General features: G+C 57.8%; 209 protein-coding genes, 3 tRNA genes, 4 rRNA genes and 1 pseudogene (1 of these 217 running past the window's edge). 127 read left to right on the top strand and 90 right to left on the bottom strand.

Annotated features, from left to right (window positions below):
* Positions 1 to 45: 45 nt before the first annotated feature.
* Positions 46 to 1980, bottom strand: a complete 1935-nt coding sequence (iolD, locus tag C1N84_RS00790) for a 3D-(3,5/4)-trihydroxycyclohexane-1,2-dione acylhydrolase (decyclizing) (protein WP_021507393.1) — start codon at positions 1978 to 1980, stop codon at positions 46 to 48.
* 545 nt (positions 1981 to 2525) lie between these two features.
* Between iolD and iolC the strand changes: the two genes are divergently transcribed.
* Positions 2526 to 4439 (top strand): bifunctional 5-dehydro-2-deoxygluconokinase/5-dehydro-2-deoxyphosphogluconate aldolase, encoded by a 1914-nt coding sequence (gene iolC / locus C1N84_RS00795; RefSeq protein WP_264441890.1) that lies wholly within the window; start codon positions 2526 to 2528, stop codon positions 4437 to 4439.
* A 408-nt stretch (positions 4440 to 4847) separates the two neighbouring features.
* A complete protein-coding gene (locus C1N84_RS00800; RefSeq protein WP_088516544.1) occupies positions 4848 to 5690 on the top strand; it encodes a MurR/RpiR family transcriptional regulator in 843 nt (280 codons plus the stop codon).
* Positions 5691 to 5776: 86 nt separating this feature from the next.
* Here the strand turns inward: C1N84_RS00800 and iolB are convergent, their stop codons facing one another.
* From iolB to C1N84_RS00815, 3 genes are all read right to left on the bottom strand, one after another.
* Positions 5777 to 6592, bottom strand: coding sequence for a 5-deoxy-glucuronate isomerase (iolB, locus tag C1N84_RS00805; RefSeq protein ID WP_058759327.1), 816 nt, complete (start codon positions 6590 to 6592; stop codon positions 5777 to 5779).
* Positions 6593 to 6615: 23 nt separating this feature from the next.
* Positions 6616 to 8121, bottom strand: coding sequence for a CoA-acylating methylmalonate-semialdehyde dehydrogenase (locus tag C1N84_RS00810; RefSeq protein WP_021507389.1), 1506 nt, complete (start codon positions 8119 to 8121; stop codon positions 6616 to 6618).
* Between the two features lie 615 nt (positions 8122 to 8736).
* Complete coding sequence (locus C1N84_RS00815) at positions 8737 to 9960, bottom strand: MFS transporter (protein WP_262265141.1); 1224 nt, start codon at positions 9958 to 9960, stop codon at positions 8737 to 8739.
* 208 nt (positions 9961 to 10168) lie between these two features.
* Between C1N84_RS00815 and C1N84_RS00820 the strand changes: the two genes are divergently transcribed.
* A complete protein-coding gene (locus C1N84_RS00820) occupies positions 10169 to 11245 on the top strand; it encodes an AI-2E family transporter (RefSeq protein ID WP_150059640.1) in 1077 nt (358 codons plus the stop codon).
* A gap of 4 nt (positions 11246 to 11249) precedes the next feature.
* On the opposite strand, the gene C1N84_RS00825 is transcribed toward C1N84_RS00820, so the two are convergent.
* Entirely contained in the window at positions 11250 to 11372 is a 123-nt protein-coding gene (locus C1N84_RS00825) for a hypothetical protein (protein ID WP_394541699.1), read from the bottom strand.
* Positions 11373 to 11584: 212 nt separating this feature from the next.
* On the opposite strand from C1N84_RS00825, the gene C1N84_RS00830 reads away from it, so the two are divergent.
* Both C1N84_RS00830 and C1N84_RS00835 read left to right on the top strand, forming a co-directional pair.
* Positions 11585 to 13189: an EAL domain-containing protein gene (locus C1N84_RS00830; protein ID WP_264441889.1), complete on the top strand. Its 1605-nt coding sequence runs from the start codon at positions 11585 to 11587 to the stop codon at positions 13187 to 13189.
* Complete coding sequence (locus C1N84_RS00835; RefSeq protein WP_264441888.1) at positions 13164 to 14123, top strand: D-2-hydroxyacid dehydrogenase family protein; 960 nt, start codon at positions 13164 to 13166, stop codon at positions 14121 to 14123. The genes C1N84_RS00830 and C1N84_RS00835 overlap by 26 nt, the downstream gene beginning before the upstream one ends.
* Before the next feature lie 27 nt (positions 14124 to 14150).
* Here the strand turns inward: C1N84_RS00835 and C1N84_RS00840 are convergent, their stop codons facing one another.
* Both C1N84_RS00840 and C1N84_RS00845 read right to left on the bottom strand, forming a co-directional pair.
* Positions 14151 to 14621, bottom strand: coding sequence for a hypothetical protein (locus C1N84_RS00840; protein WP_021508122.1), 471 nt, complete (start codon positions 14619 to 14621; stop codon positions 14151 to 14153).
* Positions 14614 to 15405 carry a hypothetical protein gene (locus tag C1N84_RS00845; protein ID WP_021508121.1) on the bottom strand — a complete coding sequence of 264 codons (792 nt, stop codon included), beginning with the start codon at positions 15403 to 15405 and terminating at the stop codon, positions 14614 to 14616. Before C1N84_RS00845 ends, C1N84_RS00840 begins: the two co-directional genes overlap by 8 nt.
* A 358-nt stretch (positions 15406 to 15763) precedes the next feature.
* Between C1N84_RS00845 and proP the strand changes: the two genes are divergently transcribed.
* The 3 genes from proP (at position 15764) to C1N84_RS00860 (ending at position 19616) form a co-directional block, all read left to right on the top strand.
* Positions 15764 to 17269, top strand: a complete 1506-nt coding sequence (proP, locus tag C1N84_RS00850; RefSeq protein ID WP_264441887.1) for a glycine betaine/L-proline transporter ProP — start codon at positions 15764 to 15766, stop codon at positions 17267 to 17269.
* A 278-nt stretch (positions 17270 to 17547) separates the two neighbouring features.
* The gene (gene hemB, locus C1N84_RS00855) at positions 17548 to 18525 is read left to right on the top strand and encodes a porphobilinogen synthase (protein WP_031279816.1); all 978 of its coding nucleotides are present in this window, start codon (positions 17548 to 17550) and stop codon (positions 18523 to 18525) included.
* Between the two features lie 116 nt (positions 18526 to 18641).
* Positions 18642 to 19616: a GGDEF domain-containing protein gene (locus C1N84_RS00860; RefSeq protein ID WP_058770949.1), complete on the top strand. Its 975-nt coding sequence runs from the start codon at positions 18642 to 18644 to the stop codon at positions 19614 to 19616.
* A gap of 7 nt (positions 19617 to 19623) precedes the next feature.
* Here C1N84_RS00860 and C1N84_RS00865 read toward each other — a convergent pair whose 3' ends face one another.
* Positions 19624 to 20646, bottom strand: coding sequence for an alpha/beta fold hydrolase (locus C1N84_RS00865; RefSeq protein WP_264441886.1), 1023 nt, complete (start codon positions 20644 to 20646; stop codon positions 19624 to 19626).
* Between the two features lie 319 nt (positions 20647 to 20965).
* Between C1N84_RS00865 and C1N84_RS00870 the strand changes: the two genes are divergently transcribed.
* Positions 20966 to 21460 (top strand): helix-turn-helix domain-containing protein, encoded by a 495-nt coding sequence (locus tag C1N84_RS00870; RefSeq protein ID WP_031279815.1) that lies wholly within the window; start codon positions 20966 to 20968, stop codon positions 21458 to 21460.
* Between the two features lie 608 nt (positions 21461 to 22068).
* Here the strand turns inward: C1N84_RS00870 and C1N84_RS00875 are convergent.
* Complete coding sequence (locus C1N84_RS00875; protein ID WP_211724969.1) at positions 22069 to 22416, bottom strand: hypothetical protein; 348 nt, start codon at positions 22414 to 22416, stop codon at positions 22069 to 22071.
* 178 nt (positions 22417 to 22594) lie between these two features.
* Here C1N84_RS00875 and C1N84_RS00880 point away from each other — a divergent pair, with 178 nt between their 5' ends.
* A complete protein-coding gene (locus C1N84_RS00880) occupies positions 22595 to 26266 on the top strand; it encodes a S6 family peptidase (RefSeq protein WP_264441885.1) in 3672 nt (1223 codons plus the stop codon).
* A gap of 148 nt (positions 26267 to 26414) precedes the next feature.
* Positions 26415 to 27815, top strand: coding sequence for an autotransporter domain-containing protein (locus C1N84_RS00885; protein ID WP_264441884.1), 1401 nt, complete (start codon positions 26415 to 26417; stop codon positions 27813 to 27815).
* 422 nt (positions 27816 to 28237) lie between these two features.
* On the opposite strand, the gene C1N84_RS00890 is transcribed toward C1N84_RS00885, so the two are convergent.
* Positions 28238 to 31861 (bottom strand): response regulator, encoded by a 3624-nt coding sequence (locus tag C1N84_RS00890; protein ID WP_264441883.1) that lies wholly within the window; start codon positions 31859 to 31861, stop codon positions 28238 to 28240.
* Between the two features lie 2 nt (positions 31862 to 31863).
* Positions 31864 to 32490, bottom strand: a complete 627-nt coding sequence (locus tag C1N84_RS00895) for a response regulator (protein WP_059012542.1) — start codon at positions 32488 to 32490, stop codon at positions 31864 to 31866.
* Positions 32491 to 32719: 229 nt separating this feature from the next.
* On the opposite strand from C1N84_RS00895, the gene C1N84_RS00900 reads away from it, so the two are divergent.
* Complete coding sequence (locus tag C1N84_RS00900) at positions 32720 to 33340, top strand: hypothetical protein (RefSeq protein ID WP_104094171.1); 621 nt, start codon at positions 32720 to 32722, stop codon at positions 33338 to 33340.
* A 176-nt stretch (positions 33341 to 33516) separates the two neighbouring features.
* On the opposite strand, the gene C1N84_RS00905 is transcribed toward C1N84_RS00900, so the two are convergent.
* Both C1N84_RS00905 and C1N84_RS00910 read right to left on the bottom strand, forming a co-directional pair.
* Positions 33517 to 33864, bottom strand: a complete 348-nt coding sequence (locus C1N84_RS00905) for a hypothetical protein (RefSeq protein ID WP_136548270.1) — start codon at positions 33862 to 33864, stop codon at positions 33517 to 33519.
* A gap of 376 nt (positions 33865 to 34240) precedes the next feature.
* Entirely contained in the window at positions 34241 to 35425 is a 1185-nt protein-coding gene (locus C1N84_RS00910; protein WP_264441881.1) for a BaiN/RdsA family NAD(P)/FAD-dependent oxidoreductase, read from the bottom strand.
* Positions 35426 to 35665: 240 nt separating this feature from the next.
* Here C1N84_RS00910 and pitA point away from each other — a divergent pair, with 240 nt between their 5' ends.
* Entirely contained in the window at positions 35666 to 37165 is a 1500-nt protein-coding gene (pitA, locus tag C1N84_RS00915) for an inorganic phosphate transporter PitA (RefSeq protein WP_021508108.1), read from the top strand.
* 78 nt (positions 37166 to 37243) lie between these two features.
* Here pitA and uspB read toward each other — a convergent pair whose 3' ends face one another.
* Positions 37244 to 37579: a universal stress protein UspB gene (gene uspB / locus C1N84_RS00920; protein WP_010618665.1), complete on the bottom strand. Its 336-nt coding sequence runs from the start codon at positions 37577 to 37579 to the stop codon at positions 37244 to 37246.
* Between the two features lie 422 nt (positions 37580 to 38001).
* On the opposite strand from uspB, the gene uspA reads away from it, so the two are divergent.
* On the top strand, positions 38002 to 38439 hold the full coding sequence (gene uspA, locus C1N84_RS00925) for a universal stress protein UspA (RefSeq protein WP_021508107.1): 438 nt from the start codon (positions 38002 to 38004) through the stop codon (positions 38437 to 38439).
* Positions 38440 to 38523: 84 nt separating this feature from the next.
* On the opposite strand, the gene C1N84_RS00930 is transcribed toward uspA, so the two are convergent.
* From C1N84_RS00930 to C1N84_RS00955, 6 genes are all read right to left on the bottom strand, one after another.
* Entirely contained in the window at positions 38524 to 39414 is an 891-nt protein-coding gene (locus C1N84_RS00930; RefSeq protein WP_264441880.1) for an OmpA family protein, read from the bottom strand.
* 73 nt (positions 39415 to 39487) lie between these two features.
* Positions 39488 to 49639 carry an Ig-like domain-containing protein gene (locus tag C1N84_RS00935; RefSeq protein WP_394541700.1) on the bottom strand — a complete coding sequence of 3384 codons (10152 nt, stop codon included), beginning with the start codon at positions 49637 to 49639 and terminating at the stop codon, positions 39488 to 39490.
* A 505-nt stretch (positions 49640 to 50144) separates the two neighbouring features.
* Complete coding sequence (gene rsmJ / locus C1N84_RS00940; RefSeq protein WP_021508104.1) at positions 50145 to 50894, bottom strand: 16S rRNA (guanine(1516)-N(2))-methyltransferase RsmJ; 750 nt, start codon at positions 50892 to 50894, stop codon at positions 50145 to 50147.
* Positions 50895 to 50902: 8 nt separating this feature from the next.
* Positions 50903 to 52945, bottom strand: coding sequence for an oligopeptidase A (prlC, locus tag C1N84_RS00945; RefSeq protein ID WP_059012341.1), 2043 nt, complete (start codon positions 52943 to 52945; stop codon positions 50903 to 50905).
* A 216-nt stretch (positions 52946 to 53161) separates the two neighbouring features.
* Positions 53162 to 55264: a hypothetical protein gene (locus C1N84_RS00950; protein WP_264441878.1), complete on the bottom strand. Its 2103-nt coding sequence runs from the start codon at positions 55262 to 55264 to the stop codon at positions 53162 to 53164.
* A gap of 133 nt (positions 55265 to 55397) precedes the next feature.
* Positions 55398 to 55847 (bottom strand): flagellar basal body L-ring protein FlgH, encoded by a 450-nt coding sequence (locus C1N84_RS00955; protein ID WP_021508101.1) that lies wholly within the window; start codon positions 55845 to 55847, stop codon positions 55398 to 55400.
* Positions 55848 to 56183: 336 nt separating this feature from the next.
* Here C1N84_RS00955 and C1N84_RS00960 point away from each other — a divergent pair, with 336 nt between their 5' ends.
* Entirely contained in the window at positions 56184 to 57026 is an 843-nt protein-coding gene (locus C1N84_RS00960; RefSeq protein ID WP_021508100.1) for a 23S rRNA (adenine(2030)-N(6))-methyltransferase RlmJ, read from the top strand.
* A gap of 3 nt (positions 57027 to 57029) precedes the next feature.
* Here the strand turns inward: C1N84_RS00960 and rnz are convergent, their stop codons facing one another.
* A complete protein-coding gene (gene rnz, locus C1N84_RS00965) occupies positions 57030 to 57941 on the bottom strand; it encodes a ribonuclease Z (protein WP_059012345.1) in 912 nt (303 codons plus the stop codon).
* A 130-nt stretch (positions 57942 to 58071) separates the two neighbouring features.
* On the opposite strand from rnz, the gene gorA reads away from it, so the two are divergent.
* The 3 genes and pseudogenes from gorA to C1N84_RS00980 all read left to right on the top strand — a co-directional run bounded on the left by gorA (position 58072) and on the right by C1N84_RS00980 (position 61362).
* Positions 58072 to 59424, top strand: a complete 1353-nt coding sequence (gene gorA, locus C1N84_RS00970; protein ID WP_264441877.1) for a glutathione-disulfide reductase — start codon at positions 58072 to 58074, stop codon at positions 59422 to 59424.
* Positions 59425 to 59565: 141 nt separating this feature from the next.
* Positions 59566 to 60488 (top strand): annotated as a pseudogene (locus C1N84_RS00975) (nucleoside recognition family protein).
* 70 nt (positions 60489 to 60558) lie between these two features.
* Positions 60559 to 61362 (top strand): acyltransferase, encoded by an 804-nt coding sequence (locus tag C1N84_RS00980; RefSeq protein WP_264441876.1) that lies wholly within the window; start codon positions 60559 to 60561, stop codon positions 61360 to 61362.
* A 95-nt stretch (positions 61363 to 61457) separates the two neighbouring features.
* Here C1N84_RS00980 and C1N84_RS00985 read toward each other — a convergent pair whose 3' ends face one another.
* Positions 61458 to 62279: an SDR family oxidoreductase gene (locus C1N84_RS00985; protein ID WP_058775168.1), complete on the bottom strand. Its 822-nt coding sequence runs from the start codon at positions 62277 to 62279 to the stop codon at positions 61458 to 61460.
* 95 nt (positions 62280 to 62374) lie between these two features.
* Here C1N84_RS00985 and C1N84_RS00990 point away from each other — a divergent pair, with 95 nt between their 5' ends.
* Complete coding sequence (locus tag C1N84_RS00990) at positions 62375 to 63277, top strand: LysR substrate-binding domain-containing protein (RefSeq protein WP_262256841.1); 903 nt, start codon at positions 62375 to 62377, stop codon at positions 63275 to 63277.
* A gap of 1 nt (position 63278) precedes the next feature.
* Here the strand turns inward: C1N84_RS00990 and C1N84_RS00995 are convergent, their stop codons facing one another.
* Positions 63279 to 63920, bottom strand: a complete 642-nt coding sequence (locus tag C1N84_RS00995) for a hydrolase (RefSeq protein WP_021508093.1) — start codon at positions 63918 to 63920, stop codon at positions 63279 to 63281.
* A 253-nt stretch (positions 63921 to 64173) separates the two neighbouring features.
* Here C1N84_RS00995 and C1N84_RS01000 point away from each other — a divergent pair, with 253 nt between their 5' ends.
* On the top strand, positions 64174 to 65091 hold the full coding sequence (locus tag C1N84_RS01000) for a bestrophin family protein (RefSeq protein ID WP_150360782.1): 918 nt from the start codon (positions 64174 to 64176) through the stop codon (positions 65089 to 65091).
* Between the two features lie 570 nt (positions 65092 to 65661).
* Here C1N84_RS01000 and C1N84_RS01005 read toward each other — a convergent pair.
* From C1N84_RS01005 to C1N84_RS01020, 4 genes are all read right to left on the bottom strand, one after another.
* Positions 65662 to 66558, bottom strand: a complete 897-nt coding sequence (locus C1N84_RS01005) for an alpha/beta hydrolase (protein ID WP_058770928.1) — start codon at positions 66556 to 66558, stop codon at positions 65662 to 65664.
* A 161-nt stretch (positions 66559 to 66719) separates the two neighbouring features.
* On the bottom strand, positions 66720 to 67067 hold the full coding sequence (locus C1N84_RS01010) for a hypothetical protein (RefSeq protein ID WP_021507870.1): 348 nt from the start codon (positions 67065 to 67067) through the stop codon (positions 66720 to 66722).
* Between the two features lie 26 nt (positions 67068 to 67093).
* Positions 67094 to 68443, bottom strand: a complete 1350-nt coding sequence (locus C1N84_RS01015) for a cation:proton antiporter (protein WP_215786963.1) — start codon at positions 68441 to 68443, stop codon at positions 67094 to 67096.
* Between the two features lie 53 nt (positions 68444 to 68496).
* Positions 68497 to 69705, bottom strand: a complete 1209-nt coding sequence (locus C1N84_RS01020) for an MFS transporter (protein WP_264441875.1) — start codon at positions 69703 to 69705, stop codon at positions 68497 to 68499.
* 93 nt (positions 69706 to 69798) lie between these two features.
* Here C1N84_RS01020 and C1N84_RS01025 point away from each other — a divergent pair, with 93 nt between their 5' ends.
* Entirely contained in the window at positions 69799 to 70728 is a 930-nt protein-coding gene (locus tag C1N84_RS01025) for a LysR family transcriptional regulator (RefSeq protein ID WP_264441874.1), read from the top strand.
* Positions 70729 to 70890: 162 nt separating this feature from the next.
* Here the strand turns inward: C1N84_RS01025 and C1N84_RS01030 are convergent, their stop codons facing one another.
* The 10 genes from C1N84_RS01030 to C1N84_RS01075 form a co-directional block, all read right to left on the bottom strand.
* Positions 70891 to 71391, bottom strand: coding sequence for a TIGR00645 family protein (locus C1N84_RS01030; protein ID WP_021507874.1), 501 nt, complete (start codon positions 71389 to 71391; stop codon positions 70891 to 70893).
* 54 nt (positions 71392 to 71445) lie between these two features.
* The gene (kdpD, locus tag C1N84_RS01035; protein ID WP_394541837.1) at positions 71446 to 74121 is read right to left on the bottom strand and encodes a two-component system sensor histidine kinase KdpD; all 2676 of its coding nucleotides are present in this window, start codon (positions 74119 to 74121) and stop codon (positions 71446 to 71448) included.
* 141 nt (positions 74122 to 74262) lie between these two features.
* Complete coding sequence (kdpC, locus tag C1N84_RS01040) at positions 74263 to 74835, bottom strand: potassium-transporting ATPase subunit KdpC (protein WP_021507876.1); 573 nt, start codon at positions 74833 to 74835, stop codon at positions 74263 to 74265.
* Positions 74836 to 74846: 11 nt separating this feature from the next.
* Positions 74847 to 76895, bottom strand: coding sequence for a potassium-transporting ATPase subunit KdpB (kdpB, locus tag C1N84_RS01045; RefSeq protein ID WP_058759354.1), 2049 nt, complete (start codon positions 76893 to 76895; stop codon positions 74847 to 74849).
* Positions 76896 to 76902: 7 nt separating this feature from the next.
* Positions 76903 to 78582 (bottom strand): potassium-transporting ATPase subunit KdpA, encoded by a 1680-nt coding sequence (gene kdpA / locus C1N84_RS01050; RefSeq protein ID WP_264441873.1) that lies wholly within the window; start codon positions 78580 to 78582, stop codon positions 76903 to 76905.
* Positions 78582 to 78671 carry a K(+)-transporting ATPase subunit F gene (gene kdpF / locus C1N84_RS01055; protein ID WP_021507879.1) on the bottom strand — a complete coding sequence of 30 codons (90 nt, stop codon included), beginning with the start codon at positions 78669 to 78671 and terminating at the stop codon, positions 78582 to 78584. The genes kdpA and kdpF overlap by 1 nt, the downstream gene beginning before the upstream one ends.
* A 108-nt stretch (positions 78672 to 78779) precedes the next feature.
* The gene (locus C1N84_RS01060) at positions 78780 to 79943 is read right to left on the bottom strand and encodes an HD-GYP domain-containing protein (RefSeq protein ID WP_021507880.1); all 1164 of its coding nucleotides are present in this window, start codon (positions 79941 to 79943) and stop codon (positions 78780 to 78782) included.
* A 91-nt stretch (positions 79944 to 80034) separates the two neighbouring features.
* Complete coding sequence (locus C1N84_RS01065; RefSeq protein WP_058775157.1) at positions 80035 to 80367, bottom strand: HigA family addiction module antitoxin; 333 nt, start codon at positions 80365 to 80367, stop codon at positions 80035 to 80037.
* 48 nt (positions 80368 to 80415) lie between these two features.
* Entirely contained in the window at positions 80416 to 80715 is a 300-nt protein-coding gene (locus C1N84_RS01070; RefSeq protein ID WP_059013049.1) for a type II toxin-antitoxin system RelE/ParE family toxin, read from the bottom strand.
* A gap of 59 nt (positions 80716 to 80774) precedes the next feature.
* Positions 80775 to 82169, bottom strand: a complete 1395-nt coding sequence (locus tag C1N84_RS01075; RefSeq protein WP_058775155.1) for an MFS transporter — start codon at positions 82167 to 82169, stop codon at positions 80775 to 80777.
* A 435-nt stretch (positions 82170 to 82604) separates the two neighbouring features.
* Between C1N84_RS01075 and C1N84_RS01080 the strand changes: the two genes are divergently transcribed.
* Entirely contained in the window at positions 82605 to 83519 is a 915-nt protein-coding gene (locus tag C1N84_RS01080) for a sugar ABC transporter substrate-binding protein (RefSeq protein WP_021507882.1), read from the top strand.
* A gap of 257 nt (positions 83520 to 83776) precedes the next feature.
* Here C1N84_RS01080 and C1N84_RS01085 read toward each other — a convergent pair whose 3' ends face one another.
* Positions 83777 to 84739: an IS110 family RNA-guided transposase gene (locus tag C1N84_RS01085; protein ID WP_104189859.1), complete on the bottom strand. Its 963-nt coding sequence runs from the start codon at positions 84737 to 84739 to the stop codon at positions 83777 to 83779.
* A 314-nt stretch (positions 84740 to 85053) separates the two neighbouring features.
* Entirely contained in the window at positions 85054 to 86016 is a 963-nt protein-coding gene (locus C1N84_RS01090) for an IS110 family RNA-guided transposase (RefSeq protein ID WP_394541694.1), read from the bottom strand.
* A gap of 370 nt (positions 86017 to 86386) precedes the next feature.
* Here C1N84_RS01090 and malP point away from each other — a divergent pair, with 370 nt between their 5' ends.
* The gene (gene malP / locus C1N84_RS01095; protein ID WP_264441894.1) at positions 86387 to 88792 is read left to right on the top strand and encodes a maltodextrin phosphorylase; all 2406 of its coding nucleotides are present in this window, start codon (positions 86387 to 86389) and stop codon (positions 88790 to 88792) included.
* A gap of 56 nt (positions 88793 to 88848) precedes the next feature.
* Complete coding sequence (malQ, locus tag C1N84_RS01100) at positions 88849 to 90906, top strand: 4-alpha-glucanotransferase (RefSeq protein ID WP_264441895.1); 2058 nt, start codon at positions 88849 to 88851, stop codon at positions 90904 to 90906.
* 36 nt (positions 90907 to 90942) lie between these two features.
* On the opposite strand, the gene nfuA is transcribed toward malQ, so the two are convergent.
* On the bottom strand, positions 90943 to 91518 hold the full coding sequence (gene nfuA / locus C1N84_RS01105) for a Fe-S biogenesis protein NfuA (protein WP_021507402.1): 576 nt from the start codon (positions 91516 to 91518) through the stop codon (positions 90943 to 90945).
* A gap of 58 nt (positions 91519 to 91576) precedes the next feature.
* Positions 91577 to 92248, bottom strand: a complete 672-nt coding sequence (gntX, locus tag C1N84_RS01110; protein ID WP_264441896.1) for a DNA utilization protein GntX — start codon at positions 92246 to 92248, stop codon at positions 91577 to 91579.
* 35 nt (positions 92249 to 92283) lie between these two features.
* Here gntX and bioH point away from each other — a divergent pair, with 35 nt between their 5' ends.
* Positions 92284 to 93057: a pimeloyl-ACP methyl ester esterase BioH gene (bioH, locus tag C1N84_RS01115; protein ID WP_021507404.1), complete on the top strand. Its 774-nt coding sequence runs from the start codon at positions 92284 to 92286 to the stop codon at positions 93055 to 93057.
* Here bioH and C1N84_RS01120 read toward each other — a convergent pair.
* Positions 93038 to 94726: an alpha-amylase family glycosyl hydrolase gene (locus C1N84_RS01120; protein ID WP_059011199.1), complete on the bottom strand. Its 1689-nt coding sequence runs from the start codon at positions 94724 to 94726 to the stop codon at positions 93038 to 93040. The two genes, bioH and C1N84_RS01120, sit on opposite strands and share 20 nt — an antisense overlap.
* A gap of 96 nt (positions 94727 to 94822) precedes the next feature.
* Positions 94823 to 97153 carry a Tex family protein gene (locus C1N84_RS01125; RefSeq protein ID WP_394541838.1) on the bottom strand — a complete coding sequence of 777 codons (2331 nt, stop codon included), beginning with the start codon at positions 97151 to 97153 and terminating at the stop codon, positions 94823 to 94825.
* Positions 97154 to 97389: 236 nt separating this feature from the next.
* Between C1N84_RS01125 and C1N84_RS01130 the strand changes: the two genes are divergently transcribed.
* Positions 97390 to 98652, top strand: coding sequence for a hypothetical protein (locus C1N84_RS01130; protein ID WP_264441898.1), 1263 nt, complete (start codon positions 97390 to 97392; stop codon positions 98650 to 98652).
* 53 nt (positions 98653 to 98705) lie between these two features.
* Positions 98706 to 99212 carry a transcription elongation factor GreB gene (gene greB, locus C1N84_RS01135; RefSeq protein ID WP_264441899.1) on the top strand — a complete coding sequence of 169 codons (507 nt, stop codon included), beginning with the start codon at positions 98706 to 98708 and terminating at the stop codon, positions 99210 to 99212.
* A 102-nt stretch (positions 99213 to 99314) separates the two neighbouring features.
* On the opposite strand, the gene yjbE is transcribed toward greB, so the two are convergent.
* The gene (yjbE, locus tag C1N84_RS01140; protein ID WP_021507409.1) at positions 99315 to 99557 is read right to left on the bottom strand and encodes an exopolysaccharide production protein YjbE; all 243 of its coding nucleotides are present in this window, start codon (positions 99555 to 99557) and stop codon (positions 99315 to 99317) included.
* A 510-nt stretch (positions 99558 to 100067) separates the two neighbouring features.
* On the opposite strand from yjbE, the gene ompR reads away from it, so the two are divergent.
* Positions 100068 to 100787 carry an osmolarity response regulator transcription factor OmpR gene (gene ompR / locus C1N84_RS01145; RefSeq protein ID WP_001157751.1) on the top strand — a complete coding sequence of 240 codons (720 nt, stop codon included), beginning with the start codon at positions 100068 to 100070 and terminating at the stop codon, positions 100785 to 100787.
* Entirely contained in the window at positions 100784 to 102142 is a 1359-nt protein-coding gene (gene envZ, locus C1N84_RS01150) for a two-component system sensor histidine kinase EnvZ (protein ID WP_031279686.1), read from the top strand. The genes ompR and envZ overlap by 4 nt, the downstream gene beginning before the upstream one ends.
* A gap of 133 nt (positions 102143 to 102275) precedes the next feature.
* Here envZ and pckA read toward each other — a convergent pair whose 3' ends face one another.
* From pckA to C1N84_RS01170, 4 genes are all read right to left on the bottom strand, one after another.
* Positions 102276 to 103895 carry a phosphoenolpyruvate carboxykinase (ATP) gene (pckA, locus tag C1N84_RS01155; RefSeq protein ID WP_021507411.1) on the bottom strand — a complete coding sequence of 540 codons (1620 nt, stop codon included), beginning with the start codon at positions 103893 to 103895 and terminating at the stop codon, positions 102276 to 102278.
* A gap of 270 nt (positions 103896 to 104165) precedes the next feature.
* Positions 104166 to 105038 (bottom strand): Hsp33 family molecular chaperone HslO, encoded by an 873-nt coding sequence (gene hslO, locus C1N84_RS01160; protein ID WP_264441900.1) that lies wholly within the window; start codon positions 105036 to 105038, stop codon positions 104166 to 104168.
* A 25-nt stretch (positions 105039 to 105063) separates the two neighbouring features.
* Positions 105064 to 105465: a ribosome-associated heat shock protein Hsp15 gene (gene hslR, locus C1N84_RS01165; protein ID WP_021507413.1), complete on the bottom strand. Its 402-nt coding sequence runs from the start codon at positions 105463 to 105465 to the stop codon at positions 105064 to 105066.
* Between the two features lie 239 nt (positions 105466 to 105704).
* Entirely contained in the window at positions 105705 to 107846 is a 2142-nt protein-coding gene (locus tag C1N84_RS01170; protein WP_058770964.1) for an intracellular growth attenuator family protein, read from the bottom strand.
* Positions 107847 to 108244: 398 nt separating this feature from the next.
* Here C1N84_RS01170 and nudE point away from each other — a divergent pair, with 398 nt between their 5' ends.
* The gene (gene nudE / locus C1N84_RS01175; protein WP_127834670.1) at positions 108245 to 108811 is read left to right on the top strand and encodes an ADP compounds hydrolase NudE; all 567 of its coding nucleotides are present in this window, start codon (positions 108245 to 108247) and stop codon (positions 108809 to 108811) included.
* Between the two features lie 83 nt (positions 108812 to 108894).
* Here the strand turns inward: nudE and mrcA are convergent, their stop codons facing one another.
* Complete coding sequence (gene mrcA, locus C1N84_RS01180) at positions 108895 to 111444, bottom strand: peptidoglycan glycosyltransferase/peptidoglycan DD-transpeptidase MrcA (protein WP_264441901.1); 2550 nt, start codon at positions 111442 to 111444, stop codon at positions 108895 to 108897.
* 148 nt (positions 111445 to 111592) lie between these two features.
* Here mrcA and pilM point away from each other — a divergent pair, with 148 nt between their 5' ends.
* From pilM to trpS, 12 genes are all read left to right on the top strand, one after another.
* Positions 111593 to 112402, top strand: a complete 810-nt coding sequence (gene pilM / locus C1N84_RS01185; protein WP_104094153.1) for a type IV pilus biogenesis protein PilM — start codon at positions 111593 to 111595, stop codon at positions 112400 to 112402.
* Positions 112402 to 112944: a PilN domain-containing protein gene (locus tag C1N84_RS01190; RefSeq protein WP_127834667.1), complete on the top strand. Its 543-nt coding sequence runs from the start codon at positions 112402 to 112404 to the stop codon at positions 112942 to 112944. The genes pilM and C1N84_RS01190 overlap by 1 nt, the downstream gene beginning before the upstream one ends.
* On the top strand, positions 112937 to 113425 hold the full coding sequence (locus tag C1N84_RS01195; protein WP_176428169.1) for a HofO family protein: 489 nt from the start codon (positions 112937 to 112939) through the stop codon (positions 113423 to 113425). Before C1N84_RS01190 ends, C1N84_RS01195 begins: the two co-directional genes overlap by 8 nt.
* Complete coding sequence (locus C1N84_RS01200) at positions 113415 to 113795, top strand: DUF2531 family protein (protein WP_264441902.1); 381 nt, start codon at positions 113415 to 113417, stop codon at positions 113793 to 113795. Before C1N84_RS01195 ends, C1N84_RS01200 begins: the two co-directional genes overlap by 11 nt.
* Complete coding sequence (gene hofQ, locus C1N84_RS01205; RefSeq protein WP_264441903.1) at positions 113737 to 114996, top strand: DNA uptake porin HofQ; 1260 nt, start codon at positions 113737 to 113739, stop codon at positions 114994 to 114996. The genes C1N84_RS01200 and hofQ overlap by 59 nt, the downstream gene beginning before the upstream one ends.
* Positions 114997 to 115477: 481 nt before the next feature.
* On the top strand, positions 115478 to 115999 hold the full coding sequence (gene aroK, locus C1N84_RS01210; RefSeq protein ID WP_010617392.1) for a shikimate kinase AroK: 522 nt from the start codon (positions 115478 to 115480) through the stop codon (positions 115997 to 115999).
* A 39-nt stretch (positions 116000 to 116038) separates the two neighbouring features.
* A complete protein-coding gene (gene aroB, locus C1N84_RS01215; RefSeq protein WP_058780177.1) occupies positions 116039 to 117127 on the top strand; it encodes a 3-dehydroquinate synthase in 1089 nt (362 codons plus the stop codon).
* Positions 117128 to 117221: 94 nt separating this feature from the next.
* Positions 117222 to 118250, top strand: coding sequence for an SPOR domain-containing protein (locus tag C1N84_RS01220; RefSeq protein ID WP_264441904.1), 1029 nt, complete (start codon positions 117222 to 117224; stop codon positions 118248 to 118250).
* A 96-nt stretch (positions 118251 to 118346) separates the two neighbouring features.
* The gene (gene dam, locus C1N84_RS01225) at positions 118347 to 119159 is read left to right on the top strand and encodes an adenine-specific DNA-methyltransferase (protein WP_021507424.1); all 813 of its coding nucleotides are present in this window, start codon (positions 118347 to 118349) and stop codon (positions 119157 to 119159) included.
* Between the two features lie 65 nt (positions 119160 to 119224).
* Positions 119225 to 119908, top strand: a complete 684-nt coding sequence (gene rpe / locus C1N84_RS01230; protein WP_021507425.1) for a ribulose-phosphate 3-epimerase — start codon at positions 119225 to 119227, stop codon at positions 119906 to 119908.
* Entirely contained in the window at positions 119892 to 120569 is a 678-nt protein-coding gene (locus C1N84_RS01235) for a phosphoglycolate phosphatase (RefSeq protein WP_264441905.1), read from the top strand. Before rpe ends, C1N84_RS01235 begins: the two co-directional genes overlap by 17 nt.
* A gap of 15 nt (positions 120570 to 120584) precedes the next feature.
* Positions 120585 to 121589, top strand: a complete 1005-nt coding sequence (gene trpS, locus C1N84_RS01240; protein WP_058770971.1) for a tryptophan--tRNA ligase — start codon at positions 120585 to 120587, stop codon at positions 121587 to 121589.
* 40 nt (positions 121590 to 121629) lie between these two features.
* On the opposite strand, the gene C1N84_RS01245 is transcribed toward trpS, so the two are convergent.
* The 5 genes from C1N84_RS01245 to nirB all read right to left on the bottom strand — a co-directional run bounded on the left by C1N84_RS01245 (position 121630) and on the right by nirB (position 127257).
* Positions 121630 to 122076, bottom strand: a complete 447-nt coding sequence (locus C1N84_RS01245; protein WP_058759299.1) for a hypothetical protein — start codon at positions 122074 to 122076, stop codon at positions 121630 to 121632.
* A gap of 72 nt (positions 122077 to 122148) precedes the next feature.
* A complete protein-coding gene (gene cysG, locus C1N84_RS01250; protein WP_264441906.1) occupies positions 122149 to 123513 on the bottom strand; it encodes a siroheme synthase CysG in 1365 nt (454 codons plus the stop codon).
* A gap of 46 nt (positions 123514 to 123559) precedes the next feature.
* Positions 123560 to 124363 carry a nitrite transporter NirC gene (gene nirC / locus C1N84_RS01255; RefSeq protein WP_021507430.1) on the bottom strand — a complete coding sequence of 268 codons (804 nt, stop codon included), beginning with the start codon at positions 124361 to 124363 and terminating at the stop codon, positions 123560 to 123562.
* 30 nt (positions 124364 to 124393) lie between these two features.
* Positions 124394 to 124720, bottom strand: coding sequence for a nitrite reductase small subunit NirD (nirD, locus tag C1N84_RS01260; protein ID WP_058759297.1), 327 nt, complete (start codon positions 124718 to 124720; stop codon positions 124394 to 124396).
* Positions 124717 to 127257, bottom strand: a complete 2541-nt coding sequence (gene nirB, locus C1N84_RS01265; RefSeq protein ID WP_264441907.1) for a nitrite reductase large subunit NirB — start codon at positions 127255 to 127257, stop codon at positions 124717 to 124719. Before nirB ends, nirD begins: the two co-directional genes overlap by 4 nt.
* Before the next feature lie 235 nt (positions 127258 to 127492).
* Here nirB and C1N84_RS01270 point away from each other — a divergent pair, with 235 nt between their 5' ends.
* On the top strand, positions 127493 to 128776 hold the full coding sequence (locus C1N84_RS01270; RefSeq protein WP_264441908.1) for a cytosine deaminase: 1284 nt from the start codon (positions 127493 to 127495) through the stop codon (positions 128774 to 128776).
* A gap of 48 nt (positions 128777 to 128824) precedes the next feature.
* Here the strand turns inward: C1N84_RS01270 and tsgA are convergent, their stop codons facing one another.
* On the bottom strand, positions 128825 to 130003 hold the full coding sequence (gene tsgA, locus C1N84_RS01275) for an MFS transporter TsgA (protein ID WP_021507434.1): 1179 nt from the start codon (positions 130001 to 130003) through the stop codon (positions 128825 to 128827).
* A 261-nt stretch (positions 130004 to 130264) separates the two neighbouring features.
* Here tsgA and ppiA point away from each other — a divergent pair, with 261 nt between their 5' ends.
* The 5 genes from ppiA to C1N84_RS01300 all read left to right on the top strand — a co-directional run bounded on the left by ppiA (position 130265) and on the right by C1N84_RS01300 (position 133613).
* Positions 130265 to 130837 carry a peptidylprolyl isomerase A gene (gene ppiA, locus C1N84_RS01280; protein WP_021507435.1) on the top strand — a complete coding sequence of 191 codons (573 nt, stop codon included), beginning with the start codon at positions 130265 to 130267 and terminating at the stop codon, positions 130835 to 130837.
* Between the two features lie 100 nt (positions 130838 to 130937).
* Positions 130938 to 131108, top strand: a complete 171-nt coding sequence (locus C1N84_RS01285) for a YhfG family protein (RefSeq protein WP_021507436.1) — start codon at positions 130938 to 130940, stop codon at positions 131106 to 131108.
* Positions 131098 to 131691, top strand: coding sequence for a putative adenosine monophosphate-protein transferase Fic (locus tag C1N84_RS01290; RefSeq protein ID WP_211727100.1), 594 nt, complete (start codon positions 131098 to 131100; stop codon positions 131689 to 131691). The genes C1N84_RS01285 and C1N84_RS01290 overlap by 11 nt, the downstream gene beginning before the upstream one ends.
* A gap of 41 nt (positions 131692 to 131732) precedes the next feature.
* A complete protein-coding gene (locus C1N84_RS01295) occupies positions 131733 to 132308 on the top strand; it encodes an aminodeoxychorismate synthase component II (protein ID WP_021507437.1) in 576 nt (191 codons plus the stop codon).
* Between the two features lie 87 nt (positions 132309 to 132395).
* Complete coding sequence (locus tag C1N84_RS01300; protein ID WP_264441909.1) at positions 132396 to 133613, top strand: bifunctional acetylornithine/succinyldiaminopimelate transaminase; 1218 nt, start codon at positions 132396 to 132398, stop codon at positions 133611 to 133613.
* Here the strand turns inward: C1N84_RS01300 and C1N84_RS01305 are convergent.
* Complete coding sequence (locus C1N84_RS01305; RefSeq protein WP_021507439.1) at positions 133610 to 135685, bottom strand: YccS/YhfK family putative transporter; 2076 nt, start codon at positions 135683 to 135685, stop codon at positions 133610 to 133612. The genes C1N84_RS01300 and C1N84_RS01305 overlap by 4 nt on opposite strands.
* Before the next feature lie 58 nt (positions 135686 to 135743).
* Positions 135744 to 136376, bottom strand: coding sequence for a cAMP-activated global transcriptional regulator CRP (gene crp / locus C1N84_RS01310; RefSeq protein WP_000242755.1), 633 nt, complete (start codon positions 136374 to 136376; stop codon positions 135744 to 135746).
* A gap of 304 nt (positions 136377 to 136680) precedes the next feature.
* On the opposite strand from crp, the gene C1N84_RS01315 reads away from it, so the two are divergent.
* The gene (locus tag C1N84_RS01315) at positions 136681 to 137085 is read left to right on the top strand and encodes an OsmC family protein (RefSeq protein WP_021507440.1); all 405 of its coding nucleotides are present in this window, start codon (positions 136681 to 136683) and stop codon (positions 137083 to 137085) included.
* Positions 137086 to 137155: 70 nt separating this feature from the next.
* Here C1N84_RS01315 and C1N84_RS01320 read toward each other — a convergent pair whose 3' ends face one another.
* The 3 genes from C1N84_RS01320 to C1N84_RS01330 form a co-directional block, all read right to left on the bottom strand.
* Complete coding sequence (locus C1N84_RS01320) at positions 137156 to 138025, bottom strand: phosphoribulokinase (protein ID WP_021507441.1); 870 nt, start codon at positions 138023 to 138025, stop codon at positions 137156 to 137158.
* A 61-nt stretch (positions 138026 to 138086) separates the two neighbouring features.
* Positions 138087 to 138305, bottom strand: coding sequence for a YheU family protein (locus C1N84_RS01325; protein ID WP_021507442.1), 219 nt, complete (start codon positions 138303 to 138305; stop codon positions 138087 to 138089).
* A gap of 2 nt (positions 138306 to 138307) precedes the next feature.
* On the bottom strand, positions 138308 to 139324 hold the full coding sequence (locus tag C1N84_RS01330) for a hydrolase (RefSeq protein ID WP_058759291.1): 1017 nt from the start codon (positions 139322 to 139324) through the stop codon (positions 138308 to 138310).
* A gap of 60 nt (positions 139325 to 139384) precedes the next feature.
* Between C1N84_RS01330 and C1N84_RS01335 the strand changes: the two genes are divergently transcribed.
* Complete coding sequence (locus tag C1N84_RS01335) at positions 139385 to 139987, top strand: LysE family translocator (protein WP_088517941.1); 603 nt, start codon at positions 139385 to 139387, stop codon at positions 139985 to 139987.
* Between the two features lies 1 nt (position 139988).
* On the opposite strand, the gene C1N84_RS01340 is transcribed toward C1N84_RS01335, so the two are convergent.
* The gene (locus C1N84_RS01340; protein ID WP_021507445.1) at positions 139989 to 140969 is read right to left on the bottom strand and encodes a LacI family DNA-binding transcriptional regulator; all 981 of its coding nucleotides are present in this window, start codon (positions 140967 to 140969) and stop codon (positions 139989 to 139991) included.
* A gap of 235 nt (positions 140970 to 141204) precedes the next feature.
* On the opposite strand from C1N84_RS01340, the gene tauA reads away from it, so the two are divergent.
* Genes tauA through tauD form a run of 4 tightly spaced genes read left to right on the top strand, consistent with a single transcriptional unit; the run spans position 141205 to position 144626 of the window.
* Positions 141205 to 142185, top strand: a complete 981-nt coding sequence (tauA, locus tag C1N84_RS01345; RefSeq protein WP_104189641.1) for a taurine ABC transporter substrate-binding protein — start codon at positions 141205 to 141207, stop codon at positions 142183 to 142185.
* Positions 142186 to 142195: 10 nt separating this feature from the next.
* Positions 142196 to 142963, top strand: a complete 768-nt coding sequence (tauB, locus tag C1N84_RS01350) for a taurine ABC transporter ATP-binding subunit (RefSeq protein WP_021507447.1) — start codon at positions 142196 to 142198, stop codon at positions 142961 to 142963.
* A complete protein-coding gene (gene tauC, locus C1N84_RS01355; protein ID WP_021507448.1) occupies positions 142960 to 143790 on the top strand; it encodes a taurine ABC transporter permease TauC in 831 nt (276 codons plus the stop codon). Before tauB ends, tauC begins: the two co-directional genes overlap by 4 nt.
* The gene (tauD, locus tag C1N84_RS01360) at positions 143787 to 144626 is read left to right on the top strand and encodes a taurine dioxygenase (protein ID WP_264441910.1); all 840 of its coding nucleotides are present in this window, start codon (positions 143787 to 143789) and stop codon (positions 144624 to 144626) included. The genes tauC and tauD overlap by 4 nt, the downstream gene beginning before the upstream one ends.
* 212 nt (positions 144627 to 144838) lie before the next feature.
* Here the strand turns inward: tauD and C1N84_RS01365 are convergent, their stop codons facing one another.
* The gene (locus C1N84_RS01365) at positions 144839 to 146743 is read right to left on the bottom strand and encodes an ABC transporter ATP-binding protein (RefSeq protein ID WP_394541701.1); all 1905 of its coding nucleotides are present in this window, start codon (positions 146741 to 146743) and stop codon (positions 144839 to 144841) included.
* Positions 146744 to 146857: 114 nt separating this feature from the next.
* Here C1N84_RS01365 and kefG point away from each other — a divergent pair, with 114 nt between their 5' ends.
* The 4 genes from kefG to slyD all read left to right on the top strand — a co-directional run bounded on the left by kefG (position 146858) and on the right by slyD (position 150209).
* Positions 146858 to 147409 carry a glutathione-regulated potassium-efflux system ancillary protein KefG gene (gene kefG, locus C1N84_RS01370; RefSeq protein ID WP_021507451.1) on the top strand — a complete coding sequence of 184 codons (552 nt, stop codon included), beginning with the start codon at positions 146858 to 146860 and terminating at the stop codon, positions 147407 to 147409.
* Positions 147409 to 149211: a glutathione-regulated potassium-efflux system protein KefB gene (gene kefB / locus C1N84_RS01375; RefSeq protein WP_394541702.1), complete on the top strand. Its 1803-nt coding sequence runs from the start codon at positions 147409 to 147411 to the stop codon at positions 149209 to 149211. Before kefG ends, kefB begins: the two co-directional genes overlap by 1 nt.
* A gap of 44 nt (positions 149212 to 149255) precedes the next feature.
* A complete protein-coding gene (locus C1N84_RS01380; protein ID WP_021507453.1) occupies positions 149256 to 149450 on the top strand; it encodes a YheV family putative zinc ribbon protein in 195 nt (64 codons plus the stop codon).
* A 195-nt stretch (positions 149451 to 149645) separates the two neighbouring features.
* Entirely contained in the window at positions 149646 to 150209 is a 564-nt protein-coding gene (slyD, locus tag C1N84_RS01385) for a peptidylprolyl isomerase (RefSeq protein WP_021507454.1), read from the top strand.
* A gap of 55 nt (positions 150210 to 150264) precedes the next feature.
* Here the strand turns inward: slyD and C1N84_RS01390 are convergent, their stop codons facing one another.
* A complete protein-coding gene (locus C1N84_RS01390; RefSeq protein WP_010616434.1) occupies positions 150265 to 150483 on the bottom strand; it encodes a SlyX family protein in 219 nt (72 codons plus the stop codon).
* 280 nt (positions 150484 to 150763) lie between these two features.
* On the opposite strand from C1N84_RS01390, the gene fkpA reads away from it, so the two are divergent.
* The 42 genes from fkpA to C1N84_RS01600 all read left to right on the top strand — a co-directional run bounded on the left by fkpA (position 150764) and on the right by C1N84_RS01600 (position 174179).
* Positions 150764 to 151594, top strand: coding sequence for an FKBP-type peptidyl-prolyl cis-trans isomerase (gene fkpA / locus C1N84_RS01395; protein ID WP_021507456.1), 831 nt, complete (start codon positions 150764 to 150766; stop codon positions 151592 to 151594).
* Between the two features lie 186 nt (positions 151595 to 151780).
* Positions 151781 to 152503 carry a helix-turn-helix transcriptional regulator gene (locus tag C1N84_RS01400; protein WP_021507457.1) on the top strand — a complete coding sequence of 241 codons (723 nt, stop codon included), beginning with the start codon at positions 151781 to 151783 and terminating at the stop codon, positions 152501 to 152503.
* A complete protein-coding gene (gene tusD, locus C1N84_RS01405; RefSeq protein ID WP_021507458.1) occupies positions 152503 to 152889 on the top strand; it encodes a sulfurtransferase complex subunit TusD in 387 nt (128 codons plus the stop codon). The genes C1N84_RS01400 and tusD overlap by 1 nt, the downstream gene beginning before the upstream one ends.
* Positions 152889 to 153248 carry a sulfurtransferase complex subunit TusC gene (gene tusC, locus C1N84_RS01410; protein ID WP_021507459.1) on the top strand — a complete coding sequence of 120 codons (360 nt, stop codon included), beginning with the start codon at positions 152889 to 152891 and terminating at the stop codon, positions 153246 to 153248. Before tusD ends, tusC begins: the two co-directional genes overlap by 1 nt.
* Before the next feature lie 9 nt (positions 153249 to 153257).
* Complete coding sequence (gene tusB / locus C1N84_RS01415) at positions 153258 to 153545, top strand: sulfurtransferase complex subunit TusB (protein ID WP_211727105.1); 288 nt, start codon at positions 153258 to 153260, stop codon at positions 153543 to 153545.
* A 124-nt stretch (positions 153546 to 153669) separates the two neighbouring features.
* Complete coding sequence (gene rpsL / locus C1N84_RS01420) at positions 153670 to 154044, top strand: 30S ribosomal protein S12 (protein WP_010616440.1); 375 nt, start codon at positions 153670 to 153672, stop codon at positions 154042 to 154044.
* A gap of 96 nt (positions 154045 to 154140) precedes the next feature.
* On the top strand, positions 154141 to 154611 hold the full coding sequence (gene rpsG / locus C1N84_RS01425) for a 30S ribosomal protein S7 (RefSeq protein WP_007886246.1): 471 nt from the start codon (positions 154141 to 154143) through the stop codon (positions 154609 to 154611).
* Between the two features lie 93 nt (positions 154612 to 154704).
* Complete coding sequence (fusA, locus tag C1N84_RS01430; protein ID WP_021507461.1) at positions 154705 to 156819, top strand: elongation factor G; 2115 nt, start codon at positions 154705 to 154707, stop codon at positions 156817 to 156819.
* A gap of 69 nt (positions 156820 to 156888) precedes the next feature.
* Positions 156889 to 158073: an elongation factor Tu gene (gene tuf / locus C1N84_RS01435; protein WP_058770981.1), complete on the top strand. Its 1185-nt coding sequence runs from the start codon at positions 156889 to 156891 to the stop codon at positions 158071 to 158073.
* Positions 158074 to 158250: 177 nt separating this feature from the next.
* Complete coding sequence (bfd, locus tag C1N84_RS01440) at positions 158251 to 158445, top strand: bacterioferritin-associated ferredoxin (RefSeq protein ID WP_264441912.1); 195 nt, start codon at positions 158251 to 158253, stop codon at positions 158443 to 158445.
* Between the two features lie 103 nt (positions 158446 to 158548).
* A complete protein-coding gene (gene bfr, locus C1N84_RS01445) occupies positions 158549 to 159031 on the top strand; it encodes a bacterioferritin (protein WP_021508213.1) in 483 nt (160 codons plus the stop codon).
* A gap of 306 nt (positions 159032 to 159337) precedes the next feature.
* Positions 159338 to 159649, top strand: a complete 312-nt coding sequence (gene rpsJ / locus C1N84_RS01450; RefSeq protein ID WP_006120582.1) for a 30S ribosomal protein S10 — start codon at positions 159338 to 159340, stop codon at positions 159647 to 159649.
* A gap of 32 nt (positions 159650 to 159681) precedes the next feature.
* Complete coding sequence (gene rplC / locus C1N84_RS01455) at positions 159682 to 160308, top strand: 50S ribosomal protein L3 (protein ID WP_021508214.1); 627 nt, start codon at positions 159682 to 159684, stop codon at positions 160306 to 160308.
* A gap of 10 nt (positions 160309 to 160318) precedes the next feature.
* Positions 160319 to 160924, top strand: coding sequence for a 50S ribosomal protein L4 (gene rplD, locus C1N84_RS01460; protein ID WP_021508215.1), 606 nt, complete (start codon positions 160319 to 160321; stop codon positions 160922 to 160924).
* Positions 160921 to 161223, top strand: a complete 303-nt coding sequence (gene rplW, locus C1N84_RS01465; protein ID WP_010618574.1) for a 50S ribosomal protein L23 — start codon at positions 160921 to 160923, stop codon at positions 161221 to 161223. Before rplD ends, rplW begins: the two co-directional genes overlap by 4 nt.
* A gap of 17 nt (positions 161224 to 161240) precedes the next feature.
* The gene (rplB, locus tag C1N84_RS01470; RefSeq protein WP_010618573.1) at positions 161241 to 162062 is read left to right on the top strand and encodes a 50S ribosomal protein L2; all 822 of its coding nucleotides are present in this window, start codon (positions 161241 to 161243) and stop codon (positions 162060 to 162062) included.
* A gap of 16 nt (positions 162063 to 162078) precedes the next feature.
* A complete protein-coding gene (rpsS, locus tag C1N84_RS01475) occupies positions 162079 to 162357 on the top strand; it encodes a 30S ribosomal protein S19 (RefSeq protein ID WP_001138115.1) in 279 nt (92 codons plus the stop codon).
* Positions 162358 to 162370: 13 nt separating this feature from the next.
* Positions 162371 to 162703, top strand: a complete 333-nt coding sequence (rplV, locus tag C1N84_RS01480; protein WP_007891659.1) for a 50S ribosomal protein L22 — start codon at positions 162371 to 162373, stop codon at positions 162701 to 162703.
* Positions 162704 to 162720: 17 nt separating this feature from the next.
* A complete protein-coding gene (rpsC, locus tag C1N84_RS01485) occupies positions 162721 to 163419 on the top strand; it encodes a 30S ribosomal protein S3 (RefSeq protein WP_021508216.1) in 699 nt (232 codons plus the stop codon).
* A gap of 12 nt (positions 163420 to 163431) precedes the next feature.
* Positions 163432 to 163842 (top strand): 50S ribosomal protein L16, encoded by a 411-nt coding sequence (gene rplP / locus C1N84_RS01490; RefSeq protein WP_002438716.1) that lies wholly within the window; start codon positions 163432 to 163434, stop codon positions 163840 to 163842.
* Positions 163842 to 164030, top strand: a complete 189-nt coding sequence (gene rpmC / locus C1N84_RS01495; protein WP_021508217.1) for a 50S ribosomal protein L29 — start codon at positions 163842 to 163844, stop codon at positions 164028 to 164030. The genes rplP and rpmC overlap by 1 nt, the downstream gene beginning before the upstream one ends.
* On the top strand, positions 164030 to 164284 hold the full coding sequence (gene rpsQ / locus C1N84_RS01500) for a 30S ribosomal protein S17 (RefSeq protein WP_010618568.1): 255 nt from the start codon (positions 164030 to 164032) through the stop codon (positions 164282 to 164284). The genes rpmC and rpsQ overlap by 1 nt, the downstream gene beginning before the upstream one ends.
* Positions 164285 to 164452: 168 nt before the next feature.
* Complete coding sequence (rplN, locus tag C1N84_RS01505) at positions 164453 to 164824, top strand: 50S ribosomal protein L14 (protein WP_006120590.1); 372 nt, start codon at positions 164453 to 164455, stop codon at positions 164822 to 164824.
* A gap of 10 nt (positions 164825 to 164834) precedes the next feature.
* Positions 164835 to 165149, top strand: coding sequence for a 50S ribosomal protein L24 (gene rplX, locus C1N84_RS01510; RefSeq protein ID WP_021508218.1), 315 nt, complete (start codon positions 164835 to 164837; stop codon positions 165147 to 165149).
* Between the two features lie 14 nt (positions 165150 to 165163).
* Complete coding sequence (rplE, locus tag C1N84_RS01515; protein ID WP_013510763.1) at positions 165164 to 165703, top strand: 50S ribosomal protein L5; 540 nt, start codon at positions 165164 to 165166, stop codon at positions 165701 to 165703.
* Between the two features lie 14 nt (positions 165704 to 165717).
* Positions 165718 to 166023: a 30S ribosomal protein S14 gene (rpsN, locus tag C1N84_RS01520; RefSeq protein WP_010618564.1), complete on the top strand. Its 306-nt coding sequence runs from the start codon at positions 165718 to 165720 to the stop codon at positions 166021 to 166023.
* A 32-nt stretch (positions 166024 to 166055) separates the two neighbouring features.
* A complete protein-coding gene (gene rpsH, locus C1N84_RS01525) occupies positions 166056 to 166448 on the top strand; it encodes a 30S ribosomal protein S8 (RefSeq protein ID WP_021508220.1) in 393 nt (130 codons plus the stop codon).
* A gap of 12 nt (positions 166449 to 166460) precedes the next feature.
* Positions 166461 to 166994 (top strand): 50S ribosomal protein L6, encoded by a 534-nt coding sequence (gene rplF / locus C1N84_RS01530; protein ID WP_007891676.1) that lies wholly within the window; start codon positions 166461 to 166463, stop codon positions 166992 to 166994.
* A 9-nt stretch (positions 166995 to 167003) separates the two neighbouring features.
* Positions 167004 to 167357, top strand: coding sequence for a 50S ribosomal protein L18 (gene rplR, locus C1N84_RS01535; protein ID WP_013510760.1), 354 nt, complete (start codon positions 167004 to 167006; stop codon positions 167355 to 167357).
* Positions 167358 to 167371: 14 nt separating this feature from the next.
* On the top strand, positions 167372 to 167872 hold the full coding sequence (gene rpsE, locus C1N84_RS01540; RefSeq protein ID WP_010618560.1) for a 30S ribosomal protein S5: 501 nt from the start codon (positions 167372 to 167374) through the stop codon (positions 167870 to 167872).
* Between the two features lie 5 nt (positions 167873 to 167877).
* Positions 167878 to 168057, top strand: coding sequence for a 50S ribosomal protein L30 (rpmD, locus tag C1N84_RS01545; protein ID WP_013510758.1), 180 nt, complete (start codon positions 167878 to 167880; stop codon positions 168055 to 168057).
* Between the two features lie 3 nt (positions 168058 to 168060).
* Positions 168061 to 168495 carry a 50S ribosomal protein L15 gene (gene rplO / locus C1N84_RS01550; RefSeq protein WP_021508221.1) on the top strand — a complete coding sequence of 145 codons (435 nt, stop codon included), beginning with the start codon at positions 168061 to 168063 and terminating at the stop codon, positions 168493 to 168495.
* A 7-nt stretch (positions 168496 to 168502) separates the two neighbouring features.
* A complete protein-coding gene (gene secY, locus C1N84_RS01555) occupies positions 168503 to 169834 on the top strand; it encodes a preprotein translocase subunit SecY (protein WP_021508222.1) in 1332 nt (443 codons plus the stop codon).
* Between the two features lie 32 nt (positions 169835 to 169866).
* On the top strand, positions 169867 to 169983 hold the full coding sequence (gene rpmJ / locus C1N84_RS01560; protein ID WP_071813610.1) for a 50S ribosomal protein L36: 117 nt from the start codon (positions 169867 to 169869) through the stop codon (positions 169981 to 169983).
* A gap of 146 nt (positions 169984 to 170129) precedes the next feature.
* Positions 170130 to 170486 (top strand): 30S ribosomal protein S13, encoded by a 357-nt coding sequence (rpsM, locus tag C1N84_RS01565; protein ID WP_021508223.1) that lies wholly within the window; start codon positions 170130 to 170132, stop codon positions 170484 to 170486.
* 16 nt (positions 170487 to 170502) lie between these two features.
* The gene (gene rpsK / locus C1N84_RS01570) at positions 170503 to 170892 is read left to right on the top strand and encodes a 30S ribosomal protein S11 (RefSeq protein ID WP_004160563.1); all 390 of its coding nucleotides are present in this window, start codon (positions 170503 to 170505) and stop codon (positions 170890 to 170892) included.
* A 33-nt stretch (positions 170893 to 170925) separates the two neighbouring features.
* Positions 170926 to 171546 carry a 30S ribosomal protein S4 gene (rpsD, locus tag C1N84_RS01575; protein ID WP_010618555.1) on the top strand — a complete coding sequence of 207 codons (621 nt, stop codon included), beginning with the start codon at positions 170926 to 170928 and terminating at the stop codon, positions 171544 to 171546.
* Between the two features lie 25 nt (positions 171547 to 171571).
* Positions 171572 to 172561, top strand: coding sequence for a DNA-directed RNA polymerase subunit alpha (locus C1N84_RS01580; RefSeq protein ID WP_007891688.1), 990 nt, complete (start codon positions 171572 to 171574; stop codon positions 172559 to 172561).
* Between the two features lie 40 nt (positions 172562 to 172601).
* Positions 172602 to 172988, top strand: a complete 387-nt coding sequence (gene rplQ / locus C1N84_RS01585; RefSeq protein WP_003850180.1) for a 50S ribosomal protein L17 — start codon at positions 172602 to 172604, stop codon at positions 172986 to 172988.
* A gap of 111 nt (positions 172989 to 173099) precedes the next feature.
* Positions 173100 to 173471, top strand: coding sequence for a DnaJ family domain-containing protein (locus tag C1N84_RS01590; protein ID WP_150360732.1), 372 nt, complete (start codon positions 173100 to 173102; stop codon positions 173469 to 173471).
* A gap of 1 nt (position 173472) precedes the next feature.
* Positions 173473 to 173910: a Zn(2+)-responsive transcriptional regulator gene (zntR, locus tag C1N84_RS01595; RefSeq protein ID WP_021508225.1), complete on the top strand. Its 438-nt coding sequence runs from the start codon at positions 173473 to 173475 to the stop codon at positions 173908 to 173910.
* Between the two features lie 50 nt (positions 173911 to 173960).
* The gene (locus C1N84_RS01600; RefSeq protein WP_021508226.1) at positions 173961 to 174179 is read left to right on the top strand and encodes an alternative ribosome-rescue factor A; all 219 of its coding nucleotides are present in this window, start codon (positions 173961 to 173963) and stop codon (positions 174177 to 174179) included.
* Between the two features lie 18 nt (positions 174180 to 174197).
* Here the strand turns inward: C1N84_RS01600 and mscL are convergent, their stop codons facing one another.
* From mscL to def, 5 genes are all read right to left on the bottom strand, one after another.
* The gene (mscL, locus tag C1N84_RS01605) at positions 174198 to 174608 is read right to left on the bottom strand and encodes a large-conductance mechanosensitive channel protein MscL (protein WP_021508227.1); all 411 of its coding nucleotides are present in this window, start codon (positions 174606 to 174608) and stop codon (positions 174198 to 174200) included.
* A gap of 108 nt (positions 174609 to 174716) precedes the next feature.
* Positions 174717 to 176093 carry a Trk system potassium transporter TrkA gene (trkA, locus tag C1N84_RS01610; protein WP_021508228.1) on the bottom strand — a complete coding sequence of 459 codons (1377 nt, stop codon included), beginning with the start codon at positions 176091 to 176093 and terminating at the stop codon, positions 174717 to 174719.
* 31 nt (positions 176094 to 176124) lie between these two features.
* Positions 176125 to 177411, bottom strand: a complete 1287-nt coding sequence (gene rsmB, locus C1N84_RS01615; RefSeq protein WP_127834653.1) for a 16S rRNA (cytosine(967)-C(5))-methyltransferase RsmB — start codon at positions 177409 to 177411, stop codon at positions 176125 to 176127.
* A 45-nt stretch (positions 177412 to 177456) separates the two neighbouring features.
* Entirely contained in the window at positions 177457 to 178401 is a 945-nt protein-coding gene (fmt, locus tag C1N84_RS01620; protein ID WP_058759898.1) for a methionyl-tRNA formyltransferase, read from the bottom strand.
* 21 nt (positions 178402 to 178422) lie between these two features.
* On the bottom strand, positions 178423 to 178935 hold the full coding sequence (gene def / locus C1N84_RS01625) for a peptide deformylase (RefSeq protein ID WP_021508231.1): 513 nt from the start codon (positions 178933 to 178935) through the stop codon (positions 178423 to 178425).
* A 115-nt stretch (positions 178936 to 179050) separates the two neighbouring features.
* Between def and dprA the strand changes: the two genes are divergently transcribed.
* From dprA to C1N84_RS01655, 6 genes are read left to right on the top strand one after another with little or no spacing between them, the layout of a single operon-like run.
* Positions 179051 to 180175 carry a DNA-protecting protein DprA gene (gene dprA, locus C1N84_RS01630; RefSeq protein WP_211727109.1) on the top strand — a complete coding sequence of 375 codons (1125 nt, stop codon included), beginning with the start codon at positions 179051 to 179053 and terminating at the stop codon, positions 180173 to 180175.
* Positions 180147 to 180620 carry a DUF494 family protein Smg gene (gene smg / locus C1N84_RS01635; RefSeq protein ID WP_031279836.1) on the top strand — a complete coding sequence of 158 codons (474 nt, stop codon included), beginning with the start codon at positions 180147 to 180149 and terminating at the stop codon, positions 180618 to 180620. Before dprA ends, smg begins: the two co-directional genes overlap by 29 nt.
* Positions 180621 to 180644: 24 nt before the next feature.
* Positions 180645 to 181193 carry a DNA topoisomerase family protein gene (locus C1N84_RS01640; RefSeq protein WP_264441913.1) on the top strand — a complete coding sequence of 183 codons (549 nt, stop codon included), beginning with the start codon at positions 180645 to 180647 and terminating at the stop codon, positions 181191 to 181193.
* Positions 181194 to 181195: 2 nt separating this feature from the next.
* Positions 181196 to 181771 carry an L-threonylcarbamoyladenylate synthase type 1 TsaC gene (gene tsaC / locus C1N84_RS01645; RefSeq protein ID WP_264441914.1) on the top strand — a complete coding sequence of 192 codons (576 nt, stop codon included), beginning with the start codon at positions 181196 to 181198 and terminating at the stop codon, positions 181769 to 181771.
* Between the two features lie 2 nt (positions 181772 to 181773).
* Positions 181774 to 182592, top strand: coding sequence for a shikimate dehydrogenase (gene aroE / locus C1N84_RS01650; RefSeq protein WP_104094136.1), 819 nt, complete (start codon positions 181774 to 181776; stop codon positions 182590 to 182592).
* Complete coding sequence (locus tag C1N84_RS01655; RefSeq protein ID WP_058759902.1) at positions 182589 to 182837, top strand: DUF1488 family protein; 249 nt, start codon at positions 182589 to 182591, stop codon at positions 182835 to 182837. The genes aroE and C1N84_RS01655 overlap by 4 nt, the downstream gene beginning before the upstream one ends.
* On the opposite strand, the gene C1N84_RS01660 is transcribed toward C1N84_RS01655, so the two are convergent.
* A complete protein-coding gene (locus C1N84_RS01660) occupies positions 182813 to 183367 on the bottom strand; it encodes a gamma carbonic anhydrase family protein (RefSeq protein WP_058759903.1) in 555 nt (184 codons plus the stop codon). The genes C1N84_RS01655 and C1N84_RS01660 overlap by 25 nt on opposite strands.
* Before the next feature lie 494 nt (positions 183368 to 183861).
* Between C1N84_RS01660 and C1N84_RS01665 the strand changes: the two genes are divergently transcribed.
* The 7 genes from C1N84_RS01665 (at position 183862) to rrf (C1N84_RS01695) (ending at position 189430) form a co-directional block, all read left to right on the top strand.
* Positions 183862 to 185403: ribosomal RNA gene (locus C1N84_RS01665) — 16S ribosomal RNA — on the top strand.
* 74 nt (positions 185404 to 185477) lie between these two features.
* A tRNA-Ile gene (locus C1N84_RS01670) sits at positions 185478 to 185554 on the top strand.
* Positions 185555 to 185698: 144 nt separating this feature from the next.
* Positions 185699 to 185774: transfer RNA gene (locus tag C1N84_RS01675), tRNA-Ala, on the top strand.
* A gap of 199 nt (positions 185775 to 185973) precedes the next feature.
* Positions 185974 to 188879, top strand: a 23S ribosomal RNA gene (locus C1N84_RS01680).
* Positions 188880 to 189076: 197 nt separating this feature from the next.
* Positions 189077 to 189192 (top strand): 5S ribosomal RNA (gene rrf, locus C1N84_RS01685).
* A gap of 14 nt (positions 189193 to 189206) precedes the next feature.
* Positions 189207 to 189282, top strand: a tRNA-Thr gene (locus C1N84_RS01690).
* Positions 189283 to 189314: 32 nt separating this feature from the next.
* Positions 189315 to 189430 (top strand): 5S ribosomal RNA (gene rrf, locus C1N84_RS01695).
* Together the 16S, 23S and 5S rRNA genes with 3 tRNA genes alongside form the textbook arrangement of a ribosomal RNA operon.
* A gap of 152 nt (positions 189431 to 189582) precedes the next feature.
* Here the strand turns inward: rrf (C1N84_RS01695) and C1N84_RS01700 are convergent.
* From C1N84_RS01700 to msrP, 15 genes are all read right to left on the bottom strand, one after another.
* Entirely contained in the window at positions 189583 to 190344 is a 762-nt protein-coding gene (locus tag C1N84_RS01700) for an amino acid ABC transporter ATP-binding protein (RefSeq protein WP_058759889.1), read from the bottom strand.
* Positions 190345 to 190352: 8 nt separating this feature from the next.
* On the bottom strand, positions 190353 to 191453 hold the full coding sequence (locus tag C1N84_RS01705; RefSeq protein ID WP_058781108.1) for an amino acid ABC transporter permease: 1101 nt from the start codon (positions 191451 to 191453) through the stop codon (positions 190353 to 190355).
* Between the two features lie 15 nt (positions 191454 to 191468).
* Positions 191469 to 192647 carry an amino acid ABC transporter permease gene (locus C1N84_RS01710; protein WP_021508165.1) on the bottom strand — a complete coding sequence of 393 codons (1179 nt, stop codon included), beginning with the start codon at positions 192645 to 192647 and terminating at the stop codon, positions 191469 to 191471.
* Positions 192648 to 192713: 66 nt separating this feature from the next.
* A complete protein-coding gene (locus C1N84_RS01715) occupies positions 192714 to 193739 on the bottom strand; it encodes an amino acid ABC transporter substrate-binding protein (protein ID WP_058759887.1) in 1026 nt (341 codons plus the stop codon).
* Positions 193740 to 194276: 537 nt separating this feature from the next.
* On the bottom strand, positions 194277 to 194573 hold the full coding sequence (fis, locus tag C1N84_RS01720; RefSeq protein ID WP_003855228.1) for a DNA-binding transcriptional regulator Fis: 297 nt from the start codon (positions 194571 to 194573) through the stop codon (positions 194277 to 194279).
* 24 nt (positions 194574 to 194597) lie between these two features.
* The gene (gene dusB, locus C1N84_RS01725; RefSeq protein ID WP_040679767.1) at positions 194598 to 195563 is read right to left on the bottom strand and encodes a tRNA dihydrouridine synthase DusB; all 966 of its coding nucleotides are present in this window, start codon (positions 195561 to 195563) and stop codon (positions 194598 to 194600) included.
* Positions 195564 to 195871: 308 nt separating this feature from the next.
* A complete protein-coding gene (locus tag C1N84_RS01730; RefSeq protein ID WP_031279827.1) occupies positions 195872 to 196600 on the bottom strand; it encodes a carbonic anhydrase in 729 nt (242 codons plus the stop codon).
* A 195-nt stretch (positions 196601 to 196795) separates the two neighbouring features.
* The gene (prmA, locus tag C1N84_RS01735) at positions 196796 to 197677 is read right to left on the bottom strand and encodes a 50S ribosomal protein L11 methyltransferase (protein WP_264441915.1); all 882 of its coding nucleotides are present in this window, start codon (positions 197675 to 197677) and stop codon (positions 196796 to 196798) included.
* A gap of 12 nt (positions 197678 to 197689) precedes the next feature.
* On the bottom strand, positions 197690 to 199135 hold the full coding sequence (panF, locus tag C1N84_RS01740; RefSeq protein ID WP_264441916.1) for a sodium/pantothenate symporter: 1446 nt from the start codon (positions 199133 to 199135) through the stop codon (positions 197690 to 197692).
* Positions 199125 to 199367, bottom strand: a complete 243-nt coding sequence (locus C1N84_RS01745; RefSeq protein ID WP_104093875.1) for a YhdT family protein — start codon at positions 199365 to 199367, stop codon at positions 199125 to 199127. The genes panF and C1N84_RS01745 overlap by 11 nt, the downstream gene beginning before the upstream one ends.
* A 71-nt stretch (positions 199368 to 199438) precedes the next feature.
* Positions 199439 to 200788, bottom strand: a complete 1350-nt coding sequence (accC, locus tag C1N84_RS01750) for an acetyl-CoA carboxylase biotin carboxylase subunit (RefSeq protein ID WP_021508158.1) — start codon at positions 200786 to 200788, stop codon at positions 199439 to 199441.
* 11 nt (positions 200789 to 200799) lie between these two features.
* Positions 200800 to 201267 (bottom strand): acetyl-CoA carboxylase biotin carboxyl carrier protein, encoded by a 468-nt coding sequence (gene accB, locus C1N84_RS01755; RefSeq protein WP_058759883.1) that lies wholly within the window; start codon positions 201265 to 201267, stop codon positions 200800 to 200802.
* 21 nt (positions 201268 to 201288) lie between these two features.
* Positions 201289 to 201741, bottom strand: a complete 453-nt coding sequence (gene aroQ, locus C1N84_RS01760) for a type II 3-dehydroquinate dehydratase (protein ID WP_021508156.1) — start codon at positions 201739 to 201741, stop codon at positions 201289 to 201291.
* A 232-nt stretch (positions 201742 to 201973) separates the two neighbouring features.
* Complete coding sequence (gene msrQ / locus C1N84_RS01765) at positions 201974 to 202576, bottom strand: protein-methionine-sulfoxide reductase heme-binding subunit MsrQ (RefSeq protein WP_264441917.1); 603 nt, start codon at positions 202574 to 202576, stop codon at positions 201974 to 201976.
* The gene (gene msrP, locus C1N84_RS01770; protein ID WP_021508154.1) at positions 202577 to 203581 is read right to left on the bottom strand and encodes a protein-methionine-sulfoxide reductase catalytic subunit MsrP; all 1005 of its coding nucleotides are present in this window, start codon (positions 203579 to 203581) and stop codon (positions 202577 to 202579) included.
* A gap of 306 nt (positions 203582 to 203887) precedes the next feature.
* Between msrP and csrD the strand changes: the two genes are divergently transcribed.
* From csrD to tldD, 8 genes are all read left to right on the top strand, one after another.
* Positions 203888 to 205834 (top strand): RNase E specificity factor CsrD, encoded by a 1947-nt coding sequence (csrD, locus tag C1N84_RS01775; protein ID WP_058759881.1) that lies wholly within the window; start codon positions 203888 to 203890, stop codon positions 205832 to 205834.
* Between the two features lie 311 nt (positions 205835 to 206145).
* The gene (gene mreB, locus C1N84_RS01780) at positions 206146 to 207189 is read left to right on the top strand and encodes a rod shape-determining protein MreB (protein ID WP_003855260.1); all 1044 of its coding nucleotides are present in this window, start codon (positions 206146 to 206148) and stop codon (positions 207187 to 207189) included.
* 268 nt (positions 207190 to 207457) lie between these two features.
* The gene (gene mreC, locus C1N84_RS01785) at positions 207458 to 208492 is read left to right on the top strand and encodes a rod shape-determining protein MreC (protein ID WP_021508152.1); all 1035 of its coding nucleotides are present in this window, start codon (positions 207458 to 207460) and stop codon (positions 208490 to 208492) included.
* Entirely contained in the window at positions 208489 to 208977 is a 489-nt protein-coding gene (gene mreD / locus C1N84_RS01790; RefSeq protein ID WP_031279826.1) for a rod shape-determining protein MreD, read from the top strand. The genes mreC and mreD overlap by 4 nt, the downstream gene beginning before the upstream one ends.
* An 8-nt stretch (positions 208978 to 208985) precedes the next feature.
* Positions 208986 to 209579 (top strand): Maf family protein, encoded by a 594-nt coding sequence (locus C1N84_RS01795; protein ID WP_058775723.1) that lies wholly within the window; start codon positions 208986 to 208988, stop codon positions 209577 to 209579.
* Positions 209569 to 211038, top strand: a complete 1470-nt coding sequence (gene rng / locus C1N84_RS01800; RefSeq protein WP_021508149.1) for a ribonuclease G — start codon at positions 209569 to 209571, stop codon at positions 211036 to 211038. Before C1N84_RS01795 ends, rng begins: the two co-directional genes overlap by 11 nt.
* A 47-nt stretch (positions 211039 to 211085) precedes the next feature.
* Positions 211086 to 214904, top strand: coding sequence for an AsmA2 domain-containing protein YhdP (gene yhdP, locus C1N84_RS01805; RefSeq protein ID WP_394521312.1), 3819 nt, complete (start codon positions 211086 to 211088; stop codon positions 214902 to 214904).
* A 64-nt stretch (positions 214905 to 214968) separates the two neighbouring features.
* Positions 214969 to 216414 (top strand): metalloprotease TldD, encoded by a 1446-nt coding sequence (tldD, locus tag C1N84_RS01810; protein ID WP_394521313.1) that lies wholly within the window; start codon positions 214969 to 214971, stop codon positions 216412 to 216414.
* A 326-nt stretch (positions 216415 to 216740) separates the two neighbouring features.
* Here the strand turns inward: tldD and aaeR are convergent, their stop codons facing one another.
* Positions 216741 to 217658 (bottom strand): HTH-type transcriptional activator AaeR, encoded by a 918-nt coding sequence (gene aaeR / locus C1N84_RS01815; RefSeq protein WP_058771467.1) that lies wholly within the window; start codon positions 217656 to 217658, stop codon positions 216741 to 216743.
* 258 nt (positions 217659 to 217916) lie between these two features.
* On the opposite strand from aaeR, the gene aaeX reads away from it, so the two are divergent.
* The 5 genes from aaeX (at position 217917) to C1N84_RS01840 (ending at position 222873) form a co-directional block, all read left to right on the top strand.
* Positions 217917 to 218120 (top strand): p-hydroxybenzoic acid efflux pump operon protein AaeX, encoded by a 204-nt coding sequence (gene aaeX / locus C1N84_RS01820; RefSeq protein ID WP_021508145.1) that lies wholly within the window; start codon positions 217917 to 217919, stop codon positions 218118 to 218120.
* An 8-nt stretch (positions 218121 to 218128) separates the two neighbouring features.
* A complete protein-coding gene (aaeA, locus tag C1N84_RS01825) occupies positions 218129 to 219058 on the top strand; it encodes a p-hydroxybenzoic acid efflux pump subunit AaeA (protein WP_058759877.1) in 930 nt (309 codons plus the stop codon).
* A gap of 11 nt (positions 219059 to 219069) precedes the next feature.
* The gene (aaeB, locus tag C1N84_RS01830) at positions 219070 to 221022 is read left to right on the top strand and encodes a p-hydroxybenzoic acid efflux pump subunit AaeB (protein WP_021508143.1); all 1953 of its coding nucleotides are present in this window, start codon (positions 219070 to 219072) and stop codon (positions 221020 to 221022) included.
* A 111-nt stretch (positions 221023 to 221133) separates the two neighbouring features.
* Entirely contained in the window at positions 221134 to 222588 is a 1455-nt protein-coding gene (locus C1N84_RS01835; RefSeq protein WP_264441919.1) for an NAD-dependent succinate-semialdehyde dehydrogenase, read from the top strand.
* Positions 222589 to 222603: 15 nt separating this feature from the next.
* On the top strand, positions 222604 to 222873 hold the full coding sequence (locus tag C1N84_RS01840; RefSeq protein ID WP_021508141.1) for a barstar family protein: 270 nt from the start codon (positions 222604 to 222606) through the stop codon (positions 222871 to 222873).
* A gap of 59 nt (positions 222874 to 222932) precedes the next feature.
* On the opposite strand, the gene yhcN (C1N84_RS01845) is transcribed toward C1N84_RS01840, so the two are convergent.
* From yhcN (C1N84_RS01845) to argR, 4 genes are all read right to left on the bottom strand, one after another.
* Positions 222933 to 223199: a peroxide/acid stress response protein YhcN gene (yhcN, locus tag C1N84_RS01845; RefSeq protein ID WP_021508140.1), complete on the bottom strand. Its 267-nt coding sequence runs from the start codon at positions 223197 to 223199 to the stop codon at positions 222933 to 222935.
* A gap of 103 nt (positions 223200 to 223302) precedes the next feature.
* Positions 223303 to 223569, bottom strand: coding sequence for a YdgH/BhsA/McbA-like domain containing protein (locus C1N84_RS01850; protein WP_021508139.1), 267 nt, complete (start codon positions 223567 to 223569; stop codon positions 223303 to 223305).
* Between the two features lie 90 nt (positions 223570 to 223659).
* Positions 223660 to 223923 carry a peroxide/acid stress response protein YhcN gene (yhcN, locus tag C1N84_RS01855; protein ID WP_021508138.1) on the bottom strand — a complete coding sequence of 88 codons (264 nt, stop codon included), beginning with the start codon at positions 223921 to 223923 and terminating at the stop codon, positions 223660 to 223662.
* A 492-nt stretch (positions 223924 to 224415) separates the two neighbouring features.
* Entirely contained in the window at positions 224416 to 224886 is a 471-nt protein-coding gene (gene argR, locus C1N84_RS01860; RefSeq protein ID WP_021508137.1) for a transcriptional regulator ArgR, read from the bottom strand.
* A gap of 420 nt (positions 224887 to 225306) precedes the next feature.
* Between argR and mdh the strand changes: the two genes are divergently transcribed.
* The gene (gene mdh, locus C1N84_RS01865; RefSeq protein ID WP_241798578.1) at positions 225307 to 226242 is read left to right on the top strand and encodes a malate dehydrogenase; all 936 of its coding nucleotides are present in this window, start codon (positions 225307 to 225309) and stop codon (positions 226240 to 226242) included.
* Positions 226243 to 226288: 46 nt separating this feature from the next.
* On the opposite strand, the gene mscM is transcribed toward mdh, so the two are convergent.
* On the bottom strand, positions 226289 to 228916 hold the 3' portion of the coding sequence (gene mscM / locus C1N84_RS01870; RefSeq protein WP_127834644.1) for a miniconductance mechanosensitive channel MscM. 708 nt of this gene lie beyond the right edge of the window; only the last 2628 of its 3336 coding nucleotides appear in the window; the start codon falls outside the window, past its right edge; it ends in the stop codon at positions 226289 to 226291.

Raw genomic sequence — 228916 nt, forward strand, 5'->3', positions numbered from 1 at the left:
GATAAGTAGGGTAAAACGGGCCGGACAGCGCCGGCCTGAAAAGGGTTAGTACTTACGCGCCTGTTGAATATGCTGATTGAGCTTGTCGGCCACCTGCTGCGTCCGCTCTGAGGTGGAAGCCTGCGCCACGCCGACGTGCCACCAGCTGAAGTATTTGTGCACCATGGTTTTTGGCAGCACTTTGATGTCAATCAGGGTCGAAACCGTCTGCTGCTGCGCATCTTCCAGCGCCGCTTTCAGCTGCTCCAGCGTGGTGACACGGTAGGTTTTACAGCCGTAGCCGGCGGCTATCGCCGCGAAATCAACCGGCACGAAGCCGCCATCCAGCTTGCCGCCCTGCGGATTACGGAAGCGGAACTCGGTGTTAAAACTGTCCATGCCGTGTTCCATCTGCAGGTTGTTGATGCAGCCATTGGTCATGTTATCCAGCAGGATGACGTTGATTTTCGCCCCTTCCTGAATCGAGGTGACCAGCTCGGAGTGCAGCATCATGAACGAGCCGTCACCCACCATGGCGTAGACTTCGCGCTGCGGCTGTGCCAGCTTCACGCCCAGCGCGGCATTCACTTCGTAACCCATGCACGAGTAGCCGTACTCAACGTGATACGCGTTGTAATCTTTGGTGCGCCATACGCGCTGCAGGTCACCCGGCAGACTGCCGGCGGCGGCGACAATCACCGCATCCTTTGGCAGTTGTTCGTTTAAGGTGCCCAGCACGCTGCTCTGCGTCAGCACCGACTTTGTCAAACGCTCAAACTCGGCGAACAGCGCGGTGCGATCGATGTGGTCAGCGATTTCCGGAATAAAGTCGTCGGTGTTGAAAGTGGCGGCGTACACGCGCTGCGTCTCTTTCAGCAGCTTGCTCTGCGCCTGTTCAATCTGACCACCCCAGTGATTCTCAAAGCCGTTCAGTCCGGCTTCCAGCGCGGTTAATCCTTCGCGTGCATCCGCCAGCAGTTGCACGCCATCCAGCTTGTAGCTGTCGAAGTTGTTGACGTTAATGTTGAGGTAGCTGATTTCCGGATGCTGGAAGATCCATTTTGAAGCCGTGGTGAAATCGGTATAGCGCGTACCAATACCGATCACCAGATCGGCCTCTTTGGCCAGCAGGTTCGCCGCCAGACAGCCGGTTTCACCCACGCCGCCCACGTTCAGCGGATGGTCGGAAACGATGGTGCCTTTGCCGGCCTGCGTTTCGGCAAACGGAATATTGAAACGCTCGGCAAAGCTCAGCAGCGCCTGACCGGCATCGGAGTATTTCACGCCGCCACCCACTACAATCAGCGGCTTGTGCTTACGCGCAATCAATGCCAGCGCCGCGTCCAGCTGGGCCGCCGTCGGCAGACGCCGGTCAAGCAAATGCACGCGTTTCTGGAAGAAGTATTCCGGGAAATCCCAGGCTTCGCCCTGCACATCCTGCGGCAGCGCCAGCGTTACCGCCCCGGTTTCCGCCGGATCGGTCAGCACGCGCAGCGCATTGATACAGGCGGTCATCAACTGCTCCGGACGGCTCACGCGGTCCCAGTATTTACTCACTGCGCGGAAGGCATCGTTGGTGCTGATACTGAGATCGTGACTTTGCTCGATCTGCTGCAGCACCGGGTCCGGCTGGCGCGTGGCGAACACATCGCCCGGCAGCAGCAGCAGTGGAATCCGGTTGGCTGTTGCCGTGGCTGCCGCGGTAATCATGTTGGCGGCACCCGGTCCGACGGAAGAGGTACAGGCAATGATTTGACGGCGCAGCGACTGCCGGGCAAAACCGATGGCAGCGTGCGCCATACCCTGCTCGTTACGGCCCTGATACACCTGTAAATCGCCGCTGTCCTGCTCCAGTGCCTGGCCGAGGCCGAGCACATTGCCGTGGCCGAAAATAGCAAAGATGCCGTGCACAAATTTGGTTTCAACGCCGTCAACGTTCAGGTACTGGTTATCCAGAAATTTCACCAGCGCCTGTGCGGTAGTCAGTCTGATAGTGCCCATATGCTTCTTCCTTTACATGTGGTACCCGCTCAGGGGGTACGACGCGGTTCGGGTCGGCGGTGAAAACGCGCCCGACGCTAAGTGAAACGTGTGGCGATTATAAACAAATGTTTTTTCCATTAAACCTGATTACAGAAGAAACATTTCATTTTGCGATGAAGATCAAATTCGGCGCTGAAACGCGAGCGATGACGGGACGGGATGACAGCAAAGTGAAACAGCCTGCTGTGCCTCAGCCATCATAACGAAATTTCATTTCACGTCAGCAGCTTCCTCTCATCCGTCATCATTTCCTGCGAGCTGGCTCACAAGCCAGAGCACCCGCGAAACGGGCAAGCCGTAAAGGGCGGGAAAGGTGGCGGCACCAGAGTTTTACCTGGCTCACAAAATCGCGATGGATGTTTCATTTCATATTGTGTTTGGAATTTTTATTCCTCATACTGCCCACATAGCCAGTCAGGCACCCTGAGACCCCGGAAGCATTGCGCTTGATAGTGGGCGGCAGCGCCCGCCGTGTCTGCTTATCACAGAAGGAAACCATCAGTATGAGTACACAACAGAAGCGGCTTGATGTGATTTGTATTGGACGCATCGCCGTCGATCTTTACGGCCAGCAAATTGGCTCGCGCCTGGAAGATATGACCAGCTTTAACAAATACCTCGGCGGCTCTTCTGGCAACGTAGCCTATGGCACCGCGATTCAGGGGCTGAAGTCGGCGATGCTGGCGCGCGTCGGTGACGAACACAATGGCCGCTTCCTGCGTGAAGAACTGCAGCGCGTGGGCTGCAATACTGACGGGCTGATCACCGATAAGCAGCGCCTGACCGGGCTGGTGATTCTCGGCATCAAAGACGAAGAGACCTTTCCGCTGATTTTCTATCGCGACAACTGTGCGGATATGGGGCTGGTTCCCGAGGATATTCGCGAAGAGTTCATTACCTCGTCCCGCGCCGTGGCGGTAACCGGCACCCACCTGTCGCATCCGGACACGCGGGCGGCGGTGCTGAAAGCGCTGGATATCGCCCGGCGCAACGGCCTGCGCACCGCGCTGGATATTGATTATCGCCCGGTGCTATGGGGTCTGACCTCACTGGGTGACGGTGAAACGCGTTTCATCGAATCCGGCCAGGTGACGCAGCAGCTACAGGAAGTGGTGCACTATTTCGATCTGATCGTCGGAACGGAAGAAGAGTTCCATATCGCTGGTGGCAGTACCGATACGCTGACCGCGCTGAAAAATGTGCGTAAGGCCAGCAGCGCCACGCTGGTCTGCAAACGCGGGCCGCTGGGTTGTGTGGTGTTTGAGGGCGAGATTCCCGATAGCTGGGAACAGACGCGCCTGCACAGCGGCGTGCGCGTTGAGGTGCTCAACGTGCTGGGTGCCGGCGATGCGTTTATGTCGGGCCTGCTGCGCGGCTGGCTCAACGATGAGAGCTGGGAGCAGGCGTGCCGCTACGCCAACGCCTGTGGCGCGCTGGTGGTATCCCGTCACGGCTGTGCGCCGGCGATGCCAACCAAAGAGGAACTGGACGATTTCCTCAGCCGCGATAACGCGGTGAAACGCCCGGATCTGGACGCGCGCCTCAATCATCTGCATCGCGTTACCACGCGTAAGCAGCAGTGGCCGGAGCTGAATGTGTTCGCCTTTGACCACCGTAAACAGCTGGCCGATATGGCGCGCGAAGCGGGTGTCAGCGAGGAGCGCATTCCGCAGCTGAAACTGCTGCTGCTGCAGGCGGCACAGGAGGCGGCTAACGAAGCCGGTCTCAATGAGAAGAGTGGCATCCTGGCGGATACCACGTATGGCCAGAAAGCGCTCAACGCCATCACCGGCAAGCACTGGTGGATTGGGCGGCCCATTGAGCTGCCGAGCTCACGGCCACTGCGTCTTGAGCACGGCAATATTGGCTCTCAGCTGGTGGACTGGCCGGCCGAACACGTCGTCAAATGCCTGGTGTTTTACCATCCCCATGACAGTGCTGAACTGCGTAAAGAGCAGGACGAACTGGTTCTTGACGTGTGGCGCAGCTGTAACAAAAGCGGGCACGAGTTGCTGCTGGAAGTGATTCTGCCGGAAAGCAACCCGGACCGTAACGAGTCCTACTATTACGACATGCTGAGCCACTTCTATAGCCTGGGCGTTCAGCCGGACTGGTGGAAGCTACCACCGCTGACGGCGGAGAGCTGGCAGGCGATCGGCGAGCTGATTGAGCAGCAGGATCCGCACTGTCGCGGCATTCTGTTACTCGGCCTTGATGCGCCGGAAGAGAAGCTGAAAGCTGGCTTCGCCGCCGCCGCGCAGGCGAAGTGGGTGAAAGGTTTTGCCGTGGGTCGCACCATTTTTGGCCAGCCGTCACGCCAGTGGCTGAACGGTGAGCTGGATGATAAGGCGCTGATTGAGACCGTGAAAGGCAATTATCTGCGCCTGATTGGCTACTGGCGCGCCGCGCGCGGCTGACGGATTTGAAGAGGATGTACTGAGAAGCGGCCTGACGGGCCGCTTTTTAGTGTGTTGCGCGCGGATGCCCTCACCCCAGCCCTCTCCCACCGGGAGAGGGAGCCGTTCAGGCAGGTCGTTAAGCATTGTACCAGGCCTGTCAGACCGCTCCGGACTGTCCCCTCTCTCACTGAATGAAGAAGCAAAACCTTGCGACCCGCCTGATAAACCGCTCCGGACTGTCCCCTCTCCCGCCTGCGGGAGAGGGTTAGGGTGAGGGAAAGCCTTCAACCCCCTGAGTTTTGTGAGGCAATTCATAAACCGATGAAATAGCCTTCACGATAGCGTCAAACAAATGAAATTTTCCATCCATCTGGTACTATAGCGCTCATTATCCAGCCATATTTCCTTTTCTGACGGGCCGAAGTAATGACCAATAACCCAACGCAATTGACCTTGTTACAGGACGATATCCGTCGTCGCTACGAGACGCTGAGTAAACGCCTGAAGCAGGTGGCTCGTTATATCCTTGATAACAGCAACAGCATCGCGTTTGATACCGTCGCCTCTATCGCCCAGCAGGCGGATGTTCCGCCCTCCACGCTGATCCGCTTCGCCAACGCGTTCGGCTTTAGCGGCTTCAACGAAATGAAACAGGTCTTTCGTCAGCACCTGATGGAAGAGACCGTGAACTATACCGAACGGGCGCGCCTGTTCCGCCAGACGGCCACCGACGACAGCGCCAGCTCACCGGAGAGCCCGGTGGAGATCCTCAACGTCTTTACCATGGTCAACAGCCAGGCGCTGCAGCAGCTGGCGATGCAGGTGAATCCCGACCAGCTGAACAAAGCGGTGAAAATGCTCAATGAGGCGGAGAACATCTACATCATCGGTCTGCGCCGCTCGTTCAGCGTGGCCTCGTATCTGGTGTATGCGCTGCGCCATCTGGAGCGTCGCGCTTTTCTGATTGATGGCCTGGGCGGCATGTTCACTGAACAGCTCAGCATGGTGAATCCGAAAGACGTGGTCATCGCCATCAGCTACTCGCCGTATGCGCGTGAAGCGGTGGAACTGGTGGAGCTGGGCGCTAAACGTGGCGCGCATCAGATCGCCATCACCGACAGCCAGGTCAGCCCGCTGGCGGCGTTCAGCGATGTCTGTTTTGTGGTGCGCGAAGCGCAGGTAGATGGCTTCCGCTCGCAGGTGGCCTCGCTTTGCCTGGCGCAAACCCTGGCGGTGTCGCTGGCGCTGAATAACAGCAGCAACGAATAAACCCCGGGTACCGAATGGAACAAAGGCAGCCATCTGGCTGCCTTTTTTTATCTGTGCGCATTTCCGGCGACCGCGCGGAGACCCGATTAACGACGCGGATACTGCTCACTGTTCACCCAGGCGTGATCCTTCTCCCAGGTAAATTTCCACAGCCGTACCGGCCCGGCCATCACGTTCAGATAATAGTTATCGTAACCGGCCAGCGTCGCCACCGGATGATACCCGCGCGGCACCGTCACCACATCTCGGTTATACGGGGCCATACACTCGTCGAGCGAACGGTCGTCGGTGTAGACGCGCTGCATGGCGAAACCGGGCTCGGGATCGAAACGGTGATAATAGGTCTCTTCCAGATAGGTTTCGTCCGGGCTGTCCTTCTCATCGTGCTTGTGGCTGGGGTACGAACTGGTCGCGCCCTCGTCGGTATACACTTCCACCACCAGCAGGCTGTCGGCCGGTTGATTATCCGGCAGAATGTTATGCACCAGGCGCTGGTTGCGCCCTTTGCCACGGTGCTCCACGCCAACATCCTGCGGTGCAATCAGCCGCGCCGGCAGGTTGCCACTGCCCGGCGCACTGCATACCGCCAGCTCCAGATCGCTGTCGGCAGTGACTTCAACCTCATCATGATGCGGCACGTAAACCGAGTAAGGCGGCGTGCGCTCAAACGGCGACAGGCGCTTACCGATGCCAGGGAATTCTGCGTCGCGGGTTTTCACCGACGCCAGACCGGCCACCAGCACCAGGCACAGCTCTCTCTCGCCGCTGCTTAACCGCAGCGTCTGGCCCTTTTTCAGCAGATAAGCGTCAAAGCCCACATATTCCCAGCCGGCGCTCTCGGGCGTCACGTGCTGGATACGCCCGTGGCTGTCCGGCTGCTGCACTTTTGAAATCAGTGACATCCTGTTTCTCCTGTTGCGCGACATTAACCCAGCGTTGGCATGCTGAATTCAGAAACGGTCTGCTGACCGCTCGGCCAGCGCACGGTTGCCGTTTTCATGCGGGTGTAGAAACGCACCCCGTCCGGACCGTGCACGTTGAGCGCACCAAACACCGAACGCTTCCAGCCGCCAAAGCTGTGGAACGCCATCGGCACGGGCACCGGCACATTGACGCCCACCATGCCCGCTTCCACGTTATGCACAAACTCACGGGCGGTGTGGCCGTTGCTGGTAAAGATGGCGCTGCCGTTACCAAATTCGTGGCTATTTACCAGCTGCAGCGCGCTGTCGAAGTCGCTGGCGCGCATGATGCTCAGCACCGGTCCGAAAATCTCTTCGCGCCAAATCACCATCTCCGGCGTGACGTTATCGAACAACGTACCGCCAACGTAGTAGCCCTCTTCATGGCCCGCGACTTTCACGCCGCGTCCGTCAACCACCAGCGTCGCGCCTTCCTGCTCACCTTTGTCGATGTAGCCCAGCACTTTCTTCTGGTGCGCAGCGGATACCACCGGCCCCATTTCATTCTCTTCGGCACCCTGCTGCATGCCCGGCCCCACGCGCAGCGCTTTGATCAGCGGCGTCAGGCGCGAAATCAGTTTATCAGCCGTATCATCGCCAACCGCCACCACCACCGGCAGCGCCATGCAGCGTTCCCCGGCAGAACCGAAAGCACCGCCCATGATGGCGTTCACGGTGGCATCCAGATCGGCATCCGGCATCACGATGGCGTGGTTTTTCGCGGCGCCGAAGGCCTGCACGCGTTTGCCATGCGCGCTGGCGGTTTTGTAGATGTGCTCGGCCACGCCGGACGAGCCGACGAAGCTGACCGCCGCGATGCGCGGATCTTTATACAGCTGCTCGGCGTCTTCGTTTGAGGAGTGCACCACGTTGAACACGCCATCCGGCAGGCCCGCTTCTTTCAGCAGTTCAGCCATGCGTACCGAGGCAGAAGGATCGAGCGCCGGCGGCTTCAGCACAAAGGTATTACCGCACGCCAGCGCGATGGGGAACATCCACAGCGGCACCATCGCCGGGAAGTTGAACGGCGTAATACCCGCGACCACACCCACCGGCTGCATCAGCGAATAGCTGTCGACGCCGGAACCGACGTTCGGTGAGTTTTCCCCTTTGATCAGGTGCGGAATGCCGCAGGCAAATTCGATCACTTCGATGCCGCGCGTCAGCTCACCCAGCGCATCGGACCAGACTTTACCGTGCTCAGAAACAATCAGCGCCGCCAGTTCATCGCGATGTTTTTCCATCAGCGCTTTGAAGTTGAACATGACGCGGGCACGACGCAGCGGCGCCGTTTTCGACCATTCCGGAAACGCCGCATGGGCGACCTCAATGGCCTGCGCCACTTCTGCCGCCGTGCTTTGCGTCAGTTCGCGGATCACTTTGCCGGTCGCCGGATCGTAGACCGGAATGGTTTCGTTGCTGGCGCTGTGCGTGATTTTGCCGCCGATAAAGTTTCCTACGATAGTCATGTCGTTGCCTCTTTGATTTGTAAGGTCCCTGCAGGCCGCGGGTCAGTCTGGGTCGCGCCCGATCAGGCAATACGGAAAGCGTGCTATGAAGCTATTACAGTGAAATAAATTTTTCAAATAGTTCTTTTTGGAAAATTTACTTTTAGCGGCCTGGATCGCATTTTTCCGCCAGCGTCAGCGGACTGGCGCAAAGTGCGGGCCTGATGACAATGCCGATGCGGCCTGCACCCGTAATCAGCAGCAGTGAGATTAGCAGGACGATCAGTCAGCGAGAGGGTCAGCGCCGGAGCGTGGCTGGATGAAACGAAATATGAAATTTTTGCGAGGCAGATCCAATATCCGTTATTTCATAATTCAATTAAAACGAAATAAATGTTTTCTTTGCAGCATCTGCAGACAATGCGATGTGAAACGAACCCTTATCTGTGTCTTAGCGACACGCTTTTGTTAGTGTTGGCCTCGGTCGGAGGCCTTTTTTTCAGCTGTTTCCCCCATCCGATGCGTGATTGCCGCAGTGGATTGCCTGGTGCGCATCAATGCGCACCCTGCGGTGTTGGCCCCGTCGATTGCCCGGTGCGCATCAATGCGCGCTCTGTCATGCTGTAGGGGCGCCATTTATGGCGACCTGGACGCCGCGTCCCCGGCTGGCATCTCAGCCTGACGCTTGATCATCCGCAGGGTACAAAGCAGCGCAAATCCCACCAGCAGCGCAGTCAGCAGGTAGACCAGCTGTACGCCGGCGAAGCTCATGATAAAGCCCGCGATCGGACCGGTGATGCCGAGCGACAGATCCATAAACGCAGTGTAGGTGGCCAGCGCGCTGCCCTGGTTCTGCTGCGGCACCACTTTAACTGCGACCACGCCAATCGCCGGGAACACCAGCGAGAAACCGGCGCCGGTGAGAAAAGCGCCGAACTTCGCCATCCACGGATCGAACGCGCCCGCCACCAGCAGCAGGCCAATCGCCTCGACGGCAAAACACAGGCTGGCGACGCGCAGTCCGCCGAGCTTATTAATGGCGTTGGGAAACAGCAGGCGCATGCCGACGAACGCAGCGCTGAACAGCGTCAGCGCGAAGGCAGCACCGTCCCAGCCCTGCTCCTGATAAAACAGGGTGATAAAGGTGGCGATCACGCCAAAGCCCGCCGAGCCCATCGCCAGCAGCAGGCCAAAACCGTACACCTTACCGAGCACCGCGCGGAACGGCAGCGGTTTGGCCTTGCTGCCTTTCACCGGCGCACGGGGCAGCGCCAGCACTATCGCCAGCACGCTGATGGCGATAATCACGCTGGAGAGCAGCAGCAGGCCGCCGCTGCGAAAGATCATCACTCCAAGCGGTGCGCCAATCGCCATTGCGCCATAGGTGACAATGCCGTTCCAGGAGATCACCCGGCCAATATGCAGCGAGCCGACTTTCGCCACGCCCCACAGCGAGGTGCCGGTGCCGCAGAAACTCTGCCCGACGCCCAGCAGCACGCGCCCGAGGCATAGCAGCGCGAGGCTGAGCACCTCCTGCTCCTCTATCAGCGCCGACAGCAAAATACACAGCCCGCTCACCAGGCTGCCAAACAGCCCAAGCACCACCACTTTTTTGGGTCCCCAGCTGTCGGCATAGCGACCGGCATGCGGACGGCTCAGCAGCGTGGCAACATATTGCAGGCTGATCACCACGCCGGCCCAGAAAGCGCTGTAGCCCAGGCCGTCATGGACAAAGCCCGGCAGCACCGCCAGCGGCAGGCCAATGGTGAGATAGGTGGCGAAGTTGAACTTCACGATGGAGAGAATCTGTAAATTCAGACGAAAACGGCTGTATTCGGCCGCGGCGGGCTGGTCAGGCATGAGTGATTGCGCTCGTGTTTGACGGAATTTTTATAGCTGAAGCTTCACTATACGCCTTTTCTCGCCGTGCGCACCGTCGATTAGCGGCGGGCTGATGGCGGTATCTCCGGCGGTGCTTATCGGGTTCGCTTCGCTTACTCCTAAACAAACAATTACTTACTGGCGTTCAACTACACTTTCCACAGCGAACCACCATTCAGGAGAGGGAATGAACGAAAAGCCACAGGAGAAAATTGGCCAGAACATCCTGGTCAAGCTGGCGATGTTAGTGATTATTCTGGCGGGCATTCGTGCCGCGTCGGATATTCTGGTGCCCTTCTTACTCGCCAGCTTCCTGGCGATTGTGCTTAATCCGCTGGTGACCCTGCTGATGCGCCGGGGTCTGCGGCGCGGCGTGGCGATCTCGCTGGTGATCACGGTGATCTTCATTGTGATGCTGCTGCTGGTCGGGGTGCTGGCCAGTTCGGTAAGCGAGTTCAGCGATACCTATCCACAAATCCGCAGCCTGCTGGAACAGAAGCTGACGGTGCTGCAGCATTTCGCCGCACAGTTTCATATCAATATCTCCACCAGCGCACTGGCGGCACGGCTCGATCCCAATGTGATTATGAACATGGCCACCACGCTGCTGGCGCAGTTCTCCGGTGCCATGACCAACGTAGTGCTGTTGATTCTGACCGTGGTGTTCATGCTGTTTGAGGTGCACCATCTGCCGTACAAATTGCGCAATGCGATGATGAATCCGCAGATCCGCATCGCCGGATTGCACAAAGCGCTAAAGGGCGTCACGCACTATCTGGCACTGAAAACGCTGGTCAGTCTGATTACCGGGCTGGCGGTGTGGCTGGTGCTGATGCTGCTGGACGTCAAATTTGCGCTGTTCTGGGGCGTTGTCGCCTTTATCCTCAATTTTATCCCCAATATCGGCCCGATTATCGCCGGTGTGCCGCCGTTTATTCAGGCGCTGGTGTTGAATGATGTGTATGACGCCGTGCTGGTGGCGGCGCTGTTCAGTGCCATTCACATGGTGTTTGGCAATATGCTGGAACCGCGCCTGATGGGACGCGGGCTGGGGCTGTCAACGCTGGTGGTATTTCTGTCGCTGATTTTCTGGGGCTGGCTGCTCGGTCCGGTCGGGATGCTGCTGTCGGTGCCGCTGACCAGCGTCACCAAAATCCTGATGGAAACCACGCCGGGCGGCAGCCGGCTGGCGATAATGCTGGGTAATGGCCGCCCCAAACCGCGCCTGCGCGTCAAAAATAACCGGCCCGCGCCGCGCCCGTAACGTCTTACCACGCCACGATGCCAGACAATCGGTATTTGCCGATCGTCTGGCAGCTTCCCTGCGCAGTGACGCCGCCGCCGTATGGCGTCAGCGCGCATCGCCATGCCTGATGATTCTGGCGCAACATTCTTACTCATCTCGTGCCACAGGCTTTTTCCTGCCGGGAAATGCCAGTAACGGCAAAACATTGTCAATAAACGCAAAGCGCGAACCATAATTGACTTGTATCAGATTGGTGGAAAATCAAAACGCTAACATGCACGGCCGCGGGAAAGTGTTATGCTGCTGACGCCGTAACGCGCTCCCTGAATGCTGCTTAAACCGACCGAGGAAAGTCTGGTGCCTCTGCAAAAACGACAACGCGATTTTGGCTGGCTGTTGATTGTCTGTGCCGGGTTATTACCGCTGGTGCTGGGCATATTTTGCACAGCCATTGAGGCGCGCCATACGGTCAGCCAGCAGCAAATTGCCACCGCCAATGCCCTGCTGACGCAGGCAGAAAAGATGAGCGACAGCGCCTGGGATATGGTGACCCGCCTGCGTCAGTACCAGAATCGTCGCTGCGCCGATATTGATGAAGATTTGCAGCGCGCCGGCACCCTTAATGCCTATTTCCGCTCGATTGGTACCCTGCAGGGCAGCGAAATCACCTGCTCGTCGGCTTACGGGCTGCAGCACGACACGCTGGCCGGGATGATGATGCAGTCGCCGCCGGTGACCGGCAAAGCCTGGTGGAGCCTGTCGATTCGCGGCACCTCCGGCGTACCGGATCGTCCGGCGGTGATTTTCGTGCGTCACCTGCCGGACAGCAGCGGTTTCTGGGCGGTGATTGATGGCCAGTATCTGATGGACTTCATGCGCGCCATCGGCGAGTCGAACCGTTATCAGATGAGCCTGCGCTTCAACGGCGGCAGCCCCATCGCCAGCGGTCCGCACGACCAGCCAGAGCTGCTGTACCTCAGCAGCGCCAACTATCAGGCGGAGTCCAGCCGCTATCCAATCAGCGTCAGCGTGACGGTACCCGCCGCCGAGCTGATCAAAGCCTGGCGTCAGGCGCTGCTAATTTTCCTGCCAATGGCCGCCATCTTTTCGATTTTGCTGATGGTGCTGACCGCCAACTGGCTGCGCCGCCGCCTCTCATGGGCGGATGAAATTCGCCGGGCGATACGCAACCGTGAGTTCACGGTGCACTATCAGCCGGTGTACAGCACCGGGATTCAGCGCTGCACCGGTGCGGAAGCGCTGATGCGCTGGCAGCGGCCCAACGGCGAAATGATCCGCCCGGATATCTTCATCAGCCATGCCGAAGCGGAAGGCATGATCGTGCCGCTGACCCAGCATCTGCTGGCGATGATGGCGGAAGATATCCAGAGCTGGCAGGTTGAACCGGGCTTCCACATTGGCTTTAACCTCGCAGCTGAGCATCTGCAACACCCCGATTTTGTGCAGGACATGATGCGTTTTGCCCGCAACATCCGTGACAAACAGATGCTGATCACGCTGGAGCTTACCGAGCGCAGCCTGATCGAGGACGGCGACGCGGTGTCGCGCAAGCTGCGCTATCTGCAGTCGCACGGCATGAAGGTGGCGATTGACGACTTCGGCACCGGCCACTGTGCGCTCTCCTATCTGATGACCTTCCCGCTCGATTACCTGAAGATTGACCGCGGCTTTATCAACGCCATTGAAGGACTGGAGATCGAAACCCCGGTGCTGGATGCCATCATCAATCTGTGCCACAAGCTGCAGCTCGAGGTATTGGGTGAAGGGGTAGAAACCGCGTTGCAATTTCAGTATCTGCAGCAGCGTGGCGTGGTATTTATTCAGGGCTATTATTACGCCCGTCCGATGGACAATAACCAGCTTCGCGCCTGGCTTAATCAGCAGGGGCGCCAACCGCTTCCCGTTGAGGACCATCATGAGCCTGAACTGCATCATTCTTGATGATTATCAAAATGTTGCCCTGTCGCTGGCCGACTGGGCATCGCTGCAACCGCAGGTACAAACTAGCGCGCTGCACCGCCACTACGCCGACGAAGATGAACTGGTCGCTCACATCGCCCACGCCGACATCCTGGTGGTGATGCGCGAACGCACGCCGCTCAGCGCCCGGCTGATAGGCCGCCTGCCCAATCTGAAGCTGATTGTCACCTCCGGCATGCGCAATGCCTCAATCGATCTGCACGCCTGTGCCGAACGGCTGATTGCGGTGTGCGGCACCGCCAGTAGCAGCGCGGCGCCGCTGGAACTGAGCTGGGGGCTGCTGCTCGGTCTGGCACGCCATATCCCGGCGGAGAGCCAGGCGCTGCGCAGCAACGGTGCGTGGCAGCATACGCTGGGCATGGCGCTGCACGGCAAAACCCTCGGCCTGCTTGGGCTGGGCAAGATTGGCGGTGAGATGGCTAACGTGGCGCGCGCTTTTGGCATGCGCGTGTGCGCCTGGAGCCAGAACCTGAGCGAAGCACGCGCAGCGGCGTGCGGCGCAGAGAAGATGGCTTCGCTGCCGGCGCTGCTCGGGGCGAGCGATGTGGTATCGATTCATCTGGTGCTGAGTGAGCGCACCCGTCATCTGCTGGACGGCGCGGCGCTGGCGCACATGAAGCCGGGTGCGCTGCTGATTAACACCTCGCGCGCCGGGATTGTCGATCAGCAGGCGATGATCAGCGCACTGCAGTCTGGTCAGCTGGCGGGCGCCGGGCTGGATGTCTTTGAACAGGAGCCGCTACCGGCCGATCATCCGCTGCGTCAGTTGCCGAACGTGCTGGCGACGCCGCATCTGGGCTACGTCGCCGACACTAATTACCGCACCTACTTCAGCGAGGCGGTGGAAGATATTGCTGGCTGGCTGCACGGCGCGCCGCTGCGCTCGCTGCTTTAAGCCCCCGGCGCGTCGACAGCATCAGGGTTAGCTATGGCAGTACAGGCGCGGCAGCCCGGCATAATTAATCATCTGGTCGCCATTGGGCAGCTGGTACATCTGGTAATAATCGTTATTGCCCTCGCGCGCTGGCGAAAACACGATCTGCGCCGCCAGCGCGGGCGGTACGGTGTCGTCTGCCAGGATACGTACGTTGCGCGTGGTGCTGAGCATGAAATCGCCCTGGCGGCGCCAGGTGGTATCGGATACGCGATGCAGGCGATAGTGGCGATCGCGTACCGTGACGGTGCCGGTCAGCGTTGAGCTGCCGCTGCCGTCCGCCTTAAAGCGCGTGCGAATGGTGGCATCAATCGCGCCAGCCGGCGCGCCTTCATGATCAATACGATACGGTACCTCACACCACTCCGGCACCGGTTCTGCCGGCCGCAGCAGCAGCGCCAGCGCCCACGGCAGCACAAAGGCCAGCACCACTGCCGTTGTGATTATCGCTTTACGCATCGGGTATCTCCTGCGCTGACACCATCCATGAAATACATTCGTTGTCCTTCTGCGCGATCGGTTTGGCGCACAGGAAGGTGCTGGAAAAGAGTCGGGTGCGCACCGGGTTGATGTACACCATCGGTGGCGCTGAGCCATCCGGCAGGCGCGGCTGCCACTGCCGATAGCGCCGCAGCGCGTCCTGCACCACCCACGAATCGGCTTTCAGGTGGCTGGGGATAAACACCTGGCTGTTCTGAATGCGCAGCAGCGGCCGGAAATCCAGCGCATCGTGCTGCACCGGCGCAAACATCTGGCGTGCCAGCAGCGCCAGCGCGACATTCACCAGCAGCAGCGCAACGATTACCCAGCGCAGCACAGGCCGCTTTTTCTTTACGCTGGCCGGCGCGGGCGCAGGTTGCGGACTGACCACCGCTGCCGCTGGCGCAGCCACCGGCTCATCGCTCAGCGGCGCCACATCGACCTGATCGGCCAGCACGCAGCCAATCAGCGGCACCTGATGCACCAGCGGCCCCGGCGCGTGTGCCAGCAGCGCCTGCTGATTGATGGCGGCAATGGTGGCCGTCAGGCGTTCGGCGAACGGTGTGTCGCTGGGGACGCGCTGGAACAACGCATGCAGGGTCTGGTTGCGCACCAGTTTGCCATCCGCATCAATCACGCGCCGCAGAATAGCGGTTTGCAGCGGCGTCAGTGCCACGCGGTGCGCGGGCGACTGCACCGGGAAGAGGACCTGCTGGTCAACGTCAAAACAGAGACTTTTTGCAAATAAAACAAAGCGTGCCATGCGGCGCCCGATCTCCGGCAGAGAAACTGGCGCAAGTATAGATATTTTCGCTCGCCCGCGCATCTACGCTGCGGCCTGCGTCGCGATTCAGACAATTTTTTTGCCGCGATTGTGGACCAAAACGGCCATAGTTTTAGCCAAAAAATAGCCAGTTATTGGCGGAAACATGACAAATATCACATTTAAACGGTATACTCTGTCGCGGGATGCAATAATTACCTGAGTAATAATTGCTTTGGCAGGCCAGGGAAAAAACCACTTTCACGGCTATGCTTTAATTTTCTCAACGCCGCGGACTGAACGCTCCACCGAGTCCGCAGCGTTGAGGACTTTTTGAATTCCAATACAGGGTAACCTCATGAAATTACGTAGGAAGCGTGTAAAACCTATTGGGCTGGATGACGTCACGATTATCGATGACGCTCGTTTACGTAAGGCCATTACCGCCGCGTCACTCGGTAACGCGATGGAATGGTTCGATTTCGGTGTTTATGGCTTTGTGGCCTACGCGCTGGGTAAAGTGTTCTTCCCGGACGCCTCGCCTGGCGTGCAGATGATTGCCGCACTCGGGACCTTCTCGGTACCGTTCCTGATCCGTCCGCTGGGCGGCCTGTTCTTCGGCATGCTGGGCGATAAATACGGTCGCCAGAAAATCCTGTCGATCACCATTGTCATCATGTCGATCAGTACCTTCTGTATCGGCCTGATCCCTTCTTACGCCTCGATTGGCATCTGGGCACCGATACTGCTGCTGCTGGCGAAAATGGCGCAGGGCTTCTCGGTGGGCGGGGAATATACCGGTGCGTCAATCTTTGTCGCCGAATATTCGCCGGACCGTAAGCGCGGTTTCATGGGAAGCTGGCTGGACTTTGGTTCGATTGCCGGCTTCGTGCTGGGCGCGGGCGTGGTGGTGCTGATCTCAACGGTGATTGGCGAGCAGAAATTCCTCGACTGGGGCTGGCGTATTCCGTTCTTCCTCGCGCTGCCGCTGGGCATTATCGGCCTGTATCTGCGTCACGCACTGGAAGAGACGCCAGCGTTCCAGCAGCATGTTGAGAAGCTGGAGCAAGGCGACCGCGAAGGTCTGCGCGACGGCCCGAAAGTGTCGTTTAAAGAGATCGCCAGCAAACACTGGAAAAGCCTGCTGGCCTGTATCGGTCTGGTGCTTGCCACCAACGTGACCTATTACATGCTGCTGACCTACATGCCGAGCTATCTGTCGCATAACCTGCACTACTCGGAAGATCACGGCGTGCTGATTATCATCGCCATCATGATGGGGATGCTGTTTGTGCAGCCGGTGATGGGCATGCTGAGCGACCGCTTCGGCCGTCGTCCGTTCGTGATCGTCGGTAGTATCGCCCTGTTCTTCAGTGCGATTCCGGCCTTTATGCTGATCAACAGTAACGTACTGGGGCTGATTTTTGCCGGTCTGCTGCTGCTGGCGGTGATCCTCAACGCCTTCACCGGCGTGATGGCCTCGTCACTGCCGGCGATGTTCCCGACGCACATTCGCTACAGTGCGCTGGCCAGCGCCTTCAACATCTCGATTCTGATTGCCGGTCTGACGCCAACCGTGACCGCCTGGGCGGTGGAAGCCAGCAACAATCTGTATATGCCGGCTTACTATCTGATGGTGGTGGCGGTGGTCGGTCTGGTGACCGGTCTGTACATGAAAGAGACCGCCAACAAACCGCTGCGCGGCGCGACACCGGCGGCATCGGACCTCGAAGAAGCGCGTGAGATCCTGCAGGAGCATCACGACAACATCGAGCAGAAGATTGAAGATATTGATGAAGAGATCGCCCGCCTTGAGGCGAAGCGGAAAAACCTGGTGCAGCAGCACCCGGACATCAACGAGTAATTTGCCCTTTCACTCCCGCCACCTGGCGGGAGTTTTGTTTCTGCGGTTGCCGGGTGCGTGAGAATGTGTGTGCTGCGGTGAGGCTTCCAGGTGCGCATGAATGCGCACCCTACGGGTAACGGCGGGTTGGGATTCGGCGGTGGCCGGATGCGCTGTAGGGGCGGCATTGATGCCGACCGGCAACGACGCCCGGCCCGCACCGCACACAATCCTTCATGCTACCCGGCGAAAAGGGGTAAACTGTCGCCACTTTTTTCACCAGCATAAGTTAATCGAGCATGTCTGATTTCAATCTCATTCAGCGCCCAAGAAGACTGCGCAAAAGCGCGTCGATGCGCGAACTGTTCCAGGAATCCCACCTCAGCCTGAACGATCTGGCCCTGCCGATCTTCGTTGAAGAAGGCGTGGATGATTACGTGCCAATCAACGCCATGCCGGGCGTGATGCGCATTCCGGAAAAACGTCTGGCGTACGAAATCGAACGCATCGCCAAAGCCGGTATCCGTTCGGTCATGACCTTCGGTATCTCGCACCACACCGATGCCACCGGCAGCGATGCGTGGAACGAAAACGGCCTCGTGGCGCGCATGTCGCGCATCTGCAAAGACACGGTGCCGGAAATGATTGTCATGTCCGATACCTGCTTCTGTGAATACACCAGCCACGGCCACTGCGGCGTACTGTGCGATCACGGCGTCGACAACGACCAGACGCTGATTAACCTCGGCAAACAGGCGGTGGTTGCTGCGCAGGCCGGTGCCGACTTCATCGCGCCGTCAGCAGCAATGGATGGCCAGGTGAAAGCGATTCGCCAGGCGCTGGACGCGGCCGGTTTTACCGATACCGCTATCATGTCTTACTCCACCAAATTCGCCTCGTCGTTCTACGGCCCGTTCCGTGAAGCAGCGGGCACCGCGCTGAAAGGCGACCGCAAAACCTATCAGATGAACCCGATGAACCGCCGTGAAGCGATTCGCGAGTCGCTGATTGATGAAGCGGAAGGTGCAGATTCGCTGATGGTCAAACCGGCAGGCGCTTACCTCGATATCCTGCGTGATATCCGCGAGCGCACCACGCTGCCGCTGGCGGCTTACCAGGTGAGCGGTGAGTACGCGATGATCAAATTTGCCGCTCAGGCGGGCGCCATTGATGAACGTAATGTGGTGCTGGAGAGCTTAGGTGCCATTAAGCGTGCCGGTGCAGATCTCATTTTCAGCTATTTCGCCCTTGATCTTGCCGAGCAAAAAGTGCTCTGATCCTCTCGTTACGCTAAACAATCGCGCATTGCCGCGGTTGTTTAGTGCTCTCTGCCCCTGCGCGGGCACGACATCCGGTTTGCTGTAACACATCCATCATTAACAAGAGTTACGCGATGAAAGCACCTGCACTGCCTGCGGACGAATCACAGCGTCTGGCCCAGTTACGTGCGCTCAACATTCTGCACACACCCACAGAAGAGCGTTTTGACCGTTTAACCCGCCTTGCCCGACGTCTGTTTGATGTTCCGGTCGCGATGGTCAGTCTGCTGGAGAATGACTATCAATGGTTTAAATCCAGCGACGGTTTTGATCGGCCAACCACCGCGCGTAACATCTCTTTTTGCGGTCATACCATTCTGCAGGATGAGGTGATGGTGGTCGAGGACGCGCTGGCCGACAAGCGCTTCAGCGATAATCCGCTGGTTACCGATGCAGACAATCCGGTGCGTTTCTACGCGGGCTATCCGCTGCGCACGCCGTCTGGTGCCAAAGTCGGTACGCTGTGCATCATCGATAATCATGCGCGCCAGTTCAACGCGGAGGATCTGCACGCGCTGCGCGATCTGGCGGCCATGGCCGAAGCCGAGCTGGTAGCGTTTCAGACCGCGACGTCCGATGAGCTAACGCAAATCACCAACCGGCGCGGCTTTATGACGCTGGGTCAGATGGCGCTGAATGAGTGCCAGCTAAAACAGCTGCCCGCCAGCCTGACGTTTCTCGATCTCGACGGCTTCAAGGCCATCAACGACCGGCATGGTCACCGCGAGGGCGACCGCGCGCTGATGGACTTTGCCGATGCCATGAAGGTGAGTTTTCGCCATGCCGATATCTTTGCCCGGCTCGGCGGTGATGAGTTTGTGGTGCTGCTGAACGGCATTCGTCAGGATGAGGCGGAAGTGACGCTGGCGCGCTTCGCCCACTATCTGCATAAACAGATGCAGGATCTGGAGCGGCGCTACACGCTGCAGTTTTCATCGGGCATCGTGGAATTTGATCCGCAGCAGCCGCAATCGCTGGAGCAGCTGCTGGAAAGCAGCGACGCACGCATGTACGCCGCCAAGTACCAGAAAAGGCAGCCGCGCAGATAGCCGCTCCTTAATGCGCCAGGTCGTCAATCAACGTCTGATTAAACTTCGCTGGCGCTTCCATCTGCGGCGCGTGCCCCATGCCGGGGAACTCAATCAGCCGCGCGCCGGGAATCAGCTGTGCCACCTGTTTGCCCAGCACATTGTAATGGCCGAGCTGCGCTTTCACCGCCGGTGAAGCGATATCGCTGCCAATCGCCGTGGTATCGGCCGTGCCGATCATCAGCGTGGTCGGCACCTTCAGGTCTTTAAACTCGTAATAGACCGGCTGGGTGAAAATCATGTCGTAGATCAGCGCCGAGTTCCACGCCACTTTCTCATGCCCCGGTCCTTTATTCAGCCCGGCCAGCATCTGCACCCATTTGTCATATTCCGGCTTCCACTGGCCGCTGTAATAGGTGTGCTGCTCATATTTCTTAATACCCGCCGCGTCGAGCTTCAGCTCGCGCTGATACCACTGATCCACTGAGCGCCATGGCGCGCCCTTCGCCTTCCAGTCCTCAAGGCCAATCGGATTGACCAGCACCAGCTTCTGCGTCTGCTGCGGATACATCAGTGCGTAACGCGTCGCCAGCATACCGCCGGTTGAGTGGCCAACGATCACCGCGTTCTCAATGCCGAGCTGCGCTAACAGCTGATGGGTGTTTTGCGCCAGCTGCTGGAAGCTGTACTGATAGCGGGCGGGTTTGGTGGAGGTGCAAAAACCAATCTGATCCGGCGCAATCACGCGATAGCCCTGCTGGCTCAGCGCGTTGATGGTGTCTTCCCAGGTGGCAGCGCAGAAGTTTTTACCGTGCATCAGCACCACTGTCTGACCATTGGCCTGCTGCGCCGGCTTCACGTCCATATAGCCCATGCTGAGCGACTGCTGCTGGGAGGAGAAGGTAAAATGCTGCAACGGATAAGGATAGTGAAATCCCTCCAGCTGCTCGCCATACACGGCCTCTGCGGCCTGCGCGCTGAGCGTGCCGCACAGCATCGCTGACGTCAGCGCTACGCTGAGTAACGGTTTTAATCGAAAACGAAACGTCATGTGACCTCTTCTGTACAGGGGAAAAACCCTCAGTCTGGCACGAAAACCGCCGGTGGATATTGATGCGCCGTGCCGCCGCCCGGAACACCTTTGACTGTTAAGCCGCGCAAAGCGATAACCCATTTGCGTTAATAATAACGGCCGTAATTACGGCAACTATTCAACATCATCACAACATGTCGGTGATTAATTTCACGATAAACAAGACCAGTCTTGATGACAATTAATAAAAAAGCCATTTCCTGATAAAACTTTACGTTACGACAGTGCTTAAAAAGTTTAATTTAATTACACTGTGTCGAGTTATTGGAGGACCATAATGATGCAGCAAAAATACAACCAAGGGGTGATTGATTCGGTGACCGAATGGATTATGGCCAACCTGGATCAACGTTTGAGCATTGATGATATTGCACTGAAATCTGGCTATTCCAAATGGTATTTACAGAAACTGTTTGCCCGTTACCATAACGAAACGCTGGCGCGTTATATTCGCAAAAAGAAACTGATTTGTTGCGTGAATGAGCTGAAATTCAGCCGTACACCGATTATCAGTCTGGCGGTTAAATACCATTTCGAAAGTCAGCAATCCTTTACCCGCTCGTTTAAACAGGTGATGGGCTGCACGCCGCTATTCTGCCGCAAACGCCAGCTGAGCGATGCTGCCGAAGCCCTGTTGCGCAGCAGTGACGATCCCTGCGCGCTGTGTCGCAAAGTCGGGTTTAATCGCAGCGAGCAGGAAAAACCGGTTGTTAATCCGGTCAGCGAAAATAATGGGAAGTTTCCAGCGCGTATTAGCTGCGCGGTACGTTAATCACGTCTGATATTTCGGGAAAATATTTATAACCGCACAGGTTTAAGCGGCGCGATTTATTACGCTGATGTTAAGTGGCACCGTGCCCATTCAGGCATCGCGCAATAAATTGCGCCGCTACGGTACGTGCGAAAAGTCATTTCGGTGCCTGTCGACCGCACAGATTGTAGCGGCGCGATTTATCATGCTGATGTTCCGCCGCACCGTGCCCATCCGGGCATCGCGCAATAAATTGCGCCGCTACGGTACGTGCGAAATATCATTTCGGTGCCTGTTGACCGAACAGATTGTAGCAGCGCGATTTATCGCGCTGATGTTCAGGTGCACCGTGCCCATCCGGGCATTGCGCAATAAATTGCGCCGCTACGGTACGTGCGAAATATCATCTCGGTGCCTGTTGACCGCACAGATTGTAGCGGCGCGATTTATCGCGCTGATGTTGAGTTGCACTGTGTCCATTCAGGACATTGCGCAATAAATTGCGCCGCTACGGTACGTGCGAAACGTCATTTCGGTGCTTATCAACCGCACAGATTGTAGCGGCGCGATTCATCGCGCTGATGTTCCGCCGCACCGTGCCTGTCCGGCCGGTGAAACCCTTTTATTCCTCAGCGCACCGGCTGGCCCGGCAGCAGCTTATCTGACATCAACTGGCGACAAACAAACGCGTCCTGCCGCGCCTGCTGCTGCTGTTGCGGCGACAAATCCTGCCATACCGTTTGCAGATGCTCCGCCAGCCCGGACTGGAAATGAATCTTCTGCAGCGCGTAATCCGAATTACCGCCTTCAATAATCTGCTGCATCGCCTGCGCGCTGTTATCGCGCCCGTCATGGGTCAGCGTACAAAAGGTCGCGATGTAATAAGCTTTGTCCTCATCACTGTAATGCGGCATCAGCCACCAGATCAGTGCACTGATAACCAGCAGCAGCGGCAGCAGGAATTTGATTTTTAACATGGATTTATTGACCAGCTGAAAAAGAAAACGCCGCGATCTTAACAGATTCGCCGCGCCATGCCGCACGCCATTTTCAGGCTTTTCTCCGGCAGATTGAGACGAGGCTTAACGGGGAATGCACCGATGTGCTTATAAAGTAGCCCGCTCAATTTTCCTCGTCATTCAGGGAATGGACATCATGAAAAAAAGCCAGCTGGCGCTGCTGATTAGTACCTTGTGCCTTAGCGGTTCACCCTATGCCGGGATTATGCGCCATGACATTGACGTGCAGGAATACCGCGATTTTGCCGAAAACCGGGGCAAATATGCTATCGGTGCCACCGATATTCCCCTCTATCGCAAAGACGGCACCTTTGAAGGCTATGTACTGGACGTGCCGATGCCGGACTTTAGCATGGTCAGCGACGAGGGTTTCAGCTCATTTATCGCGCCATCTTTTGTCACAGGTGCCAAACATGTTCGATATGTTCTGTCGCTGAATTTAGGCAAAAAAGCCAAATTTTCGCCGACTTACCGTGGCATTAACTACAATAATGATCCTACGCGAGACTTTCATTTACCGCGGGTTAATAAGGTGGTCGTCGAAAGCGCGCCTTCGCCTTACATCGGCGGTGAAGAATTATTAGCGAATCGCAGTCGCTATACCGTATTTGCCCGCCTGGGTGCCGGTTATCAGCAAATCGACGATCCAGAAAGCGGTAAATTGATACCTATCGATGGCGCCTACGTCTATAACACCGGTGGAACCTTTAAACCCGGCGCCATTACGAATTTTTATAAGGACTACATTAAGTGGAGAATTTTTTCACCTGATCACCCCTCATTTTCCCTGCTAAGTATTGGTACCCGTGGAGGTGATAGCGGTAGCCCGGTGTTTGCCTGGGACAGTGTTGAAAAACGCTGGGTACAGTTCGCTGTCCATTCTGGCGGCTATGGGGGTACTACCTACAATTATTCCTTTGCCAGTGAATTAATTAATGGAAAGCATGTGCAGGAGGTACTGGATTCCGTCAGGGATGCTGATGTTGAAGACAGCGGCAGCAGTATCCTCGAATGGCGCGGTGACAGCATTACGCAGGATGGCAAAAGCTGGCAATGGCACGGGCTTGAGCAGGCGCAGGCTGAAACCGCACCCGCCAGCGCCAGCAATGAACAGCTCGATGCCACCAAAGATCTGCGCTTCAACGGCGACGGCGGCATCATCGAGCTGGCGCAGTCGGTCAATCTCGGTGCCGGCCGCCTGCATTTTTCCAATGACTACACCCTGCGTGGCGCAGGCGACAGCAACTTCAGCTGGGTCGGCGGCGGCGTTGAGGTCGACAAGGACAAAACCGTGCTGTGGCAGGTTAACGGCCTGCAGGACGATGCGCTGCACAAAATCGGCGCCGGCACGCTACACGTTAACGCCAGCGGCATCAATCCCGGCGCGCTTAACGTTGGCGACGGCACAGTCATCCTTGACCAGCAGGCCGACGCGCAGGGACGTATACAGGCCTTCTCTACCGTCACCCTGTTCAGCGGCCGCCCGACCGTGGTACTCAACAGCGCCGATCAATTAAGCACCGACAACATCCGCTTCGGCTATCGCGGCGGTACGCTGGACGTTAACGGCCTCGATTTGACCTTCGACGATATCCTGCACAACGACAGTGGCGCGCGCATCGTTAACCGCAGCCAGACGCTGGCGCATCTCGATCTCACCGGCGATAACCGCCTGTTTCTCGGCGAGCTGGGCGAAGCGGACTCACGCGATAACCTCAACGTGACCACCCATCAGCGCTGGCAGCTGGCCGGCGGCGCGCAGCTTAATCAGCTGGCGGTGGCCGATGGTGTGCTAACGCTGAGCGGCGAACAGGTTGAGCATGCCGGGAAGGTGTTCTTTGCCAATGACTGGCAGGACAAAACGTATCACATCAACCAGCTGCAGGTGGCGCATGACGCCGCGCTAACCGTCGCTGAGCACGCTCACGTTACCAGCGACATCACGCTGGCCGACAAGGCCACGCTTAACGTGCTGGGCCGATCCACGCTGGCCGGCGACATCAACCTGAGCGGCACCGCTTCCAGCCTGATTGCCGATATCGCGCAGTACGTCAGCACGCTGGGCGAGCTGGCTTCCACCATCAGCGCCAATATCAGTGGCCAGGGCCGCGTGATTAAAAGCGGTGACGGCCGGCTGACGCTGAGCGGTGACGTCAGTAACCAGCAGGGCATTGAAGTGCAGCAGGGCGAGCTGGAAGTGAGCGGCCGGCTGCACACGCCGCTGAACATGGCCACCGGCACGCTGCTCTCCGGCGGCGGCGTCATCAATCATGCCAGCCTCGCCGATAACGTCACGCTGGCACCGGGCTGGAACAATGCGCCGGACAGCTGGTCAGCCATGCGCCTTGGCGATCTGCACCACGGGCGCGACACGGCGCTGGTGCTGAACTCCGCGTTCCGCAATAACGCCAGCGATCGCCTGCTGATCGATGGCGATCTGCAACAGCCGGACGATGCGCCGCTGTGGCTGACGGTAAAACCGCAGGCCAGCTGGATCGATAGCGATCGCAACCACAACGGCGCAGCGGATAACAATGAAGGTGTGTCGCTGGTGCAGGTCGGTGGCCAGGCGCACGCCGACAGCGTCCAGCTGGCCGGCAGCTATGTGGCGCGCGGCGCCTGGGCTTACGGTCTGTACGCCTTTGCACCGGGCCGCGCCAGTGGCGATGAGCGTCTGATGGCGGGCGAAGGGGATCAGTTCTGGGATTACCGCCTGCAAAACATTCTGCTGGCGGAAGGGGATAACCGCGAACCTTACCTGCCGGAGCCGGAGCCTGAACCGCAGCCCGAGCCTGAACCGCAACCCGAGCCTGAACCGCAGCCGGAACCGGAAAATCCGCAGGTGCCGCAGCCAGAGCCAAAACCGGAGCCAGGTAAGGTGCGCGCGGCGGTGATTCCGCAGGTGCCGGCCTACATCTCGCTGCCTGCCGCCTTCCACAGCGTGACGCATAACCTGCAAGCGCTGTTCAGCAGCAGCGCACAGCAGGCGAGCGCAGAGGGCCGTCCGGATCTGTTTGTGTCCGGCTACACCGGCGACGACCGCTATCACAGCGCGGGCGGCTTTATGGATTACGGCTACGATTTTCACAGCCGCTATCAGGGCTGGATGATTGGCAGCCGCTTCCCGCTGCAGTCCGCGCTGGCGCTGAGTGTCGGCGTCAATAAAGGCAATCTGAGCATCACACCGGAAGCGCGAGACGGCAATAGTCACGCCCGCATTGATACGCTGGGCGCCAGTGCGCTACTGAGCTGGCAGCCCGATCAGGGCCTACAGCTGGCCGTGCCAGCTGGCGTGATGCAGTACCGCGGCAGCGTCAGCACTGACCTGCGCGGTAACGTGACGCAGCTGAAAGCGCGCGGCGTGAACCTCGGGCTCGACAGCGGCTGGCGCTGGCAGTCCGGCGCGCATGCGCTAACGCCGGTGGCCGGTGTGAATGCGCAGTGGCTCGATATCAATGATTTCACCGACAGCGACGGCGCACAGGTGAGCTACGATAATCCGCTGCAATGGCAGCTCTCCGGCGGCGTAAAATACGACTTCCGCCTCAACGAGAAGCTGAAGCTGGGCGCGGAAACGCGCTACGTGCAGCACATCAGCCAGCGCGATCGGGTGGCGATTGGTGACGGCCAGCAGGCGGCGCACTTCGCCACCGGACGCGGCGGCAATAGCCTGCAGTACAGCGGTTACGCCGGCTGGCAGGTGCTGGACAATCTGGAGCTTAACACCCAGCTTCAGGGCCAGCAGCGCCTGACGCAGGAAGGCATCAGCGACTGGAATCTGCAGGCCGGTGTGAAAATCAGTTTTTAATCACGGCTCTCACCACGCATCAGCCCGGGACATGTCTTACCGGGCTTTTTTATGCTTTTCTGAAAAAAAACCAGACAAAACTTAATTGCCACGTTAGTCGGTCGCTTTAGGTTTGCGATTCTCGCTATTTTCATCCATGGAAGAGAATATGAAACTTACCCCGCTGACGCTGGTGATCAGTACGTTCTGTTATAGCCTTCCTGCATTCGCTGATGAGCGCTACCCTGCATTTTCCACATCACAAAATAATAACGTTAACGCTGCGAATATTCCGCATCCACCGGAAGCCTTTCATGGTCCATCAACCCAGGAAATCCCTGAGCTGCCGCTGATGGCGCAGGTCAGCCGCCAGACTGGCGAAGGGATTAAACAGCTTGGGAAAATGATCGCCCGCGGCTCATGGTTTGATGAGATCAATCCGGCAACCTCGGGCCTGGTGCGATCCAGCGTGCTGGCCGGCAATAACAGCCATCATTTGTGGTATTACCGGTTACAGACCATGGTCCTGACCGGGGAAAAAGATGAAGGATTGCCGAATATTAATAATCCCGGTGTCGTGGCTCCGATACCCGACCCCGGTAAAGGCGAAGCTGTCATATTGCCGCCGCCACCGCCGCCTGAGCCGGAACCGCCACAATTAGCACCCGCGCCACAAATCCCGACCTATCTCGCCCTGCCCAACATGCTGTATGCCCTCAACGACACCATGCAAACCCGCTTCCACTTCGCTGCCCGGCAGATGAGCCTGGATGATCATCACAACCTGTTTGTGTATGGCTATAGCGGCGGCGAGCGCTATCGCAGTGCGCAGGGCGATAGCGATGCCACCAGCCGCTATCAGGGCTGGATGCTGGGCGCGCGCTGGACGCCGGAAGCGGAACAGAGCCCGCTGGCCTTCAGTGCGGGCGTGCATAAAGGCGTGATGACTATGCTGTCGGATACGCCGGCGGGGCGCAGCCAGCTGCGTATGCAAACCCAGGGCATTAATGCGCTGATTGGCATTCAGCCGCCTGAGGGCTGGCAGCTGGAGATACCGCTGGGGCTGACGCATTATCGCGGCACTTTACGCCATGAAACCCAGGGGGAAGTGGCGCGGATCAGCGCCGTTAGCGGCAATATCGGCGCAGAAGCGGGCTGGCGCTGGCAGCAGGATGCGCATAGCCTGATGCCGCTGGCCGCAGCCGGTGTGCAGTGGCTGCATATTGCGGATTTTACCGAGCAACAGGGTGCGCAGGTGAACTATCAGCTGGCGCCGCAGTTCAGCCTGGCTGGCGGTGTTAAGTATGATTATCAGCCGCTGTCGTCAGTGAAGCTTGGGCTGGATGCGCGTTATGTCTGGCACAGCGGCAGGCAGAATACGCTGGATGCCGGCGATATGCGCGGATTACCGATTGAGCGCGCCCGCCACAGCGCCCAGCTGGGCGGTTACGTCAGCTGGCAGCTGCATGAAAACGTGGAGGTCGGCACGCAGTTGCAGGTGCAGCAGCGGCTGGATCGCCCCGGCGTGAGCGACTGGAATGTGCTGAGCGGAGTAAAAGTGGCGTTTTAAACCAGTAAAAGGATGCAGATTGTTGTAGCGGCACGATTTATCGCGCAATTTTAATTACCGCACCGCGGCGGAATGCGCAATAAATTGCGCCGCTACCACCCGTGCAGTTATCTGCGGCATCACATGGAAGGGATATCTGCGCGAGAAATCACGCCATCATGATTCATCGCGGATGCGATTTCTGCACTGTCCAGTCGCACGAACCGTAGCGGCGCGATTCATCGCGCAATTTCAATTACCGCACCGCGGCGGAATGCGCGATAAATTGCGCCGCTACAACCCGTGCGGTTATCAGCGGCATCACATGGAAGGGATATCTGCACGATAAGTCGCGCCATCTGCGGATGCGATCTCTGCACTGTCCAGTCGCACAAACCGTAGCGGCGCGATTTATCGCGCATTTCAATTACCGCACCGCGCCATCACGACGCCTGCAAATAATGCACTACCGACTGGTTCAGCGTATCCAGCTTCTCTTCCAGCAGCAGAAGCCCTTCGCGGATGACCTCCTGATCTTCAGCGCTTTGGCAGGCGCGCTCGATCTGCCCGCACAGATCATCGATCTCGCCGGCGTAAATGATCTGCGCCGATCCGCCCAGCCGGTGCAGCGATGAGGCCAGTGCCGGCCAGTCCTGTGCATCAAAATGGCGCCAGCACTGCTGCATATCGTTGCGGCTCTCCTCGCCGACCTTCGCCAGCATCTTCGCCACCATCGCATCGTCGTGATACACCATGGCGCGCAGCGATTCGAGCGACAGCAGCGAATCCAGCGCCGGCACTTCGGCGGCCGGCTCGTTGCTGCTCAGCAGCTCGGCCAGCTTGTCAATTTTCAGCGGCTTGAACAGGCAGGCATTCATGCCCGCTTCCAGACAGCGCACGCGCACGTCCGACTGCGCATTCGCCGTCAGACCAAAAATTTTCACCGCGTTGCCGCTGCGGCGCAGGGTCTGCGTCAGTTCGATGCCGCTCATGCCCGGCATATTGCAGTCGGTAATGATCAGATCGAACGCCTGATGCGCCAGCAGCGCCAGCGCCTCTTCGCCGCTGCTGGCTTCGCTGATCTGCTGGCCCAGCTCGCTGAGCTGGCTTCGCAGCAGCAGGCGGTTGGCCGGATGGTCGTCGACCACCAGAATATTCAGCTGCGGCAGCGCACGGCTGCGCGCCACGCGGGTTTTCTCCAGCAGCTTGCGCGCCCGGCGTGCCGGCATCATCACGTTAAGCTGAATCAGCGTGCCGCGTCCCGGCTGGCTGTTGAGGTTCATGGTGCCCTGCATCTTCTCCAGCAGCTGGGCGCTAATCACCAGGCCAAGGCCGGTGCCGGTCTGCTTGCGGCCCTCTTCGGTCTGGGCAAACGGCTGAAACAGTTTGGCCTGGTCGGCAGCGTTGATGCCCACGCCGCTGTCTTCGATCTCAATCTCCAGCTCCAGCGAACCGTCTTCCCACTCATGACCAATCACCCGCACTTCAACACCGCCTTCGTGGGTAAACTTGATGGCGTTATTGATGTAATTGGCGATCACCTGGCGGAAGCGTGCCGCATCGATAAACACTTCCAGCCCCGGCGGCGTGTCGCTGTGGTAGTGCAGCGTCAGATTTTTGCCGCTGGCCATGCCGTCAAACAACCGCACCACCGGCAGCACCAGCTGCTCGGTGCTGACCCACTCCGGCATCAGCTCCAGCTGGCCGCTCTCAATCTTGGCCATGTCGAGGATATCGCCAATCAGCCCCAGCAGCGTGTTGGCCGACTCGTAGGCGATCTGAATGGCTTCGTTATCGCGCTGTTTGCGCCCTTCCAGCTCCAGCAGGCCGATGATGGCGCTGATCGGCGTGCGGATCTCATGGCTCATGGTGGCGAGGAACGAACTCTTGGCACGGTTGGCTTCATCCGCCACCTTTTTCTCCGCCTGCAGCGCCAGCATCAGCAGTTCGTAGGCGGTAACATCCTGCCAGCCGCAGATCAGCCCGGTAATATTGCCCTGCGCATCGCGCTGCTCCTGCGCCCAGTGGTGCACCATGCGCGCTTCGCTGCCGTTTTCGATCTCAATTTCCAGATCCTGGGCGGTATCGCCCCACAGACTGTTATGCGCCAGCGCCACCAGTTCCGGATCGTTGACCGCTTCCGGGCTCATCAGCGGATAGAGTTTGCTGATGAGAGGCGACAGCGGATGGCGCTGATCGTAAAGCGAAAAACTCAGGCGCTGCGCGTCGACGCCGGCAAAAAAGCGCTGAAACGCACCGTTAGCACTGACCACGTTCCAGTTGCGATCCAGCACGTAGACCGGCGTTGGCAGGCCATTCAGCAGCGCATCACGAAAGCGCAGTTCAGCCTGCAGGTCAGCTTCTGCGCGACGGCGATGCTTCACCTCTTTGCCGCGATAGTTAACCCACGCCAGACAGGCGATCAGCAGCAGCGCGGTCAGCAGAGTGATGGCGTAAAACTGCGCGCGGTACAGCGGCCAGGTGGTGCGCGTAGTCTGCGGTGTGCCCTGCCAGCGGCTGGCAATCAGCGAGATTTCGCTCGGCTGAATGTCGGCCAGCGCCTTATCAATAATGCTCAGCAACTCCGGCTGATCGCGGCTGACGGCAAAGCTCAGCTCCACCGGCGGCAGCGCCAGACGCGACACGATCTTCAGCGGCTGCTGCGCGTAGCGCGCCAGTAATGTGTTCACGCTCAGCTGGTTATCGATCAGCCCGGCGACCTTGCCCTCCTGCAATAGCTGCAGCGCCAGGCTGGCGTTATCCACTTCAGACAACTGCAGCGTGGGGAAACGATCCAGCAGCGCCTGACGCGCCGGATTGCCTTTGACGATACTGAGCTTCATGCCGGGATAGAGAGCCTGCGGCGCATCAGGCTGGTCCGGCACCAGCAGCACCAGCGGCACCTTCAGGTAAGGTCGGGTAAAGCGCACTGCCTCCTGATGGCCGCCATCCTGCGCCACCGCTGCCAGCATCGCTACCTGATGCTGCTCCAGTTGCTGTACGCCGTCACGCCACGAATACGCCGGCACCGGGGTGAAAAACAGCCCGGTGCGCAGCTGGATCAGATGCAGCAGATCGGCGCTAATGCCCTGAAATTCACCCTGCTCATCCAGCAGCGCCAGCGGTGCGGAGAACGGATTGAACCCCACTTTCACCTGCGCATGCTGCTGCAGCCACTGCTGCTCGCGCGGCGTCAGGCTGAGCGGCTCCTGCAGGCGCCAGACGTCCGGCCGCTGCGTCCACTGCCGCGAAATCAGCCGATGCTGTTCGCCGGGAATGGCGGCGATGGTGGCATTCAGCGCTTTCAACAGCGGCTGATTATCGGCTTTCACCACCAGACGGCTGCCGTACAGCGCGTCTTGCGGCAAAATCGCTGCCAGCGCCAGCTGATTGACATAGCTGCGCTCAATCAAAAACGTCGCCGCCTGCAGGCTGCCGAGCGCATAGTCCGCTTCGCCACTGGCCACTGCCGCCAGCGCCGCCTGGCTGGAGGGATAACGCACTATACTGGCCTGCGGAAAACGCTGTTTGATTTGAGCATCGGTCAAAAAGCCTTCGCGCATGGCGAGGCGCAGCGGCGCATCGTAGGGCACCGGCTGTGAGGCCTGCTTCTCCGCAGCAATCACCACCGGACGATCGATGAGAAAACTGTCTGTCGCCCTGAAGGCCGCCGCATCGTGCAGTTCGCGCCCCGGCGAGCTAAACAAGGCGTCCGCCGCGCCGCTTTTCACCGCTGCCTGCGCCGCCGTCTGACTGGGATAACGCACCATCACCGCCTGCACGCCAAGATTACGCGCCAGCAGTTGCAGATAATCGGCGTAGATCCCTTCCACGCTGTTGCCGCTGCCCGCTGCCTCCTGAAAGATCAGATAAGGCGGCAGCTCCGGTGCCCACACCGCGATGCGCAGCTCATGTTTAATGCGCAGCCAGCGCCACTCGTCACCGCTCAACTCAATATGCATCGGTGCCAGCTTTTCACGGCTGAACAACTGAAATATTTCGGGCTGCGGCTGGGCGGCCAGTAGCGGGCTCAACAGCAGCAGAAGCAGAGTGACCAGGCGCAGCATCGCTACTCCATATGATTACGATTGGCAAAGGCAAAGAGATCGCGCAGGCTCTGACAATGCAACTTATCCAGCAGACGGCTTTTATAAGTAGAAACGGTTTTATTGCTAAGATTCATGCGGTTAGCAATGCGCATGTTATCCAGCCCCTTCAACAGGTAGTTAAATACCTGAAATTCCTGCGGCGACAGCGATTCCAGTAGCCGGATATCGGGATGAGTGCTGCTCTGTTCCGGTGGTGCATTAATACCGGCTAACGGAAAGTAGCCATAACCATTTTGTGCCGCCCGAATTGCGGTGATGATTTCCGGCAAATTGTCTTTTTTACTGATAAAACCATTTGCGCCACAGCGAATACTCTGTATTGCATAGAAACTCTGATTCTTACCTGAGACGATAATAATAATACCCGGAAAACTCCTGGCGCGCAGAGTTTTTACTACTTCAATACCATTTATCGAGTGAATATCAATATCCATTACGACGATTTCCGGGTAATGCTGATCAACCAGCTCGAGTGCTTCGCGACCATCATCAGTTTCGGCAATTAAGGTATGCCCTTCTTTTTCAAGTAAAAAAGTTACAGCCATACGCGCCATGGGATGATCGTCGACGACGATAAAGTTCGCCATGATTCATTTCCTGTCAGTAGCCAAATATAAACTTCCTCTATCCAACTATTAGACTAATAAATTCAACAAATAATCAATAATAATCAAATAACAAAACGTAGGCCACGTCCTACACGGCACCGATGAACAATCCCATATCTTTGTAAGAACATTAATCGTATGATCTTCATGTCGCAATTAATCACCCTGTAAACAATTTCACAAACCGTCATAAAATAAGAGCACAAAAATGGGAATGGATATTCTGTTCAACACTGGTGACGATAATAAATCAAAAAAAATCATTATTGCGCTAAGCTGCAATTTTGCACTGACGGGTTTACACGAGCTTTGCCGTTCACTCCCGGGATGTGAAGTGCAAACGATACTGGGTGCGCCAGAAGCGATATCAGATGAGCTCATGTTTAGTTATGCCGATTTAGTGATTACCGACCTGCCTCGTGATGCGGCAGGTCTGGCAGAGTTACTTCTCATTCCTGAATGGTTCAAAGGCAGCACGTTGATTTTATTGGATGAAGAAGCTAAGGCGATGCGTCGCACACTCTTGGATGCAGACTTCAGTGATGTAGTAATGAAAAAAGAAAAATTAACGACGCTGCATCAGGTAATACATAATCTGTTGCAAGCTAAACCTGAATCGGTTGAAGAACAGTTAATCGGGAAAAACGCCCTCATACGTGAAAAACGCGTCATTTGCGCTTTATTACGCGGAGTGAAACCGTCTTTGATTGCCCGAGAGATGGGACTGCACCCACGTGAAATCAGTCGTAGCAAAATTAATTGCCTGGCAAGAAGCGGTTTTTCATCGCTTAATGCCATGCTGGCGTGCGCATCAAGGACATCACAATGATGTCACTTTTAGTTAATAAAATTTTCTTGCGTTAACAGCGCTCGATTTTTGACACGGAGGGAATAATCCGATAACAACAAAATGCTAACTTTAACAGCGCGACAAAATTTTGTTGTAGCAGCATCCTTTCAGGCTTTAATTTCCCCTGCCATGGCGTGTCCAAAACAAATCAGACGTTAAATACAACCTATCCATACATCGCCTGTCTGGTCGAAAAGGAAAAATTTCCCGGCTGCAGGGCTGATCACCAGCCTTAGCTTACACCTTTGCGGCTGCAGCTCCCCCAGCGCCAGCGTGCGCGCGTCATTGAAATCCGTCACCAGCGCCGGAAAATGCGCCATGCCGTTAATCTGCGCCCGGTACTCGCGCATCATGCCGCGTCGCAGGTGCTGCACATCGTTAGTGAGCCAGCGCGGCAGGCTGTTCGCCAGCTGATGCGCTGCCACCGGCCCTCCGGTATAAGCCAGCAAACGCACGCGCGCCTGGCGCGGCGGCTGAATAAAGTGGTGAATGAACCAATCCATGTATGCGTCTTTCATCCCTGCGCTTCCCCTGTGCTGACCGGCTGGCCTCAGGCTATTTTAAGGACTGGCAGGTTTAAGGTTAATGAGACCAGGCCTACGCGCCGGTCAGTGCAGTCTGACAAATGGGGGAGATTCTTAGTCGTTTGGGTTTGGGTTTGCCCTCACCCCGGCCCTCTCCCGCAAGCGGGAGAGGGAGCGGTCCGCTGCGGGCGGGGAATGCCGTGCGTCACATGAGTTAACCAGGAAGGCGCTGCGGGTGAAAAGTGTGAAAGGTATGCACCGCCTAGTTTCCTCTCCCAACCGGCACCGGCCAGTTCCCTCTTCCGCTTGCGGGAGAGGGTTAGGGTGAGGGAAAAACCACTCTGAATTCAAACCATTAAACCGCCTGCGCGCACGCCCACGCTGAGCTCCACGCCCACTGGAAATTGTAGCCACCGAGCCAGCCCGTCACGTCCACCACTTCGCCGATGAAATAGAGCCCCGGCACGTCGCGCGCTTCCATGGTCTTTGACGACAGCTGCGAAGTATCCACGCCGCCCAGCGTCACTTCGGCGGTACGATAGCCTTCGGTGCCGTTTGGCTGCACGCGCCACTGGTGCAGCGTGGTCACCAGCTCGCTCTGCTGCTTGCTGTTGAGCTGCTTCAGCGTCACGTCCGGAATCTGCTGCAGCTCCTGCAGCACTTCCACCAGCCGCTTCGGCAGGATCTTCGCCAGGCTGTTTTTCAGGCTGAGGTTGGGATGCGCCGCGCGCTGCACCTCGATAAAATCGTCCAGCGCGGTCTCCGGCGACAGGTTGACGGTGACAAACTCGCCCGGCTGCCAGTAGCTGGAGATCTGCAGCACCGCCGGACCGGAGAGGCCGCGGTGGGTAAACAGCATCGCCTCTTTAAACAGCGTACCGTCCTGAGCGGTAATGGTGGTCGGCAGCGCCACGCCGGAAAGCGTGTTCAGTTGCTCCAGCAGCGGCTTATGCAGCGTAAACGGTACCAGCGCGGCGCGCGTTGGATGGACGCGCAGGCCAAACTGTTCCGCCACCTTATAACCGAACGGTGTTGCCCCCAGTCCCGGCATCGACAAACCACCGCTGGCGATCACCAGCTTGTCCGCGCGAACCGCCGAGCCATTCAGCTGCAGCGTGTAACCGTCGTCGTCGCGCGCCACGCTCAGCACTTCGCTGCGCAGTCGCAGCGTCACCTGGCCGGCTTCACACTCCTTCAGCAGCAGATCAACAATCTGCTGCGCCGAATCATCGCAGAACAGCTGGCCGAGAGTTTTCTCGTGCCAGGCGATGCCGTGACGATTAACCAGATCGATGAAATCCCACTGGGTGTAACGCGCCAGCGCCGATTTACAGAAATGTGGATTGTGCGACAGGTACGCCGCCGGTTCGGTGTAGAGATTGGTGAAGTTGCAGCGGCCGCCGCCGGACATCAGGATTTTGCGCCCTGCCTTCTTGCCGTTATCCAGCAGCAATACGCGACGGCCCAATTGCCCGGCCTGTGCCGCGCAGAACATGCCGGCCGCGCCTGCACCAATAATGATAACGTCAAACTTTTCCACTGCCTTAACCCACCTGATTGAAAGGCGCTGATTGTAGAGATCTGCGGCTTTTCGCGCCAGCGACAAAAAATTGCCGTAAATGTGTCATATTGTAACTTGCTCATTTTCCGGTCTTTTTGTCCTTAATTACCTGCCGGATGACAAATTTAAGACAAAAAAGAGCTATATTTTTCTTTCCCATAGCGCACGTTGTCGCAGATAATGCGCCGCGTTCATGTCCTCCAAAATGGCGTAACGTTTATGCTACATCTGTTTGCTGGTCTTGACCTAAGCACCGGCCTGTTATTGGTTCTTGCTCTGCTGTTTGTGTTGTTTTACGAAGCAATCAACGGCTTTCACGACACTGCCAACGCGGTCGCTACAGTCATTTACACCCGTGCGATGCGGGCGCAACTGGCGGTTGTGATGGCCGGTGTGTTCAACTTCTTAGGTGTGCTGCTCGGCGGTTTGAGCGTGGCTTATGCCATCGTGCATATGCTGCCAACCGATTTGCTGTTGAATGTCGGTTCGGCGCATGGGCTCGCCATGGTGTTCTCCATGTTGCTGGCGGCGATTATCTGGAACCTCGGTACCTGGTATCTCGGCTTACCGGCGTCCAGTTCGCACACGCTGATCGGCGCCATCATCGGTATTGGTCTCACCAATGCGCTGATGACCGGCACGTCGGTAGTGGATGCGCTGAACCTGCCGAAAGTCATCAATATTTTCCTCTCCCTGATTCTGTCGCCGATTGTTGGTCTGATCATTGCGGGTGGCCTGATTTTCCTGCTGCGTCGCTACTGGAGCAGCACCAAAAAACGGGCTCGCATCCACATGACGCCTGCTGACCGCGAGAAGATCGACGGCAAGAAAAAGCCGCCGTTCTGGACGCGTATCGCGCTGATTGTCTCCGCCATTGGCGTGAGCTACTCGCACGGTGCCAACGACGGTCAGAAAGGCATCGGCCTGATCATGCTGGTGCTGATTGGCGTCGCGCCGGCGGGCTTTGTGGTGAATATGAATGCCTCCGGTTATGACATCACCCGTACGCGCGATGCGGTGAACCATCTGGAGCAGTATTACCAGCAGCACGGCCAGTCGCTGACGCACATCGTGCAGATGGCGCCACCGGCGGTGCCGACGCCGGAAGAGTCGCTCGGCGGCCCGCAGGAGTTCCATTGTGATAGCTCCCGTGCGCTCGATGCGATTAACCGTGCGCAGGGTCTGCTGGGTAATCTGCAGAGCTACAGCGATCTCACGCCTGACCAGCGCGGTCAGATGCGTCGTCTGCTGCTATGCATCTCCGACACCGCGGACAAAGCCGCTAAGCTGCCGGAGACCAGCGCCGACGATAAGCGCTTCCTCAATAAGCTGAAAGGCGATCTGCTCGGCACCATCGAGTATGCGCCGGTATGGATTATCGTGGCGGTCGCGCTGGCGCTCGGCATCGGTACCATGATTGGCTGGCGCCGCGTGGCGACCACCATCGGCGAGAAGATCGGTAAAAAAGGCATGACGTATGCGCAGGGCATGTCGGCCCAGGTAACGGCGGCGGTGTCGATTGGTATCGCCAGCTACACCGGGATGCCGGTTTCGACCACGCACATTCTGTCATCGTCGGTTGCCGGTACCATGCTGGTAGATGGCGGCGGTCTGCAAAGCCGCACCATCAAAAATATCGCGATGGCCTGGGTATTCACCCTGCCGGTGTGTATTTTGCTGTCTGGCTCGCTGTACTGGATTGCGCTGAAGCTGATTTAACGCTTCAGCGTTGCAGGGTTCTGTCGTAGTGCGTTGCGAATACAACACAGCGCGCCGCGACAGAACCCGCTCCCCCTCTCAGTGCCAAATCGCTAAGGCGATCAGGCTCACCACCACCAGAAAACACAGCCCGCTGGTCAGAACAAACTGACCGCGCACCCGCTCGCAGCGACGAATAAATTCATCGTCGTGATGATCGCGATAGCGTTTCTCCCAGATATAGCGCACCAGCCGCACCTGCTTGCTCGGCTGACCGTGGGACGTAAAGAAACCGGCACCATCAACATACTGATACAGCAACGGATCGCACCCGCGCAGCACCGCCAGCAGTGAGCGCAACGATGAGAAGTAACGCGCCATATTCACCAGACAAACCACACACAGAGCCCAAAAAAGCGCGATAGTGCTGATCATGTTCCCCTCCCGGCTGGAGCCGCAATGACGTTACCTGCAGCGGGGAAAAGCTGCAGACGCCCCACGGGAAATAAGCCAGCCACAGATGAATCGAATTGCATTGTTGTTATGCGGACCTGAGCGCGCTACCCGGACGGGAGTGGCCCTCATTTTCAGTGTAGGAGATCTGTTTAAATTTTTTCCAGCGATGATTTTCGTTCAGCGCGAGCGAAAAAAGCGATAACCCATGATCTGACTCACAGCCGGGCTTCGGTTTGCAGCATTTGCTACCTACTCTGGCTATACTCGGGATATAACAATTATTCGCCTGCGTGGCTGACATTGTGGTTGGTGGCGCTTCATCGCCGTTACGCGCAAAGGATTACGCCAGCCGAACGGCAGGAATTCGGGTTGCCCCAGAATCTTGAGAAAGGAGTTTTATCATGGCTTATAAACACATCCTGATTGCAGTAGACCTTTCCCCGGAAAGCCAGTTACTGGTTGATAAAGCGGTATCACTGGCCCGTCCTTATGATGCAAAAATCTCGCTGATTCACGTTGATGTGAACTATTCAGATCTCTACACCGGGCTGATTGACGTCAACCTCGGCGACATGCAGAAGCGAATTTCGGAAGAGACACATACCGCGCTGCGCGAGCTCTCCACCAACGCCGGTTACCCGATTAGCGAAACCCTGAGCGGCAGCGGCGATCTCGGCCAGGTGCTGGTGGACGCGATTAAAAAATACGATGTCGATTTGGTGGTGTGCGGCCATCATCAGGATTTCTGGAGCAAGCTGATGTCGTCAGCGCGCCAGCTGATCAATACCGTGCATATCGATATGCTGATTGTGCCGCTGCGCGACGAGGAAGAGGAATAACCAGTAAAAAAGCCCCTCGGACCGAGGGGCAAAAGACTGCAATAACAGAACAACTACAACATGGCTTAGGGAAATGAGTGACGCTTACGGCTGTTGGTTCAGCGCCAGCCGTACGACGACCCGGCGATTCGGCGCGTTACAGGCAATCTGTGCGGCGCGCGATCCTTCACAATACTCCACCACCGGTTCACTGCTGCCCGCGCTGCTGGCGCGGATCACCGTGGCCGGCAGGCCGCCGTCAATCAGCATCTGGCGTACCGTAGCAGCGCGCTGCTGGCCGAGCTGGCGGTTGGCGCTGGCGTTACCAATCGGGTCGGTGTGACCAATCACTTCGAGGCTTTTCAGCTCGGCGCGATCGCGCTGCAGCTCGGCAATCAGCGCACCGACCGCGCGGCGGCCGGCGGCGGAGATATCGCCAATGGACGATTTGCCAAAGTTAAACAGCACGTCACCGGCCAGCACGTAGTCTTTGTAGCTGCGCGGCGCGAGGTTGTCACACTTCACTACCGATGATGCGCGCGACAGCGCGTGGATCTGCTGCTGCGCTCCGTTGAGTTCCCGCTCCGCCTGCTGGCGGCTGACCACCTGCGGCTGGCCAGTGGTGACGTTGCCGAGGCGCACAAAGTAGGTGGTGCCGCCGGCAAAGTTGTCGCGCCACGCCTGGGCGCGCTTGCCGCTGTAGCGCGGCGCGTCTTTCATGTAGTTATCCAGCGAGTGGCTGCCCGGTTTGAGGCAGAAGACGCTGAAGCCACCCGGCAGCAGCGCGGTCTGGAATTCGCCATCAACATACACGTGCGCCGCGTCTTTGCCCGTCTGGGCAAGGGTGCGGTAGTACACTACCTGAGTCTGCGATGCCGGTACGCCGCTCACCGGCTGATACAGTTCACCGAACGGTTTTGCTGCCAGCGCGGTATGACTAAAGGTGGCGGAACCGGCCAGCAGTGCGGCCAGCAGGGTAAGGCTGAAAGTTTTCATAACTCCTCCACGGGTGCCCACAAGGGCACCCGATTAGTATTGATGGTTAACAGGTTAAAAAAGCCACGGCTGATTAATGATTATCCAGTTCGACTTTTACCCCCTGCTGCACCAGCAATTCACCTTCCACTCCACTGTGACGATAAACGTCGTACACCTGACCGCCCTGGGTAATCGTGCCCGCCACCTGTGACCAGTCGCCGAGATCGGTGCCATCTTTAAGGAGATCAGATAGCATAAGGATAGTATCAGAGGGGGCATCTACTGAAACCACTGCAGAGATATTGATATGCAACTCATTTTCTTCAAATGAAACTATATCTTCCAAATCAATTTCGTTTAACTTGCCTAATTCAAGTTCTTTTTTTCCTTGATTTGATTTGTTAGTGACATTGACTTCATCGTCCATATTCTTTTGATAATCAAAAAGAATATCTTCAACTAAAGTTTCCACACTATCAGTCATTATCGATGTGGTCGCAACTTTCGAGCTCCAACGAATATCATCAACACCCAATCCTGCAGCGTCAACGGCTTTTATCTCAACATGCCCAATAAGGGTTCCATTTCCAGCAGAATAATTAAAGTGAGCTTCATCCCCCACACTACCTTTATATAACTTTTTAGAATATATTAATCCGCCGTTAACATCATAAATTTTTATATCAAGGTGTCCATCTCGACTGTCAAAACCAACAACTTTTAAACTAAAATCTGTTACTGCTTTATTATTACCAAAACTCAATGACAGTGCTTCATCCTCATGTATACCCATAAAGTTGGAAGCATAAACCCCAACACGTATTTGGTTACTAATATAAAAACTATTCCCTCTTAGCATATCAACTACCAATCCACTATTGAATATATAACCTCCTTCATACTTCCTTTGAGAAACATTATTGAAATTCTCAGACCCATTTGTCATTGTAAGATCTGGTTCGATTGTTATATTCCATTCAGGAGATTTTGCATTATTACCAGCCTTATCCGTAGCCTGCACATTAAAATTATGCGTACCGTTGCTTAACTCTGGTGATGGTGTAAATGTCCACTTACCATCCGCCCCCGCCGTCACCGACCCCAGCTTCGTGCTGCCATCATAAATGGTCACCACGCTGCCCGCTTCCGCCTTGCCCGACAGCGTCGGCGTGGTGTCATCGGTTTTACCGCCATTAGCCACATTACCGGTTTTGCTGCCGGCGTTGTCATACACCGTGTCGATAGTCGGGGTGCTGATCACCGTATCGACGGTGATATCCCACGTCTGAGCCTCACCGCTGCTATTGCCGGCGCTATCGCTGGCTTTGGCGCTGATGTGGTGCAATCCGTCCGACAGGTCGCTGAGCGGGATGAAACTCCAGTTGCCGCTGCCGTTGGCGCGGGTGCTGCCCACCGCTATACCATCAATATAAATCGTAACCAGGCTGTTAGCCTCGGCGGTGCCATTGAGGGTCGGCCGCTTGTCGTCAGTAAAGCCATTTTTGTCGATGTTGCCCTTAATGCTGCCGATATCATCTTCAATGGTGACAATGACCGGTGCGTTCGGTGCCACGGTGTCTACGGTAATGTTCCACGCCGCGGTCTGGCCGCTGGTGTTGCCCGCGGTATCGGTGGCGGTGGCGGTAATGCGGTGCAGACCATCGGCCAGATCGCTGCCCGGGGTAAAGCTCCAGTTACCGCTGCCATCGGTGCGTACGGTACCGGCAGGCGTACCGTCGATGTATACGGTAACGGTGCTGTTGGCCTCGGCGGTGCCGCTGATGGTCGGCCGCTTATCATCGGTAATGCCGTTGTTCAGCACATCACCGGTGATGCTGCCGGCGTCATCGTAGACGCGTACAATCGCTGGCAGGTTCGGCGCTACGGTATCAACGGTTATCGCCCACGGCTGGGTTGGGTAGCTGGTGTTACCGGCCGCGTCGGTGGCAGTGACGGTGAACTCATAGCGTCCGTCAGCCAGATCGCTGCCCGGCGTAAAGCTCCAGTTGCCGCTGGCATCAGCTTTCACCGAGCCTACTGCAACTTCACCAATGTAAATGGTCACCAGGCTGTCACGCTCGGCGGTGCCATTCAGCGTTGGCCGCTTATCATCGGTCGTGCCGTCGCGCTGAATCGGGCCGGTCACGCTGCCAACGTTATCCATAATGCTGGTGAGCACTACCGGATTCGGCGCCTGGGTATCGACAATCACCGGCCAGATGTCAGACGGTGCCGAACTGTTGCCCACCGGATCGGTCATCACCACGGTGAAGTTGTGCGTACCATCGTTAAGCGGCGTAGTCGGGGTAAAGCTCCAGCGCCCGTCGTTGCCAACGGTGGCTTCACCAATCGGCGTACCGTTATCGATGATGGTGACCTTATCACCTGGCGTACCGCGACCGGACAGGGTTGGCGTGGTGTCATCGGTATAGCCGCCTTTGTCAATTGGCCCCTGAACCGTGCCGACGTCGTCGCTGACGGAGTCAATCACGCCCTTGTTCGGCGCGGTGAGGTCAATCAGCAGATCGAACTGACTGGTTGGCTCACTTTCGCCGTGTGCTTCCGTGGTCGCCGTCACGGTCAGGGCGTGCGAACCTTCGCTGAGCGCTGTGCCCGGCGTGAAGTTCCACTGGCCCTGCGCGTTAGCGCTTACCTGACCAATCAGCTTGCCGTTGTCATAAATTTTCACCAGCGCGTTCGGCGTCGCGGTGCCGTACAGCGTTGGCGTGGTGTCATCGGTGGCCTGACCGGAACTCAGATCGCCTCTGACACTGCCAGCGTTGTCTTCCACGCGGGTCAGCGCTACCACCACCGCAGAAGTGTCGACGGTAAAGTCAATCGCCCCGCCAATCGGGCCCTGGTTACCGGCGAGATCGACCGGCTGCGCGGTGAAGCTGTGCTTGCCATCTGTCAGCGGCGTGCCCGGGGTAAACGTCCAGTTACCGCTGTCATCGGCGACCGCTCTGCCCAGCTCTTTGCCATTGTCGCGCACGATTACCGTAGCGCCCGGCTCAGTTTTACCGCTAAAGGTCGGCGTGGCATCGTCGGTGGTCTCGCCGCTGCGAATCGGCCCCTGTACCTGGCCGACATCATCGGTCAGTACCGGATTGATGATGTTGCCTGGCGCCGTGGTATCCACTTCAATCGGATAGACGCCGGTTTCCGGGCTGACGTTGCCGGCAGCATTGGTGGAAGTCGCGCTGATGTTATGCACGCCGTCACGCAGATCGCTGGCTGGCGTATAGCTCCAGTTACCGTTGGCGTCTGCCGTTACCGTGCCCAGCTTAATGCCGTCTGCATAAAGCGTAACGAGGCTGTTCGGCTGTGCGGTACCGTTAATGGTTGGTCGTGCATCGTCGGTGACGCTTCCCTTCTGCACCAGGCCCTGAATGTCTCCCACGTTATCCATTACGCTGGTAATCGCCGGCGCATTTGGCACACCGCCGCTGATCAGGCCAAACTCAAACTTGTCTGACGACTCGCTGACGTTACCAGCGGCATCTACCGCTTCTGCTGTCAGCGCATGGGCACCGTTGGCCAGCGGTAACGGTGGCTCGAAGCTCCAGTTGCCTTTGCCGTCAGTGCGGGTTGAGCCTATCAGCACGCCATTGTCATAAATATTCACCAGACTGTCGGCTTCAGCGGTACCGCGTACCGTCGGTGTCGCATCATCAGTGGTGTCGCCTGCAGCGATTGGTCCACGGCGATCGCCCTGATCGTCATACACTTCAGTGATCGCTGGCTTATTCGGTGCCTGCGTATCCACATTCACTACATAAGGATCCGACGGCTTACTGCTGTTGCCCGCCGGGTCGGTGATCACGGTTTCAAATTTGTGCTCACCGTCGTTGAGCGGAGTTTCCGGCGTGAAGGTCCACTTGCCATTCTCGCCAATTACCGCGCTGCCGATGGTTTCACCGTTATCGATAATGGTTACCACGTCGCCCGGCTTACCGCCGCCAGTCAGCGTTGGCGTGGTATCGTCAGTCGCGCCGCCGTTGTCCACGGTGCCCTGCTCTGTACCCACGTCATCACGGACATCCTCAATACCCGCGTTGTTTGGCGCCGTGATATCAATAGTGATATCGAAGGCGGCTGTGGCCTCACTCTCGCCGTGTGCCGGCGTGGTGGCGGTCGCCGTCAGGCTGTGCGGCCCTTCGCTCAGCGCAACGCCAGGCGTAAAGCTCCAGCTGCCGTCTTTGGCTGCCACCGTGCTGCCAATCAGCTGGCCATTGTCGTAAATTTTCACCAGCGCGTTGCCGGTTGCGGTGCCTTTCAGGGTCGGCGTGGTGTCATCTGTCACCTGACCGGACGTGAGATTACCGGTAATGCTGCCCGCATCGTCATACACCTGAGTGATAGCAATCACCACTTTGGAGGTGTCTACGGTGAAGTCAATGGCGTCAGTTTCCGGCCCTTTGTTACCGGCCTTATCCACCGGCTGAACGGTAAAGCTGTGGTCGCCATCCGCCAGCGGCTGATCCGGCGTGAAGCTCCAGTTACCGTCTTTATCAGCTACCGCGCGACCCAGTTCATTACCGTTATCGCGCACGATTACCGTGGCGCCCGGCTCGGTTTTACCTTTAAAGGTGGGCGTCGCGTCATCGGTGATGTCGCCGCTGTTAATCGGACCCTGCACCAGGCCAACGTCGTCAATCAGCTGATTACCTTTGCTGGCTTCTGGCGCGGAGGTATCGATATCAATTGGATACGCCCCGGTTTCCGGACTGATATTACCGGCCGCGTTAGTGGCGGTAGCGGTGATGTTGCGCACACCATCCGCCAAATCGCTGTCCGGCGTAAATGACCAGTTCCCGGCGTCATCGGCCTGGGTGCTGCCCACAGCTTTGCCATCAACCAGCAGCGTAACGATGCTGCCCGGCTGGGCGGTACCGTTGATGGTCGGACGCGCGTCGTCGGTCAGACCGCCTTTCTGGATTGCACCCTGAATGTCACCTACGTTGTCCATCACGCCAGTGATAGCCGGTGCCGTTGGCTTACCGCCGGCTGCCAGCGAGAAGTCAAACTTCTCTGATGGCTCGCTAGCGTTGCCCGCCGCGTCGATCGCTTCCACGGTCAGCGAGTGTGCGCCGTTAACCAGCGGTTTGCCCGGTTCGAAGCGCCAGTTGCCCTGCCCGTCAGCGCGCACGCTACCGATCAGTTCACCGTTGTCATAAATCTTCACCAGGCTGTTGGCTTCCGCAGTGCCCTTCACGGTAGGAATGCTGTCATCGGTGGTATCACCGGATTTCAGCGCACCGGTGCGATCGCCCTGGTCATCAAACACTTCGGTAATCGCTGGCTTGTTCGGCGCCTGCGTATCAACAGTCACAATGTACGGATCGGACGGCTGGCTGCTGTTGCCGGCCGGATCGGTGATCACGGTTTCAAATTTGTGCTCGCCGTCGTTGAGCGGGGTTTCCGGCGTGAAGGTCCACTTGCCATTCTCGCCAATTACCGCGCTGCCGATGGTTTCACCATTGTCGATAATGGTCACCACATCGCCCGGCACGCCTTCACCTACCAGCGTTGGCGTGGTGTCGTCAGTAATGCCACCGTTGTCGACCGGGCCCTGCACCGTGCCCACGTCATCCAGTACGCTATCAATACCGCCCACGACTGGCGGGGTCAGATCGATGGTGAGGTCAAAAGGTGACGACTCGGCGCTGGTTCCGGCGGCGTTTGTCGCCGTCGCCGTAAAGTGATGTTCACCTTCCGCCAGCGCAACATCCGGGGTAAAGCTCCACTCGCCTTTGTAGTTGGCTTTTGCGGAACCGATGAGCGTGCCGTTGTTATAGATGTGAATCAGCGCGTCTGGCGTCGCCGAACCGTTGAGGGTTGGCGTAGTGTCATCGCTGACCGCACCGCTGGTCAGGTTGCCCGTGACAGAACCTGCATCGTCATAAACGCTATTGATGGTCACCAGCACCGCAGAGGTATCGACAATGAAGTCAACTGGCTGGCTTTCCGTACCTTTATTACCGGCTTTATCAACTGGCTGCGCAGTGAAGCTGTGATCGCCATCCGCCAGCGGCTGGTCCGGCGTAAAGCGCCAGTTACCGTCTTTGCCGGCGACCGCGCTGCCAATCGGCTGGCCGTTGTCGCGGATAATAATGGTCGCACCCGGCTCGGTCACACCGCTGAAGGTTGGTTGCGCGTCATCCGTAGTGTCGCCGCTATTAATCGGCCCCTGAATGTCGCCAACGTCATCCGTCAGCTGATTGTCGCTGCTGGCATCTGGCGCGGTGGTGTCAATCACAATCGGGTAGAGTCCGGTTGACGGGCTGATATTACCGGCCGCGTTGGTCGCGGTGGCACTCAGATTGCGCAGGCCTTCGGCCAGATCGCTATCCGGCGTGAATGACCATTTGCCTGCGGCATCGGTCAGGGCGGTCCCCAGCACTTTACCATCGGCATACACGGTGACTACGCTGTCCGGCTGCGCGGTACCGTTAATGCCAGGACGAACGTCATCGGTCACGCCGCCTTTTTCGATGGTGCCCTGCACATCTCCGACGTTGTCCACTACGCCAGTGATCGCCGGTGCGGTCGGCGCGCCGCCGGCCTCCAGCATGAAGTCAAAGCTGTCGGACGGTTCGCTAATGTTACCGGCCGCATCAACTGCTTCCACAGTGAGTGAATGCGCGCCGTTCAGCAGCGGTCGGGTTGGCGTGAATTCCCATTGGCCTTCAGCATTCGTGACAGCTGAACCCACCAGTTGGCCATTGTCATACAGGTTGACCAGGCTACCCGGCTCCGCTTCGCCGCGCACGGTCGGCTGGGCGTCATCCGTCACCTCACCCGGATTGAGTGCACCCTGCTTATCACCTTGATTATCATATACTTCTTTAATTACAGGTTTTTCTGGCGCCTGCGTATCCACGATAATGGTGTAATCGTCAGACGGTGAGGATTCATTACCTGCCGGATCGGTCACGATGATGCCGATATTGTGTTCGCCGTCTTCCAGCGGCTCTTCCGGGGTAAATTCCCACTTGCCATCGTCACCGATCACGGTGCTGCCGATTGGATTACCGTTATCGATGATAGTCACTACGTCACCCGGTGTGCCGCCACCGCCGATGGTCGGCTGCGTGTCGTCGGTTGATTCGCCGTTTTCGATCGGCCCGGTTTCGTTACCGACATCGTCAATGATATCGCCGATTTCCGGTTTCACTGGTGGGGTGGTATCCACGATGACAGTGTAAGGATCGGATGGTTCGCTGGTGTTACCCGCCGGATCGGTGATTACGGTTTCAAACTTGTGTTCACCGTCGTTGAGTGGTGTTTCTGGCGTGAATTCCCACTTGCCGTCATCACCGATGACGGTACTACCGATGGTTTCGCCGTTATCAATAATGGTCACCACGTCACCCGGCGTGCCGCCACCAACCAGCGTTGGCGTGCTGTCATCAGTCACCTCGCCGCTTTCGACGGGTCCCTGAACGCTACCTACGTCATCCTGCACCTCGTCAATGCCATCGTTGCCCGGGGCAGTGATATCAATGATCAGATCAAACGGTGCGGTCGGTGCGCTGACGCCATTGGCTTCGGTCGTCGCCGTGGCGGTAAAGCTGTGTTCGCCTTCATTCAGCGGCTCCGCTGGTGTAAATGACCACTCGCCCTTGTAATTTGCCAGCGCGGAGCCAATCAGCTCACCGTTGTCATAAATATGGATCAGCGCACCTGGCGTCGCTGAACCATTGATGGTCGGCGTAGCATCATTAGTCACGCCACCTTTTTGCACGTAGCCAGCTTCGCCTGCGTCGTCATAGACGTTGATAATCGTCACTTCAACACCAGAGGTATCGACGATGAAGTCGACTGGCGCGCTTTCTTCACCTTTGTTACCGGCGTTATCTACCGGTTGTACGGTAAAGCTGTGATCGCCTTCGGCCAGCGGTTGTTCCGGGGTGAATGTCCAGTTACCGTCTTTGTCCGCGACAACGCGGCCAATTTCTTCACCGTTATCACGGATGATCACTACAGCGCCTGGCTCAGTTTTACCGTCAAAGGTTGGCGTGGCGTCATCAGTGGTATCGCCACTGTTAATTGGGCCCTGGATCGCGCCGACATCATCAGTCAGGGTGTTGTCGCCGCTATTTTCTGGCGGGGTAGTGTCAATGATGATCGGATACACGCCGGTCTGCGGACTGATGTTGCCCGCCGCATCGGTAGCAGTAGCGGACAGCTGATGTTCACCTTCCGCCAGATCCACTTCCGGTGTAAAGCGCCAGCGGCCGTTTTCATCAGCTGTGGTGGTGCCCAGCAGCACATCACCGTCATAAACGGAAACGATATAGCCTGGCTGCGCCGTGCCATGCACGGTTGGGCGAGTGTCATCGGTGACACCATTTTTCGCGACGTTGCCCTGATTATCACCCACATCGTCCAGCACACCAATAATCGCCGGCGCGCTTGGCACACCACCGGTAATCAGCGTGAAATCAAAGCTGTCAGACGTTTCGCTGACGTTACCTGCCGCGTCCGTTGCTTCTGCCGTGAGAGAGTGTCCGCCATTGCTGAGCGGTTTGTTTGGAGTCAATTCCCAGTTGCCTGCGTCGTCTGCACGCGCGGAGCCAATCAGCACGCCATTGTCATAAAGATTAACAATGCTGCCAGCTTCAGCCTCGCCTTTTATGGTCGGGAGCGCGTCATCGGTCATATCGCCCGGCTGCAGTTCACCCTGCTGTTCACCCTGATTGTCGATAACCGCAACAATGCGCGGCTTATCCGGTGCCTGGGTATCGACAATAATGGTGTAATCATCTGAAGGTGCAGACTCGTTGCCGACCGGATCGGTGATGATGATACCGATGTTGTGCTCACCGTCTTCCAGGGGTTGTTCCGGCGTAAACTCCCACTTGCCGTCATCACCCACGACAGTGCTGCCAATCGGCTTGCCGTCATCAATAATGGTTACCACGTCGCCAGGCGTGCCGCCGCCGCCGATGGTAGGAGTCCTGTCGTCGGTGCTGCCGCCGTTGTCTACCGGTCCGACAATGCTACCCACGTTGTCAGTGACTTCACCAATGCCCGGATTTACCGGTGCCTGCGTATCAATAGTGATGATGTGAGGAGCAGAGGGCAGGCCGATATTACCAGCACGGTCGGCAGCTACCACGGTGAATGCGTGCTCACCATCAGCCAGTGCCGTTGCAGGGGTGAAGGTCCAGTTGCCGTTGGCATCAGTCAGTGCTTCACCGATTTTTTCACCGTTGTCGTAGATCGATACGGTACTGTACGGTTCCGCTTTGCCGGAGAGGGTCGGCGTATTGTCATCGGTGGCCTCGCCGTTGCCAATCAACCCGGTGAGCGAACCGTGATCGTCGAATACGCTGTCCAGCGTAGCCTGTGCTGGCGCTTTGAGATCGATAATTAGCTCAAACGGTTCGGAAGGCTGGCTGGTGTTACCCTTACCGTCGCGTTCAATCACCGTGAAGCTATGGTCGCCTTCAGCCAGCGCCGTGCCTGGCGTAAATGTCCAGTTACCATCCTGATCGACAATGGCTTCACCAATTTTTGTGCCGTTATCCCAGATCTCAACAGTATTACCAGGATTGGTGCCGGTGCCGCTCAGAGTTGGCGTCGCGTCATCGGTATAGTCGCCGCTGGCCAGCGGTCCCTGAATGGCGCCCACGTTATCCGTCACCGCATCAATGGTTGCGCCTCGCGTGAATACCGGATCAGGCAGATTCCCGCCTTCACCCTCACCTGACTTACCGTGATCTTTTTTGTGATTGTGATAAATGATGCCTGCCGCTGCACCAATCGCGCTCAGTAAACCCAGACCCAACAGCATCGGGTTAATCAGACCATTTTCGGCAATCAGCAGATTATCCAGCCCCGGGACGGATTCTGACCCGAGCACCAGCGCCGAATAATCGCCATCAGCAAGCGCTGCAGCTTCGTGATCATCACGCGCATCAGAGGCGATGTATTCATGGAAAGCGTTATCTTCTGCTTTACCAACCAGCTGACCAGGGTAGACAAAAAAATCCTCAATGATGAGATCGGGTTTATCCAGATCGCCATCCTCCAGGATAACCCAGAGACTTTTGCCTACGCGCTTGACGGTGATGTTTTCAGGTGCAACACCCTTCTCACCTTCAGCAAGGATATATTTCCCATTGGCAATGGCTTTGATTTTTACTGGTTTTCCATTTTTACCGTTGCGAAGCACCTGCGCTTCGACAACCGTTTTTTTGTCTACAACGGCGACATTAACGGGGATGGCGTTCATAATTTATTTAGTCCATGTATTTTAATAGTCACGCTAAACAACCAGGTTAGCGTTGAGAAATTTCCCGGATGAGAGAGCACAATGAAAGCTCCATCCTTAACGCGGAAATAATATCAACAAGGACCGCACTTTCTTATTGAGACATGTCGCAAAACAAATCCAGATAAAAAATACAGATAATTAATTTTATCAATGACTTAAATAAATATTAAGATTAATCTCTTAGGGGAAAAATCTTATATAGTCGGATGTTTATCAGTAATTTCACCCTTAAAAATAAAAACCATAAAAATAGCAATACTGATATCAAAAAAATAACGGAAATATACTTGATGGGTTAGCATAAGTCTGGAAGGAGTGAATTTCCGGGCGGAAGACAGTAAAGATATGAGTTTTAACCAGTTAACTTATGGCTATGCACAATCCACGTTATGCATCGTCATGATATGAAATTATATGGCTTGCAGCGACGCGATGATTCACGCCGCTAAGCCATAGTGACTGCTTACGACAACGGCGGATAAATATCGAAACGGTGGCTTTTGGTCACCACCGCCGATTGAGTGGCGACGCCGGCCAGCGGCGGTGCGTAATCCGGGCGCTTCACCACGATGCGCTTCTTCGCCAGACGGCGCGCCGGTTCGAGCAGCGCATCGGCATCTTCGTCCGGCCCCACCAGCGACTGAAACACCCGCATCTCCTTCTTCACCAGCGCGCTTTTCTGCCGGTGCGGATACATCGGATCGAGATACACCACGTCCGGTGCCGGCGTGATATCACTCAGCGCCTGCTGGCTGACCACATGCAGCAGCGTCAGGCGCTCGCGCAGCCAGCCGCCGATCTCCGCATCTTCATAGCCACGCCGCAAACCATCTTCCAGCAACGCCGCGACCACCGGATGACGCTCCAGCATACGCACGCGGCAGCCCAGCGCGGCCAGCACAAAGGCATCGCGCCCCAATCCCGCCGTCGCGTCCACCACGTCGGGCAGGTAATCCCCTTTGATGCCCACCGCTTTCGCCACCGCTTCGCCGCGTCCGCCGCCAAATTTGCGGCGGTGCGCCATCGCGCCGGAAACGAAATCGACAAAGATGCCGCCGAGCTTCGGCTCGTCCACTTTACGCAGCTCCAGATGCTGCGCTGTCAGCACCAGCGCCAGCGTGGCGCTGTCGTCCTGCTCCAGCCCCCAGCGCTGCGCCAAATGTAATAAGGCGCCGTCTCCGGCGCCTGTTTCATCCACTAAACCGATCTTCACAAGCAGGCTTATCCCTGAATTCCGTAGTGTTCCAGCATCGCATCCAACTGCGGTTCACGGCCGCGGAAGCGTTTGAACAGCTCCATCGGCTCTTCGGAACCGCCGCGTGTCAGGATGTTGTCGAGGAACGACTGACCGGTCTGACGGTTGAAGATGCCCTCTTCTTCGAAGCGCGAATACGCATCGGCAGCCAGCACGTCGGCCCACAGATAGCTGTAGTAACCCGCCGCGTAGCCACCGGCAAACACGTGGCTGAAGGCGTGCGGGAAGCGGCCCCACTCCGGGCTCGGCACCACGGCAACCTGCTTTTTCACTTCACGCAGGGTTTCGAGGATTTGCGCGCCCTGCGCCGGATCAAACTCGGTATGCAGACGGAAATCGAACAGGCCGAACTCCAGCTGACGCAGAATGAACAGCGCCGCCTGATAATTTTTCGCCGCCAGCATTTTATCCAGCAGCGCTTTCGGCAGCGGCTCACCGGTTTCGTAATGGCCGGAGATGAACGCCAGCGCTTCCGGCTCCCAGCACCAGTTTTCCATAAACTGGCTCGGCAGCTCGACCGCGTCCCACGGCACGCCGTTGATGCCGGATACGCCCGGCGCTTCGATGCGCGTCAGCATGTGGTGCAGGCCGTGGCCGAACTCGTGGAACAGCGTGGTCACTTCATCATGAGTGAACAGCGCCGGTTTGCCCTGGACCGGGCGATTGAAGTTACAGGTCAGGTACGCCACCGGCTTCTGCAGGCTGCCATCGGCTTTACGCATCTGCCCGACGCAGTCATCCATCCACGCGCCGCCGCGCTTGTGCTCGCGCGCGTAAAGGTCAAGGTAGAAGCTGCCACGCAGCTCGCCGCTCTCGTCGAACAGGTCGAAGAAACGCACGTCCGGATGATAAACATCCACGTCGGTACGCTCTTTGGCGGTGATGCCATAAATACGCTTCACCACTTCAAACAGGCCGTTCACCGCGCGTGATTCCGGGAAGTACGGACGCAGCTGTTCGTCGCTGATGGTATACAGATGCTGTTTCTGCTTCTCGCCGTAATAGGTGAGATCCCACGGATTCATGTCATCCACGCCAAACTCTTTTTTGGCGAAGGCACGCAGCTGCGCCAGCTCTTTTTCACCCTGCGGGCGCGCGCGTCTGGCGAGGTCGTTCAGGAAGTCGATCACCTGAGACGGGCTTTCCGCCATTTTGGTTGCCAGCGATTTGTCGGCGAACGAGTCAAAGCCCAGCAGCTCGGCCAGTTCGTGGCGCAGCGCCAGCTCTTCCGCCATGATTGGGCCGTTGTCCCATTTACCGGCGTTCGGGCCCTGATCGGAGGCACGAGTGGAATAAGCGCGATACATCTCTTCACGCAGCGCGGCGTTGTCGCAGTAGGTCATCACCGGCAGATAGCTCGGGATATCCAGCGTCAGCAGCCAGCCTTCCTGCTGTTTGGCTTCCGCCTGCGCTTTGGCCGCGGCCAGTGCGCTCTCCGGCATGCCCGCCAGCTCGGCTTCGTCGGTGATCAGTTTGCTCCAGCCCATGGTGGCATCCAGCACGTTGTTGCTGTAAGCCGATCCCAGTTCGGAGAGGCGCGCGGCGATCTCGCCATAGCGTTTCTGTTTCTGTTTATCGAGGCCGATACCGGACAGCTCAAAGTCGCGCAGGCTGTTATCCACCGCTTTCTTCTGCGCGGTATCCAGCTGCGCGTAGCTCTCGCCCTCACGCAGGTTGCGATACGCCTGATACAGGCCTTCGTGCTGGCCCACCCAGGTGCTGTATTCGGACAGCAGCGGCAGCGTCTGCTCGTAGGCTTCGCGCAGTTCCGGGCTGTTTTTTACCGAGTTGAGATGGCTGACCGGCGAGAAGATGCGGCCCAGGCGATCGTCCACTTCCGCCAGCGGCTGGACTAAATTTTCCCAGGTGTAAGGCGCGCCCTGCGCCACTACGCGCTCCACCGCTGCGCGACAGTCGTTCAGCGCTTCAGTTACAGCGGGAACCACGTGCTCAGGTTTGATGGCGGAAAAAGGCGGTAGCGTAAAAGGCGTGAGTAACGGATTGGTCATAAGCGCAGTCCTTTCATCATGGAGTGGGGCCGCGCGCAGGGGCGCGGCGCAATTTTACTAACATGCGGCCAGACGAGGGGAAAATCAATGCCACCCGCAAGGGCAGAGAGAAAAACGCGCGATGAATCGCGCCGCTACAATAAGTGCACGTATCAGTAGCGACGCGATTTATCGCGCATTGTTGAAAAAAAAGCCCGCCAGACGGCGGGCCAGAGGTTATTTGATGGTCAGCTGATAATGGATCACATCATACGGCGCGACCCACGGTGGCAGCGGCTCGCGCTCGTAAATATCTTTCGCCAGCGCCCAGCCTTCCACTGCGCCGCCTTTACCGGTCAGTGACATGCCCTCCTGCAACAGTGGCGGCAGGCTGTCGTTGAACGGCACCTGATCGTGCGAAAAATCATTGATTACCTTGCCGCTCAGGGTGGTAACGCGGACGCTGACCGCCGCCTGCTGGTCCGGCAGCAGTTTGCCTTTCACGCTTTTCACCGCAAACCACTGCATGCCGAGATCTTTCTTCAGCGCTTTACGCTTCGCCACTTTCTTGTCCAGCTGCGCGTAGCCTTTTTCAATCAGCGCGTTCAGTCCTTTGCCAATGGAAGCCTGCATGGTGGCGTAACGGCGCGCCATCTCTTCTCCATCGAGCAGCGAATCACCGCTTTGCAGCTGGGTGGTTAAGCCGGCAATCAGCTGATCCATACTGATGCTGAGGCCGATGTCTTTGACCATCTGCAGCTGCACCACCGCATTGCTGGCGATGAACTGACCCAGCGTATAACCATCGCGTTCGGCATCGCTTTTCGGGGCAGAAAGTTTCGGCGCGGCGGCCGGTTGCTGCTTCGCTGCCTCCAGTTCCCGCGTCAGCTGCGCCAGATTGTGCGCCTGCTGCTGTTTTTCGCTATCCAGCGCAGCGAGTTGTTTTTCACGCTCGGCCTGCTGCGTCTGCAGTGCGGTGAGCTTCTTCTCGCTTTCCGTCTGCTGAGACTGTAACGCTTTCAGCTGCTTGTCGCTTGCAGTCTGCTGCGCGGCCAGTTTTTGGGCGCTCTCAGCCTGTTGTGCGCTGAGCTGCTGTTTGCTTTCAGCCTGTAATGCCGCCAGCTTTTTATCGCTTTCCGCCTGCTGGGCGCTGAGCTGCTTTTTGCTCTCAGCCTGCAGCGCCGCCAGCACCTTCTCGTTTTCTGCCTGTAAGGCCGCCAGCTTTTTGTCGCTTGCCGCCTGCTGGGCGCTGAGCTGTTTTTTGCTCTCAGCCTGCAGTGCCGCCAGCGTTTTCTCGTTTTCGGCTTTCAGCGCTTTGAGCGCGTCAGCGCTCTGGGTGGCCGCCGCGCGCGCGTCGCTGAGCTGTTTCGTCAGCTGGGCGCTGCCGGCGCTTTGCTGCTGCTGTGCCTCTTTCAGCGCCAGCTGCAGCGTGGTGATGTTTTTCTCCTGCTGCTGCTTCTCCGCGCTGAGCGCTGCCAGTTTTTTGTCGTTCCCGGCCTGCTGGGCGCTGAGCTGCTGTTTGCTTTCAGCCTGCAGCGCCGCCAGCGCCTTGTCGTTTTCCGCTTTCAGCGCTTTAAGCGCATCGGCGCTCTGGGTGGCCGCCGCGCGCGCGTCACTGAGCTGTTTCGTCAGCTGGGCGCTGCCGGCGCTTTGCTGCTGCTGTGCCTCTTTCAGCGCCTGCTGCAGCGTGGCGATGTTTTTCTCCTGCTGCTGCTTCTCCGCGCTGAGCGCCGCCAGTTTTTTATCGTTCCCGGCCTGCTGGGCACTGAGCTGCTTTTTGCTCTCAGCCTGCAACGCCGCCAGCGCTTTGTCGTTTTCCGCTTTCAGCGCTTTCAGCGCGTCGGCGCTCTGGGTGGCCGCCGCGCGCGCGTCGCTGAGCTGTTTCGTCAGCTGGGCGCTGCCGGCGCTTTGCTGCTGCTGTGCCTCTTTCAACGCCTGCTGCAGCGTGGCGATGTTTTTCTCCTGCTGCTGCTTCTCCGCGCTGAGCGCTGCCAGTTTTTTGTCGCTGGCAGCCAGCTGCGCCTTTAACGCATCGTCCGCTTTCACCGCAGGTGCCGCAGACAGCTTTTCCAGCTCCGCCACGCGCGCGCGCAGACGCGTCAGTTCCGCACTGTGATCGGGCGCTGTTGCGGCTTTTTTCTCTGCCTTGCTGACGGTTTTCGCCGCCGGTTTAGCGGCCGGTTTTGCAGGTGGCTGTGGTTTTGCTGCCGGTGCCGGCGGCAGGGTGCGCGCTGCTTCGCTGAACGCGCGCAGCATGTCATCATCAGCCGCTGACGCGGCCTGTCCGGGTAGCAGTAAGGCCGCGCTAATCAGCACCGCCAGCAGATGACGCTGTGTCATCAAAACCTCCAGTCGCGGCTCCTTGCCGCTAAGAAAACAAAAGGCCTCATCTCAATATGTTAATTGAGATGAAGCCATCCACCGCGCGAGGTTGTCGCGCTGTTAAAAAAGGGGTCGGCTTGCGCCGTTATTGTTAACCGGCCTGGCGAATAATCAGCTGTGACAGACGGGTTTTAATGCGGAAGCACAGTTCACGGATCTGGAACTGATAGCGCGGCATGACTAAATCGTTAATATCCGCGCCAATCGAATCTTTAATCTGCAGATATTTGTTGGTCTGCGCGCCAATTTTCTGGAACTCCGCCTGGTAGCTGTCGTAAGACGCCTGGCTGTAGAGGCGCATGGCATCCAGCTCTTTACGGCACTGCTGAATGTTGCTGGCGCGATCGTCAGCGAACGAGGCAGCGGCCGGCTGGGCTGGCGCTTCGGTTACAAACGGCTGGCCGTCAGGCCGTGCAGCAGATTCAGCCATCGGCTGAGCGTCGGCGGCGGGCGGCGTTACCAGGCTATGAACAGGCTGTTGTTTCGCGCAGCCGGCCAGTGCCAGCAGGCTTGCCACCGCGATACCAGTCATTTTTTTCATTATTGTCACCAGGAGTTATTAAGGATGCTTGAAGCAAAAAATTATACGGCCATGGCCGAAAAGTTTCCTTGCCAGAGACGCATTCCTGGCATTTCGCTCGCGACCGCTTCGTTTTCGGCTACTAACTTACTTAATCTGCGGTAAAATTTCGAGAGTCGAATTATCCCTACGTGAAATTAGTTCTCTACCAGACCGGTCGCATTCCGCTAAAGCGACCCGCGCGCTGAAAACTTAAGCGGATGGTAAAACGTCAGCAATTTTTATGCGGCGCGGCTATAATCGCGCCACACACGATCTATTCGACTTCATTGATCCAACCGCGGACCCCTCTTTTTTATGCTGAGTTATCGCCACAGTTTTCATGCCGGCAACCACGCCGACGTGCTGAAACACACCGTTGAAAGCCTGATCCTCACCGCCCTGATGGAGAAGGAAAAACCTTTCCTCTATCTGGACACCCACGCCGGTGCCGGACGTTACCAGCTGAGCGGTGAGCACGCCGAACGTACCGGCGAATATCTGGAAGGCATTGCGCGTATCTGGCAGCAGCCGGACGCACCAGCGCTGCTGAAGCCCTATCTGGCGGCGATTCGCAACCTCAACCCAACCGGTACGCTGCGCTATTACCCTGGCTCGCCGCTGATCGCCCGCCATCTGCTGCGCGACGAAGATAAGCTGCAGCTCACCGAACTGCATCCGACCGATTACCCGCTGCTGCGCAGTGAGTTCAGTAAAGATGCGCGCGCCCGCGTTGAACGCGCGGATGGCTATCAGCAGCTGAAGGCCAAACTGCCGCCACCGACCCGTCGCGGCCTGATCCTTATCGACCCGCCGTACGAAATGAAAAGCGATTATCAGGATGTGGTGAAAGGCATTCAGGAAGGTCACAAACGTTTCGCCACCGGCGTCTATGCACTGTGGTATCCGGTGGTGTTGCGCCAGCAGATCAAGCACATGCTGAAGGATCTGGAAGCCACCGGCATCCGCAATATTCTGCAGATCGAGCTGGCAGTGCGTCCGGACAGCGATCAGCGCGGCATGACTGCGTCCGGGATGATTGTCATCAACCCGCCGTGGAAGCTGAAAGCGCAGATGGAAGAGCTGCTGCCGTGGCTGCACCAGAAACTGGTGCCCGCCGGCACCGGTCACTACAGCGTGACGCAAATCGTGCCGGAATAAGCGCTACACCTCAAATATCGCAAAATCGTGAGCCAGTTCGGTGGCCGGAAACACCGACTGGCACTCTGCCAGTAGCCTTTCCCGATCCTGTGACAAATAGCGCGAGCTAAAGTGCGTAGCGATCATGCGTTTTGCGCCAGCGCGCTGTGCCACGCTGGCCGCCTGCACCGTAGTGGAGTGGCCGCGCCCGTTGGCTTTTTCCGCCATCGCCGCTTCCAGCGTGGTTTCATGCACCATCACATCGGCGTTCGCCGCCAGCTGCAACGCCACCTCGGTGGGGCCGGTATCGCCGAAGATCGCCAGCACTTTGCCTTTGGTGGCCGGGCCAAGATAGTCGGCGCCGTTGATCTCGCGGCCATCTTCCAGCGTGATGCGTTTGCCCTGTTTCAGATCCTGATACCACGGGCCGCGCGGCACGCCTTCCGCCTTCAGGCGCGGTGCGTCAAGGAAGCCCGGCTTATCATGCTGTTCGATGCGGTAGCCATAGCACTCGACCACGTGGTTTAGCGCATAAGCAGTGACGCGAAACTCACCGTTATCCAGCACCGGACCGGCTTCGATCTCGACAATCTCCAGCGGATAGCCGGTATAAGAGCCACTCAGGCTGAGCGCAGTGTCGACAAACTGGCGCAATCCTTTCGGACCGTACAGCGTCATCGGCTCGGTCAGGCCCGCCATCGAACGGCTGGTGAGCAGACCCGGCAGGCCAAAGATGTGATCGCCATGCAAATGGGTAATAAAGATTTTTTCCAGCTTGCCGGGCTTAAGCGCCGATCGCATAAACTGATGCTGCGTCGCTTCACCACAGTCGAACAGCCAGGTCTCGCCGCGCTTCGACAGCGTCAGCGCAATGGCGGTGACGTTGCGCTGCAGGCTGGGCGCGCCCGCGCCGGTACCAAGAAATGTCAGGTGCATGATAAGTTCCTTTGAGCCAACCCCTTGCCGGCATTCAACCCTATTACATACATAGGTGCAAACTTTGCGCCGGTAACTGAAGCGGCGTTACACTCTATGCCAGTTTTCCTCCAACAGATGGACACAACGGATGACCAGACATTTTGATTACCTCGCCATTGGCGGCGGCAGCGGCGGTATCGCCTCCATTAACCGTGCGGCGATGTATGGCCAGAAGTGCGCGCTGATCGAAGCGAAAGAGCTGGGCGGCACCTGCGTCAACGTCGGCTGTGTACCGAAGAAAGTGATGTGGCATGCGGCACAAATCGCCGAAGCAATTCACCTGTACGGTCCGGATTACGGCTTTGATACCACCGTTAATCGCTTTGACTGGTCAACGCTGGTGAAAAATCGCAGCGCCTACATCGACCGTATCCACACCTCATACGACAACGTGCTGGGTAAAAACCAGGTGGAAGTGATCAAAGGGTTCGCGCGCTTTGTCGATGCCCACACGGTGGAAGTGAACGGCGAGACCATTACTGCCGACCATATCCTGATCGCCACCGGCGGGCGTCCCAGCCATCCAAAGGTGCCGGGCGCAGAGTACGGCATCGATTCCGACGGCTTCTTTGAGCTGGAGGCGCTGCCAAAACGCGTTGCGGTGGTAGGCGCAGGCTATATTGCGGTAGAGCTGGCCGGCGTGGTGAATGCGCTGGGCGCAGAAACTCACCTGTTTGTGCGTCAGCATGCGCCGCTGCGCAGCTTCGACCCGCTGATTGTTGAGACGCTGGTTGAAGTGATGCAGGCGGAAGGTCCGACGCTGCACACCGAATCGATCCCGAAAGCGGTGATCAGGAATGCTGACGGCAGCCTGACGCTGCAGCTGGAAAACGGCCAGCAGCAGACGGTGGATTGCCTGGTATGGGCAATTGGCCGCGAGCCCGCTACCGATAACCTCAACCTGGCGGTGACCGGTGTGGCGCTGAATGACAAAGGCTACATTCAGGTCGACAAGTTCCAGAACACTAACGTCAAAGGCATCTATGCGGTAGGTGATAACACCGGTGCGGTCGAGCTGACGCCGGTGGCCGTGGCGGCAGGCCGTCGCCTGTCCGAACGCCTGTTTAATAACAAGCCGGACGAGCATCTCGACTACAGCAACGTTCCCACCGTGGTGTTCAGCCATCCGCCGATTGGCACCGTCGGTCTGACCGAACCGCAGGCGCGTGAGCAGTATGGCGACGACCAGGTAAAAGTGTACAAATCGTCGTTCACCGCCATGTATACCGCGGTGACCCAGCACCGTCAGCCGTGCCGCATGAAGCTGGTATGCGTGGGGCCGGAAGAGAGGATTGTGGGTATTCACGGTATCGGCAACGGCATGGATGAGATGCTGCAGGGCTTTGCGGTGGCGCTGAAGATGGGCGCCACCAAAAAAGACTTCGACAACACCGTGGCGATTCACCCGACGGCGGCGGAAGAGTTCGTCACCATGCGCTAACACCGCCTCCGCGCCATCATCGCAGCCCCCGCCTGGGGGCTTTTTTGTTTGCTGACTACTCAACAGCGCGCATACCCGCTATGATTTTTGCTTTGCTGGCGCGGCGGCCAGCGTTTTGCGGTAACGGGACGACGTCAGCACGTGAATATCATCAGCATAATTATGGAGTCGGGCAAAGCTGCGGTCGACGTCGCGCTTTACACTCTGATTCCCATCATGGTGGTGATGCTATTCATCATGAAATACCTCGAAGTGAAAGGCGTGCTGGATTTTGTCGTGCGCCACGCCACGCCGTTACTGAAGCCGCTGGGGATTACCGGCCTGGCGCTGTTCGCACTCATCCAGTTGAATTTTGTCAGTTTTGCCGCACCGCTCGCCGCGCTGGCGATCATGGAGAAGCGCGGCACTTCAGACCGCCATATGGCGCGATGCTGTTTGCGATGGGCCAGGCCAACGCCTTTTATCCGCTGATTCCTGACGGGCTCAACTGGAGCGCCGCGCTGCTGTTCTCCATCAGCGGCGGCGTGCTGGCGGCCGCCTCAACCTATCATTTTTTTGCCCGCAAACTTTCCGACGTCGCGCTGCGCGATGAAGACCAGGGCGTGGAGAACAGCGACACGAAGCCGGGACTGATCGCCATCATCAACACCTCGGGTGCCGACGCCATTCGCCTCGCGCTCGGTTCGCTGCCGATGCTGATCCTTTCCTTGTCGGTAGTGGGCATCCTGAAGAGTGCCGGCGCCATTGAGCTGCTGACGCAGCTGCTGGCACCGCTGTTACACAAACTGCATATCGCCGAGGTGTATGTGCTGCCTGCGCTGACCAAATGCCTGGCCGGCGGTACCGCCTATTACGGCGTGGTTGCCGGACTGGTCGAACAGGGGCAGTACAGTGCGCACAACATCAACGCCGCGGCAGGCCTGCTGATTCAGACCTTCGACCTGCCCGGCATCGGCATTTTCCTCGGGCTCTCCAGCCGTTTTCCGCGCCTGTTCCGCTTCGCCGTGCCCGGCATTTTGCTCGGCATTGCGCTGCGCGCCACGGCGCACAGCCTGCTGTTCTGATGCCCAACGCTTAATATCGACGTGATTCAGGCCGCTTTGAAAACGGCCATCCCGACTCACGTAGCGAAAAATGACAATATTACATCCAGAGCAGCTCAGGCTTATTGAAGGTAACAAATTTCTCGGTAAAGAACCGACACTCATCAATAGCCAGATTAATTTTCATGGTAAGAACAATATTCTGATATGTGAGGAGGGCGTAGTCCTGCAGGATTCCGTAGTGGATTTTCGGGCGGATAATTCAATCATTTATTTGAGCCAAAGTGCGATACCCTACATCGTTAAAATAATTGCATTCTCAAATTCGGTCTGCTTCATCGGCAGACATAATTACTTCAATGAAAAGTTAACGCTGATTCTCTCAGAAGAAAAAAATATCATCATTGGCAATCATTGTTGTCTCTCCTTTGGTATCTGGATGCGAACCGCCGATCCTCATCTGATATATAACATTGCGGATAATCAGCGCATCAATCATTCCCGTAGCATTTATATCGGCGATCACGTGTGGATCGGACAAAACGCGATGGTTTTAAAAGGTTCATCGATCCACTCCGGCAGCGTAATTGGTGCCATGAGTCTGGTGGCGGGGAAAACGATACACTCCAATAGCTGCTGGGGCGGGAACCCAGTGAGAATGCTTAAAGAGAATATTGCCTGGTCCGGAGAAAGCGTTCATCACTGGACAGAAGCGACAACGCGTGCCTTTAACATGTGCGATACCGAACCAATGCAGTTTAACCATGACGACCATGCATTAAATATTGCGGTGCTTGAAAAGGGGTTTAAAAATGCCCGCAATGTTGTTGATAAATGCCAATATCTATTGAAGCATATCGTTAAAAACGAAAATAAAAATCGTTTTTATGGTTAAGGTAAATAAAAGAGACAACGATGTCAGCCAGTCCGTGTTAACCAGCCGCAGACCGCCATTAATAACGGTCTGCGCAACCAGGTTACACGGCAAAGTTACGCATCCGCGCCAAACGCCAGCGCTCTCTGCGCGCGCAGTTCTGCCAGCCGGGCTTCCAGCGCGGCTTCGATGTGCTGATAGGCCGTGCTGCCCAGCGCCAGCCGCAGCGGCATCGTTTCCTGATCCAGCGTCGCCAGCGTGGCCGCCACGCATTTTCCGGCATCACCCAATATAGCAAAGTCACCCGCTTCAATCGCCCGACGGAACTGACCGGATGCGTTATCACGATAGGCGTCGAGCGGCGCGGCGATATCCAGCCCGCTGGCGAAGTTAGTGACGGTCGGGCCCGGCTCCACCAGCAGCAGCTCGATGCCAAAGCTGGCGACTTCCTGGCGCACCGCTTCGACAAAACCTTCAATGCCCCATTTGCTGGCGTGATACAGGCTGAAATTGGGATACGCCACCTGGCCGCCTTCGGACGAGATCTGCGCAATGCGGCCACCGCCCTGCTGGCGCAAATGCGGGATGACGGCGCGAATCAGCTGGATCGATCCGGTGAGATTGGTGGCGATCTGGCGTGCAATCTGCGCGTCGCTGAGCTCTTCCGCCGCGCCAAACAGACCGTAAGCGGCGTTGCTTACCACCACATCAATACGCCCGACGCGGGCAAAGGCGGTGGCGATGGCCGGTGCGATACTGGCCGTTTCGGCCAGATCCAGCCGCATCACCAGCAGCCGATCGCCATATTGCTGCTGCAAATCTTCCAGCGCCTGCTCGCGGCGCACCGTTGCCACCACGCGATCGCCGCGCTCAAGTAAACGTTCACTCATCAGTCGGCCCAGTCCGCTGCTGGCACCGGTAATTAACCAGGTTTTCATTTTGCGCTCCTCATGTTGAAAACCTGATGATAGATCGCTTTACTGGTGGTCATAATCTCCCCAATCGCACATGACCTGGTGAGGAAATACCACCAATGAAACGCCCTTCATGGCACGAACTGCAGGCGATCAAAACGCTGGGCGAGCAGCGCAGCTTCCGGCGCGCTGCCGAGCTGCTTGGCCTGAAGCGATCTTCGCTCAGCCACCTGGTGAAAACGCTGGAGCACAACCTCGGCGTGCAGCTGTTTCAGCGCACCACACGCAGCGTGTCGCTGACCGACGCCGGTGAGCAGCTATTACAGCGCCTCGCGCCGCTGCTCAATCAGATGGATGAGGTGCTGCACGAGGTCAGCCTGAGCCGCCAGCAGCAGTACGGTACGCTGCGCATCAGCGCCAGCGATGTGGTGATTGGCCTGCTGCTGGATCAGGTAGTGCCCGAGTTCAGCGCGCGCTATCCCGGTATTCAGCTTGATTTCGCCGCTCAGGGCGCGCTGGTGGATATCACCGCTGCCGGGTTTGATGCCGGTATCCGGCTGATTGAAGATGTGCCGCAGGATATGGTGGCTATTGCGCTCGGCGGCCCGCTGACCTTCGTTACCGTGGCCTCGCCCGACTATCTGGCGGTGCACGCGCCGGTGCGTCAGCCGCAGGATTTACTGCAGCAGCAGTGTATTCGTCATCGCCTGCCCGGGGGCAAACGCTATCGCTGGGAGTATCAGAGTGCGGAAGAAAGTCTGGAGATTGACGTGCCGGGTACGCTGACGTTAGACAATAACGCGCTGATGGCACGCGCGGCCATCAACGGTTCAGGGATTGCGTTTGTGCCTTCGCTGTACGTTAGCGAGGCACTGCAGCAGGGGAAATTAGTGGAGCTGCTGGCCGACTGGCGCATTCAGTCGGCGGGAATCGCGCTGTGGTTCCCGCCGAACCGGCATCAGTCGATGGCGCTGCGGCTGTTTATCGACGCATTGAAAACCCGCCTGCCGCACTACCGCTGAATCAGCCCTGACGCTGCGGCGCTTTGTGCACCATGGTGTAGGCGTAGTCGACACCCATGCCGTAGGCACCGCTGTGCTCACGCACCAGATCCATCACCGCATCATAGGTCTCTTTGCGTGACCAGTCGCGCTGGTACTCCAGCAGCACCTGCTGCCAGGTCACCGGCACCGCACCCGCCTGCACCATGCGCTGCACGGAACGTTCGTGCGCATCAACACTGGTGCCGCCGGAGGTATCGGTCACCACATACACTTCGTAACCGGCTTTCAGCGCCATCAGAGCCGGGAAGGTCAGGCACACTTCGGTCCACAGCGCCGAGATGATCAGTTTTTTGCGGCCGGTTTTCTCTACCGCCTCGACAAATTTCGCGTCTTCCCAGGAGTTCATGGAGGTACGCTCAATCGGCTTCGATTCCGGGTGCACCGCCAGCAGTTCTGGCCAGATGTAGCCGCTGAAGCTTTCCGTTTCTACCGAGGTGTAAATCACCGGCACGTCGAAAATTTTCCCCGCTTTCGCCAGGGCGACGGTGTTATTTTTGAGCTGCTGGCGGTCAATATTGGCGACACCAAACGCCATCTGTGGCTGGTGGTCGATGAAGATCAGGGTTGAGTTCTGTGGGTCAAGCAGGTCGAGTTTAGACATGATAGTTTCCTCTAAAGTGGTTTTAAATTTGTGTGTTGTGCTGCTGGAATAAACTTTAGAGAAAGCGCGGACAAAGAGATAACGCAAAGAATTTTACAACTTGTTCAAAGCGTTTTTAGAAGCTTGATTTAAATAGGTTAATTCGCCCAAGCGCAGCGTTTTTGCTGGTTAAACAGCGGCTCACCGGCGTTGATTCTGCGCCTGCGACGGGCGTAATCTGTGGCGACAAAATCATAAAAAACACCATCGCAAAATGATCGTACGTCCTCATCAACACTGGTTTCTCCGGTTGTTTGACTGGCACGGCTCAGTGCTGTCTCGCATTGCGTTCCGCCTGTCGCTTAACCTGCTGATGTCAGTGATCGCCATACTGGGTTATCCCTGGTATTCCACGCTCGGCATTCACCTGACCACCGCACCGTTCAGCCTGATTGGCGTGTCGATTGCCATCTTTCTTGGCTTTCGCAATAACGCCAGCTACGCGCGCTTTATCGAGGCGCGCACGCTGTGGGGCAATATGCACATTACTCAGCGCTCGCTGCTGCGCCAGGTGAAAACGCTGCGCGGACTGCGTGCGGAACAGGTGCAGGAGTTTATCGGGCTGCAGCTGGCATTTAGCTGGAGCCTGAAACACCGGCTGCGTAAAACCGATGCCCAGCCCGATCTGCAGCGGCTGCTGCCGCCCGCGTGGCACGCCGCGGTGCTCGGCCATCCGATGCCGACCTCGCAAATCATGTTATGCATGGGCGAATGGCTGGCGCAGCGGCGTGATGAGGGATTAGTGACGGATATCGTCTGGCAGAGTATTGATGACAACCTCAATCATCTGTCGGCGTATCTGGGTGGCTGCGACCGGCTGGCCAGCACACCGATTCCCTTCGCCTACAGCCTGATTCTGCACCGCACGGTGTATCTGTTCTGCACCCTGCTGCCGTTCGCGCTGGTGGCCGATTTGCACCTGATGACGCCGCTGGTGTCGGTGTTTATTTCGTACACCTTTTTGTCGCTGGAGTCGCTGGCGGAGGAGCTGGAAGATCCGTTCGGCACCGCGCCCAATCACCTGCCGCTGGATGCGCTGTGCGTGAATATCGAACGCAATCTGAAAGCGATGAACAACGATTTCCCGCTGCCGGCAGCGAGCCAGCCGGACAGGTATTTTAATCTGACGTGACGGCACGGGCTGATTCAATCGCCATGCCCGCTGAGCGCACCGCATCGTAGCGGCGCGATTTATTGCGCTAATCCGACCGCTGCGCCGCTGTTTTTTTGCGCAATAAATTGCGCCGCTACGGTTTGTGCGGAAGGTTATTGCAGCGCCGTTGCAAGCGCTCCTGGATTGGGACCGGTATTTTAATCTGACGTGACGGCACGGGCTGATTCAATCGCCATGCTCGCTGAGCGCACCGCATCGTAGTGGCGCGATTTATCGCGCTAATCCGACCGCTGCGCCGCTGTTTTTTTGCGCAATAAATTGCGCCGCTACGATTCGTGCGGAGGGTTACTGCAGCGCCGTTGCAAGCGCTCCTCGATTGGGACCGGTATTTTAATCTGACGTGACGGCACGGGCTGATTCAATCGCCATGCTCGCTGAGCGCACCGCATTGTAGCGGCGCGATTTATCGCGCTAATCCGACCGCTGCGCCGCTGTTTTTTGCGCAATAAATTGCGCCGCTACGGTTTGTGCGGAGGGTCATTGCAGCGCCGTTACAAGCGCTCCTGGATTGATGCGCCAGTAAAGAAATTATCCCAGCTTATCCAGCCAGCGGACATACGCCTGGTCCCACAGCGCGGCGGGGGTGCCGGCTTTACCGAGGCCAAAGCCGTGGCCGCCGCTGCTCAGTTCAATCAGCTCAACCGGCACGCGCATACGGCGGCAGGCGTCGCGCATCAGCTCGGTGTTATGAGGGTTGGAGGTATGATCGTCCTCCGCCTGCGCCAGAAAGGTTGGCGGATAGGCGCGGGTGACGTAATTTTGCACTGACCAGTTGGCTTCCTGGGTCGGCGTGGCGTCATTGCCCACGATCATCTGGTGAGTACGGGTGTGCTGATACGGCGCTTCAAGGGTGATAACCGGGTAAATCAGCCCGACGCTGTCTGCGGTTGGCCGGATGTCATCCAGCGAATCCTGCGGTGAATAGGTGACGAAGTCAGGCCGCGCTGCCGCCATGCCGAGCAGATGGCCGCCGGCCGAAAAGCCCAGCAGGTGCACCTTGTTTTCCATCGCGCGCACCATGCGAATCGCGCGCTGCGCATCCTGCAGCGGCGCCATTCTGCCGGCCTGCCACTTTTCACCCGGCAGTCGGTAGCTCAGCACGTAGGCGGTATACCCGTTGGCATTAAGCCAGCGCGCGACCGGCCAGGCTTCGCGCCCCATGCCGATAAAACGGTAGCCGCCACCAGCCGCAACGATCACCGCTTCACCGTTGGGATTCTCCGGACGAAAGCGCTGAATGGCGGGAGAAACGATATTGGTCCACGAACCGTTAGCGCTGACTTTCAGCAGGCCAGACGGACCGCCGCCACCCGGTGGGTCGTCCGGCCAGAGCGGAATAATGTCATCCCGGGCAAACAGTTTGCCCGCAGTCATGGAGAGTACGGTTGCTCCGCTAGCCAACAGAAAACGACGCCGTGTAATCATCTTGCCCAGTAGCCGGTATGGAAAATGCGCCAGCCCGGAGGCGGCGTCTCATTATGTGATGCAGGTCCTGTTTCAATCTGGCGATAATGTACGCATTTCGTACAAAAAAGCCATAAAAAAACGCGCCAGAAAAGGCGCGTATTCACGAAGAGAAGGGAAAATTAATCCTGCTGCTGGAATTGAGTCATCACCGTCTGCTCACACTGCTGCTGATCGTGACGCAGCTTCGCCCGCTCTTCTTCGCCCAGCTCCAGCCAGCCGTTGACCACTTCCTGCGCGGTTTCCTCGTTAAAGGAGGGTTTGTTCATGGCCGACGGTGACTGGCTGGCCGCCAGCTGTGACTTCATTTTCTCAGTGTAACTCTGCATGTCACCGGTTTTCTGCTCCCCGCTAACAATGTGGCACAGCTGGCTGGCGTAGATATTCTCCTGCGCGTCGGCATCCGTATCATCCGCCAGCGCGCTGGCAGACAGCGACAGCCCTACCAGGGCGATAAGCAATGCTTTCATAATAAGCTCCCGTTATTTCCAGAAAATCACGTTTCGTCTTGCTGCGCGCGTGCCGCCTGCCGGGCAGCACGCCAGTTCAGTAGCGGCGTCACCGTGATGCCGTGCAGCACAATGCTGCACACCACCAGCGTCAGCGCCATGTCCATCATCTGTTCCGCCTGCGGGCCCTGCAGGCCGTGCACCCAAGCATAAGCAATATAATTGATACTGCCGATGCCGCGAATCCCCAGCCAGCCAATCAGCATCCGCCGCATAAACGGCATCTCGCAGCGCCAGGTGGTCAGCCATACCGCCAGCGGTCGCACCACCACAAACAGCAGCAGCGCCAGGCCGATGCCGGTGAGATTCCAGTGATGCGCCAGCGTAATGCCCAGCACCACCATCATCGCTGCCGCCAGCAGGCGTTCGATAGTATCACCAAACGACAGCGCATCGCCGACCACCAGGCCGACCGATTTCACCGGGCTGCCGCCCCCCTGCTTCAGTCGCTGGTTAGGATTGACCAGCACCTCTGCCGGCAGGTAGCGCTTCTCTTCCGGTAAATCTTCCAGTGGAAAGCGTTTAGTCACGCGCAGCTCGGCGCGGCGTAAGCCAACGCCTGCTGCAAAAGTGGCAAGGAAGCCAGACGCATCCACCGACTGCGCCGCCGCGTAGCTCAGGGCGATCAGCGCCAGCGCGAGGAAATCATTGGGCGCCACGTCGTGATGCGCGCTACGCAGATGGGTCGCCAGCTGGCCGATCAGCCGGCCAAGCAGATAACCAATCGCCAGCCCGCCGCCAATCGCCCACACCACATCGCGCGCTGCCCAGCCGCCCAGCAGCTCCAGACTGAAGGCGCCCGGATGCATCAGCAGCAGCGCCAGCATCAGCAGCGGCAGCGCTGAACCGTCGTTCATGCCGGCCTCGCTGGAGAGCGCCACTCGCAGCGCATCGTCATCGCGCGCATCGTTAACGGAGATCAGGCTGGCAAGCACCGGGTCGGTCGGGGCAACAATGGCACCAAACGCCAGCGACAGCGGCCAGCCAAAGCCGGTAATCCAGTGAATCAGGCAGGCCATGCCGCCGACGGTCAGCAACATCGCCGGGAATGCCAGCCGCAGCCCGACGCGCCACGCGTGCGCGCTCATCGGCAGACGCAGCTTGAGCCCGGTGATAAACAGCGAGGCGGCCATGGTGATTTCGGTAATATGGGCGGCGAGCTCGGCGTGGCCGATAATGTCGATTTGCAGCAGATTAAGCATCCACGGGCCGCACAGAATGCCCGCGAACAGGTAGAGACCAAACGACGTCACCGGCCCCCGGTGAATCCAGCCGGAAGCCAGTGACATCAAAAGTAGCAGACCGCCAGTGAGGGCGGTCCAGGCCAGGAAGTTCATAACGCTCCGTTTTTAAATAACATTCTCCTTTAAGCCTGGCACAGGATCGTGAATTAGTTTTGCAGATGGCGACTGGCGAGACGAATCAGCAGCGCAAGCACAGCGGCAGCCGTCGCAAGGCTGACCACGCCATTCCAGCCGAAATGGGCCAGCGCCAGGCTGCCGAGCGCCGCGCCGGTCGCCATACCGATAAACACCACGGTGAACATCAGCGCATTGAGGCGGCTGCGCGCTTCCGGCGCCAGGCTGTAGACCAGCGTCTGATGCGCCACCAGCGTGGCCTGCACGCCAAGGTCAAAGCCGATGGTGCTGAGGATAATCAGGCCAAGCTGCGCCGGCACCGGCAGCACCGGCAGCAGGAACATCAGGGCAAACGACACCATTACCAGCGTGGCGCCATACTGGGTGACACGCGCCGGGCCGATGCGGTCGGCAAAACTGCCCGCCAGCGGCGCGGCCAGCGCACCGGCGGCACCGGCCAGACCGAAGGCCCCAGCCACGGCGCTGTCGAGATGGAAGCGATCGCTCAGCATCAGCGCCAGGGTAGACCAGAAGGCGCTGAAACTTACCGACAGCAGGCCCTGCGACAGCGCCGCGCGGCGCAGCGTCTGGTGATGCTGCCACAGATGCGCCAGCGACAGCAGCAGACGCGGATAGCTCACCGTGGTGCCCGGCGTAAAGCGTGGCAGCGCGCGCCACAGCGCCAGACTGCTCAGCAGCACCGCCGCCGCCGCCATCATGTACATGGTGCGCCAGCCCAGATACTCCGCCACCACGCCGCTCACCACGCGCGACAGCAGAATGCCGACCAGCAGCCCGGTCATCACCGTGCCGACGGTTTTGCCACGGCTGCGCTCCGGTGCCAGCGCCGCTGACGCCGGCACAATGTCCTGCGCCACGGTAGCGGTTAATCCGGTAACAAAGCTGGCGATCAGCAACGCATTGATGCCGCCGGAAAAGCCGCACAGCAGCAGCGCGGCGACCAGCAGCAAGCCTTTAACCAGAATGATAGTGCGGCGATCGTGGCGGTCACCGAGCGGGGCCAGCAGCAGAATCCCCAGCGCGTAACCGGCCTGGGTCAGCATCGGTACCATACCAACACTGCCGATGCCGACATTGAACTGCTTACTGATGATATCCAGCATCGGCTGACTGTAGTAAATCGAGGCCACGCTGAGACCGGCACCGGCCGCCAGCGTAAACACCAGCGGCGCCGGCAGCTTTTCAGCAGGCATGGCAGAAGATTGAGACATGGCAGACATAGTGGTTTTCCCCCGTGATAATGCGCTTATTAAAGCGCGTTGCGGCCATACGCGGTAGACTGCTATGACACAGAACTGTTATGCATGGTACGTATGAGCACACTCACCAGCGTTGACCGCATCGAACTGATGCAGACGTTTATCCGCATTGTTGAAAGCGGTTCGCTGTCGGCGGCCGCGGCGCAGCTCGGCACCACCCAGCCCACCGTGAGTCGCCGTCTGCAGGCGCTGGAGCAGCGGCTCGGCCTGAAACTGATTTTACGCACCACCCATGCGCTGAAACTCACCGACGACGGGGAACGCTGCTATGCCCAGGCGCGGCAGCTGGTGGCGACCTGGCACGCGCTGGAAGATGAGTTAACCGGCGCGAATGACGACCCGATCGGCACGCTGCGCGTGCGTGCGCCGCATGCATTTGGTCAGGATCAGTTGATTGCGCCGCTGATGGATTATCTGCAGCGCTATCCGCGCCTGGCAGTGGAGTGGATGCTCAACGACCGCACGCCGGACTTTGTCAGTGAAAACGTTGACTGCGCCATTCAGGTCGGCGCGCCCACCGATCCGTCGGTGGTGGCAGTGCTGCTGGCGGAAGTGCCGCGCTTTGTCGTCGCGGCACCGGCGCTGCTGGCGGTTCATGCGCCGGTGAAAGAGGTTACCCAGCTGACGCAGCTGCCGTGGCTGGCGCTGACCAGTTTTTATCGTAACGAAATTGCGCTGCAGCGTCTCAGCGACGGCCAGCCGATCAACCTGGCGATTGCCCCGCGCCTCGCCAGCGATAGCCTGTACGCGGTGCGTAAAGCCGCGCTGGCGGGCATGGGTGCCGCGATTGTGTCGTCATGGGTGGTGCAGGAGGATTTAGCCAGCGGCGCGCTGGTGCAGCTGGTGCCCGACTGGCAGGCGCCGCCGCTGCCGGTGTGGCTGACCTACCCGTGGGCCAGTTATTATCCGGCCCGCCTGCAGCATTTTTTCGCGATGATCAGGGACGTGATGCCGCAGCTGACCGGCACGCAGCCGGTGCGGTAAGGGGCCAGGTCGCCATTCGGGTTTTTGTAGGGTGCGCATTCATGCGCACCTGGTACGACTGGTCAGGTCGCCATGAATGGCGACCCTACGGGGCACTGCAGGGTTTTTACAGGGTGCGCATTGATGCGCACCTGGTGCAATCGGTCAGCTCGTGCGTGAAGGTCACGATTTCTTTTCAACCTTCGACATATTATCCAGCCAGCCCATCACAAAGGCCGACAGCACGAAGGTCAGGTGGATAATCACGTACCACATCAGCTTTTCGTTGGCGACGTTGCGCGCATCCATAAAAATACGCAGCAGGTGAATCGATGAGATCGCCACAATCGAAGCTGCCACTTTGTTTTTCAGCGAGCCGGAATCCATCTTGCCGAGCCAGCTCAGCTTCTCTTTGCTTTCATCGATATCCAGCTTGGAGACAAAGTTCTCATAGCCGGACAGCATCACCATGACCAGCAGGCCACCAACCAGCGTCATGTCCACCAGCGACAGCAGCAGCAGAATCAGATCGTTTTCCGCGATGCTGAGAATGTTGGGCAGCAGGTGAAAAATTTCCTGAAAAAATTTAACCGTCAGCGCCAGCAGCCCCAGCGAAAGTCCAATGTAAACCGGTGCCAGCAGCCAGCGCGATGCATACATCAGGTTTTCGGTAAAACGTTCCATAAGTTCCCATTTATCAACAGACAAGCCATCGAGTATAACCGAACTTATGTGAAGTTATTTCAGTGCTTCTTCAGAAATTTCAGGCGCGACTGGCAGCGGCAGCGACAGGCGAAACACCGCCCCGCCCTGCGGCCGGTTTTCCGCCCAGATGCGACCGCGATGTGACTCAATAATGGTTTTGCTGATGGCCAGCCCCAGCCCGACGCCCGGCACGGCCGACTCCTTGTCGCCGCGGGCAAACTTGTCAAAAATGCGCGTCAGATTCTCCGGCGCAATGCCCGGTCCGTTATCCCATACGGCGATCTCCAGCCGGGTTTTATCGCGCCAGGCGCGAATGCCGTGCTGCGCGGCATTGCCGGCATACTTCAGGCTGTTTTCGATCAGGTTAGTAAACACCCGCTCCAGCATCGCGCTGTCGCCTTTGATCAGGACCAGCTCCGGCGGTAAATCCAGCGTAAAGTCGTGCCCTTTGAGCGACGGTCCCATGCTGCTTAGCGCGCCGCCAATCACCTCGTCCAGCGCCACCCACTCTTCGCGCAGATTCAGCCCGCCGGACTGAATGCGCGCCATATCCAGCATGTTACTCACCAGCCGGATGGTGCTCAGCGTCTGTTCGCGGATCTGATTGGCCTGGCCAACGTATTTCGACTGCTCGCTGGCGAGGTCCAGCATCAGCATCTCAGCCTGGCCAAACAACACCGTCAGCGGCGTGCGCAGATCGTGGGACAGCGCCGACAGCAGCGCATTACGCAGCTGCTCGCGCTCGGCGGCCAGCCGTGACGCGGCTTCGCTGTGCGACAGCGCCATGCGTTCCAGCGCGTTGGCAATCAGCACCGTAAAGGTCTCCACCAGCCGCTGCTGTTCGGGAATCATCAGCTGGCGCAGGTTGTCCGGCTCAACCACCAGCAGGCCGCGGCAGTGCGCCCCGCTTTTCAGCGGCAGAATCTGGTACGGCACCGCCGGTAACGTATCGGTGCCGGCACCGGCCGGTTGCCCTTTGCTGTAGCTCCATTTGGCGATGCCGAGGTCGGGCGGCGTCCCGATGGTGCTTTCACCCGCCGACTGCAGCTCACCTTGTTCGTCGGGCAGCAGCAGCTGGCTGCGCGCCTGCAGCGTCACCTCAATGACGCGCTGGCTGGTAGCAGCGATATCCTGCGGCGTCAGCGCGCTGCCAAGCGATTTCGCCATCTCATACAGATGGCGCGCGCGCTGTTCACGGTAGCGCGCCACCCGCGCCTGATAGCGCACGCCGGCGGTGAGATTGCCGACAATCACCCCGACCGCCAGCATCACCGCAAAGGTCACCAGATATTGCAGATCCGATACCGCCACCGTGCCGGTGGGGGCCACAAACACCAGGTCGAAGGCCAGAATATTGATTACCGTGGCGAACACCGACGGCCAGCGGCCAAAGCGCAGCGCCACCAGCACCACCGCCAGCAGATAGATCATCACCGCGTTGGCGGTATCAAACTCCACCAGCCACCAGCGGCCAATTAGCGTCACCAGCACGCACAGCGCGATCGCCATCAGACACCCGCGCAGGTGCAGCCGCCATTTCTCGCCGCTGGCACGCTGGCCGCTCAGGGCCGCTGGCACATCGCGCACCGGCTCATCGAGCGCCACTACCAACAGGTCGAGCTCCGGCCCCAGCTCGCCGAGACGCTGGGCAAAGCTGTCGCGTCGCCAGCGCCGCTGCGGCTGCCGGCCGGTAACAATTTTGCCGAGATTGTGCTCGCGCGCATAGCGCTGCACTGCGCGCGCCTCGTCCGGATCGGACAGCGTGGCGGTCTCCGCGCCCAGCTCCTGCGCCAGCTGCAGCGTGCGCAGAATGGCGCGCCTCTGCGCTTCTGGCAGTCGGTTGAGGCGCGGCGTTTCCACATACACCGCATGCCACTCGCTGCCGAGACGGGCAGCGAGACGGGCGGCGGTGCGCACCAGCTTTTCACTGCCGGTGTCGTCACCGATGCACAGCAGAATCGCGTCGCGCGTGTGCCACACTTTGTCGCGCCCCTGCTGATCGCGCCAGGCGCGCATCTGATCGTCTACCCGGTCGGCCGTGCGACGCAGCGCCAGTTCACGCAGCGCGAACAGGTTGCCTTTGCGGAAGAAATTTTCGATGGCGCGCTCGGCGCGGTCGCCGACGTACACTTTGCCCTCTTTCAGCCGCTGACGCAGATCGTCCGGCGGCAGATCCACCAGCACCACTTCGTCGGCGCTGTCGAAAAAGGGATCGGGTACGGTTTCGCGCACCTGAATGCCGGTGACGCCGCCCACCACGTCATTCAGGCTCTCCAGATGCTGCACGTTGACGGTGGTAATCACGTCGATACCGGCATCCAGCAGCTCTTCAATGTCCTGCCAGCGCTTGGGATGGCGCGAGCCCTGTACGTTGGTGTGCGCCAGTTCATCCATCAGGATCACCGCCGGATGGCGCGCCAGCGCGGCGTCGAGGTCGAATTCCGCATGGCGCGACCGACCAGTGGCGCGCCGCGCCAGCACCGCCAGTCCCTGCAGCAGCGCGGCGGTCTCTTCACGGCCGTGGGTTTCGACCACGCCAGCCAGCACGTCCAGCCCCTGCGCACGCAGGCGCTGCGCCTCCTGCAGCATGGCGTAGGTTTTCCCTACGCCCGCGCAGGCGCCGAAGTAGATTTTCAGTTTACCGCGATGGCTGTCGCTGTGATTGAGCAGCAGGGCATCGGGATCGGGGCGCGGTAATTCGTCGTGTATGTCGTTCAAATATTGAGTTCCGTACGAACAATGAAACGGTCGCCATAAATGGCGTTACGCTGTGGTGCGGGCATCGAAACGGTCGCCATGAATGGCGACCCTACGTTTGTAGGGTGCGCATTCATGCGCACCGAATTCACCTCATCCCTGCAAATCATCCAGCGCCATATTCAGCCGCAGCACGTTCACCGTTTCTTCGCCGATAAACGGCAGCAGCGGACGCTCGGTGTTGCGCGCAATCAGCGCCTCGACGTCTTTCAGCGTCATGTTGCGCGCTGCCGCGACGCGCGGTGCCTGCCACAGCGCGGCTTCAGGGGAGATGTCCGGATCCAGGCCGCTGCCTGAAGCGGTTACCAGCTCCACCGGCACCGCTGCCGGCGCCTGCGGATTGGCAGCGCGCAGCGCAGCCACCCGCTCCGCCACCGCTTTATCCAGCGCCGGATTACTGGCGGCAAGGTTGCTGCCGCCTGACGCCTGCGCGTTGTACGGCACGTCGCTGGTGGCCGATGGACGGCCCCAGAAGTGGCCTGGCTGGCTGAACGCCTGACCGATCTGCTCTGAGCCACGCACCGCGCCGTCGCGCTCAATCAGCGAACCGTTGGCCTGCGACGGAAACCACCACTGCGCCAGGCCGGTGGTCAGCAGCGGATAGACCGCGCCGGTCAGCAGGGTAAGCAGCACTAACAATACTATAGCCGGACGTAACTGACTCATTTCTCTTCTCCTTACACCAGGCCCGACAGCGTCAGCAGCAAGTCGATCGCTTTAATACCAATAAACGGCACCACTAAACCGCCTGCGCCATAAATCCACAGATTGCGCCGCAGCAGCGCTGCCGCGCTCATCGGCCGATAGCTCACGCCTTTCAGCGCCAGCGGAATCAAAAACACAATCACCAGTGCGTTGAAGATCACCGCCGACAGAATCGCCGAGGCCGGTGAATGCAGCGCCATCACGTTCAGCATATTGAGCTGCGGATAGGTCACGGCAAACGCCGCCGGGATGATGGCGAAGTATTTCGCCACATCGTTGGCGATACTGAAGGTGGTAAGCGAACCGCGCGTCATCAGCATCTGTTTGCCGATGTGCACCACTTCCAGCAGTTTGGTCGGGTTTGAGTCAAGATCGACCATGTTGCCCGCCTCTTTCGCCGCCTGGGTACCGGAGTTCATCGCCACCGCCACGTCGGCCTGCGCCAGCGCGGGCGCATCGTTGGTGCCGTCGCCGGTCATCGCCACCAGGCGCCCTTCCGCCTGATACTGGCGAATCAGTGCCAGCTTGGCTTCCGGCGTCGCTTCCGACAGGAAGTCATCGACACCGGCTTCCGCCGCAATCGCCGCGGCGGTTAACGGGTTATCACCGGTGATCATCACCGTTTTGATGCCCATCTTGCGCAGCTCGGCGAAACGCTCCTTAATGCCGCCTTTAACGATGTCCTTCAACGCCACCACGCCCAGCACCTGCGCGCCTTCAGCCACCACCAGCGGCGTACCGCCGGCGCGCGCCACCTCTTCCACCCGGGCATTAACCTCAGCCGGGAAGCTGCCGTGGCTGGCTTCGATATGACGGCGTACCGCGTCGACCGCACCTTTGCGGATCAGGCGATCCTGCACGTTGACGCCGCTCATGCGCGTCTGCGCGGAGAACGGGATAAAGCTGGCGCCCATGCTGCTGAGATCGCGTTCGCGCAGGTTAAATTTCTGCTTCGCCAACACCACGATGCTGCGCCCTTCCGGCGTTTCATCGGCCAGCGATGCCAGCTGCGCCGCGTCGGCCAGCTGCTGCTCGCTGACGCCCGGCGCGGGCAGGAACTGCGTCGCCTGGCGGTTACCGAGCGTGATGGTGCCGGTTTTGTCCAGCATCAGCACATCCACATCACCGGCGGCCTCCACGGCGCGCCCGCTGGTGGCAATCACATTGGCTCCCAGCATGCGGCTCATGCCCGCCACGCCAATCGCCGACAGCAGTCCGCCGATGGTGGTGGGAATCAGGCACACCAGCAGCGCCACCAGCACCGTCACGCTAACCGGCGTGCCGCCCCAGGCGGAAAACGGCCACAGCGTGGCGGTCGCCAGCAGGAACACAATGGTCAGCGACACCAGCAGAATGGTCAGGGCGATTTCGTTGGGCGTTTTGCGGCGTTTAGCGCCTTCCACCATGGCGATCATGCGGTCGAGGAAGGTTTCGCCCGGATTGACGCTGCACTGAATCACCAGCCAGTCCGACAGGATGCGCGTCCCGCCGGTCACCGAGGCAAAATCCCCGCCGGATTCACGAATCACCGGTGCCGATTCGCCGGTGATGGCGCTCTCATCCACTGACGCGCCGCCCTCCAGCACTTCACCGTCGCACGGGATGATGTCACCGGCTTCCACCAGCACCACATCGCCTTTGCGCAGCGTATCGGCCGCCACCGGCCGCCACTGCGCACCGTGAAACGGTTCCGCCAGTTTCTTCGCATCGCTGTGCTTGTTCACCCCTTTCAGGCTGTTGGCCTGCGCCTTGCTGCGCCCTTCCGCCAGCGCTTCGGCGAAGTTAGCGAACAGCACGGTAAACCACAGCCAGATGGCGACCGCCGCGGTAAAGCCGGCGCTGCCGTTCAGCTGCCCCGCCGCCATACCGATGGCCAGCAGCGAGGTGAGCACGCTGCCGATCCACACCAGAAACATCACCGGGTTGCGAAACTGTACGCGCGGATCGAGTTTTTTCACCGCATCCAGCATCGCGGTGCGCGTCAGCGCCGCATCAAACAGCGCCAGTTGTTGACGACTCATGATTCCGTTATCCCTGAATAAGTTGCAGATGTTCCGCCACCGGGCCAAGCGCCAGCGCGGGAACGAAGGTCAGCGCACCCACCAGCAGCACGGTGCCCACCAGCAGTGCGATAAACAGCGGGCCGTGAGTCGGCAGCGTGCCGTTGCCCACCGGCTGAATTTTCTTCGCCGCCAGCGAACCGGCAATGGCCAGCACCGGAACGATGATGCCGAAGCGGCCGACCAGCATGCAGAAGCCCAGCAGCAGGTTCCAGAACGGGGTGTTGGCGCTGAGACCGGCAAAGGCGCTGCCGTTGTTGTTGGCCGCCGACGATACCGCATACAGCACCTCACTGAAGCCGTGAATGCCAGGGTTGGCCATACCGGCGCGTCCGGCTTCGGTCATCATCGCCAGCGCAGTACCCAGCAGCACCAGCGTCGGCGTCACCAGAATCGCCAGCGCGGTCATTTTCATCTCCCACACATCGATCTTTTTGCCCATGTACTCCGGCGTACGGCCAATCATCAGACCGGCGATAAACACCCCAAGCAGCACGAACAGCAGCATGCCGTACAAGCCGGCACCGACGCCGCCGAACACCACTTCGCCCAGCTGCATCAGCCACATCGGCACCATGCCGCCCAGCGCAGTGAAGGAGTCATGCATGGCGTTTACCGCACCGCACGACGCCGCAGTGGTGATCACCGCAAACAGGCTGGAGTTGAGAATGCCGAAGCGTGTCTCCTTGCCTTCCATGTTGATCGCGCTATCGGCGCCCAGGGCCAGAAAGTGCGGATTGCCGCGCAGCTCAGCCCACATCACCGCGACCACCGCCAGCACAAACATGATGCTCATGGCCCACAGCAGCATATGGCCCTGACGGCGATCGCCCAGCTGCTGACCAAAGGCAAAACACAGCGCGGCCGGGATCAGGAAGATGCTCAGCATCTGCACAAAGTTGGTCAGCGCCGTGGGGTTTTCAAACGGATGCGCCGAGTTGGCGTTGAAGAAACCGCCGCCGTTGGTGCCGAGCATTTTGATCGCTTCCTGCGAGGCTACCGGCCCGAGCGGCAGCGTTTGCTGCGCGCCTTCCAGCGTGGTGAAGGCATGATAGGGTTCAAAGTTTTGAATGCTGCCCTGGCTGACAAAAAACAGCGCCATCAGCAGGCTAATCGGCAGCAGCACGTAGACGGTGATGCGCGTCAGGTCGCGCCACGCGTTGCCGAGCGTTTCCAGCGAACGGTTGGCAAAACCGCGCATCAGCGCAAACGCCACCGCAATACCGGTTGCCGCCGAGAGGAAGTTTTGCACCGTTAAGCCCGCCATCTGGCTGAAGTAACTCAGCGTGCTCTCGCCCGCGTACGCCTGCCAGTTAGTGTTGGTGACAAAACTGATCGCCGTATTGAGCGCCAGATCCCAGCTCAGGCCAGGCAGATGCTGAGGATTGAGCGGCAGCGCGCCCTGCCCCATCAGCATCGCCAGCAGCAGCACAAAGCCGAGCGCGTTAAACAGCAGGATGGCCAGCAGATAGTGCGGCCAGCGCATCGCCGCGCCGTCAACGCCGGCCAGACGCCACAGCACGCGTTCGCTGCGCGTTAGCAGGGGTTTATCCGCCACCATCAGCGCCAGCAAGCGGCCCAGCGGCTGCGCCAGCACCATCAGCACCAGCAGATAGCACGCAATCAGTAAAAACGCATTCGCCGCCATCAGAATGCCTCCGCATTAAGCAGGGCATAAATCAGGTAGCCCAGTAATAAAAATACCAGCACGATGCCGGCTATCACGCCCACACTCACAGCAACCTCCAGAGGATTTGGTAGTGCAGCAAGCATGCGCGGCGCGGCATAAAGAAGGGGTAAAAAGGCGCAGAGCGGGCGTAAAGAAAGTATAAAAACGCGGGCAGATCAGGCGCTTTCCAGCGCCCAGATGCGGTTCAGGTCAACGTTGTGCCACAAGCCGCTGTCCTCAGCGCCGGTGATGGTATCGGTGCAGAAGCTGTCGCCGAGGTCCAGCGCTTCCGGTTTGACCTCGCGCTGCGAATGCAGCGACCAGAACACATGCACTTTGGGCTTCAGCAGCGATTTTTCTCCGGCCTGCACCACCAGCGCCACGCGCCCGGAGGCCAGCCGTACCAGCGAGCCCACCGGATAAATACCGATGGTGCGCACAAACGCGTGCAGCAGCGCACTGTCAAAGTGGCCGCGCCAGCTCAGCATATTGTGCATCGCCTCCGCCGGCGTCCAGCCTTTGCGATACGGACGATCGGAGGTCACCGCGTCGTAGACGTCACACACCGCCGCCATGCGTGCGTACAGCGAGATCTCTTCGCCCTGCAGCCGATGCGGATAGCCGCTGCCATCGAATTTTTCATGGTGATGCAGCGCAATATCCAGCAAATCTTCATCCGCATGGGCTTCCATCAGCATTTGCGCACCGACGATTGGATGCTGGCGCATAATCGTAAACTCTTCGTCGGTGAGCTTATCCGGCTTGTTGAGGATGGTCAGCGGCACCGCGGCTTTACCGACGTCATGCAGCAATCCGCCCATGCCCACGCGACGCAACTGCTGCTCATCCAGCCCCATTTTCTTGCCCAGCGAAATCATCAGACCGCACACCGCCATGGAGTGCAGGTAAGTGTAATCGTCATGATTTTTCAGCCGCGCCACGCTGAGCAGCGCGGTTGGCTCGCGGGTAATCGATCCGGCAATTTCATCGACCAGCTCAAGGGTAAAGGCAAGATCGAGGCCCTGCCCCATGCGCGCTTCGTTGAACATCGCCAGCACCTGCGGCTTGCCCTGGTTGAAGATGCACTGCGCCTGATCCATCTCGCGGAAAAACGGCGTCTGTGGAATGTCTTTTTTCGGCTGCGGCGTGGCAGGCGCGCGCACCGACCGCTCGGGATCGATCCATACCTGCTGGATCCCCTCGTTACGGATCAGGGCGATCTGACGCTTATCGGTGATCAGCATCTGGTTGCGAATGCGTTTGTCCTTGATCCACCAGACCTCAAGCTTGTGGATAAACATGCCTGGCCGCAGCTCGTCAACGGTAATCAGCTTTATCACGATATCGCTCCTTAATATCAGTGGATGGTAAGGAGTGATATCGGCAGCTGAGCAAAAAATCTTCAGGGCGGCGTGACTGGTCGGGTCAGGTTCAGGCAACCTGCGTGCCGCGCTGGGCTAAAAAGGCACTCAGCGTCATGACACGGCTTAACTCCTCCTGCGTTCTGGCGTCATTTTCCACTTCCCACTGATCGAGATGACGCTGCAGGTTAAGCCAGAATTCAATCGAGGTGGCGAAAACCCGTGCCAGCCGGTAGGCCATCTCAGTGCTGAGTTTACGGTTGTTATTCACCAGCGCGCTGACGGTGTTGCGATGCACATTCAGCATCTCCGCCAGATCATTCACTTTGAGGTTGAGCGGTTCGAGAAATTCATACTGCAGGACGTCCCCCACGCTGGTGGGTTTGCGCATTGCTTGTTTCATAAGGTGCTCTCTTTGGTACGGGTAGCGGGCCAGAAGGGATCGTTAGCGCTATTTTTTGTAGCGGTGCGGATCCAGATACAGATCCCAGGCTTCGCCTTTTGCCCACTGGAAAATTAGCCGATACTGCGCGTTAACCCGAATCGAATAATAACCCAGCAGCGGCGGCTTTAACGCTTCAAAACGGTTACCCGGCGGCGAACGCAAATCCTGATGCGAAGTGGCGGCATGAATGATATCCAGCTTACGCGCCAGCGCTGATTCAATCGCACGCGGAATCTGCGCATGCGGTGTCCCATGGGTATAAAATTGTGCCAGCCAGGCCTGACGAAACGCCCTGATTGAACCCATCCTGCTTCCCTGCCTGTCTTACGAACCAGCAGGTAAAATAGTGCACTCATGCACAGTGCTCAAGTGCACTTTTTAACATCATAGTTTATTTCCGATCGGGATTCCAGATCGGCAACCTCAGACCGATCGCCTACGCGTTCAATCGGGCCCATCACCAGCAGGAACAGCAGTGCCGCGACGACACAGTGCGCACCGACGAACACCAGGCCGATGCTGTAACTGCCGGTCAGGCCAACGATCACGCCAAACAACAGCGGCGTGATAAAGCCCGCCATGTTGCCGATGCCGTTGAAGATCGCCCCGGCGAGGCCAACCGCCTCTTTGGGTGCCGTATCGCTGACCACGGTCCAGGTGCCCGCGCCCGCCGCCACGCCTTTGCCGAAGAAGGCAAACGACATGATGGCGATAATGCCGGCGTTGGAAGGGATCACCGCCGCCAGAATCAGCGAGGCGGCCATCAGCATGCCAACGATGTACGGCGTTTTGCGCGCCCACGACAGGCTCCAGCCGCGCGCCAGCAGCTTATCTGAGATGTAGCCACCGCTGATGCCGCCCAGAAAGCCAAACAGCGCCGGTGCAATGGTGGCGAAACCGGCATCCAGAATGTTCATGCCGCGCGCCTGCACCAGATAGATCGGGAACCAGGTAATGAAGAAGTAGCTAAGCGCGATGGTGCAATACTGGCCGAGGTAGGCGCACCACAGCATGCGGTTGGTGAGCAATGTTTTGAACATCGCTTTGCTGACCGGCGGCCGTGCGCGCAGCGTTTGCGCGGCGTCGATATCCACCAGCGCGCCGCCCTGTTCAATGTAATGCAACTCGCTGGCGGAAACGTGCGGATGCTGACGCGGGCTGCGCATATAGCCCGCCCAGACAAACACCGCCAGCACGCCGATGCCGCCGAGCACAAAGAATGGCCATTCCCAGCCATAACGCGACACCAGCCAGCCGGAGAGCGGTGAGAATATCGCCACGGCAAAGTATTGTGCTGAGGCAAACAGCGACGATGCGCGTCCGCGTTCTGCGCCCGGGAACCACATGATGACTGCGCGGGCGTTGGCGGGAAAGCTCGGCGCCTCAATCAGGCCCAGCGCGAAGCGCAGCGCAAACATCAGCGTCAGCGCCATGGTCATGCCACTGGAAAACTCACCGACAAATCCCATCAGCAGGGTCGAAACCGACCACAGCGCCAGCGTCACGCCGTAGACCTTTTTGGTGCCGAAGCGATCGAGAATCAATCCGCCGGGGATCTGACCGATAACATACGCCCAACTAAAGGCCGAAAGGATCAGGCCGAGCTGGATCGCCGACAGGCCAAACTCCTGTTTGATCGCTGAGCCGGAGATCGACAGGATCGAGCGATCGGCATAAGCGACCACTGACAGGAACAGAATCAGGCAAAGGATCCAGATACGCACGTGGCTGTTCTGGCTGCGGTTTTTGCGTTGCAACATAGGCTGAATTCCTTGATGGAGGAGCATCCTGCCCCGAAGCGATGATGTTCAGGAATACCGCGCAGATTTCCCTGTTCAGCAACTATAGGAAGCCAGTGTTGCTCTGGTCATTGTGCGAATGAAGGAATCCGCGCGGCGAAACGGCGCGGGTTTTGGTCGCTGACACAAAGCCGGGTGCGGTAGCGCACAAAATCTTTAATCCGTGCTGGCTTTCGCCGCGGAATGTGCGCCAGCGCTGAGAAAAGAGTTTGCGCGATCACTATGAGCAGGCAAAGCATCCATGCGCGTCGGGCAAATTGTGCGCTGCACAGCAAATTACTACGCAGCAGATTGCCAGCTCTGCTGCCGGCTCGTAGGCTGAAAATGATTTCATTGAGCCATTTTTAACACCAATGAAAAATTTATTCTAATAAACAGCTTACTCTGGAGTCTGCAATGAAAACCCTCAAGGCGATACTGTTACTTGGCCTGCTGACCAGTTCGGCCTCCGCGCTGGCGGAGAAGATCGGCGTGTCGATGGCCTATTTTGACCAGAACTTCCTTACCATTATTCGTCATGCCATCGATAAAGAAGCCAAAGCGCGCGGACTGGATGCCCAGTTTGAAGATGCGCGCGGCGACGTCGGCCGCCAGACCGACCAGGTGCAGAGTTTTATCAGCGCCGGCGTGGATGCCATCATCGTCGATCCGGTGGATTCTGCCAGCACACCGCAGCTGACCAGACTAGCGCAGCAGGCGAAAATTCCGCTGGTGTACGTCAACCGCACGCCAGGCGATAAAACCCTGCCGCCCGGCGTGGTGTTTGTTGGTTCGGACGAACGCGAATCCGGCACGCTGCAAATGGAGGCGCTGGCTAAGCTGGCAAATTATAAAGGTAACGTGGCGATCATGATCGGCAACCTGACCGATGCCGGCGCGCTGCAGCGCACCAAAGATGTCGAGCAGGTGGTGGCGAAATACCCGGGCATGAAAGTGGTACAGAAGCAGCCAGCAAACTATGCGCGCAACGAAGGCATGGATCTGATGCTCAACTGGATTGGCAACGGGGAAGCGATCGATATCGTTGCGGCCAATAACGATGAGATGGCGATTGGCGCGGCAATGGCGCTGGCAAAGAGCAATAAAAAGATTCTGGTGGGCGGCATCGACGCCACGCCGGACGGCCTGAAGGCTCTGGCGCAGGATAAGATGCAGGTGACGGTGTTTCAGGACGCCATCGGTCAGGGCAAAACCTCGGTAGACGTGGCGCAGAAGCTGATTAAAGGCGAGAAAGTGGCTTCACACGTGTGGATTCCGTTCGAGCTGGTGACCAAAGAGAATATGCAAAAATACGTCGAGCGCAGCCAGTAGCAGGCGGACACTGCCGGGGCGCGATTGTGGCGAGCTGGGTTGCCTGGTGCGCATCAATGCGCACCCTACAGGTAGTCTGTGAACACTGTAGGGGCGCCATTTATGGCGACCTGGGTTGCCTGGTGCGCATTAATGCGCACCCTACGGGTAGTCTGTGAAATTGCAGGGGCGCCATTTATGGCGACCTGGGTTGCCTGGTGCGCATGAATGCGCACCCTACAGATATTCTGCGAACACTGTAGATACCGTCTTGCCGGTTACCTGGCAAGACATATTTCGGCATCGAACGGACGACCCGATTTCAGCACGCCATAAGCCAGCTGCAGCAGCTTCTTCATCGCCGCGCACACCACGACTTTTCCCGTTTTCTTACCCGCATCCAGCCGTTTCTTCAGCGCACTCACCGCCGGATTCCACTTCATCGCCACTATCGCAGGCATGTACAGGGCCTTGCGCATCGCGCTGTTGCCCATCTTCGATATCCTGCTTTTGCCCTTCCACTCACCGGACTCCTGCCGCATCGGATTCAGACCCACCCACGCCACAAGCGCCTTGCTGCTGCTGAACCTCGACATGTCCCCCAGATACGCCAGCATCGTGCTGCTCAGCACGCCCGCGATGCCCGGGATGGACTCCAGCAGTTCCCTGTTCTTTTTAAGGCCCGGATCATTGTCGATATGGTCGTTTATTGCCCGCTTCGTTTCGTCTATCTGCGCATCCAGCGCCGCAATGACCACGCGGATTGAGGGCTGCACCACCGCATCCGAGACCTCCAGCCGGTTCTCTTCCATCTGCCGCATTTCCTGAAGATTCGTCAGGCGCTTCACCAGCGCCTTCAGCCTGCGTTCATTCAGCGGCGCCGGCTGCCACAGCGACGGGCCGTGCAGTTTACAGTAGCGCGCTATCATGCGCGCATCGTCTTTATCCGTCTTGTTACGGCTCAGCTCCGCCTGTCCGAAGCGCCTGATGCGCGCGGGATTTTCCACGCTGACATCATAGCCTTCGTCGTGCAGGAAGGTGGCCAGCGGCTCACTGTACGCGCCGGTAGCCTCCATGCAGATATGGCAGCAGCCGAACGGCTCCAGCCATTTTTTCAGGGCGATAAAGCCCTTAGGGGTGTTGGGAAAGACTTTGGTTTTGTAAGACGTGTCGCCTTTCCAGACGGCCACATCAAACTTTCCGGAGGCAATATCAATGCCGACAGGCATACGGGTTTGCATAGATTCTCCTTAACAGCACAGGGAAACCGCCATGACCATCCTTATGGATGCGTGCTCGGGGCACAGGATACCGTCCGGTCTTGAAGGCGGGAGTTAAGTTGCCGGGGATGAATCTACGAAGCAGGCTTTATGCCCAGGGGGCGCCCCCATCTCACCAGCAACTTCCCGATGATCAGTCGGGGATCATCATACCCGGAGGAGAATGATCGGGATATAAGGGGCGCCATTTATGGCAACCTGATTCCTGGTGCGCATGAATGCGCACCCTGTGATGCACCAGGTCATCCCGCTTATTGTAGATACCGTCTTGCCGGTTACCTGGCAAGACATATTTCGGCATCGAACGGACGACCCGATTTCAGCACGCCATAAGCCAGCTGCAGCAGCTTCTTCATCGCCGCGCACACCACGACTTTTCCCGTTTTCTTACCCGCATCCAGCCGTTTCTTCAGCGCACTCACCGCCGGATTCCACTTCATCGCCACTATCGCAGGCATGTACAGGGCCTTGCGCATCGCGCTGTTGCCCATCTTCGATATCCTGCTTTTGCCCTTCCACTCACCGGACTCCTGCCGCATCGGATTCAGACCCACCCACGCCACAAGCGCCTTGCTGCTGCTGAACCTCGACATGTCCCCCAGATACGCCAGCATCGTGCTGCTCAGCACGCCCGCGATGCCCGGGATGGACTCCAGCAGTTCCCTGTTCTTTTTAAGGCCCGGATCATTGTCGATATGGTCGTTTATTGCCCGCTTCGTTTCGTCTATCTGCGCATCCAGCGCCGCAATGACCACGCGGATTGAGGGCTGCACCACCGCATCCGAGACCTCCAGCCGGTTCTCTTCCATCTGCCGCATTTCCTGAAGATTCGTCAGGCGCTTCACCAGCGCCTTCAGCCTGCGTTCATTCAGCGGCGCCGGCTGCCACAGCGACGGGCCGTGCAGTTTACAGTAGCGCGCTATCATGCGCGCATCGTCTTTATCCGTCTTGTTACGGCTCAGCTCCGCCTGTCCGAAGCGCCTGATGCGCGCGGGATTTTCCACGCTGACATCATAGCCTTCGTCGTGCAGGAAGGTGGCCTGCGGCTCACTGTACGCGCCGGTAGCCTCCATGCAGATATGGCAGCAGCCGAACGGCTCCAGCCATTTTTTCAGGGCGATAAAGCCCTTAGGGGTGTTGGGAAAGACTTTGGTTTTGTAAGACGTGTCGCCTTTCCAGACGGCCACATCAAACTTTCCGGAGGCAATATCAATGCCGACAGGCATACGGGTTTGCATAGATTCTCCTTAACAGCACAGGGAAACCGCCATGACCATCCTTATGGATGCGTGCTCGGGGCACAGGATACCGTCCGGTCTTGAAGGCGGGAGTTAAGTTGCCGGGGATGAATCTACGAAGCAGGCTTTATGCCCAGGGGGCGCCCCCATCTCACCAGCAACTTCCCGATGATCAGTCGGGGATCATCATACCCGGAGGAGAATGATCGGGATATAAGGGGCGCCATTGATGGCGACCAGGCCGCAGCGGCACGCCTTTTTTCACTGCATCTTCATTTCCCTGTCGCTTTTTTCAGCGTCCCCGGCTTAACTTACTCTTTCAGATTTGCGCTTGCCCGTGTTTACCGTTTCGGATGCAAAGGGATGCACTATGTCGCCGCTAAAATTCAATAAAACCCGCTTTGACGCCGCGCTGACCCGCCAGTGGCAGCAGCTCGGACTGACTTCCGCCCGGCAGATTACGCCGCATCAGTGGTGGCAGGCGCTCAGCCGGGCGCTGATGGAACTGCTCGCCGCACAGCCGCCCGTGCCGCCGAAAAGCGCTCAGCGCCACGTTAATTATCTCTCAATGGAGTTTCTGCCCGGCCGGCTGACCGGCAATAACCTGCTCAATCTCGGCTGGTATAACGAGGTGGCCGCCGCGCTGGCAGAGCACCAGGTTGAGCTGAATGAACTGCTGGAGGAGGAGGTCGATCCGGCGCTGGGCAACGGCGGTCTGGGACGGCTCGCGGCCTGCTACATGGATGCGATGGCGACGGTCGGCCAGCCGGCGATGGGGCACGGCCTCAACTATCAGTACGGCCTGTTTCGTCAGTCGTTTGTGGCCGGACAGCAGCACGAAGCGCCGGATGACTGGCAGCGCGATCGCTATCCGTGGTTCCGCCACAACGCGGCGCTGGATGTGCCGGTGGGGCTGGGCGGTAAGGTTAAAAAGCGCGACGATGGCAGCGTCGAGTGGCGTCCGGCACAGCAGCTGATCGGCCAGGCCTGGGATCTGCCGGTAATCGGCTATCGCAACGGCATCACGCTGCCGCTGCGTCTGTGGCAAGCCACCAGCGCGCAGCCGTTTGACCTGACGCTGTTTAACGCCGGGAAGTTCCTGCAGGCGGAGCAGCCGGGCATTGAAGCCGACAAGCTGACCAAAGTGCTCTATCCCAATGACAACCATGCGCCAGGTAAACGTCTGCGGCTGATGCAGCAGTATTTCCAGTGCGCCTGCGCGGTGAGCGACATATTGCGTCGTCACCGGCTGGCGGGCCGTGCGCTGCATACGCTGCCGGATTTCGAAGTGATTCAGCTTAACGATACCCATCCCACCATCGCTATTCCGGAGTTGCTGCGTCTGCTGCTGGATGAGCATGGCCTGAGCTGGGACGACGCCTGGCACATTACCAGCCGCACCTTTGCGTATACCAACCATACGCTGATGCCGGAGGCGCTGGAGCGCTGGCCGGCGAGCCTGCTGCGCGAACTGCTGCCGCGCCATCTGCAAATCATCAAACAGATCAATCGCCAGCTGAAGCAGCAGGTCAAACAGCGCTGGCCGAATGATAGCGCTCTCTGGCACAAGCTGGCGGTGGTGAGCGACGGCGAAGTGCGCATGGCCAATCTGTGCGTGGTGAGCTGTTTCGCCGTCAACGGTGTGGCAGCGCTGCACTCGCAGCTGGTGGTTAACGATCTGTTCCCGGAATATCACCAGCTGTGGCCGCACAAGTTTCATAACGTCACCAACGGCATTACGCCGCGCCGCTGGCTGAAGCAGTGCAACCCCCTGCTGTCCGCGCTGATTGACGCCAGCCTGCAGGTGGAGTGGGCCAACGATCTCGACGCGCTGGAATGGCTGGCGCCGCTGGCGAAGAAGAAAAGTTTTCGCCAGCAGTTCCGCACCATCAAGCAGCAAAACAAACTGCGGCTGACGGTGTACATCAAACGCGTGACCGGCATTGATATCAATCCTGACGCGCTGTTTGATGTGCAGATCAAGCGCCTGCACGAATACAAACGCCAGCATCTCAGTCTGCTGCACATCCTGCACTGCTATCGCCAGCTGCGCGATAACCCGGACAATCCCGACTTCGTGCCGCGCGTCTTTCTGTTTGGCGCCAAGGCGGCGCCCGGCTATTTGCTGGCAAAAAACATCATCTGTGCCATCAATAAAGTCGCGGAGGTGATCAACAACGACCCGCTGGTGGGCGATCGCCTGAAGGTGGTGTTTGTGCCGGATTACCGGATTACCGCCGCCGAGCTGATGATTCCGGCAGCCGATCTCTCGGAGCAGATCTCCACGGCCGGTTACGAAGCCTCCGGTACCGGCAACATGAAGCTGGCGCTCAACGGCGCGCTGACGATTGGCACGCTGGACGGGGCTAACGTGGAGATTGCCGAGGCGGTCGGTGAGAAAAATATCTTTATCTTTGGCAACACGGTGGATGAGGTAAAAGCACTGAAGGCCGACGGTTACAGTCCGAAGAAACTGCGCAAGCACGATCGCTATCTCGACGGTTTGCTGAAGGAGCTGGAGAAGGGCAAATTCAGCGACGGCGACCGGCAGGTATTTGCGCCGCTGCTGGAGAGCCTGAGCAAACAGGGCGATCCGTGGCTGGTACTGGCCGATTTCGCCGCTTACATCGCGGCGCAGCAGCGCGTCGAAGCGCTGTGGCGCGATCCGGAAGCGTGGACCAAAGCGGCGATTCTCAACACGGCGCATACCGGCCGCTTCAGTGCCGATCGTTCGATTCGCGATTATCAACAGCGTATCTGGCAGGCGGCGCGCTGAGCCGCCGGAAAATGACGCTGCATGCGTAATGTGCGCACGGCAACGAAGGAGACAACATGGCCATGAAGAAACTGGATCAGGCTGCACGGGATGCCGGTATCGCACTGAGTTTTATCAACAATAAAGGTGAGTCACAGACCATCAGCGACGACACCAAACGCGCGCTGCTGGCGCTGATGGATGCCCCGACGGGCAACGCGCCACCGCTGCCGCCGGTGCTGGTGTTCACGCCGCCCGGGCTGCCTGAACTGACGCCGCAGGGCAGCGACGACTACCGCTGGCAACTGGTGAGCGAGCAGGGGCAGCACTATGACGGCACGCTGAGCGCGGGAGAAAGCCTGGCGCTGCCGGCAGAACTGCCCGAGGGCTACCATCAGCTCACGCTGAGCACTTCACGCCAGCAGTGGCAGACGCGCATTATCATCGCACCGGCGCGCTGTTATCTGCCGCCAGCGCTGGCGCAGGGGGAGAAGCGCTGGGGCGCGCTGGTGCAGCTCTACACGCTGCGCTCGGCGCGTAACTGGGGCATCGGCGACTTTGGCGATCTGATGCAGATGCTGGAGCAGGTCGCCGCTCACGGCGGCGATTTCATCGGTCTCAACCCGCTGCATGCGCTCTATCCGGCGCAGCCGGAGCACGTCAGCCCGTACAGCCCGAGTTCGCGCCGCTGGCTCAACGTGCTGTACATCGACATCAATCAAATCGACGAATTCACCCACAGTGAAACCGCCCAGCGCTGGTGGCACAGCGCGCCAACGCGCAAAGCGCTAAAACAGGCGCGCAGCGCAGCGTTTGTCGATTATCGCGCGGTGACGACGCTCAAGCTGACTGCGCTGCGTTTTGCCTGGCAGCACGCGCAGCCGCAGCTGACACAGCAGCCGGCGTTTCAGCAATTTCTTGCGGAAGGCGGCGATGCGCTGCGCTATCAGGCGGCATTTGACGCCATCGTGGCAGCGCGCAGTCAGCAGCATCCCGACGAGTGGGGCTGGGAAAAGTGGCCGTCAGGCTGGCAGCAGGCGCAGCAGCCAGAGGTGCAGCAGTGGTGCGCACAGCATGAGGACGACATTCTGTTCTGGAGCTGGCTGCAGTGGCTGGCGCAGCAGCAGTTCGCCGCCTGCTGGCAGCGTAGCCAGCAACTCGGGATGGCGGTCGGGTTATATCGCGATTTGGCGGTTGGCGTGGCACAGCACAGCGCGGAAACCTGGCAGGATCCGCAGCTGTATAAGCTGGGCGCGTCGGTGGGCGCACCGCCGGATCCGCTTGGCCCGCTCGGGCAGAACTGGGCGCTGCCGCCGCTCGATCCACATGTACTGCGCGCGCGGGGCTATCAGCCGTTTATCGATCTGCTGCGCGCCAATATGCGCGATTGCGGGGCGCTGCGCATCGATCACGTTATGGCGCTACTGCGTTTGTGGTGGATTCCCTATGGCGAAAGTGCCGATAAAGGCACGTATGTCGCCTATCCGGTGCACGACCTGCTGGCGATCCTTGCGCTGGAGAGTCAGCGTCAGCGCTGCATGGTGATCGGTGAAGATCTCGGCACCGTGCCGCAGGAGATCGTCAGCCTGCTGCGCGACCGCGGCATTTTTTCGTGGAAGGTGCTGATGTTCGAGTGCGGGGAGGACGGGCAGTTCCGGCCACCGGCAGCCTATCCGCGCCAGTCGATTGCCAGCGCCAGTACCCATGATTTGCCGACGCTGAGCGGATTCTGGCATGCCGCCGATCTGCAGTTGCGCGAGCAGCTGGGGCTGTTTACTAAACGCAGCATGCTGAAGGCGGCCATCGCCGAACGCGATGGGCAGAGAACCGCGTTGCTGAACGCCCTGAGCGAGGTGCAAGCCATTGATACGCGCAGCAAAAACCGCGCCGGCCAGCGTCTGACGCCTGCGCTGAATCAGGGCGTGCACCGCTTTCTGGCGTACACCGACAGCGCCCTGCTGGGGCTGCAGCCGGAGGACTGGCTGGGAATGGAGACGCCGGTCAACGTGCCGGGCACGGTAGCCGAATACCCCAACTGGCGGCGCAAACTGCGCGTACCATTGGAGAAGTTGTTTAGTTACCGGAAAGTGCAGCAGCTGCTGGCGATCGTCAATGAAGGGCGTAAGAAGCCGTAAAACACGCGGCAGCCGGGGTGGCTGCCGCATCTTCTATCAGTAGTAGGAGTGCTCGCCGCGCTGATGCTCGGTGAGATCGCGCACGCCTTTCAGCTCAGGGAAGGCGGCCAGCAGCTCTTTCTCGATGCCGTCTTTCAGCGTCACGTCAATCATCGAGCAACCGTTACAGCCGCCGCCGAACTGCAGAATGGCGTAGCCTTCGTCGGTGATCTCCATCAGCGAGACGCGACCGCCGTGGCTGGCCAGCTGCGGGTTGATCTGCGCCTGCAGCAGATACTCCACGCGCTCAACCATCGGCGCATCGTCCGACACTTTACGCATCTTAGCGTTCGGCGCTTTCAGCGTGAGCTGTGAGCCGAGGTTATCGGTCACGAAGTCGATTTCCGCATCTTCGAGGTACGGCGCGCTCAGCTCATCAACATAGGCAGACAGCTTGTCGAACTTCAGTTCGGTATCGGTGGCTTCGACCGCGTCCGGCGGGCAGTAGGAGACGCCGCACTCGGCGGTTGGCGTACCCGGGTTAATAACGAATACGCGAATCTGGGTGCCATCTTCCTGTTTTGACAGCAGTTTTGCGAAGTGCTCTTGCGCAGTATCAGTAATACGGATCATGGCGATTGCTCAATAGTTGACTAAAATACCTGGTTATAATACGCCCAACGCCGACGCTCTACAAGGTACGGCACAGGCATCCTATGTGTACGCTGGCCGCGCCCTGCGCCAGTAATAAGCGGCTGATTTCCCCCACCGTGCTGCCGGTGGTCACCACATCATCGATAAGCAGGATGTGGCGTCCGCGCACCGCCATTTCAAGGCGAAACGCGCCACGCAGATTGCTTTTCCGGGCGCGGGCGCTGAGCACATGCTGCACCGCACCGTGTCGCACCCGGCGCAGACCTTCGCGGTATTCACAACCGAGCCAGCGCGCCAGCGGTTTAGCCAGCAGCGCGGCCTGATTATACCCGCGCTGCCAGGCGCGGCGGCGATGCAGCGGCACGCTCAGCACCAGATCGATACGCGGCTGCTGGCGGCGCTTTGTTAATAATTTTAACAAAAGCAGCCGTGCCAGCATCACCCTGAGTGCGGTTGCGCGCGAGAATTTGAGCCGCTGCACCCATTCGCTCAGCGGCGGCACATAATCACTCACGCAAGTGAGAGCGTGCCACGGCGGCGGCCGGCGCAGGCAGCGTCCGCACGCTTGATCGCCGCTGGCCGGCAGTCCGCAGCAGGGACAGAGCGCCGGCAGCGCCGGTAGCTGGCGCAGACATACGCTGCACAGGCCGTGCCGGGCGATACGCAGCGGCAGACGGCATAGCCAACACAGGGCAGGGATTGCTAGCATAGCGACCTCCTTTTCACTTTTCGGGAGTGTAACCGATGAGTTCGCTTTACTGGCACACCACAGGCACAGGCGATCGCGATCTTGTGCTGCTGCACGGCTGGGGACTGAACGCCGAAGTGTGGCAACACATTGTTCCGCGACTCAGCCCGCATTTTCGTCTGCACCTGGTGGACCTGCCGGGATTTGGCCGCAGCCAGGGATTTGGGCCGCTGAGCCTGGCGCAGATGGCGCAGCAGCTACTACCGCAGTTGCCAGCGCGCGCTGTGCTGCTTGGCTGGTCGCTGGGCGGCTTAGTGGCCAGCCAGCTGGCGCTGAGCCAGCCCGATCGCGTGGCGGCATTAATTAGCGTGGCCTCGTCGCCGTGCTTTACCGCCCGGGATGAATGGCCCGGCATTCAGCCTGAGACGCTGGCGACGTTCCAGCAGCAATTGAGCAGCGATTTCCAGCGCACGGTGGAGCGTTTTCTCGCGCTGCAAACCATGGGGACGGAAAATGCGCGTCAGGATGCGCGCCAGCTGAAAGAGGTAGTGCTGTCGCAGCCGATGCCGTCAGTGGCGGTACTGGAAGGGGGATTGAACATTCTGCGCCACGATGATTTGCGCAGCGCACTGGATGGGCTGACGCTGCCGTTCCTGCGTATCTATGGCGCGCTGGATGGCCTGGTGCCGCGCCGCATTGCGCCGCAGCTGGATGCGCGCTGGCCGCATTCGCAGTCGGTTGTCATCGCGAAGGCCGCGCACGCGCCGTTTATTTCGCACCCGGAGGCGTTCTGCCAGCAGGTGCAGCAGTTCATCCACGCAGCCACATAAACTGCCAGGCGGCCAGCACCAGCGGCTGGCTGCCATCCACGCGCTGCCCGCTGATCACATCCTGAAAAGGGCGCGCCTGCGGCAGCGTAGTGCTGATCTCGCGGCTGCTGAGATTGAACACGCACAGTAACCCTTCGTCGCTGTCCGCGGCGTGACGGCGCAGCAGCAGCACCGCGTTGTCGCTCTCCAGCAGCGTCATCGGATTGTCCGGATGGAACGCCGGCTGCCGGGTGCGCAGCTGAATCAGCGCGCTAAGCCGCTCAAACACCTGCTGACGCAGCGGGTTGCCGCCGCTGATTTGCTGTTCGATATCGCGCAGGCTGTACTTCTCACGGTTGATGGCGCGGTTGTGCCCGGCAGCGCGCACGCCCTCGTTGTCATTGCGCGAGCCGAGAATACTTTGAATATAGATGGCGGGCACGCCGGGAAAGGCCAGCAGAATCGCGTGCGCCAGCAGGAAGCGACGCAGGCGCGTCTCGTCATCGTCGGTCTGGTGATTGAGCGCATCCAGATACGTTACGTTGATTTCATACGGGCTGGTGCTGCCGTCCGGGTTGTTTTTATAGGAGACCAGCGCGCCCTCCAGCGCCAGTTCACGCACCAGCGCCACAATCTCGACTTCTGACAAAATTCCGCGTGCCGGATTGAGGCCAATGCCGTCGTGCGAGGCGAGAAAATTGAAGAAGGTGGTGCCGCCATCACCGGGCTCAAGCGTGCTGGCCCACTGGCGCAGCGCGCGCGCCGAGCCGGAGTGAATGGCGTGCAGCACCAGCGGTGGCAGCGAAAACTGGTAAACCATCTGCGCTTCGTCGTGGCCGTTGCCGAAATAGCTGATGTTATCCTGATGCGGCACGTTGGTTTCGGTCACGATCACCGTACCTGGCGCGACTTCGTTGGCGATGGCGCGAAACAGCTTCACCAGCTGATGGGTTTTGGTCAGATGGATACAGCGTGTGCCCGGCGTTTTCCACATGTAGCCCACCGCGTCCAGCCGCACGTAATCCGCGCCTTTGTTGAGATAATCCAGCAGCACGCCCACCATGCGGATCAGCACCTGCGGATTGGCGAAGTTGAGATCGATTTGGTCGGCGCTGAAGGTGGTCCAGATAAAGCGCGTGTCGCCGTTAGCGAGGGTAAACGGCGTCAGCAGCGGTGAGGTGCGCGGGCGCGTCACGGCACTGAGATCGGTGGCGGGCGGCATGCTGATAAAAAAGTCGTCCCAGCCGGCATCCTGCGCCAGAAAGTGGCGAAACCACGCGCTGTGCGCCGACATGTGGTTACAGACGAAATCGAACATCAGCCGGGTTTCGCTGTGCAGCGCCGTGATGTGCTGCCAGTCACCGCAGATCGGGTTCACTTTGTGGTAATCGATAACCGAGAAGCCATCGTCGGACGAGTAGGGGAAAAATGGCAGCAGATGCACCAGACTGAAGGTGGACTGCAGATGCTGCTGATAAAAGCGCGTAAAGCTGGCGAGCGTGGGCTGCTCGGGTTCGCGGAACTGGTCGGCGTAACTGATCAGCACCACGTCTTTTTCATCCCAGTGCGCTTTACGCGGCAGCTTTACCGTGTCGCGCGCCGCGCGGATGTGCGAAAGCAGGCGCTCGCGCGCCGCGACGGGGAAGCTACCTTCATAAATCTCATCGAGCAGGAAGTTGATAATGTCCATCGGATCGCCGGGTTACGCGGAAGGTCATTTTTTCACACGGTTTTTTCAGCGTAGTCCGCCAGGACAATTTATCAACCTCCTGTACTCGCGCGCCGCTTAGCGTTTCTTCCCAAACGCGGCCGCCAGCGCATCGCCCATCGCACTGTTACCGACGCTGCTGCTGGCAGGTTTGCCGCGGCCTTTGGCACCGGCGGCCGGCCGCGCGGCCTCTTTGCCTGCGCCGCGTTTGCCGCCGCTGCGCGCGTTGCTTTCACCCGGCTGCTCATCCAGACGCATGGTCAGCGCGATACGCTTACGCTGCAGATCGACTTCCATCACCTTCACTTTGACGATATCGCCGGCTTTCACCACCTGATGCGGATCGTCTACGAATTTGTCCGACAGCGAAGAGATATGCACCAGGCCGTCCTGATGCACGCCGATATCGACGAACGCGCCGAAGTTGGTCACGTTGGTCACCGCACCTTCCAGCACCATGCCCGGCAGCAGGTCGTTGAGCGTCTCCACGCCTTCGGCAAACTGCGCGGTTTTGAACTCCGGACGCGGATCGCGGCCCGGTTTCTCCAGCTCTTTGATGATATCGGTGACGGTCGGCAGCCCGAAACGCTCATCGGTGAAGTCGCGCGCATTCAGGTCGCGCAGGCTACCCGGATTGCCCATCAGTTCATTAAGCGCCTGTTCTGTAGCGGCGAGAATGCGCTCCACCAGCGGATAGGCTTCCGGATGCACCGTTGAGGCATCCAGCGGATTATCGCCGTGGTTGATGCGCAGGAAGCCGGCGCACTGTTCAAAGGCTTTCGGCCCAAGGCGGCTCACCTTCAGCAGCTGCTGGCGGTTCTGGAAACGGCCGTTTTCGTCACGCCAGCTGACAATGTTCTGCGCCATCATGCGCGTCAGGCCGGCGACGCGCGTCAGCAGCGCCACCGAAGCGGTATTCAGATCGACGCCCACGGCGTTCACACAATCTTCCACCACCGCATCGAGTTTTTTCGCCAGCTGGCTCTGGCTGACATCGTGCTGATACTGGCCGACGCCAATCGATTTCGGGTCAATTTTGACCAGCTCTGCCAGCGGATCCTGCAGACGACGGGCGATAGACACCGCACCGCGCAGCGAAACGTCGAGATCGGGGAACTCCTGCGCCGCCAGTTCGGAAGCGGAATAGACCGATGCTCCGGCCTCACTGACAATCACTTTTTGCGCTTTGATTTGCGGGAACTGCTTCTGTACGTCGAGGAAGAAACGCTCGGTTTCACGTGAAGCGGTGCCGTTGCCGATCGCCACCAGTTCAACCTGATGTTTCGCGCACAGTGCCGCCACCGAGGTTGCGGCTTTGGCCGCCTGGCCGGTATGCGGATAGATGGTATCGGTCGCGACCAGCTTGCCGGTGGCATCGACCACCGCCACTTTGACCCCGGTGCGCAGGCCCGGATCGAGGCCCATGGTGGCGCGCATGCCGGCGGGAGCCGCCATCAGCAGATCGTGCAGATTACGGGCAAACACGTTGATCGCTTCGTCTTCCGCCCGTTCGCGGATGGTGCCCATCAGTTCGGTTTCGAGGTGCAGCAGGACCTTGATGCGCCAGGTCCAGCTGACCACGGCTTTGCGCCAGCTGTCGGCCGGTGCGTTGTTCAGGCGCAGGCCAAGGTGGTCGGCGATCAGCGTTTCACCGTAGCTTTCGCGCGGCGCTTCATCAAACTGCGGATCGGCGTTGAGCGACAGCTGTAAAATGCCTTCGTTACGGCCACGGAACATGGCCAGCGCGCGGTGCGACGGCACGCTGCTCAGCGCTTCGTGATGATCGAAGTAGTCGCGGAATTTAGCGCCTTCTTCCTCTTTACCTTCGACGACGCGCGCAACCAGATGGGCGTTCTTCCACAGGTAATCACGCACTTTCGCCAGCAGCGTGGCGTCTTCGGCGAAGCGCTCCATCAGGATATAGCGTGCGCCATCCAGCGCGGCACGCACATCGGCAACGCCTTTGTCCGCGTCGACATAACGCGCTGCCAGCTGCTCTGGGTCCTGAGACGCATCGTTCCACAGCGTCTCAGCCAGCGGTTCCAGCCCGGCTTCGATAGCGATCTGCCCGCGCGTGCGGCGCTTCTGCTTATAAGGCAGATAGAGATCTTCCAGCTCGGTTTTGTTCAGCGTGCCGTTGATGGCAGTGGCTAATTCCGGCGTCAGTTTGCCCTGGTCATCAATGGATTTCAGAATCGACTGGCGGCGTTCCTCCAGCTCACGCAGATAGCCGAGACGGCTCTCCAGCGTACGCAGCTGGGTATCATCCAGCCCGCCGGTCACTTCCTTACGATAACGTGCGATAAACGGCACGGTGTTCCCTTCGTCCAGCAAGCGAATGGCGGCGTCAACCTGGTCGGCGCGTGCCTTCAGCTCACCTGCGATAATCTGGCTCAGCGAATCTTTCATCATCAGTAACGGTCTTGCTTACACAGGGTTAGAAATAGGGGACAGTTATACGGACTGAGGCCGCAAATTGCCAGCCGCTGACCGGTGAATCCGTCTTTTTCTGAATGCAGCGCGCAACTCAGAGAAACTTAGCCACCTATGTGTTAAACCCCAGCGCAATGGCGTGCCGGTTGCTGACAGGCTCGCCCCGCCTCTGCCCTATAATCCGCGGCAAACCACGGAAGGAGGGTGAAGCAATGATCAAATTACTGCTGCTGCTGGCCGGACGCGAGCTGCTGGTGCGTTATCGTCTGCTGATTTATGGCCTGGCGCTGTGCGGCGTGCTGCTGGCCGGCATGATCGTGGCGGACGTGCTGGTCGATGGGCACATCAATCTGTCGCTACAGGTGCTGGCGCTCTTACTGTCGCTGTCGCTGCTGTTTAACCTGCTGAGCGGCGAGGTGTCGCTGCAGCGCTGGCTCAATCTGCTGTTTTCCCTGATTTTTGTCGGCACGCTGCTGGCCGGCGCGCTGTGGCACGGTGATGAAAGGCAACTGAAGAAACTGCTGCTGACGGTGATGGAAATCTGCCTGTTGTTTAACGGCCTGTTTCGCTGTCTGAGCGCGGCGCTGATTCAGCGTCAGCGCTGGGTGCGACATTTTATGCTGGGCTGCGGCGAGATGGTTCTTAGCGTGGTGCTGTTTTTCAATGACAACCTGCATACCTGCCTGTTGCTGGGCAGCTGGCTGGTGCTGTTGCTGCTGTCGTTCAGCCTGACGGTGTGGCGCGTCTGGCGCCAGTGGCAGCGCCTGCCGGCGGGTCAGTCCGTTACGCTGCTGCCGTGGTTTTGTCGCGGCCATCGTCATATTGCGCGGCTCCGGCCGTGGCAGCAGGCCCGCTTTCCGCCGGTCGCCGCGGCATTTCCTCTCTGTGTCCACGTCTGGCAGGCGCAGTCTGAAGCCAGTCAACAGCCGAAGCGCTATGTGATTGACCGTTACATCGGCGTGATTAACGGTGAAGGGCACTTTTGTACCGGCCACGCGGCACTGAGCTTTGGCGAGTGCGGCTACATCAGCCTTTATCCGCAGCAGGAGATCGATCCGCAACCGCACGAGCTGCCGCGTCTGCTGCTGGCCGGACAGATTAACGATCGCCCCGGCCGTTTTCTCCCCTCGCTGGCGGCAGAGATTGCCGACTGGCGCAGCCCGGATTTAACCTTCAGTTTTCAGCACTACAACGGGCAGGCGCTCGCCAGCTACTGGCAGGCCAACCGTGGTGACAGCCTGTATAATCTGACGGCAAAAAACTGTTCGACCACCGTGGTGGATGCGCTGGACGTGGCGTTTGAAGGCTATTACGGCCAGCGGCTGCAGCAGGTGTTTGCGCTGCTGCTGCTGCCGGCATTCTGGGGCGCCTGCGTGCTGCGCGAACGGGCAGAAATCATGACCTGGACGCCCGGCCTGGTCGCCGATTATGTGCGCCTGATGAAAAAGACGCTGGGTGCCTGTCCGGGCAGGTAAGGCTTTGTGATAGCCTCTGTGCAGTGAACAGGGCTGTAACCACGAGTGAAGCGATGAAAACCCAACTGATTACCCGCGAAGGCTATAACAAGCTGCGTGCTGAGCACGAGCATCTGTGGAATGAGAAGCGGCCGGAAATCACCCGCATTGTCTCCTGGGCCGCCAGCCTGGGCGATCGCTCTGAAAACGCCGATTACACCTATAACAAGCGCCTGCTGCGCCAGATCGATCGGCGCGTGCGCTATCTGCGTAAATGCCTCGCCGAGCTGAAAATCGTTGATTATGCGCCGCAGCAGGAGGGCAAAGTGTTCTTCGGTGCCTGGGTGGAAGTGGAGAATGAGCAGGGCGATGTGAAGCGTTTTCGCATCGTCGGACCGGACGAGATCTATGGCGATACGGTGAAAGAGTACATCTCCATCGACTCGCCGATGGCGCGCGCGCTGATCAAAAAAGAGGTGGATGACGAGGTGACGGTGAACACGCCGGAAGGACAGAAGGTGTGGTTTGTGAACCGCATTGAGTACGTCACGGAAAGTGAGGAAAAAAGAGGCGGAGAGTAATGGCCTGGTGAAACAAGCCGGGGCGCAACTTATTCTCCGCTGGCGAAAGGGCTGGCAGTATAAGAGGGGGAAGCGCCGCAGCCTTGCCGCGCCAGATAAGCGTTATTTGCCCGGCGTGGTCGCCGTGGTCGTTGAGGTGCTGCTGCCGCCGTGATCGCCGCCGCCCATGGTGGCCAGCGCGACGCCGAGCAGGGCTCCCACCGCACCGATGCCGATAGCATCGGAATTACCTTTGGCCGTGGTCGACGCCTGTGCGCCGGCGGCTTCGCCCGCTGGCGTAGCGGCCTGAACCTGTGTGAGGCTGGTGAGTACCAGAGCGCTCAGCAGAACAACGGTTTTTTTCATCTTTCTTCTCCACATGAACTCAATAAGCAGGTACCGATGCAGTGTCGGAGATCATTTGCGCAGAGGAAAGGGGAGTTTACTGACTGATTTAAATCACTTTATTTAACGCTGGCCTTATTTTACGCGCGCACTGGCACTGTTCCGAGCGCGGATGCGCAGTCAGCGGCGAAAACGCGATATTTTATGCTGCTGAGCGCGGCCGCTGGCTTATCCTGCAGGCGAAACTTAAGCCAAATGGCGCGCCCCGCCTGACGGCGGAAGCGGGACGGCCCGGCTGGACCACTCGCCGGCAGAAAACGGCGCTGATTTTCAGACAAGCGCTAAACGGCGTCAAAATCAGTCAGAAAAGCGCGAGCGGAGCCGCAGTTCGCGGTTAAAATTAAAGATAAGCTGCTGTTTAATATGCTTTGTAACAATTTCGGCTAGAATATAAACCATTAATGACTGTCACAGACAGGCATCTTTTTTACACAATATCGGCTCAGGCAATGGCGCCTTTGGGAGTTGAACATGCAAGAGAACTACAAAATTCTGGTCGTCGATGATGATATGCGTCTGCGCGCACTGCTCGAACGCTATCTCACCGAACAGGGCTTTCAGGTGCGCAGCGTCGCCAACGCCGAGCAGATGGATCGTCTGCTGACCCGCGAATCATTCCATTTAATGGTGCTCGATTTAATGCTGCCGGGCGAAGATGGTCTGTCAATTTGCCGTCGTCTGCGTAGCCAGAGTAACCCGATGCCGATCATTATGGTCACCGCGAAAGGTGAAGAGGTCGATCGTATCGTGGGGCTGGAAATCGGCGCCGATGACTACATTCCAAAACCGTTCAACCCGCGTGAGCTGCTGGCGCGAATTCGTGCTGTGCTGCGTCGTCAGGCCAATGAGCTGCCGGGCGCGCCGTCGCAGGAAGAAGCGGTCATCGCCTTCGGTAAGTTCAAACTGAACCTCGGCACGCGCGAAATGTTCCGTGAAGATGAGCCGATGCCGCTGACCAGCGGAGAGTTCGCCGTGCTGAAAGCGCTGGTGAGCCATCCGCGTGAGCCGCTGTCGCGCGATAAGCTGATGAACCTGGCGCGCGGGCGTGAGTACAGTGCGATGGAGCGTTCTATCGACGTGCAGATCTCTCGTCTGCGCCGCATGGTCGAAGAAGATCCGGCGCATCCGCGCTACATCCAGACCGTCTGGGGCCTTGGCTACGTATTCGTTCCGGACGGCAGTAAAGCATGAGGCGATTGCGCTTCTCACCCCGCAGTTCGTTTGCCCGCACCCTGTTGTTGATCGTTACCTTGCTGTTCGTCAGCCTGGTAACGACCTACCTGGTGGTGCTCAATTTCGCCATTCTTCCCAGTCTGCAGCAGTTCAACAAAGTCCTCGCCTACGAAGTGCGTATGCTGATGACCGATCGGCTGCAGCTGGAGGATGGTACGCAGCTGGAAGTGCCGCCGGCCTTCCGGCGCGAAATTTATCGTGAACTGGGCATCTCGTTGTACACCAACGCGGCGGCGGAAGAGAGCGGGCTGCGCTGGGCGCAGCATTACGAATTCCTCAGTGAACAGATGGCGCAGCAGCTGGGCGGGCCGACCGACGTGCGGGTTGAGGTTAACAAAAACTCGCCGGTGGTCTGGCTGAAAACCTGGCTGTCGCCGGATATCTGGGTGCGCGTACCGCTGACCGAAATCCATCAGGGCGACTTCTCGCCGCTGTTCCGCTATACCCTGGCGATAATGCTGCTGGCGATTGGCGGCGCCTGGCTGTTTATCCGTATACAAAACCGACCCTTAGTTGATCTCGAACACGCTGCGTTGCAGGTGGGGAAAGGCATTATTCCGCCACCGCTGCGCGAATACGGTGCTTCGGAAGTGCGTTCGGTGACGCGTGCCTTCAACCAGATGGCGGCGGGCGTGAAGCAGCTGGCCGATGACCGTACGCTGCTGATGGCCGGCGTCAGCCATGATTTACGCACGCCGCTGACGCGCATCCGTCTCGCCACCGAGATGATGGGCGAGGAAGATGGCTACCTGGCCGAGTCGATCAACAAAGATATCGAAGAGTGTAACGCCATCATCGAGCAGTTCATCGATTACCTGCGCACCGGGCAGGAGATGCAAACCGAGCGCGCCGATCTGAATAGCGTGCTGGGCGAAGTGGTGGCGGCGGAGAGCGGTTACGAACGCGAGATTGAGAATGCGGTGATGGACGCGGAGCTGATGCTGGATATTAATCCGCTGTCGATTAAACGCGCGGTGGCGAATCTGGTGGTTAACGCGGCGCGCTACGGAAACGGCTGGATCAAGGTCAGCAGCGGTCAGGAATTGAATCGCGCGTGGTTCCAGGTGGAGGATGATGGTCCGGGCATTAAGCCGGATCAGTTACAGCATCTGTTCCAGCCGTTTGTACGCGGCGATAGCGCGCGCAGCACCAGCGGCACCGGTCTGGGCCTGGCAATTGTGCAGCGTATTATCGATGCGCATGACGGATCGCTGGAGATTGGCGACAGTGAACGCGGCGGATTACGTATCCGTGCGTGGTTACCGATTCCGGAAAACAGCGCCACGACGGCAGTAAGCAGTAACGTTAGTTAAATTTCCGCACCAACCGTCGCGGCGCAATCTATTGCGCATCCATCAGCGATATTACCGCTGCAGGCATGCGCGATAAATCGCGCCGCGACGAAATGTGCCTTAGCTAAGCCGCCGTTGTGGCGGCTGGGCTACTTCACAGCTGCGGGCCGGCCTGCACCAGCGCCTTGCCGGCATCGTTATCGGTGTACTTCTCGAAATTGGTGATAAAGCGCTGCGCCAGCGCTTCGGCAGCCTGCTGCCAGGCGGCGGCGTCAGGCCAGCTGCGGCGCGGATCGAGAATGGCATCGTCCACCTGTGCCAGCGTGGTGGGCACCTGCAGATTAAACACCGGCAGCGTCACGGTCTCCGCTTCATCCAGCTCACCGGCCAGAATCGCGTTGATGATAGCGCGCGTGTCTTTCAGCGAAATGCGCTTGCCGCTGCCGTTCCAGCCGGTATTCACCAGATAGGCCTGCGCGCCGGACGCCTGCATACGTTTCACCAGCACATCCGAGTACTGCGTTGGATGCAGCGTCAGGAACGCCGCGCCAAAACAGGCGGAGAAGGTTGGGGTGGGCTGCGTCACACCGCGCTCGGTGCCAGCCAGCTTGGCGGTAAAGCCGGACAGGAAGTGGTACTGGGTTTGCTCCGGTGTCAGACGCGAAACCGGTGGCAGTACGCCAAACGCATCGGCGGTCAGGAAGATGACCTTCTTCGCGTGGCCGGCTTTCGATACCGGCTGCACGATGTTTTCGATGTGCTCGATCGGGTAAGACACGCGGGTGTTTTCCGTCTTGCTGGCGTCGGCGTAATCGACCGTGCCGTCGGCGCGCACCACCACGTTCTCCAGCAGCGCATCGCGGCGAATCGCGCGGTAAATCTCCGGCTCGGCCTGCTCTGACAGATTGATGGTTTTGGCGTAGCAGCCGCCTTCGAAGTTAAAGACGCCGTCGTCATCCCAGCCGTGCTCATCGTCGCCGATCAGCTGGCGATCCGGATCGGTAGAGAGCGTGGTTTTACCGGTACCGGACAGGCCAAAGAACACCGCCACGTCGCCCGCTTTGCCGACGTTGGCCGAGCAGTGCATCGAGGCGATACCCTTCAGCGGCAGCAGATAGTTCATGATGGCGAACAGGCCTTTTTTCATCTCGCCGCCGTACCAGGTGCCGCCGATCAGCTGCATGCGTTCGGTCAGGTTAAAGGCGACAAAATTCTCTGAATGCAGCCCCTGCGCCTGCCAGTCCGGATTGGTGCACTGCGCTGCGTTCATCACCACGAAATCCGGCGTAAACTCAGCCAGTTCGGCTTCAGTCGGACGGATAAACATGTTTTTGACGAAATGCGCCTGCCACGCCACTTCCATCACGAAACGCACGCTGAGGCGGGTGTCCGGGTTGGCGCCGCAGAAGGCGTCAATCACAAACAGACGCTTGCCGGAAAGCTGTTGCGTGCAGCGATCTTTCAGCGCCTGCCAGGTTTCCTGTGACAGCGGCTGGTTGTCGTTCTTGCCGTTGCCAACGTCGTTCCACCACAGCGTGTCACGCGTGGTGTCATCCCGCACGATGTATTTATCTTTCGGCGAACGTCCGGTGAAGATGCCGGTATCCACGGCAATGGCACCGCTCTGCGTCAGGGTGCCGCGCGCGTAACCTTCCAGCTCCGGGCGGGTTTCTTCCTGAAATAACGTGGCGTAATCAGGGTTGTACACCACCTCGGTGGTGCCGCTAATTCCGAGCGTTTCGAGGTCTTGCGATGTCAGGCCGTTAACGCGCATGTGACTGCTCCTTAAATCGGTACTTCATGGCATTTTTTATGAGGGTTTCTGCGTCCTGCTGCGCATAGCCGCACAGGGCAGATCGCGCGCAGTGTACACGTCTGAGCGAGGTGGAAAAGTGAAGAGAGTTAAAAATGCGAGCTGGAACGTGACAAGTAGAGAAATCTGCCACTTATGAAACTAAAGTTAGCGTAAATTAGTTAATTTCCGTGAAAAATCATAGCGCTACGCCGGCGGAAAATACGGGCGGCGTCACCGCCCGTTTGCTGATTAATGCAGTTGATCGCTATTGCCGGAGGGAGCGTTACGAATGGCCGCAATATCCACGGCGTCGTACACATAGTGCGTGCCGCAGTAGTCGCAGTGCATATCGATTTTGCCGTCTTCGGCCAGAATCTCATCCACTTCCTCTGGCGGCAGCGTTTTCAGCACTTCACCGCAGCGCTCGCGCGAGCAGGTGCATTTGAAGCTGACCGGCGCCGGGTCGTAAACCGTGGCTTCTTCCTGATGATAGAGACGCCACAGTACGTCAGTAGCGGGCAGCTCAATCAGCTCTTCGCTCTTCACGGTTTCGGTTAACGTGGCCAGATGGTTGAAGTCATCCAGGTTGGGCTCCTGCGCGGGCAGCACCTGCAGCAGAATACCGGCTGCGCCTTTCTCGCTGGTGCGAATGAACAGGCGGGTTGGCAGCTGCTCGGAACGCATGAAGTAATCTTCCAGACAGCCCGCCAGCGTATCGGCTTCCAGGCCAACCACGCCCTGATAGCGCTCGCCTTTCTCAGGCGAAATGGTGATCACCAGATAGCCGTTACCCACTATCTGCTTTAGGCTGCTGCCGGCGGCAATCTCCGCATCCTCTTTCAGCCGCGCCACGCCGCGCAGCTCCTGGCGGTTATTTCCGTTGATCACCGCCATGCTCAGCGGGCCATCGCCCTGCAGCTGCACGGTGATGTCGCCGTCAAATTTCAGCGTAGCGGTGAGCAGGCTGGTGGCGACCAGCAGTTCGCCCAGCAGCGTTTTGACCGGCTCGGCGTAGTCGTGGTTCTGCACGATGTCGCGCCAGGTTTGAGATGCGTTGACCAGCTCGCCGCGCACGGCGACGTTTTCAAACAGGTAACGATGCAGTTGATCTTGAACAGACATAAGGTTTCTCTCGTGGGGGCGCGAGTTATTCATCGCCCGACAATTTAAATTTCAGCAGATCGCGGCGCTCTTTTTTATCCGGGCGACGATCGGGATGCGGCATGGTCAGGGCATTCATTTTGCGCGCCAGCGCGTTCTTTTCGCGCTTTTCGATGCTGGCGGCCGTCTCCGCGTACATCTGCTGCGCTTCGCTGGCCGGACGCCGCTGGTCGCCGATGGCGGTGATGATCACCGTGCGCTCATCGTTGCCCTGACGCAGCGTCAGTTCGGCCTGCAGTTCGACCACTTTGCCCGGTTTGCTGCGCTGGCCGTTGTAATGCACTTTGCCGCCTTCAATCATGTCGCGAGCCAGCGCGCGGGTTTTATAGAAGCGCGCGGCCCACAGCCATTTATCAAGGCGGACGCCTTCACTGGTTTTCTCTTTCATTGCGGCTCCTGCTGTTACGCTGCGTCGCGCCGTGTGGCGATCGGTCGCACACGGTCGCATGACGCCGGAAAAATGGATCGGGCCGGTGCCGGATACCCAAAGGTATGGGTACAACGTGATAAATCAAGGGCGAGGTGCCGTTGCGGGCTGCCGATCCATCGCCAATCCCTTAAGCGTAATCGGCATTTTGTTTTCCGCCCTGAAAAACAGGGCGACAGGGTAGCACAGAAGGCGGAGGGTCAGAACAGCGAGCGCACGCTCTGCATAGTGCTGAGGTTGTGGTTAAAGCACTTGTCGTAATACTGCTGAATCTGCGCCATACGCAGGCGGTTGCGGTGGATGCGGCGCAGCGCCAGCAGGCCGTTGCTGACGGCGCTGACAATCAGCACCAGCATCAGCAGCGCGGTGCCCAGATAGCGCCACTGCGCCATGGCATCGGGCTCGTTGTGCAGGGCGATGTGGCGCGTGCCGTTGGCATCGGTGGTAATGCTGGTAATGATACCGCTGGCGGCAAACGGCGTGTGCAGCAGCATGCCGGACAGGCGCTGCAGTTCGTGCCATTGTGAAGGGGCGTCGAGATCGAACAGCGCCACCGACGGCTGCGGCTGGTTCACCATCTGCCGGCCTTCATCGCTAATGATCAGGAATCCGCCCGGCGGCGGGCTGTTAAGGGTTTCCGCCGCGCGACGCGTCTCCCGCGAGAAGAAGGTCGAGGTGGCGGTATTCACCAGATTCTCCAGCGCTTCGGCGCTAACCGGGCGCAGTAGCACATTCATGCCGTTGAGCTTGCCGGAATCCGCACGGTGAATCAGCGTATCCCAGTCTTTGGCGTTACCGAGGTTGACCAGCGCATTTTTCAGGCGCACGCAGTCCTGCTGCTGGCTGCACAGCTGCTGGGTTTTCAGCACCAGATCGGAGAAATCATCCAGCAGAATCATGCCTGATTTCTGAATCGCCGACGCCAGCTGCGGGTTCAGTTTCGGGTCGGTGTTGGTTTCCGGATGCAGCTGCTGCGTGGTGGTCTCCAGCAGCGCGGCGGCTTTGTCAATGATGTCGGACTGCGGCAGCGGCAGCGGCGCAGCGTTGTTCCAGTAAATCGCCGAGCAGTCGAACGGCATGTAGCCGTAGCTGCGGTTGCTCTGGTAATTGCCCGGAACCGAGCACATGCCGGTGCCGCTCACTTTCAGGCTATCGCCAATGTGCAGCGGCAGGGCAGTGAGTTTATCGACGCTGTTCACTTCCACACTTTCGGTGCCTTTCAGCCAGGCGAGGCTGAGTTTGATCGGCATGCTGAGCGGAATCCAGCTCACCAGCATCACCAGCACCAGCAGCGACCCGCACGCCAGCACCAGGTTTTTACGCCAGCGCTGTACCGGGAAGTTGCGGACTTCATCCTGTAACGACAGGAAGCGCCCCTGGCGTACCACCTGACGATTCAGGTAGATATCCACATCCGTCACCTGGCCCAGGTCGTGCGCCACATAAGGCTGCCAGTGTGCCGGATAGATTAAGTCGATGATGCCGAGCGAAATGTTGCTCTGCTCCTGATTGGATTCGCCAAACAGGCCCCAGCGCTTCGGTGCGCCGCGCAGACAGTGCACATCGCGCAGCCCTTTTTCACCGGGGAATCGGTACATAAACCACAGGCTGACAGCGACGATCGCGCCGGCGGGCAGCGCAATCCACAGCATCAGGCTGCCGGGCAGCACCAGGCTGAGGAAAAACAGCAGGAAGGCGCAGCAAATGGCGCTCGCTTCACGCGTGCCGTCGGCGCGCGACAGCTGATACTCTTCCGGCGACTCTTTGCGCACCTGCAGCAGCTCGACGTTTTCGCTCTCCTCTTTACGAATCGAGGCGTTGGTCGACATCGGCCGCACCAGCGGCGGCAGCGCCGGTTGTTCCACCGCATAGTTCACCAGCGAGTGGCCGTTGAGCGAGATCACCAGCGGCAGGGTCTGGGTGCGGATCAGCTCGACGTAGTTTTCTTCAGCGATGTACTGCTCCCACAGCGGCGGCAGATGCACCTCGACTTCATCCAGGTAGTAGCGCCATTTGTGGGGATCGTCAGTGGAGAGGCCGTAACGGGTGATGGAGCGGGTAACGGGATAAACATTATTGCTCTGTGCGGTCAGCGCCAGCGCTTCGGGTTCCCGTGACGATCGGGTCGATCGCCCGCCGCTGTGCTGACGTGCTTTACCCAGCGACGCAATATACTTCTCAACGGCAGCGCGTTCTTCATCGGTGAGTTTACGGCAGGGCGGACTGATAAACGGCAGTGGTTTCGCCAACGGCGGACGATGCCGCATAGCGTACCAGTAGCCGATTCCGGCCACTAACGAACAGGCCAGCATGACAGCCAGAATGACGATAAGAGTGCTCATGCTTTGCTCAATCCAGCCAAAAAACTGCCGTCACGTTTACGATGTGCTCCCGGTAAAACCTGCAATACGAGTCAATTTTGGCGAGCAGAAGTCATTCTGACAAGAGGCAAATGAAACAAAATACCGCGCAAAATCATTGTATTATAAATTTGTTAGATTATTCCTTAACGGGATGGTACTCACAAGCCCCTCAATTAAACATCGGTATTATCCGAATTTGCTGCTACCCCGTTGACTTATTGTGAAAATCTTACTGTGCAGATAACAAGAAGTTGTTAGCGGCAGCGGACAAATGTATGTCACCATGATTGACCCGCGCTGCGTGTCGCACAATGCCGCGGGCTTCGGTATGCTGACGTCATCGCGTTTCACAAGGCTGTGCTAAGTTTGAGGCTGATATGACCACTCCCCTGAAAAAACCTGACATCCTCAACGTGGAAGCGGTGGCCCGCTCCCGCCTGTTTACCATCGAAGCGGTTGATCTCGCCTTCAGCAACGGTGCGCGTCGCGTCTATGAGCGCATGAAGCCCTCCGATCGTGAAGCGGTGATGATTGTGCCGATCATTGGCGATGACGTGATCCTGATCCAGGAGTACGCCGTCGGACTGGAAACCTATGAGCTGGGCTTCCCGAAAGGTTTAATCGATCCTGGTGAAAGCGCTTTTGAAGCCGCCAACCGTGAGCTGAAAGAAGAAGTGGGCTTTGGCGCGCACCAGCTGGACGCGCTGGGCAAACTCACCATGGCGCCGTCCTATTTCTCCAGCAAGATGAATATCGTGGTAGCTGAAGGGTTATACGAAGAGAAGCTGGAAGGGGATGAGCCGGAGCCGCTGATTGTACGCCGCTGGCCGCTCAGCAATCTGCTGGCGCTGCTGGAAGAGCCGGATTTTCGCGAGGCGCGTAACGTCAGCGCGCTGTTCATGGTGCGTGAGTGGCTGGTGAAGCAGGGGCGGTTGAGTTATTGAGGACACCTGGCGGCGCAATAAAAGGCGCGGAAAGTCGCACGGGGTAAAAACAAAAAGCCGGGGATTTCCCCCGGCTTTTTTGATCAAAATAGTTCGTGGCTTTCACCGTTGTCCATGATGGTGGTGCCCACATCATGCACCGAATACTCGGTCGGCTGGGTGCCGTTAATGAAGTACTCCTGACGGGTGTTGCCGCCACCGTTTGCCAGCTTGCCGGTGCTGCGGTCAATGGTCACCGTCACCACGCCGTCCGGTGGTGTCAGCGGCTGCACCGGCACACCATCCAGCGCCACTTTCATGTAATCATCCCATGCCGGCTGCGCACTCTTCGCGCCGCCTTCGTAGCCGGAGATCTGATCCGGAATCGCACCCGATACCGTGGTGCGACCCAGCGCGCGCGAATCATCAAAGCCAATCCACACCGACGTCACCACGCCCGGACCATAACCGGAGAACCAGGCATCTTTGGAACTGTTGGTGGTACCGGTTTTGCCGCCGATATCGTTACGCTTCAGATCGCGACCGGCACGCCAGCCGGTTCCCATCCAGCCCGGTTCACCGAAGATGTTAGAGTTCAGCGCGCTCTTGATCAGGAACGCCAGCGGCGTGTTGATCACGTGCGGCGCATACTGCTGATCGCCGGCCGGCTGCGGCTGAGCCGGTACCTGTTCCAGCTCGGGCTGCGGCACGGTCTGATTCTGCTGCTGATTCGAGGTGGCGACGTTTTCCACGCTCTCTTCATTCAGCGCCACCGACTTTTTGGTGTCGCCATAGATCACCGGCAGATTGCACTGCGGGCAGGCGATCTTCGGCTGCGCCTGGAAAATCACGCCGCCCTGTTCGTTCTCAATCTTCGCGATGAAGTAAGGATCGACCAGAAAGCCACCGTTAGCCATCACCGCATAGCCGCGCGCCACCTGCATTGGCGTGAAGGATGCGGCGCCCAGTGCCAGCGACTCGGTATGGATAATGTTCTGCGCCGGGAAGCCAAAGCGCTGCAGATACTCAGCGGCGTAATCAACGCCCATGGCACGCATCGCGCGCACCATCACCACGTTTTTCGACTCACCCAGCCCCTGGCGTAAACGAATCGGACCCGCATAAGTCGGCGGCGAGTTCTTTGGTCGCCAGTCTGCGCCGGCACCGGCATCCCAGCGTGAAATCGGCACGTCGTTGAGGATGGAGGCCAGCGTCAGGCCGCGGTCCATGGCGGCGGTATACAGGAACGGCTTGATGTTCGAGCCGACCTGACGCAGCGCCTGGGTGGCGCGGTTGAACATACTCTGGTTGAAGTCAAAACCGCCCACCAGCGCGCGTACCGCACCGTCTTCCGGATTAAGCGACACCAGCGCCGAATTCACCAGCGGTACCTGTCCCAGCCACCACGCGTCACCGACTTTGCGTACCCAAATCTGCTGGCCAGCCTGCAGCACCTGAGTGACGCTGCGCGGCGTCGGGCCCTGCAGGGTGTCGGATTTATACGGACGCGCCCAGCGCACGCCGGCTAAGGTCAGCGAAACGCTGCTGCCATCTTTCAGCATGGCGGTGGCTTCGTCGGCGCTGGCGCTGGTGACCACGGCGGCATTCAGCGGACCGTAGACCGGCAGATTTTTCAGCGTATTGACGATGCGGGCGTGATCCCAGCTGGCTTCACCCACTTTCCACAGCACGTTGGTCGGGCCGCGGTAGCCGTGACGCATATCGTACGCCATCACGTTGTTGCGCACCGCCTGCTGTGCGGCTTCCTGCAGATGGCGGGTCACGGTGGTATATACCTTGTAGCCATCGTCATAGGCGCTGTCGCCGTAGCGTTTCACCATCTCCTGACGCACGAGCTCGGTGAGATACGGTGCAGAGAAGGCGATTTCCGGGCCGTGATAGCTGGCGGTCAGCGGCGTGTTGCGCGCGTCGTTATACTGCTGCTGCGTGATGTAGTTCTGATCCAGCATGCGAGCCAGCACCACATTACGGCGCGCCAGCGCACGGGCGTGTGAATAGAGCGGGTTAAAGGTCGACGGCGCTTTCGGCAGGCCGGCGATCATCGCCATCTCACTCAGCGACAGCTGATCGACCGGTTTACCGAAGTACACCTGCGCCGCCGCACCGACGCCATAAGCGCGATAGCCGAGATAGATTTTATTCAGATACAGCTCAAGGATTTCATCCTTACTCAGCAACTGCTCGATGCGAATCGCCAGGAAGGCTTCCTTGATTTTACGCATCAGCGTGCGTTCAGGGCTGAGGAAGAAGTTACGCGCCAGCTGCTGCGTAATGGTACTGGCGCCCTGCGAGGCGTGGCCGGAGACCAGCGCGATGCTGGCGGCGCGGAAAATCCCCACCGGATCGACGCCGTGATGCTCATAAAAGCGGCTGTCTTCGGTGGCGATAAACGCTTTGATTAGCTCAGGCGGCATCTGTTGCAGGGTGAGCGGGATACGGCGCTTTTCACCGTACTGGGCGATCAGCTCGCCATCCGCGCTGTAAACCTGCATCGGGGTTTGCAGGCGCACATCTTTCAATGTGTTCACATCAGGCAGCTGCGGCTCTATGTATTTGTACAAACCATAAACCGTGCCGGCTCCCAGCAAAATGCAACACACTGCAAGGATCAATAAATACTTTACGAACTTCACCTGAGAATTCCCATCTGTTGGCGTTTGGGCAGTTTATAAACAATCGCGCGGTAGTATAAAGGCAAGCCTGACGCTTTGATATACCCGTCATTCTTCATGCAATGCGGGTAATCATCCTTTTTCCTGTAACGATAAGGAGATCGCGCGCATGGCTTTTCAGCGCTGGCAAATTGGACTGGACATCCAGAACGGGCAACTCTGCGCCCTTGGCATTGAACGACGCCGTCACGGATGGCAGCTGCGACACTGGTGGCAGCAGCCGCTGCCGCACGATACGTTACGCAACGGCGTGTTGCAAACCTCGCCAGTGTTACAGGAGATGTTGGTGCGCTGGCAGCGTCATTTACCCAGGCGCTACTCACTGCGCGTTGGCCTGCCGCCGCAGCTGGTGCTGCAGCGCACGCTGCCGTTGCCGCAAACCTCACTGCGCGAGCCGGCGCTCAGCCGCTACGTTAACGCGTCCGCATCGCGTCTGTTCCCGGTCGAAGCCGCCTCGCTGTCGCTGGATTACCGGCTGGGCGGCAGCGCCAGCCAGCTGCACGTCACCGCCGCGCGCCGCGACGTCATCGCCCAGTGGCTGGCGCCGCTGGAGCAGGCCGGACTGCGCCCCGACGTGTTTGAGCTGAGCAGTCTGGCGCTGACGCAGATCGCTATGCGCGTTCCGCTGCGCCCGCATCAGCTGCTGATCCATCCGCTCTGCGACCACTGGCTGTGGACGCTGGCCGGCGAAAATAGCGCCTGCGGCGCGGCAACCGAACCCCTGACGCTCGCCCATCTGCGTGACACCTTTCCCCAGGCACAAACGGTGTTCTGCACCTCACCGCAGGCGTTGCCGGAGGCGGAAGTGCAGCGCTGCAAACCACTGGCGCTGCTGCACTATCTGCAACCGCCACTACCGGCAGAGGCGGGCGCGCTGGCGATTGCGCTAGGCCTGGCGCTGCGTCCGGAGGATTACTGATGCTGGCGGTCAATTTGCTCCCGTGGCGGGCACAGCAGTTGCTGCTACGCCGCCAGCACAGTGTGGCGTTGCTGGTTGTCGTGCTGCTGGTAACGCTGTTACTCACGCTGCTGCTGTGGTGGCGCGCTGAACAGCGGCTCCAGCATGCAGTCCGGCAGCACACCGATATGACCATTCAGCTCCAGCAGATACAGCAGCGGCTGGCGCAACAGCAAACGCTGATGGCGCAGCGGGATGATCTGTTACGCAGGCAGCAGGCGCAGCAACAGCGGCTGCAGCAGCATCAACGCTGGCAGCAGTTCTGGCAGCAACTGCCCGCACTGATGCCAGAGACGCTGTGGCTGAGTCGCGTGGAGCGGCGTCAGGGGCAACTGGTGCTGGACGGTCTGGCGCAAAGCCTAGCTGATGTCAGCGCGTTCCGCCATCAACTGCAGACGCAACCGCTATTTGCGGCGGTGAAGCAGGGCAGCGTACAGCGTCAGGCGCAGGGGGATTACCGCTTCGCGCTGCGCGCCCGGCTGCAGGAGGCGACCGATGAATGAACTCATCCAGCGCTGGCTGCAGCTGGCACTGACGTGGCGAATAGCCAGCCTGCAACTGCTGGCGCTGCTGCTACTCGGGCTGGCGTGGCTACTGCTGCTGCGTCCGCAACAGCAGCAATTCAGCACGCTGCAACAGCAGCTGTCACAACTGGCGCAGCAGCACCAGCAACGTCAGCAGCAGCTGGACGCGCGACCGGCCATCGGACAGCTTCAGGCGGAGATCGCAACGCTGCAGCCAGCGGCAACGGCGGCGTCCGTATCGTTAGAGCAACTGGTGGCGGCGCGCGGCAATCTGCTCGAGGCATGGCATCCGGACAGCCAGCCACAGCAGCTGGCGCTGCGCCTGAGCTGGCCGCAATTTCTGCCGCTGTTCAGCGGGCTGGCTGCGACGGCATTAGCGGTGCCACAGCGTTTTCAGCTGCAGGCGGAGCAGGGCGTGTTACACAGCGAATTCTGGCTGGAGAGTGACGATGCGGAGTAGCGCACTGGTGTTACTGCTGTGCAGCAGCTGGGCGCTGGCGCGCGATCCGTTCCAGCCGCTGGCTGCCAGCCAGTGTCAGGTCCCCGCTGCCGTACCGCAGGGCTGGCGATTACAGGGCATCATTGGTCGCGCGCCGCACTTTGTGGCCTGGCTGGTTTCACCGCAGGGCAAACGTCAGCGGCTGAGCGCACCGGCTGCTTTTCCGGTGGCACCGTGGCAGGTAACGCAGCTCAGTGCACATACGCTGGTACTGAGCGCCCCGCAGAGCTGCCCGCCGCAGCACATCACATGGGTAATAAAAGGAGGATTTTATGAAAAGGATGACGCTGCTGCTGTGGCTGGCGCTGAGCAGTCCGCTGCACGCCGCTGATCAGCCCCTGAGCCTGGTATTTGATGATGCGCCGGTCGAGCGCATTCTGCAGGCGCTGGCTGACTATCAGCAAACCAACCTGTTGATCGCGCCGGGCGTGGAGGGGCGGCTGTCGCTGCGACTCGATAACGTCGGCTGGGAGCGTGCACTGGCGCTGGTCACGCGGCTGGCGAAACTCACGGTGATCCAGGAGGAGGGCGTGCTGCTGGTCTATCCGGAGAGCTGGCAGCAGCGACAGGCACAGCAGGCACAGGCGGAGCGTGAAGAGAAGCAGCTGCAGGCGCCGCTTGAGCAGCGCACCGTCACGCTGCACTACGCCAGCGCCAGCGATGTCTACCGCAGCCTGCAGGCGGAACGCTCGCTGATGACGCCGCGCGGCAGCGTGACGGTGGATAGCCGTACCAACAGCCTGTTGCTGCGGGACAGCGCGCAGGCGCTGCGCGACACCGAGCGCTGGCTGCAGGCGCTGGATCTGCCGCTGGAGCAGGTTGAGCTGTCAGCGCACATTGTTACCATCAATGAAGAGCATCTGCGCGAGCTCGGCGTCAGCTGGAGCACCGCACCCGGCGATGTCGTCACCGGGGCGCTGCGCAATCCGCAGCTGCTGGTGCCGCTGGCGGTGAGCAATCCGGCGATACGCGCCGGCGTCACGCTCGGACCGATGAACGGCGAACTGCTTAATCTGGAGCTGAGTGCGCTGGAGCAGGAGAACCAGATCGAAATCATCGCCAGCCCGCGGCTGTTTACCTCGCACCAGCAGACCGCCACCATTAAGCAGGGCACCGAAATTCCCTACGAGGTGAAATCCGGTAACAGCGGTGCGACGGCAATTGAGTTCAAAGAGGCGGTGCTGGGCATGGAGGTGACGCCAGTAGTATTGGGCAACAGGCGTATTCAGCTCACGCTGCGGCTGAGCCAGAACATGCCGGGTCGCAGCCTGACGATGGGGGAAAGTCAGGTGCTGAGCATCGATAAGCAGGAAATCGCCACTCAGGTGACGCTGCGTGACGGTGAAACGCTGGCGCTGGGCGGTATTTTCCAGCAGCAGCGCACCCAGGGCGAAAAGCGCGTGCCGTGGCTGGGCGAGGTGCCGCTGCTCGGCAGTCTGTTTCGTCAGCAGACCGACGAGCGCAAAAAACGTGAGCTGGTGATCTTCATCACGCCGCGACTGGTCAGGGAAGCAGCGCTTACCGCCGGATAAAGCGGAAAATTCGCTCCATATGACCAACTGCGTTGACGCAGGGCAGGAATTAGCATACAAGGTTTAGCGATTTTAAAACGGTGTAACGGAACGCGGCAGGATAACCTTCCGGCGGGTGTCAGTGACAAGCGATACTGGCATCGAAAGAAATATGCCCGAATTTTGGGTGGTACAGGACGTCAGCAACGGCACCTATTCCACAGTTTACGCAGGTAAGCTGTCGGGAGCGACAGGCCCAGCCAGCGCACCTGTAGCGCGCACAAGGATGGCAAAAAAGGAAGAGCGTTACCGTCTCGCGAACCACAGACCGGTCCTGTTTGAAGGTCGCCGGGGGCAATTTATTCGGTTGCCAAACGGCCATGAGTGTTGAGATAATTTTCCGTCTGACTCTTGCTAACGCTCATGAGGTCTCAGTTCCTGTCCCGCCAGCAATGTGCTGAACGCGGGGTATCATCAACGAATTCTTAGTAATACCGACAAAATGGCAGAGAAACGCAATATCTTTCTGGTTGGGCCGATGGGTGCCGGCAAAAGCACTATTGGTCGTCAGTTAGCTCAGCAACTCAATATGGAATTTTTCGATTCCGATCAGGAAATTGAGCGACGTACCGGAGCGGATGTAGGCTGGGTATTTGATGTGGAAGGCGAAGCCGGTTTTCGCGATCGTGAAGAGAAAATCATCAACGAGCTGACCGAGAAACAGGGCATTGTCCTGGCGACCGGTGGCGGCTCCGTCAAATCCCGTGAAACCCGTAATCGTCTCTCCGCCCGCGGTGTGGTCGTCTACCTCGAAACCACCATCGAAAAGCAACTTGCCCGCACTCAGCGTGATAAAAAGCGTCCGCTGCTGCAGGTTGACGAACCGCCGCGCGAAGTACTGGAAGCGCTGGCTGGCGAACGTAATCCGCTTTATGAAGAGATCGCTGACGTCACCATTCGCACTGACGATCAAAGTGCAAAAGTTGTCGCCAATCAGATCATCAACATGCTGGAAAAAAATTAATCCAGCACCCTGAGGGCTCAGCAATAGGTATCGGTCATCATGGAGAAGATCACTGTCTCACTGGGGGATCGCAGTTACCCCATCACCATCGCTGCCGGACTGTTTAACGATCCGGCTTCTTTTTGGCCGCTGAAAGCCGGCGACAATGCCATGCTGGTGACGAATCAGACGCTGGCACCGATCTATCTGGACAAACTCGCGACGCTGCTGAGCAACGCCGGGGTGAAAGTGGATCAGGTGATTCTGCCCGACGGTGAGCAGTACAAAACGCTGGCGGTGATGGACGAGGTTTTCACCGCGCTACTGCAGAAGCCGCACGGCCGTGACACCACGCTGATTGCGCTGGGCGGTGGCGTGATTGGCGATCTGACCGGCTTTGCTGCTGCCAGCTACCAGCGCGGCGTACGCTTTATTCAGGTGCCGACCACCTTGCTGTCGCAGGTTGACTCCTCGGTTGGGGGCAAGACTGCGGTGAACCATCCCCTCGGTAAAAACATGATCGGTGCTTTCTACCAGCCGGCTTCGGTGGTGGTTGATACCGACTGCCTCACTACGCTGCCGCCGCGCGAGCTGGCCTCCGGTCTGGCGGAAGTGATCAAATACGGCATCATTCTCGACGGTGAATTTTTCCAGTGGCTGGAGCAGAATCTTGATGCGCTGCTGGCGCTGGATAACACTGCCATGGCTTACTGCATTCGCCGCTGCTGCGAGCTGAAAGCCGACGTGGTGGCGGCCGACGAGCGTGAAACCGGCCTGCGTGCGCTGCTCAATCTCGGTCATACTTTTGGTCATGCGATCGAAGCGCATATGGGTTACGGCAACTGGTTGCACGGTGAAGCGGTCGCGGCGGGCATGGTGATGGCGGCGCGCACTGCTGAGCGTCTGGGTCAGTTCAGCGCTGCCGACACTGACCGCATTATTGCGCTGCTGCAGCGTGCTGGCCTGCCGGTTAACGGCCCGGCCAGCATGACGGCAGAAGCTTATCTGCCGCACATGATGCGCGATAAAAAAGTGCTCGGCGGCGAGCTGCGTCTGGTGCTGCCTCTCGCTATTGGCCGCTCCGAAGTGCGCGGCGGCGTGGCGCATGATATGGTGCTGGCTGCGATTAACGATTGCAAAGTATCTTGATTATCCCCGGACTACGTCGGGCTGCCGTCCGGCGGGGGAACAGTGAGCAGTGATGCGGCACGTGGGAAGCGTGCCGTTTTACGGAGGAGGCTAAATGGATGAGTTCAAACCGGAAGACGAGTTAAAACCTGACGCCAGTGACCGCCGTCCCACGCGGCCTCGCAAATCGTCTTCTGCGCCGAAAGCGAAAGTACCGGTTTCCCGTCAGCATATGATGATGGGTATCGGCATTCTGGTGCTGCTGATTCTGGTGCTGGGCATTGGCTCCGCGCTGACCGGCCCGGACGAGAAAAAACCGGCCAGCAACAGCGCCAGCACCGGTAGCGCGGCACCAGCTGGCGGCGGCAGTGAAAAGAATATCGACCTGTCAGGTTCAACCGCCATGAGCGGCCAGCAGAATGCCACGCCGTCAGCTGAGGGCAGTGCGCCGCAGAATACCGCCGGTAACGCCGCACCCGCCGGCAGTGACGGTCAGTCAATCTCCATGCCGTCTGTCTCCTCCACGCCGACTCAGGCAGCACCGGTTGACACACCGGCCAACCAGCAGCGCGTAACGCTGCCGGGCGATCTCAATACCGCGCTGAACAATCAGCAGGGTTCCGTTGATGCCGCGGCGCAGGGCGCACAGGGCAACAGTTCGCTGCCTACCGCACCGGCAACGGTCAGCGGCAGCGCCGGCAAAGCGGTCACGCCGCCGGCGGTACGCGCTGAGACGCCACCGCGCAGCCCTGGTGCCAGCAGCGGCAGCAGCCACAAAACCCCGGCTGCCAGCAAACCGGCCGCAGTGAAAGAGAACAAAACGCACACCACCACCGCGCACAACAGCGCATCGGCCAGCAGTGGCGGTGCCAGCAAGTCGCTGCCATCGGGCGGCAACTACACGCTGCAGCTGAGCGGTGCGTCGAAAGAAGCGAGCCTGAACGCCTGGGCGAAGAAACAGAATCTGAGCGGTTATCACGTGTATAAAACCACGCGTAACGGCCAGCCGTGGTACGTGCTGGTGAGCGGCGCTTATGCCACACCGGCCGAAGCCAAACGTGCGGTAGCTTCACTGCCGGCAGAAGTGCGTGCGGCGAACCCGTGGGTTAAACCGCTCAGCCAGGTGAAGAAAGAGAGCCAGTAAGTGATGTGGGGCCGCGTTGCTGCGGCCCCGTTCTAAGCGCAGATCTGCTGTCGGTTTCGCCACAGCCAATAATTAAGATGTAATAGCCACGACAGCATGAAGAAAAATCGCGCTTTCCTGAAATGGGCCGGAGGGAAATACCCGCTGCTTGACGATATCCGTCGTCATCTGCCACAAGGTGATTGTTTAATCGAACCTTTTGTCGGCGCCGGTTCCGTATTCCTCAACACCGATTATGACCGTTATCACCTGGCGGACATCAACGGTGATCTGATCAATCTCTATAATATCGTCAAAACTCGTACCGCCTCGTTTATTGAAGACGCGCGCCAGCTGTTCAGCGCCAGCGGCAATACGGCGGAAACCTATTACGCCCAGCGTACGGCGTTCAACGCCAGCACGGATACCTATCAGCGCGCCGTGCTGTTTCTTTATCTTAACCGCCACGGTTACAACGGCCTGTGCCGTTACAATCTGCGCGGTGAATTTAATGTGCCCTTTGGTCGCTATCGTAAGCCGTACTTCCCGGAAGCCGAACTGTTATGGTTCGCCGAGCGGGCGCAAAAAGCCACCTTTGTCTGTGAATCGTACGATGTTACTCTGGGCAACGCCCCTGCAGGCTCAGTGGTTTATTGCGATCCGCCGTACGCGCCGCTGTCGGCGACGGCTAATTTTACCGCTTACCACACCAACAGCTTTAGCCTGCGCGAGCAGCAGCATCTGGCGGAACTGGCCAGTAAGCTGGCGCAGGAGAGCCGCATCCCGGTACTGATTTCAAACCACGATACCCTGCTGACGCGCGAGTGGTATCAGCATGCGGATTTACACGTAGTTAAAGCCCGGCGTTCCATCAGCCGAAGCATAAGTGGTCGCACTCAGGTTGACGAACTGCTGGCGCTTTTCCGCTAGCCTGTTTCGTCCGCGACCAACGCATCACGCCAGCTCCGGCTGGCGCACAAAATTGGGAGATTCGGATGAAACAATTTTTACTGGCCCCATCAATCCTTGCCGCTGATTTTGCCCGCCTGGGCGAAGATACCGCTAAAGCGCTGGAAGCCGGTGGCGACGTGGTGCATTTCGATGTGATGGATAACCACTATGTTCCCAATCTGACCATGGGGCCAATGGTGCTGAAAGCGCTGCGCGATTACGGCATCACCGCGCCCATCGATGTGCATCTGATGGTCAAACCGGTCGATGCGCTGATCCCGGAATTCGCCAAAGCGGGTGCCAGCTTCATTACTTTCCATCCCGAAGCCAGCGAGCACGTTGACCGTACGCTGCAGCTGATCAAAGAGCACGGCTGTAAAGCCGGTCTGGTGTTCAATCCGGCAACGCCGCTCAGCTATCTCGATTACGTGATGGATAAGCTCGACATCATTCTGCTGATGTCGGTCAACCCCGGCTTCGGTGGCCAGTCCTTTATTCCGGGCACGCTGGATAAACTGCGCGAAGCGCGTCGTCGCATTGACCAGAGCGGTTACCAAATCCGTCTGGAAGTGGATGGCGGCGTGAAAATCGATAACATCGGTCAGATCGCGGCGGCCGGGGCTGATATGTTTGTTGCCGGCTCGGCGATCTTCGGTCATCCGGATTACAAGAAGGTGATCGATGAGATGCGCAGCGAACTGGAGAAAGTTAATGGCTCATTTCACTGATATCCGCGCGCTGGCGTTCGATCTCGATGGCACGCTGGTGCACAGCGCGCCAGGCCTGGCACAGGCGATCGATCTGGCGCTGGCCGATTTGCAGCTGCCGCCCGCAGGCGTTGAGCGCGTCTCAACCTGGATTGGCAACGGTGCGGACATCATGATGGCGCGGGCGCTTACCTGGGCGCTGGGCCGTGAGCCGCAGGCCGACGAGCAGCGCGACGCGCGTGCGCTGTTCGACAAACATTACGCCGCAACGGTGGAAGCCGGCAGTACGCTTTTTCCACAGGTGCAGGAGACGCTGGCTGCGCTGCACGCCAGCGGTCTGCCGCTGGCCATCGTCACCAACAAACCCACACCGTTTGTTGCTCCGCTGCTGCAGTCGCTCGGCATTGCCGACTACTTTTCTCTGATCATCGGCGGCGACGATGTGGTGGTGAAAAAACCACATCCGGCGGCGATTTTTCTCGTTCTCGGCCGTTTCGGTGTGCTTCCAGGACAATTGCTGTTTGTCGGTGATTCGCGCAATGATATTCTCGCTGCCCAGGCGGCGGGCGTGCCAAACGTTGCGATGACCTTCGGCTACAACTACGGTGAGCCGATTGCCACCAGCCAGCCCGATTTAACTCTCGATACTTTTAGCGAACTTTTGCCCGTTCTCGGGCTGTGATTATCAGGACATAACATGAGCAAACCCATCGTTTTCAGCGGCGCCCAGCCTTCCGGTGAACTGACCATTGGCAACTACATGGGTGCGCTGCGTCAGTGGGTGCAGATGCAGGATGATTTCCACTGCATTTACTGCATCGTCGATCTGCACGCCATCACCGTTCGTCAGGACCCGGCCGCGCTGCGCAAAGCCACGCTGGATACGCTGGCGCTGTACCTTGCCTGCGGTATCGATCCGGAAAAAAGCACCATCTTCGTGCAGTCGCATGTACCGGAGCACGCCCAGCTGAGCTGGGTACTGAACTGCTACGCCTACTTCGGCGAACTGAGCCGCATGACGCAGTTCAAGGACAAATCGGCACGTTACGAAGAGAACATCAACGCCGGTCTGTTCGATTATCCGGTGCTGATGGCGGCCGATATTCTGCTCTATCAGACTAACCAGGTGCCGGTCGGCGAAGACCAGAAGCAGCACCTTGAGCTGAGCCGCGATATCGCCGCGCGCTTCAATGCGCTGTATGGCGACGTGTTTAAAATTCCTGAGCCGTTTATTCCGAAGTCCGGCGCGCGTGTGATGTCACTGCTGGAGCCGACGAAGAAGATGTCGAAATCCGATGACAACCGCAACAACGTGATTGGTCTGCTGGAAGACACCAAATCGGTGGTGAAGAAGATTAAGCGTGCAGTGACCGACTCGGAAGAGCCGCCGGTGGTGCGCTACGACATCAAAGAGAAAGCGGGCGTGTCTAACCTGCTGGATATCCTGTCAGGCGTGACCGGTAAGTCGATTGCGCAGCTGGAGCAGGAGTTCGAAGGCAAAATGTATGGTCACCTGAAAGGCGCGGTGGCAGATGCTGTGTCTGAGATGCTGACTGAGTTGCAGGAGCGCTATCATCGTTTCCGCAATGACGAAGCGTTCCTCAACCAGGTAATGCGCGATGGCGCAGCGAAAGCCCGTGCGCATGCCCAGGAAACGCTGAAGAAAGTGTATGACGCCGTAGGCTTCGTGGCGCAGCCATAAGCCGGTTTGCCGGGGCGCAGCACAACGCGCCCCGCAGGCTTTACTTCACCCGATGCAGCGTCAGCTCTGCGCCATCCCAGAATAGCCGCGCATTGCCGTCGGCCAGCACGCTCAGTACCGCGCCCGGTGCCGGTCCCCACGCCTGATTGCCACAATGCACGTTGAAGCCATAGCGAAAGCTGAAATCACGATCCTGTCCGGCCCCGCTGGCGGCGCTCAGGCGCGGTTTTCCCTGGCAATTGTCGGTCGCCGGATTGATGCCGCGTTCGGCAGTGCCGCGCGTCCAGCTGATCGCATTGGGTTTAAACGCCACGCGCGCGCCCATAAACTGCGGATCGTTTTTGATGTAAATCTGGCCGTTCTCCTTTTTCGGCGTCACGGCAACCACCTGCCATTCGCCCGTGACCGTTGACCACGTCACCGGGGCGGCACTCACCGCCACGCTCAGCGGCATCAGCAGCGCCGCGGCCAGAGAAATAATGCGCATGGAAACTCCTTGTGATTGATTTGGCTGCTCAGTCTGGCGGCAAAGCGCAGTGCTGTACAGTATTTTACCGCATCAGAACCAGCGCAGCTGCGTGCGCAGGCTGACCACGCGGCCCACAATGATCAGCGCCGGACTGGCAAACTGCTGTGCCAGCGTCGCCAGCTCCTGCAGCGTGGCGCAGGCGACGCGCTGCTGCGGCGTGGTGCCGTGCTGCACGATAGCCACCGGCATCGCTGCGTCCATCCCGTGCCGTAACAGCTGCTGCTGAATGTCGGCCGCCTGGCTGAGGCCCATATAAAACACCAGCGTCTGCTGCTCCGCCGCCAGTTTGCCCCACTCCATTTCGCCGTGCTGCTGCAGATGGCCGGTGACGAAGCGCACGCTCTGGGCATGGTCGCGGTGGGTGAGGGGAATACCGCTGTAGGCGGCACAGCCGGAGGCGGCGGTGATGCCCGGCACCACGCTGAACGGGATGTTATGCTGCGCCAGCACCTCCAGCTCTTCGCCGCCGCGGCCAAAAATAAAGGGATCGCCGCCTTTGAGGCGCACCACACGCTTGCCGCGCTGCGCCTGCTCCAGCAGCAGCTGGTTGATTTGTTCCTGCGGCACGCAGTGATGGCCCGCCTGTTTACCCACGAAGAGGCGTTCGGCATCGCGCCGCACCAGATTAAGGATCGGCTCCGACACCAGCCGGTCATACACCACCACATCAGCCTGCTGGATAGCCTGCAACCCTTTTAGCGTCAGCAGACCGGCATCGCCCGGCCCGGCGCCGACCAGCACGACTTCGCCCTGCTGCGTCAGCGGCGCCGCAAACAAGGCATCGACCTGTGCGGCAGCGCGTGCCCGATCGCCGTTGGCCAGCGTTTGGGCCAGCCGATCGCTGGCAAAGAAGCGCTCCCAGAAGGCGCGGCGTGGCGCCATGGCGCTAAAATGCTGCTTCACGCGCTCGCGCAGTGAGCCCGCCAGCGCAGCCAGTTCGCCGAGATGCTGGGGCAGCATCGCCTCCAGCTTCTCGCGTAGCAGACGCGCCAGCACCGGCGCGCGGCCACCGGAAGAGACGGCGATCATCAGCGGCGAGCGGTCGATGATCGACGGCATAATGGCGCTGGCCTGCTGTGGCGCATCCACCAGGTTACAGAAGAGGCGGCGCTGTTCGGCGGCGTCAGCCACCTGCTGATTGACGGCATCATCATTGGTGGCCGCAATCGCCAGCCAGCATTCATCCAGCCAGTCATCGGCAAAGGCGCCGTGCAGTAACGTCACTTTTCCCTGTTGAGCCCACAGCTGAAATGCCGGGGAAAAATCCCGCGCGCCGACGTACAGCTCTGCGCCGGCCTCCAGCAGCAAACGCGCTTTGCGTTCAGCCACATCGCCTGCGCCAACCAGTAAACAACGCTTGCCTTGCAGCCGACAAAACAGCGGAAAGTAATCCATAGCGAATCCTGAAAAAAAGCCCGCACGGTGCGGGCTGTGGAAGGGATTATACCGATTTCAGCGGCGAAGCCTGGGCTTGCGTCTGCGGGCGCTGCGCCTGCGGCGTGGCATACCAGTAGCCGAGGCCCATCAGCACCATGCCAGAGAACATATTGCCGAGCGTCACCCACAGCAGGTTGTGGCCGATGCCGCGCAGCGTCAGGTCGGCGCTGTGCTGACCAAACCACGACAGCGCAAATACCGTCATGTTGGCGATGGAGTGCTCGTAACCGGAGGCGATAAACGCCAGCAGGCACCACCAGATAGCGATGAACTTCGCGGCCCCTTCGCTGCGCACCGCCATCCAGATCGCCAGACACACCAGCCAGTTGCACAGCGCGCCTTTAAAGAACAGCGCCATCGCCGTCTGCGTGGTTTTTGCCAGCGCTACGCTGTGGATCAGCGAGCCGGCGTTCGGCAGCAGCGCACCAGCGGCGTAGTAGTAGAGCAGGGCGACAAACACTGAGCCGATCAGGTTACCCAGCCAGGTTTGCGGCAGCACGCACCACATCTGGCCGTGGCTGATGGTGCCGGCTTTGACGCCCACGGTGAGGAACATGGTATGACCGGTAAACAGCTCGGAACCGGCGATGATCACCAGCGTCAGGGCAATACCGAAGGTGGCGCCCATCAGCAGTGGACGATATGCCGGGTCCGCCAGGTTACCGAGGGTGAAGATCAGGATGATCGCCAGGCCAACGTAAGCGCCGGCCATCGCCGATCCGATCCAGAAGGCCAGCGGGCTGTGCTGCGCGGTGCGTACAATGCGCGCCGCATTGGCGGCGCAGGTGTTCAGGGTGTCAGAAAACATAGTGACGTCTCATAAAGTGTAGGAATTCTGTCAGGCGCAGACTTCGACCTGGCCGTTGCTGACGCGCACCGCATAGCTCGCCACCGAGCGGCTGTCATCTTCCAGACAAACGCCATCGCTCAGGCGAAAACGCTGTTTTTTCAGTGGGCTGGCGACCCACAGCGTGTGCTGGTGTTCGGCGATCAGGCCGCGCGATAACACGCTGGCTTCAGCAAACGGATCGATGTTGCTCAGAGCGTACAGCTGCGCATCGTCGCGCGGGCGAAAGATGGCGATCTGCTGGCCGTTAACCAGCGCGCACACGCCGGTAGCGGGCAGGATTTGTGTGAGTTCACACACGGTGTACCACTGGCTCATGCGTCAGCCTCCTCGATCAGGGTAATAGCGATGCGCTCCGCCGGACGCGCCGGGCGATGCTGCTCGCGTTCACTGACGTGCTGCACCAGCGGGTCGCGCTGCGGGCTGTTAATAAACGTGGCAAAGTGCGCCTGCTGCTGCGGGTCGTTAACCGTGGCGGTCCATTCACAGCGGACGTCAGCGCGCAGACGCGTCAGCTCCTGCTCCAGCTGCGCGTTAAGGCCGAGCCGGTCGTCGATAATCACGCTGCGCAGATAGTCGATGCCGCCGTCCAAGCTCTCCAGCCACAGCGAAGTGCGCTGCAGGCGGTCGCCGGTGCGGATGTAAAACATCATGAAGCGGTCGAGATACTGCAGCAGCGTGTCGCGGTCGAGGTCAGCCGCCAGCAGATCGGCGTGGCGCGGTTTCATGCCGCCGTTGCCGCACACGTACAGGTTCCAGCCTTTTTCGGTGGCGATGACGCCGACATCTTTGCCCTGCGCTTCGGCGCATTCACGGGTACAGCCAGAGACGCCAAACTTCATCTTGTGCGGCGTGCGGATGCCTTTGTAGCGGTTTTCCAGCTCAATGCCGAAGCCGAGGCTGTCGCCAACGCCATAGCGGCACCAACTGCTGCCGACGCAGGTTTTCGCCATGCGCAGCGCTTTGGCATAAGCCTGTCCGGTTTCAAAGCCGGCGGCAATAAGTTGTGACCAGATGGCCGGCAGGTCGTCGCGCTGCGCCCCAAACAGGCCGATGCGCTGTGAGCCGGTGATTTTGGTGTAAAGGTTGTACTGCCGCGCCACTTCGCCCAGCGTCATCAGCCCCTGCGGCGTGATTTCACCGCCGGCGGTGCGCGGAATCACCGAGTAGGTGCCATCTTTCTGGATGTTGCCGAGATAGAGATCGTTGCTGTCCTGTAGCGGCGTGTGCTGCGGCTTGAGGATGTATTCGTTCCAGCAGGAGGCCAGCAGCGATCCGACGGTCGGTTTACACACTTCACAGCCGTAACCCTGGCCATACCTCGCCAGCAGCGCGTCAAACGACTTGATCTCCTCCACGCGGATCAGGTGATACAGCTCCTGGCGCGAATAGGCGAAATGCTCGCACAGGTGATGATTGACTTCGATGCCCTGACGGCTCAGCTCAGCGTTCAGCACTTGCGTAATCAACGGGATGCAGCCGCCGCAGCCGGTACCGGCGCGGGTTTCGGCTTTCAGCGCCGCCACGGTGTGGCAACCCGCCTGCACCGCGTTAACGATATCGCCTTTGCTGACGTCAAAGCAGGAGCAGATTTGCGCGCTGTCCGGCAGCGAATCGACGCCCAGCGCCGGTTTTTCGCCGCTGCCCGCCGGCAGAATCAGCAGCGCCGGGTTTTCCGGTAAGGCGATGTGATTGAGCGCCAGCTGCAGCAGATTGCCGTAGTCGCTGGTGTCGCCCACCAGCACCGCGCCGAGCAGAGTTTTGTTGTCTTCGCTGACGATCAGGCGCTTATACACGTGCTGCTGTTCATCGAGCCAGATGTAACTGCGCGCGCCCGGCGTGCGGCCGTGCGCATCGCCAATGCCGCCGACGTCCACGCCCAGCAGCTTGAGTTTGGCGCTCATATCGGCACCGGCAAAGACGCTGTCACGCCCGACCAGCGCATCGCTGGCGACCTGCGCCATTTTGTAGCCCGGCGCCACCAGACCGTAAATCCGATCCTGCCAGGCGGCGCATTCCCCAATCGCGTAGATCGCCGCATCGCTGGTCTGGCAGCGATCGTTGATGGCAACGCCACCGCGCTGGCCGAGCGCCAGGCCGCATTGTTGCGCCAGCTTATCCTGCGGACGAATGCCGGTGGAGAACACGATGAAGTCGACGTCGAGCGCGCTGCCATCGGCGAACGCCAGCGTTTTACCGCCCTTAGCGTGGTGCACAATCTGCCGGGTATTTTTGCCGGTATGGACCTGCACGCCCATCTGTTCGATCTTACGCCGCAGCTGTTCGCCGCCCTGCGTATCCAGTTGTTCCGCCATCAGCACCGGCGCAAACTCAATCACGTGCGTTTCAATGCCGAGATTTTTCAGCGCGCCCGCCGCTTCCAGTCCGAGCAGACCGCCGCCAATCACCGCACCGCGTTTGCTGCGGCGCGCGCAGGCTTCAATGGCGTTGAGATCTTCGATGGTGCGATAGACAAAGCAGTCGCTGCCCTCCGCGCCGGCGATCGGCGGGATCCACGGATAAGAACCGGTGGCCAGAATCAGCGTGTCGTAATGCACCGCACGACCGGTGTTGGAGTGAATCAGCTTTTCCTCACGGTTGAGGGTAATGGCGCGCTCGCCGAGCAGCAGATTGACCTGATGCTTTTCGTAGTAGCCTTCGCGCACCAGTGAGAGTTCTTCGGCGGTGTGGTGGGAAAAATAGGCGGAGAGATGGACGCGGTCATAGGCGACGCGGGGCTCTTCACAGAAAACGGTTATCGCGAACTGCTCAGGGGCGGCTTTGTCGATCAGTTCTTCGATAAAGCGGTGGCCAACCATGCCGTTGCCAATAATAACGACACTGTGCTTGCTCATGCTTGCCTCAAAATTTGCGGGATCTGCGCCTACCTTAGCGCGCTGTTTCTGGCGCTTATTGACGTACATCAACTGCGGCTTTATATACCCATTTAGAGGTATGTTGCTGATTTTACGCGTTTTTATCTAAGTCTTTTATTTGGTTGAAAATTACCCAATGGCGGCAGAAAAGTTGCCAGCGGCGCGGCCGTTTTTCGTGCTAGCTTAAGATGTTGCGTTTTCAGCGGAGAAGGATATGACCCAGCAAGCGTTTAAGTGGATAAACAACCTGCGCCTGGCAGGCCAACCGGGTTTATGGCAGATCGAAATTCGCCACGGCAACATCAGCGCCATTATTCCGCAGCCGCCGCACGCGGCCGCCCAGCCGGATGCGCTGGATGCCGCCGGTGGCCTGGCGAGCGCGCCGTTTATCGAGCCGCATATTCATCTCGACACCACGCAAACCGCTGGCGAACCGGCGTGGAATCAGTCCGGCACGCTGTTTGAAGGCATTGAGCGCTGGGCTGAACGCAAGGCACTGCTCAGCCATGAGGATGTGATGCAGCGCGCGCGGCAGACGCTGAAGTGGCAAATTGCCAACGGCATTCAGCACGTGCGTACCCACGTGGATGTGTCCGATCCCACGCTGACCGCCTTAACCGCGATGCTGGAGGTGAAAGCGGAGATGGCGCCGTGGATCGATATCCAGATCGTGGCCTTTCCGCAGGAGGGCATTCTCTCTTATCCCAACGGCGAAGCGCTGCTGGAAGAGGCGCTGCGCCTTGGTGCCGATGTGGTGGGCGCGATCCCGCATTATGAATTTACCCGCGAATATGGCGTCGAATCGCTGCACAAGGCATTTGCGCTGGCGCAGCGCTATGACAGGCTGGTGGACGTGCACTGTGACGAGATTGATGATGAGCAGTCGCGCTTTGTCGAGACCGTGGCGGCGCTGGCGCACCGCGAAGGCATGGGCGCGCGCGTCACCGCCAGCCACACCACGGCGATGCATTCGTACAATAACGCCTATACCTCGCGGCTGTTCCGCCTGCTGAAGCTGTCGCAGATTAACTTTGTCGCCAATCCGCTGGTGAATATTCATCTGCAGGGACGCTTTGACAGCTACCCGAAACGGCGCGGCGTGACGCGGGTGAAAGAGCTGCTGGAGGCGGGTATCAACGTCTGCTTCGGCCATGATGATGTGTTTGATCCCTGGTATCCGCTCGGCACCGCCAGCATGCTGCAGGTGCTGCACATGGGGCTGCACGTCTGTCAGCTGATGGGCTATGAGCAGATCGACAGCGGTCTGCAACTCATCACGCACAACAGTGCCAAAACCATGCAGCTGGCGGATTATGGCGTGCAGGTGGGTAACGCGGCCAGCCTGATTATTTTGCCTGCCGATAACGGGTTTGATGCGCTGCGCCGTCAGGTGCCGGTGCGCTATTCGCTGCGTAAGGGCGTGCTGGTGGCGGCCACACAGCCGGCAAGCAGTGAAATTTATCTCGGCGCTACCGAAGCGGTGACGTTCCGGCGTTAAGGGAGCGGGAAGGGGAATAGCGGCGCGAGGCTTCGCGCCGCTCGGGGATCAGGCAGTCTGGTGAGCGTGCTGGCGATGTTTAGTGACAAAGCCGAGCAGCACACACATCACGAACACCACCGCGTACAGCGCGTTCGCGGTGGACAGCGCCGCGTGCGCACCGCCTTTCGCCACAATCGGGCCGGTGACCACGAAGGTCAGCATGGTGCCGACGGTGCCGCAGGTGAGGATGAAGTTCACCAGCTTCGGCGATGACGCTTTGGTCTGCAGCGAGCCCAGCGTGATGATGGTGGTGTAAATGGCGCTGGAGAAGAAGCCAAGCGACATAATGATCCAGTGCAGCATGCTGGCATCGGTGGTTTTCACGAACCAGAACATCAGGCCGGTGGCCAGCAGCGCCAGCACCACCAGAATGCGTTGCAGGTCGAAGAAGCGCAGCAGGAAGCTGAACGCCCACATGCCGACCATATAGGCGGTCCAGAAGTTACCGACCAGCTGACCGGCGGCGGCGATATCCATGCCCATTGATTTGGTGGCGTATTCCGGTACCCAGGAGATGAAGCCGAGCTGGCCGAGGATGTAGCACAGTGCCGCGATCGACAGGAACAGCACGCCGATGCCCCACTTCTCTTTTTCGCCGCCCTGCACCGCGGCTTCGCTCTTCAGCACCGGGAACTCGACCATCAGCGTCAGGATAAAGATCGCCACATAGATCACGCCAATGCAGGCGTAAACCCAGTACCACGGCAGCGCGCGCGCCAGCAGAATGCCCGCGATAATCGGGAAGATGGTGCCGGCCATGCTAAAGAACGAGTCGGTAAACAGCAGACGGGAACCGCGCTGGCGACCATCGTACAGATGGGTAATCAGGAAGGTGCCGATCGACATGGTGATACCGCTGACCACGCCGAGCACGAACATGCACAGCGAGAACACCGTGAGGTTATGGCTGGTCATCAGCCCGGCCACGGCGAGGATCATCAGCACAAAGCCAAAGATCAGCTGGCGCTTGAGTGGCACAATCACCATCAGCCAGGCGTTCAGGAACACCGCCGCCAGAATACCGGCGTTAAGGAAAGTGAAGGTGTTGCTCATCTCTGAGATGGGCAGCTGGAAATACTGGGCAATATTATCCAGCACCATACCGGTAACGATCACCAGTGCGCCGGTGAGCGCATAGGAGAAAAAGCTGATCCAGGTAAGGCCAATGCGATTACGGTTTGTCATGTTCTGAACCTGTGATGCGCCGACGTGGCAAAAAGTGTCATGAATTGTAAATGGATCTGTGATCGTAATAAACAAGCAGTGAAACGTGCGAGAAATATTTCATTAATAGTGTGATTTTCGTCACGCAAATGATTGCGCGACGGGAAAAGTATGACGATAGCAACATCAGCGTAAATATAGGTAAAACGCTGGCTCTTGTATTACATGCTCTTTACAATCAATCTCGTTTTTGAGCTTGCTCTCCAAGGTAAGGAATCTTTCATGCTTAAACGAACTTTGACAGCGGCGGTTGCCCTGTTAGCGCTCTCTTCTGTATCTGCTTCGGCTCTGGCGGCGAAAGGGGATACGCACGTGCTGCTCACCACCTCTGCGGGCAATATCGAACTTGAACTGGATAATCAGAAAGCCCCGGTTTCAGTAAAAAACTTTGTGGATTACGTGAATAACGGCTTCTATAACAACACCATTTTCCATCGTGTGATCCCGGGTTTCATGATTCAGGGCGGCGGCTTCACGGCGGATATGCAGCAGAAGCAGACCAACGCGCCGATCAAAAACGAAGCGGATAACGGCCTGCGCAACCTGCGTGGCACCATTTCCATGGCGCGTACCGCTGAGAAAGACAGTGCCACCAGCCAGTTCTTCCTGAACGTGGCGGACAACGCTTTTCTTGACCATGGCCAGCGTGACTTCGGCTATGCGGTGTTTGGTAAAGTAGTGAAAGGCATGGATGTGATCGACAAGATCGCCCAGGTGCCGACCAAAGATGTCGGGCCATACCAGAATGTGCCGTCAAAACCGATTGTTATCACTTCCGCGAAAGTCCTGCCGTAATCCCTCTGCGCGCCACCCCTGGGTGGCGCCGTCTGCCGCGCTCCGGCAAAGCTGAAATTTGCTCTTATACTTAGGGCACATCCTGCTTGCCGGAGGCGCTATGAGCAGCAAACTCACCGAAAAACAGAAAATCACGTTGTGGCAGCAAACCCGTGCGGCCAATTATCAGGCCAGCTGCAAACTGGCCGGTTATACGCTGAATGAACCTGCCGTCGAGAGCGCCCAGGCGGACGATCGTCTGGCATCGCTGAGGAGGCAATATGGCGGATAACAGCCTGGCGGTGCGCGATCCCTATTTGTGGCACAACGATGACGTGCTGAAAAACCTGCTGGAAATTCACGACGTGGCGCAGCTGCGTAAAGCCGAGCTGGCATTCAGCGCGGCGCGGCTGGCCACGCTGGCGCTCGGACCGGCCACGCCCGGCCTGCCGCACCTGCGTCATATTCACCGCACGCTGTTTCAGGATATCTACAGCTGGGCCGGCGAACTGCGTACTATCGACATCTGGCGCGACGACACGCCCTATTGCCACTGCGAGTACATCGAGAACGAGGGCAATGCGCTGATGAGCGCACTGGAAGAGGAAGAGGGCCTGTGCGACCTCGACCCGCAGACCTTCGTGGCACGCATCGCGCACTACTACTGTGAAATCTACGTCCTGCATCCGTTCCGTGCCGGTAACGGGCGGGCACAGCGCATCTTTTTCGAACAGCTGGCGCTGCACGCGGGCTATCTGCTGAACTGGGATACGCTGGAGCCTGAAAGCTGGCACCAGGCCATCATCGCCGGCGTCGGCGGCGATCTCGCGCCGCTCAACGCGCAGTTTGCGAAAGTGGTGAGTCCGGCGCGTTAAAATGCGTAGAATAGCGGCGGTTTTACTGGCCTGAGGGCATTATGCTGCTGCTAATTGATAACTACGACTCCTTTACCTGGAATCTCTACCAGTACTTCTGTGAACTGGGCGCGCAGGTGCGTGTGGTGCGCAACGATGCAATGACGCTGGAAGAGATGACGGCGCTGCCGCTGAGCCATCTGGTGATCTCGCCGGGCCCCTGCACGCCGGATCAGTCCGGCATCTCGCTGGCAGCGATCCGCCACTTTGCCGGACGGCTGCCGATTCTCGGTGTCTGTCTTGGCCATCAGGCGATTGCGCAGGCCTACGGTGCGCAGGTGGTGCGCGCGCGCCAGGTGATGCACGGTAAAACCTCTGCGGTGCAGCACACCGGCCAGGGCGTGTTCCGCAACCTGAATAATCCGCTAACCGTCACGCGCTATCACTCGCTGATTGTGGCGCGCGACACGCTGCCGCCGGAGTTTGAAGTCACCGCCTGGAGTCTGCGCGATGGCGTTGCCGATGAGATCATGGGCTTCCGCCATCGTACGCTGCCACTGGAGGGCGTGCAGTTCCATCCGGAGAGCATTCTCAGCGAGCAGGGGCATCAGCTGCTGGCGAATTTCCTCAATACGTAACTTCCGTTTGCCATTGCATGATTTTTTATGCATATTTTGTGATTATAATTTCACATCAGCTCAACAAATAACCCGATGAGGTCATCAATGGCAGCGGAAAATCTAGCGGTAAGCCGGGAAACGTTCGATAACGTTATTTTGCCTGTTTATGCACCTGCGCAGTTTGTGCCGGTCAAAGGCAAAGGCAGCCGCGTGTGGGATCAGCAGGGCAAAGAGTATATCGACTTCTCCGGTGGTATCGCGGTCACCGCGCTTGGCCATTGTCATCCGGCGCTGGTGGAAACGCTGAAAAGCCAGGGCGAAACCCTGTGGCACACCAGTAACGTGTTCACCAATGAGCCGGCACTGCGCCTCGCCAGTAAACTGATCGCGGCGACCTTCGCCGAGCGGGTATTCTTCGGTAACTCCGGTGCCGAAGCGAACGAAGCGGCGTTCAAACTGGCGCGCTACTACGCCTGCAAAAAGCACAGCCCGTTCAAAAGCAAAATTATCGCTTTCCACAACGCCTTCCACGGCCGCACGCTGTTCACCGTCTCGGTGGGCGGTCAGCCGAAATACTCCGATGGCTTTGGTCCGAAGCCGGCGGATATCGTCCATGTGCCGTTTAACGATCTGGCAGCGGTGAAAGCGGTAATTGACGACCACACCTGCGCGATTGTGGTGGAGCCGATTCAGGGGGAAGGTGGCGTGATGCCGGCAACGCCGGAATTTATGCAGGGATTGCGTGCGCTGTGCGATCAGCACAACGCGCTGCTGGTGCTGGATGAAGTGCAGAGCGGCATGGGCCGCAGCGGTAAGCTGTTTGCTTACGAACACTATGGTATCAAGCCAGATATCATCACCACTGCTAAAGCGCTGGGCGGCGGTTTCCCGGTGAGCGCGATGCTGACCACCCATGAAATCGCCTTGGTGATGGCGCCGGGCGTGCACGGCACCACCTACGGCGGCAACCCGCTGGCCTGTGCGATTGCCGAAACCGCGCTGGATATCATCAATACGCCCGAGGTGCTGAATGGTGTTGACGCGCGCCGTGAGCAGTTTGTCTCGGCGCTGCAGAAGATCAATCAGCAGTTCGACATCTTCAGTGAAATTCGGGGCAAAGGGCTGCTGCTGGGTGCCGTACTCAACGCGCAGCACGCCAGCAAAGCGCGCGATATCCTCAACGCTTCCGCCGCTGAAGGCCTGATGGTACTGACCGCCGGCAGCGATGTGATTCGCTTTGTGCCGTCGCTGGTGATTGAGCCGACCGATATCGCAGAAGGCATGGCGCGCTTTGCCCGGGCGATCGCGAAAGTCCTGAACTAACCTTTCGGCTTCAGCACGCTGAGCCAGCGGCCGTGATGCGGGCGCTGGCTCCACGCCAGTGAAGAAATGGTGTGCATCACATTGAGGTGCTGCAGAATGCGCTTCACATGCTGTTCGACAATCGTCACCGGCCCCTCATTCAGATTCTCCGGCGCTTCCAGAATATTGCTGTCGTTGCCCGGCCCGTCGTAAGCCAGCCGCTGCTGACAGCGCTGCAGCGCGATTTCACAGGACTGCAAATAGCGCTCCGCCAGCTTTGGCGTCAGCATGGTGTGCTCGCGCGCCAGAATGGTCATGGCGTTGATGTGCTCGACGATAAACTGGCTGTGAGTCACCCACAGGCGCATATCTTTCAGATACTGAAAGTTAAAGCCCGGTTCGGTGGACGCCTGGTTGAGCGAGTTAAACAGCGCGTTGTGCGCCTGGTTAACCTTGACGCGCTGATACGCCAGCTTCTCCGGCGCCTGCTCCGGACCGAGCAGCAGGCGCAGCGCCTCCTGATAAGCCTCCAGCGCATCGTGCGCATTATTGCGCAGCAGCCCGCTCTGCCACTGCGGCCATAGCCAGATCATACCGGCGAAGGCAATCAGGCAGCCCATCAGCGTATCCATCATGCGTGGCAGCAGGAACTGCGCGCCATTCAGTGACAGCAGCTGCAGCGAATACACCGCCGTCACCGTAAAGCCAATCATCGACCAGCCATAATATTTACGCGTGATCAGATAGCTGGCGAGCGTGATGACCAGCATGGTCAGCAGGGCAATCGACTCCGGAACAGCAAAGCGCAGCGACGCCGCGGCGATCAGCAAGCCGGCGAAGGTGCCGAGCGCCCGGTGCTGAATGCGCACGCGCGTGGCGCTGTAGCCGTTCTGGCTGACAAACATGATGGTCATCAGAATCCAGTAAGGCTTGGGAATATTGAAGAACAGCGCCAGCGCGCTGCCGAACATTAGCATCACCGCGAAGCGCGCCGCCGTCCGCAGCGCGGCAGATTTCAGCGACAGGTAGCTGCGCAGCGCCGGCAGCAGCGGCAGGCGGCGCTGGCGATCGGCCATCAGGTCGCGGGTGTACAGTGGCTTCTGCGTGCGCAGCACGCGGGCGATGCGGCTGAAATGGTAGAGGCAGAAATTACCGACCGGATTATCCGGGTGCTGCCGGGCAATTTTCTCCAGCGCGCCGAGCGGCTTCTCCATGTGGAAGCGTTCCGGCAGCTGGTGATAGAGAATGGCATCGGCCAGCACGCGCAGCCGTGCCGAAATGATTTTCGCGTTCCAGCGGATCACCGCCTCGGCGTGGCTCTGCTCCACCAGCTTTTGCACCTCTTCCGGCTGGTGCAGGCTGACCGAGATATGTTCCTGCAGATCGAGCGCGACCTGGAAAGCGCGCGTCAGGCGTTTATGGCTGTTATCACGGCTGGCGGACAGCATATGCATCTGCTGGTAGCAGGTGGTGATCAGATCGACCGCTTTCTGCTGGCGCGCCAGTAGCGGCGGCAGCGCTTTTTCCGGATCGGTCAGCTGCGTCAGCAGGGTGTATTTGGCGTCGCAGTAATCGGCCAGCTCGCGGTACAGCAGGCTGAGGGTCTCGCGCATCGGCTGCTCTTTCCACAGCCAGAACCAGAACCAGTTAAACAGCCCGTACCACAGCGTCCCGCCGATATACAGCAGCGGCGGGACCCACATCGGCATACGGCCGACGAGGCTTAAGGTAAAGATGGCGGCGATCAGCGTGCCGGGCAGCAAACGACCATGCAGCGGGCTGATTTCACCGGTCACGCCCACCAGCAGCGGCAACACCAGCAGAATCAGCGGCAGCGGCACAGCGTAAGCCGTGAGGTACTGAATCAGAAAACTGCCGCTGGCGAACAGTGCGCCGCCGACAATCAGCCGTTTGAAGAACCGCTTGTGTGGCGTATCCAGACCGGCGATGTTGCAGCAGGCCGGCACCAGGGAGAACAGCAGCCCTTTTTGCAGATCGCCAAACAGCCAGCCGAGCGCCACAGGCAGGCACAGCACCAGCGTTTGCCGCAGCGCATAGTTAACTTCCGGATGATAGATGATTCGACGCCACATCAGCTCATCGTAAACAGAAACGGCGCGATGTTGCCATCACGCCGTAGGTGAGAAGAAATCAGCGGGTGCCGTAAACGACGATGGTTTTGCCGTGTGCAGAGATCAGGTTCTGATCTTCCAGCATTTTCAGGATACGACCCACGGTTTCGCGTGAGCAGCCCACGATCTGACCAATCTCCTGACGGGTGATTTTGATCTGCATACCGTCCGGGTGGGTCATGGCATCAGGCTGTTTCGCCAGGTTGAGCAGCGTTTGCGCGATACGGCCGGTCACATCGAGGAAGGCAAGGTTGCCGACTTTTTCAGATGTTACCTGCAGGCGACGCGCCATCTGCGCCGACAGGCGCATTAAAATATCCGGATTGACCTGAATCAGCTGACGGAATTTTTTGTAGGAAATTTCAGCCACTTCGCAGGCGGTTTTCGCACGTACCCAGGCGCTACGCTCCTGGCCCTCTTCAAACAGGCCGAGCTCACCGATGAAATCCCCCTGATTGAGGTAGGAGAGAATCATCTCTTTGCCTTCTTCATCTTTAATCAGTACCGCGACGGAACCTTTCACGATGTAGTACAGCGTTTCCGCTTTCTCACCCTGATGGATGAGGGTGCTTTTGGATGGATATTTGTGAATATGGCAATGGGACAGGAACCATTCGAGTGTAGGGTCTGTTTGCGGTTTGCCGAGAACCATTCGCTATTATCCTCTGTTGTAATCGTGCCCAAAATACAGGGGGCAGTTTTCCCTGTCAGGCGGTGAAATCGTCCAGCGTTTCCCGTGAGGGACAGTTATTCGGGGGTGGATTCGTAAGCGATGCTTTTGATTCGTCCCGCTTTCGTCTTTCGTGACGAAAATATTTTCAGCACTGTTTGTAGCATAGCTTTTGCAACCTGTCTCCTGTTGTCTCGCTTCAGCAGGTGGGGGATGCGTCTGCATTGCTGTTTGTCAGGTGAAAGCGTACTCTGGCGGCAAAACCGCCGCTTCAGGAGAAAGAATAATGCAGGCACGAGTGAAATGGGTGGAAGGGCTGACCTTTCTCGGAGAATCCTCATCCGGTCATCAGGTATTAATGGACGGCAATTCCGGTGATAAAGCGCCCAGCCCGATGGAGATGGTGTTGATGGCTGCGGGCGGCTGCAGCGCGATTGACGTGGTGTCGATTCTGCAAAAGGGGCGCAACGATGTCGCCGATTGTGAAGTCAAACTGACCTCGGAACGCCGCGAAGAAGCGCCACGCATTTTTACGCATATCAATCTGCATTTTATTGTCAGCGGCAAAGCGCTGAGCGATAAAGCGGTAGCGCGCGCGGTGGATCTGTCCGCGGAGAAGTACTGCTCGGTCGCGATCATGCTGGGCAAGGGCGTCGAGATAACGCACAGCTACGAAGTGGTGGAGCTGTAATCCAGCCGGGAGCGCGGCCCTGCGCTCCCGATCTCAGTTCCTCACGGCGAAACTGGCGTATTAGCCTGCGCTATTCAATACGTTTTCCTTCAATCAACCGCTGCACCAGCGGCGTCATGATCAACTCCATCGCCAGTCCCATCTTGCCGCCCGGCACCACCAGCGTATTCATGTGGGAAATAAACGAGCCCTGGATCATCGCCAGTAAATAAGGAAAAGCGATGCCCTCCAGGCCGCGAAAATGGATCACCACAAAGCTCTCATCCAGCGACGGGATTTCACGCGCGGCAAACGGGTTCGAGGTATCCACGGTCGGCACGCGCTGGAAGTTGAGGTGCGTGCGGGAAAACTGCGGCGTGATGTAGTTGATGTAGTCTTCCATCGAACGCACCACCGAATCCATCACCGCTTCGCGCGAATGGCCGCGCTCGCTGGTGTCGCGTACCAGTTTCTGAATCCACTCCAGATTAACAATCGGTACCACGCCAACCAGCAGATCGACGTGTTCAGCCACGTTATGCTGCTGCGTCACCACGCCGCCGTGCAGGCCTTCATAGAACAGCACATCGGTGTTTTCCGGCAGCGGCTGCCAGGGTGTAAACGTGCCCGGCACCTGATTCCACGGCACCGCTTCATCGTAGGTGTGCAGATATTTGCGCGACTGGCCGAGTCCGCTCTGACCATAGTCGCGGAAAGTCTGCTCCAGCAGGCCGAAGTCGTTGGCTTCCGGGCCAAAGTAGCTGATGTGACGCCCGAGGTCGCGCGCCTTACGAATCGCCATGTCCATTTCCGGACGGGTATAGCGATGGAAACTGTCGCCTTCTACTTCCGCCGCGTGCAGATCCAGCTGCTGGAAAATTTTACGGAAGGCGAGACTGGTGGTGGTGGTTCCGGCGCCGCTGGAACCGGTAACGGCTATGACTGGATGCCTGGCTGACATAACAGCGCTCCCTGTGAAGTCCGGCGATGAGCATTGTTAACACGAATTGCCGCCTGACGCATTAGCCGCGAAATTCACGCCGCGGCATAATATTGACCGATTCATGCAATTCTGACCACACCAGTACCACCTCGCCCTGCTCGAGCTGGCGGCGCACGTCGGCCACTTTCTGCGTCAGGCTGCGCTCCTGCTCGCCATAATCGGTGCCTTCACGCAGCACAAAACTTTCTATCAGGTTTTCCAGCGTTGTCGGGTCGAGTTCTTGCCAGGGAATAATCACAGTTACATATCCAGATAAGTTGAGAGCCAGTCCGGCACGCGCTGCTCCAGCCACATTTTGGGTCGCAGCAGGCTGCCGCCCACGAAGCCGACGTGACCGCCTTGCTGCGTCAGCTGATACTCAATTGTGGCAGACAACTGCTGCGGCTGCGGGATCACCGCATCGGTCATAAAGGGATCATCTTTAGCATGGATGATCAGCAGCGGCTTGCGCACGCCGGTCAGCAATGGCATGGCGCTGGCGCGCTGATAATAGTCGCGCGCATCAATAAAACCGTGGGCGCGGGCGGTAATCGCATCATCAAACTCACGCAGCCGGCGGAAGGCGCGCAGCTGCGTCAGATCGACCGGCAGCGTGCCCGGCCAGGCGCGCAGTTTGCGCGTGGCGTTTTTCTTCAGCTGGGTCAGCAGGTAGTGCTGATAAAAGCGTGAAAAGCCCACGTCCAGCTTCTGGCTGCACGGCTCCAGCGCCAGCGGCGCGGAAATGGCGACCGCGGCATCCAGCGGGGCCGACGTGCCCTGCAGCCCCAGCAGACAGGCCAGCATATTGCCGCCAAGCGAAACGCCGACCGCGGCAGTCGGCACCGTGCCCCATTCGCGCTGCAGCCAGTGCAGAAAATAGGTCGCATCTTCAGTTTCACCGGAGTGATAGATGCGCTGCAGACGGTTAGGCTCGCCGCTGCAGCCGCGGAAGTGCATGATCACCGCCAGCCAGCCGCGCGCCTGACACGCCTGCATCAGCCCATGGGCATACGGGCTGCGGAAACTGCCTTCCAGCCCGTGGAACAGCACCATACGCGGCTTGTGACGTGCCTGTGCCGGATCTTCGCTCCACGCCAGATCGACGAAGTCGCCGTCCGGCAGATCGAGGCGCTGCCAGTGCGGGCGCAGCGTGACGCGCCGGCGCAGCAGGCGCGGCAGCAGCGTTTGCAGATGCGCATTGCCGAAGCCGCGCAGCGGGGTAAAGCGCTCGCCGCTCGGGCGATCAAAATAGCCTGGGATAGTACTTGTCTGATGCATAACTCGCTGATAGCTTCGATGGGTTGTTCGCTTTTCTGGGTGAGGAGCACCCGAATATACATGGAACTGAGTCTTTTTTTATCAATGCTGGGCTTTCTCTGGGTCGCGGCCATCACGCCAGGGCCCAATAATATGTTACTTACCGCCTCAGGTGCTAATTTTGGCTTCCTGCGCACCTTTCCACTGCTGATTGGTATCATGATTGGCATGCAGGTGATGTTGCTGATGGTGGCGTTTGGCATCGGCAGCCTGATTCTGCTCTATCCCTCACTGCATCTGGTACTGAAAGTGGCCGGTAGCCTCTATTTGCTGTGGCTGGCGTGGAAAATTGCCACCGCCGAATACGAAACGCTGGAGACCGACGATGCCAGCGTGAAGCAGATGCCTTTCTGGCAGGGCGGGTTACTGCAACTGATCAACCCGAAAGCCTGGCTGATGGCGCTGGGTGCGGTCGCCAGCTTCAGCCTTGCCGGCAGCGCCTATCTGCATTCCGTGGTGGCGATCAGCCTCGGCATGGCGCTGGTGAACGTGGTTTCCGGCGTGATCTGGATGGGTTTCGGCTCGCTGATTGGCCGCCTGCTGCGCAGCCCGCGCGCGTGGAAAATCTTCAACCTCGCCATGGGTGCGCTAACCGCAGCCTGCGTGCTGTTGATCTGGCACTGAGTCAGCTGGAGGCGCGCTCAATGCGCGTCCACGGCAGCACTTCATGCACCACTGCCGCCTGACGCTGGCGGATGCGTGCCAGCAGCAGCTGCACGCTGCGGGCACCCATCTGGTTCATCGGCTGGGCAATGGTGGTCAGCGGCGGGTTGATGCTGCTGGTGAACGGAATGCCGTCAAAGCCGACCACCGCCAGATCCTCTGGCACGCGCAGTCCGGCTTCCAGAGCAGCGTGAATCACGCCAACCGCCAGCACGTCCGATACCGCAAACACCGCATCCGGCCGCTCTGGCTGCGTTAGCAGTTCGCGCAGCGCCGCGCTGCCCGCTTCGCAGGAGATGTCGCTGGCGTAAGCGACGCCGTGCCAGTCAAGCCCCAGCTGCGTGATGGCGTCGCGATAGCCGCTTTCGCGCTGGTGCGAATAGAGATAGCGCATATCACAGTTGACCAGCGCAATGCGCTGACGCCCTTTGCCGGCCAGATAATGCACCGTGTCATAGGCCGCCTGACGGTTATCGATGGTGACGCTGGAGGCGTTAACCGAGGGATCGTACTCCGCACACTGCACCCACGGCGCATCACCAATCAACTCTTTCAGTCCCTGCAGACAGGCCGCGGCGTCCATGGTGATCACCCCATCCACCACTTTGCCGGCCAGCAGTGCCAGATAGGCGGTTTCGCGCCGCAGCTGTGACGCGGAATTACATAACAGGATGTGATAGCCGTGCGCTTCGGCCTCCGCCTCGATGCCCTGCACCACCCGTGAACAGAACGGATTGGTGATATCGGAAATCAGCACCAGCAACATGTTGCTTTGCGCGGTACGCAGCTGGCGCGCCAGCAGGTTGGGCTGGTATTCGCACACATTAATTGCGGCCAGCACCCGTTTACGCGTATCTGGCCGGACGCCAGGATGCTGGTTCAACACCCGTGAAACCGTGGCTTTCGACACGCCCGCGAGGCGCGCAACTTTCTCAATCGACATGGAGGCCAGTACCGCTGTAAAAGGGGGAAAAAATCAAGACGAGATCAATACCACAGTCGGCATGTGAGCGCCTGACATATTTGTTCCACACCAGCGGTTTTGTATTTGCACTTTTTGCATAGCGTTACCCGATGTTGATCTAAGAACCGATTTTTATTAGGGATAATTTTTAATTCCTTTATGAAATCATTGCTGCTGGCGACACTGCCGTCACGACTCAACATTGGGGTGCATGATGATGGCAGTAACCAAAACAATAAGCGCGGTAGCAGCCGCGTTAGCGCTGATGACCTTTCAGGCGCAGGCGGTCAATGTGACCGTGGCTTATCAGACGTCGGCGGAACCGGCCAAAGTGGCGCAGGCTGACAATACCTTTGCCAAAGAGAGCGGTGCCACGGTTGACTGGCGCAAATTCGACAGCGGCGCCAGCGTCCTGCGTGCGTTAGCCTCGGGCGATGTGCAAATTGGCAACATTGGTTCCAGCCCGCTGGCGGTGGCCGCCACGCAGCAGCTGCCGATTGAAGCTTTCCTGCTGGCTTCACAGCTGGGCAATTCTGAAGCGCTGGTGGTGAAAAAAAGCATCAGCTCGCCCAAAGATTTGATCGGCAAACGCATTGCCGTTCCCTTCATCTCCACCACCCATTACAGCCTGCTGGCCGCGCTGAAACACTGGGGCATCAAACCCACCCAGGTGCAACTGGTTAATCTGCAGCCGCCGGCGATCATTGCTGCCTGGCAGCGCGGTGATATCGACGGCGCCTATGTCTGGGCGCCCGCCGTCAATGAACTGGAGAAAGACGGCAAGGTGCTGACCGACTCGTCGCAGGTCGGGCAGTGGGGCTCACCGACCCTCGACGTCTGGGTGGTGCGCAAGGATTTTGCCCGGCAGCATCCTGAAGTGGTCACCGCTTTCGCCCGCAGCGCGATTGCCGCGCAGCAGGCTTATATCGCCAACCCGGAACAGTGGCTGCAGCAGCCGGATAATCTCAGCAAGCTGTCGCGCCTGAGCGGCGTGCCGGAAAGTGACGTCCCCGGACTGGTGAAAGGCAATACCTACCTGACGGCGCAGCAGCAGGTGGAACAGCTGGGCAAACCGGTCAACAAGGCGATTGTCGATACCGCACAGTTTCTGAAAGAGCAGGGCAAAGTGCCGGATGCCGCCAGTGACTACAGCAGCTTTGTCACCACGCGCTTTGTTGCCCCCTTAGCCAAATAACGGAGGCCTTATGCTCAGCATCACCCATCTCAACGCACGTTACGCCGGGCAACCGGCGCTGCAGGATATCAATCTGCAGCTGGCCAGCCGCGAATTGCTGGTGGTGCTGGGGCCGTCCGGCTGTGGCAAAACCACGCTGCTGAACTTGATCGCCGGCTTTCTGCCACTGGAGTCCGGCAGTATCACGCTGGATGGCAAGCCGGTACGCGGACCGGGCGCAGAGCGCGGCGTGGTCTTTCAGAACGAAGGGCTACTGCCGTGGCGTAATGTCATCGATAACGTGGCGTTTGGCCTGCAGCTGGCGGGCATGGCAAAAGCTGAACGGCACGCGATCGCCCGCCGTCTGATCCGTAAGGTCGGGCTCGAGGGCGCAGAAAAGCGTTTTATCTGGCAGCTCTCTGGGGGTCAGCGTCAGCGCGTGGGGATTGCCCGTGCGCTGGCCGCTGATCCGCAGCTGCTGCTGTTAGATGAGCCGTTCGGTGCGCTGGATGCCTTCACGCGCGAGCAGATGCAGACGCTGCTGCTGACGTTATGGCGCGATACCGGCAAGCAGATTCTGCTGATCACCCATGACATCGAAGAAGCCGTCTTTCTCGCCAGCGAACTGGTGCTGCTGTCGCCGGGTCCGGGTCGCGTAGTGGAACGCCTGAAGCTCGACTTTGGCCAGCGCTTCGCCGCAGGCGAGCCGTGCCGCAGCATCAAATCCGATCCGGCATTTATCGAACGACGTGAGTATGTCCTGAACCAGGTGTTCGCGCAGCGGGAGGCGTTTGTATGAGTGCCGTTATTGATGACAAGCGCCGGACGTCCCGCGTTCGTCGCCTGCGCTGGCCGTTTTCCCGCCAGCTGTCGCTGAGCCTGCTGAGCGTGGCCGTGCTGCTGCTGCTGTGGTGGGGCGTGACCGCGCTGGGGCTGATTGCGCCCTTGTTTCTGCCGCCGCCGCAGCAGGTGCTGCATAAGCTGCTGGTTATTGCCGGTCCGCAGGGCTTTATGGATGCCACGCTATGGCAGCACCTTGGTGCCAGCCTGACGCGCATGCTGGTGGCGCTGTTCTTTGCCGCACTGATCGGCATTCCGGTGGGCATTGCCATGGGCCTTAGCCCGGCGGTGCGCGGGCTGCTCGATCCGCTGATTGAACTCTATCGACCGGTACCGCCGCTGGCCTACTTGCCGCTGATGGTGATTTGGTTTGGCATTGGCGAAACTTCAAAGATTTTACTGATTTATCTGGCAATTTTCGCGCCGGTGACTTTGTCCACTCTGGCCGGCGTGAAGAATACGCAGCAGGTGCGGATCCGTGCCGCTCAGGCGCTGGGGGCGACGCGCGGGCAGCTGCTGCGTTTTGTCATTCTGCCCGGAGCGTTGCCGGAGATTCTTACCGGCCTGCGCATCGGTCTTGGCGTGGGCTGGTCCACGCTGGTGGCGGCCGAACTGATTGCCGCGACGCGCGGGCTGGGCTTTATGGTGCAGTCGGCTGGGGAGTTTCTCGCCACCGATGTGGTGCTGGCGGGCATCGCGGTGATCGCCCTGATTGCCTTTAGTTTAGAACTGGGTTTACGTGCGCTACAGCGCCGACTGACGCCCTGGAATGGAGAACAGCAATGAACGAACGAGTGAATTTTACCGCGCTGGGTCCGCATATCGGGGCGCAGGTCAGCGATGTCGACCTCAGCCGTCCGCTGAGTGACGCGCAGTTTGAGCAGCTTTATCACGGTCTGTTGCGTCACCAGGTGCTGTTTCTGCGCGATCAGCGCATTACGCCGGAGCAGCAGCGCGCGCTGGCGATCCGCTTCGGCGATCTGCACATTCATCCGGTTTATCCGCATGCCGAAGGCGTGGAAGAGATTATCGTGCTGGATACGCATCAGGATAATCCGCCGGACAACGATAACTGGCATACCGACGTCACCTTTATTCAGACCCCGCCGGCGATCGCCATTCTGGCCTCAAAGCTGCTGCCGGAGAGCGGTGGCGATACGCTGTGGACCAGCGGGATTGCCGCTTACGAGGCGCTGTCAGAGCCGTTCAAACAGCTGCTGAGTGGCCTGCAGGCGGAGCACGACTTTAAGAAATCGTTTCAGGAGTATAAGTACCGTAAGACGGAAGAGGAGCATCAGCGCTGGCAGCAGGCTGTGGCGAAGCATCCGCCGGTGCAGCATCCGGTGATCCGCACCCATCCGGTGAGCGGACGCAAGGCGCTGTTTGTTAATGAAGGTTTTACCACCAGGCTGCTGGGCGTAAGCGAGAAGGAGAGCGAGGCGCTGCTGGGCTATCTGTTTGCGCACGCCACCAAACCGGAGTTTCAGGTGCGCTGGCGCTGGCAGCTGAACGACGTGGCAATCTGGGATAACCGCGTGACGCAGCATTATGCCAACGCGGATTATTATCCGGCGCGACGCGTGATGCATCGCGCGACGGTGTTAGGGGATGTGCCGGTGTGATTTCGGAGCGTTGATTGCCCTCACCCCAACCCTCTCCCGCCAGCGGGAGAGGGGGCCGACCGTGCGTAGCAGGTAAGGCGGATTAAGGTTTGTTCCCTCTCCTGTGGGAGGAGGCTGTTCCAGCGCGGGAGTAAGGTTTGTTCCCTCTCCCTATGGGAGAGGGTCAGGGTGAGGGCATCATCGCGCACCCTCTATGACATCATCGCGCTCCTTTACCCCGCGAGCATCTGCTCAAGCTGCTCCTGCGCCTCCAGCCACGCCATTTCGACCTCTTCCAGCGCCGATTTGCTCTCCGCCTGGCGCTGCAGGGCGGCGGTTAAATCGGCCTTACGGTTTTGCTCGTAAATGGCGCTGTCGGCCAGCTGTGCTTCGGCTTCGCTGAGCTGTGTCTGCCATTTGGCCATCTGCTTCTCCAGCTTTTCGATCTCTTTGCGCAGCGGCTGCGTCTGCGCACGCAGTTCGGCGTCGCGGCGCTTTTGATCTTTGCGGGACTGCGCGCTGTTGGCGTTGTCCTGCTTTGGCGCGGCATCCTGCTGCGTTTCCTGCTTCTGCAGGTCGCTCAGCCACTGCTGATAATCATCCAGATCGCCCTCGAACACATCCACTTTGCGGTCGTGCACCAGGTAAAGATCGTCGGTGGTCGAACGCAGAAGATGACGATCGTGCGACACCACCACCAGTGCGCCTTCAAAGTCGATCAGCGCTTCGGTCAGCGCCTGGCGCATATCCAAATCGAGGTGGTTGGTTGGTTCGTCGAGCAGCAGCAGATTCGGCCGCTGCCAGACGATCAGCGCCAGCACCAGTCGCGCTTTCTCGCCGCCGGAGAAACGCTCGGTGGCTTCGCTGACTTTATCGCCCTGGAAACCAAAGCCGCCCAGGTAGTCACGCAGCTGCTGCTCCAGCGTTTTCGGGGCGATGCGCGCCAGATGCTGCAGCGGCGACTCATCGGCGCGCAGATACTCAAGCTGATGCTGCGCGAAGTAACCCAGCTTGATCCCTTTCGCCAGACCCACTTTGCCCGCCAGCGGGTCCAGCTCGCCCGCCAGCAGTTTGATCAGCGTGGATTTACCGGCGCCGTTACGCCCCAGCAGGCCGATGCGCGAACCCGGCACCAGGTTGAGTTTGATGGCATCCAGAATCACCCGCTCACCGTAACCCGCCGAAACCTGCTCCATTTTCAGGATCGGGTTAGGCAGGCTTTCTGGCGCGCGGAAGCTGAAGCTGAACGGGTTATCGACGTGCGCCGGGGCAATCAGCTCCATACGCTCCAGCATCTTGATGCGGCTCTGCGCCTGTTTGGCTTTGGTGGCCTGCGCGCGGAAGCGATCGATGTACTTTTGCAGGTGCGTGACTTTTTCCTGCTGGCTCTGGTACAGCGCCTGCTGCTGCGCCAGTTTGGCTACGCGCTGACGCTCGAACGAGCTGTAGTTGCCGGTGTATTCGAACATCGTCTGCTGTTCGATATGGATGATTTTGTCCACCACCGGGTCGAGGAAGTCGCGGTCGTGCGAGATCAGGATCAGCGTGCCGGTATAGCTCTTCAGCCAGCGCTCCAGCCAAATCACCGCGTCGAGATCGAGGTGGTTGGTCGGTTCATCGAGCAGCAGCAGGTCGGAACGGCATACCAGCGCCTGAGCAAGGTTGAGACGCATGCGCCAGCCGCCGGAGAAATCGCTCACCGGCCGCATTAATTGTTCCTGGCTGAAGCCCAATCCGTGCAGCAGACTGGCGGCGCGCGCGTGTATGCTCCACGCCTGAATAGCGTCCAGCTTACCGTGCAGCAGCGCGATAGCGTTGCCATCGTCGCGCGCATTGGCCGCCGCTAATTCGGATTCGAGCTGACGATATTCGCGGTCGCCGTCGATAACATATTCCAGCGCGGCTTTACTCAGCGCCGGGGTTTCCTGGTTGACCCATGCCAGCGCCCAGTTGCCGGGAAAGGTCACGGTGCCGGCATCGCTGCTGATTTCACCCTTCAGCAGGGACAGCAGCGTGGATTTACCGCAGCCGTTTTTACCCACCAGGCCGACTTTTTGCCCCGGGTTAATGGTGGCCGTTGCGTTATCCAGCAGCACATTAGTGCCGCGACGGATTTGTAATGCGGAAAAGACAATCATAAGCGCCGTATCGTCAGAATATGTTAATTTATCGGCAACATAATTCGATAATGTTTGTTGCGTCGAGCATGGTAGCGGAATTCCGCCGCGGTGACGACGCTTTGGAGGGGAACGATGTCGCAGCCGCCCAAAATATTGCTGCTTTACGCCCATCCGGAATCACAGGATTCGATTGCTAATCGGGTTTTGCTGCAGTCGGCTATGGAACTGGACCACGTCACGGTGCACGATTTATACGCCCACTATCCGGATTTCTTTATTGATATTCATTACGAGCAGCAACTGCTGCGCGACCATCAAATCGTGGTGTTTCAGCATCCACTTTATACCTATAGCTGTCCGGCACTGCTGAAAGAGTGGCTGGATCGCGTACTGTCGCGCGGCTTTGCCAGCGGTCAGGACGGTAATGCGCTGGAAGGTAAATACTGGCGCAGCGTGGTAACCACCGGTGAGCCGGAGACGGCGTATCACCACAGCGGCCTCAATCGCTACCCGATGAGCGACATTATGCGACCGTTTGAGCTGACGGCGCAGATGTGTCGCATGCACTGGCTGACGCCGATGGTGATTTACTGGGCGCGTCGTCAGACACCCGAGGTGCTGCGCAACTTTGCGCGCGCCTATGGCGACTGGCTGGCGTCACCGCTGCCGAACGGAGGAGTGTGATGCAAGGCGAAACGTTACTCACCGCTGGCGTGATTTATCTGGTGGCGGCGGTGCTGGTGGTGCCGATTGCCGCCCGGATCGGCATTGGTGCGGTGCTGGGCTATCTGCTGGCCGGTATCGCCATCGGCCCGTGGGGGCTGGGCTTCATCAGTGATGTGGACGAGATTCTGCACTTCTCGGAGCTTGGCGTGGTGTTCCTGATGTTCATCATCGGACTGGAGCTGAACCCGGCCAAGCTGTGGGCGCTGCGGCGCTCTATTTTTGGCGTCGGTGCCGCTCAGGTACTGGTATCGGCAGCGATTCTCGGCGTGCTGCTGTGGCTGACCGACTTCAGCTGGCAGGCCGCGGTGATTGGCGGTATTGGCCTGGCGATGTCCTCGACCGCCATGGCGCTGCAGCTGATGCGCGACAAAGGCATGAACCGCAGCGAATCGGGCCAGCTGGGCTTCTCGGTGCTGCTGTTTCAGGACCTGGCGGTGATTCCGGCGCTGGCGCTGGTGCCGCTGCTGGCCGGCAGCGACAGTGGCCACGTCGACTGGCTCAAGGTGGGCATGAAGGTGCTGGCATTCGCCGGTATGCTGGTGGGCGGACGCTATTTGCTGCGGCCGATTTTCCGTTTCATCGCCGCGTCCGGCGTGCGGGAAGTGTTTACCGCCGCCTCGCTGCTGCTGGTGCTCGGTTCGGCGCTGTTTATGGATGCGCTGGGCCTGTCGATGGCGCTGGGGACGTTCATCGCCGGTATTCTGCTGGCAGAGAGTGAGTATCGCCACGAACTGGAAGTCGCCATTGAACCGTTTAAAGGGCTGCTGCTCGGGCTGTTCTTTATTTCGGTGGGCATGGCGCTCAACCTCGGCGTGCTTTATACCCACATCCTCGAAATTCTGATTGGCGTGGTGCTGCTGGTGGCGGTGAAAACGCTGGTGCTCTACGTGCTGGCGCGCATTTATGGTCTGCGCAGTTCGGAGCGCCTGCAGTTTGCCGGCGTGCTGAGTCAGGGCGGTGAATTCGCCTTCGTGCTGTTTTCGGCGGCGTCGTCGGCAAAACTGTTCAGTGGCGATCAGCTGCCGCTGCTGCTGGTCACGGTGACGCTGTCGATGATGACCACGCCGCTGCTGATGCAGGGCGTGGATAAGATTCTGGCGCGCCGCTTCAACGAACCGGAAGAGGACGGTGAAAAGCCGTTTGTCGAGGACGATCAGCCCCAGGTGATTGTGGTGGGCTTTGGCCGTTTTGGTCAGGTGGTCGGGCGTTTGCTGATGGCCAACAACAAGCGCATCACCGTGCTGGAGCGCGATATCTCGGCGGTCAGCCTGATGCGCAAATATGGCTACAAGGTTTACTATGGCGATGCCACCGAGCTCGAGCTGCTGCGTGCCGCCGGGGCGGAGAATGCGCAGTCGATCGTCATCACCTGTAACGATCCGGAAGATTCGATGACCATCGTGCACTTGTGCCAGCAGCACTTCCCGCAGCTGGAGATTCTGGCGCGGGCGCGCGGTCGTGTCGAGGCGCATGAGCTGCTGCAGGCGGGCGTCACGCTGTTCTCGCGTGAAACCTTCTCCAGCGCGCTGGAGTTAGGCCGCAAAGCGCTGATATCGCTGGGCATGCATCCGCATCAGGCGCAGCGCGCGCAGCAGCACTTCCGCCGGCTGGATATGCGCATGCTGCGTGAACTGGTGCCGAGCCACGACGACAGCGTGCAGGTTTCACGCGTGCGTGAGGCGCGACGCGAGCTGGAGGACATTTTCCAGCGTGAAATGCAGCATGAAAAACGGCAGTTTGACGGCTGGGATGATGAGTAAGGCTACACTTAACGTATCCGTTCTGATAACGGGCAGGAAAGACTATGCGTAAACGTTTTATTGCCGGTGCGGTTTGTCCGCACTGTCAGGAGAAAGACACGCTGGCGATGTGGCGTGAAAACAATGTCGATGTGGTGGAGTGCGTGAAGTGCGGCCACCAGATGCGTGAGGCGGACAAGCAGGCGCGCGATCAGGTTCGCAGCACTGAGCAAGTGATTGGCATTTTTCATCCGGAGTAGCGCGATGGCGCAGCTTTTTTTAAGCTTAGCCTTACAGCGGTATTGAATTCCGCTACAATCGGCGCCATTAACGCTGAGCAGTATGGTCCAACAGCACTGTTGGCATCCTCAGTACTGAACCTTTCTGGTTGGTTATTGCACGCGAGAATAGACCAATGAGACGGGATTCTTTGTTCTCAACGGTTAGGAGATATCATGAAAGTAGCAAAAGACCTGGTGGTGAGCCTGGCGTATCAGGTTCGTACCGAAGACGGTGTGTTGGTTGACGAGTCACCGGTGAGTGCGCCGTTGGATTATCTGCACGGTCATGGTTCCCTGATTTCTGGTCTGGAAAAAGCGCTGGAAAATCACGCGGTCGGCGACAAGTTTGACGTGCATATCCCGGCAAACGACGCGTACGGCCAGTACGATGACAACCTGGTGCAGCGTGTACCGAAAGACGTGTTCATGGGCGTTGACGAGCTGCAGGTTGGCATGCGCTTCCTGGCAGAAACCGACCAGGGCCCGGTGCCGGTCGAGATCACCGAAGTGGAAGATGAGCACGTGGTGGTTGATGGTAACCACATGCTGGCGGGTCAGAACCTGAACTTCAATGTGGAAGTGGTTGCTATCCGTGAAGCCACGGAAGAAGAGATCGCTCACGGCCACGTTCATGGCGCTGACGGCCATCATCACGATCATGACCACGACCATGGTCACGATCATGAGCACGGTCATGGCGGCTGCGGCGGCCACGGTGGTTGCGGCTGCAACCACTAAGCGTAAAAAGGCCACCTGCGGGTGGCCTTTTTATTGGGCAGCAAAGCGCGCGACATTAATAGTGCGGCGGCGGGGTCTCTTCCGCTTGCGAAGCGACCATGGACGGGGCGGCGGCCTTCACTTTATCCACCAGCAGACGCACCTGCTCACGCAGTTTACTCATTTCCAGCTCGTGCTGAACCACCGTCTGATTGAGCTGCTCAATGGTATGTTCCTGGAAAGCCAGCTTGCTCTCCAGCGCCTCAAGGCGTTGATCCCATTCTGGTTGTTGCATCATCACTCCTCCTGTCACGGTGCTGCGCGTTGATCTTGTCGGGCGTGATTCTACGGTCTTTCGTGTCAGAATCACCTGATATTTCACCTTCGGTCTGGCGTATGCATTGAATTCCCGCGTTGCGCCTATATCTCTGATGAAACTTCCTGAAGCAAAAAAGGTCGGAGGTTGACCGGGTAATTACACTGTGGGAGTGTTCGCCACTGCCACGTAAAGTTATAGTGTGGGCCACTGTCCGCAATGATTCCCGAGGTTTTGAAGCTTCGGTTTTGGAGAAAGGATGAAATCACTGTTTAAAGTCACATTGTTAGCTACCACCATGGCCGTCGCGCTGAATGCACCGCTGGCAATGGCAGCAGAAACCACTGCGGCACCGGCTGACGCAGCGCAGGCTGCGCCACAGGCGCCGAAAAATGCTGCCTTCAAAAACGAAGACCAGCAGTCAGCCTATGCGCTGGGCGCCTCCCTGGGTCGCTACATGGACAACTCTCTGAAGGAGCAGGAGAAACTGGGTATCAAACTGGACAAAGACCAGCTGATTGCCGGTGTTCAGGATGCGTTTGGCGGCAAGAGCAAGCTGTCTGACGAAGAGATTGAGCAGACGCTGCAGGCGTTTGAAGGCCGCGTGAAAGGGGCCGCTCAGGCGAAGATGGAAAAAGACGCGAAAGAGAATGCCGACAAAGGCACCGCTTACGCAGACAAGTTCGCCAAAGAGAAGGGCGTGAAGAAAACCGAATCTGGCCTGCTGTATCAGGTAGAGAAAGAGGGCAGCGGTGAGACCCCGAAAGACAGCGATACCGTAGTGGTTAACTACAAAGGTACGCTGATTGACGGCACCGAGTTCGACAACTCTTACACGCGCGGCGAGCCGCTGTCGTTCCGTCTGGACGGCGTAATCCCGGGCTGGACCGAAGGTCTGAAGCACGTGAAGAAAGGCGGTAAGATCAAGCTGGTGATCCCACCGAACCTGGCTTACGGCAAAAACGGCGTGCCGGGTATTCCGGCCAACTCAACGCTGGTGTTCGATGTTGAACTGCTCGACATCAAGCCGGCGCCGAAAGCCGATGAGAAAGCGCAGGCTCCGGCCGCTGCTGACAAGAAAGCGCAGTAAGCTGACTTGCACCGCCGCCTTCGGGCGGCGGTTTTGTTTTCGCTCATCCTGAATTTGCGGCGCGATGAGTAAAGCTCTGGCTAAAAACGGCGACATTTGCCAGACTAGCGCCTGCACAATGATCATAAGATGAGTCTGCCCCAATGCTGTCGAGACAGGCTCCAGCCATTTAGGGTAATGTCTTCGATGTCTAATCCATTCAATCCCGGCGAACTGACTGACTTCGATTTACTGGAGCAGCGTCCGTTCGAACAAGCAGACTACGATATTCTTAAATCCTACGAAGCGGTGGTCGACGGTCTGGCGATGCTGATTGGCTCGCACTGCGAAATCGTGCTGCACTCTCTGGAAGATCTTAAATGCTCCGCCGTGCGTATCGCCAACGGCGAACATACCGGCCGCAAAGTGGGTTCCCCGATTACCGATCTGGCGCTGCGCATGCTGCATGATATGCACGGTGCGGAGAGCAATGTATCCCGCGCCTACTTCACCCGGGCCAAAAGCGGTGTACTGATGAAGTCGGTAACCATTGCGATTCGTAACCGGCAGCAGCGGGTGATTGGCCTGCTGTGCATCAATATGAACCTGGACGTACCGTTTTCGCAGATTATGTCGACTTTCATGCCGCCGGAAACGCAGCAGGTGGATTCCAACGTCAACTTTGCCAGCTCGGTAGAGGATCTGGTCACCCAGACGCTGGAGTTCACTATTGAAGAAGTGAGCGCCGATCGCAACGTGTCGAATAACGCCAAGAATCGCCAAATCGTCCTCAATCTGTACGAGAAGGGCATTTTCGATATTAAGGACGCCATTAACCAGGTGGCCGATCGCCTCAATATTTCTAAGCACACCGTGTATCTGTATATTCGCCAGTTTAAGAGTGGCGATCTGCAGGGGCAGGATCGCTAATGCGCTACACGCTGCTGGTGACCGGGCCGGCTTACGGCACACAGCACGCCAGTAGCGCGCTGCTGTTTGCCCGTGCGCTGCTGGCGCAGGGACATCAGCTGGAAAGCGTGTTCTTTTACCGCGAAGGCGTGCTGAATGCTAACCAGCTCAGCGCGCCGGCCAGCGATGAAGTGGACATGGTGCGCGCCTGGCAGCAGCTGCGCGACGACAGTGGCGCGGCACTGAATATCTGTGTGGCAGCCGCGTTGCGGCGCGGCGTGACCGATGCGCAGGAGGCAGCGCGCCTGCAGCTGGCGGGCAGCAATCTGCAGCCCGGATTTACCCTTAGCGGCCTGGGCGCACTGGCGGAAGCCGCCCTGAGCTGCGATCGCCTGGTGCAGTTCTGATGAACCGCGTGGCGTTTCTGTTTACGCAGGCTCCGCACGGCAGCAGTGCTGGCCGGGAAGGGCTGGATGCCGTGCTGGCGACCGGCGCGCTGAGTGAGGATATCGGCCTGTTCTTTATTGGCGACGGCGTGCTGCAGCTCAACCGCGATCAGCAGCCGGCGCAGATTCTGGCGCGTGACTATATTGCGACCTTTGGCGTGCTGGCGCTATACGACATCGATCGCTGCTATATCTGTCAGGCGTCACTGCTGGCACGTGGCCAGAGCCTCACGGCAGCGCGCGTGCTGGATGCGCAGCTGCTGGAACCTGCCGCGCTGCGCCAGACGCTGGCAACTTATGACCGTATCCTCCGTTTCTGAGAACTGACCATGCTCTACACCCTGCTGCACTCTCCCTGGCAATGCGATTTCGATAGCCTGCTGCTGCTGTTACAGGAGGGCGATGACGTGCTGCTGTTACAGGATGGTGTGACGGCCGCGCTGGCAGGCAGTGAGAAGCTGCAGCAGCTGCTGGCGTCGCCCGCCACGCTGTGGGTATTAGAAGAAGACGTGATGGCGCGCGGGCTGACTGCGCAAATTTCGACCAGTGTGTCGCGTCTGAACTATACTGGTTTCGTTACGCTGACGACGAAGCATCCACAACAAGTGGCCTGGTGAAGGGTAAAACCTGGTTATTTCTTGACACCCTATGGGCACAGCCCTAAAATTCTGCCTCCTCGTAGTAATACGAGGCGATTTATTACGTGTTTACGAAGCAAAAGCTAAATCCAGGAGCTATTTAATGGCAACAGTTAACCAGCTGGTTCGCAAACCACGCGTTCGTCAGGTTGCTAAAAGCAACGTGCCGGCGCTGGAAGCTTGCCCGCAAAAACGTGGTGTTTGTACTCGTGTTTACACCACTACCCCGAAAAAACCAAACTCCGCACTGCGTAAAGTCTGCCGTGTGCGTTTGACTAACGGTTTTGAAGTCACCTCCTACATCGGCGGTGAAGGTCATAACCTGCAGGAGCACTCCGTGATCCTGATCCGTGGCGGTCGTGTAAAAGACCTGCCAGGTGTGCGTTACCACACCGTTCGTGGCGCGCTGGACTGCTCAGGTGTTAAAGACCGTAAGCAGGCTCGCTCCAAGTACGGCGTGAAGAAGCCAAAGGCTTAATGGTTCTCCGTTAAGTAAGGCCAAACGTTTTAACTTTAATGTCAAAATAAACTCGTAGAGTTTTGGACAATCCTGAATTAACAACGGAGTATTTCCATGCCACGTCGTCGCGTCATTGGTCAGCGTAAAATTCTGCCGGATCCTAAGTTCGGATCAGAGCTGCTGGCTAAATTTGTAAATATCCTGATGGTAGATGGTAAAAAATCTACTGCTGAATCAATCGTCTATACCGCACTTGATACCCTGGCTCAACGTGCTGGTAAAGATGGTCTGGAAGCTTTCGAAGTTGCACTCGAAAACGTACGTCCGACTGTCGAAGTTAAGTCACGTCGCGTTGGTGGTTCAACCTACCAGGTTCCAGTTGAAGTCCGTCCGGTTCGTCGTAATGCCCTGGCAATGCGTTGGATCGTAGAAGCTGCTCGTAAACGCGGTGATAAATCGATGGCTCTCCGCCTGGCGAACGAACTTTCTGACGCTGCAGAAAACAAAGGTACTGCAGTGAAGAAACGTGAAGACGTTCACCGTATGGCTGAAGCCAACAAGGCGTTCGCACACTACCGCTGGTAATCGCCACGTAGTTGTTGTTAAACCAGCGGGCGCTCATTCAGCCAACCCGCTGGGGTCGACTTACATTGAACGTCCGAGAATCAGAGGAATCAAATGGCTCGTACAACACCCATTGCGCGCTACCGTAACATCGGTATCAGCGCACACATTGACGCCGGTAAAACCACTACCACCGAGCGTATCCTGTTCTACACCGGTGTTAACCACAAAATCGGTGAAGTGCACGATGGCGCTGCAACCATGGACTGGATGGCGCAGGAGCAGGAGCGTGGTATTACCATCACCTCTGCAGCGACCACTGCGTTCTGGTCAGGTATGGCGAAGCAGTTTGAGCCGCACCGCATCAACATCATCGACACCCCGGGACACGTTGACTTCACCATCGAAGTAGAACGTTCTATGCGTGTGCTCGACGGCGCAGTAATGGTTTACTGTGCAGTAGGTGGCGTGCAGCCGCAGTCTGAAACCGTATGGCGTCAGGCAAACAAATATAAAGTTCCACGTATCGCGTTCGTTAACAAAATGGACCGTATGGGTGCGAACTTCCTGAAAGTTGTTGGTCAGATCGAATCACGTCTGGGCGCAACTCCGGTTCCACTGCAGCTGGCTATCGGCGCAGAAGAGAACTTCACCGGTGTTGTTGACCTGATCAAGATGAAAGAGATCAACTGGAACGACGCCGATCAGGGTACTACCTTCGTTTACGAAGATATCCGTGCTGAGTTGCAGGAACTGGCTGAAGAGTGGCGTGGCAAGCTGATTGAAGCAGCTGCTGAAGCTTCTGAAGAGCTGATGGAGAAATTCTTTAGCGGTGAAGAACTGTCTGAAGAAGAGATCAAATCTGCTCTGCGTAAGCGCGTACTGAACAACGAGATCATCCTCGTGACCTGTGGTTCTGCATTTAAGAACAAAGGTGTTCAGGCGATGCTGGATGCAGTGGTTGAATATCTGCCAGCACCAACTGACGTTCCGGCGATCAACGGTATCCTGGACGACGGTAAAGATACCCCGGCTGAGCGTCACGCAACTGACGACGAGCCGTTCTCTGCGCTGGCGTTCAAAATTGCCAACGACCCGTTCGTAGGTAACCTGACCTTCTTCCGCGTTTACTCGGGTGTGGTTAACTCGGGCGATACCGTACTGAACTCCGTGAAATCTGCACGTGAGCGTTTCGGTCGTATCGTTCAGATGCACGCCAACAAACGTGAAGAGATCAGCGAAGTTCGCGCAGGCGACATCGCTGCAGCAATCGGTCTGAAAGACGTGATCACCGGTGATACCCTGTGTGATCCCTCTAACCCGATCATTCTGGAGCGTATGGAATTCCCTGAGCCGGTAATTTCTATCGCCGTTGAGCCGAAAACCAAAGCTGACCAGGAAAAAATGGGTCTGGCTCTGGGTCGTCTGGCGAAAGAAGACCCGTCATTCCGCGTATGGACTGACGAAGAGTCTAACCAGACCATCATCGCTGGTATGGGTGAGCTGCACCTCGACATCATCGTTGACCGCATGAAGCGTGAATTCAACGTTGAAGCGAACGTCGGTAAACCTCAGGTTGCTTACCGCGAAGCGATTCGCTCTAAAGTTACCGATATCGAAGGTAAACACGCCAAGCAGTCTGGTGGTCGTGGTCAGTACGGTCATGTTGTTATCGACATGTACCCACTGGAGCCGGGTTCGAATCCGAAAGGCTACGAATTTGTCAACGATATCAAAGGTGGTGTGATTCCTGGTGAATACATCCCTGCGGTTGATAAAGGTATCCAGGAGCAGCTGAAGTCTGGTCCACTGGCCGGTTACCCGGTAGTTGATCTGGGCGTGCGCCTGCACTTCGGTTCTTACCATGACGTTGACTCCTCTGAGCTGGCGTTTAAACTGGCCGCTTCTATCGCCTTCAAAGATGGCTTTAAGAAAGCACAGCCGGTTCTGCTTGAGCCAATCATGAAGGTTGAAGTAGAAACCCCAGAAGAGAACACCGGTGACGTTATCGGTGACCTGAGCCGCCGTCGTGGTATGCTGAAAGGTCAGGAATCTAACGCGACTGGCGTTCAGATTCACGCTGAAGTTCCGCTGTCTGAAATGTTCGGATACGCGACTCAGTTGCGTTCTCTGACCAAAGGCCGTGCTTCTTACTCCATGGAGTTCCTGAAGTACGATGATGCGCCGAACAACGTCGCTCAGGCCGTTATTGAAGCTCGTAGCAAATAAGGCTACGGTTTAAAAATTGTGAACTGATGCCTTCATCACTGATGAAGGCATAACGTAAGGATTATCGCCATGGCGAAAGAGCAATTTCAACGTAACAAACTGCACGTAAACGTGGGCACCATCGGTCACGTTGACCACGGTAAAACCACCCTGACTGCAGCCATCACCACCGTTCTGGCTAAAACCTACGGCGGCCAGGCTCGTGCATTCGATCAGATCGATAACGCGCCAGAAGAGAAGGCTCGTGGTATCACCATCAACACCTCTCACGTTGAATATGAAACCCCGACCCGTCACTACGCACACGTTGACTGCCCAGGCCACGCCGACTATGTGAAAAACATGATCACCGGTGCTGCGCAGATGGACGGCGCGATCCTGGTTGTTGCTGCGACTGATGGCCCAATGCCACAGACCCGTGAGCACATCCTGCTGGGCCGTCAGGTTGGCGTTCCTTACATCATCGTGTTCCTGAACAAGTGCGACATGGTTGATGACGAAGAGCTGCTGGAACTGGTTGAGATGGAAGTGCGCGATCTGCTGTCTCAGTACGACTTCCCAGGCGACGATACCCCAATCGTACGCGGTTCTGCGCTGAAAGCGCTGGAAGGCGACGCTGAGTGGGAAGCGAAAGTCGTTGAGCTGGCTGGTCACCTGGATACTTACATTCCAGATCCAGTACGTGCTATCGATCTGCCGTTCCTGCTGCCAATCGAAGACGTATTCTCAATCTCTGGCCGTGGTACCGTTGTTACCGGTCGTGTTGAGCGCGGCATCGTGAAAGTGGGCGACGAAGTAGAAATCGTTGGTATCAAAGCGACTGCTAAATCTACCTGTACCGGTGTTGAAATGTTCCGCAAACTGCTGGACCAGGGTCAGGCAGGCGAGAACTGTGGTGTTCTGCTGCGCGGTATCAAGCGTGAAGAGATCCAGCGTGGTCAGGTTCTGGCTAAGCCAGGCACCATCAAGCCACACACCAAGTTCGTATCAGAAGTGTACGTACTGTCTAAAGACGAAGGCGGCCGTCATACTCCGTTCTTCAAAGGCTACCGTCCACAGTTCTACTTCCGTACTACTGATGTGACCGGCAACATCGAACTGCCAGAAGGCGTTGAGATGGTAATGCCAGGCGACAACATCAAAATGACCGTTGAGCTGATCCACCCAATCGCGATGGACCAGGGTCTGCGTTTCGCAATCCGCGAAGGCGGCCGTACCGTTGGCGCGGGCGTTGTTGCTGAAGTTCTCGCTTAATTGCGTTAATAACGGTGGTAACTCCGGTTGCCACCGCAGCATGAAAAAGAGCACTTCGGTGCTCTTTTTTCTTGCTTTGCATTGACCGGCACGCCTAATCCCACACAAAAGCTACGTTGAAATAAAAACCATTCTCATTTACACTTTGATCAGAAATTGTACTGGAGTGGGCTGTAAATGTACGTCTGTCTGTGTAATGCCGTAAGCGACCGAACCCTGCGTGAAGTTGTCCGCCGTTATCAACCCAAATCGATTCAGCAACTGCGCCAGCTGGTGCCTATCGGCAAGCAGTGCGGCAAGTGTATTCGCGTGGCGCGCGAGATTATGGATGAAGAAATGCAAAACGTACCGCTTTACAAAGAGATAGCGTAACTGCGCATCCGCTTCGCCTGAATAACCCCAAAAACTGTCGCGTTTTTTTGACTTCTTTTTATCCGCATCTACGCTCTATTTATCTGCAAGCGGAGGAAGCACAATGAAGGGCGACGGCAAAATCATTACTCACCTCAATAAATTGCTGGGAAATGAACTGGTTGCAATCAACCAGTACTTTCTACATGCGCGCATGTTCAAAAACTGGGGCCTGATACGCCTCAACGATGTCGAATACCATGAATCCATTGATGAAATGAAACATGCGGACAAGTACATCGAACGCATTTTGTTTCTCGAAGGCATTCCAAATCTGCAGGATCTCGGCCGGCTGCGCATTGGTGAAGACGTACCGGAAATGCTGCAATCGGACCTGACGCTCGAACTGGAAGGGGCGAAAGACTTACGCGAGGCGATTGCGTACGCCGATAAAGTTCATGATTACGTTAGCCGCGACATGATGATCGAGATTCTGGCGGATGAAGAGCACCATATCGACTGGCTGGAAACTGAGCTCGACCTGATTCAGAAATTGGGTCTGCAAAACTATCTGCAGGCCCAGCTGAAAGAAGAGGGCGATAAGTAGCGTTTGCCGTGCCGTTCCACCTGTTGATTGCAGCCCGCCCCGTGCGGGCTTTTTTACCGGCGCGCGCTTTTGCGGTTAAAAACGCAGCATGGGTTGCTTCCTGAACAGATTTGCGTATAATGCGCGGGCCTGCCGATATTGGTGTGGCGCGATTCGAGCAGAATCGCAGGCGATAGCGATTAGTGTATCGCCTGACAATACTCCCGATTGGGGAGTTATATGCTGAACGATTACACTCCCCCATCAATCGTAATGGGTGCGGGTAGTAATTTTTTTCGTTTATAAAATGTTTGGAGCCTTGGTCTCATGTCGAACCAAAGAATCCGTATCCGTCTTAAAGCGTTTGATCATCGCCTGATCGATCAATCAACCGCGGAAATCGTCGAGACTGCCAAGCGCACTGGTGCGCAGGTACGTGGTCCGATCCCGCTGCCGACTCGCAAAGAGCGCTTCACCGTTCTGATCTCTCCGCACGTTAACAAAGATGCGCGTGATCAGTACGAAATCCGCACTCACAAGCGTCTGGTAGACATCGTTGAGCCAACTGAAAAAACCGTTGATGCTCTGATGCGTCTGGATCTGGCTGCCGGTGTTGACGTGCAGATCAGCCTGGGTTAATCAGGTCATCGAGCGATTGAGAGGTTGATACAATGATTGGTTTAGTCGGTAAAAAAGTGGGCATGACGCGCATCTTCACTGAAGAAGGCGTTTCAATCCCAGTAACCGTAATCGAAGTTGAAGCAAACCGCGTTACCCAGGTCAAAGGTCTGGAAAACGATGGTTACCAGGCGATCCAGGTTACCACCGGTGCAAAAAAAGCAAACCGTGTTGGTAAGCCGGAAGCAGGTCATTTTGCTAAAGCTGGCGTTGAAGCTGGCCGTGGTCTGTGGGAATTCCGCACCGAAGGTGAAGAATACTCTGTTGGCCAGAGCATCAGTGTTGAAATTTTCGCTGACGTTAAAAAAGTAGACGTTACCGGTACCTCTAAAGGTAAAGGTTTCGCAGGTACCGTTAAGCGCTGGAACTTCCGTACCCAGGACGCTACACACGGTAACTCCTTGTCTCACCGCGTTCCGGGTTCTATCGGTCAGAACCAGACTCCGGGCAAAGTGTTCAAAGGCAAGAAAATGGCTGGTCAGCTGGGTAATGAGCGCGTAACCGTTCAGAGCCTGGAAGTAGTACGTGTTGACGCTGAGCGCAACCTGCTGCTGGTCAAAGGTGCTGTCCCGGGTGCAACCGGCAGCGACCTGATTGTTAAACCAGCTGTGAAGGCGTAAGGGGATAGCAATGGAATTAGTACTGAAAGACGCGCAGAGCGCGCTGACTGTTTCCGAAACTACCTTCGGTCGTGATTTCAACGAAGCGCTGGTTCACCAGGTTGTTGTTGCTTACGCTGCAGGTGCTCGTCAGGGTACTCGCGCGCAGAAAACTCGTGCTGAAGTAACTGGTTCAGGCAAAAAGCCATGGCGTCAGAAAGGCACCGGCCGTGCGCGTTCAGGTTCTATCAAGAGCCCGATCTGGCGTTCAGGTGGCGTGACCTTCGCTGCGCGTCCACAGGACCACAGTCAAAAAGTTAACAAAAAGATGTACCGCGGCGCGCTGAAAAGCATCCTGTCCGAGCTGGTACGTCAGGACCGTCTGATCGTTGTCGAGTCGTTCTCTGTTGAAGCGCCTAAAACTAAGCTGCTGGTACAGAAACTGAAAGACATGGCGCTGGAAGACGTGCTGATCATCACCGGTGAACTGGATGAGAATCTGTTCCTGGCTGCGCGTAACCTGTACAAGGTTGACGTGCGTGATGCAGCGGGTATCGACCCAGTTAGCCTGATCGCCTTCGACAAAGTCGTTATGACTGCAGAAGCAGTTAAGCAAGTTGAGGAGATGCTGGCATGATCCGTGAAGAACGTCTGCTGAAAGTACTGCGCGCGCCGCACGTATCTGAAAAAGCATCAACCGCGATGGAAAAAACCAATACCATCGTTCTCAAAGTTGCCAAAGACGCGACCAAAGCAGAGATCGTTGCTGCTGTTGAGAAACTGTTCGAAGTAGAAGTGAAAGACGTAAACACCCTGGTTGTTAAGGGTAAAGTTAAGCGTCACGGACAGCGTATCGGTCGTCGTAGCGACTGGAAAAAAGCTTACGTCACCCTGAAAGAAGGCCAGAACCTGGACTTCGTCGGCGGCGCTGAGTAAGTCGGAGGAGAAAGACAATGGCAGTTGTTAAATGTAAACCGACATCTCCGGGTCGTCGTCACGTTGTTAAAGTGGTGAACCCTGAGCTGCACAAAGGCAAGCCTTTTGCCGCGCTGGTTGAAAAAAACAGCAAATCCGGTGGTCGTAACAACAATGGTCGTATCACTACCCGTCATATCGGTGGTGGTCACAAGCAGGCTTACCGTATTGTTGACTTCAAACGCAACAAAGATGGTATCCCGGCAGTTGTTGAGCGTCTTGAGTACGATCCGAACCGTTCTGCGAACATCGCACTGGTTCTGTACAAAGATGGCGAGCGCCGTTACATCCTGGCCCCTAAAGGCCTGAAAGCTGGCGACCAGATTCAGTCTGGCGTTGATGCTGCGATCAAAGCAGGTAACACCCTGCCGATGCGTAACATCCCGGTTGGTTCAACCGTGCATAACGTAGAAATGAAACCAGGTAAAGGCGGTCAGATTGCCCGTTCTGCTGGTGCTTACGTGCAGATCGTTGCGCGTGAAGGTTCCTACGTTACCCTGCGTCTGCGTTCAGGCGAAATGCGTAAAGTCGAAGCTGACTGCCGCGCAACCCTGGGCGAAGTCGGTAACGCTGAGCACATGCTGCGCGTTCTGGGTAAAGCCGGTGCAACCCGTTGGCGTGGTGTTCGTCCTACCGTTCGCGGTACTGCGATGAACCCAGTCGATCACCCGCACGGTGGTGGTGAAGGTCGTAACTTTGGTAAGCACCCGGTAACTCCGTGGGGCGTTCAGACCAAAGGTAAGAAGACCCGTAGCAACAAGCGTACTGATAAATTTATCGTACGTCGCCGTAGCAAATAATTTTAGAGGATAAGCCATGCCACGTTCTCTCAAGAAAGGTCCTTTTATTGACCTGCACTTGCTGAAGAAGGTAGAGAAAGCGGTGGAAAGCGGTGACAAGAAGCCCCTGCGCACTTGGTCCCGTCGTTCAACGATCTTCCCTAACATGATCGGTTTGACCATCGCTGTCCATAATGGTCGTCAGCACGTTCCTGTCTTTGTTTCCGACGAAATGGTCGGCCACAAGCTGGGTGAATTTGCACCGACACGTACTTATCGCGGCCACGCTGCTGATAAGAAAGCCAAGAAGAAATAAGTAGGAGGAAGAGATGGAAACTATTGCTCAACATCGCCATGCTCGTTCTTCTGCTCAGAAGGTTCGCCTTGTTGCTGACCTGATTCGCGGTAAGAAAGTGTCGCAGGCTCTGGATATTCTGACTTACACCAACAAGAAAGCGGCTGTACTGGTTAAGAAAGTCCTGGAATCTGCCATTGCTAACGCCGAACACAACGATGGCGCTGATATCGACGATCTGAAAGTTGCGAAAATTTTCGTAGATGAAGGCCCTAGCATGAAGCGCATTATGCCGCGTGCTAAAGGTCGTGCAGATCGCATCCTGAAGCGCACCAGCCACATTACTGTGGTTGTGTCCGATCGCTGAGACTCTGGAGACTAGCAATGGGTCAGAAAGTACATCCTAATGGTATTCGCCTGGGTATTGTAAAACCATGGAACTCTACCTGGTTTGCGAACACCAAAGAATTCGCTGACAACCTGGACAGCGACTTTAAAGTACGTCAGTTCCTGAACAAAGAACTGGCAAAAGCGTCTGTATCTCGCATCGTTATCGAGCGTCCGGCTAAGAGCATCCGTGTGACCATTCACACCGCTCGCCCGGGTATCGTTATCGGTAAAAAAGGTGAAGACGTTGAAAAACTGCGCACGGTCGTAGCGAACATCGCTGGCGTTCCTGCACAGATCAATATCGCCGAAGTCCGTAAACCGGAACTGGACGCAAAACTGGTTGCTGACAGCATCACTTCACAGCTGGAGCGTCGTGTGATGTTCCGTCGTGCGATGAAGCGTGCTGTACAGAACGCAATGCGTCTGGGCGCTAAAGGTATCAAAGTTGAAGTTAGCGGCCGTCTGGGCGGTGCTGAGATCGCACGTACCGAATGGTACCGTGAAGGTCGTGTACCGCTGCACACTCTGCGTGCTGACATTGACTACAACACCTCTGAAGCGCACACCACTTATGGTGTAATCGGCGTTAAGGTATGGATCTTCAAAGGTGAGATTCTGGGTGGTATGGCTGCTGTTGAACAACCGGAACCGGCTGCTCAACCTAAAAAGCAGCAGCGTAAAGGCCGTAAGTAAGGAGAGTCGCTGATGTTACAACCAAAGCGTACGAAATTCCGTAAAGTGCACAAAGGCCGTAACCGCGGTCTGGCGCAGGGTACGGATGTTAGCTTCGGTACTTTCGGTCTGAAAGCTGTTGGCCGTGGTCGTCTGACTGCTCGTCAGATCGAAGCAGCACGTCGTGCTATGACCCGTGCAGTTAAGCGTCAAGGTAAGATTTGGATCCGTGTATTCCCGGACAAACCAATCACCGAGAAGCCGCTGGAAGTGCGTATGGGTAAAGGTAAGGGTAACGTGGAGTATTGGGTTGCCCTGATCCAGCCTGGTAAAGTCCTGTATGAAATGGACGGTGTACCGGAAGAGCTGGCCCGTGAAGCATTCAAGCTGGCAGCAGCAAAACTGCCTATCAAAACCACCTTTGTAACTAAGACGGTGATGTAATGAAAGCAACTGAGCTGCGTGAAAAAAGCGTTGAAGAGCTGAACACTGAGCTGCTTAACCTCCTGCGCGAGCAGTTTAACCTGCGCATGCAGGCAGCATCTGGCCAGCTGCAGCAGACCCATCTGCTGAAGCAAGTTCGCCGTGATGTTGCACGCGTTAAGACTTTACTGACTGAGAAGGCGGCGTAATGACCGATAAAATCCGTACTCTGCAGGGTCGTGTTGTTAGTGACAAAATGCAGAAATCTGCTGTTGTTGCTATCGAGCGTTTCGTGAAGCACCCGATCTACGGTAAATTCATTAAGCGTACGACTAAGCTGCACATCCATGACGAGAACAACGAGTGTGGTATTGGTGACGTGGTTGAAATCCGCGAAACCCGTCCACTGTCCAAGACTAAGTCCTGGACTCTGGTTCGCGTTGTAGAGAAAGCGATTCTGTAATAGAATCCGCTTCCTCTAAAAACAAAATGAACGGCTCTATGGAGCCGTTCATTTTTTCTACCCATCTGCGAGAACCGGTGTTATAATGCCGCGCCCTCAATTATGGGGCTTTTTAACGACCTGAGGTTTGGGTCCCGAAGTAGTAGTTGACATTAGCGGAGCACTAAAATGATCCAAGAACAGACTATGCTGAACGTCGCCGACAACTCCGGTGCACGTCGCGTAATGTGTATCAAGGTTCTGGGTGGCTCGCACCGTCGCTACGCAGGCGTCGGCGATATCATCAAAGTGACCATCAAGGAAGCAATTCCGCGTGGCAAGGTGAAAAAAGGTGATGTCCTGAAAGCGGTAGTGGTGCGCACCAGGAAGGGTGTTCGTCGCCCGGACGGTTCTGTCATTCGCTTCGATGGTAATGCATGCGTTATTCTGAACAATAACAGCGAGCAGCCTATCGGAACGCGTATTTTTGGGCCGGTAACTCGTGAACTTCGTACTGAAAAGTTCATGAAAATTATCTCTCTGGCACCAGAAGTACTCTAAGGAGCGAACAATGGCAGCGAAAATCCGTCGTAACGACGAAGTTATCGTGCTTACCGGTAAAGACAAAGGTAAACGCGGTAAAGTAAAGAATGTCCTGACTTCTGGTAAGGTCATCGTTGAAGGTATCAACCTGGTTAAGAAACACCAGAAGCCGGTTCCGGCTCTGAACCAACCAGGCGGCATCGTTGAAAAAGAAGCTGCTATTCAGGTTTCTAACGTTGCAATCTTCAATGCGGCAACCGGCAAGGCTGACCGTGTAGGCTTTAGATTCGAAGACGGTAAAAAAGTCCGTTTCTTCAAGTCTAACAGCGAAACTATCAAGTAATTTGGAGTAGTACGATGGCGAAACTGCATGATTACTACAAAGACGAAGTAGTCCAGAAACTCATGACAGAGTTTGGCTACAATTCTGTCATGCAAGTCCCTCGGGTCGAGAAGATCACCCTGAACATGGGTGTTGGTGAAGCGATCGCTGACAAGAAACTGCTGGATAACGCAGCAGCTGACCTGGCAGCAATCTCCGGTCAAAAACCGCTGATCACCAAAGCACGCAAATCAGTTGCAGGCTTCAAAATCCGTCAGGGCTATCCGATCGGCTGTAAAGTAACTCTGCGTGGCGAGCGCATGTGGGAGTTCTTTGAGCGTCTGATCACTATTGCTGTACCGCGTATCCGTGACTTCCGTGGTCTGTCCGCGAAGTCTTTCGACGGTCGTGGTAACTACAGCATGGGCGTTCGTGAGCAGATCATCTTCCCAGAAATCGACTACGACAAAGTCGATCGCGTTCGTGGTTTGGATATCACCATTACCACTACTGCGAAATCTGATGATGAAGGCCGTGCTCTGCTGGCTGCCTTTGACTTCCCGTTCCGCAAGTAAGGTAGGGTTACTTAATGGCTAAGCAATCTATGAAAGCACGCGAAGTTAAGCGTGTGAAATTAGCAGACAAGTTCTTCGCAAAACGCGCTGAACTGAAAGCGATCATTTCTGATGTGAACGCATCCGACGAAGACCGTTGGAACGCCGTTCTCAAGCTGCAGAGTCTGCCGCGTGATTCCAGCCCTTCACGTCAGCGTAACCGCTGCCGTCAGACAGGTCGTCCGCACGGTTTCCTGCGGAAGTTTGGGTTGAGCCGTATCAAGGTCCGTGAAGCCGCAATGCGCGGTGAAATCCCGGGTCTGAAAAAGGCTAGCTGGTAATTGTCACCATTTGAATCACGGGAGTAACACAGATGAGCATGCAAGATCCGATCGCGGATATGCTGACCCGTATCCGTAACGGTCAGGCCGCGAACAAAGTTGCGGTCTCTATGCCTTCCTCCAAGCTGAAAGTGGCAATTGCCAACGTGCTGAAGGAAGAAGGCTATATTCAAGATTTTAAAATCGAAGGCGACATCAAGCCGGAACTGGAACTGACTCTTAAGTACTTCCAGGGTAAAGCTGTTGTAGAAAGCATTCAGCGTGTTAGCCGTCCAGGTCTGCGCATCTATAAGAAAAAAGATGAGCTGCCAAAAGTTATGGCCGGTCTGGGCATTGCTGTAATTTCTACCTCTAAAGGTGTCATGACTGATCGTGCAGCGCGCCAGGCTGGTCTTGGTGGCGAAATTATCTGCTACGTAGCGTAATCGGAGGATAAAATGTCTCGTGTTGCAAAAGCACCTGTCGTTGTTCCTGCCGGCGTAGAGGTAAAACTCAACGGTCAGGAAGTTTCGATCAAAGGCAAAAACGGCGAGCTGACTCGTACTATCAACAGTGCTGTAGAAGTTAAGCATGCAGACAACGCCCTGACTTTCGCTCCACGCGAAGGTTATGCGGATGGTTGGGCACAGGCAGGTACTGCCCGTGCGCTGCTGAACGGCATGGTTATCGGTGTTACCGAAGGCTTCACCAAGAAGCTGCAACTGGTTGGTGTTGGTTATCGTGCAGCTGTTAAAGGCAACTCTGTGAGTCTGGCCCTGGGCTTCTCTCACCCGGTTGACCATGCACTGCCGGCCGGCATCACTGCTGAATGTCCAACTCAGACTGAGATCGTGCTGAAAGGCGCTGATAAACAGCTGATTGGTCAGGTTGCAGCTGATCTGCGCGCCTACCGTCGTCCTGAGCCTTACAAAGGCAAGGGTGTTCGTTACGCCGACGAAGTCGTGCGTACCAAAGAGGCTAAGAAGAAGTAAGGTAACACTATGGATAAGAAATCTGCTCGTATCCGTCGTGCGACCCGTGCACGTCGCAAGCTCAAAGAGCTGGGTGCTACTCGCCTGGTGGTACATCGTACCCCGCGTCACATTTACGCACAGGTAATCGCCCCGAACGGTTCCGAAGTTCTGGTTGCTGCTTCTACTGTAGAAAAAGCTATCGCTGAACAACTGAAGTATACCGGTAACAAAGACGCCGCTGCAGCTGTAGGTAAAGCTCTGGCTGAGCGCGCTATCGAAAAAGGCATCAAAGATGTTTCTTTCGACCGTTCCGGTTTCCAATATCATGGTCGCGTCCAGGCACTTGCAGATGCTGCTCGTGAAGCTGGCCTTCAGTTCTAAGGTAGAGGTCTAAGATGGCACACATCGAGAAACAAGCTGGCGACCTGCAGGAAAAACTGATCGCGGTAAACCGTGTCTCTAAAACTGTGAAAGGTGGTCGTATTTTCTCCTTCACCGCTCTGACTGTAGTGGGTGATGGTAACGGCCGCGTTGGTTTTGGTTACGGTAAAGCGCGTGAAGTTCCAGCAGCGATCCAGAAAGCGATGGAAAAAGCTCGTCGCAATATGGTTAATGTCGCGCTGACTCACGGCACCCTGCAGCACCCGGTTAAAGGTGCGCACACGGGTTCTCGTGTGTTCATGCAGCCGGCTTCTGAAGGTACCGGTATCATCGCCGGCGGTGCAATGCGCGCCGTTCTGGAAGTCGCTGGAGTTCATAACGTTCTGGCTAAAGCCTATGGTTCCACCAACCCGATCAACGTGGTTCGTGCAACTATCGACGGCCTGGGCAATATGAAGTCTCCGGATATGGTTGCTGCCAAGCGTGGTAAATCCGTTGAAGAAATTCTGGGGTAATCACGATGGCTAAGACAATCAAAATTACACAAACCCGTAGCTCAATCGGCCGCCTGCCTAAGCACAAAGCCACTCTGGTTGGTCTGGGTCTGCGTCGTATTGGTCACACCGTTGAGCGTGAAGACACGCCAGCTGTACGCGGTATGATCAACGCGATTTCTTACATGCTGAAAGTGGAGGAGTAAGAGATGCGTTTAAACACTCTGTCTCCGGCCGAAGGGTCTAAACACGCTTCCAAGCGTCTGGGCCGTGGTATCGGTTCTGGCCTCGGTAAAACCGGCGGTCGTGGTCACAAAGGTCAGAAGTCTCGTTCTGGCGGTGGCGTACGTCGTGGTTTCGAGGGTGGTCAGATGCCTCTGTACCGTCGTCTGCCGAAGTTCGGCTTCACCTCGCGCAAATCATTCGTGACTGCAGAAGTGCGTCTGTCTGATCTGGCGAAAGTGGAAGGCGGTATCGTCGACCTGAACACGCTGAAAGCAGCTAACATCATCGGTGTACAGATTGAGTTCGCGAAAGTGATCCTGTCTGGTGAAGTATCTGCACCTGTTACGATTCGTGGTCTGCGTGTCACCAAAGGTGCTCGTGCTGCAATCGAAGCTGCTGGCGGTAAAATCGAGGAATAAGTAGCAGATGGCAAAGCAACCGGGATTAGATTTTCAAAGTGCCAAAGGTGGCTTTGGTGAACTGAAGCGCAGACTATTGTTTGTAATCGGTGCACTGATTGTCTTCCGTATTGGCTCTTTTATTCCAATCCCCGGTATCGATGCCACTGTACTTGCCAAACTGCTTGAGCAACAGCGTGGCACCATCATTGAAATGTTTAACATGTTCTCTGGTGGTGCTCTCAGTCGTGCCTCAATCTTCGCGCTGGGTATTATGCCGTATATTTCGGCCTCTATTATTATCCAGCTGCTGACGGTGGTTCATCCCGCGTTGGCCGAGATTAAGAAAGAGGGTGAAGCTGGTCGTCGTAAGATCAGCCAGTACACTCGCTACGGCACACTGGTTCTGGCTATATTCCAGTCGATCGGTATTGCTACCGGTCTGCCGAATATGCCTGGAATGCAGGGCCTGGTATTAAATCCAGGCTTTGCTTTCTACTTTACCGCTGTTGTAAGTCTGGTTACCGGAACTATGTTCCTGATGTGGCTTGGCGAACAGATTACTGAACGAGGTATCGGTAACGGTATTTCGATCATTATCTTCGCGGGTATTGTTGCGGGTTTACCGCCGGCCATTGGCCATACCATCGAGCAAGCGCGGCAAGGCGACCTGCACTTCCTTCTGTTGCTGTTGGTTGCAGTTCTTGTATTTGCAGTGACGTTCTTTGTTATTTTCGTTGAGCGTGGCCAGCGCCGCATTGTGGTTAACTACGCTAAACGTCAGCAAGGTCGTCGTGTATATGCTGCACAGAGCACACATTTACCGTTGAAAGTGAACATGGCGGGCGTAATCCCAGCCATCTTTGCTTCCAGCATTATCCTGTTCCCGGCGACGATAGCATCCTGGTTCGGGGGCGGTACCGGTTGGAACTGGCTGACAACAATTTCGCTGTATTTGCAGCCAGGACAGCCGCTTTATGTGCTACTCTATGCGACTGCAATCATCTTCTTCTGTTTCTTCTACACGGCGTTGGTTTTCAACCCGCGTGAAACAGCAGATAACCTGAAGAAGTCTGGTGCATTCGTACCGGGAATTCGTCCGGGAGAGCAAACGGCGAAGTACATCGATAAAGTAATGACACGTCTGACCTTAATCGGCGCACTGTATATTACTTTTATCTGCCTGATCCCGGAGTTCATGCGTGATGCCATGAAGGTTCCCTTCTACTTTGGCGGCACCTCGCTGCTGATTGTAGTGGTTGTCATCATGGACTTTATGGCTCAAGTGCAAACTCTGATGATGTCCAGTCAGTACGAGTCTGCATTGAAGAAAGCTAACCTGAAAGGCTATGGCCGTTAATTCAGTAGCTTGAGAAGTTACGGAGAGTAAAAATGAAAGTTCGTGCTTCCGTCAAGAAATTATGTCGTAACTGCAAAATCATTCGTCGCGACGGTGTCGTACGTGTGATCTGCAGCTCCGAGCCTAAGCATAAACAGCGCCAGGGCTGATTAAGTCACATATTTTTCTTGCAAAGTCGGGTTGAGCTGGCTAGATTAGCCAGCCAATCTTTTGTATGTCGATGCGTTTCCATTTGAGTATCCTGAAAACGGGCTTTTCAGCATGGTACGCATTTATTTAATTATAGGAGTGCATAGTGGCCCGTATAGCAGGCATTAACATTCCTGATCAAAAACATACCGTTATCGCATTAACTTCGATCTTCGGTATCGGCAAAACCCGTTCTAAAGCCATCTGTGCTGAAACGGGCATCGCTGAAAATGTTAAGATCAGTGAGCTGTCTGAAGAACAAATTGATCAGCTGCGTGAAGCAGTTGGTAAATTCGTTGTTGAAGGTGATCTGCGCCGTGAAATCACCCTGAGCATCAAGCGTCTGATGGACCTTGGTTGCTACCGTGGTTTACGCCATCGTCGTGGTCTGCCGGTGCGCGGTCAGCGTACTAAGACCAACGCACGTACCCGTAAGGGTCCGCGTAAACCGATCAAGAAATAATCGGGGTGAGTAAATAATGGCAAAGGCACCAGTTCGTGCACGTAAGCGTGTAAGAAAACAAGTCTCAGATGGCGTGGCTCATGTCCATGCGTCTTTTAACAACACCATCGTTACTATTACTGATCGTCAGGGTAACGCACTGGGTTGGGCAACCGCCGGTGGTTCCGGTTTCCGCGGTTCACGTAAATCTACTCCGTTTGCTGCTCAGGTCGCTGCAGAGCGCTGTGCAGAAGCCGTGAAAGATTACGGTATTAAGAACCTGGAAGTTATGGTTAAGGGTCCGGGTCCAGGCCGCGAATCTACTATTCGTGCTCTGAACGCCGCTGGTTTCCGCATCACTAATATTACTGATGTGACTCCGATCCCTCACAACGGTTGTCGTCCGCCGAAAAAACGTCGCGTTTAACGTTCCGTTTTTTAGGTTAGTTGGAGAAAGAAAATGGCAAGATATTTGGGTCCTAAGCTCAAGCTGAGCCGTCGTGAGGGCACCGACTTATTCCTTAAGTCTGGCGTTCGCGCGATTGATTCCAAGTGCAAAATTGAACAAGCCCCTGGTCAGCATGGTGCGCGTAAACCGCGTCTGTCTGATTACGGCGGCCAGTTACGTGAAAAGCAAAAAGTTCGTCGTATCTACGGCGTGCTGGAGCGTCAGTTCCGTAACTACTATAAAGAAGCAGCGCGTCTGAAAGGCAACACCGGTGAAAACCTGTTAGCTCTGCTGGAAGGTCGTCTGGATAACGTAGTTTACCGTATGGGCTTTGGTGCCACTCGTGCAGAAGCACGTCAGCTGGTTAGCCACAAATCTGTAATGGTAAACGGTCGCGTTGTTAACATCGCTTCTTATCAGGTATCTCCGAATGATGTCGTAAGCATCCGTGAGAAAGCCAAAAAGCAATCTCGCGTGAAGGCCGCTCTGGAGCTGGCTGAGCAGCGTGAAAAGCCAACCTGGCTGGAAGTTGATGCGACTAAGATGGAAGGTGTGTTCAAGCGTATTCCTGAGCGTACCGATCTGTCTGCGGACATTAACGAACACCTGATCGTCGAGCTTTACTCTAAGTAAAGCTTAGTACCAAAGAGAGGACACAATGCAGGGTTCTGTGACAGAGTTTCTAAAACCGCGCCTGGTAGATATCGAGCAAGTAAGTTCGACGCACGCCAAGGTGACCCTTGAGCCGTTAGAGCGTGGCTTTGGCCATACTCTTGGTAACGCACTGCGCCGTATTCTGCTTTCTTCCATGCCGGGTTGCGCGGTGACCGAGGTTGAGATTGATGGTGTGCTGCACGAGTACTCCACCAAAGAGGGCGTACAGGAAGATATCCTGGAAATCCTGCTCAATCTGAAAGGGCTGGCGGTAAGAGTTCAGGGTAAAGATGAAGTCATCCTCACTCTGAATAAATCTGGCATTGGCCCTGTGACTGCAGCCGACATTACCCACGACGGTGATGTCGAAATCGTCAAGCCGCAGCATGTGATCTGCCATCTGACCGATGAAAACGCGTCTATTAGCATGCGTATCAAAGTTCAGCGTGGTCGTGGTTATGTGCCGGCTTCTGCCCGAATTCATTCGGAAGAAGATGAGCGCCCAATCGGCCGTCTGTTGGTTGACGCTTGCTACAGCCCTGTAGACCGTATCGCCTACAATGTTGAAGCAGCGCGTGTAGAACAGCGCACCGACCTGGACAAGCTGGTCATCGAAATGGAAACCAACGGCACAATCGATCCTGAAGAGGCGATTCGTCGTGCGGCAACCATCCTGGCAGAACAACTGGAAGCTTTCGTTGACTTACGTGATGTACGTCAGCCGGAAGTCAAAGAAGAGAAACCAGAATTCGATCCGATCCTGCTGCGCCCTGTTGACGATCTGGAATTGACTGTCCGCTCTGCTAACTGCCTCAAGGCAGAAGCTATCCACTACATCGGTGATCTGGTACAGCGTACCGAGGTTGAGCTGCTTAAAACGCCTAACCTGGGTAAAAAATCTCTTACCGAGATTAAAGACGTGCTCGCATCACGTGGTCTGTCTCTGGGCATGCGCCTGGAAAACTGGCCACCGGCAAGCATTGCTGATGAATAACCGGATCGCAGGTTAAGGTTTCACTGAGAAGGATAAGGTCATGCGCCATCGTAAGAGTGGTCGTCAACTGAACCGCAACAGCAGCCATCGTCAGGCTATGTTCCGCAACATGGCTGGTTCTCTGGTTCGTCATGAGATCATTAAGACGACTCTGCCGAAAGCCAAAGAGCTGCGTCGCGTAGTTGAGCCGCTGATTACTCTTGCCAAGACCGACAGCGTAGCTAATCGTCGTCTGGCATTCGCCCGTACTCGTGATAACGAGATCGTGGCAAAACTGTTTAACGAGCTGGGCCCGCGTTTCGCGAGCCGTGCCGGTGGTTACACTCGCATTCTGAAGTGTGGCTTCCGTGCTGGTGACAACGCTCCGATGGCTTACATCGAGCTGGTTGATCGTCCAGAAGCTCAAGCAGAAGCTGCTGCAGAGTAATTTGCAGTAACGTAAAAAACCCGCTTCGGCGGGTTTTTTATTGCCTGTCATTTCTTCCCATTTCCCCTCCATTCGCTATGCTGTTGGCAGACATGCCTGCAGGAGGTTTCTATGTGGCTTATCGATCAGCTGGCTGAGCAACACATCCGCGCCGCGCAGGAAAAGGGTGAGCTGAGCAATCTGCCTGGTGAGGGTGCGCCGCTCACGCTGGACGATGACTGTGGTGTGCCGGCGGAATTGCGCAGTGCCTGGCGACTGCTGAAAAACGCCGGCTATCTCCCACCGGAACTGGAGATGCGCCGCGACGCGCTGGCACTGAGCGATTTGCTTCGCGAACTCGATCCTGATGACAACGAGGCGCGCGAACTGGCCAAGCGCCTGACATTGCTGGAAATGAAACTGCAGCAGGCCGGCATGAGCACCGATTTTCTGCGTGGCGAATACCGCCCGGCGATCGGTCAGCGGCTACAGCAGGAGAAATAGTATGTATCGCATTGGCCAGCTGGCAAAACTGGCGGACGTGACGCCGGATACCATTCGCTTTTATGAAAAGCAGCAGATGATGGATCATGAGGTACGCACCGAGGGCGGCTTCCGCCTGTACAGCGATAACGATCTGCAGCGCCTGCGTTTTATCCGTTACGGCCGGCAGCTTGGTTTCAGCCTGGAATCGATCCGCGACCTGCTGTCGATCCGCATCGATCCAGAACATCACACCTGTGAAGAGTCAAAAGCGATCGTGGCGAAACGGCTGGATGAGGTGAACAGTATGATTGGCGAACTGCAAACCATTCAGCGCTCACTGCAACGGCTGGCGGAAACCTGTTGTGGCGACCGGCACAGTAGCGCCTGCTGTTCGATCCTCGAGGCACTGGAAACCGGTGAAGATCCGCATCCTGAAATTTGTTGTAGCAAGGATTGAATTCTGGCGTGCAGGGACTATAGTTGCGCCATCACTAACCGGAGGACGATATGAGTCACTATCAGCATCGAAAAGGCAAAATTAACGATAACGCCCTGGAAGCCCTGTTACACGATCCGCTGTATCGCCAGCGTGTTGAGCGTAATCAGAAGGGGAAAGGCAGCTACCGGCGTAAAGATAAACACGCGAAGGGAGCGAATCAGGAGGCCAGCGGTAAGCAACAGTGTTTACCTCTGGCCTTCTGCTTTAGTGACAAAAAAGCCGCCTGAACAGGCGGCTTTTATTCATCACACTTTATTATTTTGTTGCTTAAGCAGGTCGCGAATCTCGGTCAGCAGCACTTCTTCATTAGTCGGTTTAGGCGCTGGTTTTTCCACTTCTTTCTTTTTATACAGTTTATTCATTACTTTGATGGCAATGAAGATAGCAAACGCCACGATAATGAAATCAAATACCGTCTGAATAAAGTTACCGTATTCCATCACCACCGCTGGGATATCGCCTTCTGCTGGCTTGAGTACCCATTTAAACTGCTTAAAGTCGACGCCGCCAATCAGTAAACCGAGCGGTGGCATAATGATGTTTGCAACCAGTGACGATACGATCTTACCGAACGCAGCACCGATGATCACACCAACCGCCAGGTCCACCACGTTACCGCGCATCGCAAAATCACGAAACTCTTTGAATAAACTCATTGTTATCTCCTTGCCTTGGCCAATGGCTAAAGTCTAACAAACCTTCGTGTAATTGCCATTATAACAATGGATTAAACACCACTCTCACTTCAGCCCAATCACAACGCGTTACAGGAAGAACGGGCTCGGCTGGAACAGACGCTCAACGTCCGGCACAAACTTTTTGTCGGTGAGGAACATGATCACGTGGTCGCCTTGCTCAATACGCACATTATCATTGGCGATGATCACGTCATCACCACGCACCACCGCGCCGATAATTGTGCCCGGCGGCAGTTTAATATCTTCAATCAGGCGGCCGACCACGCGCGAAGTGGTTTCATCACCGTGGGCGATGGCCTCGATGGCTTCCGCAATACCGCGGCGCAGTGAAGAGACGCCGACAATATCGGCTTTGCGCACGTGGCCAAGCAGCGCAGAAATTGTGGCCTGCTGCGGTGAGATCGCAATGTCGATCACGCTGCCCTGCACCAGATCGACATAGGCGCGACGCTGGATCAGTACCATCACTTTTTTCGCGCCCATCTTTTTGGCCAGCATCGCTGACATGATATTGGCTTCATCGTCGTTAGTGACGGCGATAAACAGATCGACCTGATCGACATGCTCTTCTGCCAGCAGTTCCTGATCCGAGGCATCGCCATAGAACACGATGGTATCCTGCAGATGTTCAGCCAGTTCAGCCGCGCGCTGCTGATTACGTTCTATCAGCTTAACGCTGTACTGCTTCTCCAGCCGCTGCGCCAGGCCAAAGCCGATATTGCCACCGCCGACCAGCATAATGCGTTTATAGGGCTTTTCGAGCCGCTGCATCTCGCTCATCACCGCACGAATATGCTGACTGGCGGCAATAAAAAACACTTCATCGCCAGCTTCGACAATCGTCGATCCCTGCGGGCGGATCGGGCGATCCTGACGGAAAATGGCGGCTACGCGGGTATCGATATGCGGCATATGTTCACGCAGGATCGACAGCGGATTGCCCACCAGCGGTCCGCCGTAATAGGCTTTGACCACTGCCAGGCTGACTTTGCCCTCGGCAAAATTCACCACCTGCAGCGCGCCAGGGTACTGAATCAGCCGATAGATGTTGTCGATCACCAGCTGTTCGGGCGAGATCAAATGGTCGATGGGTACCGCTTCCGGCACGAACAGCTTTTCCGCATCGCGCAGATAATCGGCGGCGCGGATACGGGCAATGCGGTTTGGCGTGTTAAACAGCGAGTAAGCAATCTGACAGGCAATCATGTTGGTTTCGTCAGAGCTGGTCACCGCCACCAGCATATCCGCATCTTCGGCGCCGGCTTCACGCAACACGCGCGGGTGCGAACCATGGCCCTGCACCACGCGCAGGTCAAACTTATCCTGCAGCACGCGTAAGCGTGAGGGATCGCTATCAACCACGGTGATGTCATTGTTTTCGCCCACCAGGTTTTCAGCGAGCGTGCCGCCCACCTGGCCGGCGCCGAGGATAATAATTTTCATGGATACGTTGCTCTTGTCACTGTGCGCTGCACTATTTTTTCATCAGCTTAGCGTAGAAGAAACCGTCGCCGCCATCGATGGCAGGGAAAACCTGCCAGCCGTTAAGTTGCCCCTGTGGCAATGCCTGCGGCACCGCATCGTCATGCGTCGCGAGGAAAGCCTCGATCTGCTGCTGGTTCTCCTGCGGCAGCACTGAGCAGGTGGCATAAAGCAGCGTACCGCCCGATTTCAGGCGCGGCCAGATGGCCGCCAGAATCTCACGCTGTAGCGCGGCGAGTTCGTCAATATCGCGATCGCGGCGTAGCCATTTGATATCCGGATGGCGTCGAATAACGCCGGTGGCCGAGCAGGGCGCATCCAGCAGGATGCGGTCGAATTGCTGCTCGTCGCACCAGGCCGCTGGCGTGCGGCCATCGCCCTGACGCACGTCAGCCTGCATCCCCAGACGCTGCAGGTTTTCCGTCACGCGCGACAGGCGCTGCGCATCGATATCCACCGCCATCACGCGGGCCTGTGGCGCAATTTCGAGAATATGGGTGGTTTTGCCGCCGGGCGCAGCGCACAGGTCGAGAATGGTTTCGCCGTTTTCCGGCGCCAGCAGCAGGGCACAACGCTGAGCAGAGAGATCCTGCACCGTCACCCAGCCCTGCTCAAAGCCTGGCAGCTGACTGACCGGAGCCGGTGCTTCAAGACGCAGCGCATCCGGCGCGTCAGCACTAAACGCATTTTGATTCTGCTGGGTTAATAACGCCAGCCAGGCGTCACGGCTGTGATGCTGACGATTCACGCGCAGCCACATTGGCGGTCGCTGATTGTTTGCTTCCACAATTTGCTGCCACTGCTCTGGCCACGCGGTCTGCAGCCGTTTCAGCAGCCAGCCCGGATGCCAGTAGCGCTGCGGGCCCTGATTTACCTCCGCCAGCAGTGCGTCCTGCTGGCGCTGGAACTGACGCAGCACGCCGTTAAGCAAGCCTTTCAGATTTGCCCGCTTCAGTGCTTCAGCCCCGGCCACGGTTTCTGCCAGCGCGGCGTGCGGCGGAACGCGGGTATACAGCAGCTGATACAGGCCCACCATGATCAGATAGTGCAGTACGCGCTGTTTGCCGGTTAACGGCCGCGCCATCAGCTTATTAATCAACGCTTCCAGCTGCGGCAGCGTGCGCGTCACGCCAAAACACAACTCCTGCAGCAGCGCGCCATCGTTGTTTGCCAGCGTTTTTTGCGCAGCGGGCAGAATCGCGCTCAGCGATTCCCCTTTATCCACCACGCGTTCAATCAGTTGCGCGGCAAGGCTGCGCAGGTTGGTCGCTTTTTTCATATTCATTCATCAAACAAAAAGCCCGGCGGAGACCGGGCTGGAGAATCAGGCCAGAACGGTGCCGGGTGTAAACCATTCACGACGCGAATTGAGCAGATCCTGCGCCGCCATGGCTTTTTTGCCGGCAGGCTGCAGTGAGAGCAGATTCAGCACGCCGTCAGCGGTCGCGATCTGGATGCCGTGTTTGTCAGCCTGCAGAATTTCTCCCGGCTGGGCGCTGCGGTGCGGTAATACGCTGGCCTGCCAGACTTTGACCGGCTGATCGTCGATGAGGAAATAACTCACCGGCCACGGATTGAAGGCGCGAATGCACCGTTCCAGCTGAACAGCGGAGAGCGACCAGTCAAGACGAGCCTCTTCTTTGCTGAGCTTTTCCGCGTAAGTTACCAGGGTCTCATCCTGCACTTCGGGCTGCGCGCTGCCGGCGGCCAGCAGACTGAGCGTGGTCAGCATCCCCTGCGGGCCCAGTTGCGCCAGCTTGTCGTACAGCGATGCGCTGGTATCGTCGGCATTAATCGGGCAGGTTATTTTGTGCAGCATATCGCCGGTATCCAGACCCACGTCCATCTGCATGATGGTCACACCGGTTTCGTTATCGCCGGCCCACAGTGAGCGCTGAATCGGCGCCGCACCGCGCCAGCGCGGCAGCAGCGAGCCGTGTACGTTGATGCAGCCAAGGCGCGGCATCGTCAGCACCGCCTGAGGCAGGATCAGACCATAAGCGACCACCACCATCACATCGGCCTGTAGCCCGGCAACCAGCTGCTGATTCTCTTCCGGCTTCAGGGACTTTGGCTGAAACACGGGAATATCATGCGCCTGAGCCAGCACTTTTACCGGGCCCGGCGTGAGTTTGTTGCCACGTCCGGCAGGGCGGTCGGGCTGAGTAAAGACGCCAACCACCTGATGCTCAGAAGCAAGCAGCGCGTCGAGATGACGCGCTGCGAAGTCAGGAGTACCGGCAAAGATGATTTTTAACGGTGCAGACACAGTTCAACCTTCTGTTCGCTCTCAGGATGCGCGCGCATTCTGGCGGGCCAGTTTTTCCAGTTTCTGTTTAATACGCTGACGCTTCAGCGGCGACAGATAATCAATAAACAGTTTACCGTCAAGATGGTCGATCTCATGCTGAATGCAGATCGCCAGCAGACCGTCAGTTTCCAGCTCGAAGCTGTTACCGTCGCGATCCAGCGCGCGCACTTTGACCCGCTCGGCACGCGGCACAAACGCCCGCTGTTCCGGGATCGACAGGCAACCCTCTTCGATACCGGTTTCGCCGCTTTTTTCCAGCAGCTCCGGGTTAATCAGCACCAGGCGCTCTTCGCGGCTTTCAGAAACATCAATCACGATGATGCGCTGGTGAATATCCACCTGCGTCGCCGCCAGACCAATGCCTTCTTCGGCGTACATGGTCTCAAACATATCGTCGACAATACGCTGAACGTCAGCATTCACAGCCGCAACGGGTGCAGCAATTTTGCGAAGGCGATCGTCAGGGAAATGTAATACCTGCAAAACTGACATAAATATCCAGATCTGTATGCGTTAAAGAAAAGATTACTGCCTCATATTGTAGACTTTTTAGGGCCTGATTGACAGCATTGTGCCGCATCAGAGCACGGCTGACAGGGAGCGCAGCATGGAACGCAGTGAAAGGATTATCAGGCTGACTTACGTCTGGGGTTTAAGCGGTGAGCGCGCCCGTCAGTTCATCATGGCGCTTCTGGCCGCCAGCCACATTGACGACGCGTGGCTGCAGCAGCACGGGCTGGACGACACGCAGCGGCAGCAGTTTCTCGCCCTCTGTCCACGCCAGCTGGAAAAAACGCAGCGCTGGCTGCAACAGGCGCAACATCATCTGATCGCCTGCAGCGATGCACATTATCCCGCCCGGCTGCGGGAAATCAGCCGCTATCCGGCTGCCCTTTATATAGCGGGTGACCTCTCTGCACTCGCGACACCGCAGCTGGCGGTGGTCGGCAGTCGTCACTGTTCACCGTATGGCAGAGAATGGGGCAGCTGGTTTACCCAGCAGCTGGCGCTAAGCGGTTTGACCATCACCAGCGGGCTGGCGCGCGGTATTGATGGCGTGGCGCATCGTGCCGCGCTGGAAGTGCAGGGCAAAACCCTGGCCGTGCTGGGCAGCGGGCTGAATCATCTCTATCCGAAAAGCCATCAGCCGCTGGCACAGGAGATTATCGCCAACGGCGGCGCGCTGGTTTCAGAACTGCCGCTGTCAATGGCGCCCCATGCGGTAAATTTTCCGCGGCGTAATCGTATTATCAGTGGCCTGAGTCATGGCGTGCTGGTGGTTGAAGCGTCACTGAAGAGTGGCTCGCTGGTAACGGCGCGGTATGCGCTGGAACAAAACCGTAACGTGTATGCGCTGCCTGGCGCGCTGGGTAATCCTGGCTGTGAAGGCACGCACTGGCTGATTCAGCAGGGTGCGCTGCTGGTGGCGCATCCCAACAATATCCTTGAGGATTTGCATTCTGCCCTGCAATGGTTGCCGGCCAGCATCTCAGAAACAATATATTCACAACTCAGTGATGATGTGCCATTGCCATTTCCCAGCGTGTTGGCTAACGTAGGTGATGAGGTTACACCTGTTGACGTCGTCGCTGAACGTGCCGGCCAACCTGTGCCAGTTATCGCAGCGCAATTGCTGGAGCTGGAGTTAGCAGGATGGATCGCAGCTGTACCCGGCGGCTATGTCCGATTGAGGAGGGCATGCCATGTTCGACGTACTTATGTACTTGTTTGAGACGTATATCCACAACGAGGCTGAAATGCGCGTTGACCAGGATAAATTGACCGATGACTTAACCGATGCCGGTTTTCATCGCGAAGATATCTACAATGCGTTGAATTGGCTTGAGCGGTTAGCGGATTATCAGGATGGCCTGGTCGCGCCAGTGTTGCTGGCTAACGACCCGCTCTCCATGCGAATCTACACGGAAGAAGAGAGCCAGCGTTTAGATGCCGAGTGTCGTGGTTTTATTCTGTTCCTGGAGCAAATCCAGGTGCTGAATATGGAAACGCGCGAAATGGTCATCGAACGGGTTATGGCGCTTGATACGCTGGAATTCGATCTGGAAGATCTCAAATGGGTGGTGCTGATGGTGCTGTTTAACATCCCCGGGTGTGAAAATGCCTATCAGCAGATGGAAGAACTGTTATTCGACGTCAATGAAGGTATGCTGCATTAATTTGCGATTAATGCATTCGGTAATATGAGTAAACCAGCACTATTTACCGTGCGTAAACACGATCCCTGCCCCGCCTGCGGGGCAGAATTAGTGATACGTGCCGGCAAACACGGGCCTTTTCTCGGCTGTGTTAATTATCCAACCTGCGACTATATTCGCCCGCTGAAAAGTCAGGGTGATGGCCATATTGTCAAAGTGCTGGAAGGTCATGCCTGCCCGCAGTGTGGTGCGGACAAAGTGCTGCGCCAGGGGCGATTCGGCATGTTTGTCGGCTGTAGCCACTATCCGGAGTGTGATTACACGGAAACCATCGATAAGCCGGACGAAACCGCAATTGCCTGTCCGCAGTGCGCCAGCGGCAAGCTGGTGCAGCGCCGTTCACGCTATGGCAAAACCTTCCATGCCTGCGATCGATATCCCGACTGCCAGTTCGCGATCAACGCCACGCCGCTGGAAGGTGTCTGCCCCCATTGCCAGTTCCCGTTATTAATAGAAAAGAAAACCGCACAGGGCATGAAGCGCTTCTGCGCCAGCAAACGCTGCAGTAAGCCCATCGCCCAGGATGAAGAGTGATCATGAACCAGAGCCAGCATGCACCCGGAAGCCTCGACTTCTGCATCGAACAACTTCAGCAACAGCAAGTGATTGCTTACCCTACCGAAGCCGTATTCGGCCTTGGCTGCGATCCGGACAGCGAAAGCGCGGTGATGGCCCTGCTGGCACTGAAACAGCGCCCGGTGGAAAAGGGTTTGATCCTGATCGCCGCTGATTATGCGCAGCTCGAGCCTTATATTGCCGATCGCGAACTCACCGTGCTGCAGCGCGAACGTATGTTTGCCAGCTGGCCGGGTCCGGTCACCTATGTGGTGCCTGCTTCGCCGCATACGCCGCGCTGGTTAACCGGCCGCTTTGATTCGCTGGCGATTCGCGTCAGCGATCATCCGAAGGTTCAGGCGCTGTGTCGCGGATTTGGCAAGCCGCTGGTCTCAACCAGCGCGAATTTAACCGGTCAGCCGCCGTGCCGCAGCGCCGCCGAAGTGGCAGAGCAGTTTGGCTCGCAGTTCCCGGTGTTGCAGGCGGCCACCGGCGGTCGCCTGAATCCTTCTGAAATCCGCGATGCTATTAGCGGTGAACTCATTCGTCAGGGCTGATTATGGAAAAGTTTGCCGTTTTTGGTCATCCCATCGCCCACAGCAAATCTCCGTTTATTCACGCCGCTTTTGCTGAGCAGACCGGTATTGAACATCCCTACGGACGCATCTGCGCACCGCTGGAAGGGTTCCCGCAGGCGATAGAGGCGTTTTTTGCGGCTGGTGGCAAAGGCGCCAATGTTACGCTGCCGTTTAAACAGCAGGCATGGGAATTCGCGGATGAGCTCAGCGAACGCGCGGCATTATCCGGCGCGGTAAATACCTTAAAGAAGCGAGCCGATGGTTCGATTCTGGGTGATAACACGGACGGCATCGGCCTGCTGAGCGATCTGCAACGGCTGCAGCTGATCCGGCCGGGCGATCGTATTCTGCTGGTGGGCGCGGGCGGCGCGGCGCGTGGGGTGATCCTGCCGCTGCTCTCGACGGGCTGCGCGCTGGTGGTGGTTAACCGCACGCCGGAACGCGCGCAACAGCTGGCTGAGCTATTCCAGCACAGTGGGGCGATCCAGGCGATGAGCTTTGATCAACTGGCCGGCGAACGTTTTGATCTGATCATCAATGCCACCTCCAGCGGCGTAGCGGGCGACGTGCCGCCGCTGCCGGTTACGCTGATTGATGCGCAGGTGCGCTGTTACGACATGTTTTATCAGCAGGGGCTGACGCCATTTCTGGCGTGGTGCCAGCAGCACGGCACACAGCAGCTGGCGGATGGACTCGGCATGCTGGTGGGTCAGGCGGCGCATGCGTTTCAGCTGTGGCATGGCGTTATGCCGGAGATCGCGCCGGTCATCGATCAACTTAAACAGGCGATGCAGGCATGAATCAGGCTATCCAGTTTCCCGATCGGGAAAGCTGGGACGCAGTCCGGCAGGCGGTGCTGTTCCCGGTCTTGGTGAATGGTATGGGACTGACCTGCGCAATATCGCTGCCGGCGCTGCAGCAGCGCTTTGGTGCCGGAGAGGCGATGGCGCTGTTTAGCGCGCATCGCTGGGATCTGGAGGAAGAGGCCGAGCAGCTGCTCCGGGCGGAGCAGGCCGACGATCAGGGCTGGCTGTGGCTGCCCTGAGCCAGATATTCATCTTTCCAGCCGACATAATTACTGGCCGAATAAAGCAGTCCGGCTATTTCCGCTTCGCTTAGCGGCCGAATCTGCTTCACCGGGCTGCCTAAATAGAGATAGCCGCTTTGCAGGCGTTTACCGGGTGGCACCAGGCTGCCGGCGCCAATCATCACCTCATCTTCGACGATCGCGCCATCCAGCAGGATCGAGCCCATACCCACCAGCACGCGGTTGCCAATGGTGCAGCCGTGCAGCATTGCTTTATGGCCCACCGTCACGTCTTCACCGATGATCAATGGAAAGCCATCGGGATTACTGCTGGATTTATGCGTAACGTGCAGCACGCTGCCATCCTGGATATTGCTGCGTTTACCAATCACCACTTTATTCACGTCACCGCGGATTGCTACCAGTGGCCAGATGCTGACATCATCAGCCAGCTCGACTTCGCCAACGACCACGCTGCTGCTATCCACCATCACACGTTCGCCGGTGTGGGGAATATGTTGCTTATAAGGGCGCAGGGCTACAGACATTCTATTTCTCCTTTTCTGATGTTTCCCGCTAGCCTGCGGCTTCCGGTGCGGGTAAACAAGCTGATTTTTGCGCGGATCGCTCGCGATCGCAGCGAAAAGAGTGAAAACTCGCCAGTCGATAAAAAAGATCGAAAAAAGGGGTTGTGCAAAAAATCCGGATCCCTATAATGCGCCACCACTGAGACGGCAAAGCGGCAACGCAGGCGGCTCAGCAGGGCGTGAAGCGATTCACCCCGCCGGAGAAAAACGCTGAAAAAAGTGTTTGACTCTGAAGGAGGAAAGCGTAATATACGCCACCTCGCGACAGCAGGCCGAACGCCGCGTCGCACCGCTCTTTAACAATTTATCAGACAATCTGTGTGGGCACTCGCAGGATTGATATCACAAGCCTACGGGCTTTAAAAAATATCAAGTCTTTGCTGAGTGAACACGTAATTCATTACGAAGTTTAATTCACAGAGCATCGCTGCACTCGTTGCAGCAAATCAAACTTTAAATTGAAGAGTTTGATCATGGCTCAGATTGAACGCTGGCGGCAGGCCTAACACATGCAAGTCGAACGGCAGCACAGAAGAGCTTGCTCTTTGGGTGGCGAGTGGCGGACGGGTGAGTAATGTCTGGGAAACTGCCCGATGGAGGGGGATAACTACTGGAAACGGTAGCTAATACCGCATAACGTCGCGAGACCAAAGTGGGGGACCTTCGGGCCTCACACCATCGGATGTGCCCAGATGGGATTAGCTAGTAGGTGGGGTAATGGCTCACCTAGGCGACGATCCCTAGCTGGTCTGAGAGGATGACCAGCCACACTGGAACTGAGACACGGTCCAGACTCCTACGGGAGGCAGCAGTGGGGAATATTGCACAATGGGCGCAAGCCTGATGCAGCCATGCCGCGTGTATGAAGAAGGCCTTCGGGTTGTAAAGTACTTTCAGCGGGGAGGAAGGCGGTGAGGTTAATAACCTTGCCGATTGACGTTACCCGCAGAAGAAGCACCGGCTAACTCCGTGCCAGCAGCCGCGGTAATACGGAGGGTGCAAGCGTTAATCGGAATTACTGGGCGTAAAGCGCACGCAGGCGGTCTGTTAAGTCAGATGTGAAATCCCCGGGCTTAACCTGGGAACTGCATTTGAAACTGGCAGGCTTGAGTCTCGTAGAGGGGGGTAGAATTCCAGGTGTAGCGGTGAAATGCGTAGAGATCTGGAGGAATACCGGTGGCGAAGGCGGCCCCCTGGACGAAGACTGACGCTCAGGTGCGAAAGCGTGGGGAGCAAACAGGATTAGATACCCTGGTAGTCCACGCCGTAAACGATGTCGACTTGGAGGTTGTGCCCTTGAGGCGTGGCTTCCGGAGCTAACGCGTTAAGTCGACCGCCTGGGGAGTACGGCCGCAAGGTTAAAACTCAAATGAATTGACGGGGGCCCGCACAAGCGGTGGAGCATGTGGTTTAATTCGATGCAACGCGAAGAACCTTACCTGGCCTTGACATCCAGAGAACTTAGCAGAGATGCTTTGGTGCCTTCGGGAACTCTGAGACAGGTGCTGCATGGCTGTCGTCAGCTCGTGTTGTGAAATGTTGGGTTAAGTCCCGCAACGAGCGCAACCCTTATCCTTTGTTGCCAGCGGTTCGGCCGGGAACTCAAAGGAGACTGCCGGTGATAAACCGGAGGAAGGTGGGGATGACGTCAAGTCATCATGGCCCTTACGGCCAGGGCTACACACGTGCTACAATGGCGCATACAAAGAGAAGCGACCTCGCGAGAGCAAGCGGACCTCATAAAGTGCGTCGTAGTCCGGATTGGAGTCTGCAACTCGACTCCATGAAGTCGGAATCGCTAGTAATCGTAGATCAGAATGCTACGGTGAATACGTTCCCGGGCCTTGTACACACCGCCCGTCACACCATGGGAGTGGGTTGCAAAAGAAGTAGGTAGCTTAACCTTCGGGAGGGCGCTTACCACTTTGTGATTCATGACTGGGGTGAAGTCGTAACAAGGTAACCGTAGGGGAACCTGCGGTTGGATCACCTCCTTACCTGAAGATACCTTCCCGCGAAGTGCTCACACAGATTGTCTGATAGAAAAGTAACGAGCAGAAAAAACCTCTACAGGCTTGTAGCTCAGGTGGTTAGAGCGCACCCCTGATAAGGGTGAGGTCGGTGGTTCAAGTCCACTCAGGCCTACCAGATTCGCACTCATGCGGCGTTATGCACTCGGTCGTTTACCCAAGTAAACTTCCCTCCTGCATGCCTTGCCTGAGCACGAATTGCCGTGGTTAAAACACGGAACTCCTGGTGAGTGGTAGTAGATGGTCTCTGCAGTGACTGTATGGGGCTATAGCTCAGCTGGGAGAGCGCCTGCCTTGCACGCAGGAGGTCAGCGGTTCGATCCCGCTTAGCTCCACCATTACAGTACTGAAACTTACTTCAGAGTATACCGGCGACGGTGTGCTGCGAAGTATTTGCTCTTTAACAATCCGGAACAAGCTGAAAATTTGAAACGACGCGTCGTGTTCATTCTCCGTAATAAGAATGAAATTTACGATGCGTTCGAGTCTCTCAAATGCTTGCAGTCCGCAGCGTTGCAAAACGCCTGTGGGTTGTGAGGTTAAGCGACTAAGCGTACACGGTGGATGCCCTGGCAGTCAGAGGCGATGAAGGACGTGCTAATCTGCGAAAAGCGACGGTAAGGTGATATGAACCGCTACAGCCGTCGATGTCCGAATGGGGAAACCCAGTGTGTTTCGACACACTATCGTTAACTGAATACATAGGTTAACGAGGCGAACCGGGGGAACTGAAACATCTAAGTACCCCGAGGAAAAGAAATCAACCGAGATTCCCCCAGTAGCGGCGAGCGAACGGGGAGCAGCCCAGGACCTGAATCAGCTTGTGCATCAGTGGAAGCGTCTGGAAAGTCGCGCGATACCGGGTGACAGCCCCGTACACGAAGATGCATGAGTTGTGAGTCCGACGAGTAGGGCGGGACACGTGGTATCCTGTCTGAATATGGGGGGACCATCCTCCAAGGCTAAATACTCCTGACTGACCGATAGTGAACCAGTACCGTGAGGGAAAGGCGAAAAGAACCCCGGCGAGGGGAGTGAAACAGAACCTGAAACCGTGTACGTACAAGCAGTGGGAGCCTACCTGTTAGGTGACTGCGTACCTTTTGTATAATGGGTCAGCGACTTATATTCTGTAGCAAGGTTAACCGCATAGGGGAGCCGAAGGGAAACCGAGTCTTAATTGGGCGTTAAGTTGCAGGGTATAGACCCGAAACCCGGTGATCTAGCCATGGGCAGGTTGAAGGTTGGGTAACACTAACTGGAGGACCGAACCGACTAATGTTGAAAAATTAGCGGATGACTTGTGGCTGGGGGTGAAAGGCCAATCAAACCGGGAGATAGCTGGTTCTCCCCGAAAGCTATTTAGGTAGCGCCTCGTGAACTCATCTCCGGGGGTAGAGCACTGTTTCGGCTAGGGGGCCATCCCGGCTTACCAACCCGATGCAAACTGCGAATACCGGAGAATGTTATCACGGGAGACACACGGCGGGTGCTAACGTCCGTCGTGAAGAGGGAAACAACCCAGACCGCCAGCTAAGGTCCCAAAGTCATGGTTAAGTGGGAAACGATGTGGGAAGGCACAGACAGCCAGGATGTTGGCTTAGAAGCAGCCATCATTTAAAGAAAGCGTAATAGCTCACTGGTCGAGTCGGCCTGCGCGGAAGATGTAACGGGGCTAAACCATGCACCGAAGCTGCGGCAGCGACACTATGTGTTGTTGGGTAGGGGAGCGTTCTGTAAGCCGCTGAAGGTGTGCTGTGAGGCATGCTGGAGGTATCAGAAGTGCGAATGCTGACATAAGTAACGATAAAGCGGGTGAAAAGCCCGCTCGCCGGAAGACCAAGGGTTCCTGTCCAACGTTAATCGGGGCAGGGTGAGTCGACCCCTAAGGCGAGGCTGAAAAGCGTAGTCGATGGGAAACAGGTTAATATTCCTGTACTTGGTGTTACTGCGAAGGGGGGACGGAGAAGGCTAGGTTATCCGGGCGACGGTTGTCCCGGTTTAAGCGTGCAGGTGTGAAGACCAGGCAAATCCGGTCTTCTTTAACACTGAGGCGTGATGACGAGCCGCTACGGCGGTGAAGTAACTGATGCCCTGCTTCCAGGAAAAGCCTCTAAGCTCCAGGTAACACGAAATCGTACCCCAAACCGACACAGGTGGTCAGGTAGAGAATACCAAGGCGCTTGAGAGAACTCGGGTGAAGGAACTAGGCAAAATGGTGCCGTAACTTCGGGAGAAGGCACGCTGGCGCGTAGGTGAAGGGACTTGCTCCCGGAGCCGAGGCCAGTCGAAGATACCAGCTGGCTGCAACTGTTTATTAAAAACACAGCACTGTGCAAACACGAAAGTGGACGTATACGGTGTGACGCCTGCCCGGTGCCGGAAGGTTAATTGATGGGGTTATCCGCAAGGAGAAGCTCTTGATCGAAGCCCCGGTAAACGGCGGCCGTAACTATAACGGTCCTAAGGTAGCGAAATTCCTTGTCGGGTAAGTTCCGACCTGCACGAATGGCGTAATGATGGCCAGGCTGTCTCCACCCGAGACTCAGTGAAATTGAAATCGCTGTGAAGATGCAGTGTACCCGCGGCAAGACGGAAAGACCCCGTGAACCTTTACTATAGCTTGACACTGAACATTGAGCCTTGATGTGTAGGATAGGTGGGAGGCTTTGAAGCGCGGACGCCAGTCTGCGTGGAGCCAACCTTGAAATACCACCCTTTAATGTTTGATGTTCTAACGTAGGCCCGTAATCCGGGCTGCGGACAGTGTCTGGTGGGTAGTTTGACTGGGGCGGTCTCCTCCCAAAGCGTAACGGAGGAGCACGAAGGTTGGCTAATCCTGGTCGGACATCAGGAGGTTAGTGCAATGGCATAAGCCAGCTTGACTGCGAGAGTGACGGCTCGAGCAGGTGCGAAAGCAGGTCATAGTGATCCGGTGGTTCTGAATGGAAGGGCCATCGCTCAACGGATAAAAGGTACTCCGGGGATAACAGGCTGATACCGCCCAAGAGTTCATATCGACGGCGGTGTTTGGCACCTCGATGTCGGCTCATCACATCCTGGGGCTGAAGTAGGTCCCAAGGGTACGGCTGTTCGCCGTTTAAAGTGGTACGCGAGCTGGGTTTAGAACGTCGTGAGACAGTTCGGTCCCTATCTGCCGTGGGCGCTGGAGAATTGAGGGGGGTTGCTCCTAGTACGAGAGGACCGGAGTGAACGCACCGCTGGTGTTCGGGTTGTCATGCCAATGGCACTGCCCGGTAGCTAAGTGCGGAAGAGATAAGTGCTGAAAGCATCTAAGCACGAAACTTGCCCCGAGATGAGTTCTCCCTGACCCTTTAAGGGTCCTGAAGGGACGTTGAAGACGACGACGTTGATAGGCCGGGTGTGTAAGCGCAGCGATGCGTTGAGCTAACCGGTACTAATGACCCGTGAGGCTTAACCTTACAACGCCAGAGGCGTTTTGGTCTGAGAGACAGAAAGAATTTTCAGCTTTGTTCACCGGATTACGTCCAGTGGGTTTTGTGCTGTGACAAGGCGGCACGCGAGACGACGTGAAGGAGCATACAGAAGTATGTGACTGAGCGGCGCGAGCGGGGCAACGCAGTCAGAGCGCGAAAGACGCGGACGAAAACAGAATTTGCCTGGCGGCAACAGCGCGGTGGTCCCACCTGACCCCATGCCGAACTCAGAAGTGAAACGCCGTAGCGCCGATGGTAGTGTGGGGCCTCCCCATGCGAGAGTAGGGAACTGCCAGGCATCAAATTTAGTGTGCTGATATGGCTCAGTTGGTAGAGCGCACCCTTGGTAAGGGTGAGGTCCCCAGTTCGACTCTGGGTATCAGCACCAGTTATGGCATGAGTTCGGTTTAAAAGAATTTGCCTGGCGGCAACAGCGCGGTGGTCCCACCTGACCCCATGCCGAACTCAGAAGTGAAACGCCGTAGCGCCGATGGTAGTGTGGGGTCTCCCCATGCGAGAGTAGGGAACTGCCAGGCATCAAACACGAAAGCCCTGAACATCTGTTCAGGGCTTTTTTGTTTTCTGCCATGACCTTTATCGCAATAAAAACCCTCAATAAAATCCACAGGCATAAAAAAAGCCCCTGCCATGCTGGCAAGGGCTGAATGATGCGGCGAATCGTGTTCGCTTAGTGGATAACCTGCGACAGAAACGCCCGGGTCCGCTCGGATTTCGGATTCGCAAAGAACTCCTCCGGCGGCGCCATCTCCACTATTTCACCGCGATCCATGAAGATCACCCGATCGGCAACCGTACGCGCAAAGCCCATCTCATGCGTCACACACAGCATCGTCATCCCGTCTTCCGCCAGACCGATCATGGTATCCAGCACCTCTTTAACCATCTCAGGATCGAGCGCGGAGGTGGGCTCATCGAATAACATAATCTTCGGCTTCATACACAGCGAACGGGCGATGGCCACGCGCTGCTGCTGTCCGCCAGAGAGCTGCCCGGGAAACTTATGGGCATGCTCAGCAATGCGCACGCGCTGCAGATAGTGCATCGCCAGCTCTTCGGCCTCTTTCTTTGGCATCTTGCGTACCCACATCGGTGCCAGCGTGCAGTTCTGCAGAACGGTCAGATGCGGGAAGAGATTGAAGTGCTGAAATACCATGCCGACTTCAGTGCGCACGCGTTCAATATTGCGCACATCATCATTCAGGTGGATGCCGTCTACGACAATCCGTCCCTGCTGATGCTCTTCCAGATGGTTGATGCAGCGAATGGTGGTGGATTTACCGGAACCCGAAGGGCCGCACAGCACGATACGCTCGCGCGGTTTCACCTGCAGGTTGATATCTTTCAGCACGTGGAATTGACCGTACCATTTGTTCACGTTTTCGAGCGTAATCATCATGGCGTTAGCCGCCGTTGTCATTGTTTGTGTCATGTAAAACCTCAGTGCGATTTACGCCCGGTGTGGAAGCGCTTCTCCAGATACTGGCTATAGCGCGACATGCTAAAACAGAAAATCCAGTAAACCAGTGCAGCGAAGACATAGCCTTCGGTCGACATACCCAACCATGTAGGGTCGACGGTTGCCTGCTGCACGCTACTGAACAGATCGAACAGGCCGATGATGATCACCAGGCTGGTATCTTTAAACAGCGCGATGATGGTGTTCACCAGACCGGGAATGGTCAGCTTGAGCGCCTGCGGTAAAATCACCAGCGCCTGGGTTTTCCAGTAGCCGAGCGCCAGCGACTCTGCCGCTTCGTACTGGCCTTTAGGCAGGGCCTGCAGCCCGCCACGTACCACTTCGGCGACATACGCCGACTGGAACAGGATCACGCCAACCAGCGCACGCACCAGTTTGTCTATCGTGGTGCCTTCCGCCATAAACAGCGGCAGCATCACTGAAGACATGAACAGTACGGTAATCAGCGGTACGCCACGCCAGAACTCAATGAAAATCACCGACAGGGTGCGCACCACCGGCATTTTAGAGCGACGGCCCAGCGCCAGCAGAATGCCGAGCGGCAGCGCCCCGGCAATGCCGACAGATGCGATAATCAGCGTCAGCGTCAGGCCGCCCCACTGGCGCGTTTCCACGCGGTCCAGCCCGAAATAGCCGCCATACAGCAGCAGCCAGACGACGACCGGATAGAGCACCGCCCAGCAGGCGATATAGCGGCCGCGGCGCGGCATGGATTTGATAAACATCGGCACAATCGACAGCAGGCCAATCACCAGCGCCAGATTGATGCGCCAGCGCAGCTCATGCGGATAGAGCCCGTACATGAACTGGCCAAAGCGCGCGTGGATAAAGACCCAGCAGGCGCCCGCTTTCGTACAGTCCGCTCGGGTTTCGCCAATCCAGTTAGCCTGGAAGATCAACCAGTTCAGCGCCGGCGGGATAACGCTCCAGATAATCCACAGGCTGAGTAACGTGAGCAGCGTATTCAGCCAGCTGGAGAACAGGTTTTTACGCGCCCAGAGCCAGGCTTTACCCAGTGGATTGCCCGACACCGGCGGCGTTTCGTGTGTGGTCACAGACATAATGGTTCCGTTCTCTTAACGCTCAACCAGCGCAATTTTGCGGTTATAGAGGTTCATCAGCAGCGAAATGAGCAGACTGATAATCAGATAAACCGCCATGGTGATGGCAATGGTTTCAATTGCCTGGCCGGTCTGATTCAGTACGGTGCCGGCAAACAGCGACACCATATCCGGATAGCCTATCGCGGCCGCCAGCGAGGAGTTTTTTACGATGTTAAGGTACTGGCTGGTGAGCGGCGGGATAATCACGCGCATCGCCTGCGGAATGATCACCTGACGCAGCGTAACCGGGTTGGGCAGCCCGAGCGAACGTGCTGCTTCGCTCTGACCATGCGGTACTGACTGAATCCCGGCGCGAATCACCTCAGCAATAAAGGAAGAGGTGTAGATCGACAGTGCCAGCGTCAGCGCTGCCAGTTCCGGAATCATGGCAAAGCCACCGCGGAAGTTGAAACCGCGCAGCTCGGGCACATCCCAGTGCGTGGCGGCACCAAACAGCGTATGGGCGATCAGCGGCAGCAGCACAATTAAACCGGCCGCCGCGGGCCAGGTGCGGCGCAGCTGACCGGTTTTCAGCTGATGCTTGCGGTTGAAGCGGAACAGCGCGGCGCTGGCGGCGATGGCAATCGCCAGCGCGATCAGGAATGGCCAGGTGCCGGGCGCATACTCCGGCCACGGTATATACAGACCGCGGTTGCTGACAAAAGCCAGATCGAACGCGTTCAGCGCCTGACGCGGGCCCGGCAGATTGCGCAGCACGGCAAAGTACCAGAAGAAGATTTGCAGCAGCGGCGGGATATTACGGAACGTCTCGATATAAATGGTCGACAGCTTGCGCAGCAGCCAGTTATCCGACAGGCGCGCCAGACCGATGGCGAAGCCGAGGATGGAGGCGAAGACAATACAGAGCGCGGAGACCAGCAGGGTGTTGGTTAACCCGACCATAAACACGCGCGCGTAGGTATCGCCTTCGCTGTAATCGATCAGATGCTGGACGATGCCGAAACCGGCGTTGCGCTCAAGAAAGCCAAAGCCGGAGGTGATACCGCGATTGGCAAGGTTGATCACCGTGTTGTGGATCAGATAACCCACCACAGCAAACACCGCCACAATCGCGACAATCTGGTAAAGCCAGGCGCGAACCGTAGGATTACCGAACGAAAAATCCCTTTTCACGGTTGGGCGTTGCGACATGTTAAAACCTCAGTGAAGAATACGCGTGGGCACCGCAGGATGCGGTGCCCGACTGGCAGGAGACAATTAACGCACTGGTGGAGCGTACTGGATGCCGCCCTGGTTCCAGAGCGCATTCTGGCCGCGTGCAATTTTCAGCGCGCTGTCTTTACCAACGTTACGATCGAACACTTCCTGATAGTTGCCAACCTGCTTGATGATGTTGTACGCCCACTTGTTGTCGAGCTTAAGGTCTTTACCGAAATCACCTTCTGCGCCCAGCAGGTGTGCCATATCTGGCGTGGTTGGTTTCGCCGCCATCTCATCAACGTTCTTCGAGCTGATGCCCATCTCTTCCGCATTCAGCATGGCGAACAGCGACCATTTCACGATGGTGAACCAGTCATCATCACCGCGACGGACGACCGGGCCCAGCGGCTCTTTCGAAATCACTTCTGGCAGTACGATAAAGTCATCCGGCTTGCCCAGCTTGATGCGCAGCGCATACAGCTGTGACTGGTCAGAAGAGAGGGTATCGCAGCGGCCGCTATCCAGCGCTTTAGCAGACTCATCAGAGCGGTCGAAGGTGACCGGCGTGTACTGCATTTTGTTAGCTTTAAAGTAGTCGGCCACGTTCAGCTCGGTATCGGTACCGGCCTGGATACACACGGTGGCACCATCCAGCTCTTTGGCACTTTTCAGACCGGCTTTCTTATGGGTCAGGAAGCCGATGCCGTCATAATAGTTTACGCCGGCGAACAGGAAGCCCATGCCGCCATCACGTGATGAGGTCCAGGTGGTGTTACGCGACAGGATATCCACCTCGCCTGACTGCAGCGCAGTGAAGCGTTCTTTAGCGGTCAGCGGGGTGTATTTTACTTTGCTGGCATCGCCGAAGACCGCAGCAGCAGCGGCGCGGCACACGTCAACATCGATACCGGTGAATTTGCCGCTGGCGTCAGCGTAGGAGAACCCTGGCAGACCATCGCTGATACCGCACTGTATAAACCCTTTCTTCTTAATGGCGTCCAGCGTGGTGCCTGCGTGCGCCTGCTGGGTCACGGCGAACAGCGAGGCGGCAGCAATCAGGGTGGAAAGCATCATCTTTTTCATAAAGCATCCTGTGTGGCGAGATCGTGTGTTGTTATGTTTGCGCGCACTTTACTGTGCGCTTATTTCTTTCTGTGGCGTTTAGCCATCCACGACACTGCAAAGCTGATGCCAGGTTTGCAGAATCCTGAATTCACTGGAAAGATCTTTTAATAAACGGACGTATCCGGAAAGTTGTCGCTACTATCGCGCACCAAAAGGCAGCATGACGAGTCGCCACGATCACAAATAGTGCAAAAAGTTTCACTATATGGAAGCAGTGTGAGCTAACGCTCATGAACAGGTGTACGGCAAAGTGGAATTACCGCTGAAGCGGTTCAGGATCACAAACAAAGCGGGCTGAGGGGCGATCGGAAGGATTTTTTCTGCGCAAAAACAGGGCAGGGCAGCGGCCCTGAGAGAGATGAGCTATCACGCCGGCGATTGCAACTATCGTTACCATTTTGACGATAATCGTTTCACGCGGTGTTAACGCACAAACAGCAGCAACAAAAACGCCAGCCCAAAGGCTGGCGTTATCGCAGCAAGGAACCAGAACGCTTAGTTCATGCCGTATTTTTTCAGCTTCTTACGCAGCGTACCGCGGTTGATGCCCATCATCAGGGCAGCGCGGGTCTGGTTGCCACGGGTATACTGCATCACCATGTCCAACAGAGGCTGCTCGACTTCAGCCAGTACCAGCTCATACAGGTCACTTACATCCTGACCGTTCAGTTGAGCAAAATAGTTCTTCAGTGCCTGTTTAACCGAATCACGCAGAGGCTTTTGCGTCACCTGATCCTGTGAGTTAACGGTAGAAACGGTCAGTACGTCAGAATTTACGCGTTGTTCGAACATAGTTCTTTCAGCTCTTTATTTCGTTTACGCAAGATTTTCGAAGTATGCCTCCAACGCCTCCAGCTGTTCGCTGGCATCCTCTATGGCGTTGAATGTGCGCCGAAACTGGTCGTCAGGGGCACTTTCCTGCAAATACCAGGAAACGTGTTTTCGGGCAATACGGTATCCCTTGCGCTGACCGTAAAAGTCGTGCAGCTCCCGTATGTGTCCAATCAGCATATGCTTCACTTCAGCCAGCGGCTTCGGTGCCAGCAGCTCCCCTGTGTCCAGATAATGCTGGATTTCCCGGAAGATCCACGGTCTTCCCTGAGCAGCGCGTCCCACCATCAGAGCATCGGCTCCGGTGTAGTCGAGCACTGCCCTGGCTTTGTGCGGGTCAGTAATGTCACCATTCGCGATAATCGGAATAGCGACGCTCTGCTTAACTGTCCGAATGCTGTCGTATTCAGCTTGCCCTTCAAACAAACAGGCGCGCGTGCGGCCATGAATGGTCAGGGCCTGAATACCACAGCGTTCAGCCAATTGGGCAATCTCTACACAATTACGATTTTCTTTGTCCCAGCCGGTGCGAATCTTCAGCGTAACCGGTACATCGACTGCGTTCACCACCGCACGGAGGATTGACTCCACCAGCTGCGGATGCTGCAGCAGCGCTGAACCTGCCATCTTACGATTCACTTTTTTAGCCGGGCAGCCCATGTTGATGTCGATAACCTGTGCACCGGACGCAACATTAATGCGCGCGGCGGCGGCCATCTCATCGGGATCGCAACCCGCAATTTGCACGGCGCGAATACCGGGCTCGTCACTATGCACCATACGCAAACGCGATTTGTCACTGGCCCAGACTTCCGGGTTCGATGACAGCATCTCGGAGACAGTCATACCGGCGCCGTTGTCATAACACAGAGTGCGAAATGGCTTGTCGGATACTCCGGCCATAGGCGCAGCGATGAGTCGATTACGTAGCTGGTGATGTCCAATGCGCATGAAAAAGAAGTGACCCTAACTGTTCGCAAGGCGGCGTATATTACGCATTTTTTCCGGAAGATGAAAGGCCAAACTTTGAACAATTCGCCGTTTAAGATCAGGGAAATGGGGCTTAGCAGCGGGGTATTAGTCATTACTTGTTTAAATTCAGTGTATTACAAAAATACGCTGAAATTGTGAGCAAAAGTTTTTCCAAAAATATGCGCTGAATCACAACATAAAAACCGCCACTTCCGCGAATCGGCAAGAGAAATGGCGGTGATTTGATTGAAAAGTGAACGCTTTATTTACGTTTGGTGAGTATTTCGTTACTCAACCACCAGCCGGCCATTGAGCGGCTGCACCGGGCGGCTGTTACCGTGTTCACCCAGCACCGCGCTAAAGGCCTGCAACTGCTGTGCGGAAGCCGTTACCGGTTGCTTCATCACCAGCCAGCGCACGCCTTCACTGCACGGTGGCGTGGTGAGTGAACCGCTGAAGCGGTAGTAACGGCGATCGGCGGGTAGCAGTGGCGTAATATCGACATCCTGCTGCAGCGTAGCCGGCTGATTGACCTGCGCCGGCAGCGTATCCAGCAGCGTCGTCAGCACCGGATTTGCCGCACCGGCTTCGAACATCACCCCGATCACCGCCAGCTGCTGCTGCTCGTCACTGAATACAAAGTGGCCCTCAAGCGGATAGCGTTTGCCGTCGATCAGGTTTTCGCTCGGGGTGTGGAAGTGAAACTGCTTCAGCGTGAAGGTCTCGCCGTCCAGCGTCAGCGTATCGCCCTGCTGCAGGTTGATCTGCACGGTGTGGCCGTTGTTAACAATGGCGGCCTGGCGCGCCTGCAGTTCCAGCGTCAGCGCCGGCAGACTGGCATGCAGCGCCTGGCGAATATCAATCGGCGACTGATTCACGCCCTGCTTGCAGACGTGAAAATCAGGGGACAGGTCGCCCCACTGCTGTGGCTGAGCATAATCCCAGGCGGCAGCCTGAACGTGAGCAAAAGGCGCTGCTGCCAGCAGCAGAGCGATCAGTGTGTGTTTGCTTTTCATCATCATTTATTCACTAAGCGATATATCAGTGTTATGTGCCGCGCACGGCACGGTTAACAGGGATAGCGCTATCGCCTGGTGCAGCAGTCTACTGATTTCAATGTAAAGAAACGGCAGGAAAACGGGGCTGGCGGGGATTTGAGACAGGTCTCAGGCGGGGAAAATCGGGCCAGCAGTCGCTGGCCCATGCGTCGGTTAGCGGCGCACGCCAGTGATGCGACACCACTCTTCTTTTTCCGCCACGGCGTCCAGCGCAAAGCGCTCCGCATAGGCTTCACACACGCTTTCCGCCTGGCTGGCCAGCACGCCGGACAGGCCGAGATGGCCGCCGGCTTTCGGCAGCACGCCAATCAGCGGCGCCAGTTCGCGCAGCGGACCGGCGAGGATATTGGCGACCACCACATCCGCCTGCAGGTTTTCCGGCTGCTGGTGCGGCAGATACAGCGACAGGCGGTCGGCCACGCCGTTGCGCTCCGCGTTATCGCGGCTGGCCTGGATCGCCTGCGGATCGATATCAATGCCGATCGCCTGAGCTGCGCCGAGTTTCAGCGCGGCGATGGCCAGAATGCCGGAGCCACAGCCGAAATCGATCACCGTTTTGCCCTGCAGATCGAGACCATCCAGCCAGCTCAGACACAGCGACGTGGTGGGATGGGTGCCGGTACCAAAGGCCAGACCGGGATCAAGCATCACGTTGACTGCATCCGGATCCGGCACGTCGCGCCAGCTTGGGCAGATCCACAGGCGTTCACCGAAGCGCATCGGATGGAAGTTATCCATCCATTCGCGCTCCCAGTCTTTATCCTCGATCTGTTCGATCTTATGGCGGAAACCCGATCCCAGCAGCGGATGCTGGCTCAGTTCAGCCACAACATCATCCATGGCGGTTTCCGCGTCGAACAGGCCAATCACATCGGTATCGCCCCACAGGCGGGTTTCACCGGGCAGCGGCTCATATACCGGGTTGTCGTGCGTGTCCTGAAAGGTGACTGACACCGCACCGGCGTCCATCAGCGCATCACTGAGGGTTTCGGCGTGCTCGCCGGTGCTGTTAATTTTGATTTGAATCCATGGCATAGCGTTTCTCTTTTATTCCAGGGCAGCATCGCGTGCGTCAGGCGCGCTGCCGAACATATTACCTACCAGGAAGGCCAGCAGGCTTAATGTCAACGATGGCACGATAGGGTGAAAGCCCCACAGTTCGATTTTCAGGCTGGCAAGCAGCGTATAACATCCGGCTCCCACCAGCATGCTACTGATGGCGCCCGCCGCATTGGCGCGCTCCCAGTACAGTCCCAGCACCAGCGGCCACAGAAAGACCGCTTCAAGGCCACCGAACGCCAGCAGGTTGAGCCAGATAATCATATCTGGCGGATTCCAGGCCGCCAGCAGCAGCAGCAGGCCGAGCACAAAGGTGATGGTGCCGGAGAGCAGCCGCAGACGCGCCTCGTTCTCGCTGTGCTGCGGCGCGATACGCAGGTAAAGATCTTTGATCAGCGTAGCGGACGATTGCAGCAGCTGCGCGTTAATCGTCGACATGATCGCCGCCATTGGCGCCGCGAGGAACACGCCAGCCGCCATCGGTGGCAGCACGGTGATCATCAGCGTCGGGATCACGCGATCCGGAATCGCCAGATCCGGCAGTACCGCGCGGCCGAGTGCGCCGGCCAGATGCATGCCGAGCATCAGGATCACCACCACGATGGTGCCAAGGATGATACCGCGGTGTAGCGCTTTGCTGTCTTTGTAGGAAATACAGCGCACGGCGGTATGCGGCAGCCCAATCACGCCAAAGCACACCAGCACGGCAAACGAGCTGAGGAAGGTCGGATTGATGACGTTGCCGACGCCTTCCGGTGACACCAGCTGCGGATCAATGCTGCGCAGTTTGGTGACCGCCGTTTCCAGTCCACCTGCCTGATGGATGACGGCAAACAGTAGCAGGAAGGTGCCAATCAGCATCACCAGCCCTTGCATGGCATCGTTGAGCACGCTGGCGCGAAAGCCGCCAAACGCGGTATACAGCGCGATGGTGCCGCCAAAAATCAGCAGCCCGGTGTCATAAGGAATACCGGCGGCCGTCTCCAGCAGGCGCGCGCCGCCGATGAACTGTACCGTCATGGCACCAATAAACGCCACCAGCAGGCTGATACTGGCCAGCCAGATGAGCAGCGGGCTGCGGTAGCGGCCATACAGCATGTCGTTGAGCGTCACCGCGTTGTAGCGTCGTGCCAGAATCGCGAATTTTTTGCCCAGCACGCCGAGCGACAGCCAGACCGCCGGCACCTGAATCATCGCCAGCAGTACCCAGCCCAGCCCGTATTTATACGCCGCGCCCGGCCCACCAATAAATGAGCTGGCGCTGATGTAAGTGGTGGTGATGGTCATCGCCAGCACAAAACCGCCCATCGAGCGACTGCCGAGAAAATACTCACTCAGAAAGTTGCCCTGACGCTGCTTGCGCATGGCAAACACTGACAGCCCGGCGATCACCACCAGATAGGCCAGCAGTGGCAGAATGATTTCAGTTTCCATCGTGGTCCTCCAGAGACATATCGCGGAACACCACGCGCACCATCAGCCAGCACAGGCCGATGAACAGCACGGGCGCGAACACGCAGGAGAACTCAAACCAGCGCGGTAAGCCGGTGATACCGCTTTGTGTGCCGCCGAGCCAGGCGGACACGCCCCAGACGGCGAGGTACGCCAGCGTCAGGTACAGCGACCAGCGCGCCTCTTTGTTAGCTTGCAAAAAACGCCCATCCATCATGCAACCTCAAAGGCAACAAAAATGAAAAAGGCCGGTTTAACCGGCCTCTGCATTGCTCTGCGCTGCGCTTACTTCTCGTGCAGGCCGAGTTTCTTCTCCAGATAGTGGATGTTAGTACCACCCTGCTGGAAGTTTTCGTCGGTCATGATGCGCATCTGCAGATCGACGTTAGTCTTGATGCCGTCGATGATCAGTTCCGCCAGCGCATTTTTCATGCGCGCGATAGCCACGTCACGGTTTTCGCCGTAGGTGATCAGCTTACCAATCATTGAGTCGTAATACGGCGGCACGCTGTAGCCGGCATAGATGTGCGATTCCCAGCGCACGCCAAAACCGCCTGGCGCGTGGAAACGGGTGATCTTGCCCGGGCTCGGCAGGAAGGTGTTCGGGTCTTCGGCGTTGATACGGCACTCGACCGCATGACCGCGCACCACCACATCTTCCTGTTTGATTGACAGCGGCTGACCGGCAGCAATACGCAGCTGCTCTTTGATCAGGTCGACGCCGGTGATCATCTCGGTGACCGGATGTTCCACCTGAATACGGGTGTTCATCTCGATGAAGTAGAACTCACCGTTTTCATACAGGAACTCGAACGTACCGGCACCGCGATAGCCGATCTCCACGCAGGCGTTAGAGCAGCGCTCGCCGATGTAGCGACGCAGTTCTGGCGTGATGCCCGGTGCTGGTGCTTCTTCGACCACTTTCTGGTGGCGGCGCTGCATGGAGCAGTCACGTTCGGCCAGATAGATGGCGTTGCCCTGACCATCGGCCAGAACCTGAATCTCGATGTGGCGTGGATTCTCGAGGAATTTCTCCATGTACACCATGTCGTTGTTGAAAGCCGCTTTGGCTTCCGCTTTCGTCATGTTGATGGACTGCTCAAGATCCTTGTCGCTGCGTACAACGCGCATACCGCGACCGCCGCCGCCGCCAGAGGCTTTGATGATCACCGGATAGCCGATGCGCTTAGCGATGGCACGGTTTTTCTCCATGTCGTCGGTCAGCGAACCGTCAGAGCCTGGTACGGTCGGTACGCCGGCTTTTTTCATCGCGTTGATTGCTGACACTTTGTCGCCCATCAGGCGAATGGTGTCGGCTTTCGGACCGATGAAGATAAAGCCAGAGCGTTCAACCTGCTCGGCGAAATCGGCGTTCTCAGAAAGGAAGCCGTAGCCCGGGTGGATCGCAACCGCGCCGGTGATTTCGGCGGCGGAGATCAGCGCCGGGATATTAAGATAACTTTTGACCGACTGCGCCGGGCCGATGCAGACGGTTTCGTCCGCCAGCAGCACGTGCTTCAGATCGCGGTCTGCCGTGGAGTGAACCGCCACAGTCTTGATGCCCAGTTCTTTACAGGCACGCAGAATGCGCAGCGCAATCTCACCACGGTTAGCAATGACAATTTTATCCAGCATGCTTCGCCTCGTTATTCGATGACGACCAGCGGCTCGTCGAATTCAACCGGCTGGCCGCTTTCCACCAGGATCGCCTTCACAACGCCGGATTTATCGGCTTCGATCTGGTTCATCATTTTCATCGCTTCAACGATGCACAGGGTGTCGCCAGCGTTCACTTTCTGACCCACTTCCACAAACGCTTTGGCGTCCGGGCTTGGGGTGCGATAGAAGGTACCGACCATCGGCGAACGCACGATGTGGCCGCTAACTTCAGGTTTGGCCGCTTCTGCAGCGACAGGCGCAGCAGCAGGTGCAACCGCAGCAGCCAGCGCAGGCTGTGGAGCCGGAACAGCATAAGCCTGCTGCATCATAGGGTAACCGACATTGGCAGGTGAACGGCTGATGCGAACCGACTCTTCGCCTTCAGAGATTTCCAGCTCAGCGATGCCGGACTCTTCAACCAGTTCGATCAGTTTCTTAATTTTACGAATATCCATGAGTGTGGTTCCGTACTCTGTTTAATTGGAATGTGACAGGCGTTTTACGGCCGTTTGTAAAGCCCACGAGTAGCCGTCGGCGCCCAGTCCACAGATGACGCCGGCAGATACATCGGAAAGATAGGAGTGATGTCGGAACGGTTCGCGTGCATGCACATTTGAGAGATGCACCTCAATAAAAGGAATGCTAACCGCCAACAGCGCATCGCGCAGGGCAACGCTGGTGTGCGTAAACGCAGCCGGGTTGATGATGATGTAATCGACGTTGCCGCGGGCTTCGTGAATACGATCAATCAGCTGGTATTCCGCATTCGATTGCAAATGACTCAATTTCACATGGTGCTGGTCGGCCTGTTGCGTCAGATCGCTGACAATCTGCGCCAGCGTGGTGTGACCATACTTGTCAGGCTCGCGCGTTCCCAACAGGTTCAGGTTGGGTCCGTTTAACAGCAGTATGTGAAATTTATGCGCCATCTTGCGGCTATCTCCTGCAATCAGTGAGGCATCGCGTAAAATACCGCGACATCCTTCATTTGTCACTCTTCAGAGTGAAAAAGAAGACTTCGCTTGCAATAAAGCCGGGCATTATATCCGTTTCGAGGCAATTCGCAGCAAAATACTGGTCTTATCTGCGAAGTTGATCCGGCGAGGCCCGAAGGCCACACCTTTTAACAGATCTCGCAGCAGGAAAACAACCTTGCGGGGATTATCGGCGCAGAAGTTTACGCAACTTATTGTAACGCCAGCCTAACAGCGCCAGCGCCAGCAGGGCATAAATCCACGGCTGCGGTGACAGCACTTTTACTGACCAAAGATAGTGGACAGGCGCGAGGATCGCGACCAGATAGATGCCGTTGTGCAGCGTTTGCCAGCGGCGTCCCAGTTTACGCTGGGCGCGCTGAAAAGAGGTGATGGCGAGAGCAAACAGAATAATCCAGCTGATCATGCCCAGTAACAAATAGGGGCGCGAGACAAGCTCACTGCCGAGTAATCGCAGATGATCGTAACCCAGTTCCAGCAGATAGTAGCTGGTGAGATGCAGACAGGCCCAGGCAAAGCACCACAGGCCGAGCAGCCGGCGGGTACGAATCAGCAGCGGCTGCTTCAGATAACGCGTCAGCGGGCTCACCAGCAGCGTCGCCAGCAGCAGCTTCAGCGCCATGCGGCCGGTAAAATGCTGGATATCTTTCGCCGGATCGGCGCTCAGCCAGCCCTGGTTTGCCGCAAGAAACAGGTACACCAGCGGCAAAAACGCCGCCAGATGCAGCACCACTTTCAGCAGCGTAACGTGGCGTAATGTCAGGCGCACTCAGTAGTTCTCCCGTAAATCGAGACCGCGATACAGCGAGGCCACCTCTTTAGCATAACCGTTGAACAGCAGCGTCGGCTGACGTTCCACCTTGAGAATGCCGCCCGCACCGATAAAGCGCTCAGTGGCCTGCGACCAGCGCGGGTGGTTAACGTGCGGATTCACGTTAGCATAGAAGCCATATTCATTAGCGGCGATCTGGCTCCAGGTGGTGGGCGGACGATCGTGCGTCAGGGTAATTTTGACGATCGACTTAATCCCTTTGAAGCCATATTTCCACGGCACCGTCAGGCGAATCGGCGCGCCGTTTTGCGGCGGCAGCGCTTTGCCGTAAACGCCGGTGCTGAGCAGCGTCAGCGGATGCATCGCTTCGTCCAGCCGCAAACCTTCAACATAGGGATAATCCAGCCCGCCGCCGATAAAGCGGTCCTTTTGTCCCGGCATCTGATCGGGCGCGTATAGCGTCTGGAAGGCGACATAGCGGGCATTGCTGGTGGGTTCAGCCAGCTTCAGCAGTTTATTGAGTTCAAAGCCTACCCAGGGAATCACCATCGACCAGGCTTCAACGCAGCGCATGCGATAGATACGCTGCTCCATGGCGAAGCGTTTGAAGATGTCGTCCATATCCAGCGTCATCGGCTTCGCCACTTCGCCCTCAATGCGCAATTGCCACGGGTCAGTTTTCAGCGTGCCGGCATTGGCGGCAGGATCGGCTTTGTCGAGACCAAATTCGTAGAAGTTGTTGTAGCCAGCGACTTTATCAAACGGCGTCAGCGGCAGGTCCGCCTGCCACTGGGCCGGTTTACTGAACTGCAGATCGCGTCCGGCAGGCGCCGGCGGCCTGTCATTGCCCTTAAACCAGCTCAGCACATCGGCCTGTGCGCCGCCGGGCAGGCTGGCCGCGGCAGCGCCAAGCCCCAGCGCTTTCAGCACCTGGCGGCGGCGCAGATTAAAAATGCTTTCCGGCGTAACATCGGCTTCGGTAAGGATGTGCGTGCGCTTCATGGCGTTCTCCGGCAAATCGATTAACTGCAGCTAGCATGATCAAACGCTGCCCGGCGCGCCACTTTCGCTGGCAAAATGTGAAATTTCCTGGCCGGTGCGTTCTGTTGAGAATAGGACGAAAAAGCCGCCCCGGAAGGCAGCGCTTCACACTTTGACGTTATACTCGCGCCGCAGGGTGGCGAAACCCGGCGCCGGGCGGGCGCTGATTTGGATCGGTAATTGTGATAATTTGCTCAGGTTTGCACCAGCGCGGCTGGCGCGAACCGTTGGCTGGCGTTCATAAACCGCAGTGATACAGGCACAGGGATGCGATTAACAACCAAGTTTTCTGCGTTTATTACCTTATTAAGCTTACTGGCGATGTTACTGATGCTGGTAGGCTGCGCTTTTAGTTTTATCTGGCTGTCGCAGCAGCGCGTAGAGAACCGTGTACAGACGCTGGCGACGGAAGTCGATAAAGCGCTGGCCAGCCAGTCACCGCAGGAACTGACGCAGTGGCTGACGCGCCTGATGCCCGTCATCAATGCCGAACAGCTGGAACTGCATCACGATGATACCGTGCTGTTCCGCCTCGCGCGCCATGAAAATCCGATGCTGGAAGACGAGCCCAATCGTTTCATTCAACTGGATGTGCCGCTGGTGCACGCGCCGGGCATGGCGCTGCGCGTGGTGGTGCTCGATCCCGCCAAAACCTGGTTCCGCTCGTTCACCGGTGCCTACACGCTGATTATCCTGCTGACGGTGGTGGCGATCATGTCGGCACTGCTGGTGATGACGCACCGCTGGCTTAACCGCCGCTGGCAGCATATGGAGCGGCTGGAGGCGCGCGCGGAGCGTATTCTGGCTGGCGAGCGCGCGCCGCGCAGCGATACCATCGCCGAATGGCCGCCGAAAGCCAGCCGCGCTATCGATCTGCTGCTGGGGGATTTACAGGAAGCCGGTGAGCAGCGTCTGCGTATCGACACATTAATCCGCACCTTTGCCGCGCAGGATTCGCGTACCGGCCTGAATAATCGCCTGTTTTTCGATAACCAGCTGGCCACGTTGCTGGAAGACCAGGAAGACGTTGGTACGCACGGTGTGGTGATGATGGTGCGGCTGCCGGACCTCGACACCCTACATGAAACCCTCGGGCCGACGCTGGTCGATGAATACCTGTTCGACCTGGTGAACATGCTCTCCACTTTCGTGCTGCGCTATCCGGGTGCGCTGCTGGCGCGCTATTTCCGCAGCGACTTTGCCGTACTGCTGCCGCACCGCACTTTGAAAGAGGCCAACAGCATTGCCGACCAGCTGATCAACGCGGTGGATTCATTGCCGCCGATGCGCATGGTGGATCGCGATGACCTGATCCACATTGGCATCAGCGCCTGGCGCAGCGGCGAGTCGGTGTCGCAGGTGATGGAGAATGTCGAACTGGCCACGCGCCGGGCGGCGCTGCAGGGCGGCAACAACTGGTCGGTGGGCGAGGGCAATACGCTGGAGATGGGGCGCGGCAGCGTGCGCTGGCGCACCCTGCTGGAAAACACCGTGAACCGCGGCGGCCCGCGTCTGTACCAGAAACCGGCGGTGCTGCTGGACGGCAAAGTGCATCACCGTGAAATGCTGGCGCGCGTGTTCGACGGCGATAAAGAGGTGGTGTCGGCAGAGTTCATGCCGCTGGTGCTGCAGCTTGGCATGGCCGACAGCTGGGATCGCCAGCTGGTCATGCGTATTGCGGCGCTGTCGGAGGTCTGGCCGGATGAAACGCTGGCGCTGCCGGTGAATATCGATTCGCTGCTGCAACGGCCGTTCCAGCGCTGGCTGCAAAAATTGCTGCTGCAGTGCAGTAAATCGCAAAGAAAACGATTTTTATTTGAACTTGCTGAGGCGGATGTTTGTCAACACATCAATCGTTTAGTGCCGGTTTTCCGCATGCTGACCGCGTTTGGCTGTCGGATTGCGGTAGATCAGGCCGGATTAACGGTGGTGAGTAGCGCTTACATCAAGCAGTTCCCGATTGAGCTGATCAAGCTCGATCCGGGCCTGATTCGCAACATTGAGCGCCGTACAGAAAATCAGCTGTTCGTGCAAAGTTTGCTGGAAGTGTGTAAATCCACGCCCACCAAAGTCTTTGCCGCCGGTGTACGCACGCGCGCGGAGTGGCAAACGCTGGCCGGGCTGGGCGTCGCGGGCGGCCAGGGCGACTTTTTTGCCCCTTCGCTGCCGGTGAACAGTAATGTGAAGAAACACTCGCAACGTTACCGGATTTAGCGCGTCAGCCACAGATACGGCAGCAGGCGGCTATTTTTCGCCTTTATGCCGTGCGCAGCCGGCGCGATCGGCGGCGGGAAATGTTAGATTTTATGTCGGAATTCACCCGCGACCGGCGGGTGAATTTGCGTTTAGAGCGGCAGCTTAGCGCCGTTTAACGCCGGTGTCGGACGGCAGCACCGCCGCGAAAAATTATTCAGCCTGGTTTTTCACCGAAGCAGAACGTTTTTGCGCCTTGTAGCGGCTTCGCGTGGTTGGTAAAGTAGGCGGATTTTATTTTCCGCCCCCAGCTTGCAGGATTATCCCTTAGTATGTTTAAAAAATTTCGTGGCATGTTTTCCAATGACTTGTCCATTGACCTGGGTACCGCGAATACCCTGATTTACGTAAAAGGACAAGGCATCGTGCTGAACGAGCCTTCTGTGGTTGCCATTCGTCAGGATCGCGCCGGCTCCCCAAAGAGCGTAGCGGCTGTTGGTCATGATGCAAAGCAGATGCTTGGCCGTACGCCGGGTAACATCGCAGCAATCCGTCCGATGAAAGATGGCGTTATCGCCGACTTCTTCGTGACTGAAAAAATGCTCCAGCACTTCATCAAGCAAGTGCACAGCAACAGCTTTATGCGCCCCAGCCCACGTGTGCTGGTGTGCGTGCCGGTTGGTGCGACCCAGGTTGAGCGTCGTGCCATCCGCGAATCGGCGCAGGGCGCCGGTGCCCGTGAAGTGTTCCTGATTGAAGAACCCATGGCCGCGGCAATCGGCGCGGGTCTGCCAGTGTCAGAAGCGACCGGCTCGATGGTGGTGGATATCGGTGGCGGTACGACCGAAGTCGCGGTTATCTCCCTGAACGGCGTGGTTTACTCTTCTTCTGTGCGTATTGGTGGCGATCGCTTCGATGAAGCTATCATTAACTACGTGCGCCGTAATTACGGCTCGCTGATTGGTGAAGCCACCGCTGAGCGTATCAAGCATGAGATCGGTTCTGCTTATCCGGGTGACGAAGTGCGCGAGATCGAAGTGCGCGGTCGTAACCTGGCTGAGGGCGTGCCGCGTGGCTTTACGCTGAACTCGAATGAAATCCTGGAAGCGCTGCAGGAGCCACTGACCGGTATCGTCAGTGCCGTGATGGTCGCGCTGGAGCAGTGCCCGCCGGAGCTGGCGTCTGACATCTCCGAGCGCGGTATGGTGCTGACCGGTGGCGGTGCGCTGCTGCGTAACCTGGATCGTCTGCTGATGGAAGAGACCGGTATTCCGGTGGTAGTCGCAGAAGATCCGCTGACCTGCGTAGCGCGCGGCGGCGGTAAAGCACTGGAAATGATCGACATGCATGGCGGCGATTTGTTCAGCGAGGAGTAATTCCTCTCCGGCTGAGACCGTGGTCAAATTGCGCAGGGAATAGCGACGATACCCAAAATCAGCACAACGGCAGGACGATGACCATCGCATGCCGCACGGCAGCCTCAGCAGCAGGCACCGGGCAGCAGCGGCACAACATCGTCACTGCGGTTTGCAGGATGCGGGGTAACTGGCGACGCTGCGCACGACGGCGTATAGCGTCCAGCCCTGGAGGCGTGAGTGCTGACACTCACGCTTCTTCCCTGATGTCGAGGAATTCGCAGAATTTATGAAGCCGATTTTTAGCAGGGGACCTTCCCTGCAGTTGCGCCTGTTTCTGGCCGTGATTGTGGCTATCGCGATTATTGTCGCCGATAGCCGGATCAGCACGTTCTCCCAGATCCGCAACTACCTGGACACGTCGGTCAGTCCATTTTACTTCCTGGCCAACGGGCCACGACAGCTTCTTGACGGCGTTTCCGAAACGCTGGCCTCGCGCCAGCAGCTGGAGCTGGAAAACAAAGCGCTGCGCCGTGAGCTCTTCCTGAAAAACAGTGACCTGCTGATGCTGGGGCAATACAAGCAGGAAAACGCGCGTCTGCGCGAGCTGCTCGGCTCGCCGCTGCGTCAGGATGAGCACAAAATGGTGACCCAGGTGATCTCCACCGGCACCGATCCTTACACCGATCAGGTGATCATCGATAAAGGCAGCGTCAACGGCGTGTATGAAGGCCAGCCGGTGATCAGCGATAAAGGCGTGGTCGGCCAGGTGGTGGCGGTAGGGCAGATGACCAGCCGCGTGCTGCTGATCTGCGATGCCTCGCACGCCCTGCCGATTCAGGTGCTGCGTAACGATATTCGCGTCATCGCCGCCGGTAACGGCTGCAGCGAAGATCTGCAGCTGGAGCATCTGCCGGGCAATACGGATATTCGCGTCGGTGATGTGCTGGTGACGTCGGGCCTGGGCGGACGCTTCCCGGAAGGGTATCCGGTCGGCGTGGTGTCGTCAGTGAAAGTGGATACGCAGCGTGCCTATACCGTGATTCAGGCGCGTCCGACCGCCGGTCTGCAGCGTCTGCGCTACCTGCTGCTGCTGTGGGGTGCGGATAAGAACGGCGACATGCCGATGGCACCGGACGAAGTGCATCGCGTGGCCAACGAACGCCTGATGCAGATGATGCCGCAGGTGCTGCCGCCCGCGGGCGAAATGGGGCCGCCGGCACCCGCCATGATGCAGCAAAATCAGCAGATGGGGCCGCCACAGCCCGCCGCCAGCAGCCGTTCGCAGGGTAATCCGGCGAACTCGCGCGGAGGCCAGCCTTGAGTCGATATCGCAGCCAGGGGCGTTGGGTGATCTGGCTGTCCTTCCTTGTTGCGCTTATCCTGCAAATCATGCCGTGGCCGGATCAGATTTACATGTTCCGGCCATCGTGGCTATTGCTGATCCTGATCTACTGGGTGCTGGCGCTGCCGCACCGGGTCAATGTGGGCACCGGCTTTTTCCTCGGCGCCATTATGGATCTGGTCGCCGGCTCAACGCTGGGCGTGCGTGCGCTGGCGTTCAGCATTATCGCCTATCTGGTGGCCTTTAAATTTCAGCTATTCCGTAATCTGGCGTTGTGGCAGCAGGCATTAATGGTTATGGTGCTGTCGCTGGCGGTTGATGTGATTGTTTTCTGGGCAGAATTTCTGGTCATCAACGTCTCCTTCCGCCCGGAAATCTTCTGGAGTAGCGTGGTCGACGGTATCCTGTGGCCCTGGCTATTCTTACTGATGAGAAAGATTCGCCGTCAGTTTGCTGTGCAATAAGGAATACAATGATAACCCTCTACCTGGCTTCCGGCTCACCGCGTCGGCGCGAGCTGTTAACGCAGCTTGGCCTGCAGTTTGAGCGCCTGATTACCGATGTTGAAGAGCAGCGTCAGCCGGGCGAAGCGGCGGAGTCTTATGTGCGGCGTCTGGCCAGCGATAAGGCGCGGGCCGGCGTGCAGATAGCACCGCAGGATCTGCCGGTGCTGGGCGCTGACACCATCGTGGTGCTAAATGGCGAAGTGCTGGAGAAACCGCGCGATGCGGCGCATGCCGCGCAGATGCTGGGTAAACTGGCCGGGCAAACCCATCAGGTCATGACGGCCGTGGCGCTGGCCGATGCGCAGGGCGAGCTGGATTGCCTGGTGACCACAGACGTGACATTCCGCACTATCACGGCAGAGGAAATTTCGCACTATATCGCCAGCGGCGAGCCGATGGATAAAGCCGGCGCGTACGGAATTCAGGGCCTGGGCGGCAACTTTGTGCGCCGCATCAATGGAAGTTATCACGCCGTAGTGGGATTGCCGCTGGTGGAAACCAGCGAACTGCTGAGCCATTTTCAGTCGCTGCGTGCGTTAAGGGGACAAGATGACGGCTGAACTGCTGGTAAATGTGACACCTTCTGAAACCCGTGTTGCCTATATTGACGGCGGCATTCTGCAGGAAATCCATATTGAGCGCGAAGCGCGGCGCGGTATTGTCGGCAATATCTACAAAGGGCGCGTCAGCCGGGTACTGCCGGGCATGCAGGCGGCGTTTGTCGATATCGGGATGGACAAAGCGGCCTTTCTGCACGCCTCGGACATCATGCCGCACACCGAATGCGTGGCGGGTGATGAGAAGAAGAACTTTATCGTGCGCGATATCGCCGAGCTGGTGCGTCAGGGACAGGATTTAATGGTGCAGGTGGTGAAAGATCCGCTCGGCACCAAAGGCGCCCGTCTCACCACCGATATTACGCTGCCGTCGCGCTACCTGGTCTTTATGCCGGGGGCTTCGCACGTGGGCGTCTCACAGCGCATTGAAAGCGAAGCCGAACGTGAGCGCCTGAAAGCGGTGGTTGCCGCTTACTGTGACGATCTCGGCGGCTTTATTATTCGTACCGCCGCAGAAGGCATTGGCGCAGAAGAGCTGGCGCAGGACGCGGCATTTTTAAAGCGCCTGTGGACCAAAGTCAGCGAGCGTAAGAAGCGTAACCAGACGCGCTGTCTGCTGTACGGCGAGCTGGCGCTGGCGCAGCGCGTGCTGCGCGATTTCGCCGGCGCAGCCCTGGATCGCATTCGCGTCGATTCGCGCCTGACCTGCGATCTGCTGGTGGAATTTACCAGCGAATATATTCCGGAGATGGCCAGCAAGCTGGAGCTGTACAACGGCAAGCAGCCGATTTTCGATCTCTATGATGTGGAGAACGAGATTCAGCGCTCGCTCGAGCGCAAGGTGGAACTGAAATCTGGCGGTTACCTGATTATCGACCAGACCGAAGCCATGACCACGGTGGACATTAACACCGGTGCGTTTGTCGGCCACCGCAACCTCGACGAAACCATTTTTAATACTAATATCGAAGCCACGCAGGCGATTGCGCGCCAGCTGCGGCTGCGTAATCTCGGCGGCATTATCATCATCGACTTTATCGACATGAATAATGACGATCATCGCCGGCGCGTGCTGCACTCGCTGGAGAGCGCGCTGAGCAAAGATCGCGTTAAAACCAGCATCAACGGCTTCTCCGCGCTGGGGCTGGTCGAGATGACGCGCAAACGCACGCGCGAAAGCATTGAGCATGTGCTGTGTGCCGATTGCCCGGTGTGCCAGGGACGCGGTTCGCTGAAGACGGTGGAGACCGTGTGCTATGAAATCATGCGTGAAATCGTCCGCGTCCATCACGCTTACGACTCCGACAGCTTCCTGGTGTACGTGTCACCCGCAGTGGGTGAAGCGCTGAAAAGCGATGAGTCGCACGCGCTGGCCGAAGTGGAAATTTTTGTCGGCAAGCAGGTCAAAGTACAGGTTGAACCGCTCTACACGCAGGAGCAGTTTGACGTTGTCATGATGTAAGTCGTGAGGTTGAACGCCGTAACCCAACGGAAAGCAAGGAGAGGTGTGTGAGGCGGTTGCCGGGGATTTTGTTACTGCTGCTCGCCGCAATCATCGTCATTGTGGCGCTGCTGGTCAGCGGGCTGCGCCTTGTGATGCCGCATCTCAACAGCTATCGCGGCGAGGTGCTGCACACCCTTTCGCGCGTCAGCGGCGTCACCATCGATGCCAGTGAAATTCAGGGAAAATGGGAGAATTTTGGCCCGACCCTGCAGGTGCGCGATCTGCGTATCGACATGGATAAAGATGGCGAGCTGCAGATTGGCCGCGTTACGCTGGCGCTCAATGTGTGGCAGTCGCTGCTGCACTGGCGCTGGCAGTTTCGCGATCTCACCTTCTGGCAGCTGCGGCTGGCAACCAACCGTCCGTTGCTCACCAGCGACGAGCAAAAAAACAGCTTCAAACCGGCCCAAATCAACGATCTGTTCTTACGCCAGTTTGACCATTTCGATCTGCGCGACAGCAGCATCCGTTTTCTCACGCCTTCCGGCCAGCATGCCGAACTGGCGATTCCCCGCCTTACCTGGCTGAACGAGGACAACCGCCATCGCGCCGAAGGCGAAGTGAGCCTGTCCAGCTTCACCGGCCAGCACGGCGTGGTGCAGGTACGGCTCGATCTTAACGATACCAACGGGTTACTCAACGACGGCCGTATCTGGATGCAGGCCGATGACGTGGACGTGCGCCCGTGGATTGGCCGCTGGCTGCGAGATAATACCAGCCTGCAAAGCGCGCGTTTCAGCCTGGCTGCGTGGGTCAACCTGCGCGACGGTGAGGTGTACGCGGGCGATCTGCTGCTGAGCAAAGGCGGCGCACGCTGGCGCGGCGAGCAGGGTGATCATCAACTGCAGGTGGATGGCCTGACCGCGCATCTGGCGCGCTACCAGAATGGCTGGAGCCTGACGGTGCCGCAAACCCGGCTGATGACTGACGGCGTGGCCTGGGATGCCGGCCATATCGCCCTGCTGTGGAAGCCGGAAGATAAACAGATGATCGGCGCGAACAGTGCAGCGGAAGTGCGGGTGCGCGCCACCCGGCTCGATCTGCAGCGTCTGGCACCGCTGGTGCCGCTGTTTGCGCCGCTCTCGCCCACGCTGCTGGACAACTGGCGGGCGCTGCAGCCGCGCGGCTATATCGACGCGCTGGCGCTGGATATTCCGCTGGCGCAGCCGGAGCAGACGCGTTTGCAGGCGCGCTGGCGCGATCTGGCGTGGCAGCACTGGCAGCTTTTGCCGGGCATCAGCAATCTGAGCGGCAGCGCCAGCGGCAGTCTGAACCACGGCCAGCTGGATGTGCAGATGGGCCAGGCGGAAGTGCCGTACGGCGATATGTTCCAGGCGCCGTTACAGATTCAGCAGGTCACCGGCAGGATTAACTGGCTGCGCGATGCTAACGGCCTGACGCTGGATGGCCAGCAGCTGGACGTGCAGGCACGTTCGCTGTGGGCGCACGGCGATTTCCGCTATCAGCAAAATGTCGGTAAAGCGCCGCGCCTCGACATTCTTGCCGGGATTCGCGTCACCGACGCCGGTGATGCCTGGCGCTACTTCCCCGAGCCGCTGATGGGCCACGATCTGACGCAGTATCTCAGCGAAGCGGTCAAAGGCGGCCAGGTGGAGAATGCCACGCTGCTGTTTGCCGGCGATCCGCGTCTTTTCCCGTTTAAGCACCACGACGGCATGTTTGAAGTGGCCGTGCCGGTGCGCAATGCCACCTTCCAGTTCCAGCCAGGCTGGCCGGCGCTGCAAAACCTCGATATCGACCTCGATTTTATCAACGATGGTCTGTGGATGAAGGCGGCGCAAACCCGTCTGGGCGCGGTGGACGCGCGCAACGTCAGTGCGGTAATCCCGGATTACCTGAAAGAGAAGCTGATCATTGACGGTGATTTGAGCGGCGAAGGTAAAGATATCGCCGACTATTTCGCCCGCACGCCGCTCAAATCCACGCTGGGTGCGGCGCTGGAGCAGCTGCAGATTGGCGGCAACGTGCGTGGTTCGCTCAACCTGGATATTCCGCTGGATGGGGAACTGGTGCACGCCAGCGGTAACGTGGTGCTGAATAACAACAGCCTGCACATTAAGCCGCTCAACACCACGCTGAAAAACCTGACCGGACGTTTCCGCTACAACAACGGGAACCTGGAGAGTGAAGAGCTGCAGGCCAACTGGTTCGGTCAGCCCACCGGCGTGCGTTTCAGCACCACGGAAAATCCCGATGATTTTGGCGTTAACGTCAAACTGCTGGGCGACTGGCAGCCGGCGAAACTGGCCATGCTGCCCGCCAGCGTGAGCAGTAAGCTGGGCGGCAGTCTGGCGTGGCAGGGCAATGTCGACATCACGCTGCCGCATCAGGGTGGGGCGCGCTACAAGGTTGATATCAACGGTGACGGCAAGACAGTGAGCAGTCACTTACCTCCACCGCTGGATAAAGAAGCCGGTGAGGCACTGCCTATCGCCATTAATGCCAGCGGCGATTTGCACAGTTTTAACCTCAGCGGCAGCGTGCGTGAGCACCATCGCTTTAACAGCCGCTGGCTGCTGGAGCCGCAGCTGCGCGTCGATCGCGGTATCTGGCTGAATGATGCCAAAAGCACGCCGGCGCTACCGGAGCGGCGCGGGATGGTGCTTAATCTGCCGGCGCTGGACGGCGAAGCCTGGCTGGGGCTGATGACCGGCACGACGGGTTCACGCAATGCGCAGGGCGAGACGGACATCGGCGGCGCACTGCTGCCGGGCGATGTGACATTGCGCACTCCGGCCCTGACGCTCGGCGGCCAGCAGTGGCACGATGTTAATGCCACGGTGACCCAGGGCGCGGGCGGCAGCACGCAGCTGCAGCTGGAGAGCCGCGAAGCGCGCGGCAGCCTGCGAACCGCACAACACGCGCCGTGGCAAATCGACCTGAGCTATCTTTATTACAATCCGCAATGGAGTGATGGTGAAGCGGGCAAGGCCTCCTCGCCGTTCAGCGGGGACAGTGGCATTGATTTCCGCAGCTGGCCAGCGCTGCAGCTCAACTGCGCAGAGTGCTGGCTGCGCGGGCAGAAGTTCGGCCACATTCAGGCCAGGCTCCAGCCGCAGGGAGAGACGTTAGCACTCACTAACGGCAGCGTCGACACCGGCAGCTCGAAGCTCAATGTCGCGGGTGAATGGGTGAACAAAGCGGGCGAGCAGCGCACCTCGCTAAAAGGCAGCCTGAGCGGCAAAAATATCAATGATGCCACCAACTGGTTTGGCATGAACACGCCGCTGCGCGATGCGCCGTTCAAAATTGATTATGACCTGCACTGGCGCTCCGCACCGTGGCAGCCTTCAGAAAAGACGCTGAGCGGCACGCTGAAAACCCATTTCGGCAAAGGGCAGATTGCGGATGTGAACACCGGTCGTGCCGGACAGTTGTTGCGGCTGGTGAGCTTCGATGCCCTGCTGCGTAAGCTGCGCTTCGATTTTAGCGATACCTTTAATGAAGGTTTCTGGTTTGATTCGATCAACGGCACGGCGTGGATTGAAAACGGCGTGATGCGCACCGATAACCTGCTGGTGGATGGCCTCGAAGCGGATATCGCCATGCAGGGCAAAGTAGATCTGGTGCAGCGGCAAATCGACATGGAAGCGGTGGTGGCACCGGAGATCGGCGCCTCGGTTGGCGTGGCCACCGCGTTTGTAATTAACCCGGTGGTCGGCGCGGCGGTTTTTGCCGCCAGCAAGGTGCTGGCACCGTTGTGGAATAAGATTTCGCTGCTGCGCTATCACATCAGCGGACCGCTGGATAAGCCGGAAATCAATGAAGTGCTGCGCAAACCGCGCGAAGCCGATAAGAAGTGAATTTGACGCCGTCGGGGAATTGCCGCAGGCTATGACTATCCGAGCACATAATGAGTGAGAAACGATGACTCTGAATCTGGTAAGTGAGCAGTTACTAGCTGCGAACAGCATTAATCAGCAGGACCTTTTTTCCCTGTTAGGGCAGCTTTCAGAACGTCGTCTGGACTATGCCGATCTCTATTTTCAGTCCAGCTTCCATGAATCCTGGGTGCTGGAAGACAAAATCATTAAAGATGGCTCTTATCATATCGATCAGGGCGTGGGCGTCCGCGCGGTAAGCGGCGAGAAAACCGGTTTTGCCTATGCCGATCAAATCAGCCTCAACGCCCTGCGCCAGTCGTCCGAAGCGGCGCGCAGTATCGTGCGCGAGCAGGGCAATGGCAAAGCGCACGCGCTCTCCGCGGTGCTTAACCGTTCGCTGTACGCGCCGGTCAATCCGCTGGACAGCCTGACGCGCGAAGACAAAATCGCGCTGCTGCACCGGGTTGATAAAGTGGCACGCGCCGCCGATCCGCGCGTGCAGGAAGTGAATGCCAGCCTGAGCGGCGTCTACGAGCAGGTGCTGGTTGCCGCCACCGACGGTACGCTGGCGGCGGATATTCGTCCGCTGGTGCGCCTGTCCATTAGCGTTCAGGTGGAAGATCAGGGTAAACGCGAGCGCGGCGCCAGCGGCGGCGGTGCGCGTACCGGCTACGAATTCTTCCTCGCCGATGAGAGCGGCGACGTACGGGCCGATGTCTGGGCGCGCGAAGCGGTGCGCATGGCGCTGGTTAACCTGTCCGCCGTCGCGGCGCCAGCCGGTACGCTGCCGGTGGTGCTGGGTGCGGGCTGGCCAGGCGTGCTGCTGCACGAAGCGGTGGGCCACGGTCTGGAAGGGGATTTCAACCGCCGCGAGACCTCCGTCTTCAGCGGTAAGCTGGGCCAGCTGGTGGCGTCCGAACTCTGCACCGTGGTTGACGACGGTACCCTGCAAGGGCTGCGTGGTTCGCTGGCGGTGGATGATGAAGGCGTGCCGGGACAGTACAACGTGCTGATCGAAAACGGCGTGCTGAAAGGCTATATGCAGGACAAGCTCAATGCGCGTCTGATGGGCGTGCCGCCTACCGGTAACGGTCGTCGTGAATCCTATGCGCACCTGCCGATGCCGCGCATGACCAACACCTATATGCTGGCGGGCAAATCGACGCCGCAGGAGATCATTGAGAGTGTGGAGTATGGTCTCTATGCCCCTAACTTTGGCGGCGGCCAGGTCGATATCACCTCCGGCAAGTTTGTGTTCTCGACCTCCGAGGCTTATCTGATCGAGAACGGCAAAGTCACCAAACCGGTGAAAGGCGCGACGCTGATCGGCTCCGGCATTGAGGCGATGCAGCAGATTTCCATGGTCGGGAACGATCTGGCGCTGGATAAAGGCGTCGGCGTATGCGGGAAAGAGGGCCAGAGCGTGCCGGTCGGCGTAGGTCAGCCCACGCTGAAGCTGGATAAAATTACCGTGGGCGGAACGGCTTAATAATCATGCTGGTGCGCATCAGTGCGCACCCTGTCAAAACCGCGCAATGGGTTTGTACAATGCTTGTCAGTTATGAGTAAACAGCACGCACACTTTGGTAGCGGCGCAATTTATTGCGCGAAGCATGGATGGGAACGGTGCTGCTAGTAGTACGCGCGATTAATCGCGCCGCTACGAAATCTGCGGTAATTGAATTTGGTACTTAACTGATCGGCATTACGCAATTGTTTTGCCAGGTCACCTTTCAGGGTGACCTGGCATGCATAACTGCCCCGCATTTTCCCGTATGCGCCCTTCAGGCCGACCACACCAGCGCCAGACGGCGGCTAACTTTTGCGGTGCTGCTGATACTGCCTCGCCACCTGCCTGAAATACTCGGTCAGATAATTGATACACACCTGCACCTTGAGCGGCAGCTTATCCTTCTCGGTATAGACGGCATACACCGGGCGCGGCTCCGAGTGATATTGCGGGAACAAAATATCGATCTCACCGGCGTTGATCTCATCAATCACCCACATCAGCGGCACATAGGCGATACCGCAGCCCGCTTTCAGCCAGCGAATCAGCGTCTGAGAATCATTGGTGACAAAACGCCCCTGCGGCGTCAGGCGCGTCACCAGGCCTTCCGGCGCCACCAGCTCGAAGGTGTTATCCGGGCGCACGCTGTACTCCAGCCAGGAAAAGTTGTCGATTTCAGCCGGCTTTTCCGGCGTGCCGTGCTGGGCCAGGTAGCTCTTCGCCGCGCATACCACCATCGGCATGGCGCCCAGCCGGCGCGAGAACAGGTTGGAATCCTGCAGCTCACCGACGCGTATCACCACATCCAGCCCGTTAGCAATCAGGTCCGGCGCCGGTATGCCGGTCATCAGGTTGACGCTCAGTCCCGGGTATTCGTGCAGCATCTCGCTGGTCATGGCGGACAGGACATTTTGCGCCATGGTGGTTGAGCAGCCGATGCGTAAAATCCCGATCGGCGTGTTGTTGAAGGCGTACAGCTGTTCGTGCACCTGCGAGGCCTCTGCCAGCATGCGGCGGCAGCCCTGATAATAAATCTTACCGGCTTCGGTCAGGCCCAGACTGCGGGTGCTGCGGTTAAGCAGCTTCACCTGCAGCTCATCTTCCAGTCTGGCAACAATCTGGCTGATTGACGAGACGCTGAGCTGCAGCTGGCGTGCGGCGGCGGTAAATGAGCCCAATTCAACCACTTTGGCGAAAATGGACATGCCTTTGAGTCGTTCCATTGTTTACTCTGGCTAAAAAGTGATTTAGCTCACAATATGTAGAAAACGTATAGTCAAGCGCGTTACTATACGCACGCTGGGTCTCTTCACCGCACCTGAACACGGCAGTGTTTACCCGATGATACGCTATGATTAGCTCAACGCGGCCTGAATGTTGTCATCAGATTATCCGTCACCCCACTATCATCAACCCGACGTGCCAGAGGGCATGAGGGCAGGTATCGGTGCAATCCGGCAAGGTCGAACTAAGGAACCGAAATGAGTGTGCTTCCGGTATTTGTCGTATTCGGGCTGTCTTTTCCGCCCATCTTCATTGAACTACTGGTTTCGCTGGCGCTGTTCTGGCTGGTGAAACGCGTGCTGACGCCCAGCGGGATTTACGATCTGGTGTGGCATCCGGCACTTTTTAACACAGCGCTGTATTGCTGTGTGTTTTACCTTGTATCCCGTCTATTCGTCTGAGGTTTTAAGTGAAAGCGCTTATAAGAAAAATCGCGCGTTACGCCATTACGCTCCTGCTGGTTATCATCGCTGTTGTTATCATCTTCCGCGCCTGGGTGTTCTATACCGAGTCGCCGTGGACGCGTGACGCCAAATTCTCCGCCGACGTGGTGGCGATTTCTCCGGACGTGACCGGACTGATCACCGACGTCCCGGTACACGACAACCAGCTGGTGAAAAAAGGCGATACGCTGTTTATCGTTGACCGTCCGCGCTACCAGAAAGCGCTGGATGAGGCGCAGGCGGATGTCGAATATTACCAGGCGCTGGTCAGCGAAAAACGCCGTGAAGCGGCGCGCCGTAACCAGCTCGGTACCAGCGCGATGTCGCGTGAAGCCATTGAGCAGTCGAACAGCGACCTGCAGACCAGCGAACATCAGCTGGCCAAAGCGGTGGCGACGCGCGATCTGGCGGTGATCGACCTCGATCGCACCACCATCAAAGCGCCGTCCGACGGCTGGGTCACCAACCTCAACGTCTATCAGGGTGAATTCATCACGCGCGGCTCGGTGGCCGTGGCGCTGGTGCAGCAGCACTCATTCTACGTGCTGGCCTACATGGAAGAGACCAAGCTGGATGGCGTGCGTCCCGGCTTCCGCGCGGAAATTACTCCGCTGGGCAGCAACACGGTGCTGCGCGGCACGGTTGACAGCATCGCGGCTGGCGTGACCAACAGCAGCAGCAGCGTTGACAGTAAAGGCATGGCCACCGTGGACTCCAACCTCGAGTGGGTGCGTCTGGCGCAGCGCGTACCGGTGCGTATTCGCCTTGACGATCAACCCGGCAACCGCTTCCCGGCGGGGACCACCGCCACCGTGGTGATCACCGGTGATAAAGACCGCCAGACCAAAGTGTCGCCGATGGCACAGCTGTTCAACCGCCTGCGTGAGTTTGGTTAAGCGGGGGCGTTATGATTGAGTTTTTGCGTTTCCCGGTAAAGCTGACCTTCGCGCTGGTGGCGGCGCTGATGATTGGCTTTCACTTCAATCTGGAAACGCCGCGCTGGGCGGTGATGACCGCCGGCATCGTGGCTGGCGGCACCGCCTTTGCCGCGGGCGGCGATCCCTACTCTGGCGCGCTGCGCTACCGTGGCGTTCTGCGTATTATCGGCACCTTTATCGGCTGTATCGCTGCACTCACCATCATGATTGCGACGGTGCGCGCGCCGGTGGTGATGCTGCTGCTGTGCTGCCTGTGGGCCGGCATGTGCGTCTGGCTCTCATCGCTGATTAAAGTCGAAAACTCCTACGCGCTGGGCCTCGCCGGCTACACTGCGCTGATCATCGTGGTGACCGCGGATGCCAGCGGCGGCCTGACGCTGGCGCCGCAGTTCGCCGTGGAGCGCTGCAGCGAAATTGTGCTCGGTATTCTGTGCGCCATTCTCGCCGACATGCTGTTCTCTCCGCGCTCGATCAAGAAAGTGATTGATGCGGAAGTGGATGCGCTGCTGGTAGCGCACTACCGCCTGCTGCAGCTGTGCGTGGCGCACGAGGATAAAGAGGAAGTCGACAAAGCCTGGAGCGCGCTGGTGCGCCGCACGACCGCGCTCAACGGCATGCGTAGCCAGCTGCTGATGGAGTCGTCGCGCTGGAGCAACACCAGCCGCCGGCTGCAAATGCTCAACACGCTATCGCTGACGCTGATTACTCAGGCCGCTGAGACCTTCCTGATTCAGAATTCGCGCCCGGATTACATCCCACCGCAGTATCGCCTGCTGATTGAAAAAGAGGTAACCAGCGTCAGCGACGTGCATAAGCGCATGAAGCTGATGCGCCGCGTTATTGGCGTCAGCAGTAAAAGCGTGCCGTTTACCCTGGCCAGCTGGGTCGGCGCGGCGACCGAATATCTGCTGCTGATCAATGGCGTCAAAAGTAACAGCCGTATCACCACGCTGGAGGAGAGCATTCTGCAGCGTGAAGTGGTGATCCAGGCGCGCTCAGCGGAAACGCATCATGCGATGATCAATGGCGTGCGCACCTTTGTCGCTACCGCGCTCGGTTCGCTGTTCTGGCTATATACCGGCTGGACTTCCGGCAGCGGCTGCATGGTGATGCTGGCGGTGATTACCGCGCTGGCGATGCGTATGCCGAATCCGCTGATGATGGCGAAAGACTTCTTCTACGGCATGGCCTTTGCGGTGCCGCTGGGCATGCTCTACTTCATCTGGGTATTGCCGGGCACCCAGCAAAGTGCCTTGCTGTTGTGTATCGCGATTGGCGCACTCGGCTTTATCGGCGGCATCTTTGTACAGCGGCGGCAGATTGGTACGCTGGGCGCGCTGATCGGCACCATCAACGTGCTGGTGCTGGATAACCCGATGAAGTTTGAGTTCAACGTGTTTCTCGACAACGCGCTCGGTCAGTGGATTGGCAGCTTTGTGGCGATGATGGTGATTTTGCTGATTCGTGACAAATCCAAAGCCCGCACCGGACGCAAGCTGCTGAATCGCTTTATGTATGCTGCGGTGGCCGCGCTGACCACCAATCAGGCGCGTCGGCGTGAGAACCATTTACCGGCGCTTTATCAGCAGCTGTTCCTGCTGCTTAATCTGTTCCCTGGCGATATCGACAAATACCGGATTGCGCTCACGCTGATTATTGGTCATCAGCGCCTGCGCAACGCGGAGGTACCGGTCAATGCCGATCTGTCGGCGTATCACCGCCAGCTGCGCGCCACCGCCGACCGCATTATTGCGGCCAGCAGCGATGATAAACGGCGCTACTACTTTGAGCGCCTGCTGCAGGAGCTGGACGTTTATCAGCAGAAGCTGCAGCACTATGCCGCCCCGGCCAGCGTGACGGAACCGGTGAAACGGCTGTCGATGATGCTGGATAAGTACCAGAACACCCTCATCCAAATCTGAAACTGGCCGCTGCCTGGCGCAGCGGCTGGCCTGATGCCACGCTGACCCTCATTGCCCGATTATTGCCATCTATACTTTCCTGACAGGATGCTCACTGACAGGAGAATAACGATGTCCACTTCCCTGCAACAACACGAACTGTTCAACACTGGCTACTTCGCTGACGGCCAGTGGCACACCGCCAGCAGCACCTTTGATGTCACCAATCCGGCCACCGGCGAGGTACTGGCGCAGGTGGCGAAAGCCGGCAAGGCTGAAACCGAACAGGCGATTGCCGCCGCACAGCGCGCTTTTCCGGCTTGGCGCGACAAAACCGCCAAACAGCGCAGCGAAATCCTTTATCGCTGGTACCAGCTGATCATTGAGCACAAAAGCTGGCTGGGCCAGCTGATGACCGCCGAGCAGGGCAAACCGCTAAAGGAAGCCGAGGGGGAAGTAGAGTACGCCGCCAGCTTTATTCAATGGTTTGCCGAGCAGGCGAAGCGCGCCAACGGCGAAATTATCCCGCCGGCCAAAGCCGGTTCACGCATTCTGGCGACGCGCGAGCCGATTGGCGTGGTCGCTGCCATCACGCCGTGGAATTTCCCGATGGCGATGCTGACGCGCAAACTCGGCCCGGCGCTGGCGGCCGGCTGCACCGGCATCATCAAGCCGGCCAATAACACCCCGCTCAGCGCCTTTGCGCTGGTGGCGCTGGCACAAAAGGCGGGCGTGCCGGACGGCGTGCTGAACGCGGTAGCCGGCGACACGCACGCCATCAGCGACGCCATTATGGCTTCCCGCGCGGTGCGTAAAATCTCCTTTACCGGTTCCACCGCGGTGGGGAAAACGCTGATGCGGAACGCGGCCGAAACCATGAAGAAAGTCTCGATGGAGCTGGGCGGCAACGCGCCCTATATCGTCTTTGACGATGCCGATATCGACGCGGCGGTGCAGGGGGCTATCGCCAACAAATTCCGCAACGCCGGCCAGGTGTGCGTCAGCGTTAACCGCTTCTATATCCACAACGCAATATACGACCGCTTTGTGCATCAGCTGGCTGAGGCGGTGGGCAAACTGAAAGTGGGCAATGGCGTGGAGCCGGGCGTGGTGGTCGGGCCGCTGATTGAGGCGTCCGCGGTGGAGAAAGTGGAAGAGCATGTCAAAGATGCGCTGAGCAAAGGCGGGAAACTGCTGGTGGGCGGCGAGCGCCATCCGCTGGGCGGCAACTTCTGGCAGCCGACGGTGATTGCCGATGCGCATGAAGAGATGCAGCTGGCGCAGGAAGAGACCTTCGGTCCGGTGGCCGCCTGCTTCCGCTTTGACGATGAAGCTGAGGTGATCGCGCGCGCCAACAATACCGAATACGGTCTGGCGGCTTACTTCTATACGCAGAATCTGCAGCGCGTGTTCCGCGTTTCGGCGGCGCTGGAAGCCGGCATGATTGGAATCAATGAGTGCGCGGTCTCGACCGAGCTGGCACCGTTTGGCGGCGTGAAAGAGTCCGGACTGGGACGCGAAGGATCGGTGCTGGGCATGGAAGAGTATCTGGAAGTCAAAGCGCTGCACCTCGGCGGTCTGGCGTAGCGAGAGGATGTCACCATGAGAACCGAGCGTTTCGACTTCAATGAAATCGTCGATCAGGCTCATTTCTACCGTCAGTTTTGCGAACGTTTCGCGCTGGCGGATCGCACCATTCACGATCTGGACGATCTGTGGGAAATGATCATCGGCGAGCAGATCCCGTTGCCGCTGGAAATTGCGTTCATCAATCTGGGGAAAGGGCAGAAACGCCGCTATGGTGCGCTGATATTGCTATTCGATGAGGCAGAAGAGGAGCTGGAAGGCCAGCTCCGCTTTAATGTTCAGTAGCACAACCAAAAAGGGCCCCGGCAGGCGGGGCCAAAGGGTTCGTCAGAATTGACGAGGAATTATTTGTACAGCTCTGCAGTCAGGTGATAGCTGTCACCAGTGCGCGCTTCAATCACTTTATACGCGCTGGCACCCTGCTCATCGGCTTTCTGAGAAAGCTGAGCGCGGTAATCCATAGGTGAGCCGCCTGTTCCGCTAACGGTAATGGTCTGGCCGGTAGATTGCAGATTCTGCGCGGATTCATCCGTTACCAGTTGGGCAGCCGAAGCGCCAAAAGCGAACAGAGAAAGCAGCGTAGCGGTTGCGATGGTTGTTTTGATTTTCATAATTCGTCTCCTCATTAGAATCAACAACCTGCGGCACGAAGAGGGTAAGCGGGTCGTCGATCTTCTCCCGGCGACTGCATAACGCCGGATCGATAGTTAAAGTTTATTTGTACAGTTCAGCCGTCACGTGGAAAGTGTTGTCCTGATTGTTCTCAATGATGCGGTAATGGCTGGCACCCTGAGCATCGGCTTTCTGGGACAGTTCCTGACGGATATTGGTCTGGTCGCCATCGACGCCGCTCACGCTAATGGTCTGATTCAGCGGCTGCAGATTTTCAGCCTGGGTGTTTGTTACCAGGGTGGCAGCACTGGCGCCAAAAGACAGAACGGAAGCCAGACTCAGTACAGCAATAGATAATTTGGTTTTCATGATTCACTCTCCTGAAATGGGGTGGGCAACCTGAGAGGCAAACGCCTCTCAAACGGGTCGCCGTTCACACTGCATCTTGTTCCGGCAAACTTATTTATAAAGTTCCGCGGTTGCGTGGTAGCTGTTGTCGTTATAAGCCTCAACAACGCGATAGGCTTTAGCACCTTGCGCTTCAGCTTTGGCGTTCAGCTGCTGATGGATATCCATCGGTGAGCCGCCAATGCCGCTGACGCTAATGGTGCCGACCGGCTGCAGGTTCGCTGCCTGTTCGGCGTTGATAGAATCTGCGGCGAAAGCACCAAATGACAGGGCAGATAGAACACTCAGGGTGGCGATAGTAGTTTTAACGTTCATGGTATTTTTCCTCGTCTTCTGTTTTTCTCTTTTTGATTTCGTGTGATTTGCATCACGAAAAGAAGTATAGATCTAATCACCCATGAAATTAATATCCCGCTAATAATGATTGGTTGTAATTCTTTATCCTTATGGCACATTTTTATAACGCAAAGTTATTAAAACCGCCTGGATCTTAACCAGGAGGGTGTATTTTCATGCAAAAACAATGATCTGCATCAAATTATCTTTTTGTGCGAAACAATGTGGTTGATCAAGCTGGCTGCGAGCTAAAAGCAAGAGATAACCGCTAAGCACTAATTGTAAAGCAGCGTAAAATAGCGCAAAGGGTTAAGCAGGCGAAAAGGTCGTACCAATAGTTCCCCGCATTGAGAACCCGGCGGAATATGGCTAAGCAGTTATTTTGTAAGGTGTTGGCGATAAAACAGCGGGATAAGCGCGGGCGGGCAGGCAAGGTTACCGGCAGGTGAACCGCCGGTAACAGACAGGGTTTTATAGTTCCTGTTCGAATAACACCAGCACGGCGTCATACAGCTGCTTCACCGTAAAGGCGCGCGCTGGCGTAATAAAGATGGTGTCGTCACCGGCGATGGTGCCGAGGATGCCTTCGGCTTTGCCGAGGGAGTCGAGCAGGCGGGCGATCAATTGGGCTGCGCCCGGGCTGGTATGAATCACTACCAGCGCATCGTTATAGTCGATATCCAGCACCAGATTCTTCAGCGGACTGGTGGTGGTAGGCACGCCCAGTTCGGCTGGCAGGCAGTACACCATCTCCATTTTGGCGTTACGCGTGCGCACCGCGCCAAACTTGGTCAGCATACGAGAAACTTTTGACTGGTTGATGTTGCCGAAGCCGTCTTCCTGCAGCGCCTGGACAATTTCGCCCTGAGAGCTGAACTTTTCTTCTTTCAGTAAGGCTTTGAACGCCTTTATCAGATCGTCTTGTTTAGATGGGTTTCGCATAAGCTACCAATAAAAGAGGGTTGCAGCAGGCAACAGGCCCGTCGCAGATAAATTATTATGCATTTAGATGAATTTTTATGCAATAAGCGGATGCGTGAATTCACGGCATGCGCGTGTGGGGCGGGCATGATAACAGAGTTTTATCCTGCACCAAAATCGCGCGCTGGCGCGCAAAGCGAAGGTTGCAAAGTTGTTATATTATTGAAGTGGTAACAACAAAACGATGATCATTGCCGTCCATAGTCTTCTGGCTGCGACTGGATCATTCAGGCGACTTCTGAAGTGGAGATGTCTCGGGAGCCGATTGCGGCGTAATGTTATTGCGCGACAGGTGTGTCGCTATCGCCTGAGAAGTTGATTAAACTCGTAACCTGATGGATTTCCGGCATATCTCTGCCCCACCTTAATAAGGAGTTCAGGATGAAAGTTGCCGTTCTCGGTGCAGCTGGTGGTATTGGCCAGGCACTCGCTCTGCTGCTCAAGACCCAATTACCCGCAGGTTCAGCCCTCTCACTGTATGACATTGCCCCGGTGACGCCAGGCGTCGCGGTTGATCTCAGCCACATTCCTACTGCCGTGAAAGTCGAAGGGTTCAGTGGCGAAGATGCCACGCCGGCTCTGCACGGCGCCGATGTGGTGCTGATCTCGGCCGGTGTGGCACGCAAACCTGGCATGGACCGCGCCGATCTGTTTAACGTCAACGCCGGTATCGTGCGTAACCTGATTGAACAGGTGGCGACCACCGCGCCAAAAGCGCTGATTGGCGTCATCACTAACCCGGTAAATACCACGGTGGCGATTGCCGCCGAAGTGCTGAAAAAAGCCGGTGTGTACGATAAAAACCGGCTGTTTGGCGTCTCAACGCTGGATGTGATTCGCGCCAACACCTTTGTCGCAGCCCTGAAGGGCAAACAGCCTACGGAGATTGAAGTGCCGGTGGTCGGCGGGCATTCAGGCGTGACCATTCTGCCGCTGCTGTCGCAGGTTAAAGGCGTCAGCTTCAGCGAGCAGGAGATCGCCGACCTGACGAAACGTATTCAGAATGCCGGTACCGAAGTGGTGGAAGCCAAAGCCGGTGGCGGCTCGGCGACGCTGTCGATGGGCCAGGCGGCGGCGCGCTTTGGTCTGTCGCTGATTCGTGCACTGCAGGGCGAAGCCAATGTCGTAGAGTGCGCCTATGTGGAAGGCGACGGCGAGTACGCGCGCTTCTTCTCGCAGCCGCTGCTGCTGGGCAAAAACGGTATCGCCGAACGCCGTCCGCTCGGGCCGCTCAGTGATTTCGAACAGCAGGCGCTCAACGGCATGCTGGATACGCTGAAAAAAGATATCGCGCAGGGCGAAGAGTTTGTGAAGTAACCCGCGCGTAAAGAAAAAACGCCCGGCGCATGCCGGGCGTTTTGTTTTACAGGCCACCGGATTTGAAAGTCCGGCTGGCAGCCGAACCGTTGCTGGCGGGCGTTTTGCGCCCCAGCGTTTCCATCCGTACCTGGAAAGGCGGGAACGGCATCTCAATGCCATGCTCTTCAAAGCCGCGCAGAATCAGCTGATGCAGCTCATGACGCAGCGGCATACGATGGCCCATCTCCGCCGCGTGCACGCGCAGCTCAAACAGCTGAATGCCCTGCTGCAGATCCACCAGGAACACATCCGGCGCTGGCATATCCAGCACGTAGGTACAGCGATCGGCCGCCTGCTTCAGGATGGTCGTCACCTCTTCGCTGTTAACGTGGGCCGGTGCCGGAATGGTCAGCACCACGCGCGTCACCGAATCCGACAGCGACCAGTTGACGAACTGCTCGGTGATAAAGGCCTTGTTCGGCACGATAATCTCTTTGCGGTCCCAGTCGGTAATGGTGGTGGCGCGAGTATTGATGCGGGTGATGCTGCCGGTCAAATCGCGAATGGTCACGGTATCGCCAATACGAATTGGTTTCTCAAACAGGATGATCAGGCCGGAGATAAAGTTAGCGAAGATCTCCTGCATCCCAAAGCCCAGCCCCAGACCCAGCGCCGCTACCAGCCACTGCAGTTTTGACCACTCCACGCCAATAATCGAGAAACCAATCAGACCGCCGACCAGCATCAGCGCGTATTTGGTCAGGGTGGTAATGGCGTAACCGGTACCGGGCGACAGGCTGAGGTGTTGCAGCAGCGCCAGCTCCAGCAGCGCCGGCATATTGCGCACCAGCTGGGTGGTAATGATAAAGATCAGGATGGCGATCAGCACGGCACCCAGCGTAATGGGCTGTACGCTCTCGACGCCCTGCACCGTGGTGCTGGCATCCCACAGCGGGATGTTGTCGAGGAAGCTGAACGCGGAGTGGATCTCAGACCACAGCACAATCACCGACACCAGCGCAATCAGCGTCAGAATCGAGCGGACCAGCCGCAGCGACTGCGCGCTGATCGCATCCAGATCGATAATCGGCTCTTCGACTTCCACGGTATCGGTGCTGACGGCAGACTGCTGCTCTTTTTCCTCTTCGCTGCGCGCGCGGTTGGCCAGCATATCGGCACGACGCTGGCGCGCGCGGTCAAAGGCGATGCGGCGGCGCTGAATCAGCATCCAGCGGCGAATGATGTGGTAAATCACCAGCAGGAAGAACCAGATGCCGACCGAGGTTTCCAGACGCGCCAGCAGCGCCTGCGCGGTGGCCAGATAGCCAATGCAGGAGGCCAGCGCTGCCACCAGCGGGATGGCGATCATCAGGTTCCACAGGATCCGGTTAACGAAGTTGTCGCCGTCGCCCTCTTTATCTAAATAGAGCGGGATACCGGCGCGTTTCAGGCTGACGGTGACAATGCTCAGCGCCCCGCAGATCAGAATAAAGCACAGGCGCCCCAGCGTAGCGGAGAACTGCGGATCGTCGAGGTTGGCGAAAGCAATCAGCAGCATAATCAGCGGTACGATCAGGCCGACCGTCAGTGAGTAATAACGCATGGCACGCGCGACCCGCGCCTGCGGCCAGCGGAAGTGCACGACAAACAGGCCGTCAGGACGGGCAAAAGCCGCGCTGATCATGAATGCCCACAGCAGCGGCAGGGTGGCAGTGATGCCATCGCCAATCGCTACGGCAAACGGGTAAGGCCAGGCGTGCTGCAGGCCAAAGCCGAGCGCGGCCCACAGCACCGGCAGCGGCACCGCGACCAGAATCGACCAGAAGACGGTGCGCAGCGTCAGGCTGAAGCGGTCCTGCGTCACTTTCCCCACGCGGCTGGCCGCACGCGCCATAAAGGCGTTGTAGTGACGACGTGTGCTGATGCTAAAGCCCACCAGCAAAATGGCGCCAATAATCGGCAGCACCGTTTCGCGGTTAGTGAACATCATCGCCAGCGCTTTGCCCAGCTGGCCCAGCGTGTCCAGCGACAGCAGGCGCGTCAGGTCGGTGGCCACGTCCAGCGGATATTTCAGGCCAACCGGACTAACGTCGGCGGTCCAGAACAGATAGCGGTGCGTCGCCTCTTTAACTTCACTCAGCGCGTCCTGCAGCTGCGTATTGGAAACCTTCAGCTTGGTGATTTCCAGAATCAGCGTGTCGCAGCCGGAAATCAGTGAGTTCAGCAGTTCACGCTGGGTTTTCAGCTGGGCATCCAGAATGCGCGTCTGTTCACTGGTGAACGGCGTGCCGTCCGCCTGTTTCTCTTTGCGCAGCGCCTGCTGGCGCTCCAGCAGGTCTTCATAATGCAGCCGCTGCACGCGCAGCTGGCCCATTTCACTGTCGATCTGCTGGGATTTCGGCATCTCCGGCAGGCGCGCCACCTGCGCGCGCAGCGCTTCACCCAGCAGATTTGACACGCCCAGCCACTGTGACTGCTCGCGCAGCGTGCTCAGCGCCTGGCGCACCTGCAATGTCTGATTGGTGGCGAGACGCTGCTGCGAGGCCACCAGATCCATACGCTGCGCCTGCTGATTCAGATCGGCGGAGAGCTCGCGGTTAACGCGGAACTGATCGCTGATGGAGGCCGGCAAATCGCCGCTGTTTTCCGCCAGCTGTTCGGTGCGCTCCAGTGCCAGTTCGGCTTCGCGCTG

Source organism: Pantoea sp. SGAir0418 (assembly GCF_043529865.1).

Excerpts from the sequence above, each read along its gene's own strand:
- iolD (WP_021507393.1), bottom strand. The coding sequence starts at position 1,980 with ATGGGCACTATCAGACTGACTACCGCACAGGCGCTGGTGAAATTTCTG.
- iolC (WP_264441890.1), top strand. The coding sequence starts at position 2,526 with ATGAGTACACAACAGAAGCGGCTTGATGTGATTTGTATTGGACGCATC.
- C1N84_RS00800 (WP_088516544.1), top strand. The coding sequence starts at position 4,848 with ATGACCAATAACCCAACGCAATTGACCTTGTTACAGGACGATATCCGT.
- iolB (WP_058759327.1), bottom strand. The coding sequence starts at position 6,592 with ATGTCACTGATTTCAAAAGTGCAGCAGCCGGACAGCCACGGGCGTATC.
- C1N84_RS00810 (WP_021507389.1), bottom strand. The coding sequence starts at position 8,121 with ATGACTATCGTAGGAAACTTTATCGGCGGCAAAATCACGCACAGCGCC.
- C1N84_RS00815 (WP_262265141.1), bottom strand. The coding sequence starts at position 9,960 with ATGCCTGACCAGCCCGCCGCGGCCGAATACAGCCGTTTTCGTCTGAAT.
- C1N84_RS00820 (WP_150059640.1), top strand. The coding sequence starts at position 10,169 with ATGAACGAAAAGCCACAGGAGAAAATTGGCCAGAACATCCTGGTCAAG.
- C1N84_RS00825 (WP_394541699.1), bottom strand. The coding sequence starts at position 11,372 with ATGTTGCGCCAGAATCATCAGGCATGGCGATGCGCGCTGACGCCATAC.
- C1N84_RS00835 (WP_264441888.1), top strand. The coding sequence starts at position 13,164 with ATGAGCCTGAACTGCATCATTCTTGATGATTATCAAAATGTTGCCCTG.
- C1N84_RS00840 (WP_021508122.1), bottom strand. The coding sequence starts at position 14,621 with ATGCGTAAAGCGATAATCACAACGGCAGTGGTGCTGGCCTTTGTGCTG.
- C1N84_RS00845 (WP_021508121.1), bottom strand. The coding sequence starts at position 15,405 with ATGGCACGCTTTGTTTTATTTGCAAAAAGTCTCTGTTTTGACGTTGAC.
- proP (WP_264441887.1), top strand. The coding sequence starts at position 15,764 with ATGAAATTACGTAGGAAGCGTGTAAAACCTATTGGGCTGGATGACGTC.
- hemB (WP_031279816.1), top strand. The coding sequence starts at position 17,548 with ATGTCTGATTTCAATCTCATTCAGCGCCCAAGAAGACTGCGCAAAAGC.
- C1N84_RS00860 (WP_058770949.1), top strand. The coding sequence starts at position 18,642 with ATGAAAGCACCTGCACTGCCTGCGGACGAATCACAGCGTCTGGCCCAG.
- C1N84_RS00865 (WP_264441886.1), bottom strand. The coding sequence starts at position 20,646 with ATGACGTTTCGTTTTCGATTAAAACCGTTACTCAGCGTAGCGCTGACG.
- C1N84_RS00870 (WP_031279815.1), top strand. The coding sequence starts at position 20,966 with ATGATGCAGCAAAAATACAACCAAGGGGTGATTGATTCGGTGACCGAA.
- C1N84_RS00875 (WP_211724969.1), bottom strand. The coding sequence starts at position 22,416 with ATGTTAAAAATCAAATTCCTGCTGCCGCTGCTGCTGGTTATCAGTGCA.
- C1N84_RS00880 (WP_264441885.1), top strand. The coding sequence starts at position 22,595 with ATGAAAAAAAGCCAGCTGGCGCTGCTGATTAGTACCTTGTGCCTTAGC.
- C1N84_RS00885 (WP_264441884.1), top strand. The coding sequence starts at position 26,415 with ATGAAACTTACCCCGCTGACGCTGGTGATCAGTACGTTCTGTTATAGC.
- C1N84_RS00890 (WP_264441883.1), bottom strand. The coding sequence starts at position 31,861 with ATGCTGCGCCTGGTCACTCTGCTTCTGCTGCTGTTGAGCCCGCTACTG.
- C1N84_RS00895 (WP_059012542.1), bottom strand. The coding sequence starts at position 32,490 with ATGGCGAACTTTATCGTCGTCGACGATCATCCCATGGCGCGTATGGCT.
- C1N84_RS00900 (WP_104094171.1), top strand. The coding sequence starts at position 32,720 with ATGGGAATGGATATTCTGTTCAACACTGGTGACGATAATAAATCAAAA.
- C1N84_RS00905 (WP_136548270.1), bottom strand. The coding sequence starts at position 33,864 with ATGGATTGGTTCATTCACCACTTTATTCAGCCGCCGCGCCAGGCGCGC.
- pitA (WP_021508108.1), top strand. The coding sequence starts at position 35,666 with ATGCTACATCTGTTTGCTGGTCTTGACCTAAGCACCGGCCTGTTATTG.
- uspB (WP_010618665.1), bottom strand. The coding sequence starts at position 37,579 with ATGATCAGCACTATCGCGCTTTTTTGGGCTCTGTGTGTGGTTTGTCTG.
- uspA (WP_021508107.1), top strand. The coding sequence starts at position 38,002 with ATGGCTTATAAACACATCCTGATTGCAGTAGACCTTTCCCCGGAAAGC.
- C1N84_RS00930 (WP_264441880.1), bottom strand. The coding sequence starts at position 39,414 with ATGAAAACTTTCAGCCTTACCCTGCTGGCCGCACTGCTGGCCGGTTCC.
- C1N84_RS00935 (WP_394541700.1), bottom strand. The coding sequence starts at position 49,639 with ATGAACGCCATCCCCGTTAATGTCGCCGTTGTAGACAAAAAAACGGTT.
- prlC (WP_059012341.1), bottom strand. The coding sequence starts at position 52,945 with ATGACCAATCCGTTACTCACGCCTTTTACGCTACCGCCTTTTTCCGCC.
- C1N84_RS00950 (WP_264441878.1), bottom strand. The coding sequence starts at position 55,264 with ATGACACAGCGTCATCTGCTGGCGGTGCTGATTAGCGCGGCCTTACTG.
- C1N84_RS00955 (WP_021508101.1), bottom strand. The coding sequence starts at position 55,847 with ATGAAAAAAATGACTGGTATCGCGGTGGCAAGCCTGCTGGCACTGGCC.
- C1N84_RS00960 (WP_021508100.1), top strand. The coding sequence starts at position 56,184 with ATGCTGAGTTATCGCCACAGTTTTCATGCCGGCAACCACGCCGACGTG.
- rnz (WP_059012345.1), bottom strand. The coding sequence starts at position 57,941 with ATGCACCTGACATTTCTTGGTACCGGCGCGGGCGCGCCCAGCCTGCAG.
- gorA (WP_264441877.1), top strand. The coding sequence starts at position 58,072 with ATGACCAGACATTTTGATTACCTCGCCATTGGCGGCGGCAGCGGCGGT.
- C1N84_RS00980 (WP_264441876.1), top strand. The coding sequence starts at position 60,559 with ATGACAATATTACATCCAGAGCAGCTCAGGCTTATTGAAGGTAACAAA.
- C1N84_RS00985 (WP_058775168.1), bottom strand. The coding sequence starts at position 62,279 with ATGAAAACCTGGTTAATTACCGGTGCCAGCAGCGGACTGGGCCGACTG.
- C1N84_RS00990 (WP_262256841.1), top strand. The coding sequence starts at position 62,375 with ATGAAACGCCCTTCATGGCACGAACTGCAGGCGATCAAAACGCTGGGC.
- C1N84_RS00995 (WP_021508093.1), bottom strand. The coding sequence starts at position 63,920 with ATGTCTAAACTCGACCTGCTTGACCCACAGAACTCAACCCTGATCTTC.
- C1N84_RS01000 (WP_150360782.1), top strand. The coding sequence starts at position 64,174 with ATGATCGTACGTCCTCATCAACACTGGTTTCTCCGGTTGTTTGACTGG.
- C1N84_RS01005 (WP_058770928.1), bottom strand. The coding sequence starts at position 66,558 with ATGATTACACGGCGTCGTTTTCTGTTGGCTAGCGGAGCAACCGTACTC.
- C1N84_RS01010 (WP_021507870.1), bottom strand. The coding sequence starts at position 67,067 with ATGAAAGCATTGCTTATCGCCCTGGTAGGGCTGTCGCTGTCTGCCAGC.
- C1N84_RS01015 (WP_215786963.1), bottom strand. The coding sequence starts at position 68,443 with ATGAACTTCCTGGCCTGGACCGCCCTCACTGGCGGTCTGCTACTTTTG.
- C1N84_RS01020 (WP_264441875.1), bottom strand. The coding sequence starts at position 69,705 with ATGTCTGCCATGTCTCAATCTTCTGCCATGCCTGCTGAAAAGCTGCCG.
- C1N84_RS01025 (WP_264441874.1), top strand. The coding sequence starts at position 69,799 with ATGAGCACACTCACCAGCGTTGACCGCATCGAACTGATGCAGACGTTT.
- C1N84_RS01030 (WP_021507874.1), bottom strand. The coding sequence starts at position 71,391 with ATGGAACGTTTTACCGAAAACCTGATGTATGCATCGCGCTGGCTGCTG.
- kdpC (WP_021507876.1), bottom strand. The coding sequence starts at position 74,835 with ATGAGTCAGTTACGTCCGGCTATAGTATTGTTAGTGCTGCTTACCCTG.
- kdpB (WP_058759354.1), bottom strand. The coding sequence starts at position 76,895 with ATGAGTCGTCAACAACTGGCGCTGTTTGATGCGGCGCTGACGCGCACC.
- kdpA (WP_264441873.1), bottom strand. The coding sequence starts at position 78,582 with ATGGCGGCGAATGCGTTTTTACTGATTGCGTGCTATCTGCTGGTGCTG.
- C1N84_RS01065 (WP_058775157.1), bottom strand. The coding sequence starts at position 80,367 with ATGAAACAAGCAATGCGCAAACCCACCAGCGTGGGGGACGTCCTGCAG.
- C1N84_RS01070 (WP_059013049.1), bottom strand. The coding sequence starts at position 80,715 with ATGGGTTCAATCAGGGCGTTTCGTCAGGCCTGGCTGGCACAATTTTAT.
- C1N84_RS01075 (WP_058775155.1), bottom strand. The coding sequence starts at position 82,169 with ATGTTGCAACGCAAAAACCGCAGCCAGAACAGCCACGTGCGTATCTGG.
- C1N84_RS01080 (WP_021507882.1), top strand. The coding sequence starts at position 82,605 with ATGAAAACCCTCAAGGCGATACTGTTACTTGGCCTGCTGACCAGTTCG.
- C1N84_RS01085 (WP_104189859.1), bottom strand. The coding sequence starts at position 84,739 with ATGCAAACCCGTATGCCTGTCGGCATTGATATTGCCTCCGGAAAGTTT.
- C1N84_RS01090 (WP_394541694.1), bottom strand. The coding sequence starts at position 86,016 with ATGCAAACCCGTATGCCTGTCGGCATTGATATTGCCTCCGGAAAGTTT.
- malP (WP_264441894.1), top strand. The coding sequence starts at position 86,387 with ATGTCGCCGCTAAAATTCAATAAAACCCGCTTTGACGCCGCGCTGACC.
- malQ (WP_264441895.1), top strand. The coding sequence starts at position 88,849 with ATGGCCATGAAGAAACTGGATCAGGCTGCACGGGATGCCGGTATCGCA.
- nfuA (WP_021507402.1), bottom strand. The coding sequence starts at position 91,518 with ATGATCCGTATTACTGATACTGCGCAAGAGCACTTCGCAAAACTGCTG.
- gntX (WP_264441896.1), bottom strand. The coding sequence starts at position 92,248 with ATGCTAGCAATCCCTGCCCTGTGTTGGCTATGCCGTCTGCCGCTGCGT.
- bioH (WP_021507404.1), top strand. The coding sequence starts at position 92,284 with ATGAGTTCGCTTTACTGGCACACCACAGGCACAGGCGATCGCGATCTT.
- C1N84_RS01120 (WP_059011199.1), bottom strand. The coding sequence starts at position 94,726 with ATGGACATTATCAACTTCCTGCTCGATGAGATTTATGAAGGTAGCTTC.
- C1N84_RS01125 (WP_394541838.1), bottom strand. The coding sequence starts at position 97,153 with ATGAAAGATTCGCTGAGCCAGATTATCGCAGGTGAGCTGAAGGCACGC.
- C1N84_RS01130 (WP_264441898.1), top strand. The coding sequence starts at position 97,390 with ATGATCAAATTACTGCTGCTGCTGGCCGGACGCGAGCTGCTGGTGCGT.
- greB (WP_264441899.1), top strand. The coding sequence starts at position 98,706 with ATGAAAACCCAACTGATTACCCGCGAAGGCTATAACAAGCTGCGTGCT.
- yjbE (WP_021507409.1), bottom strand. The coding sequence starts at position 99,557 with ATGAAAAAAACCGTTGTTCTGCTGAGCGCTCTGGTACTCACCAGCCTC.
- ompR (WP_001157751.1), top strand. The coding sequence starts at position 100,068 with ATGCAAGAGAACTACAAAATTCTGGTCGTCGATGATGATATGCGTCTG.
- envZ (WP_031279686.1), top strand. The coding sequence starts at position 100,784 with ATGAGGCGATTGCGCTTCTCACCCCGCAGTTCGTTTGCCCGCACCCTG.
- pckA (WP_021507411.1), bottom strand. The coding sequence starts at position 103,895 with ATGCGCGTTAACGGCCTGACATCGCAAGACCTCGAAACGCTCGGAATT.
- hslO (WP_264441900.1), bottom strand. The coding sequence starts at position 105,038 with ATGTCTGTTCAAGATCAACTGCATCGTTACCTGTTTGAAAACGTCGCC.
- hslR (WP_021507413.1), bottom strand. The coding sequence starts at position 105,465 with ATGAAAGAGAAAACCAGTGAAGGCGTCCGCCTTGATAAATGGCTGTGG.
- C1N84_RS01170 (WP_058770964.1), bottom strand. The coding sequence starts at position 107,846 with ATGAGCACTCTTATCGTCATTCTGGCTGTCATGCTGGCCTGTTCGTTA.
- nudE (WP_127834670.1), top strand. The coding sequence starts at position 108,245 with ATGACCACTCCCCTGAAAAAACCTGACATCCTCAACGTGGAAGCGGTG.
- pilM (WP_104094153.1), top strand. The coding sequence starts at position 111,593 with ATGGCTTTTCAGCGCTGGCAAATTGGACTGGACATCCAGAACGGGCAA.
- C1N84_RS01190 (WP_127834667.1), top strand. The coding sequence starts at position 112,402 with ATGCTGGCGGTCAATTTGCTCCCGTGGCGGGCACAGCAGTTGCTGCTA.
- C1N84_RS01195 (WP_176428169.1), top strand. The coding sequence starts at position 112,937 with ATGAATGAACTCATCCAGCGCTGGCTGCAGCTGGCACTGACGTGGCGA.
- C1N84_RS01200 (WP_264441902.1), top strand. The coding sequence starts at position 113,415 with ATGCGGAGTAGCGCACTGGTGTTACTGCTGTGCAGCAGCTGGGCGCTG.
- hofQ (WP_264441903.1), top strand. The coding sequence starts at position 113,737 with ATGAAAAGGATGACGCTGCTGCTGTGGCTGGCGCTGAGCAGTCCGCTG.
- aroK (WP_010617392.1), top strand. The coding sequence starts at position 115,478 with ATGGCAGAGAAACGCAATATCTTTCTGGTTGGGCCGATGGGTGCCGGC.
- aroB (WP_058780177.1), top strand. The coding sequence starts at position 116,039 with ATGGAGAAGATCACTGTCTCACTGGGGGATCGCAGTTACCCCATCACC.
- C1N84_RS01220 (WP_264441904.1), top strand. The coding sequence starts at position 117,222 with ATGGATGAGTTCAAACCGGAAGACGAGTTAAAACCTGACGCCAGTGAC.
- dam (WP_021507424.1), top strand. The coding sequence starts at position 118,347 with ATGAAGAAAAATCGCGCTTTCCTGAAATGGGCCGGAGGGAAATACCCG.
- rpe (WP_021507425.1), top strand. The coding sequence starts at position 119,225 with ATGAAACAATTTTTACTGGCCCCATCAATCCTTGCCGCTGATTTTGCC.
- C1N84_RS01235 (WP_264441905.1), top strand. The coding sequence starts at position 119,892 with ATGGCTCATTTCACTGATATCCGCGCGCTGGCGTTCGATCTCGATGGC.
- trpS (WP_058770971.1), top strand. The coding sequence starts at position 120,585 with ATGAGCAAACCCATCGTTTTCAGCGGCGCCCAGCCTTCCGGTGAACTG.
- C1N84_RS01245 (WP_058759299.1), bottom strand. The coding sequence starts at position 122,076 with ATGCGCATTATTTCTCTGGCCGCGGCGCTGCTGATGCCGCTGAGCGTG.
- cysG (WP_264441906.1), bottom strand. The coding sequence starts at position 123,513 with ATGGATTACTTTCCGCTGTTTTGTCGGCTGCAAGGCAAGCGTTGTTTA.
- nirC (WP_021507430.1), bottom strand. The coding sequence starts at position 124,363 with ATGTTTTCTGACACCCTGAACACCTGCGCCGCCAATGCGGCGCGCATT.
- nirD (WP_058759297.1), bottom strand. The coding sequence starts at position 124,720 with ATGAGCCAGTGGTACACCGTGTGTGAACTCACACAAATCCTGCCCGCT.
- nirB (WP_264441907.1), bottom strand. The coding sequence starts at position 127,257 with ATGAGCAAGCACAGTGTCGTTATTATTGGCAACGGCATGGTTGGCCAC.
- C1N84_RS01270 (WP_264441908.1), top strand. The coding sequence starts at position 127,493 with ATGACCCAGCAAGCGTTTAAGTGGATAAACAACCTGCGCCTGGCAGGC.
- tsgA (WP_021507434.1), bottom strand. The coding sequence starts at position 130,003 with ATGACAAACCGTAATCGCATTGGCCTTACCTGGATCAGCTTTTTCTCC.
- ppiA (WP_021507435.1), top strand. The coding sequence starts at position 130,265 with ATGCTTAAACGAACTTTGACAGCGGCGGTTGCCCTGTTAGCGCTCTCT.
- C1N84_RS01285 (WP_021507436.1), top strand. The coding sequence starts at position 130,938 with ATGAGCAGCAAACTCACCGAAAAACAGAAAATCACGTTGTGGCAGCAA.
- C1N84_RS01290 (WP_211727100.1), top strand. The coding sequence starts at position 131,098 with ATGGCGGATAACAGCCTGGCGGTGCGCGATCCCTATTTGTGGCACAAC.
- C1N84_RS01295 (WP_021507437.1), top strand. The coding sequence starts at position 131,733 with ATGCTGCTGCTAATTGATAACTACGACTCCTTTACCTGGAATCTCTAC.
- C1N84_RS01300 (WP_264441909.1), top strand. The coding sequence starts at position 132,396 with ATGGCAGCGGAAAATCTAGCGGTAAGCCGGGAAACGTTCGATAACGTT.
- C1N84_RS01305 (WP_021507439.1), bottom strand. The coding sequence starts at position 135,685 with ATGTGGCGTCGAATCATCTATCATCCGGAAGTTAACTATGCGCTGCGG.
- crp (WP_000242755.1), bottom strand. The coding sequence starts at position 136,376 with ATGGTTCTCGGCAAACCGCAAACAGACCCTACACTCGAATGGTTCCTG.
- C1N84_RS01315 (WP_021507440.1), top strand. The coding sequence starts at position 136,681 with ATGCAGGCACGAGTGAAATGGGTGGAAGGGCTGACCTTTCTCGGAGAA.
- C1N84_RS01320 (WP_021507441.1), bottom strand. The coding sequence starts at position 138,025 with ATGTCAGCCAGGCATCCAGTCATAGCCGTTACCGGTTCCAGCGGCGCC.
- C1N84_RS01330 (WP_058759291.1), bottom strand. The coding sequence starts at position 139,324 with ATGCATCAGACAAGTACTATCCCAGGCTATTTTGATCGCCCGAGCGGC.
- C1N84_RS01335 (WP_088517941.1), top strand. The coding sequence starts at position 139,385 with ATGGAACTGAGTCTTTTTTTATCAATGCTGGGCTTTCTCTGGGTCGCG.
- C1N84_RS01340 (WP_021507445.1), bottom strand. The coding sequence starts at position 140,969 with ATGTCGATTGAGAAAGTTGCGCGCCTCGCGGGCGTGTCGAAAGCCACG.
- tauA (WP_104189641.1), top strand. The coding sequence starts at position 141,205 with ATGATGGCAGTAACCAAAACAATAAGCGCGGTAGCAGCCGCGTTAGCG.
- tauB (WP_021507447.1), top strand. The coding sequence starts at position 142,196 with ATGCTCAGCATCACCCATCTCAACGCACGTTACGCCGGGCAACCGGCG.
- tauC (WP_021507448.1), top strand. The coding sequence starts at position 142,960 with ATGAGTGCCGTTATTGATGACAAGCGCCGGACGTCCCGCGTTCGTCGC.
- tauD (WP_264441910.1), top strand. The coding sequence starts at position 143,787 with ATGAACGAACGAGTGAATTTTACCGCGCTGGGTCCGCATATCGGGGCG.
- C1N84_RS01365 (WP_394541701.1), bottom strand. The coding sequence starts at position 146,743 with ATGATTGTCTTTTCCGCATTACAAATCCGTCGCGGCACTAATGTGCTG.
- kefG (WP_021507451.1), top strand. The coding sequence starts at position 146,858 with ATGTCGCAGCCGCCCAAAATATTGCTGCTTTACGCCCATCCGGAATCA.
- kefB (WP_394541702.1), top strand. The coding sequence starts at position 147,409 with ATGCAAGGCGAAACGTTACTCACCGCTGGCGTGATTTATCTGGTGGCG.
- C1N84_RS01380 (WP_021507453.1), top strand. The coding sequence starts at position 149,256 with ATGCGTAAACGTTTTATTGCCGGTGCGGTTTGTCCGCACTGTCAGGAG.
- slyD (WP_021507454.1), top strand. The coding sequence starts at position 149,646 with ATGAAAGTAGCAAAAGACCTGGTGGTGAGCCTGGCGTATCAGGTTCGT.
- C1N84_RS01390 (WP_010616434.1), bottom strand. The coding sequence starts at position 150,483 with ATGCAACAACCAGAATGGGATCAACGCCTTGAGGCGCTGGAGAGCAAG.
- fkpA (WP_021507456.1), top strand. The coding sequence starts at position 150,764 with ATGAAATCACTGTTTAAAGTCACATTGTTAGCTACCACCATGGCCGTC.
- C1N84_RS01400 (WP_021507457.1), top strand. The coding sequence starts at position 151,781 with ATGTCTAATCCATTCAATCCCGGCGAACTGACTGACTTCGATTTACTG.
- tusD (WP_021507458.1), top strand. The coding sequence starts at position 152,503 with ATGCGCTACACGCTGCTGGTGACCGGGCCGGCTTACGGCACACAGCAC.
- tusC (WP_021507459.1), top strand. The coding sequence starts at position 152,889 with ATGAACCGCGTGGCGTTTCTGTTTACGCAGGCTCCGCACGGCAGCAGT.
- tusB (WP_211727105.1), top strand. The coding sequence starts at position 153,258 with ATGCTCTACACCCTGCTGCACTCTCCCTGGCAATGCGATTTCGATAGC.
- rpsL (WP_010616440.1), top strand. The coding sequence starts at position 153,670 with ATGGCAACAGTTAACCAGCTGGTTCGCAAACCACGCGTTCGTCAGGTT.
- rpsG (WP_007886246.1), top strand. The coding sequence starts at position 154,141 with ATGCCACGTCGTCGCGTCATTGGTCAGCGTAAAATTCTGCCGGATCCT.
- fusA (WP_021507461.1), top strand. The coding sequence starts at position 154,705 with ATGGCTCGTACAACACCCATTGCGCGCTACCGTAACATCGGTATCAGC.
- tuf (WP_058770981.1), top strand. The coding sequence starts at position 156,889 with ATGGCGAAAGAGCAATTTCAACGTAACAAACTGCACGTAAACGTGGGC.
- bfd (WP_264441912.1), top strand. The coding sequence starts at position 158,251 with ATGTACGTCTGTCTGTGTAATGCCGTAAGCGACCGAACCCTGCGTGAA.
- bfr (WP_021508213.1), top strand. The coding sequence starts at position 158,549 with ATGAAGGGCGACGGCAAAATCATTACTCACCTCAATAAATTGCTGGGA.
- rpsJ (WP_006120582.1), top strand. The coding sequence starts at position 159,338 with ATGTCGAACCAAAGAATCCGTATCCGTCTTAAAGCGTTTGATCATCGC.
- rplC (WP_021508214.1), top strand. The coding sequence starts at position 159,682 with ATGATTGGTTTAGTCGGTAAAAAAGTGGGCATGACGCGCATCTTCACT.
- rplD (WP_021508215.1), top strand. The coding sequence starts at position 160,319 with ATGGAATTAGTACTGAAAGACGCGCAGAGCGCGCTGACTGTTTCCGAA.
- rplW (WP_010618574.1), top strand. The coding sequence starts at position 160,921 with ATGATCCGTGAAGAACGTCTGCTGAAAGTACTGCGCGCGCCGCACGTA.
- rplB (WP_010618573.1), top strand. The coding sequence starts at position 161,241 with ATGGCAGTTGTTAAATGTAAACCGACATCTCCGGGTCGTCGTCACGTT.
- rpsS (WP_001138115.1), top strand. The coding sequence starts at position 162,079 with ATGCCACGTTCTCTCAAGAAAGGTCCTTTTATTGACCTGCACTTGCTG.
- rplV (WP_007891659.1), top strand. The coding sequence starts at position 162,371 with ATGGAAACTATTGCTCAACATCGCCATGCTCGTTCTTCTGCTCAGAAG.
- rpsC (WP_021508216.1), top strand. The coding sequence starts at position 162,721 with ATGGGTCAGAAAGTACATCCTAATGGTATTCGCCTGGGTATTGTAAAA.
- rplP (WP_002438716.1), top strand. The coding sequence starts at position 163,432 with ATGTTACAACCAAAGCGTACGAAATTCCGTAAAGTGCACAAAGGCCGT.
- rpmC (WP_021508217.1), top strand. The coding sequence starts at position 163,842 with ATGAAAGCAACTGAGCTGCGTGAAAAAAGCGTTGAAGAGCTGAACACT.
- rpsQ (WP_010618568.1), top strand. The coding sequence starts at position 164,030 with ATGACCGATAAAATCCGTACTCTGCAGGGTCGTGTTGTTAGTGACAAA.
- rplN (WP_006120590.1), top strand. The coding sequence starts at position 164,453 with ATGATCCAAGAACAGACTATGCTGAACGTCGCCGACAACTCCGGTGCA.
- rplX (WP_021508218.1), top strand. The coding sequence starts at position 164,835 with ATGGCAGCGAAAATCCGTCGTAACGACGAAGTTATCGTGCTTACCGGT.
- rplE (WP_013510763.1), top strand. The coding sequence starts at position 165,164 with ATGGCGAAACTGCATGATTACTACAAAGACGAAGTAGTCCAGAAACTC.
- rpsN (WP_010618564.1), top strand. The coding sequence starts at position 165,718 with ATGGCTAAGCAATCTATGAAAGCACGCGAAGTTAAGCGTGTGAAATTA.
- rpsH (WP_021508220.1), top strand. The coding sequence starts at position 166,056 with ATGAGCATGCAAGATCCGATCGCGGATATGCTGACCCGTATCCGTAAC.
- rplF (WP_007891676.1), top strand. The coding sequence starts at position 166,461 with ATGTCTCGTGTTGCAAAAGCACCTGTCGTTGTTCCTGCCGGCGTAGAG.
- rplR (WP_013510760.1), top strand. The coding sequence starts at position 167,004 with ATGGATAAGAAATCTGCTCGTATCCGTCGTGCGACCCGTGCACGTCGC.
- rpsE (WP_010618560.1), top strand. The coding sequence starts at position 167,372 with ATGGCACACATCGAGAAACAAGCTGGCGACCTGCAGGAAAAACTGATC.
- rpmD (WP_013510758.1), top strand. The coding sequence starts at position 167,878 with ATGGCTAAGACAATCAAAATTACACAAACCCGTAGCTCAATCGGCCGC.
- rplO (WP_021508221.1), top strand. The coding sequence starts at position 168,061 with ATGCGTTTAAACACTCTGTCTCCGGCCGAAGGGTCTAAACACGCTTCC.
- secY (WP_021508222.1), top strand. The coding sequence starts at position 168,503 with ATGGCAAAGCAACCGGGATTAGATTTTCAAAGTGCCAAAGGTGGCTTT.
- rpmJ (WP_071813610.1), top strand. The coding sequence starts at position 169,867 with ATGAAAGTTCGTGCTTCCGTCAAGAAATTATGTCGTAACTGCAAAATC.
- rpsK (WP_004160563.1), top strand. The coding sequence starts at position 170,503 with ATGGCAAAGGCACCAGTTCGTGCACGTAAGCGTGTAAGAAAACAAGTC.
- rpsD (WP_010618555.1), top strand. The coding sequence starts at position 170,926 with ATGGCAAGATATTTGGGTCCTAAGCTCAAGCTGAGCCGTCGTGAGGGC.
- C1N84_RS01580 (WP_007891688.1), top strand. The coding sequence starts at position 171,572 with ATGCAGGGTTCTGTGACAGAGTTTCTAAAACCGCGCCTGGTAGATATC.
- rplQ (WP_003850180.1), top strand. The coding sequence starts at position 172,602 with ATGCGCCATCGTAAGAGTGGTCGTCAACTGAACCGCAACAGCAGCCAT.
- C1N84_RS01590 (WP_150360732.1), top strand. The coding sequence starts at position 173,100 with ATGTGGCTTATCGATCAGCTGGCTGAGCAACACATCCGCGCCGCGCAG.
- zntR (WP_021508225.1), top strand. The coding sequence starts at position 173,473 with ATGTATCGCATTGGCCAGCTGGCAAAACTGGCGGACGTGACGCCGGAT.
- C1N84_RS01600 (WP_021508226.1), top strand. The coding sequence starts at position 173,961 with ATGAGTCACTATCAGCATCGAAAAGGCAAAATTAACGATAACGCCCTG.
- mscL (WP_021508227.1), bottom strand. The coding sequence starts at position 174,608 with ATGAGTTTATTCAAAGAGTTTCGTGATTTTGCGATGCGCGGTAACGTG.
- trkA (WP_021508228.1), bottom strand. The coding sequence starts at position 176,093 with ATGAAAATTATTATCCTCGGCGCCGGCCAGGTGGGCGGCACGCTCGCT.
- rsmB (WP_127834653.1), bottom strand. The coding sequence starts at position 177,411 with ATGAAAAAAGCGACCAACCTGCGCAGCCTTGCCGCGCAACTGATTGAA.
- def (WP_021508231.1), bottom strand. The coding sequence starts at position 178,935 with ATGTCAGTTTTGCAGGTATTACATTTCCCTGACGATCGCCTTCGCAAA.
- dprA (WP_211727109.1), top strand. The coding sequence starts at position 179,051 with ATGGAACGCAGTGAAAGGATTATCAGGCTGACTTACGTCTGGGGTTTA.
- smg (WP_031279836.1), top strand. The coding sequence starts at position 180,147 with ATGTTCGACGTACTTATGTACTTGTTTGAGACGTATATCCACAACGAG.
- C1N84_RS01640 (WP_264441913.1), top strand. The coding sequence starts at position 180,645 with ATGAGTAAACCAGCACTATTTACCGTGCGTAAACACGATCCCTGCCCC.
- tsaC (WP_264441914.1), top strand. The coding sequence starts at position 181,196 with ATGAACCAGAGCCAGCATGCACCCGGAAGCCTCGACTTCTGCATCGAA.
- aroE (WP_104094136.1), top strand. The coding sequence starts at position 181,774 with ATGGAAAAGTTTGCCGTTTTTGGTCATCCCATCGCCCACAGCAAATCT.
- C1N84_RS01655 (WP_058759902.1), top strand. The coding sequence starts at position 182,589 with ATGAATCAGGCTATCCAGTTTCCCGATCGGGAAAGCTGGGACGCAGTC.
- C1N84_RS01660 (WP_058759903.1), bottom strand. The coding sequence starts at position 183,367 with ATGTCTGTAGCCCTGCGCCCTTATAAGCAACATATTCCCCACACCGGC.
- C1N84_RS01700 (WP_058759889.1), bottom strand. The coding sequence starts at position 190,344 with ATGACACAAACAATGACAACGGCGGCTAACGCCATGATGATTACGCTC.
- C1N84_RS01705 (WP_058781108.1), bottom strand. The coding sequence starts at position 191,453 with ATGTCTGTGACCACACACGAAACGCCGCCGGTGTCGGGCAATCCACTG.
- C1N84_RS01710 (WP_021508165.1), bottom strand. The coding sequence starts at position 192,647 with ATGTCGCAACGCCCAACCGTGAAAAGGGATTTTTCGTTCGGTAATCCT.
- C1N84_RS01715 (WP_058759887.1), bottom strand. The coding sequence starts at position 193,739 with ATGAAAAAGATGATGCTTTCCACCCTGATTGCTGCCGCCTCGCTGTTC.
- fis (WP_003855228.1), bottom strand. The coding sequence starts at position 194,573 with ATGTTCGAACAACGCGTAAATTCTGACGTACTGACCGTTTCTACCGTT.
- dusB (WP_040679767.1), bottom strand. The coding sequence starts at position 195,563 with ATGCGCATTGGACATCACCAGCTACGTAATCGACTCATCGCTGCGCCT.
- C1N84_RS01730 (WP_031279827.1), bottom strand. The coding sequence starts at position 196,600 with ATGAAAAGCAAACACACACTGATCGCTCTGCTGCTGGCAGCAGCGCCT.
- prmA (WP_264441915.1), bottom strand. The coding sequence starts at position 197,677 with ATGCCATGGATTCAAATCAAAATTAACAGCACCGGCGAGCACGCCGAA.
- panF (WP_264441916.1), bottom strand. The coding sequence starts at position 199,135 with ATGGAAACTGAAATCATTCTGCCACTGCTGGCCTATCTGGTGGTGATC.
- C1N84_RS01745 (WP_104093875.1), bottom strand. The coding sequence starts at position 199,367 with ATGGATGGGCGTTTTTTGCAAGCTAACAAAGAGGCGCGCTGGTCGCTG.
- accC (WP_021508158.1), bottom strand. The coding sequence starts at position 200,788 with ATGCTGGATAAAATTGTCATTGCTAACCGTGGTGAGATTGCGCTGCGC.
- accB (WP_058759883.1), bottom strand. The coding sequence starts at position 201,267 with ATGGATATTCGTAAAATTAAGAAACTGATCGAACTGGTTGAAGAGTCC.
- aroQ (WP_021508156.1), bottom strand. The coding sequence starts at position 201,741 with ATGGCGCATAAATTTCACATACTGCTGTTAAACGGACCCAACCTGAAC.
- msrP (WP_021508154.1), bottom strand. The coding sequence starts at position 203,581 with ATGAAGCGCACGCACATCCTTACCGAAGCCGATGTTACGCCGGAAAGC.
- csrD (WP_058759881.1), top strand. The coding sequence starts at position 203,888 with ATGCGATTAACAACCAAGTTTTCTGCGTTTATTACCTTATTAAGCTTA.
- mreB (WP_003855260.1), top strand. The coding sequence starts at position 206,146 with ATGTTTAAAAAATTTCGTGGCATGTTTTCCAATGACTTGTCCATTGAC.
- mreC (WP_021508152.1), top strand. The coding sequence starts at position 207,458 with ATGAAGCCGATTTTTAGCAGGGGACCTTCCCTGCAGTTGCGCCTGTTT.
- C1N84_RS01795 (WP_058775723.1), top strand. The coding sequence starts at position 208,986 with ATGATAACCCTCTACCTGGCTTCCGGCTCACCGCGTCGGCGCGAGCTG.
- rng (WP_021508149.1), top strand. The coding sequence starts at position 209,569 with ATGACGGCTGAACTGCTGGTAAATGTGACACCTTCTGAAACCCGTGTT.
- tldD (WP_394521313.1), top strand. The coding sequence starts at position 214,969 with ATGACTCTGAATCTGGTAAGTGAGCAGTTACTAGCTGCGAACAGCATT.
- aaeR (WP_058771467.1), bottom strand. The coding sequence starts at position 217,658 with ATGGAACGACTCAAAGGCATGTCCATTTTCGCCAAAGTGGTTGAATTG.
- aaeX (WP_021508145.1), top strand. The coding sequence starts at position 217,917 with ATGAGTGTGCTTCCGGTATTTGTCGTATTCGGGCTGTCTTTTCCGCCC.
- aaeB (WP_021508143.1), top strand. The coding sequence starts at position 219,070 with ATGATTGAGTTTTTGCGTTTCCCGGTAAAGCTGACCTTCGCGCTGGTG.
- C1N84_RS01835 (WP_264441919.1), top strand. The coding sequence starts at position 221,134 with ATGTCCACTTCCCTGCAACAACACGAACTGTTCAACACTGGCTACTTC.
- C1N84_RS01840 (WP_021508141.1), top strand. The coding sequence starts at position 222,604 with ATGAGAACCGAGCGTTTCGACTTCAATGAAATCGTCGATCAGGCTCAT.
- yhcN (WP_021508140.1), bottom strand. The coding sequence starts at position 223,199 with ATGAAAATCAAAACAACCATCGCAACCGCTACGCTGCTTTCTCTGTTC.
- C1N84_RS01850 (WP_021508139.1), bottom strand. The coding sequence starts at position 223,569 with ATGAAAACCAAATTATCTATTGCTGTACTGAGTCTGGCTTCCGTTCTG.
- yhcN (WP_021508138.1), bottom strand. The coding sequence starts at position 223,923 with ATGAACGTTAAAACTACTATCGCCACCCTGAGTGTTCTATCTGCCCTG.
- argR (WP_021508137.1), bottom strand. The coding sequence starts at position 224,886 with ATGCGAAACCCATCTAAACAAGACGATCTGATAAAGGCGTTCAAAGCC.
- mdh (WP_241798578.1), top strand. The coding sequence starts at position 225,307 with ATGAAAGTTGCCGTTCTCGGTGCAGCTGGTGGTATTGGCCAGGCACTC.